The sequence below is a fragment of the Mesorhizobium sp. LEGMi-168a genome, assembly GCF_058312955.1.
Genome location: NZ_JBZEGV010000002.1, coordinates 165,241 through 393,638 on the forward strand (window position 1 = coordinate 165,241; position 228,398 = coordinate 393,638).

The window sequence follows — 228,398 nt, forward strand, 5'->3', positions numbered from 1 at the left end:
GCCCAGGGACCGGTGTCGCTGTCGCGCGCCTATTACTGGCTCGGCCGCGCCGCGGAGGTCGGCGGTCCGGGCAGCGCGAAGGACTATTTCACGCGAGCCGCCAGCTATGGCACGACTTTCTATGGTCAGCTCGCCGGCGAGCGCGTGGGCCTCAGGACGCTCAACATCGTCTATCCGAAACCGAGCGCTGCCGACCGCCAAAGCTTTGACGGCCGCGAGGCGGTGAGCGCGATCAAGCGGCTGCAGGAAGCGGGCTATGACCGCTATGCCGAAACGCTCTACCGCGATCTCGCGGGACAACTGACCAGCCCAGGCGAGCTCGCCCTGCTGGCGGTGCTGGCCGAAAAGCAGGGCAATCATTTCATGGCGCTGAAGGTTGGCAAGATCGCCGCCCAGCGCGGCATCGATGTCGGCGCGCTGTCGCATCCGCTGGGGGTCATTCCCGATTCGGCCAACATTTCCGGCTCCGGCAAGGCGCTGGCCTACGCCATTGCTCGCCAGGAGAGCGAGTTCAACATCGGCGCGATTTCCAGCGCCGGCGCGCGCGGCCTTTTGCAACTGATGCCGGGCACCGCCAAGCAATTGGCGAAAAAGGCCGGCATGAGCTTTTCGCAAACGCGGCTGACAACCGATGCCGGCTACAATGCGACGCTGGGTTCCGCCTTCCTCGGCGAGCAGCTCGACCGCTTCAACGGTTCCTATGTGCTGACCTTCGCCGGCTACAATGCCGGCCCCAACCGCGCCGCCCAGTGGGTTGCGAAATACGGCGACCCGCGCGGCAAGGACGTCGACGCCGTCGTCGACTGGATCGAGCGGATTCCCTACACGGAAACAAGAAGTTACGTGCAGCGCGTGATGGAGAATTACGAAGTCTACAAGATGCGTATTTCAGGCAAGTACGACATCGTCGGGGACCTCGTGAACGGGCGGAGTTGAGGACTGCCGCCTTGTGCACGAATCAATGCCGCGGCGATTCGGCCAAACGTCGGCCACCGAGTTCCTTCGCGCCCCCCTCTGTCCTCCCGGACATCTCCCCCACTTGGGGGGAGATTGGCAGCTTTCTCGTCGCGCCCCTCTTGCGACGCTGGTGATTGGCGAATGCGGCGGCGACATCCGATCTCCCTCCTGTGGGGGTGATGTCCGGCAGGACAGAGGGGGGCGCTGTCCCGCCAACATGTCGATGATTTCCACAACCTCTGCCGATTTGACGATCTCCGCCCTCCCCTGTAGCAGTCCATGCAATCCAGCGAGGGCAGTATCGATGGCGAGCGAAGGTTTCTCCGACTTCTTCTATGTCGTGTCCGAAGGGCTGAAGCTCCACGCCCGAATCTATGGCCCAGCGAACATCGGCGGCTGGCCAGTCGTCTGCCTCTCCGGCCTCACCCGCAACGCGCGCGACTTCCATGAGCTCGCGCTTTATCTCTCCGGCAGGGCGGAAAGGCCGCGCAAGGTCATCGCTTTCGACTATCGCGGGCGCGGCCAATCGGACTACGACCCCGATATTGGCCACTATAATGTCGGTGTGGAAGCCGGCGACGTGCTCGCCGGCTTGTCGGAACTCGGCATCGAAGAGGCGGCCTTCATCGGCACCTCGCGCGGCGGCCTGATCATCCATGTGCTCGGCGCGCTGAAGCCGGCCGTGCTGAGGGCGATTGTCCTCAACGACATCGGCCCGGTGATCGAGGCGCAAGGCCTCGCCCATATCCGCTCCTACCTCGACCGCGCGCCGAAACCGAAGACATTCGCCGAGGCGGTCGAAGCGCAGCGGCGGGTGCATGGCGCCGACTTCCCTGCGCTTGACGACATAGACTGGGCGCGGATGGTGACCGCCATCTGCCGCGACACGGACGGCGGGCTGATGCCCGATTTCGATCCGGCTCTGGTCGATACGCTCGCCGGCGTCGACTTCAGCAAGCCGCTGCCGGATCTGTGGCCACAATTCGAGGCGCTTGCCGTCGTGCCGATGCTTGCCATTCGCGGCGTCAAATCGAAGCTGCTGTCCGCCGCGACGCTTCAAGAGATGGAAAAGCGCCATCCCGGCATGGAGGCGATCACGGTGGTCGGCCAAGGCCATGCGCCCTTCCTGGAAACCGGCACCATGCCGGAAGAGATTGCTGGGTTTCTCGACCGGGCTGAGGGGGCAGATCAGACCGAAGTAAAACCCAGGACAAGAATTGGTTCAAAAGCTGCCAAGACAGTATAGAAAAGCTCTGCGGAGCAAAGATAACACTTCCAGCAACGACCCAATCGCTGGCTCCACCTTCTCCGTCCTTGTGGGAGGAGGTGGAGCCGAAGGCGACGGATGAGGGGTGTTCCAGCTTGGCACCGACGGCGCTCCGTCCAACACCCCTCATCCGTCTCGGCGCTGCGCGCCGATCCACCTTCTCCCACAAGGGGAGAAGGAATGGCCCGGCGAAGCTATTTGCCCTTCGAGCTCTTGCGGCGCGCCTTCGCCGGCTCCGATCCGCCCTGCTTCCGGGCAGTCTTGACGGGTGACGGCGCGGTCAACGGGGACGCAAACACCGAGCTCTCCGCCGGGCGCGAGACCTCATCAGCGCGCGGCTTCTCCAGCACGACGACGCAGCCGTCGAGGTCGTTGGTGGCGAGGTGCGCGTAACGCATGGTCATCGACAGCGTCTGGTGGCCGAGCCACATCTGTACGCGCCTGATGTCGATACCGCCCTGGACAAGGCGCGAAGCGCAAGTGTGACGCAGAATATGCGGTACCACCTGCTCGTCGGCGCCGAGACCGACCTCGGCCTTGGCCTCGTTCCAGATGGCGCGGTACTGCGCTTGGGTGAGCTTGGTGAACGGACCCTTCGGCCGTCGGCCCTCGGTGGTCGGCGGCAGCTTGATCACTTCCTTGACCCGTTCGGTCATCGGAATGGTGCGGCTGCGGCCGGATTTGGTGATCCAGAACGAGACGCGGTGCTCCTGGATGTCGTTCCAGATCAGGCCGAGCGCCTCGCCGAGACGGCAGCCGGAATCGACAAGGAAGACGGAGAGCCTGTAAGCATCCTCGCAGCGGCTCCTGATGGCAGCGAACAGCCTCGCCTCTTCGTCCCGTTCGAGGAAACGAATCCGTCCCGCCCGCTCCTTCTGGCGGCGGAACTCGGGCAGGCTGTGGATATCTCCCATCTTGTGAGCCTTGCGCAGCAGCTTGCTGAGGGCAGCCATCTTACGATTGATGGTTGCATTGCTGTTCCCGCGCTGGCGCAAGGTACCGATAAGACTGTCCAGGGTGTTCTGGTCAAAGGTGCTGAAACGTTCTCCCAGAAGGATCTCGTCTATTTCACCGATGAAAGAGCTGACATTGTATTTATGCCGGCCATCGTCCCAGAGTATGTCCCGGTATGCTGCAAAGAGCTCGCCGATCCTGAACGATCTTACTTCTCTGATCTTGTTATAGGTGTACCTAAACTTCGAATTCTGAGAAGAAAATACCGCAAAATGATCAGAGGCTCCCCCCTCCTGAATCGCTTCGTTTGTCATTATTGACCACGTCCCCCGAGTGGATAGGGCACACCTACCTGCTCGGAAGCGTCCTTTCAAGAGTTTATGTCAGACAAATCGATTTCATCCGCCAAACGTCGGATCCCACGAAATCGCCTTGAAAGACCTGCTCAGCTACCGCCCCCCCTTTTCCTTCTTCGCTCGCCCCGTCCCAGTCACGAAAACAAAAACAGCCCGAGCGTTGATACGCCCGGGCTGGATTTCAGTGCAGTTCCAACCCTTAGAAGGAGCGCTGGAAGCGGAGGATACCGCCGACGCTGTTTTCCTTGTCGGCGCTGGTCCAGTTGGAGACGGTGTCGTCGCCAACGTGCATGTAGTCAACTTCGGCGGTGACCGTCAGGCCGGGAACGATGTCGTAAGCGATGTTCGCCGCCACACCAACGTTCTTGCCCTCGTCAGTGGAGGCCTGGATGTTGAACGAGGTCTTCTCGTTGAACTTGTAGGTGCCGCCGCCCCAAACTGCCCAGTTGCCGCTCCACTGCTTGAAGAAGCCGCGACCGCCAGCCGGAATTGCCCAGGTCGGATCCGACAGGTTGTCGTCGGTGCCGTAACCGGCCATGATGAACAACGACAGCGCGTCGTTGACGTTCACGTCCAAGCGAGCCTTGGCGGCGACTTCCTCGTAGTTGCTGTCATAGGCGACGACGCCGCTGATGGCGCCCCAGCCCTGCGTCCACTTCAGACCGCCGACGACATGCGGAACGTAGCTGTCGATCGTGCCAACGGTGCCCGCACCTTCTTCGAGCGAGACCACCGCCGAAAAGCCGTTGCCGGCGTCGAAGTAGTACTGGACGACATTGGTGTCGAAGTCGCCGTAAGGAACCAGCGTGTCGTTGATGACGTTGCCGGCGTAGCCGATGAACGTGTTGAATGCCGATTCGTCCTTACCGACGCGCAGGCCACCGAGCTGGATCCAGGCGAAGTTCAGCGAAACGCCCTTATTGCCAGCGGGGTTAGAGTTGAATTCATTGGCTTGCGTGGCCGGATTATCCAGCGACGGGTAGCCGTTACGGTTACCGAAGTTGAAACGGGTCTCGGTGTAGGTCTTCAACGTGCCGAGCTCGGTTTCCTGGTTGGTCCACGTCTTCAGCGTGAAACGGGCGTTCTTCGCATAGGTGTCCTGCACGTCGCCGTCTTCATGGTCGAACGTCTTCGCACCATCGAACGAGCCGACGTCGCCGACGCCGATGTCGTAACGGACATAGCCGCCGATGCGCAGGCAGGTCTCGGTGCCGGGGATGTAGAAGTAGCCCGAGCCGTACACGTCGCAGATCTTGACGTATTCAGCCGGTTCCGGCTCGGCGACGGTCACCGCGTCGGCGGCGCGGGCGCCGGAAACTGCGATCAGGGCCGCAGCTGAGCCGAGAAGAAGGCTCTTGATGTTCATTTTCTGACCTCCAGTCAGAATCGAACAGAAGAGCGGACATGGTGAGCGTCAATCTGAATTAATACATTGTTATTACTGAGTTTTCTGGAAAAACACCCAACTTCCGTTCGTTGGAGCGAATGCTCACCAGAGACGCCTGTTGGCGAACGCGTGGCCGGATCCGGATTTGATATAACGCTCGAATGAAGCCGCCTTAGCCTGGCTGGAGAAGGCCACGTAGGTCACGATGCGCCACGGCATGAACTTGGAAGTGTGACTGGACTTACCGGAATTATGCTCGGCAATCCGCCGCTTCAAATCGGACGTTATGCCGATATAGCGCTCGCCTTCCAAAGCCTCGCTTTCAAGCAGATACACGTACCACACGAACCGGCCCTCCTTCGCCAAGGCTTCGGAGGGCATCCTCTCCGCCATCCTGCTTCGCACGAACTGTTGGGGCTTGTCCTGCGAAGCGCGCAGCGCGAAGCAGGATGGCGGAGAGGATGGGATTCGAACCCACGAGAAGCTTTTGACCTCTACTCCCTTAGCAGGGGAGCGCCTTCGACCACTCGGCCACCTCTCCGTCGCGCGCTGGATAAAGAAAAGCGCCGGCACAATCAACAAGCCGGCGCCATAATCGCTGAAAAAACAGCAGATCAACCCGACCTGCCCTCGCATGCGGCGATTCTGCGGCGGCAACCGGGTCGACGACTCGCCTCGGCGCCGCATTTCTGTCCAGCCATCGCCGGATTCGACCGGATTCCCAGGCCGCGCGACCCGCAATGGTTAACGAGAGCTTTCGGAGTGAGGCCAAATCGTGTCATTTGTGCAACAACGTCCGGGTATAGCGTCCGGACAGGGCTTCCACCGATACGATCGTGGTTGAACGCCGTCGCCGCCTGGGTAAAGGTCTGGTTCGAAGGAGCGGCGCGGTGCGCATCTTTTTCGGTAAGTGGGGATGGGGCAGGGAACGCTGTCCTTCAGCAAAAAATACCCAGACCCGTTTTTTAACTTTTGACTGGAGGTCAGAAAATGAACATCAAGAGCCTTCTTCTCGGCTCAGCTGCGGCCCTGATCGCAGTTTCCGGCGCCCGCGCCGCCGACGCGGTGACCGTCGCCGAGCCGGAACCGGCTGAATACGTCAAGATCTGCGACGTGTACGGCTCGGGCTACTTCTACATCCCCGGCACCGAGACCTGCCTGCGCATCGGCGGCTATGTCCGTTACGACATCGGCGTCGGCGACGTCGGCTCGTTCGACGGCGCGAAGTCCTTCGACCATGAGGACGGCGATAGCCAGGATACCTTCTATAAGAACGCCCGCTTCACGCTGAAGACCTGGACCGGCCAGGAAACCGAGCTCGGCACCTTGAAGACCTACACCGAGACCCGCTTCAACTTCGGCAACCGGAACAACTACGGCCAGTTCACCACCGACACCGCCGGCGTTACGCATCTTCAGGGCAATCCTGCCTTCAACAAGGGTGTCTCGCTGAACTTCGCCTGGATCCAGCTCGGTGGCCTGCGCGTCGGTAAGGACGAATCGGCCTTCGATACGTTCATCGGCTACGCCGGCAACGTCATCCAGGATACGCTGGTTCCCTACGGCGACTTCGACACCAACGTCGTCCAGTACTACTTCGACGCCGGCAACGGCTTCTCCGCGGTCCTCTCGCTCGAAGAAGGCTCGGGTGTCGTCGGCACGATCGACAGCTATGTTCCGCATGTCGTCGGCGGTCTGAAGTGGACGCAGGGTTGGGGCGCCGTCACCGGCGTCATCGCCTATGACAGCAACTACGAGGAAGTCGCCGGCAAAGTCCGCTTGGACGTGAACGCCACCGACGCGATCTCGCTGTTCATCATGGCCGGCTACGGCACCGACGACAACCTCAGCGATCCGACCTGGGCGATCCCGGCTGGCGGCCGCGGCTTCTACAAGCAGTGGAGCGGCAACTGGGCAGTTTGGGGTGGCGGCACCTACAAGTTCAACGAGAAGACCTCGTTCAACATCCAGGCCTCCACTGACGAGGGCAAGAACGTTGGCGTGGCGGCGAACATCGCTTACGACATCGTCCCCGGCCTGACGGTCACCGCCGAAGTTGATTACCTCCATCTCGGCGACGACACCGTCTCCAACTGGACCAACGCCGACAAGAAGAACAGCGTCGGCGGTCTCCTCCGCTTCCAGCGCTCGTTCTAATCAGCAGCGTCTGATGAAGTCGAACCCGGCGGGCAACCGCCGGGTTTTTCTTTGTGCTGGCGGTACCCCGAGCCGCCATTTGCATAGGGTTGCATTCGGCATGATCGCAGGATCGCGTGCAGTCGGAGTCAATTCCGAGAGGTCGCGGACATGTCGTCAGTCAAGATTCACGGTTCATTTCGGTGAACCATCACAACGTCGGAATTGGCTGGAGCCTCACATTCATTCGTCCTTGGGCGTAGCGACGCGAAGCTCCGTCTCGAAGACCCAAGGATGACGAACTGACAGGCGCTTCGGATCTTCACGCGACTTTGCGAGCGGAAGTAGGCGGAGTCTCAGCGAAAGGAGCGAACGTGGGAATTGGCTACGTGATTCCGGGGAAAGTCGGCAATAATCTGGAGACTACCGATCAAACCTCAGCAAGATCACCCAACGACTCTATCAACGGTTGGATCTCGCTTTCGTAATTCTTCCACCGCTTGACGGATGACTTGTAAATCGGCTGGCGAACCTGCCACCTGCTGAAAGTATTTACCGAGCCATCCCTTTCAAAATAGCGCAAGCAGGCATCGTCCCATGGCAGCCCGAGATAGTCTATGAGACGGCGCGACTGCTCCTCCTGGTCTTCGATCAGTGTCTCATACTGGTTTTCGAAGATGCGCCCCGGAAGGACCTTGCTCCAATGCCGCATCAGGCGATCATATTCCCTGTAGTAGAGCCCCAGTGTCTCGAGATCCGCGCTATAGCTGTGCGCTTCACTGAACTGCAGGACGAAACAGGAAATACAATTGTCTATGGCGTCGCGGCGACAATGAATGATGTGCGCGTTGGGAAACAGAACGCCGACAAGGCCAATCAGCTCGAAATTATGGGGCATCTTGTCGACGATTCGGAGCGCGTGCGGAGCACGCTCGCGCAGATAGGCAAGATGCTCCGCTGCCAGCGTCTTGGTCAGTTCGGGAGTAATCGTCGCGACCGATTTGCCGAGGTTTGCGTCGGGGCTGTCTTTGAGGCCTATCCCATTGGCAATTCGTCTAAGCTTGCTGAGTTCGCCGGCGCCATGAACATCAGGATGGCTGGCGCAGATCTGCTCAGTCAGCGTCGTGCCCGAGCGAGGCATGCCGACGATGAATACAGGCACCTCCGAGGGATTGCCATAAGCGGCCATTGAGGCCACCAGTTCGGGCGTGAAGGTTTCGATCATGGCATCGACCAAGCGACGGTAGCTTCCCATGTCGAATTTTTGGCCCCCTGCCTGATTCCCTTGCTTGAAGTGGTCCATCGCCTCCTTGTAGCGACGGAGGTCGTTGAGAACCTTTCCGGCAGCGTGATGGAGCGCTGCCGCTCCCTCCGGCATTTGGCCCAGGTCTCGAAGCTCCGCGAGGATTGCCGCGAGTTCCGGCGGCTCTTCCGTGAATTTGCGCGTATGCACAAGCGCGTTATAGGCAGCCGGTACCGCGATGCGCCGTTCTATCGCCTCTTTCAGATGAAGCGCGGCTTCCTCCATGCGGCCGAGGCTTGCGAGTGCACCGGGTAGCCCGATCTGGGCCACAGGATGATCTCGGTCGATCTTCAGCGCCTCCTCAAAGAGCGGCAGCGCCATTTCTCCCTTGTCAAACGCCTTGTAAGCATCGCCCAAGGCGCAAAGCGCTTCCACCAGATCCGGCTTCAAATCGAGGGCGCGCTGAATGTGCTTGATTGCCGGCGTAAACTCGCTGAGCTTCAGGTAGGCCTCACCGAGGCTAAGGTGGTAGTAAGGATTTCGCGGCTCCTCTCCGACTGCACGGGCAAAGTACCGCAAGGCCTTCTCGTTGTCGTATCCGATGCCGAGGGTTCCCAGGATGTAAAAAGCCAGCGGATGGTTTGGCGTTCTTGCCAAAACCTTGAGACAGAGTTCCTCGGCCTCCGGCAATTGCTCGGCTTGTTGCAGCTCGAGCGCCTGCCTCAACAGCATATCGTCGACCTGACTGCGAGGCGGACCGACCTTCGGCTGGGCTTTGGCTGGTGCAGCTTTCGGCGACACCGCCCTCGCCGAGGGCTGTGTCTTGAGGTGCTTTGCCCAGGCGGGCGGCAATCGGTTGCTCATGCCGTCTCGCTAGCAAAAGCGGCAGGCAGAATCCAGCGATACGTCGTCCGCATCGAACTCGGAGGCCGACCGCAAGCGTCCGCCGCTACGCTCACCAGGCCCATGTAAGTCGCAAACCTTCCAAAAGCCGGCGGCCGGATGCCGGTCAAGCTAGGCCATTTCACCCTGTCAACCAACTTGCACCCATCCTTCGCCCGCGCTAGCAAGAAGCCCTCTCAACCGAGCCTTTGCCATGCGTCAGCGCCCTCCTCTTACGCCGATCATCGGCGCGCTTCCCACCACGGTGCCGTTCGTCGGGCCGGAGGCGCAGGAGCGCGAGCGGGGCCGGCCTTTCCGTGCCCGCATCGGCGCCAATGAAAGCAGTTTCGGGCCCTCGCCGCGCGTCATTGCCCGCATGGAGAGCGTCGCGCGCGACCAGTGGATGTATTGCGATCCGGACAATTTCGACCTCAAGGTCGCGGCGGCGGCGCATCACGATGTCGACGTGGAAAACGTGGTCGTGGGCGAAGGCATTGACGGCCTGCTCGGCCTTGTCGCGCGCATGTATGTCGCGCCGGGCGACGCGGTGGTGACCTCGCTCGGCGCCTACCCCACCTTCAACTTCCATATCGCCGGCGTCGGCGGCCGGCTGGTGACCGTCCCCTATGCCAATGACAAGGAGGATCTCGAAGGGCTTCTCGCTGCCGTGGCCAGGGAAAAGGCGCCGCTCGTTTATCTCTCCAATCCCGACAATCCGATGGGAAGCTGGTGGGAAGCACCGGACGTCATCCGCTTCATCGAAGCGCTGCCGGAAACCACCATGCTGGTGCTGGACGAGGCCTATGGCGAGCTGGGCCCGGCCTCGGCGCTGCCGCCGATCGATGTTTCGCGGCCGAACGTCGTGCGCATGCGCACCTTCTCCAAGGCCTACGGGCTTGCCGGCATTCGCTGCGGCTACGCGGTGGCGGAACGGGAAGTGATCCGCGATTTCGAGAAAATCCGCAACCATTACGGCGTCAGCCGCATGGCGCAGATCGCCGGCGTCGAGGCGCTGGCCGACCAGGACTATCTGAATTCGGTGGTGGCGCGCGTGGCGGCCGGGCGCCGCCGCATTGCGGCCATCGCCGAGGAAAACGGCCTGAAGCCGCTGCCGTCCGCGACCAATTTCGTCACCATAGACTGCGGTCGCGATGGGGCTTTCGCGCTGAAGGTGATGCAGGCGCTGCTCTCGCGCGACGTTTTCATCCGCAAGCCGATGGCACCTGGACTCGACCGCTGCATCCGGGTCAGCGTCGGCCTCGACCACGAGCTCGACATTTTTGCCGAGGAACTGCCCGGCGCGCTGGCGGCGGCGCGGGGGAACTGACCGGGGCCGACGTCTGCTTCTCGGGAAGCATTATCGGCAATTTCACTTTCTTGCGGTCTCCAGCAGGCGCGTCACGCGGTTCAGCGCGTCAGAAAGTTCCATGGCTTGCCTGTCCTCGAGTTTGACGATCAGGCGGGCAAGGTCGCGGTTCGTCGCCGCCTCGAGATCGGCGAGCGCCGCCTTGCCCCGCATGGTCAGCGAAAGAACGTTCAGCCCGTTCTCCGGGCCAGTGCGCATTTCAGCCAGCCCCATGGCGGTGAATTTCCGAAGCACCCTGATGAGATAGGCGGGGGCGAGGCGCAGTTCGCCGGCCAATTCGGACGCGATCGGCGCAAGATCGAGATCAAACATGCGCGCCAGGAAGCCGGCCTCACCGCTGGCAGGTCGGGGCCTGCGGCCAAGTTCGAACAGCACGCGGGCCTCGGTCAGTGTGTAAGGGCTCTGTATCAAGGTCTCATCGAGCAGTCCGACAAGGCCGGTATAGAATCGGTTGAAGCGGCGGATCTCATCGACCAGGGTTTGGTGCGGCATGCAGACCTCCTTCCAGAGACATTGCACCCCGATGATTTCCTCATCAGTTGACTGAGTCAATTATTTATTTGACCGCGTCGTCTAACTCTCAGCGCCCGTTGCATTTGATCTATGCTGCTCCAGATTGATGAAGGGGGAGATTCTGGAGCGGACGATGCAGGGTGTGCAAAGAGCCGTTCGGGTGCGCGTTTCCGGCACGGTGCAAGGTGTAAGCTACCGCTTCTGGACACGCGGCGAGGCCATTCGCCTTGGCGTCACGGGCTGGGTGCGCAATGAGCGCGACGGTTCGGTCACGGCGTTCATCGCCGGCGCCGATGCCGCGGTTGCCACCATGATCGATCGCCTTTGGCAAGGCCCGCGGGGCGCGCTCGTCTCGAAGGTTGAGATCGAGGAAGCCTCCGGCGACGCGCCTGCCGACTTCAGGATCATCGCCTAGGCCAGGTATCTCCCCCCCTCGCGGCAGGGCAATCGCATTTGGCGCTCCCCCTCTCCGTCTCGGCTTCGCCGAGCCACCTCTCCCCCGCCTTTGGCGGGGGCGAGGAACCCAAGCCCTCCAAGGCGCGACCTCGGTGATTAGCGTTTCCTCGCCCCCATGAAATGGGGGAGAGGTGTCCGCGTAGCGGTCGGAAAGGGGGCCAGCGCTGCCATATGCGATTGCCCTGCCCTCGCGGGAGATGGCCGACAGGCCAGAGGGGGTCGTCTCACGTAGATCTCCTGCATTGTCTCTTGTCGCGAAGGGCGCCGGTGCTTCAAGCAAGGCGCCCTCCCTCTGTCGCCTCCGGCGACACCTCCCTCGAGAGGAGAGATAGACGGCACTTGAATTAATTGAACGTTCGTTTTATTAATACCTCCGTCGATCGAGGCACGTATGGCACGCACCACAGGCTCCGACGGAGAAAAGACCGAGGCGGCTGTCCGCGAGGCGGCGGTCAGCCTGATCGCGCGTCTCGGTTACGAGGCGATGTCGATGCGCCAGCTGGGGGCGGAAGTCGGCGTGCAGGCCGCAGCGCTCTACCGCTATTTCCCGACCAAGGAGGATTTGCTGTTCACGCTGATGCGCGAGCATATGGAAGGCCTGCTGGAAGCCTGGGATACGGCACGCCCGGGAACGGTCGATCCGGCCGCGCGGCTCGCCTCCTATGTCGAGAACCACATCGCCTTCCATATCGAGCGGCGCCATGCCACCCATGTCTCGAACATGGAATTGCGCAGCCTCTCGCATGAGCGGCTGACGCAGATCCTCAAGCTGCGCACGGCCTATGAGAAGGAATTGCGCGCGATCCTGCGCGACGGCGCGGAGACCGGCGTCTTCGAGATCGACGATGTCGGGCTCACCGCCATGGCGCTGATCCAGATGATGACCGGTGTCATCGTCTGGTTCCGGCCGGGAGAGCGGCTGTCGATCGCCGAGGTCACCACGACATATCTTTCAATGACAATGCGGCTCGTCGGCGCGAAAATCGACGCCTACAGCGCCGTGCGTCCATTCGAACGCGCAAAGGACGCTGCGGCACTTTGAATTTTGCGCATGATCCTTTCCGAAAATCGAAGTTGATTTTCCGGGTCATGCGCAGGGAGGAACGTCATGTACACGAATACGCTGAACTTCGGGCTTGACGCCGACGTCGAGGCGCTGCGCGATACCGTGCGGCGCTTCGCCCAGGACAGGATCGCGCCGATCGCGGCCGAGATCGACCGTTCCAACGAATTCCCGGCGCATCTGTGGGCCGAGCTCGGCGCGCTCGGCCTGCTCGGCATCACCGCCGATCCGGATTTCGGCGGCAGCGGCATGGGCTATCTCGCGCATGTCGTGGCGATGGAGGAGATTTCGCGCGCGTCGGCCTCGGTCGGCCTGTCCTACGGCGCGCATTCCAATCTCTGCGTCAACCAGATCAACCGCTGGGCAACATCGGCGCAGAAGGAAAAATACCTGCCGCCGCTCTGCAGCGGCGAGAAGGTCGGGGCGCTGGCGATGTCGGAGCCTGGCGCCGGCTCGGACGTCGTGTCGCTTCGGTTGCGCGCCGAAAAGCGCTACGACCGCTATGTGCTCAACGGCTCGAAAATGTGGATCACCAACGGCCCTGACGCGGAGACATTGGTGGTCTACGCCAAGACCGACCCGGAGCGCCATTCGCGCGGCATCACCGCCTTCATCATCGAGAAGGTCTTTGCCGGCTTTTCAGTGGCGCAGAAACTCGACAAGCTCGGCATGCGCGGCTCCAACACCGGCGAGCTCGTCTTCGAGAATGTGGAAGTGCCGTTCGAAAATGTGCTGCACGAGGAAGGACGCGGCGTCGAGGTGCTGATGTCGGGCCTCGACTATGAGCGCGCCGTGCTCTCCGGCGGGCCGATCGGGCTGATGGCGGCCTGCCTGGACGTCGCCGTCCCTTACGTGCATGAGCGCAAGCAATTCGGCCAGCCGATCGGCAGCTTCCAGCTGGTGCAGGGCAAACTCGCCGACATGTATACGACGATGAATGCCGCCCGAGCCTATGTCTATGCGGTGGCCGCCGCCTGCGACCGCGGCGAGACCACACGCAAGGATGCAGCCGGCTGCGTGCTGTTTGCCGCTGAAAAGGCGACGCAGATAGCGCTCGACGCCATCCAGCTGCTCGGCGGCAACGGCTACATCAACGACTACCCGACGGGACGGCTGCTGCGCGACGCCAAGCTCTATGAGATCGGCGCCGGCACCAGCGAAATCCGCCGCTGGCTGATCGGGCGGGAAATCATGGCGGAGGGGGTCTAGTGCGCTCGGCTCGTCACTTTCGTCGAGCCTTCGTCGACCCGCTTACGGGCCGCCTCGGCGAGCGTGTCCGACACCCATTGATTAATGGATTTGCCGTCGCTGGAGGCCGCCCGGCTGACAAGACGATGGACTTCCGGCGTGGTGCGCAGAGCGAGTTTGCCAGAAAAAGGCTTTTCTGGCTCCTTGTTCTGTTCGGCGCAAAATTCGAGGTAGTCGTCAACGCATTCATGAAAAGCCTTCAGCAATTCTTCCGCCGAGCCGGCTTCATATGTGAAGATGTCGCGAATACCCACGATACGACCGTGAAACACCACATCGTTTTCATCGAACTCGATCGTTCCCAGATATCCCTTGTAGGGCTTCATAGCTCAACACCTGAATCTATTAGGAAGGTCCTGATCTCTCGGATCACATATGCTTTCGTATCCGGCGATGGATGCGGTCGATGCACCCGAAGCGTTATCCCGTTCAATGTGAAGCGGACACGCGATCCGCGTCCTTCCGACACTCGCGCGCCGAGCGCAACCAGCAAAGCCTCAACATCTCGCCATTTGATCGAAGCGCTGACCGGATTCACAAATATCTTGTCCAGCGTCTGCCGGTGCGCTGTCTTCATGACTTTTCGCCCTCCCCAAATCGAATACCTTGGTAGTCGGCTCCTCTCGGGATAGGGCGAGAGCCCAAAGTGATAGTAAAATATGATATCATCTGAGGTTCGTCAATGCCCCCCCTCACCTCTCAAATCTCCCCCTCCTCCGACGCCTTCCGCGCCAACGCCGAGCGCATGCGGGCGCTGGTCGCCGACATCGCGGAGAAGGCGGCAAGCGCTGAGCGCGGCGGCTCGGACGAGGCGCGCGAGCGCCACCAGGGCCGCGGCAAGCTTTTGCCGCGCGAGCGGCTGGCGCAACTGCTCGACACCGGCTCGCCCTTCCTCGAGGTCGGCCAGTTCGCGGCGTGGTCGATGTATGGCGAGGACATTCCAGCCGCAGGCATCATCACTGGCATCGGACGTGTCGAAGGCACCGAAGTGATGGTCGTCGTCAACGACGCCACGGTGAAGGGCGGCACCTATTATCCGCTGACGGTGAAGAAGCACCTTCGCGCGCAGGAGATCGCGCTGCAGAACAACCTGCCTTGCGTCTATCTCGTCGACAGCGGCGGCGCCAACCTGCCCAACCAGGACGAGGTCTTTCCCGACCGCGAGCATTTCGGCCGCATCTTCTATAATCAGGCCAACATGTCGGCGGCGGGTATTCCCCAGATCGCCTGCGTCATGGGCTCCTGCACGGCGGGCGGCGCCTATGTGCCGGCAATGTCGGACGAGACGATCATGGTGCGCAACCAGGCGACCATTTTTCTCGGCGGCCCGCCGCTGGTGAAGGCCGCCACCGGCGAGGATGTCAGCGCCGAGGAGCTTGGCGGCGCCGACGTCCACACCAGGCTTTCCGGTGTGGCCGATCACTACGCCATGGATGACGAGCATGCCTTGGCGATTTGCCGGCGTATCGTCAGGAATCTCAATCGGACCAAGACCGTGGGCCTCAATCTGCAGAAACCTGTACCACCGCTACACGATCCGAATGAACTCTACGGCATCGTGCCGACGGATTTGCGCCAGCCCTATGACGTGCGCGAAGTGATCGCGCGTCTCGTCGACGGTTCCGAGTTCGACGAATTCAAGCAGAATTACGGCACCACTTTGGTCACCGGCTTTGCCCATCTGCACGGCATGCCGGTCGGCATCATCGGCAACAATGGCGTGCTGTTTTCGGAAAGCGCGCTGAAGGGCGCGCATTTCATCGAGCTCTGCTGCCAGCGCGGCATTCCGCTGATCTTTTTGCAGAACATCACCGGCTTCATGGTCGGGCGAAAATACGAGGCCGGCGGCATTGCCAAGGACGGCGCCAAGCTGGTCACGGCGGTCGCCACGGCACGCGTGCCCAAGCTTACGGTGATCATCGGCGGCTCGTTCGGCGCCGGCAATTACGGCATGTGCGGCCGCGCCTATTCACCCCGTTTCCTGTGGATGTGGCCGAACGCGCGCATCTCGGTGATGGGCGGCGAGCAAGCGGCGACCGTGCTCGCCATGGTCAAGCGCGAAGGCATCGAGCGCAAGGGTGGCGAATGGAGCGCCGAAGAGGAGACAAAATTCAGGAAGCCGATCCTGATGAAATACGAGCATGAGGGCCACCCGCTCTATTCCTCGGCAAGGCTCTGGGACGACGGCATCATCGATCCGGCAAAGACGCGCGAGGTGCTGGCGCTCAGCCTATCGGCCGCGCTCAATGCCGGGGTCGAGGAGACGAAATTCGGCGTGTTCAGGATGTGACGATGAGCACTCTTGGCGACAGGATCCGCGTTCATACCGGCGATATCACCAAGCTCGTCGTCGATGCGATCGTCAATGCCGCCAATTCGTCGCTGCTCGGCGGCGGCGGCGTCGACGGCGCCATCCACCGCGCCGCCGGTCCGGAGCTGGTCGCCGAATGCCGGACGCTGAACGGCTGCAAGACCGGCGACGCCAAGCTGACCAAGGGCTACCGGCTGCCGGCGCGCTACGTCATCCACACGGTCGGGCCAGTCTGGCAAGGCGGCGGCAAGGGCGAGGCTGAGCTGCTTGCCTCCTGCTATCGTCGCTCGCTCGAAATCGCCCGCGACCATGACTGTCGGACGATCGCCTTTCCGGCGATCTCGACCGGCATCTACGGCTATCCGAAGGACGAAGCGACCGGCATTGCCGTCGGCACCGTGAATGCTTTCCTGGTAAAGAATGCCGTGCCGGAAACCATCATCTTTTGCTGCTTCGACGAGCCGATGGCGGAACTATATCGGCGGGCAATTGCCGCCCATGAGGGAGACTAGACTGCATGGACGAGGCGATCCATTTGCGCAGCGAGGTGAGATTTTCGCTCGCTTGGACAGGTTGGCAGGACAGAGGGGGGCGCGAAGGAACGCCAACCTCGCTCGAAGCAAGTTCTGGCTGCGGAGGCTCCATGTTCGGCAAGATCCTGATCGCCAATCGCGGCGAGATTGCCTGCCGCGTCATCCGCACCGCCCGCAAGCTTGGCGTGCGCACCATTGCCGTCTATTCGGATGCCGATGCCCGCGCCCTGCATGTCGAGATGGCCGACGAGGCGGTGCATATCGGCCCCTCGCCCGTTGGCGAAAGCTATCTGCGCGGCGACAAGATCATTGCCGCGGCGCTTGCCACCGGCGCGCAAGCGATCCATCCCGGCTACGGCTTCCTGTCGGAAAATCCTGACTTCGTCGACCAGGTGACGGGTGCCGGTCTCGTCTTCATCGGGCCGTCCGCCGCTTCGATCCGCGCCATGGGGTTGAAGGACGCCGCCAAGCGGCTGATGGAAAAGGCCGGCGTGCCGGTGGTGCCCGGCTATCACGGCGAGGCGCAGGAAATCGTGCTGCTCGCCTCCAAGGCGCGCGAGATCGGCTACCCCGTTCTGATCAAGGCGCGCGCCGGCGGCGGCGGCAAGGGCATGCGGCGCGTCGACCATCCAGACGATTTTTCCGAGGCGCTATCGAGCGCGCGGCGCGAGGCCAAGGCCGCCTTTGGCGACGACCGCGTGCTGGTGGAAAAATATGTCGACAAGCCGCGGCATATCGAAGTGCAGGTGTTCGGCGACAATTTCGGCAATGCCGTGCATCTTTACGAACGCGACTGCTCGGCGCAGCGCCGCCATCAGAAAGTGATCGAGGAGGCGCCCGCTCCCGGTATGACGCCGGCGCTGCGCAAAGCGATGGCGGAAGCCGCGGTGAAGGCAGCCAAGGCGATCAATTATTCGGGCGCCGGCACGATCGAATTCATCGTCGATGCGTCCGAGGGCCTGAAGGCCGACCGCTTCTGGTTCATGGAGATGAACACGCGGCTGCAGGTCGAGCATCCCGTCACCGAGATGGTCACCGGCGTCGATCTGGTCGAGTGGCAGTTGCGTGTCGCGTCCGGCGAGAAACTGCCGAAGGCGCAGGCCGAGATCGCGCTTGCCGGCCACGCCTTCGAGGCGCGCATCTATGCCGAGGACGCATCGAAAGGATTTTTGCCGGCGACCGGCACGCTGCATCATCTCCAATTCCCCGACGCACCGCCCGAGGGCGCCGCCATGCGCATCGAAACCGGCGTGCGGGCAGGCGATGCGATCTCGCCCTTCTACGATCCGATGATCGCCAAGCTGGTGGTGCACGCCAAGGACAGGACCATGGCGCTTGGCGCACTGCGCAAGGCGCTGGCCCGGACGGAAGTTGCCGGATCGACGGTCAACACAGCCTTCCTTGCGGCACTCGCCGCCGACGCCGATTTCGCGGCGGGCGATGTCGACACCGCCCTGATCGGCAGGCATCAGGAGGCTCTGGTTGCGATACCGGCGCCAAGCGATGAGGCAATCGCCGCGGCGGCGCTGGCGGCGACCGACGCGGGCGCGCCGGGTCCTGCCGCCGATCCGTGGTCCTCGCTCGCGGGTTATGCGCATTTCCACACGCTGGCGCGCCGCGTCCGCCTGCGTTTCGGCGAGGAGAACATACTGGCACGGGTCTCGGCGCGGCCTGACGGTCGCTTCCAGGTGGCGCTGGAAGCGCCGCATGACGCGATCAACGCGCACGATCTCAGGACCTTGCCGCGCACCGCCCGCTGGCCCGGCCACGTCACCGTGTTCGAAGGCGCTGTCGGCTATACTTTCGCGACGCCGGATCCGCTCGCCAAGGCGGATGAGGCCGCGGCTGCCTCGGGGAGCCTGCGCGCCCCGATGCCGGGACTGGTCAAGCTGGTGCGCGCGGCAGTAGGCGACCCAGTCATCAAGGGCCAACCGCTTTTGATCCTCGAGGCGATGAAGATGGAGCACACCATCGCCGCGCCGCATGACGGGGTGGTCGCCGAGATCGCCGCCGAAGGCTCGCAGGTGAGCGACGGCACGGTGCTGGTGCGCTTTGTCGAGGACGGCCAGGGTTAAACGAAATGGCCGGGCAAGCCCGGCCATTTCTACCTGTCTGACAGAACCGATTACGGCTTGATCGGCGCGTATTTGCCGTCGTGCCACTGGTTGATGTCGTAGCTGGCGTTCTTCAGGTCGCCCTTCTCGTCGAAGATGACGTCGCCGACGACGGTGCTGATCGGCTTGCCGTCCTTCAGCGCCTCGGCAACCTTGCCCGGATCGTCGGTGCCGGCGCGCTTGATGCCTTCGGCCACCGCCTGGATCACGGCATAGGAGAACAGCGTGAAGCCTTCCGGGGTGAAGCCGCCGGCCTTGATCTTGGCCACGGCGTCCTTCGCCTCCGGCTTCGCCTGCGGGTCCGACGGGAAGACGAACATGGTGCCTTCACCGGCCGGACCGGAGACCTGCCAGAATTCCGGCGTGGCGATCGAGTCCGGCATGATCAGCTGGAACTTGACGTTCTGCTCGGCAGCCTGGCGCAGGATGAGGCCGGCCTCGGGGTGATAGCCGCCGAAATAGACGACATCGGCCTTGAGCGCCTTGAGCTTGGTTACCAACGCCGAATAGTCCTTCTCGCCGGCGTTGATGCCTTCATAGTCGACTTCTTTCAGACCACCAGCGTTCATCGTCGCCTTGACCACATCGGCAACGCCCTGACCGTAGGCGCTCTTGTCGTGCAGGACGACGACGTTCTTGCCGGCATATTTCTTGGCGATCCACGGACCGATGAAGGCGCCCTGCGCGTCGTCACGCGTGTAGAGGCGCATGATTGTCGGCCAGCCGGACTTCGCCGCGGCGTCGGTCAGCACCGGGTTGGACGAGGCCGGGCTCATCATCAGCGTGCCGGATTCGGCGTAGACGGCGGAAGCCGGAATGCTCGAACCCGAGCAGGCATGGCCGTCGACGAACTTGACGCCGTTGGCGACGATGCGGTTGGCGACCGACACCGCCTGCTTCGGGTCGCACTGGTCGTCTTCGATGTCGAGCTTGATCTTGGAGCCGTTGACGCCGCCCGCCGCGTTGATGGCGTCGGCGGCGGCCTGCGCGCCCTGCTTGAACTGGTCGCCGATGGTGGCGAGCTGACCGGTCATCGGGCCGACCACCGAAATGGTGATGTCGTCGGCGAAGGCAACCGATGCGCTCATCATCAGGCCCAATGCGGCCGCGCTCAAAATACCCAATCTTTTCATGACAATAAGACTCCTCCACTTGCGCGCGGCCGCCCGGCCGCGCTTGTTCCTGAGAGCCGGGACAATTCCACCCTTCGCCGGAACTGTCGAGAGGACAATACATACCGCTTTGGTTCATTTCGGCGAGCATTTCTTGGGCCAAGCACGCTGGGAAATATGCAAATGCAAAAGCCGCGCCGGCCTTGTCCCGGCCGGTCGCGGCTTTTGCAGTCGAGCTTCCCCGGCGCCCCGCGCGCCTGAACCCGCTCGCTTCCCTGTTCTTTGTTGGACCACGATCTTTTCTGAAAACCGGATTCCACTTTTCAGGATCGTGGTCTGGCGCGCAGCTGGGCATGTCCGCCTGCCGCGTTCTTGGTCTTGTTAGCTGGCCGTCTTATCGCGGCCTTGTCCCCCGAAGACTTTCGAGCGCCTGGCACGCAAGATCAGTGCATCGTCATCCATTCGCGCGCTTCGCGCAGCGCCTTGGCGATGTCAGCCTTCGACATCGTGGCGGAGAGTTCCGAGCGCAGCTCCGCGGCGCGGGCCGAACCCTTGATCGCGGCGATGTTGAACCATTTGTGGGCGGCAACGACGTCGGTCTCGCAATCGCGGCCGGTCGCATACATCATGCCCAGCTCGAAAAGAATGTCGGCCTGGGCAGTTGCCCCCATGGCGCCGAAGCCGGCTTCAAGCATTTCAAAACGTGCCATTTCAATCCCCTGTCTGCTCCCGAGAGCTGCCTCCTTCTGTCCCTTGATTTCCCTCGGGGCGGGCCGCTCTTTCGATGCTTTCGAGGATGACGGCTCGCCTTGAATCCGTCGTTAAATGGCTTGCTTAATTTGAAGAAAACAAAGCTAAAACAAGAGGTAAACGCGAAAAACTGTTAAGCATAGCAACCCAGCAATTCAGCCGATTTGCGCAAAATTCGACGAAAATTTCGAGACGCGAAATCAAGACTTCGCTAACCACGGAAACCGAAGCTCTTTTCTCCATCCGTTCATTTTCAGTGAGCCGCGCCGCCAAAATCCTTGCAACCTTCCGCGAAGGCACCGCTTTCGTTTTGGCGGCGGCTGGATTAGCTTACGTTTGCGTAAGGGACGGAGAGGCGGAGCGAGCCCCGCCGGAACCTGTAGGGAGGAGGACAGACATGTTTCGAAAAGTGAGCCTGGCCCTGGCGGCCACCATGATGATGGCGGGCGCCGCATGGGCCGACCCGATCGAAGGCAATTGGAAGACACAGGCCGGCTCGACTGCGGCGATCGCCGGCAGCGACTCGTTCTCGATCACGCTGAAGTCCGGCAAATTTGCCGGCAAGACCATCGGCTCATTCAAGGCAGCCGGCGACAACAAGTACACCGGCACTATAACCGACCCGGAAACCGACAAGACCTATTCCGGCAAGGCGACGCTGTCCGGCGCCTCGCTCAAGATGAGCGGCTGCGTGCTGGGCGGGCTGATCTGCAAGAGCCAAACCTGGCACAAGCTCTGATCACTGTTCAAATGACGACGCGAAACGGGGCCCGCGCGGCCCCGTTTTCTTTTTCGGGCCTGTTCCGAAGGCGCGTCGTCGGGCACGGCAATTCCCGGCTCCTGGCCGGCCAGCACGTATCAATCAATTTGAACGACAGATGAACACCGGTCTCAGAACCGGTTCAGAGGCATTCGGGCATTCTCCTCACCATTGAAGGAGAGAGAAATGCTTGTCCGCCGCTTCACCATCGTCTGCCTGCTGATGAGCCTGTTCGGCATAGTCTTCGCCATCCTGGTGGCTGAAGCCGGCCGTCCGGCCCGCTCATCGGGGATGGCCGACACCTGCCGGCTGGACTGCATGAACCATTTCGACCGCTGAAACGACCAATACTCGAAACGGGAACGACCACCATGAACCGCATCGCCGCCACCACCCTCAAGACGCTTCGGCTCCTGCCGCGGGCGGTGCTTATCCTGATGCTGCTTGCCGCCCCGGTGCTGGCCGTGCCGATGATGCGCGCCGACACAGGCTCCATCATCGAGGCGCCGACGCCGAAGAAGGCAGGCATCGGCTTTGTGTTGCTGGTCAGCCTGCAGCGCGGTTGAGGTGTGTTGAGATTCAGGTGAGGCCGGTCTGCAAATGGCGGCTCCCTGCGCTTCCGGCCTTCGCCGGCCGAAGCACTCATGAGTGGCGTGGCAGTTAAAATAAAGGCTACGGCCGGCACAGGCCGGTGCTCACGTACAGAAAGTACGCTCCGCTCCGGTTCTCGGAAGCCACCATTTTCGACGCGACCTGACCTGAATCTCAACACACCTTGAAAACACGATCGAAGAAATTTCGCCGCAGGGCAAGCTTCGCGCCCGCCTCCCCCTCCCAAGCGCTCCTCCAAATCCCTATATTGGGCCATGGAAAAGCGAATCTATCCCCAAGCCATTGAATCGGTCGTCATGCCGGAGCCTTTCGGCAGGCAGAGCTTCAACGACGCCAAGAAGGCGGTCGCGGCGCTGCAGATGCTCTACGACCGCAACACCAAATTCCTGCGCGATTCCTTCGCCAAGCTCGCCGCCGGCGGCGACGAGAGCAAGCGCTACCGGGCCTTCTATCCGCAGATCGGCGTCACCACGACCTCATTCACCCAGATCGACTCGCGCCAGGCCTACGGCCATATGCCGACGCCCGGGCATTTCGCCACCACGATCACCCAGCCACAGCTGTTCGAGAACTATCTCGTCGAGCAGCTCCGGCTCATCATGCGCAATCACGGCGTGCAGGTGACGGTGTCGGAATCGACGACGCCGATCCCGCTGCATTTCGCCTTCCTGGAAGGCACCTATGTCGACGGCACGGCTGCCGAGCGCATCAAGCGGCCGATCCGCGACCTGTTCGACGTGCCGGACCTCGACGGCACCGATGACCAGATCGCCAACGGCACCTTCGAGGTGGCGTTCGGCGAGCCGAGGCCTCTGGCGCCGTTCACCGCGCAGCGCATCGACTATTCGCTGCACCGCATGACGCATTACACGGCGACCAGCCCGCAGCATTTCCAGAATTTCGTGCTGTTCACCAACTATCAGTTCTACATCGACGAGTTCGTGGCGCGGGCCCGCGACCTGATGGAGAAAGGCGGTGGCGGCTATACCGAATTCGTCGAGCCGGGCAATCTGGTGACAAAGGCCGGGGCCGGCGCAGCGACCGAAGGCACACCGCCGCAACGCCTGCCGCAGATGCCGGCCTACCACCTGAAGAAGCCGGGCCATGGCGGCATCACCATGGTCAATATCGGCATCGGCCCGTCCAACGCCAAGACCATCACCGACCATATCGCAGTGCTTCGGCCGCATGCCTGGGTGATGCTCGGCCACTGCGCCGGGCTGCGCAACACGCAGGCGCTGGGCGACTATGTGCTGGCGCATGCCTATGTGCGCGAGGACCATGTGCTGGACGACGACCTGCCGGTCTGGGTGCCGATCCCACCGCTGGCCGAGATCCAGGTGGCGCTGCAGGAAGCGGTGGCCGAGGTAACCGGGCTTTCGGGTTACGACCTCAAGCGCATCATGCGCACCGGCACCGTCGCCACCATCGACAACCGCAACTGGGAACTGCGCGACCAGCGCGGCCCGGTGCAGCGCCTGTCGCAGTCCCGGGCGATTGCGCTCGACATGGAATCGGCGACGATCGCCGCCAACGGCTTCCGCTTCCGCGTGCCCTACGGCACGCTGCTGTGCGTTTCCGACAAACCGCTGCATGGCGAGCTGAAGCTGCCCGGCATGGCGACCGAGTTCTATAAACGCCAGGTGGCGCAGCACCTCACCATCGGCATCAGGGCGATGGAGAAGCTGGCCGAAATGCCGATGGAGCGGCTGCATTCGCGCAAGCTGAGAAGTTTCTCCGAAACGGCCTTCCAGTAGCCGGCCGGCGCGGCCTCTAATCTCTTTGTCTTGCGCAATTCCGGACGGAAAACCGCTACGCACTTTTCCTGGAATTGCGCTTATGTCGTTGTTGAGCGCAATTCCGGTCGGAAAACCGCTGCACACTTTTCCTGGAATTGCCCTTTTGTTTGTCGCAATTCCGGACGGAAAACCGCTACGCACTTTTCCTGGAATTGCTTTAACGAGGCAATTCGTCGTCTTGCTCGGGCCGCAATTTGGCCGATAAGCAGGCAGAGCAAGATGAAGTCTTATCTTGCTCCAAACAGATTGCCGGCGGCATTCGGCAGACCACGACCGGGATGACAACAGGCGGCGCGCGCTCGAACATGATGGCTGGGGTGGCATTCCTGGCGATGATGGCACTCTCGGCCGCGCTGCTGGCCGGGTTCTTCGGCGCGCTGCATCCGGCGCTCGATTCCTTCTCGCATTTCCGCATTCATCTCAGCGTGCTTACGGCGCTGCTGGCGCTGTCGCTGCTTGGAAGCTCCTACCGGCTGCAGGCGGCAGCGGTGCTGCTCTTTGCCATCGCCAGCTTCGCCACGACGGTAAGCGCGCTGCCCAGGCTGTGGCCGCAACAGGCGGTCGCCAGGCCCGCCGACCGGATCGTCTACAGCCTGCTGCAGATGAATTTGCGCTTCGACAATCCGACGCCGAAAAAGGTGCTGTCGCTGATCGGCCGGACCAATCCTGACGTAATCACCCTCGACGAGGTGTCGGGGATGTGGACGACCGAGCTTGGCTACATTACCGGCGCCTATCCGTACCGCATCCTTTGCCCCTATCCCAACGGCGTATTCGGCGTCGCGCTGCTCTCGCGCCGGCCCTTTGCCGCCGGCACAGCGCCGCATTGCGAGCCGCGCGGCGCGATGGCGACCGCGACCATCGATTTCGGCGGCACCAGCGTCGATGTCGCCGCGATCCATCTGAGCTGGCCCTGGCCACGCGAGCAGTACTGGCAGATCGGCGAGCTGGCGGAACCGCTTGCCGCGCTCGGCGAGACCGCGATCATGGCCGGCGACTGCAACGCCGTGCCGTGGAGCGCGGCGGTGCGTCGGGTGGCGCAGCTCAGCAGTACGACGCTGATGCCGTCGGTCGGGCCGACCTGGATGCATCGGAAGCTGCCCGACGTCCTGCGGCGCTACGCCGGGCTGCCGATCGACCAGGTGTTCAGCAAGGGCGGGTTGACGGTCCATTCGGCAACGCGGCTGGAGGACACCGGCTCGGACCATCTGCCGGTGCTGGTCGAGTTCTCGCTACGGCCCGACGACAGAGGACCCGAGGACGAGCACGAGACGGCGCTGGCTTCCCTCATGCGGCGCGGTAAGACGCCGGGTTGACGTAGCGATCCTTCGCGCCCCCCTCTGCCCTGCCGGACATCTCCCCCACTTGGGGGGAGATTGGCAGTTCCGCGGGCGGCGTTCTTTCCGGCAACGTAGACGATTGGCGAAAATGGTGGCGACAGTCGATCTCCCCCTTTTGGGGGAGATGTCCGGCAGGACAGAGGGGGCGCTGTCCCGCCAGCATCAACAGTTCTGCATCGTGCCGCTAAGGCTTCATCAGAGCCGCGATCAGATGCTCGACATGGCCGCCGTCGCGGTGCTCGCTGGCATCGAAAGCGTTCTGCCTGGCTTCGTATTCGGCATAGGTGGCCTGGATGCGTTGGCGCGCCTCGCGGCGCGTCTTGTAGCAATAGGGGTCGTCGGCAACCCTGAGGCCGACAATCGATCGCTCGGTGGCGCGCATCATTTGCCTGGCGATGCGGCCATGGGTTTCCTCATGGGCGCGCACGCCGGTGAAGAAGCGGTTCCAGCGCTTCTTCAGCGCAGGCGTCGCCGGCGAAGCGACGCGCGGAAAGGTGTAGAAGAGATTGAGCGTGCCATTTGCCTGCTTGAGCCGGCATGAGCCTTTGTCCTGGATGACGCCGAGCTCCCAGTCGACCGTGTAGGCGGTCTGGGCGATCGCATGCGTCATGAAGCCGTGCTTGGGGCCTCTGCCGTCCATGGCCGCGATCAGCGCGGCGCCGGAATTGCCCGCAATGTCATAGCTGCGCGTCTGGACCAGCACCCTGGTGCCGGCCGAAGCCTGCGGCGCACTCAGGGCACCGATGGCGACAAGGCATGCCAAAACCGCCAAGCGCATGACCGTCTCTCCCCTATCCTCGCGGAAAGAAAACACAAGCAAGCGGTGGTTTCAACGGCCTTGGGGTTGCGCTGGCGCAACCTATTTCGCACCGGGCGCAGCCCTCATCTACATGCCCTGATAGACCGGCCCTTCGCCGCCTTGTGGCGGCACCCAGTTGATGTTGCGGTTCGGGTCCTTGATGTCGCAGGTCTTGCAGTGGACGCAGTTCTGCGCGTTGATGACGAAGCGCACATCCTTGGCCGAGGGGTCGGCGGCGGCGTTGCCGTCCTTGTCGACCCATTCATAGACGCCGGCCGGGCAGTAGCGGGTCGACGGTCCGGCGAAAACGTCGTGCTCGGAACGCTGCTGCAGCGCCATGTCGCCGACGATGAGATGCACCGGTTCGTTTTCCTCGTGGTTGGTGTTGGACAAAAACACCGAGGAGAGCCGGTCGAAGGTCAGCACCCCATCCGGCTTCGGATAGGCGATCTTCTGATGCTTGGACGCCGGCTCGAGCGTGGCGTAATCGGCCTTGCCGTGCTTCAGCGTGCCGAAGGGCGAGAAGCCGAACAGCGTGTTCAGCCACATGTCGAGACCGCCGATGCCGACGCCGACGATGGTGCCGAAGCGCGACCACAACGGCTTGACGTTGCGCACCTTCTTCAGGTCCTTGCCGATGTCGCTGCCGCGCCAAGCCTCCTCATAGGAGGTCAACTCGTCATTGGCGCGGCCAGCGCCGATGGCGCCCGCAACGTGCTCAGCCGCCAGCATGCCGGACAGCACCGCGTTGTGCGAGCCCTTGATGCGCGGCACATTGACGAAGCCGGCCGCGCAGCCCATCAGCACGCCGCCCGGGAACGAAAGCTTCGGCACCGACTGCCAGCCGCCCTCGGTGATGGCGCGCGCGCCATAGCCGATCCGCTTGGCGCCCTCGAAAGTGCCTTTGATCGCCGGATGCGTCTTGAAGCGCTGGAACTCCTCGAACGGCGACAAATAAGGGTTCTTGTAGTTGAGGTGGACGACGAAGCCGACCGCCACCTGGTTGTCCTCAAGATGGTAGAGGAAGGAGCCGCCGCCGGTCTTCATGTCGAGCGGCCAGCCGAAGGAGTGCTGCACCAGCCCCGGCTTGTGGTTCTCGGGCTTGACCTGCCAGAGTTCCTTGAGGCCGATGCCGTATTTGCCGGGTTCGCGGCCTTCGGAAAGTTTGTATTTGGCGATCAGCTGCTTGGCTAAAGAGCCGCGCGCGCCTTCGCCGATCAGCACATACTTGCCCATCAGCGCCATTCCCGGCGCATAGGCTGGGCCGTGCGCGCCGTCCTTCTCGACGCCCATGTCGCCGGTGATGACGCCGGTTACGGCGCCCGCCTCGTTGTAGACGAGGCTCGCCGCGGCAAAGCCCGGATAGATCTCGACGCCCAGCGCCTCGGCCTTGGTCGCCAGCCAGCGGCAGACGTTGCCGAGCGAGACGATGTAGTTGCCGTGATTGTTCATCAGCGGCGGCATCAGGAAGTTGGGTAGCCGGAACGAGCCGGCGGGACCAAGCACCAGAAAATGATCGTCGGTGACCGGCGTCTTGAACGGATGGTCCCCCTCCTCGCGCCAGCCCGGCAGAAGACGGTCGACGCCGATCGGATCGACGACGGCACCGGACAGGATATGGGCGCCGACCTCGCCGCCCTTTTCCAGCACGACGACGGAAAGCTCGGGGTTGAGCTGCTTCAGACGGATCGCCGCGGCAAGGCCGGCCGGACCGGCGCCGACGATCACCACGTCGAATTCCATGCTCTCGCGTTCGATCTCGCTCATCTGCCCCTCACTGGCTTGCCATATTCTTGCATTTTGCTGGCTCATGCGCTGCATAGCGCATCAATTCACGACGCGAAACCGGCGCTGACGTGACAACGCCGATTTCGACAAAAAGTCGCGGTTTTCCGGCGATGCGAGCCCGTTCGATCGGGCCAGGCAAAGCATCCAACAGGGCCAGCCGATTGGAAACGGGAGCCGGCGGGCGCATGTTTTTAATTGTTCGACGGCTTGCTTATCGGCAATACTTGGCCCCATGCGCACTCCCAAGCCATCCGGCTTTTCATTGAAGCGCTTACTCTTCACGCCCGGCGTGCTTGGCCGCGCGGTTCTTCCGCTCCTCTTCCTGATCGTTCCGGCGCAAGCCGATCCGCAGAAGGTCTGGGTGACCGGCGCCTACTCCTTTTCCGACGAGCTTGGCGGCTTCCGCATCACCGGTGCTTCCGGAATCGGCACCAAGGACGACCCGCTGGTCATCACCGAGGAGCTGAATTCGGCGACGCCGGTGACGCTGACCATTCGAGCCACCAGGCCGATCGAGGCCTTCGGCAAGGCGGGCGATGTCGCCAATGGCATCATGTACATGCGCATCGACGTGCTGAACAACAGCGCCCTGCCCTGGGTGGAATTCCAGTTCGAGCTGCAGGAAATCCTCGACCAGCCGAGCGTGTTCGGCGACGGCCTGTCCTTCGACCAGCGCAACAAGACGCCGGACAATATCTGGTCGAGCAACTTCGCCGATTTCGACCGCCAGTTCGAACCCTACGACCGGCTGCTGTTCAAGAACGGCAAGGTCGACCCGCTGAAGACGGCGACCTTCGATTTCCTCATCACCGACTACACGCCGCGCTGGACGTTCTATCTGGTGCAGGATCCAAGGATTCCGACGGGGTGAAACAAACGGAAGGCGATTGGCGAAAGCCGCGAAGCGGGTGATCTCCCCCTCGAGGGGGAGATGGCCGGCAGGCCAGATGGGGTCCTCGCGCGTAAAGCGCCAACCCTAACCTGCCGCCCTTGGCGTCGCGTCCAGTCGAGCCGACCCCCTCTGTCGCCTTCGGCGACATCTCCCCCTCAAGGGGGGAGAATGGCGTCGCCGAGGTTGCAAATTGACGCCGCGCGGACAATGGTGGCGCCATGACTACCGCCTCCCCCAACAACCCCATCGATGTCGCCGAGCTGCTGGCCTTCTATGCCAGCGCCGGCGTCGACGAGCCGCTCGAGGACGCGCCCGTCAACCGGTTCGCGGAGGCCCGGCCAAAGCAGACCGAGCGCGCACCGGTACAGGCCGCACCGGTCCGTGAAAGCAGGCCTCCGGAAAGACAGGCATCTCAGCCAAGTCTCGACGCGGGCCGGATACCGGAGCGGCCGGCGCCTCCGCCCGGATTGGATGCAAGCCATGTGCCCGATGCGCCGGCGCGCACGATGCCGGCAACAGCCGCGGTGCCCGACGAGGGACAGGTGCTGCTCGCGCGGCAACTCGCGGCGAGCGCTGCGACGCTCGATGAGTTGCGCCAGCACATGGCGGCCTTCGACGGCTGCAACCTCAAATTCACCGCCAAGAACCTGGTCTTCGCCGACGGCAATCCGAACGCCGACCTGATGCTGGTCGGCGAGGCGCCGGGCCGCGACGAGGACCTCGAAGGCTTGCCCTTCGTCGGCCGTTCCGGCCGTCTGCTCGACCGCATGCTGGCGGCGATCGGCCTCGACCGGAGCTCGGCCTATATCGCCAATGTCATCCCGTGGCGGCCGCCGGGCAACCGCACGCCGACGCCGCACGAGACCGAGATCTGCCGGCCGTTCATCGAGAGGCAGATCGAGCTGGTCAATCCGAAGGTGCTGGTCAATCTCGGCGGGCCGTCGGCCAAGACCCTGCTCAACACCACCGAGGGGATCCTCAGGCTGCGCGGCAACTGGCGTGTGCATACGACCGCGTCGAGCGTCGTCATTCCGGCCATGCCGACGCTGCACCCGGCCTACCTGCTCAGGACGCCGGCGCACAAGAAGCTGGCGTGGCGGGATTTCCTCGAGGTGAAGGCGAAGCTGAGGGGGTTGGCGACTGGCTGATCTCCTCTCTTGTGGGGGAGATGTCGCCGAAGGCGACAGAGGGGGTCGCCTCGCGTCGAGCGCCAGCGCCATTTGGCGTTGAGGCGGTTGAGGCGACCCCCTCTGGCCTGCCGGCCATCTCCCCCTCAAGGGGGGAGATTGCAGCGCCGTCGCTTTCGCCAATTTCCGACGAAGAAGCTTTGCCCATTACCTCCAAGGTAATTGAACTCCATCCCTCGCCGCCCTACTCATCCCGCATGACCACATCCGACGTCTCCGCCGGCAGCCTCATCCGCGAATGGCGCACGCGCCGGCGCATGAGCCAGCTCGATCTCGCCATGGAGGCCGATATCTCGCAGCGGCATCTCTCTTTCGTCGAAAGCGGCCGCGCCCAGCCGTCGCGCGAGATGGTGCTGCATCTGGCCGAGCAGCTTTCGATACCGCTGCGCCAGCGCAATCAGCTTTTGCTCGCCGCCGGCTTCGCACCGAGCTTCAGCGAAAGGCCGCTCACCGATGCGACCCTTGCGCCTGCCATGGCGGCCGTCGAGACGGTGCTAAAAGGTCATGAGCCCTTCCCCGCGCTGGCGGTCGACCGGCACTGGAATCTGGTTTCCGCCAACGCCGCGATCGGCCCGTTCCTCGCCGATGTTTCCGAGCCGTCGCTGCTTAAGCCGCCGGTCAACGTGCTCAGGCTCAGCCTTCATCCCGGCGGCGTCGCGCCACGCATCGTCAACCTCGCGGAATGGCGGGCGCATCTGCTCGAACGGCTCAAGCACCAGAACGACGCCAGCGGCGACCCGGTGCTGATCGACCTTGAGCGCGAATTGCGCACCTATCCGTCCGGCCTGAAGAGCAGCCGGCCGGCGCCGGTCGAACCGAGCGGCATCGTGCATCCGCTCCGGCTCGCGCATGGCGACGCGGTGCTGTCCTTCATCAGCACGATCACCGTGTTCGGCACGCCGCTCGACGTCACGCTGTCGGAACTGGCGATCGAATCTTTCTTCCCGGCCGACGAGCAGACGCGAACGGTGCTGGTACGGTTGGCCAAGGAGCGGGCGGCCGCTTCGTAGCCTTTATCCCTGTGGCGGCGTGGCCCGTCTCGTCCGCGTGCGTTCCAGGCCGAGCCGCCGTTCGCGCCAGATGATGAAGATGCCGGCGGCCACGACGATCACGCCACCGACAAGCGTGTTCAGCGACGTCACGTCGCCGAAGACGAAATAGCCGACGACGACGCCGAGGATCATCGAAGTGTATTCGAAGGGCGCCACGACGGAAGCCTCCGCGTGGCGGTAGGCGGCCGTCATCAGGATCTGGCCGAGCCCGCCGCAGAAGCCGGCCATGACAAGCAGCGCGGCTTGCATCGGCGTCAGCGCCTGCCAGCCGAAAGGCAGCGTGAACAGCGCCAGCACGCTCGCCGTCGAGGAGAACCACAGCACGATGGTCGCCGTCCTCTCGGTCTGCACCAGATTGCGCACCAGAAGCATGGCGACGGCCGAGATCGCCGCTGCAATCAGCGCCGCCATGACGCCCAGCACCTCCTGATCGTCGAGCGCCTCGTCGGAATTCAAAAGCGTCAGTTCCGGCCAGGAGATGATGAGCACGCCGACCAGACCGACGGCGACCGCGCTCCAGCGATAGACGCGGATCGTCTCGCCGAGGAAAACCGAGGAGAACACCACGACCAGCAGCGGCTGGGCATAGTTCAGCGTGATCGCCTCCGGCAGCGGCAGCCTGGTCAGCGCGAAGAAGCCAAGCCCCATAGCGCCGACGCCGACGATGCCGCGCGCGATGTGGTTGAACGGCCGTTTCGTCGTGAAGGCCGTGGCGAGCTGCCCCTTGAACGCCAGGAAGGCAATGATCGGGAAGATGGCGAAGAAAGAGCGGAAGAAGACGATCTGCCCGGCGGGAACGTCGCCGGCCGCCTTGATGCTGGTCTGCATGCTGACGAAGACCGCCACGGAGACGATCTTCAGCGCAATGCCGCGCAGCGTGTTGTGGCCGACGGCATGATCGACGGTCATCTTGCCTCGTGACGATGGTCGGAAAACGAAGCCCAGAAATAGACCCCGGCGCAGTTTTGTCGAGTGACCGTTTCGTGTAAAGAGCGCGGACTTCAAAATTCTTGGACCAGCACGCCCGCTGTCCGCCCGAAAATCGACAGGAAAACCAACGGAATGCGCACCGATACCGGCCATGTCTTCAAACTCGAAGACTACCGTCCCAGCGACTATCTCATTCCGAAGACCAGCCTCGATTTCCGCCTGTCACCGGATGCCACGCGCGTCACTGCCTTGCTCACCGTCGAGCGGCGCGAAGGCGTCGCCGCATCCGCGCCGCTGGTGCTCGACGGCGACGGCTTGACTCTGCTCGGCGTTGCCATCGACGGGCATGCGCTCGCGCCGGCCGATTACCTGGCGACGCCGGACCAGCTGACCATCCCGAAGCCGCCGGCGGCGCGGCGCTTCGAGCTGCGTCTCGAGACCGAGATCGCGCCATCCAGCAACGAGGCGCTGATGGGCCTCTATCGCTCCAACAATGTCTATTGCACGCAATGCGAGGCCGAGGGCTTTCGCCGCATCACCTATTTCCTCGACCGGCCGGACATCCTCTCGGTCTATACCGTGCGCATCGAGGCGCCCCACAACGAGGCGCCGCTGCTGCTTTCCAACGGCAACCCGGTTGAAAGCGGCGTGCTCGCCGATGGCCGGCACTTCGCCGTCTGGCACGACCCCTTCCCAAAACCTTCCTATCTCTTCGCGCTGGTGGCTGGCGCGCTCGGCAAGGTCGCCGGCAGCTTCACCACCCTATCCGGCCGCGAGGTCGAACTCGGCATCTATGTCGAGCCCGGCAAGGAACGGCTCGCCGGCTACGCCATGGATGCGCTGAAGCGGTCGATGAAATGGGACGAGGAAGCCTTCGGGCGCGAGTACGACCTCGACGTCTTCAACATCGTCGCCGTCTCCGACTTCAACATGGGCGCGATGGAAAACAAGGGCCTCAACATCTTCAACGACAAATATGTGCTTGCCGACGAGGAGACCGCGACCGACGCCGACTTCGCCAATATCGAAGCGATCATCGCGCATGAATATTTCCACAATTGGACCGGCAACAGAATCACTTGCCGCGACTGGTTCCAGCTCTGCCTGAAGGAAGGGCTGACGGTTTACCGCGACCACGAATTCTCCGCCGACCAGCGTTCGCGGGCGGTCAAGCGCATCGCCGAGGTGCGCACGCTGCGCGCGCACCAATTCCCCGAGGACCAGGGGCCGCTGGCGCATCCGGTCAGGCCGCGCCGCTACCGCGAGATCAACAATTTCTATACCGCGACCGTCTACGAGAAAGGTTCGGAAGTGGTGCGCATGATCCGCACCATCCTGGGCCCGGAGGTTTTCCGCGCCGGCATGGACCTCTATTTCGAACGGCATGACGGCGAGGCGGCGACGATCGAAGATTTTCTGAAAGTGTTCGAGGACGTCTCGGGGCGCGACCTTGCGCAGTTCGCGCTCTGGTACCACCAGGCCGGCACGCCGAACCTGACGGTCAGTTCCTCCTACAATGCGGCGGCCAAGGCCTTCACGCTGGAGATCGAGCAGTCGGTGCCGCCGACGCCGTCGGAAAGCCGCAAGCGGCTGATGCATATTCCGCTGGCCTTCGGCCTGGTCGGCGCCGGCGGCAAGCCCATAGCTTGGGCAGCCGTCGACGGCGCCACCGTCGAGGACGGCGTCATCCATATCCGCAAGCGCCGGCACACGGTGCGTTTCTCGGGCGTCAGCGAGCGGCCTTCGGTGTCGCTCAATCGCGGCTTCTCGGCGCCGATCACGCTCTCGGTGCAGCAGAAGGCCGACGACCAGCTCTTCCTCGCCAGCCATGACGGCGACTCTTTCTCGCGCTGGCAGGCGTTCAACACGCTGCTCACCGATGCGCTGATCGCGGCCTTCCGCCAGGTGCTTGGCGGCAAGCAGCCTGCCTTTACGGTGAAGCTTGCCGAGCTGGCGGGCAGGATTGCCGGCGACGAGGCGCTCGAGCCGGCCTACCGCGCCTTGGCGCTGTCGCTGCCGAGCGAAGCCGACATTGCCCGCGAGATCGGCAGAGGGATCGACCCCGACGCCATCTTCGGCGCGCGCGAGGCGCTGGCGCGGGCGATAGCCGCGGCAAACCGCGAGTCGTTCGAAGCGGTTTATCTGGGCCTCGCCGATAACGGCCCGTTCACCCCGGACGCAGCGAGCGCCGGACGGAGGGCGCTGCGCAACATCCTGCTCGATTATCTGTCGCTGCTGCCGGAAGGCGCGGCGCTCGCCGCCGCGCATTTTCGTGCCGCAACCAACATGACCGACCGCGCGGCGGCGCTCACGGTTCTCGCGCATCGCCATGCCGGTTCGACGCAAGCGCAGGAAGCGCTCGTCTGCTTCGAAGCGCGCTATCGCGGCGATGCGCTGGTGCTCGACAAATGGTTCCTGATCCAGGCCGGCGTGCCCGGCGAGCGGACCGTCGACAATGTGCGCGCGCTGATGCAGCATCCCGCATTCTCGATCGCCAACCCGAACCGGGTGCGCTCGCTGATCGGTACCTTCTGCAGCGCCAACCAGACCGGCTTCCACCGCGCCGACGGCCAGGGTTACCGCTTCTTCGCCGAGACCGTGCTGGAGGTCGAGAAGCGCAACCCGCAAGTGGCGGCAAGGCTGGCGACGGCGCTGCGCTCCTGGCGCTCGCTGGAGCCCGTCCGGCAGGACAAGGCCAGGCAGGCGCTGCTGCAGATTGCGAATGCCGAGAACCTGTCGGCGGATCTGCGGGACATCGTGGAGCGGACGCTGGCGTGACTAGCGATCTCCCCCCTTGTGGGGGAGATCGGCAATTTCGACGAATTTCAATCAACTTTTAATCTTTTTTGGCCGCGCCTCTGGACAAGGCGAATCACCTTTGATTCCTTACTGACGATTCGGGCGTGCGGCGTAGCCGGATCGTCAAGTATGCGGCAAAATCGGGGAGTGCCATTTATGGCCAAGACGGACGCGTGGGGCGCGCCCGGAGGGAAGGCTTTTGCGCGTCGCGAGGCAAGGGGCGACGGGCTTTCCGGCAACGCGCGTCTGATCGCGGAGCCCGCCTACCAGCGGCTGCTGGCGGCGGAGCCCTTGCTGCGTCGCTCGATACCGGCGCTGATCATCGTCTTCCTGATCGTCATCGCAGCACTTCGTTTCCTGTCGCTGGTGAACGACCGCGATGGGGTCGAACGTGACGCCAAGGCGCTGCTGGCCCTAGCCGCCGGCCAGATGGCGCAGGCGATAGCCGCCGATCCGAACGTGGCGGGCGCCAACGCCGTGGACCTCCTGGAAACCACCAGCCGCCAGGGCGCCATGGGCCGCAGCCACGTGCTGGCCATCACCGACGGCACCTTCAAGATCATCGCCGTGTCGCCATTGTCGACGGGCTGGCAGGGGCGCTCGCTGGACAGCCTGGTGCTCGGCGGCCAGCCGCTGTTCATGTTCGGCGACCGCGCCGGCGTTATGGATGTCAGCATCGGCGGGAAGGATTGGTTTGCCGCCGTCAGTCTCACCGGCGACCGCAAGAATGCCGCGGCGGTGCTGGTGCCCAAGGAGGCGGTGTTCGAGAGCTGGCGCAAGACGGTGTCGCTCAACGTCACTCTGTTCGTGCTGACCGCCGGCGTGCTGATCGTCATCCTCTATGCCTATTTCGGCCAGGCGGCGCGCGCCCAGGCTGCCGACCGCATCTATCTCGAAGCGCATCAGCGCATCGACATGGCGCTAGTGCGCGGCCGCTGCGGGTTGTGGGACTGGGACATGGTGCGCGGCAAGATGTACTGGTCGCGCTCGATGTACGACATGCTGGGCTACGAGCCCTGCGATACGATGCTGTCGTTCGGCGAGGTCGACGAGATCATCCATCCCGACGACGGCGATCTCTTCGAGCTCGCCAACCGCATCGTCGAACGCGAGATCGACCATATCGACCAGGTGTTCCGCATGCGACATGCCGACGGGCAGTGGGTGTGGATGCGGGCCCGCGCGCAGGTGATCGATCCCGAAGCGCCTGAGATCCAGCTGATCGGCATCGCCGTCGACGTCACCGAGCAGCGCCACCTGGCGCTGCGCTCGGAAGCGGCGGACATGCGGCTCAGGACCGCGATCGAGAACATCAACGAATCCTTCGTGCTGTGGGATGCTGCCGAGCGGCTGATCATGTGCAACTCCAAATTCCAGAAGGACAACGGCCTCTCGGACCGCGACGTGGTGCCGGGCGCGACCCGCGATATGCTGGAGGAGCGCATGCTCGCCTTCGCCTCGGAGCGCAGGCTTGCCAATGCCAACGGTCCGCACGGCGGCGTCACCTTGGAGCGCCAGCTTGCCGACGGCCGCTGGCTCCAGGTCAACGAGCTCAGGACCCGCGACGGCGGCATCGTCTCGGTCGGCTCCGACATCACCCAGATCAAGCTGCACCAGGAAAAGCTGGTCGACAGCGAGCGGCGCCTGATGGCGACGATCCACGATCTCAGCCTTGCGCGGCGCGCCGAGGAGGAACGCGCCAAGGAGCTGGTCGAACTCAACCGCAAATACATGAAGGAAACGGAGCGCGCCGAGGCCGCCAACCGGGCGAAGTCCGAATTCCTCGCCAACATGTCGCATGAATTACGCACGCCGCTCAACGCCATCATCGGCTTTTCCGAGCTGATGGAACAGGGCCTGTTCGGGCCGCTCGGCTCGCCGCGTTACGAGGAATATGCCGCCGATATCAACGGCAGCGGCAAATATCTGCTCGGTGTCATCAACGACATACTCGACATGTCGAAGATCGAGGCCGGCCAGTTCTCGATGGAAAGCGAGGAGATCGACCTCTGCCCGCTGATCAAGGAGACGGTTCGCGTCATCTCGCTGCAGGCGGCGGAGAAATCGATCACGGTGGAGACGCGCATCGCCGACTCGATGCGGCTCTTTGCCGATCGCCGCGCGATCAAGCAGATCGCCATCAACCTTCTCTCCAACGCGGTGAAGTTTACCGGCCAAGGTGGCAGGATCACGGTCCGGGCGCGCAGCGCCTCGGGCGCGCTGGTGCTCACCATCGAAGACAATGGCTGCGGTATCCCGAAGCAGGCGCTGAGCAAGCTCGGGCGGCCGTTCGAACAGGTGCAGAACCAGTTCTCCAAGAACCACACGGGCTCGGGCCTTGGGCTGGCCATCTCGAGGTCGCTCGCCGAACTGCAGGGCGGCGCGCTGAAGATCCGCTCGACCGAAGGCGTCGGCACCATCGTGTCGGTGCGCATCCCGCTGAAGAAGTCGCCGCCCACGGTGAAGGTGGCGGCTTAATTTCGTTGAAACCTCTGTAACGCTGGCGGACAGCGCCCCCCTCTGTCCTGCCGGACATCTCCCCCACTTGGGGGGAGATCGGATGTCGCGCCGGCCTTCGCCAATCTCCAACGTTGCAAGAATGAGCGCGGCGCCGAAGCTGCCAATCTCCCCCTTGTGGGGGAGATGGCCGGCAGGTCAGAGGGGGGCGCGAAGGAATGAGACGTTGAGGGCTAAGCTCGCGAGATCGGCGCTCCCGCGCGAAGCAAAAGATCGAAATCCGTCCTGACCTTCCGCGAAGTCTCCTTGAGATGTGCTTCCAGCACACCGAAATCCGGCAGGTCGGTGACCGCCAGAAGCAGATCCGAAAGCCCGGGCGGAACATCGTCGCGCTGAAACTCACCAGTGAGGCAGAGCCTGATCATCTGGGTCAGCGCCAGATAAAGCTGCCAGGCCTCGCAAAGCTCCTGCCGGACACCGGCGGCCGCGAAGCCGGGCGCGAGCCGCGCCAGCACATCCGCCGTCGCGGTCACCCGGCGGCCGGGTTCGGTAGCGCTGGTGATGACGGCGACTTGGGCGATGAATTCGAGGTCGATGAGGCCGCCGGGGATCAGCTTGATGTCCCAGAGGTCACGAGGCGGCTTTTCCTTCTCGATCAGCGCTCGCATCTCCGAGGCTTCCGCCTTGACCTTGGCGCCGTCGCACGAAAGGGCAAGCACCGCCGCGACATCCTCCTCGACCTCGGCGCAGAGTTCGGCATCGCCGCCGATGGCGCGGGCTCTTGCCAGCGCCATGTGCTCCCAGGTCCAGGCATCCTGGCGCTGATATTTCTTGAAGGCGTCGACATGGGTGGCGACCGGCCCCTTGTTGCCGGAGGGGCGCAGGCGAAGGTCGAGCTCGTAAAGCACGCCTTCGGCTGTCGGCGCCGAGACGGCGGCGATCAGCCGCTGCGTCATGCGGGTATAGTAATGCGACGGCGCGAGCGGCTTCTCGCCGTCGGATTCCTCCGCATCCGCATCGTGATCATAGAGCAGAATGAGGTCGACGTCGGAGCCTGCGGTCAGCTCGCGGCTGCCGAGCTTGCCCATGCCGAGCAGCGCCACCCTCCCCCCGGCAATCCTGCCGTGGCGCTGCGCGAATTCGGCGATCACTGCATGAAGCGCCGCCTCGATGGTGAGATCCGCGAGGTCGGAAAAAGCGCGCCCCGCTCGCACGGGATCGATCGAGCCGGCCAGCAGGCGCACGCCGATCAGGAATTTCTGCTCGGAGGCGAAGATGCGCAGGCGGTCGAGCACATCCTCATAGGCGCGGTCGCCCTCGATGAAGGCCGCAAGCCGCGCCGAAAGATAGGCGCGGTCCGGCAATTCGGTGAGCAGCGCAGGATCGAGCAGGCCGTCGAAGACATGCGGCCGGCGCGTGATGATGGCGGCGAGCCGCGGGGCCGCGCCCATGATCGTCGCCATCAGCTTGAGCAGCGCCGGGTTCGACTGCAGCAGCGAGAACAGCTGGATGCCGGCCGGCAGGCCGGCAAGGAACTCGTCGAAGCGCATCAGCGCCTCGTCGGCGCGACGCGTCTGGCCGAAGGCCTTCAAGAGCGCTGGCGTCAGTTCCGTCAGCCGCTCGCGCGCCTCCGCCGACTGGGTGACCCGGTAGCGGCCGAAATGCCAGCCGCGGATGACGCGGCAGATGTCGCTCGGCCGCTGGAAGCCGAGGCCATGCAAGGTCCGCAGCGTGTCGGGATCGTCGACATCGCCGGTGAAGACCAGGTTGCCGATGCCGGCCGACAGTTCGGGCGCGGTCTCGAAAAGGGCCGCATAGTGACGCTCGACCTGTTGCAGCGAGTCGCGGAAGGCTTCGGCAAACTCCGCCTCGCCGGCAAAGCCCAGCATTAAGGCAATACGTTCCAGCTCCTCGTCATCCTCCGGTAGGATATGCGTCTGCTCGTCGGCCACCATCTGGATGGCGTGCTCGACGCGGCGCAGGAACCAGTATTGCCGGGTAAGCGCGTCGCGCGCGTCCGCCGTGATCCAGCCGCGCGCGGCGAGCGCGCCAAGCATCGGCACCGTCTCGCGGCCGCGCAGCTCCGGGAAGCGGCCGCCGGCGATGAGCTGCTGCGTCTGGACGAAGAACTCGATCTCGCGGATGCCGCCACGGCCAAGCTTGACGTTGTGACCCTTCACTGCGATCTCGCCATGACCCTTGTGGGCATGGATCTGGCGCTTGATCGAGTGAACGTCGGCGATCGCGGCATAGTCCATGTATTTGCGCCATACATAGGGCTGCAATTCCTTGAGGAAGGCCGCACCAGCGGCAAGGTCGCCCGCAACCGGCCGCGCCTTGATCATGGCGGCGCGCTCCCAGTTCTGGCCGCGCGCTTCGTAGTAGCGAAGCGCTGCCTCGACCGGGATCGCCAGCGGCGTCGAGCCGGGATCGGGACGGAGCCTCAGATCGGTGCGAAAGACATAGCCGTGCTCGGTGCGATCCTGCAGGATGCGCACGAGGCGGCGGGTGAGGCGCGAGAACAACTCGGTCGCGTCGAGCGGATCGGTGACGGCCGGCGCCTCCGGATCGAAGAAGACGACGAGGTCGATGTCGGAGGAGAAATTCAGCTCATGCGCGCCGAGCTTGCCCATGCCGAGCAGGATCCAGCCCGAGCCGCGTGCAGGGTCCCTTGGATCGGGCAGCTTGAGCTTGCCCTGCCCGTGCGCGTCGAGCAGCAGGAAATCGACGGCGGCACGCGTTGAGGCATCCGCCAGGTCGCTGAGGCGGCGCACCGTCAGCGCGGTCTCGGCCTCGCCGGAAAGGTCGGCGAGCCCGATCAGGAAATGCGCCTCGGCCTTGAATTGCCTGAGCGCCATCATCAGGCTCGATTCCGAAACAGTCTCGGCCCGCGCCGCGCGGCCGATCGCCTCGCCGATGTCGCTGAGCCGCGCTTCGATCGTCTGGTCGAACAGCACGTCGAGAATGGCCGGCCGGCGGCGGGCCGTATCACGCAGGAACGGTGACAGGTCGAAGATGGCGGCGAGCAGATCCTGCAGCGGCCCCTTGCCGGCGAGGAACGCGGCGAGACGCGTAAGGCCGTCTTCCTCGGCTGCGTCCGCGATCTCGGACAATTCCCGCCGAGCGCGGTCGCCATCCAGTGGGCGAAGCACCAGCGTCGGGCGGAGCTGCCATTCGGTTTCGATCTTTTTCTTTGCCATCCTCGCCGCCGTCAATGCGTCTCCCGTGCCGGGAAACTCATGACCACGGACAATCCAGGATTGGCGGGCAGAAGATCAAGCCTGCCGTTGTGGAAAGTCATGATTGCCTTGGCGAGGCTGAGGCCAAGGCCCGAGCCCGGCTGCGAACGGCTCTTTTCCAGCCGCACGAAGCGTTCGGTGGCCCTGGCGCGGTCGGCATCGTCGGGAATGCCGTGGCCATTGTCGGAAACGGAAAGCTTGACCTCGCCGCCGGCGCGCTCCAGGGTGACGCGCACTTTCGGGCGCTCGGCGGCGCCGGTCGAATATTTGATCGCGTTGTCGACGATGTTCGACAGCGCCTGGCCGATCAGCTCGCGGTTGCCGTTGATGGTGACGGCTTCCGGCACCGTGGCTTCCAGCACAACGCCCGCCTCCTCCGCCACCGGTTCGTAGAGCTCGACGACATCGCTCACCGTGGCGGCGAGGTCGACCGGGCCGGCCGTCTCGGAGGAATAACCGGCCTCCAGCCGCGAGATCATCAGGATGGCGTTGAACGTCTTGATGAGCTGGTCGGACTCGGTGATCGTGCCCTCCAGCGCCTGACGGTAGTCGGCCGTCTTGTGCTTGCCGGCAAGTGTGGCCTCGGCGCGGTTGCGCAGCCTGGTCAGCGGCGTCTTCAGGTCATGGGCGATGTTGTCGGAGACCTGCTTCAGCCCCTCGTTGAGCGTGGCGATGCGGGCGAGCATCGTGTTGAGGTTTGCCGACAGGCGGTCGAATTCGTCGCCGGCGCCGGTCACCGGCAGGCGTCCGCCGAGGTCGCCGCCCATGATGCGGCGGCTCGCCTCCGAGACGCTGTCGATACGCTTCAGCGCCGCGCGCCCGACGAAGAACCAGATCAAGAGCCCGCCGAGCCCCATCATGCCCAGCGCCAGCATCAGCGAGCGGCGGATGACGGCGCGGAAGCGCTCGGGCTCGCCGAGGTCGCGGCCGACCAGCATGATCATCTGGTTGGGCAGTCTCAGCACCAGCGCGATTGCGTTGTGGCCCTTCTCGCCCTCGGACTGCGCGCCGCTTGTACCGGTCGAAGGCGCGGTCTGGTCGCCGCTGCGCAACCGGTCGAGCTCGCCCTCGCCGAAGCGCTGGTAGGAAAACGGCTCGGTCGTCCAGCCCTCGGTCTCGATGACGCCCGGTTCCAGGCTCTGCACATTGCCGGTCAGGATCTGGCCGTTGGCGTCGGCGATCAGATAGAGATTGGCGCCGGGCTGTCGGGAACGGGCCTCGACGACGCGCACCAGCACCGGCAGACCACCACGCTGGTAGGCGTTGGCAAGGCCTAGCACCTCGTCGTTGATGGTCTCCTGGGTCTGCGCCGTCAGCATGCGCGCCGACAGCGATGTCATGTAGAAGACCAGCAGCACGGCGCAGAGCGCGAAAAGCAGAAGATAAAGCGCCGAAAGCCGGGCTGCCGTCGTCCTCATGATGGCCGGCAGGGAAAGAGCCATTTGCTCCCTAGATCAGGATGACGATTAGTTGAATCGTCATCCTGATCTAACTCCTTGTTGTAGCATGATCTTTTCCGAAAACCGCTTCCCACTTTTTCGGGATCATGCCCTAGCCGCCCTTCAGCATGTAGCCGGCGCCGCGGATCGTATGCAGGATCGGCCTGTCGAAGCCTTTTTCGATCTTGCCGCGCAGCCGCGAGACGTGGACGTCGATGACGTTGGTCTGCGGATCGAAATGATAGTCCCAGACATTCTCGAGCAGCATGGTGCGCGTCACCACCTGGCCGGCATGGCGCATCAGATATTCGAGCAGGCGGAACTCGCGCGGCTGCAGCGTGATCTCGCGCCCTGCGCGCTTGACCGAATGCGACAGACGGTCGAGCTCGAGGTCGCCGACGCGGTAAACCGTCTCGGACTCCCGTGCGCTGGCGCGGCGGTTGAGCACCTCGACGCGGGCGAGCAATTCGGAAAACGCGTAAGGCTTGGTCAGATAATCGTCACCGCCGGCGCGCAACCCGGTGACGCGGTCATCGACCTCGCCCAGCGCCGACAGGATCAGCACCGGCGTGGTGTTGCCGCGCGAGCGGAGCGCGGCGATCACCGAAAGCCCGTCGCGGCGCGGCATCATGCGGTCGACCACCATCACGTCATAGTCGCCTGCATCGGCAAGCGCGAAGCCGGTCTCGCCGTCGCCGGCGACATGGGCGGTATGGCCCGCCTCGGCGAAGGCCTTCTTGAGGTAGTCCGCTGCCTCGCGATCGTCTTCCATGACGAGAATCTTCATGGAGCCGTTATACGCGATTTCACCGGAAGATTGAGGGGCAGCCATTGCTTTGGTCTTTCAGTTAAAGCGGCAGCGGGTGATGGGAAACCCGCTGCCGCCAGGAGCGAAACACGGTGACTGACTGACGTGCTCGGCCCCATGTTTTCCCGACGGCGGCTCGGGGGTGTTGAAACCGCCGCTAGGGAAAGTCGCTGAGCAATTCCAGGAAAAGTGTGAACGGTTTTCCGTCCGGAATTGCGTCAAAACAAAGAGATAGAGCGGTTCTGCGTTTTTCCGTGAAACGATGAACCGCTCTGTCAGATCAGCCCTTGCCGACCGGCAGCGCGACGAAACGGTTCGCGTCGTCGCGGGTGATCTGCATCAGCACGGCCTTGCGGCCCGCCCTGGAGGCGTCGGTCATCGCCTTGGAGACGTCGTCGGTGGTGTTCACCTCGTTCGAGTTGATCGAGGTGATGACGTCGCCGGGCTGGATGCCGCGGTCGGCCGCATCGCTGTCCGGGTCGACGTCGGTGACCACCAGGCCCTTGCCGTTTTCCGACTTGGTGACGGTGAGGCCGAGATCGGCAAGCGTATCGGCCTTGGCGGGCGCCGCCTGCTTGTTGCTGTCTTCGTTCGAGGCCTGCTTGTCGCTCGAAGGCAGCGTGCCGAGATCGACCTTGACCGTCTCGTTCTTGCCGTTGCGCCAAACGGTGACGTCGACCGACTTGCCGGGCTGATAGGCGCCGATCACGCGGGCGAGCTCCTTCGGCGAGGCGACATCCTTGCCGTCCACCTGAGTGATGACGTCACCAGCGGTGATGCCGGCTTTCTTGCCCGGACCGGCGTCCTGCGCGCTCGAGACCAGCGCGCCCTTGTCCGACTTCAGGCCGAGCGACTCGGCGATGTCGGAGGTGACGGGCTGGATCTCGACGCCGAGCCAGCCGCGCTGGACGGAGCCGTTCTTCATCAGGTCTTCCACGACCTGCTTGGCGGTCGAGGCCGGGATGTCGAATGCGATACCGACGCTGCCGCCCGACGGCGAGAAGATGGCGGTGTTGATGCCGATCACCTGGCCGTTGAGGTTGAAGGTCGGACCGCCCGAATTGCCGCGGTTGACCGAAGCGTCGATCTGGATGAAGTCGTCATAGGGGCCGGCGCCGATGTCGCGGCCGCGGGCCGAGACGATGCCCGCGGTGACGGTGCCTCCGAGGCCGAACGGATTGCCGACGGCCACCACCCAGTCGCCGATGCGGATCTTGGAATCGTCGGCGAAGTCGACATAGGTGAACTTGCCGCCGCCATCGACCTTCAGCACGGCGAGGTCGGTGCGCGGATCGGTGCCGATCAGCTTGGCGTCAAGCTCCTTGCCGTCATTGGTGACGACGGTGAAGTCCGAGCCTTCAGAAACGACGTGGTTGTTGGTGACGAGATAGCCGTCCTCGGAGATGAAGAAGCCCGACCCTTGCGCGACCGGGCGCGGCTCGCCATTGCCATGGTTGCGATGGCCGAAGGGGCGCATGCCGAACTGCTGGCCACCCTGGTCGCCGAAGCCGCGGAACTCCTTAAAGAAGCGGCGCAGTTGCGGATTGTCGGGCAGGTTGTCGAAGCCGTCCTGGTCGTCGGAGCCGTTATCGGCGGTCGGCTGGATCTTGGCCTTGACCTTGACGCTGACGACCGCCGGCGAGACATGCTCGACGACGTCGGCGAAGCTCGGCACCTGCGGGGCCTCGACGCGCACCGCGTCGGCCAGCACAGGGGCGGTGCCGGTTGCGAGCATGGCCGCGCCAGCCGTGCCGACGACAGCCAGGGAAGCGACGGCCGCCATCAGGCGCTTGCGGGTGCTGGAATATGAATTGGGGGCAATATTCATGGGTTTCCTATCCTCTTTCGAAGGGATGCGCTCAGGCGAAGCATCCTCGGAAAAGAGGATTAGAGGGCCGCACATTACGGCGCCATTTCCGGTACATGAAAATTTTGTAATGTTGGGGATCGGCGACGATGCGTGAGATCACGAGGTTCAAAATGACCACAGGCCATACCAACCGAATTCGAGTCTCAGTCGATTGGGAGACTAAGATGATCGAAGGCATCAAGCGCGGGATAGCCGACGCAAAGGCGGGTCGTGTGGTGCCTTACGAAGCCGCAATGGCGGAAATCGACGCAGTGGTCAAAGCCGTAGAGGCCGAGCGCGTAGGCAAGGTGTGAGGGCACGCAGCACCGAAGGCTTGGCGGAAGCACCCGCGGCGTTGTCATCCCAGGGCGGAGCAGCCGCGAAGCGGCGTCGCGGAGACCCTGGGATCCATTCCGTTACCTTGGCCGACGGGCGCCGCAGAGCAGAAATTCTGGACGGCCGCGACGCCTCGAGGTCACGGAATGGATCCTCGGGTCTGCGCCGCGTCGCTTCGCTCCTTGCTTCGCCCGTGGATGACGACACAAGGGTCTCGGCCAATCTCCGAGGTCCGCAATTCGTGCGCTAATCGCTAAGCATCTTGTCCAGCGCCGCCTGTTCCTCGGCACTCAAGGCACTGTCCGGTGCGGGGCGGCGCGAACGGGCGCTCAGCACGATGAAGATGCCGCCGGCCAAAAGCAGAAGCACCGGCGTTCCCCACAAAAGCGCGTTGCGCAGGCTGAAGCGCGGCTTCAAGAGCACGAACTCGCCATAACGCGAGACGATGTAGTCCATCACCTGCTGGTCGGTATCGCCGGCTACCAGGCGCTGGCGCACCAGGATGCGCAGGTCGCGCGCCAGGTCGGCGTCGGATTCGTCGATCGACTGGTTCTGGCAGACCATGCAGCGCAAACCTTCTGAAAGCGCGCGCGCCCTCGCCTCCAGCGCAGGATCGGGCAGCACCTCGTCGGGCTTCACCGCCTGCGCCGTGCCGGCGAAGACCAGGGCCAGCAGCAGGATCAGCGAGGCGAGCGAAAACTTCGCTTTCATGTCGGGCTCGCAGATACGGCAGCGGCAGCCGGCTTGCGACGCCTCGCGGGTGCGCCGACGCGCAGGCGGCGGTCGAGCAGCGACATGGCCGCACCCGCCATCATCACGAGCCCGCCGCCCCAGATCAGCGTCACCAGCGGCTTCCACCACAAGCGCACGACGACGGAGCCGTCACTGCCTTCGTCGCCGAGCGACAGATAAAGCTGGCTGAGACCCAGCGTCCTGATGCCGGACTCGGTCGTCACCGTCTGCCGCACCGGATAGAACCGCTTGGCGGACGTGATCTCGCCATCGGCATTGCCGTCAGTGCCGATCAACTGGAACCGGCCGCGTTCCTCGGTGAAGTTCGGGCCCTTCCGCGGGACGAGCCCCTCGAAGCGCAGCGTGTGGCCCGACATCTCCACCGTCTCGCCCGGGCGCATGGTGAGGATCTTCTCGGTGCCGAAGGACAGCGTGCCGACGATGCCGAGCAGGGTGAGCCCCAGGCCGAGATGGGCAAGCGCGGTGCCGAAAACCGAGCGCGGCAGGCCGGCGAAGCGCCTCAGCATGACGGCCGGCTCGACCGAGCCGATACCGGACTTGACGGCAAGGTCGGTGAGCGCGCCGGCGACCAGCCAGACCGCGAGGCCGACGCCGAGCGCGGCGAAGACCGAAGCGCCGTCGACGAACAGCCCGGTGACTAGTACCGCGGCCAGCGCCAGCGCGAAGGCCGCCATCAAGCGCTGAGAGGCGGCAAACACGTCGCCACGCTTCCAGGCGAGCAGCGGGCCGAAAGGCACGATGGCGAGCAGCGGCAGCATCAACGGGCCGAAGGTCAGGTCGAAGAAGGGCGCGCCGACCGAGATCTTGCCGCCGGTGATGGCTTCGAGCGCCAGCGGGTAAAGCGTGCCGACGAACACCGTCGCGGTAGCCGTGGTGAGGAAGAGGTTGTTGAGGACCAGCGCGCCCTCGCGCGAGATCGGGTGGAACAGGCCGCCGGTAGTCAGCCGCGACGCACGCAGCGCGAACAGCGCCAGCGAGCCGCCGATGAACAGCGTCAGGATGCAGAGAATGAAGACGCCGCGGGCCGGATCGGTGGCGAAGGCATGGACCGAAGTGAGCACGCCTGAGCGGACCAGGAAGGTGCCGAGCAGCGACAGCGAGAAGGTGAGGATCGCAAGCAGCAGCGTCCAGATCTTCAGCGCCGAGCGCTTCTCCATGACGATCGCAGAGTGGAGCAGCGCGGTGCCGGCGAGCCAGGGCATGAAGGAGGCGTTCTCGACCGGATCCCAGAACCAGAAGCCGCCCCAGCCGAGCTCGTAATAGGCCCAGTAGGAGCCCATGGCGATGCCGCCGGTGAGGAACATCCAGGCGACCAGCGTCCAGGGCCGCACCCAGCGCGCCCAGGACGCGTCGATGCGGCCCTCGATGAGGGCCGCGACCGAGAAGGAGAAGCAGATCGAGAAGCCGACATAGCCGAGATAGAGCAGCGGCGGATGGATGGCGAGGCCGAGATCCTGCAGGATCGGGTTGAGGTCGCGGCCCTCTATCGGCGCGGGATTCAGCCGGATAAAGGGATTCGAGGTCGCCAGGATGAACAGGAAGAAGGCGGCGCCGATCATGCCTTGCACGGCGATCACGTTGGCCTTGAGTGTCGCCGGCAGATTGTTGCCGAAGACGGCGACAAGCGCGCCGAAAAAGGTCAGGATCAGCACCCAGAGCAGCATCGAGCCTTCGTGGTTCCCCCAGGTGCCGGTGATCTTGTAGATCATCGGCTGCAGCGAATGAGAGTTCTCCCAGACGCTCGCCACGGAGAAGTCGGAGCCGGCATAGGCGGTGGCCAATGCCGCGAAAGAAAGCGCGGTGAGCGCAAAGCCGGTGACCGCCACCGGACCGCCGACCGCCATCAGTCGCTGATTGCCGGTGCGGGCGCCGACCAGCGGCACCAGCATCTGCACCAGCGACAGCGCGAATGCGAGGACGAGCGCGAAATGTCCGGTCTCAACCATGATGATTACTCGCTCTTGCTCTCCTGCCAGACGCCCTTGGCCTTCAGGCCATCGGCGACTTCCTTCGGCATATAGCGCTCGTCATGCTTGGCTAGAACGCTGTCGGCGACGAAGACGCCGTCCGGGCCGAATGCCCCTTCGGTGATGACGCCCTGATCCTCGCGGAAGAGGTCGGGCAGGATGCCGGTATAGGTGACCTTGACCGACTTCTGCTTGTCGGTGACCGAGAAGGCGACGGTGGCCCCCTGCCCGCGCACGATGGTGCCTTTCTCGACGAGGCCGCCGAGACGGATACGCTGTCCGGGCTGGACAGTCGCGGTGGCGAGATCGGCCGGCATGTAGAAATAGGAGGCCTTCTGGCCGAGCGCGTAGAAGGTGAGCCCGGCCGCAGCGCCCAGGAAGGCGAGCCCCGCTACGATCACCGACAATCGCTTCTGCTTGCGCGTCATATCTTACTCCGTCGCCGTCACGCCGAGTGAGGCGGCAAAGGCGGTGAATTTTTTGGCCTGCTCGCTGTCGGCGCCAAAAGCGGCCACCGCGCGACCGAGCGCAGCGCGCGCCTGATCGGCCTTGCCGAGCACGACATAGGAACGAATGAGCCGCATCCATCCTTCCTCGTCGCGCGGATTTTGCTTCAGCCTGTCGTCGAGGCCGGCGACCATGGTCTCGATCATCGCCTGCCGGTCCTGTGGCGACATCTGCTGCGCCGCCTCGACAGCTTGAGCATCCGGGCCGTTGGTTGGTGCCGCTGCCGCGACCGAAGGCTCAGTTTCGGCGAGCGCCTGTTGGACAGCGCTGCGCCAGGGCGAATCCGGCGCAAGCTGGCCGAGCATCTTCTGCCAGGCGGCGGCGGCCTCGGCCTTCTTGCCTTCCTGGGCGAGCCCCATCGCCAGATAGAAGCTCGCCTTTGGGTTGGCCGGGTCGAGCTTCAAGGCGGCCTCGAAGGCACTTTGAGCCTCGGCAGAGACGATACCGCCGGCGGCGTTGGCGATCGCCTCGCCGAGACCCGCTTGCCGGACGGCGCTGTCGCCGTCGAGCCGGATGGCGTTGCGATAGGCGGTTATCGCATCAGGGAAGCGCTGCAGGCGCAGATAGACCGGCGCCAGCACGTCCCAGCCCTTGCCGTCCGACGGATTGGCGGCAAGGTGCGCCTCGGCGCGGGCGACCAGCTCGTCGACCGAGGAATCGGCCGGGTTCTTGGCAAGCCGCTCGGCCAGCGGCTGCGACGGCAGGTCCGGCGAGCCGAGCGCGCCATAAAGCCCCCAGCTCACCAGCGGCACCGCCAGCACGGCGGCGGTGGCAACCAGCCTTGCCGCGCGCGTGGGCCGCGGCGCTTCGCCGTCCGGCTGTCTGGCAGCGCCGAGACGCAGGATGCGGCGGCCGATCTCGGCGCGGGCTTCTTCCGCTTCGCCCGGCTGGATCAGGCCGCGCGCCATGTCGCGGTCGAGCTCGGAAAGCTGGTCGCGATAGACTTCGAGGTCGTGATCGCCGGCCGCAGACGCGCCTTTCCTTCCACCGGCCAGCGGCAAAAGCACCGCCAGGCTGGCGCCCAGCGTAAGGATTGCGGCTATGACCCAGAACAGCATGGCTATTCCAATAACGGCAGAGCCCTGCCCTGCCAACACGACCTTCGTGCGACGCTTTGACGGCAGATGCGCCGTCCGACCTTGATCAATATCAAAATCGTGCCGGCTGTCGCCTAGGTCAGCGGCGTCCAGCTGCCGTCGGCATTGCGGCAGGCGGTGCCGCGCGCAGTGACTCCCGCGCCACTGGTATAAACGGTGTGCGTGTATTGGCGACAGTCCTGCGAGCCGACCCGGTAGGGCTGGGCCGCGACGACCTCGCCATAATGGGTCGAGCTGTCGCCCTTCCACGTCACCTTCTGGCCGCTGGCGTTGTATTCCAGCGCCTTGTATTCCGCCTCGAGACCCTTGCGCTTCTCGGCATCGCTCAGACCCGAACCAATCGATCCGCCAATGAGCCCGCCATTCATCGCCGCGACGATGCTGGTTCCCACCTTGCCGCCGGCCGGCGGCGTGGCGATGGGCGTGACCGGAGAGGTCGGACCGCTCCTGCCCAGCGTGGTGCAGCCCGAAACGGCCATCAGGGCGGAAACGAGCGCGACGCGAATCTTCATGCCAGCAACAACCGGATCTCTTGAGCGGGATGGAATAGGAGCCGCGCCATCGGGGAGGATAGCGAGCCCATAGTGTTGATATTTGTCGGAAATTTGGCCGCGACCGGCCGCACGCAAATCGATAAAAAACATCACTGAAGGCTCCGCAATCTCACCACCGCCCTCAAGCCGCCCATGCCGGACCGTTCCAGCGCCAGAGCGCCTCCATACTCGTTGACGAGGTCGGCGACAATGGCAAGCCCGAGCCCCGTTCCCGGCTTCGTCTCGTCGAGTCTTTTGCCACGCTTCAACACTTCCCGCGCGCTGGCCTCGGGGATGCCGGGCCCGTCATCCTCTATAACGATTTCAAAGAGGCCGGCGCTTCCCGGAACGAGCGCAACCGAAACCGCGACCGCGCTCTTCGCCCATTTCATGGCGTTGTCGAGCAGATTGCCGAGCAATTCCTCAAGATCCTCGCGCTCGCCGGCAAAGACGATCTCGGCCGGCGGCGACAGCGTCAGCTTCGTCTGCGGGTTGAGCTTTTGCAGCACGCGCACCATGCGCTCGACCAATGGCTTCACCGGCGTGCGGAAGACGACGCTGTCGCGCTGGGCGGCGACGCGGGCGCGCTGCAGATAATGATCGACCTGCTTCTGCATCGAGGCAGCCTGCTCGGCGATGAGCTGGCCCTTGACGCCGCCGAGCGCGCGGCCCTCGTTGATCAAGACGGCAAGCGGCGTCTTCAGCGAATGGGCGAGATTGCCGACCTGGGTTCGGGATCGCTCGACGATGCGCTTGTTGTTCTCGATCAGCGCGTTGGTCTCGCTGGCCAAGGGTTCGATCTCGGCGGGAAAACGTCCGTCGAGCCGCTGCGCCGTGCCCTCGCGCACCATCGCCAGCGCATTGCGCACCCGGCGCAAGGGCTGCAAACCAAGCAGGATGGCGATGGCGTTGATGGCAATCATGCCGACGCCGAACAGCGAGAGATAGGTGAGCAGGCGGCGCTGGAAGCTCGCGATCTCCTGCTCCAGCTCGCTGTGGTTGCCCATGACGCGGAAGCGCGCGGCGCGATTCTTGGCATCAAGCACGAACTCGCTCTCGAAGACGTCAAGCTCCTCGCCCTTGATGCCTTCGGTCGCGTAGCTGCGCTGGAAGTTCGCGTTGAAGGGCACCTCGGCGACGCTCGGCGACAGGATCGATGTGGTCATCGAGGAGGAATGGATTTCGCCGTGAACGCCTTCGGAAGCCGGCTCCACGGACCAGTACCAGCCCGAATTCGGCTCTGAGAAGCGGAGATCGCCAAGGTCGGGCGAGCCGGTGAGCGCGCCGTTGTCGGAGATGCCGACAGAGCCGATCAGGTTGAACAGATGCGCCGAAAGCAGGCTGTCGAAACCGCGCTCGCTGGCCTGGCGGTAAAGCGTGGTGATGAGGGTGAAGATGACGACCAGCGTCAGAATCGCCCAGATCGTCGAGAAGGCGATGACGCGGAAGGTCAGCGAGCGCGGCCAGAGCCGCAGCCTTGAAAGCCACGTTGTCATCGTTGGCTTGAGCGGTTCCGCGTTACGCCTCCGGCTCTCGCATGCGATAGCCCATGCCACGCACGGTTTCGATCATGTCGATGCCCATCTTCTTGCGAAGCCGCCCGACAAACACCTCGATGGTGTTGGAATCGCGGTCGAAATCCTGATCGTAGAGGTGCTCGACCAGCTCGGTGCGCGACACCACCTCGCCCATATGATGCATCAGATAGGCAAGCAGGCGGAACTCATGCGAAGTGAGCTTCAGCGGCACGCCGTTGACATCGGCCTTGGAGGCCTTGGTGTCGAGCCTGAGCGGCCCGCAGGTGAGCTCGGACGAGGCATGGCCGGCGGCGCGGCGGATCAGCGCCCTAACCCGCGCCAGCACCTCCTCGATGTGGAAAGGCTTGGTGACATAGTCGTCGGCGCCGGCATCGATGCCGGCCACCTTGTCGCTCCAGCGGTCGCGCGCGGTCAGGATGAGCACCGGCATCTTGCGGCCGCCGCGGCGCCAGCGCTCGACGACGCTGATGCCGTCCATCTGCGGCAGGCCGATATCGAGGACGACGGCGTCGTAGGGCTCGGTGTCGCCGAGAAAATGCCCCTCCTCGCCGTCATAGGCGCGGTCGACGACATAGCCGGCATCGACCAGCGCATCCGCCAACTGCCGGTTGAGATCCTTGTCATCCTCGACGACGAGCACGCGCATGGTTTTGAGCCTGTTGAGGGGTGGAGGTATAGGCCGATTCCGCCGGCCTGGGAAACGGAGCCCTTGGAAAGGAAGATGGGGTCAGTTGAGCGGCACCACGATCTCGGAACGGCGCGGGCGCTGGCCCTCCTTGCCGGGCACCAGCACGACGATCACGCAGACCGGCTGGCCGCCGCGCGTCGACTGCGAGGCCTTGGCGAGCGTGCCGCCATTCTGCGCGGCAACCTGCTGCCCGATCGCATAGCAGTCGCTGGCGGCAAGCACGATCGGCTCGTCGGCCGAAGGCGGGGTGACCGGCATTGCCGTCGCCTGCGACGCAAAAAGGCCGGCTGCGGCAAGCGCCAGCGTCGCGGTGCGGATATGGGAGCGGAACGTTTTCATGATCACGGTTCTAACGCATCTGTGCTGAACGTGAAATGAACGGTGAACGGCCAAAAATCCATGCCCGCAAAGCCCCCATAATGCGAGACCTATGATTGCGATCCCGCTACCGCGGCTCCCTCAGGCCGGGCCGAGAATTCATAGCCGGAAAATCACCGGCGCGGCTACGGTTTTCGCGTTCGCGGTTGTGCTCTGGTTAGTGGCCAAAGTGAACGACCACGGGAGAACGCCATGACGCGTGAGGACCTTGCCGATCGCTACAAGGGCTACATCGCCTGTCTCAACGAACAGGACTGGGACAATCTCGGCCGCTTCGTCGGCGGGGAGGTGCAATATAACGGCGAGACGGTCGGGCTGTCGGGCTATCGCCGAATGCTGGAAGGCGATTTCCAGGCCATTCCCGATCTGCGTTTCAACATCGAGCTCCTGGTTGCAGAACCGCCGCGGGTGGCGGCCCGCCTGCATTTCGACTGCAGGCCCAAGGGCGTGCTGTTCGGCCTGCCGGTGAACGGCAAGCGCGTCTCCTTCGCCGAGAATGTCTTTTATGAGTTCCAGGACGGCCGGATACGCGAGGTCTGGTCGGTCATCGACAAGGCCGCCATCCAGGCTCAGCTTTAGGGCCGATCCTCAAGCACTTTCCTGCGTGATCGCACGAAAGCGCAGCAGCCCGTGATGGACCGCAAGGTCCTCGTCATAGCGGGCCTCGGCGAATTCCAGCGACAGGCGCGTCTGGCCGCGCGGGCCGATGGAGAGCGCCGCGCCGTCGAGGCGCGCCCTGATGCTGTCCATGATGAGCCGCGTCTCGGCCTCGCCCTGGGCCTTCGACCAGACATGCAGTGTGATGAGTTGGTCGTCGTTATTGTCGGCGCCGGTGTCCAGGTCGAAGGCGCTGGTGCGGCCGTAGGTCACGTTGGGAAAGGCAGCCTTGTCGCTTGCCTGCTCGAGCAGCCCGGCGCCGCCGAGCAGCGCCGACAGCGACGCGTCGGTCTTCAGCCTCAGGAACAAGGCCTGCATCAAATCGCCAGGCGCCGTCATATGTCATTCCTCTTGCCTGCCGCGGCTGGACACATCGCCGATCGCAACCTAGTCGCCCTGGACGGGTTTCGCCAGACTGGAGCAACGGCAAATTCCGGACCAGCTAATCGCCTCGGCAACGCCTCCCGCGCGACATCAGTTCAGGCGAAGCTGTGAACGCTTTTCTCGATTAACGAGATGCGACATGGACTCGCTCCGATCTGCTATCGCAGGCCAGATCACCCGCCTTGGAGACGACCCATGAATGTCGTGCCCGCTTTCGCCGGCAACGGTGCCCTTCTCGATACATCGCGCCTGTGTGTCTGCACGGACCGCATTCAGGAGACGAGCGACGTCGTCACGCTGGTTTTCGAGCGCATCGACGGGCGGGGTTTCAAGTTCCTCGCCGGCCAGTTCACCACCATCCGCTTCAGCTGGAACGGTGAACAGTTTTCCCGCGTCTTCACCATAGCCTCGCCGCCAACCCGTCCGCAGCGCATCGCGCTGACGATCAAGGCCGCCAGGGACGGCAAGGCAACCCGCATCCTCCACGATCATTTCGTCGAGGGCGCGACGGTCGAGATCGGTGAAGCCGGCGGCGAGTTCACGCTCGAGGATCGTGACTTCCAGAAGGCCCTTTTTCTCTGCGCCGGCAGCGGCATCACACCGTTCATGTCGATGCTGAGGTCGCTGAACGATGCCGGCAGCGATCTCGACATCAGCTTCATCCAATGCGCGCGAACGCCAGACGATGTGCTCTTCCAGAACGAGTTGCGAAGCCTTGCCCGTCTGCCTGGACTGCGGGTGGAGACCGTTTGCAGCCTGACATCTGGCGCCTTTGGCTCGGGCGGCCGGCTTGGCATGGCGAAGCTGGCCGAACTCGTGCCGGACGCGGCGGAACGCTCCGCCTTTTTGTGCGGGCCCGCGGCTTTCATGGAAGCGATGCGCCGCCATCTTCTGGAGCTTCGGGTTCCGGCAAGCGAAATCTTCGAAGAGGCCTTCGGCACGGCGCCCTCGGGCTCCTTCAGGTCCGCAGCGGTCGAGGGACAAGGAGGTGAGGCAAGGAGCATTGTCTTCCAGCGTTGCGGCATCAATCGTGTGGCCAGCGCGGGTGAGACCATCCTGGAGCTTGCCGAGGCCGCGGGCATCCATGTCGAGACTTCCTGCCGTATGGGCCTGTGCGGAACATGCAAGGTTGTGCTTGCAAGCGGCGAGGTGGACATGAACGATATGGGTGGCCTGTCGGATGCCGAGCGTGAGGCAGGATTTGTCCTCGCCTGCTGCAGCACGCCGACAAGCGACATCGCTATCGATCTATAGCGCCTGCGCCTGCGGCGGCTATACCGTCATCAGCTTGAGCGCCTTGAGCAGGCGGGCATGGGTGTGGGAGTGGTGATGCCGCACGTGCACGGCGGAGTAGATTGGATGGGAAATCCTTGGCGCGTCGGCGACGAGTTCTGCCACCTCCTCCTGCCGCAATTTCGTCGCGACCGCCTCGGTGACGAAGGCCGTGCCGCCCTGGCTTCTCAGGAGATGGGCGACAGCGCCACCATTTCCGGTTGAAACCGGGCTGTTCTCCAGTTCGGGCAGCATCTGTCTGTGCGCGCGATTGAAGGATGCGGAATAATTGGCGCGAATGTAGTCCGCCGGCGTGATGTCCATGAAGGCCACGCGGCGCGTAGAGACCATCACGAAGCTTTCCTCGGCGATCTGCTCATAGTGAATGTCGGGAAGGTGCTGCGGCGAATAGAGGACGGCGAGATCGAGGCTGCCCGTGGTGAGGTCCAGGATCATCTGGTTGGAGTAGTCGATCTCGACATAGATCGCCAGCTTGGGCATCGTCGTCCTTACCCAGCCCAGCCATTCCTGCAGAACGCGCTCGTAGAGCTCGAACTGGATGCCGATGCGGATGAGACGGTCGAACTTGCCGACCGACTGGATTTCGCGGCGCGCATCCAACCATCTGAGCTTCACGGCGCGCGCATGCTGCTCGAACCGCACACCGGCAGCGGTGGGCTCCGTCCCGCTCTTGTTGCGAATGAAGAGTTGTTTTTCCAGCAGGGTCTCTAGCGTGCGAATGCGGCTCGAGACGGTGGACTGGGTGATGCCAAGCCGTTCCGCGGTCCGGTTGAAGTTCCGGGTCTCGATCAGGTCGAGGAAGGTATCGAGCAATTCTATCTGCATTCCAGCCACCAAAGAACGAGCCGCTCCCCGATCGGCTAACGCTTTTTTGCCCTGCCAGACAATGGGTAATCGGCTTCTTCGATTAAACTGCGGCTGGCGATTGCGTTGCCGACGACAGCGCTAAAGTCCACCGTTCGTGCATCCAACCCTCCTCGGCAGGTGATGCATCAATGTTTATCGTCGACACGGACGTGCACAATTACTGGTCCAGTGCTGAAGTCCTCCTCCCCTACCTCGATCCCTACTGGCGCGATTTCCTGATCCGCGGCGAAAAGCCGGGCCCGGCGGGCAGCTTCCCGCATGGGCATCGCCCGTGGCTGCATCCCGAGGGGTTTTCACGGCATGACATCAAGCCGCAGACCGAGGAAGACAACTACCTGATCATGAAGGAGAAGCACCTCGATCTCTACGACATCGACGTTGCGATCCTCACGGCTGACGAGCCGCTTGAAGCCTCGACGCTGGCCAACTATCACTACGCCAACGCGCTGGTCAGAGCCTACAACGACTACATGATCGACTGGTGGCTGCCAAAGGACAGACGCTTCAAGGGATCGATCATTATCTCTCCCACCGATCCGCACGGGGCAGCCGCTGAGATCAGGCGTCTCGGCGGACATAAGGACATCGTCCAAGTTCTCGCAAGCCACGGCTCGCAACGCCCCTATGGCGATCCATTCTACCATCCGATTTTCGAGGCCTGCGCGGAGGTCGGCCTGCCCTTCGCGATCCATTTTGGCGGCCAGGGCGGGGTCAATCACAATGCCGTCGCCAGCGGCCCGACCGCCTATTACTGGGAAACTCATGCGCTGCTCAGCCAGCCGGCGATGACCCATGTGGTCAGCATGATCTCCAACGGCGTGTTCGAGAAATATCCCGAGCTGTACTTCGTCGTCATCGAATGCGGCGTTTCGTGGGTGCCTTCTTTGATGTGGCGACTCGATGCCAACTTCAAGGCGCTGCGCAAGGAGACGCCATGGCTGAAGATGCTGCCGTCGGAATATTGCCGCCGCAACATCCGCTTCAGCACCCAGCCGCTCGAGCAGCCGCGGAACGTAAAGCACCTCTGGGAGACGCTCGAGCACATGGACGGCCAGAACACGCTGCTCTTTGCTTCCGACTACCCGCATTGGGACTTCGACGCGCCGACCAATCTCCATATACCACCGGCCTGGCGCGAGAAGGTGATGGGGCTGAACGCGCTCGAAGTCTACAAGCGCATCGAGGCACCGGTCGCAACCGCGAGAGTTGCGTGATGAAGGCAGCGATAGCCCCCTCCTGGACCTATGCCTGCAAGGTCGCCGAGGTAACCGCTGAGCGGCCGAGGATCGTCACTTTCGGCCGCATAGGCGTCGGTATATTCCAGCTTGATGACGGCTACGCCGCCATGCTGAACATATGCCCGCATCGGGCCGGCCAGCTTTGCGAGGGACCGGTCTGCGGAACCACCAAACAAACCGATAGGGCCGAATTCGTTTACGAACGGGCCGGCGAACTCGTTCGCTGTGCGTGGCATGGATGGGAGTTCGAGATCCGGTCCGGAAAGTGCCTCGTCGACGAAAAGCTGAAGGCGCGAACCTTTCCAGTCCATGTGGATGGCGAGGACATCTATGTCGAACTGGGTCGGTAATCGGGCGGCATGTCCGGCCGGGCCGCATGATTCAACACATTGGAGGCAGCGACCATGGAAACCGTGAAATTCACGCAGATGAAGGATGGTGACCGAGAGGACTACGCGTTTCTCACCGAACACGAGACGGAATATGCCGGCAGCACCGCCGACCGGCTGCTTGCGGCCATGGTCGAGCTCGACAAATCGCTGTCAGGCTACAAGGTGACGAGGCTCGGCCACTCCCTGCAGGCAGCAACGAGAGCGTGGAATGCCGGAGCGGACACCGACTGGGTTGTGTCGGCGCTGCTGCACGACATCGGCGACATCTATGCCCCTTACAACCACGACGAATATGCCGCAGCCATCATCCGGCCATTCGTGCGCGAACAGTGCGCCTGGGTCGTTGAGAAGCATGGCGATTTCCAGCTGCTCTACTACGGCGAACATGTCGGGGCCAATCCGAACAAGCGGGAGGCCTTCCGGGGCAGCCCCTACTTCGACGACTGCGCCGAATTCTGCGAGAAATGGGACCAGTCCAGCTTTGACCCGGACTATCCGACCCTGCCGCTGGAGTTCTTCGCCCCGTTGGTGAAAGAAGTGTTCGGCCGCAAGAGCTACGACCCGGCGGTGACGAGGGCCGAGGTCCGCGCGCCTATGTCGGATGAACGAACCTCTGCCGCCCGGTCTGGAATGTAGGTTCCGCTACGACACCGGAGCGGCGCCACCTTCCTCGGTACGCCGCGCGATGAACTCGTCGAGCACACCGGCGGTAGCGGCGGCGGATTGCGGCGGCTGGAAATCGGAAAGGATCCGCTTCCAGATGCCGGTGGCGCGCTCGGTGGCGGTCTTGCCGCCGGACTGGGTCCAGTTGCCGAAATTCGACCAATCGGCGACCAGCGGCTCGTAGAAAGCGGTGCGGTAGCGCGTCATGGTGTGGGCGGCCGAGAAGAAATGGCCGCCGGGCTGCACCTCGGCAATGGCCTCGAAGCCGATCGCATCCTCATCGCCCGGGGTCTTCGCGCAAAGCTCGGCGACCGTCTGCAAGGCCTCGATGTCGGTGATCAGCTTTTCGAAGGAAACGCTCAAGCCCCCTTCCAGCCAGCCGGCGGCGTGGATGCAGACGGTGGCGCCTGCCAGCACCGAGCCCCACAGCGCGAATTGTGTCTCATGCGCGGCCTGAGCATCCGAAATATTGGCGGCGCTGCCGCCGCCGGAGCGCCATGGCAGGCCGGTGAAGCGCGCGAGTTGGCCGGCGCCAAGTGTGGCCTTGACGTGCTCCGGCGTGCCGAAGGCCGGGGCGCCGGACTTCATATCGACATTGGAGGAGAAGGAACCATAGACCACCGGCGCGCCGGGGCGCGCGAGCTGGGCGAGCGTCAAGCCGGCCAGCGCCTCCGCGTGCTGTAGCGTCAGCGCGCCGGCGACCGTGATCGGCGCCATCGCGCCCGCCAGGCAGAAGGGCGTGATGATCGACACCTGGCCGGCACGGGCAAAGTCGATGATCCCTTGCGCCATCGGGATGTCGAGCTGGCGAGGCGAATTGGTGTTGATGACGGTGTAGCAATAGGCGCCGGCGCGGAACTCGTCTTCCGAGATGCCGCGCGCCAGCCGGATCATTTCGAAGCTGTCCTCGACCTGCGGCGTGCCGCGCGCGAAGACGAAAGGCACCTTGTCGGACAGCGTCAGTTGCGCCCGGCCGGTGGCATAGTGGCGAAAGCGGGTATCGACGTCCTGCGGCTCGACGCAGGGGCCCAGCATATGCAGCACATCGAAATGCTGCACCAGCCGGATGAAATCCTCGAAGGCTTGAAGTGTGCCCGGCCGCCGGCCGCGCTCGAGGTCGGTGACGTTGGGGGCACCGCAGCCGGCGAGAAAGGTCATCGTGCCGAGTTCGAGATCGAGATCGCGGGAGTGGTCGCCGGCCCGCGCCGGGATCGAGCGCGGCGCCGAGGCAAGTGCGGCCGTCACGATGTCGCGGCCGATCTTCACCATCTGGCTGTCCTCATCGACCAGCGCGCCGGCGCGGGCAAAGATAGCGCGCGCTTGCGGCAGCAGCACCTTGACGCCGAGTTGCTCCAGCACGCGCAGCGCCGTGTCGTGGATCGCCGCGACCTGGTCGTCGGAAAGGACCGGCTGCGGCAGGAACGGGTTCTTCAAAGAGCGATAGTTCGGGCGGCGGCTCGACTCGCTGCCAGCCTCGCCGGTGCGTCCGCGCCGGCGTTCGCGCCTCAGATCGCGTGCGGCCTCGTCAATCATGCCCAATCCTCCCTATTGCCGCATCGCAATGCCTTCGGGGTCGTATGGCGAGGCGGCGATGACGCGTGCCGGCCGTTCGACGCCGACAATGTGTACGGAAAGTTCTGTTCCCTGCCCGGCGAAATCGTCATCCAGCAACGCCAGGGCGACGCTCTTGCCGACGGTGTAGCCATAGCCACCGGAGGTGACGAAGCCGACGCGCCGGCCCTTGTGCCAGACCGGCTCGAAGCCGCTGGCGTCGGCGTCGACCGCGTCGACTTCCAGCGTCACGATGCGGCGCGCGACACCCGCCTTGTGCTCCTTGAGCGCCGCTTCGCGGCCGATGAAATCGCCCTTGTCGAAGGCGATGAAGCGGTCGAGCCCCGTCTGTCCAGGCGTGTAGCCTTGCGTGAACTCGCGCGACCAGATGCCAAAGCTCTTTTCCAGCCGCAGCGCGCCCAGCGCGTAGTAGCCGATCTCGGCAAGGCCGAGATCCTCGCCGGCGGCAAGCAGCGTCTCGCGCAGAGTCGAATGCAGGGTGGCCAGGCAGTTGATCTCGAAGCCGAGCTCGCCGGCGATCGACAGCCGGGCTACCCGAGCGCGCACCATACCGATGTCGAACGCACCGCAGGCCATGAACGGCAGAGTTTTGACGGAGATGTCCTGATGGGTCGTGCGCTCGACGATCTTGCGTGCGTTGGGTCCGGTGACGAGAAAGCCGGACATAGCGTCCGAGATGTCGGTGACGAAGACGCCTTCGGCCATATGCGCCTCGAACCAGCGCATGTGGAATTCGCGCAGATAATAGGAGCCCATGATCCAGTATTCGCCGCCGCCCCAGTTGAGCACGGTGAGATCGCCCTTCAGCCGCCCGTCAGACCCAAGCATCGGCGCCAGCTTCGCGCGGCCCGGCTTCGGCAGCCTGCAGGCGAGCAGCCGGTCGAGCCAGGCCTCGGCGCTCGGGCCAGATACGGCATAGCGCGAGAAGGCGGTCGTATCGACGAGGCCTGCGGCGCGGCGGACCTGCAGCACCTCGTCGCCAACGATGTCGAAGGCGTTTGAGCGCTTCAATGTCGTCTCCTCGCGAAAACCCATCGGCGCGAAATAGGCCGGGATTTCCAGACCCCAGGACGCCGTCCACTCGGCGCCGGCGGCGCTCATGCCGTCATAAGCGCCGGGGCGCTTCAGCGGCCGGCCGGCAGGCAGCCGCTCGTTGGGGAAGGTCATGACGAAGCGGCGGGCGTAGAACTGGCCCGTCGTCTGCCTGAGATACTCGCGGTTGGCGGCGAAGGCGCCGTAGCGGGCGATGTCCATGCCGAAGATGTCGGTCTGCGGCTCGCCGTAGATCATCCATTCGGCCAGCGACTTGCCGACGCCGCCGCCCTGGCTGAAGCCGGCCATGACGCCGCAGGCGACCCAGTAGTTGCTGAGGCCCCTGACCGGGCCGACCAGCGGATTGCCGTCCGGCGTGAAGGTGAAGGCGCCGTTCACCCATTTGCGGATGCCGGCCTTCGCCAGGCAGGGGAAGCGCTGATAGGCCTTCGAAAGCTCAGGGCTGATGCGGTCGATGTCCTCCGGGATAAGCTCGATGCCGTAATCCCAGGGCGCGCCGTCCATGTTCCAGTGTTTCGGGTTCTGCTCGTAGACGCCGAGCAGCACGCCTTTGCGCTCCTGCCGCAGATAGGAGAAGCCGTCGAGGTCGACCGCAAGGCCGAGTTCCTTGTCGAGGGCGGCAACTTCCGGAATGTCCTCGGTGACGAAATAGTGATGCTCCATCGGCGTCACCGGCAGGTCGACGCCGGCCATCAGCCCGACCTGCTTGGCCCACAAGCCGCCGGCGTTGACGACATGCTCGGCGACGATCGTGCCCTTTTCGGTGACGACATCCCAGCCGCCGTCGGCGCGCTGCTTCAGCTCGATGACGCGGTTGCGCAGGATCACATCGGCGCCGCGCTTCTTCGCGGCCCCCACATAGGCATGCGTCGTGCCGTAGGGGTCGAGATGGCCTTCGTTGGAATCGTAGAGGCCGCCCAGCACGTCGCTGACATCGACGATCGGGCAGATCTCCTTGATCTCTTCGGGCGTCACCAGGCGGGCGGTCTCGATGCCGACCGACTGGAACACCGCCCAGGCCGATTTCAACCATTCCCAGCGCTGCGGGTCGCTCGCCATGTTGACCCCGCCGGTCATGTGCAGCCCGGCGTTCTGGCCGGATTCGGCCTCGATCTCGCGATAGAGCTTGATCGTGTAGTCCTGCAGCGCCGCGACATTGGGGTCGGCGTTGAGCGCATGGAAGCCGGCCGCCGCGTGCCAGGTCGAGCCTGCCGTCAGCTCGGCGCGCTCGATGAGCGCCACATCGCTCCAGCCGAACCGCGTCAGGTGATAGAGCACCGAGGCGCCGACCACGCCTCCCCCGATGACGACTGCCCGATAATGCGATTTCACGAGCCTCTCCCTCTCGTTGGAGGCTCTTACGATACATCTCCTGGACATATGTGTCTAGACACTTCTGTCCAGAGCTTGCGAAGAGTTTCATGCCATGCCTATTGTGCGGCCATGATCATGACCGCTCCCCAGGCCGAACCGACGCCCGGCAACATCAAGGTCACCCGCTCGGACTGGATCAATCTGGCGCTCGAGACGCTGATCTCGGACGGCATCGAGAGCGTGCGCGTGCTTTCGCTCGGCCAGAGGCTCGGCGTGTCGCGCTCGAGCTTCTACTGGTATTTCGAAAGCCGGCAGGATCTGCTCGACCAGTTACTCAAGCATTGGCACGACACCAACACCACGGCGATCGTCGAGCGTGCCCGGCGCCCGTCCGGGACCATCATCATGGGCGTGATGAACGTCTTCGAATGCTGGGCCGACGAACGTCTGTTCGATCCGAGGCTCGATTTCGCCGTGCGCGAATGGGCAAGGCGCTCGGACGGTGTGCGGCGCATGATCGACCAGGCCGACGACGAGCGCCTGACCGCCATCCGCGACATGTACCGCCGGCACGGCTATGACGACGAGGACGCCTTCATCCGCGCCCGCGTCCTCTACTACATGCAGATCGGCTACTACGTGCTCGACCTCAAGGAACCGGTCGAGGCCAGGGTCAGCCACCTCGCCGCCTATCTGCGCTCCTTCACCGGCCAGGAGCCGACCGAGGCGGATGTGGCGCATTTCATGCGCTTCATTGCGGCGCGGTGATGTCGGCCATCCTGTGTTCGCCAAAAAAATTCAGAAGCACTGGCAGGTGAGCCGCGGGTTTCACCATATGGTTCTGCCCCGCTAACGTCAGGTAACGGGCGTTCGGCAAGGCCTCGGCGAGTGCCTTGTTGCCGTGGCGCATCCAGGCCGGGCTTCGGCCGCCATCAGTGACCAGCGCCGGAACCGTGACTGCGGCCCATTGGCCCGGGGCCAGTGGCTTGCCGAGCTGATCGTTGGCGACGATCGCACCGTCATATGGCAAGGTATGCGCGACCGCCTTGAGCTTCGACCAGATCGGCGTCAGCCGCATGAGGAAGATCAGCGGGCGAGGCATGCCGACCGATTTGAGGAAGATGCGTACTGCATCGTCGCGACGCCCGGCAGCCATGGCTGTGCGAATGCCAGCCCAGTCGGCCTGGGTGGTCGCACGGCTTTCATCGACGATCAGCGGCGCCTCATAAAGCGCAATCTTCCTGATACCGGGCAGCCGTGACGCCGCCATCAGCGCCAGCATGGTGCCGGACGAGGTGCCCCAGACGAAGGCCTCTCCGCCGGCTGCATCGAGCACGGCTTCGATGTCGTCCACTTCGCGATCGGTCGTGTAAGGCGCAGTATCTCCGCTTTCGCCGCGACCGCGGCGGTCGTAACTGAAAACAGTGAAATGCGCGGCCAGCGCTTTAGCGAGCGGACGGCTCGGACCCATGCTGCGGGAACAAAGTGCGCCATCGACGAGAATGAGCGGATGGCCTTTTCCCTGGCGTTCATAGGCGATTGGCGTGTCGTCGGCCGAAATGATCTTTTGCGTTCCTGGCGCATCGGCAGACAATGCGCGGCCTTTCGTGGGCGCGTTACGGTTTTGCATCGTTTGTGCAGCCTGTTGCATCGAGCACTCCACAAATTGTTCGGTGGATTTTTTTGCCAGCAGCGCCGGTCGGGGCAGCCTGTCATTCAGGCGGTGGTCTGGCCATGTCTTGCGCCGTGCCGGGCCGGCTGATCTCCTGTTCCAGCCTGTCGAAGCTTTCCATCCAGCCCCGGTGCATACCCAACGCCAGCAACCGCTCTCGGTCGGCAACGCTAGCCAGCGTCACTTCGAAACAGACGTGAGTTCTAGCGCCGTCGGCCGCAAACGTGACTGTGTGGAGGCTCTGTCCCGGCGGGTTGCCAGCCCATTCCCGCAACTCAGGGTCCGGTTCGTCCGTGTAACTGAGCCGCAGGTTCGCGACCACGTCGACATAACGGCCCTGGTTGCGATAGAGCGCGCCGCCAGCGGTGCGCATATCGATGCGCCATCTGCCGCCCACCCGTACGTCGAGCGCGCAGCAAGGGATGGTGCAATCCTTGATACCCCACCATTGCGCGACCAGCAGCGGATCGGTCCATAGCCTGAACACCCGCTCGACCGGCGCGGCGAATGTCCGCTCGATCGTGAAACTGCGTTCGGCTTGCGACGCAACAGGCTGCTGTGCGCTCATTCACCCGTGCCCTCCGCCTGTTCGCGCCGCAGCAAGGCCTCGATGCGATCGAACCGCTCCTCCCAGAGCTTTCGGTAATCAGCGAGCCAGCGGTCTATGTCGCGCAGCGGCTTGATCTCGATCCGGCTCAAGCGTTTCTGCGCCTCCCGGCTGCGGGTGACCAAGCCGGCCTGCTCCAGTACGCCGATGTGCTTGGAAACGGCTCGCACAGTGAGAGCAAAAGGTTGCGCCAACTCGGCGACAGAAGCTTCACCGTCGAGTAGGCGAGCCAGGATCGCCCGCCGTGTCGGATCGGCAAGAGCAGCGAAAGTGTGATCAAGAGAGGGAGAAGCCAATTTTGGAACCACTCAGTTCTGGAACTAATCGGTTCTATAATGGATCGTTTTGGTAGCGTCAACAGCCAATTGGCCCCAAGTCGAGGCTGCCCGGTTGCGCTCCAGTGTATTGATGCCGTCGCAGCCGACCCGAAGTACCTGCGGAGGGCTCCGCCGCCCGTTGCGTCCAACAAAGCTTGTGCTGTGGCTTCGCTGCCCTTGTGAGCGGTGCTAAAATGGTCGATTAGTCTTGCAGGGGTGGCGCCCGAAACTGTCCATGCGGTTTCGGTCGAAAGCGCATTGGGGCGGAAGTCTGGAATGGCAAGTCCTTCGAAACCGCGCAAGAGAAGAGGCCGGATCGCCTCGGCGGCTCTTGCCGTCGACGCGTGGTTCGATTCCTCGCTCTATGAGATTGGCTTCAAGGCGCGCGAATTCTGGGAAGCGGCAACCATCTTTTCCCGCCGCTTCCGCCTGCATGGCTGGCGGCGCGCCATCATCGAGGTGCTCAGCGAAGGCTTCACCATGGGCGCCGGCGGCTTCGTGGTGCTCTTGGCGCTGGCAATGCCCGCCTTCGAGATCACCGCCGGCGACTGGCGCAACCAGGGCGACTTCGCCGTCACCTTCCTCGACCGCTACGGCAACGAGATCGGCCAGCGCGGCATCATCCAGCGCGATTCCGTGCCGGTGGACGAGATGCCGGACATCGTCATCAAGGCGGTGCTGGCGACCGAGGACCGCCGTTTCTTCGACCATTACGGCATCGACGTTCTCGGCCTGTCGCGCGCGATCTTCGAGAATGTGCGCGCCAATTCGGTGGTCCAGGGCGGCTCCAGCATTACGCAGCAGCTCGCCAAGAACCTGTTCCTTTCCAACGAGCGAACCCTCGAGCGCAAGATCAAGGAAGCGTTTCTCTCGCTATGGCTGGAGGCGAACCTCTCCAAGAAGGATATCCTGCAGCTCTACCTCGACCGCGCCTATATGGGCGGCGGCACGTTCGGCATCGAGGCGGCGGCGGATTTCTATTTCGGCAAGAGCGTCAAGGACCTGAACCTCGCCGAGGCGGCGATGCTTGCCGGTCTGTTCAAGGCGCCGACCAAATACGCCCCGCACATCAACCTGCCGGCCGCCCGCGCCCGCGCCAATGTGGTGCTCTCCAACCTCGTCGACGCCGGCTTCATGACCGAGGGTCAGGTGCTGCAGGCCAGGCTGCATCCGGCCGACGTCGTCGACCGCGGCGAGCAGAAGAGCCCCGACTATTTCCTCGACTGGGCCTTCGACGAGGTCAAGAAGATCGCCAAGCCCGGCCAGCATTCGCTGGTCGCCCACACCACTTTCGACGCCAACATCCAGAAGGCGGCGGAGGAGTCGGTCGAGTTCCACCTTCGCCAGTTCGGCAAGGAATACAACGTCACCGAGGGCGCGGTGGTGGTGATCGAGACCAACGGCGCGGTGCGCGCCATCGTCGGCGGCCGCGACTATGGCGCCAGCCAGTTCAACCGCGCCACCAAGGCGCTGCGCCAGACCGGGTCGTCTTTCAAGCCTTACGTCTACGCCACCGCGATGGAGCATGGCTTCACGCCGGACTCAGTGGTTTCCGGCGGCGCGATCAGCTGGGGCAGCTGGTCGCCGCATAACTACAGCGGCGGGTCAGCAGGCAATGTCACGCTGCTCACGGCGATCGCCAAGTCGATCAACACGGTGCCGGTGCGGCTCGCCAAGGACCATCTCGGCATCGGTCCGATCAAGGCGATGGCCGAATCGATGGGCGTCGAGTCGCCGCTGGAATCGCACAAGACCATGGTGCTCGGCACGTCCCTCATGACGGTGATGGACCAGGCCACCGGCTACAGCGTCTTTGCGCAGAACGGCTTCGTCGGCTCCAGGCATGGGATCACCCAGCTCGTCACCCGGACCGGCGACGTGGTCTATGACTGGACCAAGGACGCGCCGGCTCCGCACCGTGTGCTGTCGGAACAGGCGCTGAAATACATGAATACCATGCTGGCGGCGGTGCCGGTGATCGGCACGGCCAGGCGCGCCCAGCTCCCCAACATCGTCGTCGCCGGCAAGACCGGCACCACCCAATCCTACCGCGACGCCTGGTTCGTCGGCTTCACCGGCAACTACACGGCCGCCGTCTGGCTCGGCAATGACGACTTCACGCCGACCAACAAGATGACCGGCGGTTCGCTGCCGGCGATGGTGTGGCAACGGCTGATGGCCTATGCGCACCAGAACATCGACCTGAAACCGATCCCTGGCCTCGATCATCCGTGGGTCGACCCGGAGGTGGCGGCCAAGGCCGAGGAAGCGGCGAAGAAGGAGGCGGCGGATGCCGCGGCGGAGGCGGAGGCCGAACGTCCGCCGGTGCTCTCCAGCCGCACCACACAGACGCTGAGGGACATGACCAAGGCGTTCCAGACCGCGCCGGTTCTCAACGCCCCTACCGCGCCGGAGACGCTATCGGCGCTTTAGGTCTTGTTTTGATGCTCAGTGGAGACTGGGCAATCTGAGACGAGTCCATTCGCCTTGCGGGATCTCAGCGCCGACGCGGAAGTTGAACGACAGGACCCTCGTCGCATCGGCATCGACTTCGCACCGGAAGTTTAGGCGGTACCATGTGGTTGCCGTGCTGAAGGCAGCCTCCGGAGGGCTAAGAACATTGCCCACCTTCAGCGGAATGGATGGCAGCCATTTGGGAGAATAAGAGGCGTCCCGCAATTCCTGGGCCAAGACGCTGCCGCAAAGGTTGGCAACCCGCTGATCGCGAGGCACGCCGCTCATAGAGCTTGCGGCCAGCGCATCGCCGGTGGCGCCCGGCGAGTAGAGTTTTCGAACCCCTGGAAGGCCCGAATAGATCGGCGATCCGGCACCGGCGGCGTTAGCGGATCTTGGCGCCCCGACGCTCTTGCTTCCGGATTTCGAGACCCTCGCAGGCCTGAACTTCAGCGTATCTGCGGGTTTGGGCTTCGGCTTTTCGGCCGCCTCCGGAAGCTCGACCTTACCGTCGCTCTCAGCGCCCAACGGCGTTGGCGCCACGGTTGTTTGCTTTTCGGCGGTTTGCGCTCCTGCCTCTTGTTTGTCCGCCTGCTGTTTATCCGCGTCCTGGCTTGCCTGCTTGTCCTCACTCTGCGCAGGCTTGGCGTCCGTCGCGGCGGTTGCCGGTTTCGCGTCCGGCTTGTTTGGATCTGCCTGCTGATCGGGCGCGGGCGGCTTCGAATCATTGTCCTTGGCCGGCGACGGCGTGTTGTCCCGATCGCCGCCTCCATCCAGGGATTTCCTCGGGCCGGTATCCTTGTCGCCGTACCGGAAAACGGGTTTTAGCACCGCGATTGGCGGTGGCTTCGGCGGCTGCTTTTCCGGCAGGGGCGGCTTTTCAACTTTCTGCTCGGGCGGTTTTTCAATCTTAGGTTCCGGCGGCCTTTCGGCCTTGGGTTCCTTTGGCTGCGGTGCGGGCGGAGGCTTCGGTTTCGGCTGCTCGGGCGGAGGCACAAGCGCCACATTGATCGGCTGTTCCTGATCCGGCTGTTGGGCAGGCCTCGGCTGGCTGTAGATCAGAAACGCCGCGATGAGCGCATGCAGGATCAGCGACGCGGGCAAGGCCCACGCCAAATTCCAGCGTCGTTCTTCCGTCTCGCCCTTCATCCCGATCGATGTGGAACGAAATGGAGGCGGCTTCAAGCACAGGCATCGGATCTGCGCGAACCAGCCCGACAAGTCAGCGGTTTGATGGGCCTACGCGCGGCGCTGCAGAAGGCATCGAAGATCAGTGGGAGTGCGGGACCTCGTCCGCAGGACGCTGCCATTCGCAGGCCGGCATCATCTGAATATCGCCGCGCCTTGGAGCAAGCCGGCTTGCCACGAGGCCCCGCGCCGCGATATCCCGGACAACCTCCTCAGTTCCGGCTCTTCATGCTCAGAAACGCATTCCTCACGCTGCTGTCGCTTGCCATGGCCATCGGGCTGGGCGGCGGCAGCGTCTGGTATGCGCTCAACGCGCAGGACGGCGTCGGCGCGATCCGCATCGGCCGATGGACGGCCTTTCCAGAAATCGGCACCCAGGCAGCCGATCCCTATTCGAAGGCGCGCGTGGCGCGCGAGGGCGTGCTCGCGCTCGGCCGGGCGGAAGGGCTCTCCTTCGTCGCAGAGCGCGACGAAAGCGGCGAGCCGTTGAAACGGGAATGCGCCTACACGATCGAGGGCGGCTATCCGACGGCCCGGTTCTGGACGCTCTATGCCGCCGACCATTCGCTCGGCGTTATCGACACCGGCAAGGCGAGACGGGCGGCGCTGCAATCCTACGAGGTGCTGCGCCAGCCCGACAATTCGGTCGTCATCTCCGTCGGCGACCGCCCTGCCCCCGGCAACTGGCTGCTCACCAATGGCTTCGGCAAGATGTATTTCGTGCTGACCTTCTACGACACGCCGATCGCCTCGAGCACCGGACTTTCCGACGTGACGCTGCCGCGCATCCTGAAGGCCGGCTGCCATGCGTAGGCTGCTGCACGCGCTCATCCTCGGCCTGCTCGGCGCCGGCATCGTGCATATCGTGGTGCTGTTCCTGGTGCCTGACTTTTCCGAGCGCGACGCCTGGTCGCGGCTGGCGATGGCCTCCGACCTCTACAAGATGACGCGGCTGGACGCCGAGGCCGGCGGCGCGCCGGTGGTGAAGTCGGTCGACCCGATGTTCTACGCCGCCGCCTGCCGCTTCGACCTCGCCGACGGGCTGGTGCGGATCCGGGCGCCGGGCGACGTGCCGTTCTGGTCGGCGTCGGTCTATGACCGCAGCGGCCACAACATCTATTCCTTCAACGACCACAACGCGAACAGCGAGAAGCTCGATGCCGTGGTGCTGACACCGGCGCAGATGATCGACGTAAGGCGCGATCTTCCGGAGGAGCTTCAGGGAGCGATCTTCGTCGAGGCGCCGATCGAGGAAGGCATCCTCGTCGTCCGCGCCTTCGTGCCGGACGACAGCTGGAAGCCGATCGTGTCACGCTTTCTCGAGCAAAGCACCTGCGAGCTGCAGGATTATTAGCGCTTTGCCGCAATTCCGGGCGGAAAACCGCTTCACACTTTTCCTGGAATTGCTCTGGTTAGACCGTCAATGATGCGGAACGGGAGGCCGCGGCGAACCCGGCTTGTCCGGGCTGTCGGAGCGCGCTCCGCCGACCCGCGGCGGCTGCTCGTAGCGGACGCCGGGGAAGATGATGACCGCCGCCGTATCGGTAGCGTGATTTACTCGATTGACCGGTGCCGTTCTCGGCACAAAAGACAGGACCATGCCCATGGTTCGCGCATTCCTCTCGGTTTGACCGGAGCACAACGCAACGCCTCCAAAGTTGATTAAGGCGGGCAGAGGGTTAACGGAGCGCTAACGGATCGCGGCTAATTTGACCTTTGTTGCCTGGAGATGCGAAACCGGCCCGGCCGGATTGCGCAGGGCCGGGTCTGTGTCGAGTATCGGGCGTATCCTCCGTGTCATCTTCGGATTTCAGGCAAATCGCTATCCGGACCGAAGCTGGAAAAGCCGAAAGGCTGTTCCGCGCCGCCGTATCGGCCTTCTGCTCGCTGACGCGTCCCTCACGCCGCGAGATCGCCCAGCTCGAGGATCTGACGCTGCCGCTGTTTGACGAGGTGTCGGTCGAGTCGCGCCGCTATGTCGCCGCCGCCCTTTCCGAATGCGAATATGCGCCGGCCGCGCTGGTACGGCGGCTGGCCGAGGAGCCGGTGGAGATCGCGGCGCCGCTGCTCACCCGCTCGAACGCGCTGAGCGACATCGACCTCATCGCGCTGATCGGCCGCCACGGCCTGCCGCACGCGCGCGCGATCGCCCGCCGCAAGGCGCTCAATGCGACCATCGCCCAGCTGATCCGCGCGCTGGAGAGGCCGACGCTGGTCAAGACGCGGCCGCCGGAGACGGTCACCAAGCTCGCGCCGGTGAAACCGGCGCCCGCCGACACCGCGGAAGACAAACAACCGGTTCCCGGCGAGGCCGAGGAAGATGCGCGGCGCCGCTTGCGCTCGATGATGCGGCCCACCGGCGAAGGCGTCGCCGTCAACCTGTTCCTCGGCCAGCCAACCTATGTGAAGCTGCGCGAGACGGCGCTGACCGGCAATGCCGCTTTCTTCCAGACAGCGCTCGCCGATGCGCTCGACGTCGATTTCACCACGGCCCGCACGGTGACCGAGCAGTCGAGCTACGCCGCGCTGCTGGCGGCGCTCAAGGCGCTCGACCTCAGCGAGGACAGGGCCTTCCTGATCGCGGTCGCCGTCTATCCTGGAGAGTTCCCGCATCCACAGGCGATCCGCCTGTTCCTCGACCGCTACCGGCTGCTGCATCGCGAAGCAGCGCTCGACAAGGTGCGGGCCTGGAAAGCCGAGACGCTGTCGCGGGCGATCCGCGGCAACACGGCCGAGACAACAGGCGCCGAGCGCCAGGCTTCGAACAGCGACGGCGCGGCTGCCAGCCTCAAAGCGTCCTGAAGCAAATTTCAGGAAAAGCGTGCACCGGTTTGTCGTCCGGACCTGCGTGGAATGGTGCCGGGCGGCCAGCGTTATTCCGTCTTCATGGAGACAAGTTCCTCGACCGGGACGGCGCCTGCCTCGATCTCGACCACCCAGATATCCGGATCGAATCTTTTTTCCTTTTCCAGCCGCGCGTCGAATGCCGAGGTATCGTCGCTGGAATCGAGCAAGGTGAAGAAGCGCTCGTCGGGCTTGGCCGAATCGTAGCTGGTCTGCGGCGCCGGTCCGTAGAGAGCCACCTCTCCCAGCCGGTCGCGTGACAGCACGAACACGGCACCTGCGTCGGTCGCGCCGCGCTTGACCACGGCCGCAAAGCCGCCGGCGGTGAAGACGCGGCGGAGCAAGGCCGACACCCAAAGATCGGTGGTCACGCGCATGGAAAGGTTCCTGACGGCATGAAGAGTGTTTAGCGAGATTCCGGCGCGGCCGCGAGCGCCGACGAGCTTTGTTAAGCACACCGGAAATGCTATCTGATTAGGCATGAAAGCCATGAGCCGCACCCTAACCAAACCTGAGCTGGAGCGGCTTAAACGCGCCTATGATGAAGGTATGGCAAGCGGGGACGGCCAAGACGTGGACCGGACTGCCTTTCTTCGTGCTCTCCGGTCTGAGCGTGAAGCTGAGACCAGATAGGCTTTCGGACCGCCCCTCAGTTCGTCAGGCCGATCTCGCGCATCTTGACGTAGACCGCTTCGTCCGGCTCGCCGGTCTCGGGCAGCCCGAACAGCGCCTGGAACTCCTTGATCGCGGCCTTGGTGCGGGCGCCGACCTTGCCATCAAGTTGCATGTCGTCATTGCCGAAGGCCTTGAGGCCAGCCTGGATCTTGACGATGCGGGCGTCGGGCGTCTGCGTTGCGCCATTGGCTGGCGCGGAGACTGGAATTGGAGTCGGCACCGGCGCGGCCGCCGGGGACGCAGTTGCCGGCCGCGGCGCCGGATGCGGAATGGCCGCGGTCGTCTGCCTGGCGCCGAGCTGGTCGAGCAGCGCGCTGTCGATCTCGCCCGATCCCGGCAGCCCGACCTTGAGCTGATAGGCCTGGATGGCCTTGCGCGTGGCGGGTCCCGTGAGGCCGTCGACCGTGCCGTCGTAGAAATTGAGGTCCTTCAAGATGCCCTGCACCTGCTGGACGACCGGATCGGGCTTGACGGCCGGCTGCGCTGGCGCCTGGCGCACGATGTTGATGGTGGTCTCCGGCTCGTCGGAGACGGCGTGCGGGAAATTCTCGATGCTCCTGGTGGCGAAGAAGGCGCCGGTGTGCGGGAAAGGCTGGTACCAGAGCGCGTTGGCCGAAACGTAGAAGAGCGTCACCAGGAAGGCGGTCGAACCCCCGACCAGAACCGGATTGCGCGAGATCATCTGGCCAACCGCCACGGCGCCCTCGGCAAGGACGCCGCGCTCGGGTTCGACCACCTTAGGCCGTCTTGCGGAGCGAGCCATTGCTGTCCCCATCTGCATCCCCCTTCGGCTTTGCAACCGGCATCGGCAGCACGCCGATCGGCGCGCCCGAGCGCCGCTTCGGCCCGCTCACCGGCAGGCTGACCGTCACCGTCGTGCCTTCGCCCGGGGCGCTCTCGATCGACATCGTGCCCTCGTGCAGCGCCACAAGGCCCTTGACCAGCGATAGGCCGAGCCCGGTTCCCTCGAAACGGCGCGTATAGTCGTTCTGGATTTGCATGAACGGCTTGCCGAGATTGGCCATATCCTCCTCGGCGATGCCGATGCCGGTATCGCTCACCCAGAAATGCAGCCGCGAGCCGACGCGCTTGGCGCCGATCACCACATTGCCGCCGTCGGGCGTGAACTTCACGGCGTTCGAAACGAGATTGATCAGGATTTGCTGCACGGCGCGGCGGTCGGCATTGATCTCGCCGGCGTCCGGCGCGACCTGCGCGGTGAGCGCAATGCTCTTGGCGTCGGCCAGCGGCCGCAGCATCGACCGGCACATATCAACCGCCTCGACGAAGCGGAACGGTTCCAGCTCGGTCGCATAGGCGCCGGCCTCGATGCGCGAGACATCGAGGATCGAGGTGACGACGGACAGGAGATGCTGGCCGGACTCCCTGACCAGGCCGACATATTCCTTCTGGCGCGGATCGCGGAAAGCGCCGAACATCTCGTGCAGCAGCATGTCGGAGAAGCCGATGATGGCGTTGAGCGGCGTGCGCAACTCGTGGCTGACCACCGCCAGGAAACGGCCCTTGGCCACTTCGGCGGCCGCGGCGGCTTCCTTCGCCGAGGCAAGCTCTTCACGCAGAGCAGCGACGTCGCCGTTCTCGCGCAGCATGAGGGTGAATATCTCCGGCTCAAGTTCGCTACGCATCAATTCCAGGCGGAACGGGCGGAAATTGTCGGCCGAGCCGCCACCGTCGCGCGGCAGCCGGATGCGCAGGTCGAGCCGGCGCTTCGGCGCGCCCTCGCGCATATCCGCGAGCGCGGTGAGATAGGCGACGCGGTCGGAAAGATGGACACGCTCGAACAGACCCGTGCCGAGCAAGAGCTCCGGCGCCAGCTTCAGAATGGAACGCGCCTTAGCCGAAGCGTCGAGCACCTCGCCCTGGCGGCCGATGCGCAGCACGACGGCGTCGATGATCTCCTCGAGACGGTCGGCCGCAGGCTCAGCCTGGCGCGCGCCGGCCGGATTGGCGAAGGCCGCCGCGCGGGGCAGCAGCGTCAGCGCCCAGCCAAGCGGCAGCAGCCAATGCCAGGTGGCGATCCCAGTCGCGCCGAGCAGAGGGAACTGGTTCGCGAAAGGCTGCAGCAAAATGGCGGCGAGCGCCGCCAGCGCGCCCGACAACGCCGCGCGCCGCGATCCGGCGATCCACCAGGCCTCGACCGGCAAAGCAACGGCAAGCAGCGCGACCGGCGAGGCCAAGCCGCCCGCCGTGGCGATTGCCGCAGCAAGAGCGAGGCCACCCATGACAACCGCCGCACGGCCGGCGAGCGCCATGCGGCCGATGGCGGCAACCAGAAGCGCTGCGAACCAGCATAGGCCGAAAGCGGCAAAGATCGCGCCGACGGTAACGGCCGCACCGAGACTTGAGGTGACCAGCGTCACCGCCGCGCCCGCGGCGAGAAAGGGGGCGGCGAGCATGACGCCGATGAAGCGGCGCTGACGCAGGCGCTCGGCCTCACCCGTGACGGTCGGATGAACCATGCGTTCGCAGCCGGCGGCCACCGCACCGGGCAACTGAACGTATCTGGCCGTAATCGAACTCACCGCACGCGTACCCGGTCGTGAAACTGCCCTGCTTTGCAGGTGACTCTTAATTGGCTTGAAACTGGCATCCAGCGTTTAAGGAATGGATAAGGCAGACGAGGCGAGCGCCCTGCCCACGGCAAATATTGGGACGCCGGGATCGGAAAGCCCGTCGATCTGCCGCCATGGTAAATGGAGCGTTAGCTACAGCCGGCGCGCCGGGCCGCCTGAAAACCTCGTGCCGATGTCGCCTCTTTCTAGAATTTCCCTTTTAAAACAGCCGTATAGATGGTTATCGTAAAGTTAATGCAATCGATGAGATTTGAATGAAATCAATCTCGAAAACCAATCCTTTCGAATTTGCCTAAAATTTGAAGAAAATTCGCGGCTTCGGCGCAAGCCGTCCTTTGCGCGCCTGTGCCATTATCGTGGCATAAAAGAGGTCATGCCGACGGATGCATGATCCGGTCACGGACGAGAGGCATTGAGATGGGTTTTCTGATCAGGATGGCTTTCTGGTTTTCGCTGGTGCTTCTGGCGCTGCCGCTCAGCGTCGGCTCCGACGAGGATGGCCGCGAGGCAGTCGGGCCGATCCAGGCGCTGTTTGCGGCGCGCGAGGCGGTCGGCGACATTGCCGGCATCTGCGAGCGCAAGCCGGACGTCTGCGAGACCGGCAAATCGGCCATGCACACCATCACCGTCCGCGCCCAGGAAACCGTCAAGATCGCCGCCGCCATGCTTGACGACCAACAGTCGGAAAAGCCAGCCGTGCCCGAGGCGAAGGTTGCGGAGACTTCCGTCGAGACCACCGGCAGCGTCGCCGAAGACGTCGTGCTGCCCGCCAAGGTCAACATCCCGGTGATGCTGACGGCGAAGAACTGAGATTTTTTCAGCCGTTCGCTCGGCTCTTTAGTTTTGGCGCAATTCCGGACGGAAAACCGTTTTCACACTTTTCCTGGAATTGCTCCCTCTTTAGTTTTGGCGCAATTCCGGACGGAAAACCGCTACGCACTTTTCCTGGAATTGCTCTAACGCCGCGGGCCCGTCCGACCTCTCGACGCCCGCGGCGTCTTTCTTTTTCCGTGACGTGGGGGCGCCGGGTCACTATATGCGGGCAATGACGACCTCGATCGAAACGATCCGCGACGATTTCTCCCTGCTCGACGAGTGGGAAGACCGCTATCGCTATGTGATCGAGCTCGGCGAGGCGCTGCCGCCTTTTCCCGAGGCCGAACGCACCCCGGCCAACAAGGTGCCGGGCTGCGTCAGCCAGGTATGGCTGACGACCGAGCAAGGACCGGGCGTCGACCCGATGATCAGCTTCCAGGGGGATTCGGACGCCCACATCGTACGCGGCCTCGTCGCCATCATGCTGGCGCTGTTCTCGGGCCGGCCGGCCAGCCAGATTCAGCGTACCGACGCGGAAGTGACGCTGAAAGAGCTCGGCCTCGACGAGCATTTGTCGCCGCAGCGCGCCAACGGCCTGCGCTCGATGGTCAAGCGCATTAAGCGCGACGCGGATGCGGCGCTGAAGCAGACCGCCTAGAGCGCGACGCGCCGAAACGGATTCAGACGACGTGCTTTAAGTTTCTTGTTCTGATGCTGTCGTTGTCCCAGAACCGCCGCACACTTCTGGGCGACATGCATTGACCTTTCCAACAGCCACGCCGGAAAGCAAAACGGCGCCCCGAAGGGCGCCGTCAAATTGCTTGGTCCGATATCCGTTATCTGCGGCTCTTGGGCTTGCGGCCAAGGCCCATCTTCTTGGCAAGCTGCGAACGGGCGGCGGCGTAGTTGGGAGCGACCATCGGATAGTTGGCATCCAGACCCCACTTCTCGCGGTATTCTTCCGGGGTGAGGTTGTAGTGGGTCATCAGGTGGCGCTTCAGCGACTTGAACTTCTTGCCGTCTTCGAGACAGACGATGTAGTCGTCATGCACGGAGCGCTTCGGGTTGACGGCCGGTTTCTGCTTCTCGGCCGACGGCTGCTCGCTCGTGCCGCCGACGCGGCCGAGCGCGGCATGGACATCGGCGATCAGGTTCGGCAGTTCGCCGACCGGCACCGGGTTGTTGCTGACATAGGCCGCGACGACATCGGCGGTCAGCTCGATCAGCGCGTCACTATTCCTTGAAGGTGTTTCGACGATATCCATTGTGTTCAGGCCCCAACGAGAGTTTGTTTCTAGACTGTGCCCTTTTTCTGGGATTGGGCATCGCGCGAATTTCATATAGGCAAGCCTCTACGATTCGCGTCGCGTTATCTTAATGACGCTATGCTGCAAGTAAGTCAATTCGCCTATTGAATTATATTCGGCGATATTCATCAAATATTGCCGATTCAGCTTCAAAAATTCGTGCGCCGTGTAACTTAGCGAGATTTTTCTGGCCGGACCAGATCGGCCTGACGCAACGTCAAATACGCTTTACACCTCGGGCAGCGCCAAAGAAGGTCGCTAATGCTTGACAAATGCTTGGCCGCCAGCACGAAGAATCCTGCAGGCCACAGGCTGCAAGAACACTGATCCTCGCGGGGAGCGGGCAACGCTGATGGCCGCGACGGACCTCTCAATAGGGCGCGATGTATTTGCCGTAGACCCAGCCGGTGACGAAATGACCGTTCTGCGCCGGATCGTGCCAGACCTCGCACCAGCGGTAGCGGATCGCCTGCCGCTGCTTCCAGCGCGGCTGGCCGGCAATGTCGAGCAGATCTATCCCGCCCGTGCAGCGGCCGGTCATCTGCAAGACGGCGCCATTCGGATAGGCCGCCTGCTTTTGCGATGTGTTTGACGGATATTTGCGCGCGTTGAGCGTGTCGCCGAACGGCACGCCCGCCACTTGCCAGGCGGCGAATACGGTTGCATGAGACTGACCGGAAAAGGCCAGCACTGTCGAAGCGACGGCAAAAGCCGCGGCCGTGCGAACATAGGATTTCATCTTTCCCCCCTTCAACTTAGTTTCTGTAGATACCTTGAACCCCGCCCCTTGAACCGCTGCTGAGCGGCGTGTTCATTTGCCATTCAAGCAAATTCCACAGCGAGACGTAATGACCAGACCTTCCACCTTCCTGGCCGCCTTCCCGACCGCCAACCCGCCGCGGCCCGAGAAACGCCCTGTCTTCGATGTGCATCACGGCATCAGCCGCACCGACGACTATGCCTGGATGCGCGCCGACAACTGGCAGGCGATGTTCAGGAACCCATCGCTCCTCGCCGGCGCGATCCGCGCCCATCTCGAAGCCGAGAATGCCTACCAGGCGGCGCTGATGGCCGACACGGCCGAACTGCGGGCCAAGCTGTTCGCCGAGATGAAGGGGCGCATCAAGGAAGACGACTCCACCGTGCCGATGAAGGACGGTCCCTATGCCTATGGCTCGTCCTTCCGGCAGGGCGGCGAGCAGCCGCGCTACTTCCGCACGCCGCGCGACGGCGGCACTGAGGAGATCCTGCTCGACGGCGACGCGGAAGCCGAAGGCAAGTCCTATTTCCGTCTCGGCGGCGTCGACCATTCGGCCGACCACAGGAAGCTGCTCTGGGCCTTCGACGACAAGGGCTCGGAATTCTTCACGCTGCGCGTGCGCGATGTCGCCAGCGGCAAGGAACTGGCCGACCAGATCCCCGATACGGGTGGCGGCGGTGTGTGGAACGCCGGCGACGACGGCTTCTTCTACACCCGCCTAGACGACAACCACCGCCCGTCAAAAGTGTTCTTCCATGCACTTGGCGACAGGCTTGAAAACGACCGGCTGATCTATGAGGAGACCGACCCGGGTTTCTTCATGGACGTCAGCGGCACGCGCTCCAACGACTGGATCATGATCGGCATCAACGACCATGAGACATCGGAATACCGGCTACTGCGCGCCGACGAACCGTTCGCCGAGCCAACGCTGGTGGCGGTCCGCGAGGCCGGCCTGCAATATGATCTGGAGGAAGGCGGCGACGTCTTCTTCGTCCTCACCAATGCCGACGGCGCCAAGGACTTCAAGATCATGACCGCGCCGGTCGAAGATCCGGTGCGCGCCAACTGGAAGGAACTGGTGCCGCACGAACCCGGCCGGCTGATCCTGTCGGTGCTCGGCTTCAAGCACCACATGGTCAGGCTGGAGCGCAAGGAAGGCCTGCCGCGCATCGTCGTGCGCGATCGCTCGAACGGCGAGGAGCATTTCATTTCCTTCGACGAGGAGGCCTTTTCGCTCGGTCTCTCCGGCTCCTACGAATACGACACCGAGGTGATGCGCTTCACCTATTCGTCGATGACGACGCCGGCGCAGGTGTTCGACTACAACATGCGCACCCGCGAGCGCGTGCTTTTGAAGACGCAGGAAGTGCCTTCGGGCCACGATCCGGAGCACTATGTCACACGCCGGCTGATGGCGCCCGCCGCCGACGGCGAACTGGTGCCGATCTCGCTTCTGCACCACCGCGACACGCCCCTCGACGGCTCGGCCCCCTGCCTGCTCTACGGCTACGGCTCTTACGGCATCGCGGTGCCGGCGGCGTTCAACACCAACTGGTTCTCGCTCGTCGATCGCGGCTTCGTCTTCGCCATCGCACATATACGCGGCGGCAAGGACAAGGGCTATGGCTGGTACGACGACGGCAAGCGGGCGCACAAGATGAACACCTTCACAGATTTCATCGCCTGCGCGCGCCATCTGGTGGCCGAGCGTTACACGCAACACGACCGCATCGTCGCCCAAGGCGGCTCGGCCGGCGGCATGCTGATGGGCGCGGTCGCCAACATGGCGCCCGAGAGTTTCGGAGGCATCGTCGCCGAAGTGCCGTTCGTCGACGTGCTCACCACCATGCTCGACGCCAGCCTGCCGCTGACGCCGCCGGAATGGCCGGAATGGGGCAACCCAATCGCTTCCGCCGACGACTACAACACGATCGCGGCCTATTCGCCCTACGACAATGTCGCGGCGCTCGACTACCCGCCGATCCTGGCGCTGGCCGGGCTCACCGATCCGCGCGTCACCTATTGGGAGCCTGCCAAATGGGTGGCGCGGCTGCGCGAGCGCAAGGCGGGCAACAATCCGGTGCTGTTCAAGATCAACATGGAGTCCGGCCACGCCGGCGCGTCGGGCCGGTTCTCGCGGCTGGAGGAGATTGCATACATCTACGCCTATGCCTTGAAAGTGACCGGCAAGGTTTGATTTTTACTCGCAATTGCGACGGCCTCGCGTTACGCAATGCGCCGTCGTTTTTGGTCGCGGTCTTTCGGGCCGCGCGCACAATACATTCGCAAGGTTCGTCATGCTGCTCGTCGACGTCTATCTCGACAAATCGTCCATCCAGGGCATTGGTGTCTTCGCCAAACACCGCATTCCGCGCGGCACGTTGATCTGGAAGCTCGATCCGAGGTTCGACCGGCGCATTCCCATGGAAACCTATGAAGGCGAATCCGGCCCGGTTAAGTCCTATCTCGACCGGTATTCCTATCCGGACCGGCGCGATCCCAACTTCATCGTCTTCGAGGCGGATGACGCCCGCTACATGAACCACGCCGACGAGCCGAATTGCGACGTCTCCTCGCCCGAGGAAACCTACGCGCTGCGCGACATCGCGCCCGGCGAAGAACTGACCTGCGACTACAATCACTTTTTCGAAAACGGCTTCGATTTCCTGGGCGACCGCCACCCGTAGGAAGCCGTTTTGACGCAATTCCGAACGGAAAAACCGCTACACACTTTTCCTGGAATTGCTCTGGTCAGCTCGCCGGCTTGCGCGCCGGATAGCCGTTGGGGTGCGGCGGGACGGCCTTGAGATAGGCGGCGATCGCGGCGCGGTCGTCGGCCGTCAACTGGGCGATGTTGCGTTGCACCTCGACCATGGCGCCGCCGACGGAATCGAAATCGGGCGTGAAGCCGGTTTCGAGGTAGTTGGCGATGTCGCTCTCCGACCAGCTTTTGATGCTGTTCCCTTCGGGGGTGAGGTTGGGCACGACGCCCTTGCCTTCCGCCGCCACGGCGCCGGCCAGCCATTCGGCTTTCTTGACGCCGCCGGCGAAGTCTCGCGGGGTGTGGCATTCGCCGCAATGGCCGGGTCCCTCGACCAGATAGCGGCCGGCCAGCACCTTGTCCGGCGCGCCGTCGGGCAAGGCGATCACCGGGTCGGGGCTGAGATAGAGTCGCTTCCACAGGCCAATGCCGCGACGGATGTTGAAGGGGAAAGAGAGCTTGTGGCCGGGCGCCTTGCCTGCGACCGTCGGCAGCGTCTTCATGAAGGCATAGAGGTCGGCGACATCGGCCGGCTTCATGCGCGCGTAGGAGGCATAGGGAAAGGCCGGATAGAAATGCTCGCCGGAGGGCGAAACGCCTTTGAGCATCGCATTGGCGAAGTCCTCCTCGCTCCAGGCGCCGATCCCGTCCTTTTGATCCTGCGAGATGTTGGGCGGCACGAAGGTGCCGAACGGCGTCTTCAGCTCCAGCCCGCCGGCAAGCTCCAGCCGGGCGTCACCCTTCGACCCCGGCTTGGCATGGCAGGACGTGCAGCCGCCGGCATTGAAGATGCGCTTGCCTCTGGCGGCGTCGCCGGGCCCGAACTGCGCGACGGTCGCGGCATCAAGCCGGACCGGAGCCGACAGCGCCCAGCCGGCAACGGCGCCGGCGCCGCCCAGCACGATGACGGCGCCGACGAGCTTCTTCAGCCAGGCCATGGCAGGCGATCAGCCCTTCTTGATCCTGTAGCTCTGATGGCAGGTGCCGCAGTCGCCGCCGATCGTGTTGAGCTGCGCCTTCAGCGCATCGACATCGGCCGGCGGCGAGGCGACCGCGGCCTTAACGTCGACCACGAGCTTGTCTCCGGCCGCCTTGAAGCCCGCCACATCCTCCCAGATCTTCGGCGCAGCCGTGGTGTCGCCCTTGTCGCTGCCGGCCGGGAACAGCGTGTCGGCATCGAATTTCTCGGCATTGGCCTGCAAGGCCTTGAGTGTGGTCAGCACCGCGGCGGCATCGAAATCGTCTTCGCCCTTGACGACTTTCGACAATTGGCCGGCGAGCTTGCCGCGCTCCTTCATCAGGGCCCGGCGATCCTTGATCGGATCGGCGTATGCAACCGAACCGGCAAGAGCGAGCATAGAGATGGCGAGGACAAGCTTTCTCATTCAATTGGCTCCGTGTGAAGAAAGTTCGCGACTGGACGTTAACGGACCTGACGGCGGGAATATTCCCCCCGTGCCGTCACGATTTTCCCGATGGTGATCAATCTCCTATGTTGGCCGAAAAAGAAAAGCCCCGGCATGCCGGGGCTTTTCTTTAAAACAGTCAGCCTTTCGCCTTTTCGTAGAGCTCCAGGACATAGTCCCAGTTGATGAGGCTATCGACGAAGGCTTCGAGATATTTCGGCCGCGCGTTGCGGTAGTCGATGTAATAGGAGTGCTCCCACACGTCGACGCCGAGGATCGGCGACGCGCCGTGGACCAGCGGGTTCTCGCCATTGGGAGTCTTCGAGATCGCGAGCTTGCCGTCCTTGACCGAGAGCCAGGCCCAGCCGGAGCCGAACTGGGTGGTGCCGGCGGCGATGAAGTCCGCCTTGAATTTGTCGTAGCCGCCGAGATCGGCATCGACAGCCTTCTGCAAAGCGCCCGGCAGCTTGTTGCCGCCGCCGCCCTTCTTCATCCATTTCCAGAAATGGATGTGGTTGTAGTGCTGGGCGGCATTGTTGAAGAGCCCGGCATTCTTGCCGAAGGACTGCTTCACGACCTCTTCGACCGAAAGATCGCCCATTCCAGCCTCGGCGGCCAGCTTGTTGCCGTTGTCGACATAGGCCTTGTGGTGCTTGTCGTGGTGATACTCCAGCGTCTCCTTCGACATGTAAGGCTGCAGGGCCTCGTAGTCGTAAGGCAAAGCGGGCAACTCAAAAGCCATGGATGGTACTCCCTCGTGGAAAAAATCCGGTGAAACTACCGAACTAAGATAGGTCTGGAATGGGTTGGGGCAACTCCAGAACGAAGCGCCGATCGCCTTTTTATCCGCTCAGGCGGCGGAAGTCGAATGCGCCCAATCCCAGTAGAGCTCGCGCGCCTTCTTGGCCACCGGTCCGGGCTGAAGACTGCGGTCCTCGATGCGGGTGACCGGCACCACTTTCGAATGGTTGCCGGTCGAGAAGATCTCATCCGCTTCGAGGAAGTCGCGGATCGAGAGCGCCTTTTCAGTGGTCCTGAAGCCGTAATCGCCGAGCAGGTTGATCGTGCGCGAGCGGGTGATGCCGGAGAGGAAGGTGCCGTTGGCCGCCGGCGTCATCACATGGCCGTCCTTGACCAGGAAGATGTTGGAGGTGCCGGTTTCGGCGACATTGCCCAGCATGTCCAGCACCAGGGCGTTGTCGAAGCCGCGCATCTTGGCCTCGAGGATGGCGCGGCCGTTGTTGGGATAGAGGCAGCCGGCCTTGGCATTGGTCGGCATCGTCTCGATGGTCGGCCGCCGGAACGGCGAGACGCCGATCGAAAAGCCGGAAGGCGGAATCATCGGCGATTCGTAGAGGCAAAGACAGAAGCGTGTCGAGGACGGGTCGGCCGGCACGCCCATATAGCCGCCATGCTCGGCCCAGTACATCGGCCTGATATAGACGGCGGTCTTGCCGTCGAACTTCTTCAGACCGTCCCAGGTCAGCCCGACGATCTTTTCCGTCGTCATGGAAGGCTTCAGGCCGAGCGCGATCGCCGAGGCGTTGACGCGCGCGGCATGGCGGTCGAGGTCGGGCGCCACGCCCTCGAACCAGCGGGCGCCGTCGAAGACGCTGGTGCCCAGCCACATGGCATGACTGCGCGGTCCGAGAATGGCGACGTTGCCCTCGTACCAGTCGCCGTCCACATAGGTCCATGTCGCGGACTGCGCCGCCGCCGCCAGTGTCATGTTCGCCGTCCAAATGAGTGATTTCAGGGCGCCATAGGACGATGCTTTGACAGCCTGCGTCAACCGACATTGGCAAAAATCGTTGAGGCCAGAGGCACTTGACCGCAATCAGCGCTTGCGCCCCGCCCCGGCGCGCCGCAAAACTTCTCTCCATGCACCATGCGGCCTATGTCTTCGACGCCTACGGCACGTTGTTCGACGTGCACGCGGCCGTGCGCCGCCATGCCGGCGAGATCGGACCGGACGGCCAGCTTCTCTCCGAAATCTGGCGCGCCAAGCAGCTCGAATATTCATGGGTCCGGACGTTGATGGGCGCCTATGCCGATTTCTGGCAGCTCACCGAGCAGGCGCTGGACTTTGCGCTGCGCAAGGTGCCTTCGGCCGACCCGGCCTTGAGAGCCAGGCTGCTGGAAGCCTATTGGCGGCTCGACTGCTATCCGGAAGTGCCGGCGGTGCTGAAGGCGCTCAAGGCATCCGGCGCGAAGCTCGCGATCCTATCCAACGGCTCGCCGGAAATGCTGCGGGCTGCGGTGAAATCCGCGGCCCTCGACCAGATCCTCGACCACGTGTTTTCGGTCGACGAGATCAAGCGCTTCAAGACCGACCCGTCGGTCTACGACATGGTGGTCACCGGCTGGCGGCTCTATCCGGAGGCGGTGTCGTTCCAGTCCTCCAACCGCTGGGACGTCGCCGGCGCCGCCAAATTCGGCTTCCGCACCGTCTGGATCAACCGCACCAACCAGCCGGACGAATACCGGGACTTTCCGCCAGGGCTGATCCTGCCCTCGCTCGAAGGTCTTTTGGCAGGCGCCTGATCTTGCTGTTGCTGCAGCGCAACAGATGTGTCGCGGTCACAGCTTCGCCTTTGTTTGTCCACCCTGAGGCCAGAATTGGAACCGCCTATCGCCGCCGACTGTTATCGGAGCTGCCGGCGGCCAGCCTGCGGGATTCATGCTTTCTTGCGAATTGAGACCTAGAAAAGGCAACCATGTCAGACGCTTCCTTCCGTATCAGCCGCCGAGGCTTCCTCAATCTCACGGCCCTTGGCGCTGCTTCGGCCGCGGTTTCTGCCTGCTCGACCACCGGCCCGGGCCCCGAACCGGTCCAGCCGCCACCGCCGGCCTATGTCGAACCGCCGCTCGGCGACTATGAGACGATGTATGGGGCCACGTCGGACAACGGCTTCGACCTGCCGGCCATCCCAGTGAACAAGATCGATCACAAATTCTTGCGCCAGATCGTCCCCGATCCGACTGGACAGCGGCCGGGCACCATCGTGGTCGATACCACCAACCACTTCCTCTATCTGGTGCGCGAGGGCGGCCAGGCGATCCGCTACGGCGTCGGTCTCGGCCGCGCGGGCTTCGAGTGGTCGGGCGATGCCGTTGTGCAGTGGAAGCAAAAGTGGCCGAAATGGACGCCGCCGGACGAGATGGTCGCCCGCCAGCCGGAACTGACGCAATTCAGCGCCAAGAACGGCGGCATGCAAGGCGGACTGAAGAACCCGCTCGGCGCCCGCGCGCTTTATCTGTTCCAGGGCAACCAAGACACGCTCTACCGCCTGCACGGCTCGCCCGAATGGTGGTCGATCGGCAAGTCTGTCTCTTCGGGTTGCGTTCGCCTGATCAACCAGGACATCATCGACCTCTACGACCGCGTGCCGAACAAGAGCCCGGTCGTCGTGACGGCCGATATCGGCGAGCCGGTGGCCGACATGCCGGAGCGCAGAGCCATCCCGATCGACAATGGCGTGCCGACAGGGTCAATCCTGCTCGGACCGGTAAAGCGGCTCGGCGACGAGATATTCTGATCTGCTGTTCGCTTTACGCAATTCCGGACGGAAAACCGCTACACGCTTTTCCTGGAATTGCTCGTCAGCGGTGCTCGGCCAGTACAGTCGCCAGCACCGCAACACCACGTCGCAACGCCACTGTGTCGAGCCCGGCATAACCCAGAATGAAGCCAACCGTTGCAGGTCGCGGCGCGGTCGGGTCATAGAGCGGCGATACCGGATAGAGGCCGATCCCGACAGCCCGCGCGGCCGCGATGATCTCCGGCTCGCGTTCGGCGGCGATGCCGTTCACCCAGGCAACGACATGCAATCCGGTGTCGGCCCCTGCGACCGCGACCTTCGGACCCAGATGATCGGCCAACGCCTGCAGCAGGACTTCCCTGCGCTCGGCGTTCTTCCTGCGGATGCTGCGGACATGACGCTCGTAAGCGCCGCTCGCCAAAAGGTCGGCCAACACGTCCTGTTCCAGCGTCGGAGCATGCCGGTCGGTCAGGCGCTTCGCCTCGCTGAACGCTCGGCGCAGGCTGGCGGGGACGACGAGGTAGCCCAGCCGCAAGGTGGGCGAGAGCGTCTTGGACAGCGTGCCGACATAGATGACGGAGTTTGCGTCGAGGGTCTGCAGAGGCGGTATGGGGCTAATGTCGTGACGGTATTCACCGTCATAGTCGTCCTCCACAATATAGGCCCCCGTGCCGGTGGCCCAGGCCAGAAGCGAACGCCGCCGCGTCGCCGACAGGACGCCGCCGAGCGGGAACTGGTGCGACGGCGTGACATATGCCAGACGGGCCGGCGGCAGCGCATCCGTCCTCAGCCCGTCCGCGTCGACTGCCACCGGCACAGCGATGCCTCCGGCCGCCACGAAGGCATTGCGAGCCAGCAGATACCCCGGATTCTCGATCACGAACGGATCGCCGGGATCGAGCAGCAGCCGCGCGCAGAGGTCGAGCCCTTGCTGCGAGCCGTTGACGATGACGATCTGGTCAGGCGTGCAGCTGATGCCGCGGGCGCGCCAGAGATAGGTTTGAAGGGCGCTCCGGAGAGCAAAGGATCCCTGCGGGTCGCCATAACGCAGCCGGGCGCCGCGCCGGAGAACGGCCTTGTTCGACGCCCGCCGCCAGGCCAGCACCGGGAAGTCCGCCCCAGACAGGTCGCCATAGCGGAAATCCGCGACCCTGGCCGGCTGCTGTTGCGCCGGCGGGGGCAGGGTGAGCAGACGTTGGGCGAACGCGGAAAGGTTCCGGGCCGAAGCAGTCGTCACGGGCGTCTCCACCGACGCTGTCTCCAGTCCCGGAGCCACGATCGCACGTGCCCCCTGCCGGATGATCAGATAGCCTTCGGCGTCGAGCTGGTTGTAGGCCGCCGTTACCGTGGTTCGTGACGCCCCCCATTCGGCTGCGAAGGCCCGCGACGACGGCAAACGGTCGCCGGGCCGGTAGGCGCCGCTGTGGATCTGTGCCTTGATCGCCGCGATGATCCGGCGCGCCACACCATCTTGTTCCAACTGGACCACTGAAACCCTTCAAAACTGGACGTTCCAAGCAAGCCAGCTTTCGGGCATCTTTTCCTGCAACGCAAGGAGTTTCGCCATGTACATCCCGCCCGCCTTCCGCGATGACGATCAGGAGAGCCTGAGCGCAACGATCCGCGCGGCGCGGCTGGCGACGCTGGTCACCGCCACGGCGGAAGGACCGCTGGCGACGCCATTGCCGCTTTTCCTCGACGAGACAGAGGGCGAGCATGGCGTGATCTATGGCCATGTCGCGAAGGCAAATCCGCAGTGGCGAGTACCGCCGCTGGGCGACGGCCTGGCGATCTTCATGGGGCCGGACGCCTATGTGACGCCGGCCTGGTACCAGACCAAGCAGGAAACCGGAAAGGTGGTGCCGACCTGGAACTATGTCGCCGTCCACGCCTATGGACCGGTCGAGTTCTTCGAGGACGCCGACAGGCTGCTCGATGTGGTCACGCGTCTGACCAATCTGCATGAAGGCGGGCGCGCCTCGTCCTGGGCGGTATCGGATGCGCCAATGGATTTCATCCAGGCGCAACTAAAGGGGATAGTCGGCCTGCGCATGCCGATCACGAGGCTCGAAGGCAAGCGCAAGATGAGCCAGAACCGCAACGCGGCCGACCGCGCCGGTGTCGCATCTGGTCTCGCGGCGAGCGATCGGCCTTCCGACCGTGAGGTCGCCCCTCTCATCCCGTCGTGAACCCGTCCGCTCCAACTCTGTAGCCCTGAGTCCATCATGCCGGATTTGACCCAGTTCGCCTTGTACTTCGCCGCGGCGTTGCTGCTCGCCATCACGCCTGGTCCAGGCATCTTCTACGTCGCCGCGCGCACGCTCGCCGGCGGGCGCGCGGAAGGCATCGCCTCCAGTTTCGGGACGGGCCTGGGCGGCATGGTCCACGTGCTTGCCGGCAGCCTGGGTGTCTCGGCAATCGTGCTCGCAAGCGCCGAGCTTTTCACGGCGTTGAAGCTTATCGGCGCCGTCTACCTCGTCTGGCTCGGCTTTCGTACCTTCCAGTCAGCCCGCCGCGAGGCAAAGGCAATGCTGGACGGCGGCACTCCGGCGCCCGCGGTCGGCGCCCGGCGAGCGTTTCGCGAAGGGGTGCTGGTCGAGGCGTTGAACCCGAAGACGGCGGCCTTCTTCCTGGCCTTCATTCCGCAGTTCGTGAACCTCGGCGCCGGCCACGTCGCCCTGCAGTTCATGGTCCTTGGCTTCGTATCGGTGACGCTCAACACGCTCGCCGACGTCGTCGTCGCTTTCGCGGCGAGCCGCATCAGGGAAGGCGCGGCCGGGCGCAGCAGTGTGATACGCCGCCTGCGAGAGGCCTCAGGCGGGGCGATGATCGCGCTCGGCATCGGCCTCGCCATAGCCAAGCGCCCTGCCCCCTGATTTTGCCCGAGCTGGACTAGCGATCATTCCACGCGCGAATACGCGGCCGGGCGGACAAGCCGATCGAGCCTCACCCGCGTCAGGTGCAGACCCATTCGCGGATCTTGCACTCCTTCCCCTCGCCTCCGCATTGCGCCGTGGCCTTGTCCTCCGCTTCCCGGCGGGTCGTGGCCGACGCGGCGCCCCAGAACGGGGTTGCCGCGCCACGGCTCTTGCCGACCGACAGGGCCGCGCAATGCTCGTAGGGAAAGCCGGTGCCGTCATCATCGTCCCAATGGCGATGGTTTCGGAACACCTCGACCACTCTGCAGCCGGCGCCATCGGCATTCTCGCAATGCTTGAGCGCGATGTCCTCGGCTTCCTGTCGCTTGTCCGCGCCCCAGAAGAAGCCGTGCCGACCGTCGCCTGGCGAATAAGCGATCGCGCCCCAGATGCCCTTTTCCTCGCCTGTCGGCGCCGGCGGCGGCGCCACCAGGTCCGCCGCATGGCCCGCAATCGTAAGCCCAACCAAGGCCGCAAGCAGCGGAAACGAAAGGCGGCGATTGATCAGCATTTTCGTGCTCCAGGTTGTAGCTATTCGACAATCCACCGCGGCTCTCTAGCCGCCCATGCGGGCGACCGAAACGACGATGCAGGTGTTGCCGGTGGGGACCAAAAGGGCCTGGCCACCATTGTTGGCCAGGTTGAAAAGCATCGTGTTCGAAAGATTGTCCGTCGCAACGCTGCCCTTCGGCAGGGTCTGCGCGACTTCCTGGCAGGACTTCTGGAAAGGCGCCACCCGCACGAAGCCGCCTTCGCAGGTCTGGCCGACAGGCGAGGCAAAGACGACGCCGGCGGCTTGCGTCTTGTAGTCCGGCAGGTCGTAGCTCATCCCGGCGACCGCCTGCACGGCGTGGGTATCGGGCGAGGTGTTGTCCCATTGCGTCTGCACCGCATAGGTCGACCCCGCGGTCAGAGCCTGTCCGAGCGTGGCAAAGAGATTGGCGCAGGTACGGACGCCTGCCTGGCTCACATGCGCCTGGAACGGGTTCTTGCTCGCCGCGGCATCCGCGGGCGCGGATCCGGCTTCCGCCGGCTTGGCTCCTGCGGGCTTGCCCTGGGCGGCGGGCGCCTGCGCTTGCGCCGAGGCCGTGCCCGCGACAAGCGTCCCGAGCGCGGGTGAGAAGCGGAACGACAGGACGACCGCCGCCGCGACCAGCACGGCGAACGCGCCGAGCAACGCCGTGTTTCGCATGAGCCGCCAGACGGACGAACGCTTCGGCGGCGGGTTTGCCGGCGGCTCCGGCAGTGCAATGGGCTGGGAGCGCGTCAGGATTCTGTCCTCGATGGATTGGCGTGTCATCTCTCAAGTCTTTCTAGTTGATGGCCGACAGCGCGGTCTTGAGCCCCTTGAACGGAGCATCGAGACTGACGGTCGCCCCCGACGGCAGGGAATAGGAAACCTGGACGGTGGTCTCTTTGCCGATCTGCTCGCGAAGCACGGGACCCACGGGCACATAACCGACGCAGACCGACGCGTCGCAGCCCTGCAGCTGAACGTCCACCGGCTGTTTGCGGCCGGCAAATTTCAGCGAAAGCTTGCTGCCCGCGCCAGTCTGGCTCGGGGTTCGCAATATCATGAAGGGCTTGCCCTTCTCGTCGGCCGCAAGCGACCAGCTGAAGACCAGGGCCTGGCTCTGGTCGATGAAGGATTGGCTGATGTTGCACACTTTCTTCCTGGCCTGCAGGTTCTCGTCGCAGATCAGCGTCCAGTTCTCGAACGGACGCGTGGTTCGTTGATATTGGCCAAGCTTTACATTCGGGGGCACCGCGACTTCCGAAGGCTTTATCCGATAGGCGGTCTGGACCGCCTCCTGTCCGACCGCGACCGGGCCGGACAGGAGCAGGCAAGTCATGCACATCGCGACGGCAGAGACTGCTTGCCTGGTCATGGAGTGACTCAGTTGAGAGTAAAGCTGACGCCTGCGCCAACGCCCCAGTGTCCGCCCGCCGTCGTGCCGGATACGTTTGCCCGGGCTCTACCGTCCTCGCTGGTGTAACCGGCGCCAAACGCGACGGCCCCCTCGCCGCGCCAATAGCCGCCGCCGGCCGCGACGCTGAGCTTGCCCGGACGGTCGTCGTAGCGCAGCGAAGCGGCGGCAAGGCCGATCGCGGCCGCCTGGCGCGCCTCGCCCCGAGCCTCGCCCAGGTCCATATTGAGCTGGCTCAGCTTGGAGTCGGTATAGGCATTGGCCTGCTGCAGCGTCGTGGCCGCCACCTGGTTGGTGTAGGTCTTGGAGTCCGTCAGGTTGAGCGCCAGCCCGTCGGTGAGCTGCTTGACGTTGACCGCGTCGGTGTCGGCGGTGCCGGCGCCGACATTATGGATGACGACAGGCGCATTCACGTCGCCGCCGACGAGCGTCAGCGAGTTGGACTTGGTGCCGTCCGGGTTCTTGTCATACTGGACGGCGAACTCGTTCAGATTGCCGACGCTCCCCTGCACAGCTTCGACAGCCTGGTTGGTCGCATAGAGCTGGCTGCCGTTAATGGCGTCCGTGGAGGAGGCGCTGATCCGGCCCGCCGCCACATTGGTGACGGTGCGCTCGTTGCCGACGGTGCCCACGCTCACCGTGCTCGTCGGTGCGGTTCCGGCGAAGGTGTAGGCGACGCCGTTGATCGTGGTGCCGGTGGTGGCGACCGCCGCGGCCGTCGTCGAACCCGCGCCGAGCGCGACGCTGCCCGGCTCGTTGGCGGTAGCGCCGGCGCCGAGCGCCATCGACTGGGCGCCATTGGCCGTCGAGTTCGTGCCGAAAGCGATGCTATCGGCCTGGTTGACGGTGGCGTTCTGGCCGATGGCGATGCCGCCTGGCGCCGTCTGCTGGACGATGGCGCCGTTGCCCATGCCGATGCCGTTGTCGCCGTTGACGGTGGTGCGCGGGCCGATCGCAACCGAATCGGTGCCGACCGCGACCGAATCCGAGGCCGTCGAATTGGCGTGGAAGTACATGGTCGGCGTTACCGCGAAGGAGCTCAGCGCGCCCTTCAACTGGCGAAGCGTGACGGCGTCCTGGTCCTGCGTGCCGTCGGCCACGTTGATGATCTGGCGATAGGAGGTGGAGGTGCCCACCGAGACGGCGCCGAGCAGGGTCATGTCCGTGGTGTTGTAGGGAATGAGGCCGGTGCCGGAGAGGATCGATCCCGATGCCGGCGCTACCACGCGATCCGAGACGGAGCCGGCGCCAAGCGCCACACCGCCGATGATGCTGGCCTGGCTGCCGCGGCCGAGCGCCAGCGAATCGCCGGCGGAGGCGGTCGCCTGGTAGCCGACGGCGGAGGAGCCGACCCCTTGCGCGAAGGAATCGGTCTGCGCCAATCCGGCCTCGTTGGTACGGGCGTAGCGGATGCCCACGCCATTGGCGTCCGTATAGGCGGTCGAGGTGTCGCCGGCGATGTTGGTCAAGGAACCGCCGATGTTGTTGAGCGTGGTGCCGATGGCGTCGACCGCCTGGTTAGTGGCGAAGAGCTGCGAGCCGTTGACCGCATCCGTCGAGGACCCGCTGATCCGACCCGCCGCGAGGTTGGTAAGGGTCCGCTCCGCGCCCGGCGCGCCGATGCTGACCGTCGAGGTCGGGGTGGTGCCCTGGAAGGTGTAGGTCGTGCCATTGATCACCGCATTGGGCGTGCCGACCGCCACCGCGGTCACCGAGCCCGAACCCAGCGCGACGGCGCCTGCGTTGCCCGCGGTGGCGTTGGCGCCCAGCGCGAGCGCATCCGCGGCGCTGGCATTCGCTTGTTTGCCGAGAGCGGTCGCTTGAACGTCGGTTGCAAACGCGTTCTGGCCGATCGCCGTGCTGGACAGGGCTGTGGCATTGGCATTGGCGCCGACGGCGGTGCTGTATTGCCCAGAGGCTTTGGATATGTATCCCATCGCCGTTGCGTCGAGGGCCGATGCTACCGCGCCGCTGCCGATGGCCGAGGCGTTGACGTCGGAGGCGGTAGCATTGGCACCGGCCGCGATGGCGCTCGCTCCCGTCGCAGTCGAAACGGGTCCGATCGCGACGGAGTCCGTACCCGTCGCCGACGAGTCCGCCAGCGTCGAGTTGGCATGGAAATACTTGATGCCGCCGCCGACATTGATGTTGTTGACGACGGCGCCGATGGCGTCGACCGCCTGGTTGGTGGCGAAGAGCTGCGAGCCGTTGACCGCATCCGTCGAGGACCCGCTGATCCGACCCGCCGCGAGGTTGGTAAGGGTCCGCTCCGCGCCCGGCGCGCCGATGCTGACCGTCGAGGTCGGGGTGGTGCCCTGGAAGGTGTAGGTCGTGCCATTGATCACCGCATTGGGCGTGCCGACCGCCACCGCGGTCACCGAGCCCGAACCCAGCGCGACGGCGCCTGCGTTGCCCGCGGTGGCGTTGGCGCCCAGCGCGAGCGCATCCGCGGCGCTGGCATTCGCTTGTTTGCCGAGAGCGGTCGCTTGAACGTCGGTTGCAAACGCGTTCTGGCCGATCGCCGTGCTGGACAGGGCTGTGGCATTGGCATTGGCGCCGACGGCGGTGCTGTATTGCCCAGAGGCTTTGGATATGTATCCCATCGCCGTTGCGTCGAGGGCCGATGCTACCGCGCCGCTGCCGATGGCCGAGGCGTTGACGTCGGAGGCGGTAGCATTGGCACCGGCCGCGATGGCGCTCGCTCCCGTCGCAGTCGAAACGGGTCCGATCGCGACGGAGTCCGTACCCGTCGCCGACGAGTCCGCCAGCGTCGAGTTGGCATGGAAATACTTGATGCCGCCGCCGACATTGATGTTGTTGACGACGGCGCCGATGGCGTCGACCGCCTGATTGGTGGCGAAGAGCTGCGAGCCGTTGACCGCATCCGTCGAGGACCCGCTGATGCGACCCGCCGCCAGATTGGTGAGCGTGCGTTCCGCGCCGGGCGCGCCGATGCTGACCGTCGAGGTGGGCGTGGTGCCCTGGAAGGCATAGGTCGTGCCATTGATGACGGCGCTGGGCGTGCCGACCGCTGTCGCGGTCACCGAGCCGGAGCCAAGCGCCACGTCGCCAGAGCTTGCCGCTGCGGTAGCGCCATTGCCCAGCGCGACATTGCCGGCGAGGCCGGCCGCGCCCGCCGTCGAGCCGTTGCCCAGCGCCACGGAGCCTTGCCCGATCGCCTTGTTGTTGTTGCCGATGGCGACGGCGCCGGCGGCCTGATTGGCGGCGGTGGCGCTCGCCGTGCCGTCGCTGTTGGCGATGTTGTTGGCGCCACCGGTGAAGGCGCCGGTACCGCTGGCATAGCTCGGATCGCCGATGGCCACCGCGCCGTCGCCATACGCTTCGTTGCCGGCGCCGATGGCCACGGCCTTGCCGCCATCGGCAGTCGCGCCCGTGCCGATGGCGACGGAGTCGGCGGAGAGCGCGGCGGACTGTAGACCGACCGCGACGGCGTTGGTTGCAGTCGCCTGGCTGTCGCGTCCCATCGCAAGGGCGTCGTCCGCAGATGCCGTCACGTCCGTGCCGATGCCGATAGCGTTGTCTCCACTGGCGCTCGTTGCAAAAGTGCTCGACCCGACATAGACGGAGTTTATCCCGGACGCCCTCGTCCCAGCGCCGAGAGAGATGGAGTTCAGGGCGCTGCTTTGGGCGCCGCGGCCGAGCGCGGTACTGTTGAGTCCGGTGGCGCGGGATTCACGTCCGACGGCAGTGGAATTGTCGGCGCTGGCTACGGTGCCGATGCCGAGAGCGGTGCCGTCTACACCGCTAGCCGTGGCGCCCAATCCGAGCGCGCTTGCATTGGCGGCGGTTGCCGTGGCGTTATTGCCGAGCGCCGTGGCGGACACACCCGTGGCCTGGGCTCCCGAGCCCGCCGAGACCGAGCCTACCCCGCTCGACACGGCCTGATTGCCGAGGGCCAGGGCGAAGTTACCCGAAGCATTGGCGACGTTGCCGAGCGCTTGAGAGTTCAACCCGGCCGCGCTGGACTGAGTGCCGATCGAAACGGCATTGGTCCCTGAGGCCTTGGCGAGGTAACCCATGGCTGTGGTCCCGACACCGGAAGCAGTTGCCCCGTTGCCGACCGCCGTGGACTGGTTCGCCGACGCTGTGGCGGAGGTTCCGAACGCGCTGGCCCCGGTCCCGGTCGCAGAAGAGCTCGAACCTACGGCGGCCGACCATGCCCCGGTTGCGGTTGAGGCTGTGCCCATCGCAACAGCCTCGAACGTGAAGCCGGCAGGAGCGGTGCCGCTTGCATTGGCATTCGTGCCAATGGCAACGGGAGAACCGCCGCCCGTTCCGGCGTTGGCCTTGGCGCCGACCCCCATCGCTATGGCGGCACCATTTGAAGATGAGGCGTTGGAGGACAATCCAATCGCCACCGAGGCACCACCCGAAGCGCTGGCCGTCGAGCCGAGGGCGACGGCGTTCGCCCCGTTTGCTGTGGTGTTGACACCAAAGGCCGATGCTCCGTCCGCGAGTGCGCGGGCATTCCCGCCGACGGCAAGAGCGTTGACGCCGGTGGCGTTCGCGAAGACACCCATGCCTATGGCGTTTAGGCCATTGACACCCATCGAATAGCCGATCGCGATCGAAGCATCGCCCGTTGCGGTGATAGCGGTGCCCAACGCCACGCCGTTGTTGCCATTCACGTGGGCGTTATTGCCAACGGCGGTTGAGGCGGCGCCGGGGGCGGTGTTACCACAACCGATAGCTATACTTTGCCCTCCTGCAGAGGGGCTGGTGCAGTTTGCGGCGTTGGTCAAAACCCCATTACCAATGACAACCTGCGCGAAAGCCGCCTGCGGGATCATAATCCCGATCACGGCGAGCAGCGCGCCGGCCGCCCCACCGATGCCGAGCGCCCCATGCCCCAGCCGCTTGCGCTTCAGGCCGAGCACCCGATATGCGTTGCGCAGCGCCGCCATCAGCCGGCGACGGAGCGAGCGGCTGTCGGCCGCGCCGGAAACCCAGTTTCCAGCGAAGCGGGCCGATCCACGCTGAATGATACGTCCTTGCCTGAAGTTCATTGCGAGAATGCCTCCTTTGGTGGGTCGCGCTCGATGACAGGTTCCGCCGACCCTGCCACTGATGCGTTTCTGCTCGAAAATGGAATGACGTCGGCGCCGCGCGCGAGCAGCGCATGGCCCTGTTTTTCACCGATCGCCTCGACGCGCTGAAGCGTGTTCTCAAGCCAGGCGTCGCCCTCCTCGGGCACAGCCTGGAGTGCCGCCGCGACCCGTTCCACGGGGATCAGTCGTTCGAGATAGGATCGCACAGCCGCCAGATGGGCGGCAGGCGCATCGCCTGCGTGAACCACGGCGGTGAGGCCATAGAGATAGTGAGCGAGCAGAACATCCTGCTTGGCAAGCGGCACGCCATTTCCGTAGCGCTTCTCGAGCGTCCTCGATGCCGACTCCAGCCAATAGCCGATCTCCTCGGAAAGGCTCCGACCGATGGCCGTATCGTCGCTCATGTGCCCCCCGCAGCCGGCTCAGAATCCGGATTAGCCGGATTTACCGCAGAAAGACATGTTTTCGGAGTCGCGTATTTCAACAAATTGCTGTTTATCTGAAAATATACAGCAGTCTATCCATGGGTTAACGCGAAATTACTTTAGATACGACTTTTATAAGCCGGCCCATAAATAACCCCGCCGATAAATTAGCGTAACCTTACTTACTCACCTGCGATCGAACCTGCCTCGCCCGTACCTGCTGCGGGGTCACGTTGCGATATTTCTTCATCGTGGTGGTGAAGTGGCTCTGGCTCGAGAATCCGCTCAGATCGGCAATGTCCGTGATCGACATGCGCCTGTCGGCAAGCAGCTTTTCGGCAAAGTCCAGCCGAAGCATGAGGACGTATTGATGCGGCGATACCCCGAACGTCTTGGAGAAGGCGCGGGCGAAATGGTAAGGCGACAGCTCGCATGCAGCCGCCATCTCCGCGAGCGAAAGCTTCCGCGAAAAATTCGTGCTCAAGAATTGCTGCACCAGCCGGGTGCTACTGGTCGACAGCCCGCCTTTGGCGTTCAGCAGCGGCCGTCTCTCAGCAGGGATTTCCGATAACCAGGCCGACAGATCATCATCGCGCCGCAATTCGGACTCCTGATGCCCCCGCGGCCTTGGCTCAACCTGAGAGGGTGCTTTCGGTTCCCTAGCCATCATAATTCGTGATCGCATGCGGTGTCGGCGTTATCGAAATTGCCCCCCGGCAACAGTACGTCAAAGGCCATGATTTGAGGCGGCCGGTATTTCACGAAATTGCGGTTCCGCAGGGAAAAAGTTCCCTCGCGAAAAGTTCGGCTGCCAAGGAAAGCTTCCACAGCGCACCGAAGGATTTTCGCGCCCGAGCGTGGGCAAATTTGCGATGGGCGTATCTTGGGAAACACCGGATTCTTTGTAGGAAACTCCGGTCTCCGATCCCCCTGAGGGCAAGAGTAGCCGCTTTGCCACACCTAAAGCGCGTCGCGATCTTTCAGATTCGCTCCATGCGCTTTAGGTCTTTGATTTTACGCATGTCTTTGTCCCGAAAACCGGTTCCCACTTTCGGGAGACATGCTTTTAGAGCTTTCAGCTTTTGAAGGAAGCGTATCCGGCCTTGGTTGGCGTTCTGCCCCGGTACTTCTTCATGGTGGCGGCCAGGTGGCTTTGGTCCGAAAATCCGGCCACGAAGGCGACTTCGGCAATCGTCATCTTGCCATCGCCGAGCAGCTTTTCGGCTAAGTCCAGGCGCAGATTGATCAAGTACCGGTGCGGAGGCATTCCAAATGTCTTGGCGAACCTCAATATGAAATGATTCGGTGAAACCCCCGCCACCGAGGCGAGTTCGGCGATGAGTACTTTTCGCGTGAAACGTTCATCGAGATACTCTCGTACGCGTCGGGCACTGTTCGAAGAGAGACCACCTTTGGGCGACACAGGCTGTTTCCCGCGGCTTGTGTAGGTGCGAAGCAGATGAACGCCGAACACCGTCATCAATGAATCCAGATAAAGCTCGTTCGGAGTTGTTTGCGCAGTCAGCTCGGCTGCGATCCTTTGCGCTATACTGAGGGCCCAGAGGTCGACCGTGCCGAACGCAGGCGGCTGGAGCTCGGCACTGCCAAGATCGAACTCATGAGCAGCCAAGTCCGAAAGCGCATCGGGGGATATGGAGACAATGGCGTTTTCCCTGGTCGCCGACCAAGCGAGGGTGCTGTCCACGCCTGCCGGATTGACGGCAATGCACCCCACCGGCGCATCGTATTCTATGATCCTGTCGCTGCCGAGCGAAGCTCTCAATTTGCGTGAGGGCGCCAGCACGATCCCTACGGAGTGCTCCTTGGCCAGGAACCTCTGCGACCCGGGACCGCCACGGACGGAGTGTATGACGCTGCCCCGCGGGGTGGCTCTTCTCGGACCCGCATTTTCAGGAATTATGTCCAGGACATGCCGAGCCGTCCGATCCCGATGGGCGCCCCGGTAGTCGCCGCCGTCCCGAGCCCCGCCCGCATCTGCCATCGCGCCTTGCCCCAGTCGCCTGCCTGCCGATTCAGTCCCGCGTCCTGCGAGCAGGCAAACTGGGATCCAGATCGCAATCTTCCTTAGCCCGAAGCTTCCCTAAAGTCAGCGGGCCGCGCACGCTGCGCACAGAGAAACAACTGCATGTGAAGGAAAAATTATACGTGAGTTAAGGACAGAGAAATACCGCGATGAAGGAGGTCGGCACAATTCTTCGGTTCGGCCAGCGTGGCCTTCTCCATAGGGCGGTCGAGCCGAATCCTCGGCCACCTGGCGTCATGCTCTAAAGCGCGTCGCGATCTTTCAGATTCGCTCCATGCGCTTTAGGTTTTTGATTTTATGCATGTCTTTGTCCCGAAACCGGTTCCCACTTTCGGGAGACATGCTCCATGGCAATCGGACTTCCGGCAGGTCTTGGCCGCCGCGGGGCTATCTGGTTCGCGGCTGGCTGCTACTGATCAGCGCGACGTCTCTCGTGGAGATCCCATGCAAGTTCCACCAGAGCCAGAAGAACATCGTCCCGGTTCCATCCGGCCGCGACCGCTGCCTCGACGATTTCATTGACTAGAGGCAGCAGTCTGTACTGGCACTCAGCCGAGATGTCGGCGGCGCTACCCACGGGCGGCCCATCGAAGCCGAATTTCTCCATTTGGCTTCCCCTCCCGCTGTCAGCCAATAGATTGTATCGTTAAGTTTACTCCCGCTGAAATACAATAAAGCCAGAAATGCGGCGGAAGAACAGGTGGCTCGAATCGAACCACCGAGCGCTTCCGATCGACTCCGGCGTGGCGGACGTCTCGATCCCGCTCGCCCCGGTGAGACAGATCGCCAACGCGATCTTCTGAACGGGGTGGCGCGGGTGGCTTCCGCCCCTATCGCCCTCTGGCCAAGCTGCCCAAAATACCGCGCACGATGGCGCGGCCGACGGACGAGCCGACCGAGCGCACCACCGACTTGATCGCGGCTTCGGCCACCGTCTGGCGGTTGGAAGACCGCCGACCCGACGTTCCCAAGACATCGTCGAAGCCTGGAATGGTCCAGCGCGAGCCGCCGCTGCCCGCCTGTTGCGCCTGCGCTTCGGCGTCCTGCGCTTCCTTGGCCTTCTTCTGCAGCATCTCGAATGCCGACTCGCGATCGACCGCCTGGTCGTACTGGCCGGCGACGGGGCTCTCGGCGATGATCTTGCGGCGCTCGTCCGGGGTGATCGGGCCGAGCCGCGAGGATGGCGGCCGGATCAAGGTGCGCTGGACCATGGCCGGCACGCCCTTGTCCTCCAGCATCGAGACCAGAGCCTCGCCGGTGGCGAGCTGGGTGATGGCGGTTGCGCAATCGAAATCGGGATTGGGCCGGAAAGTTTCGGCCGCGGTCCGCACCGCCTGCTGCTCGCGCGGCGTATAGGCGCGCAGCGCGTGCTGGACGCGGTTGCCAAGCTGGGCCAGCACCTTCTCCGGAATGTCGAGCGGGTTCTGGGTGACGAAATAGACGCCGACGCCCTTGGAGCGGATCAACCGCACCACCTGCTCGACGCGGTCGACCAGCACCTTCGGTGCGTCCTCGAACAGAAGATGCGCCTCGTCGAAGAAGAAGACCAGCTTCGGCCGCTCGAGATCGCCGACTTCCGGCAGTTCCTCGAACAGCTCCGACATCAGCCAGAGCAGGAAAGTGGCGTAAAGCCTGGGATTCATCATCAGCTTGTCGGCGGCCAAAACGCTGACCGCGCCGCGGCCGTCGCGGGTGGTGCGCATCAGATCGGCGATGCGCAGCGCCGGCTCGCCGAAGAAATTCGCGGCGCCCTGCTGCTCCAGCACCAAGAGCGTGCGCTGGATGGCGCCGACGGACGGTTTGGTGACATTGCCGTAGCGGGCGCTTAGCTCGTCGGCGCGCTCGGCGATGTTGGCAAGCAGCGCCTGCAGGTCCTTGAGATCAAGCAGCAGCAGGCCCTCCTCGTCGGCGATGCGGAAGGCGATGTTCATCACGCCTTCCTGCGCTTCCGTGAGGTTCATCAGTCGCGACATGAGCAGCGGCCCCATTTCCGAGATGGTGGCGCGGATCGGGTGGCCCTGCTCGCCGAACAGGTCCCAGAAGATGACCGGGAATTCCTGGAACTGGTAGGGATCGAGCTTCACCTCCCCGGCGCGCTTGACCAGGAAATCCTTGGCCTCGCCCATCATGGCGATGCCGGAAAGGTCGCCCTTGATGTCGGCGCAGAAAACCGGCACGCCGGCGTTGGAAAAGCCCTCGGCCAGGACCTGGAGGCTGACTGTCTTGCCGGTGCCGGTGGCGCCGGTGATCAGGCCGTGGCGATTGCCGTAGCGCAGCAGCAGTTCCTCCGCGCGCTGATAGGAATCGTCGGGCTTGCGGCTGGCGCCGATGAAGATGCTGGTGTCGTCAGCCATATGTCCGGTCTCCGCGATCTGTTGCGTCAAAAACGCGCCCGAGCCTCATGTCGAGGTATAGTAACGCTATCGACGAGCGACAATGCCCACTATCGAATTTGGGCCCACTATCGAATTTGGGCCCATTATCGAACTTGGGGCTGCCATCGAAATCGAGCTTTCGAAGCTTGCGGATTTTAAGCATGTTTGGCAATCGGTTGGCGGTCGCCAAGGCGACCGCGACGGATGCTGCATTGTGATATCCGGCCGGGGACCTTAGACTGGCGACCGATGCGGCTAAGAGACGAGGAGTGCGATGGGCGCCGGCGCCTTGACCAGGGATGTCGACCTTCCGAACCCGGATGCCAAGCGCTGGCTGGCGCTGGTGGAAAAGGCGCTTGCCGGCGGCTCCTTCGAGGAGAAGCTCGTTTCGCACACCGATGACGGCATCCGCATCGAGCCGCTCAGCGAACGCTCGGCTGGCGCCGAGCCGCTGGTGCGCACCAACCCGAAGTCGCCGTGGATCGTCAGCCAGCGCGTCGACGATCCCGACATCGGTCGCGCCAGCGCCCAGGCGCTGGAGGACATCGCGCAGGGCGCGACCGGCCTGTCGCTGGTCTTCGAGGGCGCGCCGAACGCCTTCGGCTACGGCCTGCCCAGAACGGCCGAGGCGCTGGAAACGGTGCTCGACGGCGTGCCGCTCAACCGCGTGCAGGTGCGCATCGACGCCCATCCCTGGAGCCGCGCGGTGGCCGACTGGCTGCTCGCCTTCCTGACCCGGCGCCGCTCCGATCCGACGAAGCTCAATCTCTCCTTCGGCATCGATCCGGCGGCGATCTTCGCCGGCACCGGCCGGCTGCGCACCTCGATCGAGGCGCTGCAGGAATCGATGCCACAGTCACTGGCGCATTTCTTCTCGATGGGCGTGCCGGGCGCGCTGCTCGAAGCCGACGGCCGCGTGTTCCACAATGCCGGCGCCACCGAAGCGCAGGAGCTCGGCACGATGATGGCGTCCGCCGTCTCCTATCTCAGGATGTTCGAGAAGGCGCGTCAGCCGCTGATCTATGCCGCGCCCTATATCGGCTTCGCGCTCAGCGTCGACCAGGACCAGTTCCTGTCGATCGCCAAGGTGCGGGCATTGCGCAAACTCTGGGCGCGGATCCAGGAAGCCTGCTCGATCCCGGCCTCGACGGCAAACGTCCACGCCGAGACTTCCTATCGCATGATGACGATCGCGGACCCGGAAACCAACATCCTGCGCACCGCGATCGCCGCCTTCGCCGCGGCCGCCGGCGGCGCCGATTCGGTCTCGATCCTGCCGCACACCATCGCGCATGGATTGCCCGCCGGTTTCGCGCGCCGCGTTGCCCGCAATGCGCAGCTGATCATGGCGCATGAAAGCCATCTCCACCATGTCGCCGATCCGGCCAGCGGCTCCGGCGCGGTCGAGGCGCTGACCGACGATCTTTGCGCCGCGGCCTGGGAAGAGTTCCAGCGCATCGAGGCCGAGGGCGGCGTCCTCAACAGCCTGCAGCAGGGCTACATCCAGAACCGGGTGCAGACCGCCGCCGCGAAACGCAATGCGGCCTACAGGGCAGGCGGACGCGGCATCATCGGCACGACCCTTTACCGCACCACCAGCGAACGCCCGGTCGAGACATTGAAGGCCGAGCGCCGGCCGGCGCTGACGGAAGGCGTTGCCGTGTGCGAACCGCTTTTTCCGGTGCGCATCGACCAGCCGATCGGAGCCGGATCATGATCCCGGATTTCAGTCAGATCGGCTGGTCGGCGCCGCGCCGCGCGCCGGTCGAGCTCAAGGGCCAGCGGATGACGCCGGAAGGCATCGCGGTCAGGCATCTCTATACGCAGGGCGACCTCAAGGGCCTTGCCGATCTCGACACCTATCCCGGCCTGCCGCCCTTCGTGCGCGGCCCTTACCCGACCATGTATGTCCAGCAGCCCTGGACGATCCGGCAATATGCCGGCTTCTCGACGGCCGAGGAATCCAACGCTTTCTACCGGCGCAACCTCGCCGCCGGCCAGAAGGGCCTTTCGGTCGCCTTCGACCTCGCCACCCATCGCGGCTATGACAGCGACCATCCGCGCGTCGCCGGCGATGTCGGCATGGCGGGGGTGGCGATCGATTCCATCCTCGACATGCGCCAGCTCTTCGACGGCATCCCGCTCAACGAAATGACGGTGTCGATGACCATGAACGGCGCCGTGCTGCCGATCATGGCTTTATACATCGTGGCTGCCGAGGAACAGGGCGTTGCCGAGAAGGATCTTGCCGGAACCATTCAGAACGACATTCTGAAGGAGTTCATGGTCCGCAACACCTACATCTATCCGCCGAAGCCATCGATGCGGATCGTGTCGGACATTTTTGCCTACACCTCGCGGCACATGCCGAAGTTCAACTCGATCTCGATCTCCGGCTATCATATGCAGGAAGCCGGGGCGACGGCCGACCTCGAGCTCGCCTACACGATCGCCGACGGCATCGAATATGCGCGCGCCGGCGTTGCCGCCGGCCTCGACATCGATCGCTTTGCGCCGCGCCTCTCCTTCTTCTGGGCGATCGGCATGAACTTCTTCATGGAGGTCGCCAAGCTCAGAGCCGCGCGGCTTTTGTGGTCGAGCCTGATGAAGAAGAATTTTGCGCCGAAGGACGAGCGCTCGCTGTCGCTGCGCACCCATTGCCAGACGTCCGGCTGGTCGCTGACGGCGCAGGACCCCTACAACAACATCACCCGCACGATGATCGAGGCGATGGCGGCGACGCAGGGGCATACACAGTCGCTGCACACCAATTCCTTCGACGAGGCGATGGCGCTGCCGACCGACCATTCGGCGCGCATTGCCCGCAACACGCAGCTCATCCTGCAGAAGGAATCCGGCACCACCCGCATGATCGATCCGTGGGGCGGCTCGGCCTATGTCGAGCGCCTGACGCACGATCTGGCGGCCCGCGCGCTCGCCCATATCGAGGAGGTCGAGAACCTCGGCGGCATGGCGGCCGCAATCGAGAAAGGCATTCCGAAGCTGCGCATCGAGGAAGCGGCCGCGCGTACCCAGGCGCGCATCGATTCCGGCGAGCAGGTGCTGGTCGGCGTCAATGCGCATCGCCCGGAAGCCGATATCGAGGTCGATGTGCTGAAGATCGACAATGCCGAGGTCAAGGCCAGGCAGTTGGCGAAGCTGCAGCGGCTGAAGGGCACGCGCGACGTTGCGGCACTCGAGGATGCGCTCGCCGCCCTCTCGGGCGCTGCCGAGAGCGGCGAGAACCTGCTCGAATTCGCGATCCGCGCCGCGCGTGCCAATGCGACCGTCGGCGAGATCTCGCTGGCGCTGGAGAAGGTTTTCGGGCGGCATGCGGCCACGGTGCAGACGATCTCCGGTGTCTATCGCGATGCGCTCGGCGACAACCCGGCGGTCGACCGGCTCAAGGAAAAGATCGAAGCGTTCGAGAAGAAGTCCGGCGCCAAGCCGCGCATCCTGGTCGCCAAGATGGGACAGGACGGCCACGATCGCGGCCAGAAGGTGATCGCCAGCGCCTTTGCCGACCTCGGCTTCGATGTCACCGTCGGTCCGATGTTCCAGACGCCGGACGAGATCGCCAAGCTGGCGGTCCAGCACGACGTCGACATCATTGGCGCCTCCTCGCTCGCCGCCGGGCATCTGACGCTGATCCCCGAACTCAAGGAAGCGCTGAGGAAGCTCGGCCATGGCGACATGCTGATCGTCGCCGGCGGCGTCATCCCGCCGCAGGACTATGATGCGGTGCTGAAAGCGGGAGCGGCGGAGATATTCCCGCCGGGCACGGTCATCCCGCAGGCGGCGGACCGGCTGATGGATCGGCTGCTAGCCGAAGCGTGAAGGCTTGCTGAATCGATCGAAAGGTTGTTCTATAACGATAGACACAACCACGGCGCGATGATGGTGAAGACGGTCATCCACAGGCTTGAGGACGGATCAGGAACCGTATTCTTGCCACGCGAAATGCTTGAGAGCCTTGACCTTCAAGTCGGCGACCAGCTTCAGGTGATCTAAACCGACGACGGCATCATTCTAAGGCCAGTCTGCGACGACAACCACGAACGGCAAATGAACGCCGCACACGATGTCATGGACAAATACGAAGCTGCACTGCGCAAGCTGGCAAAGTAGGCCGGCAGTGGTCGACGGGCACGATTTTCACGGCGCGTTTCGGTGAAAATCAGTGCAACCGCTGGGGATTGGCTAAAGCCTCCCAACCTCGTCATCCCTGGGCGGAGCAGCCGCGAAGCGGCGTCGCGGAGACCCTGGGATCCATTCCGTGACCCTGATTGAAGAGTGCAGCGGAGCAGAATTCTGCACCGCAGCAGCGCTCATACGTCACGGAATGGATCCTTGGGTCTACGCGGTACGCTTCGCTTCCCGCTCCGCCCAAGAATGACGATCGCGATGGGCGTTTCGGCCAATCGCCAAGGCATGCGACCCTGCCAACGCAAGCGTAGCTGACCGGGTCAAAATCTCTGCGCTCGAGAACTAATTCTCGGCCTTGTCCGAGAGCTTGGTGATTTCCCATTCCTTGCCGTTGACCTTGACGACCTCGCCGACCTTCTTGCCGAAGAGAGCTACGGCCATCGGCGAGACATGGGAAATGCTGCCCTTCGACGGGTTGGCCTCGTCCTCGCCGACGATGCGCCAATGCACCTTCTTGCCGTCATCGCCTTCCAGCGTGACCCCCATGCCGAAGCGGACAACGTCGCTGCCCGGCTCCGGCGAGGAAAGCTCGGCACTCTCGCGCCGCGCGGTCCAGTAGCGAAGGTCGCGCGACACGACCGCGAGGCGTTCGCGATCGCCCTTCCTCTCGGCCTTGGCCATCAGGTCGCGCAGCTCGGCGAGATTTTCCTCGATCATCGCCAGGCCCCGCTCCGTCACCAGATTGCGGTGCGAACTGATCGGCCGTTCGCCGACGCCGGCGATGGCGTTTTCGCTGTCTTCTTCGCGCGTGAAAGCTCTGCTCATTCAATGACCTTAGGCCCGGCGCGACAACTGCACAAGCGATTTGCCTGCGAGCCTCCCTGGCACGAATCCTGCGACGGGCCGGGCAAAGCGCCAGGACCTGTGCCGATGTTGAACAGACGAACGCTGCTTACGCAGACCGCCGGCTTTGCCGTCGCCGGGCTCCTTGCCGGCAAGGCATCGGCGAAAATGCTGCCCGGCATCGAGAAGGCCGCGATGCGCGGCTCGATCAACGCCATCGAGATCGGCGTGCAGCCCGGCGCATTGGACGACCAGAGCAAGACCTTCGCCAAGATGCTCAGCGAGGCCAGCGACCGCGACGCGCCGGTGTTCCTGCCGCCCGGCACCTACCTCGTTTCCAACCTGAAGCTGCCCCCACGCGTGCGCCTGTCGGGCGTGCCCGGAGCAACCCGCATCGTCTATGGCGGCAACGGCCATCTGATGATGGCGGAGCAGGCCGAACATATCGAGCTCAACGGACTGGTACTCGATGGCAGCAACCGCTGGCTGGCCGACTATACGCAGGGGCTGCTCGATCTTCGCCGCGTCGCTCATCTCACCATCGACAATTGCCAGGTGACGGGCAGCGGCAAGAACGGGCTGGCGCTGGAACATGTCGCCGGCCGCGTCGGCCGCTCCGACATTTCCGGTGCCGCGGACGCCGGCGTCTATTCGGTCGAGGCCGGCGGGCTGGAAATCTCGGGCAACACGGTGTCCGACTGCGCCAATGGCGGCATTCTCGTGCATCGCTGGCAGGCAGCGGAGGACGGCACCATCGTCAGCGGCAACCGCGTGCAACGCATCGGCGCGAGGAGCGGCGGCACCGGCCAGAACGGCAACGGCATCAACGCCTTCCGCGCCGGCAATGTCATCATCTCCGGCAACGTCGTCTCGGACTGCGCCTTCTCGGCGATCCGCGCCAACAGCTCCAGCAACCTGCAGATCACCGGCAACACCTGCTCACGCTCGGGCGAGACGGGGATCTATTCGGAGTTCTTCTTCGAAGGCGCGATCCTCAGCAACAATCTGGTCGACGGCGCCGCCAACGGCATTTCGATCGTCAACTTCAACGAAGGCGGCCGCATGGCCGTGTGCTCGAACAACATCGTGCGCAACCTTTCGACGGTCGGCCCCTACACCGCCGATCCGCCCGGCTTCGGCGTCGGCATCAGCGCGGAGGCCGACACCACGGTTTCGGGCAATGTGGTCGAGAATGCGCCGCTCTACGGCATACAGCTCGGCTGGGGACCCTATCTGCGCAACGTCGTGGCGACGGGAAACATCATCCGCAAGGCAGGCACCGGCATCGTCGTCTCGGTCGTCGAGGGTTCCGGCACCGCCGTCATCTCGGACAATGTCATCGACGGCGCGCAGAACGGCGCCATCATCGGCCAGCGCTGGGCCGATCCGGCGACCGGCGACCTGGCCAAATCAAGTGACAGCGGCTACGCGCATCTGACCGTCGAGCGGAACAGAGTCAGCTAGCTCAGCGCCACCGTCGGCCGCAGCGAGCCGACCTTGGCGCCGATGCGGCTTTCGATTGACGGATGGGCCAGTTCCGTTAGCTTCGCCGCGAGCGCTTCGTCGCCGAGCAGCAGTTTCGCCAGCACAGCGGCGATCATCACCTCGGAGGCGCGGCCGGCGCCGTCATCGCATTTCAATGCAATGCCGAGGCCGAGCTCGGGCAACGCCGCGCAATAGACGCCCTCGGCGCCGGTCTTGACGAAGATGCGGCCGGGCGCGGCCTGCATCAGCGCGAGGTCGGCCTTGCCGGTGCCGGCCACCAGGAACGGCTCGGCCATGCAGGCCGACAGCAGCCGCTTCGCCGCCTTGGCGCGTTCCGGCGAAAAGCCCCTGCCCGTCGCCATGCGGGCAAAGCCTTGAGCAAAACTCTTCAGCGGCACGGCGTAAGTCGGGATCGAGCAGCCGTCGATGGCACTATTGTCGGCGTCGTGTCGGGCACCCGTCACGGATTGCATGGCGTCGCGGACCATTTCCTGTTGCGCGTGACCCGCCTTGACGTAGCCAGCATGCGCGATGCCGGCATGCACACAGGTGCAGAGGAAGCCGGCATGCTTGCCGGAGCAGTTGTTGTGCAGCGCATTCGGCGCGCCGCCCGTGCGTGCCAGCGCGATCGTCGCTCCGTGGTTCGAGGGCCAATGCGCGCCGCATTCCAGCGCAGTCCTGTCCAGGCCGGCCTTGGCGAGCATGGCTTGCGCCAGTTCGACATGCTCCGGCTCGCCGGAATGCGAGGCGCAGGCCAGCGCCAATTCGCGGTCACCGAAGCCATAGGCATCGGCCGCACCGCTCTCGACCAGCGGCAGCGCCTGGATCGCCTTCACGGCCGAGCGCGGGAATACAGGGCGTTCCGTTTCACCGATCTCTAAAACGGCTTTGCCGCCGGCATCGAAGACAGCGACCGCGCCGCGATGGGCGCTTTCGACCACCGCGCCACGCAGAACCTCGACCAGAACCGGATTTGCCATGTTGTCTCCCGCACGCGCGCCCAAGAGGGCGTGCTTTAATGCGGGCCGCTTCTACCTGATCCGGTCGAGGATGGAAACGTAGTTGGCGACGGCCGCACCGCCCATGTTGAAGATGCCGCCGAGTTTTGCGCCTGGCACCTGGATGCCGCCGGCCTCGCCGGTCAACTGCATGGCGGTGAGCACATGCATCGACACGCCGGTGGCGCCGATCGGATGACCCTTGGCCTTCAGGCCGCCGGATGGATTGACCGGTAGGCGGCCGTCCTTGGCCGTCGTGCCGTCGAGCGCAAGCTTGGCGCCCTCGCCGGGCTTGGCGAGGCCCATCGCCTCATATTCGATCAGCTCGGCGATGGTGAAGCAGTCATGCGTCTCGACGAAGGAGAGATCATCGAGGGTGACGCCGGCCTTCTTCAACGCCTGCTCCCAGGCACGCTCGCAGCCTTCGAAGGCAAGGATGTCGCGCTTCGACATCGGCAGGAAATCCTGGACATGCTCGTTGGCGCGGAAGGTGACCGCGCGGCGCATCTTCAGCGCCGTCGCGGTGTCGGTGAGCACAAGCGCCGCCGCGCCGTCCGAGACCAGCGAGCAGTCGGTGCGCTTCAGCGGACCGGCGACGAACGGGTTCTTCTCGCTCTCCTGGCGGCAGAATTCGAAGCCGAAATCCTTGCGCATTTGCGCGTAAGGATTGTCGACGCCGTTTTTGTGGTTCTTGGCCGCGATCATGGCGAGCGCATCGGACTGGTCGCCATAGCGCTGGAAATAAGCCTGCGCGATCTTGCCGAAGACGCCGGCGAAGCCTGCCGGCGTATCGCCGTCCTCCGGCAGATAAGAAGCCTTGAGCAGGTTCTTGCCGATCTCCGGGCCGGGCGTGGTGGTCATCTGCTCGGCGCCGACCACCAGCACGATGCGGGCGGCGTTGGCGTCGATGGCGCGGATGCCTTGTCTGACGGCGGCGGAACCGGTCGCGCAGGCATTCTCGACGCGCGTCGCCGGTTTGAAGCGCAGCCGGTCGTCGGCCTGCAGGACAAGGCTCGCGGTGAAATCCTGCGGCGAGAAGCCGGCGTTGAAATGGCCGAGCACGATTTCATCGACGTCGTCCGGACCGATGCCGGCATGGTCGAGCGCCTCGGCGGCGACCTTGGTGATCAGGCCCTCCAGCGTCTCGCCTTCGAGCTTGCCGAAACGCGAATGCGCCCAGCCGACTATGCATGCGGTCATGACAGCCTCCATTTGCCGCGCAGCCTAGCACGTCCTGCCGCGGCATGAGATTCAATATTGTTCAATAGTGAACCGTTTTCCAGTCCGAGGGATGGGCCAGAATCACACGATCGGTTGATCTGCGGGGTAGGATTTTTGTTGATTGATCCGTCAATAAAAAATAATCTCACCTCAAACCGGATCCCCAAATGCCGAAAATCGGAATGGAACCGCTGCGCCGCAGGGCGCTCATCGACGCGACGATCTCGGCGATCGGCGAGCGCGGCTCTCTCGACGTGACCATGTCAGAGATCGCCGGGCGCGCCGGCGTGTCGTCGGCGCTGGCGCACCACTATTTCGGCGCCAAGGACGAATTGCTGTTCGCGACGATGCGGCACATCCTTGCCGAGCTCAACGCCGACACGCGGCGCGCGCTGCGCCTCGCCGCCACGCCGCGCCAGCGCGTTTCGGCCGTTGTCGCGGTCAGTTTCTCCGACGACCAGTTCCAGCCCGAAATCATCGCCGCCTGGCTCGCCTTCTATGTCGAGGCGCAGAAATCGACCGAGCTGCGGCGGCTGCTGCGCGTCTATGCGCGGCGGCTCAATTCCAACCTGATGAGCGGGCTGACCGGCATCCTGCCCAGGGCCGAGGCTGACCGTGTGGCGGAGGCGACAGCGGCGCTGATCGACGGGCTCTACATCCGGCGGGCGCTGAAGGACGGCGTGCCGCATGCGCAGACGGCAATCGTGCTCATCGAGGATTATCTCGAAACCAAGCTCAACGGACGGAGCCTGCCTTGACGACCCGACGACCCAATTTCCTGATCGTCATGGTCGATCAGCTCAACGGCACGTTCTTCCCGGACGGCCCGGCGGATTTCCTGCACGTGCCGCATCTCAAGGCGCTTGCGGCTCGCTCGGCGCGCTTTGCCAACAACTACACCGCCTCGCCGCTCTGCGCGCCCGGCCGCGCCTCGTTCATGAGCGGCCAATTGCCGTCGCGCACCGGGGTCTATGACAACGCGGCCGAATTCGCCTCCTCGATCCCGACCTTCGCGCATCATTTGCGCGCCGCCGGCTATTACACCTGCCTGTCCGGCAAGATGCATTTCGTCGGGCCGGACCAGTTGCATGGTTTCGAGGAGCGGCTGACCACCGACATCTATCCCGCCGATTTCGGCTGGACGCCGGACTACCGCAAGCCCGGCGAGCGCATCGACTGGTGGTACCACAATCTGGGATCGGTCACCGGCGCAGGCGTCGCCGAGACCACCAACCAGATGGAGTATGACGACGAGGTCGTGTTCCTGGCTTCGCAAAAGCTCTACCAGCTGTCGCGCGAACAGGACGATCCCAGCCGCCGGCCATGGTGCCTTACCGTATCGCTATCCCACCCGCACGACCCCTATGTCGCGCGCAAGCAGTATTGGGATCTCTACGAGAACTGCCAGGCGCTCGATCCCGAGACAGGGTTCATCCCGCATGACGAGCAGGACACCCATTCGCAGCGCCTTTATCGCGCCAGCGACTATCAGTCCTTCGAGATCACGCCCGAGCAGGTGCGGCACTCGCGACGCGGCTATTTCGCCAATATTTCCTATGTCGACGACAAGCTCGGCGAGCTTCTGGACGTTCTCAAGCGCACCCGCATGCTCGACGACACCACCATCCTGTTCTGCTCGGATCACGGCGACATGCTGGGCGAGCGCGGCCTGTGGTTCAAGATGAGCTTCTTCGAGGGCTCCGCGCGCGTGCCCCTGATGATCGCGGGCGAAGGCGTGCCGGCCGGCCTGATCGCGGCGCCGGTCTCCAATCTCGACGTGACGCCGACGCTCTGCGACCTCGCCGGCATCGACATCGCGGCGATCGCGCCATGGACCGACGGCCAGTCGCTGCTGCCGCTGCTCACCGGCGAGGCGCGCACCGCGCCTGTCTTGATCGAGTATGCGGCCGAAGGTTCCTACGCGCCGCTGGTCGCCATCCGCGACGGCAAATACAAGTTCGTCCATTGCGAGCTCGACGCGCCGCAACTGTTCGATCTCGAAGCCGATCCGCTCGAGCGCGACAACCTCGCCGACGATCCGGCGAATGCTGCCCTGGTCGCCGCGTTCATGGACAAGGTCCGGGCGCGCTGGGACATGGCCGGCTTCGACGCCGCGGTCCGCGAAAGCCAGGCGCGCCGCTGGGTCGTCTATCCCGCGCTGCGTAACGGCTCCTACTACCCTTGGGACTTCCAGCCGCTGCAGAAGGCCTCGGAGCGCTACATGCGCAATCACATGAACCTCGACAACCTCGAAGAAAGCAAAAGGTATCCGCGAGGCGAATGATGGCAGACGTTCTCGTTCCCACACTCGACCATCTGAAGCAGGCCTATGCCGTGACCTCGACGGCGACGCAGGCGACACCGCTGCTGGAGTTGACGGCACTTGCCAGGGAAACCGGCGCCGCGCGCGTTTTCGTCAAGCCGGAATCGCTGCAATGGGCTGGCTCCTTCAAGGTGCGCGGCGCCTATTGGCGGCTGAAGCGGCTGTCGCCCGATGAGGCGAAGACAGGCGTCGTCGCCTATTCGTCCGGCAATTTCGCGCAGGGGCTCGCGGCCGCGGGCCAGGCGCTCGGCATTCCCGTCACCATCGTCATGCCGATCGACGCACCGGCCGCCAAGCGCGATGCCACCGCCGGCTATGGCGCGCGCGTCGTGCTGACCGACCATGGCGATCGCGCCCGCGAGGAAGTGGCTGCCGCCAAGGCGCGCGAGATCGCCGAGACCGAGCACCTCAGCCTGCTCCATCCCTTCGACGATCCCGAGATCGTCGCAGGCCAGGCCGGCGCTGGGTTGGAGGCGCTCGACCAACTGGCGGCGAAGAAGGCTCACGCCGATCTCGTCTTCTGCTCGGTGGGCGGCGGCGGGCTGATCGGCGGCGTCTCGCTCGCCTTCCACTACCTGTCGCCCAAGACCGAGATCATCGCCGTCGAGCCTGAAGGTTTTAACGGCATGGGCTCGTCACTGGCGCATGGCGCGATCGAAACCATGCCGATCGGGCCGAAGTCGATCTGCGACGGGTTGATGGCGCGCAAGCCCGGCGATGCGCCCTTCGCGGCTGTCAGCACGGCAGGCGTTCGCGGCATCACCGTCGACGACGCCGCGGTGCGGCGGGCGATGAAGATCGCCTTCGAGCGGATGAAGCTGGTGCTGGAGCCTTCGGGCGCGGCGTCGCTGGCGGCACTGCTGGGGGGCAAAATCGATGTGGCGGGCAAGACCGTCCTTGTTGTGGCTACCGGCGGCAATGTCTCGCTCGCCGATTTTATGGCGCATATGAACAATGCTTGAAGCGGATTTCGTCATCATCGGCTCCGGCTCCGCCGGCTCGGCCATGGCCTACCGGCTTTCGGAAGACGGCAAGCACTCGGTGATCGTCATCGAGTTCGGCGGCACCGACATCGGACCGCTGATCCAGATGCCGTCGGCGCTATCGATCCCGCTCAACATGAGCCTCTATGACTGGGGTTTTGCCAGCGAGCCGGAACCGCATCTCGGCGGCCGGGTGCTCGCCACGCCGCGCGGCAAGGTGATCGGCGGCTCGTCCTCGATCAACGGCATGGTCTATGTGCGCGGCCATGCGCGCGACTTCGACCATTGGGCCGAACAGGGCGCTGCCGGCTGGGGTTTTGCAGACGTGCTTCCCTATTTCAAGCGCATGGAGGATTCCCACGGCGGCGAGGACGGCTGGCGGGGCAAAAGCGGCCCGCTGCATGTGCAGCGCGGCACGCGCAAGAACCCGCTCTACGGCGCCTTCATGGAGGCCGGCCGCCAAGCCGGCTTCGAGCTCACCGACGACTATAACGGATCGAAGCAGGAAGGCTTCGGCCCCATGGAGCAGACCATTTTGGGCGGCCGCCGCTGGTCGGCTGCGAACGCCTATCTGAAGCCGGCGCTCAGGCGAAAGAATGTGAGTCTGGTCAAGGGCTTCGCCCGACGTGTGGTGATCGAGAATCAACGCGCGATCGGTGTCGAGATCGAAGCTGACAAACAGATTCAGGTCGTTAAGGCGCGACGTGAGGTGATCGTTGCGGCATCGTCGATCAATTCGCCGAAGATCCTGATGTTGTCCGGCATCGGCCCGGGCGCGCACCTGCAGGAAAACGGCATCAAGGTCGCCGCTGACCGGCCGGGCGTCGGTGGCAATTTGCAGGACCATCTGGAGCTCTACATCCAGCAGGAAGCGACCAAGCCGATCACGCTGAATTCGGTGCTCAACCCCTTCTCCAAGGCGATGATCGGCGCGCAGTGGCTGTTCTTCAAGACCGGCCTTGGCGCGACCAACCATTTCGAGGCGGCCGCCTTCGTGCGCTCGCAGGCCGGCGTCGACTATCCCGATATCCAGTATCACTTCATCCCGGCTGCGGTGCGTTACGACGGCAAGAAGGCGGCGAAGTCGCATGGCTTCCAGGCGCATGTCGGGCCGATGCGCTCCAAGTCGCGAGGCTCGGTGAGCCTGCGCTCGCCCGACCCGAAGGCCAAGCCGGTGATCCGCTTCAACTACATGTCGCATCCGGATGACTGGAGCGAGTTCCGCCACTGCATCCGGCTGACGCGCGAGATCTTTGGCCAGCAGGCGTTCGACGGTTTCCGCGGCAAGGAGATTTCGCCGGGCAGCCATGTGCAATCCGACGACGAGCTCGACGCCTTCATCCGCGAGCATGCCGAGAGCGCCTACCACCCTTGCGGCACCTGCAGGATGGGCCGCGCCGACGACCTCACCAGCGTCGTCGATCCGGAATGCCGGGTCATCGGCATCGAGGGCCTGCGCGTCGCCGACTCCTCTATCTTCCCGCGCGTGACCAACGGCAATCTCAACGCGCCGTCGATCATGACCGGCGAGAAGGCGTCCGACCACATTCTTGGCCGCACGCCGCTTGCGCCGTCCAACCAGGAACCCTGGATCAATCCGCGCTGGCAGGTGGCCGACAGATAGGCCATCATCCGGTGGACGCCCTCCCCGCCCAGCGGCCAGGGCGGCTCAGCTTTCGGCAGACCAGCCGATCCGCCCTAAGTACTTTTTTGCGCAATTCCGGACGGAAAACCGCTACGCACTTTTCCCGGAATTGCTTCAGAACGGAGAAGACCATGCGCGCCCAGCCCACGGCATCGCATTATGTCAACGGCCGCTACATCGAGGACGAAGGCGGCGCGTCCCTGCCGGTGATCTATCCGGCGACCGGCGAGACCATCGCGACACTGCATTCGGCCACGCCGAATGTGCTGGAACTGGCGATCGAGGCGGCGCGCGCGGCGCAGCCGGCCTGGGCGCGGCTGAAGCCTGTTGAGCGCGGCCGCATCCTGCGCCGTGCCGCCGACATTCTGCGCGCCCGCAATGCCGACCTCGCCCGTATCGAGACGCTCGACACCGGCAAGGCGATCCAGGAGACGCTCGTGGCGGACGCGCCATCGGCCGCGGATTGCCTCGAATATTTCGCCGGCGCGGTCGGCGCCTTCAACGGCGAGATGATCGATCTCGGCGGCCCCTTTGCCTATACGCGGCGCGAACCGCTTGGTGTTTGCGTCGGCATCGGCGCCTGGAACTATCCAATCCAGATCGCCGGCTGGAAGTCGGCGCCGGCTTTAGCCATGGGCAACGCCATGGTGTTCAAGCCGTCGGAGAACACGCCGCTTTCGGCGCTGGCGCTGGCCGAGATCTACAGCGAGGCGGGCCTGCCCGATGGGCTGTTCAATGTCGTGCAAGGTTATGGCGATGTCGGCGCCGGCCTCGTCGGCCACGATGTCGTGGCAAAGGTTTCAGTCACCGGCTCGGTGCCGACCGGCCGCAAGGTGCTGTCGCTCGCAGGCTCGAAGATGAAGCACGCGACAATGGAGCTCGGCGGCAAGTCGCCGCTGATCGTCTTCGACGACGCCAATCTCGAAAACGCCATCGGCGGCGCCATGCTCGGCAATTTCTACTCGACCGGCCAGATCTGCTCCAACGGCACGCGCGTCTTCGTGCAGAAGGGCCTGCATGACCGCTTCGTCGAGCGGCTGGTCGAGCGGACGAAGAAAATCCGCATCGGCGATCCGCTCGATCCGGAAACGCAGATGGGCCCGCTGGTCAACAAGGCGCAGCAGGACAAGGTCATCTCCTACATCGCGGCCGGCAAACAGGAAGGTGCTGTGCTCGCCTGCGGAGGCAATTTGCCGTCGCTGCAAGGTTTCGAGGGCGGCTTCTTCATCGAGCCGACGGTGTTCACCGGTGTCACCGACGGTATGCGCATCGCGCGCGAGGAAATCTTCGGGCCGGTGATGAGCGTCTTGAAATTCGACAGCGAGGACGAGGTGATCGAGCGCGCCAACGACACCGAATTCGGCCTGGCGGCGGGCGTGTTCACGCGCGACCTGCCGCGTGCCCACCGGGTGATCGCCGAATTGCAGGCCGGCACCTGCTGGATCAACGCCTACAATCTGACGCCGGTGGAAATGCCCTTCGGTGGCGTCAAGCAGTCCGGCATCGGCCGCGAGAATTCGCTTGCCGCGCTGGCGCACTATTCGCAGCTGAAGGCGGTTTATGTCGAGACGGGGGACGTGACGGCGCCTTATTGATTTCTGAGGACCACGACGAAGCGTCGGCGGGACAGCGCCCCCCTCTGTCCTGCCGGACATCTCCCCCACTTGGGGGGAGATCAGATGCCGCGATCGCTTTCGCCAATCGCCGACGTTGCAGAACTGACGTGTTCGGCGAAGCTGCCAATCTCCCCCACGTGGGGGAGATGTCCGGCAGGAATGAGACGTGTGCGGTCTCTCCTGCTTCTCCTTCACCCCTCCCCCGCCGTCCCGTCCAGATACTGCGTCAGCGCATAGACCAGATGGTAGAAGATGCTGGCGGGCACGTCGGTCGCCAGTGAGCGGCCGCGCTCGTCGATGCGGTCGATCCAGAGGCCGAGTGGCGCCGGGTCGATATGCCAGCGGAACAGCCGGCCGACGCGCGCTTCGATCTCGGGCTTGAGATCCGGCCCGCCCGAACCGTCGAGCGCGATCGCCGCCTTGACCGCTTCCGCCTGCGGCCAGCTGCGCGAGACCGTGTCGAGCGGCAGGCCCTGGCGCGAGACGGCGCCGTAGGAAAGGCCGGTGGCGCGATTGAGACCGTTGGCGACGGCCGAGGCATAGAGCTTGCGGGCGAAGGCGGGGAGGTCGGTCTGGCCGCTTCGATCGGCGAAATCGATAAGCAGCGAGGCCCACTCGAAATGGTGGCCGGGTTCGGTCCAGGCGCCATTGTCGCCCGCCACAGGCTTCCAGCCGTCGTCGAAATATTCGCCCAGCGTCCAGCTGTCGGCATCGAAGAAATGGCTGCGGAACAGATCGATGATGCGCGCGGCGCGGCGCAGATAGGCGCGCTCGCCGGTGGCCTGATGCCAGGCGAGGAAAGCCTCGAGCAGATGCATGTGGGGATTGGAGCGGCGCTCGCCCGCGCCGTCCGACGTCTCGAGGAAGCCGGTCATGCGGCTGTCCTCGAGATGGGCGTCGAGGAACGCAAAGGTCTCCTCCCCTAGCCGCAAAGCATCGGGATGGCCGGACATATGGGCGTGCGCCAGCGCCAGCAGCACGCAGGAATGATCGTAGGCGTCCTCCACAGGATCGGCGACGGAGCCATCGACATTGAGCGCGCGCACCCAGCCGCCTCTGGCGGTGCGGCCCCGGCCCGCCATGAAGTCGATGCCATGCGCGATCAGCCGGTCGGCCGGGCCGGTCCAGCCACGTTCCTTGGCGACCGCGAAGGCATAGACCTGGCGGGCCTGCGTGCGCATGCGCTTGGGCTTCATCAGCGGTGAGGCGTCGAAGCCCAGCGCCTCGTGAAAGCCGCCATGGCGCTCGTCGACGCCTGATGTCGACCATAGCGGCAGCGTCTCGTCGAAAAGCCAATGATGCACCCGCCGCCGCCAGGCGCCGCTCTCGATAACCCGGTCGTGCGCCGGCGTGAACCTGGTCTCCAGGCGGCCGGATTTCTCCAGCTGCTCGACGATCTTCTTGACGTGCTGGCTGTGGCTGACCGGGGCGACGAAAGTGGCGTCGGCGGTGGAGACGATCGCCACATCCTTCATGCCGATCGCCGAAAGCAGACGGCCGTCGCCGCGAATGTAGGAGTTCTCGCAATCGATGGCGACGACATCGCCGAGGATGACGTTGCCTTGCCTGTCGGACGGGCCGACATCGAGCAGCGACTGCCAGGAGCCGAGATCGTTCCAGCGGAAGCTTGCCGGTACCATGGCAATGTCGTTCGCGCGCTCCATGATGGCGTAGTCGATCGAGATGGACGGGATCGCCGAATAAAGCTCCAGCGGCATATAGAGGCCGGAAAGGTCGCTGATCGCCGCGTGATAGGCGGCCTCCGTCGCTTGCCAGATCTTCGGCTCGAAGGCGGCGAAGGCATCTCGCATGGCGCCGGCGCGAAATAGGAAGATGCCGGTGTTCCAGTAGAAACTGCCGGCGTCGAGATAGGTCTGCGCGGTGGCGGGATCGGGCTTCTCGACAAAGCGCGAGACGTCGAACACATCGTCCCGCTCGGCCGCGACCTCGATATAGCCATAGCCGGTCTCGGGCTGCGTCGGCTTGATGCCGAACACCACCAGCCGGCCAGCGAGAGCCGCATCGGCACCTGCTTCGATGCTCTGCCAAAACTGGCGCGCGGTGGAGATCTCATGGTCGGACGGCACCACGAGCACCAGCTCGTCGCCAAATTCGGAGAGCGTGCGCAGGCTGGCCAGCGCCACGGCCGCGGCCGTATTGCGGCCGATCGGCTCGAACAGCGGTCCGCCACCGCCGAGGTCAAGGCCCGCCAAGTCGGCATGGACACGCTCGGCATGGCGTTCCGACGCGATGAGAAAGATCGGCGTCTCGCCTTCCGGCCTGGATGCCAGCCGGCGCAAGGTCTTGGCCAGCATCGAGCCGTCGCCGGAAAAATCGTGGAACTGCTTGGGATTGTCCTCGCGCGACAGCGGCCAGAGCCGCGAGCCGACGCCGCCGCTCATGACGAAACTGACGATGCGCTGGCTCATTGCGGTCTCGCTGGGGAGTTGATCGATATACCTAGCATACCTGCTTTTCGGTGGTGTTTATCCGATTCGAAAAGCGCGAAGACAAGGACACGGAGTGCAGCCGTTGGGCCAAATGCCGAGCACGGGTTGGACCGAGCCGACCGTGCAAAGCTTTGGACCTCTGGTGTCGGGCTGCGAAATTCGAAACTTTCTAACAGCGTTTTGCGAAAGCCGACGAAATGCGACACAAGTGCAGCCATTGCCGCTTGCAGGATCGGAAAGTGGCGGCTATAAGCCCGCGGTCTGGTCACGGAGTGTAGCGCAGTCTGGTAGCGCACATCGTTCGGGACGATGGGGTCGCAGGTTCAAATCCTGCCACTCCGACCAGAAAAACAATGGGTTAGCTTCCCGAAGCTCACATCCCCTTCAAATGCCGCTTATGTTGGAACGTGAGAGCAAGAGTGCCGTCAATCGTCGCCATAGTTGGTCGGAAGATGGCGTTCAAGTTCCATCGCGTCGTGAAGAACACGGCCAACGCCGATGAGGTTTGGGCCTATCCGGTAGAGAAGCAGGTGGCGCGGACGCTGAACAATGCCGCGCTCGGTTCGTGCACGCTCGCGACTGTACCGCAGATGGTAGCTTCGAACCTGGCTGCCAATTTCGGCGCGGGCAATGCTGCCCAGTCGCTCCGGATCAACCGCGATATCGCGCAAGGCAGTGGCCAACAGCCGTTCGTATCGCAGACGTGCGATCTCTCCGAAATTCGCTTCCGTGTAAGCGAGCAGTTGAACGATGTCTGTTTCAGCGGCCCCGGACAGCCGATAGAGGGCCATGCGCTTATTGACCGGCTTTCTTGACTAGCTTGCTGGCTTGCCGACCCAGACCGCTAATGAATTCATCCAGACTGTCGTCGTCGACATCCCTAAATCGGCCTTCCTCGATATCCCGGAACCCGATGCTTGCCGCTTCCTTGAGTGCAGCGAGCTTTGCCTCTTCTCGTGCCTCGCGCTGCTCAACCAGACGCAAGCCATCACGCAGCACCTCGCTGGCGTTCTGATAGCGCCCGGTCTTCACCAGGTGATCGATCACCTCTTCGTGGTGTTGCGTCAGAACGACATTGCGAGTTGGCATTGTGATGTCCGCGTTGCTTTTTGCGCCATCATATAGGGAAAATGGCATATTATGCCAATGATGATTTGCAGTGTGGCGTAGCGCACATCGTTCGGGACGATGGGTTCGCAGGTTCCATCCTCTATAAGGTCGACAACACGCCCTCAATTTGGCCTAATGGTCGCCCCTGCTCCAGTTCGAGGGGATTGCAGAGGCATTGAAGCGGCGACACCGAGTAAGAGTATGAAATTCACCCCGACGGTCCTCTTGCCGTTCACCTTGACCGCTATGCTCCTCGCCGCCGCCAGTTGCTCGTCGACCGTCTCATCGATCAGCCCGGCGAACTACGACAGGATGACTTGCGCCGAGCTCAACAGCGCGCTCGGCGACACCGCGACCGATATTTCACGGACCGCCATCAGCCGCGGCAAGGTCGCCAACACCAGCGTGCCGAGTTGGCTGCTGGGCGGCGAGCGCGTGAAGACGGTGGTGGCCAATCGCGACACGGCGAAGATCGAAAGGCTGCAGCAACAGCAGCAGGCGATTGTCGCGACGAGGAACAGCCGCTGCCCGCCCTCGCAGTGAGCAGCGCGTCGCCGGCGGCGGGTAAGTCTTAGACTATTTGTTTTGCGCAATTCCGGACGGAAAACCGTTACACACTTTTCCTGGAATTGCTTCAAGCGCTCACCCGGAACCTGGTCGAATCGATCGCCGCGTTCATCAGCGTCTGCGTGTAGGCTTCGCGCGGATTGCCGAAGATCTCCTCGGTCGGGCCTTCCTCGACGATCTTTCCCTGCTTCATGACAATGATGTAGTCGGCCATCGCGCGCACCACCGCGAGGTCGTGGCTGATGAAAAGGTAGGATAGCTGGTAGTCGGCCTGCAGCTTGCGCAAAAGCTCGACGATCTGCTTCTGCACGGAGCGGTCGAGGGCAGAGGTCGGCTCGTCGAGCACCACCACTTTCGGCTTCAGGATCATGGCGCGGGCAATGGCGATGCGCTGGCGCTGCCCGCCGGAAAATTCATGGGGATAGCGGTTACGCGCATTGGGGTCGAGGCCGACCTCGCGCAGCGCCTCGACGGCGCGCTGGTCGCGCTGCTTGCCGGTCAGCGACGGCTCGTGCACCAAAAGTCCTTCGGTGATGACCTGGCCGACCGTCATGCGCGGCGACAGCGAGCCGAACGGATCCTGGAAGACGAGCTGCAATTCGCGCCTGAGCGGTCGCATCGCATGGCGATCCGCTTCCGAGATGTCGCGGTCGCCGAAGCGGATCACACCGTCGCTGGGCAAGAGCCTCAGCAGCGCGCGGCCGAGCGTCGACTTGCCGGAGCCCGACTCGCCGACGATGCCGATGGTCTGGTTGCGCTTCAGCCGGATCGAGATCTTGTCGACGGCGCGCAGCATCAGCGGCTCGCCGCCAAGGAAGCCGCCGCCGATCCTGAAGACCACTTCGACATTCCTGCCTTCGAGCAGCACCGGCGAACTGGCGGGCGGCGCCCCCTTGGTGCCGGTCGGCTCGGCTGCAAGCAGCATCTTGGTATAGGCGTGCTGTGGATTGGCGAAGAGCGCCTCCGCATCGCCCTCCTCCACCACCTCGCCCTGGCGCATGACATAGACGCGGTCGGCGAAGCGCCTGACGATGCCGAGATCATGGGTGATGAAGACGATGGCCATGCCAAGCTTGCGCTGCAGTTCGGCGAGTAGCATCAGGATCTGCGCCTGGATGGTGACGTCGAGCGCCGTCGTCGGCTCGTCGGCGATCAGGATATCGGGATCGTTGGCCAAAGCCATGGCGATCATGACGCGCTGGCGCTGGCCGCCCGACATTTCGTGCGGATAGGATTTCATCCGCCGCTCGGGATCTGGGATGTGCACCAGCTTCAGCAGCTTCAGCGCCTCCTCGCGCGCCGCCTGGGCGTTCAGGCCGCGATGCCGGCGGATCGGCTCGATCAGCTGGTTGCCGATGGTGTAGAGCGGATCGAGCGAGGTCATCGGCTCCTGAAAGATCATGCTGATCTTGCGGCCGCGAACCTTGTTGAGCTCGCTCTTGGTCATCTCCAAAAGATTGCGGCCGCGATAGTCGACCTGGCCGGTGGCCTCGCCATTGGAGGAGAGCAGGCTCATCGCCGCCATCATCGTCTGGCTCTTGCCGGAACCGGATTCGCCGACGACGGCGACCGTTTCGCCGGCATTGACCTTGATGTTGATGCCTTTGACCGCCTCGACCGTGCCGTCGAGGGTCTGGAAGCGGACGCGCAGGTCCTTGACGCTGAGGATCGTTTCGGAAGCGGTCATTTCAGCGATCCTTCGGGTCGAGCGCGTCGCGCAGGCCGTCGCCGACGAAGTTCAACGCGAACAGCGTCGAGACGAGGAAGAAGGCCGGGAACAGAAGCAGCCAGTTGGCATAACCGATGTTCTTGGCGCCGACCGAGATCAGCACGCCCCAGCTGGTCATCGGCTCCTGCACACCAAGGCCGAGGAAGGACAGGAAACTCTCCAGGATGATCACCTGCGGCACCAGCAGCGTCATGTAGATGACGACCGGGCCGAGCAAATTGGGAATGACGTGGCGCACGAGGATGCCGCGCTGGCCGACGCCCATCGCTTCGGCAGCCTGGACATATTCCTGGCGCCGGATCGACAGCGCCTGGCCTCGCACGATGCGCGCCATGTCGAGCCACAGCACCGCGCCGACCGCCAAAAACATCAGCACGAAATTGCGACCGAAAAACACCACCAGCATGATGACGAAGAAGATGAAGGGCAGCGAATAGAGCACGTCGACGATGCGCATCATCACCTCGTCGACCTTGCCGCCGGCAAAGCCGGACGTCGCGCCGTAGATCACCCCGATGACGCCGGCGACGACACCGGCAAGCAGGCCGATGGCGAGCGAGATGCGCCCGGCCATCAGCGTACGGGACAAGAGATCGCGTCCTGTATTATCGGTGCCGAAGAAGAAATATTGCTGCTTGATGGCGGAGCTCATCGTCAATTCGAGCCCGTCGGTCGACTTGCTTTCGATCCTGGTGTCGTCGAAGGCGTCGGAGCGGTCGAGATAGCGGATGTTGCGGTCGTCGACCGGCTTCTTGGACGTGACGGTCACGATCACGCGGCTGCCGTCCTGATGCCATTCCTTGATGTCGACGCGCATGCGCTTAATGGCGTCGGTCAGCGCGGTTTGGATCATGTCGGGCTTCGGGTAGGCCGAGAAGCTCGGCGGCGTGCGCACATAGTCGCCGTAGATGGTGGTGTATTCATGCGGCACGACCATCGGGCCGAACACGCTGATGACGGCAATGAACGCCAGGTAATAGAGGCTGAACATGGCGGCGCGGTTACGCTTCAGCCGCGCCCATGCATTGCCCCAGAGCGAGCGGCCGACGATCGGTTCGGGAGCGGCTACGGCGAGCTCAGTCATAGCGCACCCTCGGGTCGACGACCGCGTAAAGGAGATCGACGATCAGGTTGAAGACGATGGTGAAGAGCGCGATCACCACCACGGTTCCCATGACCAGCGTGTAGTCGCGGTTGAGGGCGGCATCGACGAAATAGCGGCCGACGCCCGGAACGGAGAAAATGGTCTCGACGATGACGGAGCCGGTCAGCAGCGCCGCCGCCGCCGGACCGGTGAAGGAGACGATCGGCAGAACGGCGCCGCGCAAAGCGTGCTTGACCACCACCGACCAGTCGGAGAGGCCGAGCGCGCGGGCGGTGCGGATATGGTGCGAGCGCAGGCTTTCGATCATCGAACCGCGCATCAGGCGGGCGACGATGGCAATCTGCGGCAAGGCGAGCGTCAGCACCGGCCCGACTTTGTTGATTAAGGCGCCGTCACCCCAGCCGCCGATCGGCAACAGCTTCCAGGACAGCCCGAAGAGGAGCTGGATCACCGGCGCGATGACGAAGGTCGGGATGGTGCTGCCGGCGGTGGCCAAAGCAATCACCGAATAGTCGGCTATTTTGTTCTGGTTGAGCGCCGCGATCGTGCCGAGGATCGAGCCGAGCAGCAGCGCCAGCACCAGTGCCGAGGTACCGATCTGCACCGAGATCGGCAGGCCCTTGGCGAAGAGTTCGGTGACGGTGAAATCCGGCAGGTTGTAGCTCGGACCGAAACTGCCGCGCAAAAGATTGCCGAGATAGTGGACATATTGCAGCCAGAGCGGATCGTCGAGGCCGAACTGGGCTTCGAGATTGGCCCTGATCTCGGGGCTCAAGCCCCGCTCCTGGTTGAACGGGCCGCCCGGCGCGACGCGGATCAGGAAGAACGCCACCGTCACGATGACGAATAGCGTCGGGATGGCGGTCAACAGCCGCCGGAAGACATAACGCAGCATCGGCGCCCCGCTTCAGCCAGGGCGACAGCTCTCCAGACGAGACCGTGGCGCGCTGGCATCTCTGATCTTCGCACCGGCATTGCCGAAAATCCAACCCGACTTTCGGCCCGGCACGACGACAGACCGCGGCCGCCGCTCCCAAAAAGAGAGCGGCGGCACGGCCAAGGTTACTTGTCAGTCCTTGGAGATGAAGCGGGACGGGTGGATGTCCATGACGTTGTCGTCGAAGCCATGCAGCTTCGAGGAAACGATGTCGTGGTAGCTGTAATAGAGCAGCGGGATCTCGCCGACGTCGTCGACGAGGATGCGCTCGGCCTCGGCGAGGTCCTTCATGCGCTCCTCAGGCTTGCCGCCGGCGGCTGCCGCCTTGTCCATCGCGGCCTCGTAGGCCTTGCTGTCGTAGTTCGAGTAGTTGTTGCCGCTCGCCTTGCGCGAGATGCCGAGGAAGGTCTCCGGATCCTTGTAGTCGGCGATCCAGGCGGCGCGGGCAACGTCGTAATTACCCTTCTGCTCGAGGAAGCCGTAGTGGGTCTTGGTGTCGGTGTTGAGCAGCGTCACCTCGATGCCGAGCGGCTTCAGCTGTTCCTGGATGGCGACCGCCGTGTTCTTATGGTTCTCCGAGGTGTTGTAGCGGATCTCCATCTTCAACGGATGCTCAGGTGTATAGCCGAGTTTCTCGAGGATCTTCTTGGCAGCATCCTCGCGGTCGATCTGCGACATGTCGGCGTATTTGGCCAGTGCCGGCGTGTAGCCCTCGATGCCCGGAGGCACCATCGAATAGCCGGGCAGCATAGAATTCTGCCAGACCTTCTCGGCGAGGAAGTCGCGATCGATCGCCATCGAGATGGCGTTGCGCAGCTCGACATTGTCCCAAGGCGCCTTGTCGGTCTTGATCGCATAATAATAGGTGCCGAGATATGGCCCGACACGGACCTGGTCACCGAATTTGGTTTTGAGATCGGCGAGCTGTTCGGTCGGCAGGTCACCATAGCTGTCGAGTTCGCCGGCCTCGAAGCGCTTCATTGCCGACGAGCGATCCTCGGTAGGGATGTAATTGACCACGTCGAGCTTGACGCTCGCGACGTCCCAGAACTTCGGGTTCTTGGCCAATTTCATATGGTCGTTGGGAACCCACTCCGCCAGCGTATAGGCGCCGTTGGAGACCAGCTTGCCTGGTTTGATCCAGTCGGCGCCGAGCTTGTCGATGGAAGCCTTGTTGACCGGATAGGTCGCCTGGTGGGTCAGCATCTCCAGGAAGTAGGGCGTCGGAGCCTTGAGCGTGACTTGCAGCGTGTTGGCGTCGACCGCCTTGACGCCCATGTCCTCGGCCTTGCCTTTCTTGGTGTTGAAGTCCTCGGCGCCCTTCACCGGATAGAGCATGGATGCATATTCGGCAGCAGTGGCCGGATCTTCCAGCCGATGGAACGAATAGACGAAGTCGTCCGCCGTCACCGGGCTGCCATCCGACCAGAGGCCGTCCTTGCGCAGCTTGAAGGTGTAGACGGTGCCGTCGTCGGACACCGTCCAGCTTTCGGCGGCGCCCGGAATGAGGTTCGTCTTCTGGTCATGCATGACGAGGCCCTGGAACAGGTCGCGTATAATATCGGCCTCGTAGACCGTCGACGTCTTGTGCGGATCGACCGTCTCCGCCTCGGCGGCGGCTCCGCGGTTGTAGACGGTCTCGGCGAAGGCCGGCGTGTAGAAGGCGCCGGTGGCCAAGGCCATGGTGGTGGCGAACACAGTCGCCTTCAGCAGGTTTTTCAGCATGAAGTCTCTCCCTTTGGACGCGGCCCCTCAACCACGTCTTTTGAGTGTTGACGCCCCGAAGCCGTTCAACGGCTCCTTTTGAGCGTGCCGCCGGTCCCTTCCGGCAGCTTGGTGGCGGGAGACTAGACAGAGCGAAATCTTATTTCAACTACCCACTGCTTGACGTTGAGTGAGCAGCGTCTCGCTAAAACAGCTAAATCTAAAGCTTATTCGCGTCGTTCAACTTGGTGCACCTTTCGGTTGTTCCAGTCGTTTTCAGTTTTTGCAGGCAGGTCTTGGCATTCTCCGGACCATGCTGAAGAACCGCAAATTCCTCGCTCCTTGGTCTCGTTTCCGGGCTGATGCCGCAGGCACGTCGGCGGTCGAATTCGCCATGCTGGCGCCGATTTTCATCCTGCTTTTGCTCGGCATGGTTGCATACGGAATCTATTTCGGCGCCAGCCATTCGGTCCAGCAGATCGCAGCCGACGCGGCGCGAACGGCGATTGCCGGCCTCAACCAGACTGAACGTCAGGCGCTGGTCACCGATTTCATCAACCACGACGTCTCGGGCTATGCCTTTGTCGACCCGAAGAAGCTGACGGTCGACGCCAAGGACAGTGCCGTCGACGGCAGCCAGTTCGTCGTCTCGGTCAGCTATGACGCGCGCAACCTGCCGATCTGGAGCCTGTTCCGGACGCTGCCGTTGCCGGGCACCACGATCCAGCGTCAGTCGACGATACGGGTCGGAGGCATATGATGCGCAATTCCGCGGGGGGACTGATGGGCGCGACCCGACGGCTGATTGCCGACCGGCGCGCCAATTTCGCGGTCATGACCGCGCTCTGCACGCCGGTGGCGCTGGCGTTGACCGCGTTCGCGGTCGACGAGGGCTCCCTCTACAACGAACGCCGCGCGGCGCAGTCGATCGTCGACCTCGCCGCGATCACCGCCGCCGCCCACATCAACAATGCCGAACAAGCGGTGCTGACGACGCTGAAGGACAACGGAATCACGTCCGTGGCCGTGCAGCAGGAAGGCACGACCGTTGCGCCAACCGCCAGCAAAGCCGTCGTGCAGGTGGTGCCCGGGCGCTATTCCGGGGTCAGTTCGATTTCGGCAGGCAGCCGTTTCGAAGCAGGCAAGCTGCCCTACAATGCCGTCCAGGTGTCGCTGAAGAAGCAGGGAACGCTCTATTTCGCCGCCTCGATGATGGCGCCGCCGGTGATCGGCACGACAGCCACCGCCAGCGCCCAGCCCGAAGCCGCATTCTCGGTCGGGTCGCGGCTTGCCAGCGTCAATGGCGGCATTCTCAACGCGCTGCTCGGCGGCCTTCTCGGCGGCAATATCTCGCTCAGCGTGATGGATTACAATTCGCTGATCTCGGCCGATGTCGACGTGCTCTCCTTCACCGATGCGCTGGCGACGCAGCTGCACCTGACCGGCGTGACCTATTCGGACGTGCTGGCCTCGAAGGCGACCGTCGGCCAGATCGCCACCGCCATGGCCAATGTGCCCGGGCTCGACCACACCGCCAAGCTCGCGCTGCAGACCATGGCCTCGAGCGCCACCAACTCGGTCAAGATCCCGCTCAGCCATCTGATCGACCTCGGCACGGTGGGCAGCCTCGGCCTCGGACAGAAGCCCGCCGGGCTTTCGGTCAACGCCAGCGCCATGAGCATGCTGTCGGCGGCCGCAGCTTTAGCCAACGGCACGAACCAGGTCTCGGTCAATCTCGGCGCCACCATCCCGGGGCTGACATCGACGACCCTTCAGGTCGCCATCGGCGAGCCCATGCAATCCTCGCCCTGGCTGGCGGTCGGCGAGATGGGCACGGTGGTGCGTACCGCTCAGACGCGCATCAAGCTCAATGCCAGCGTCACCGTCGGCACTCCCAATCTTGCCGGCGGCATCAAGCTGCTTGCCGTCAACCTGCCACTGAATGTCGAAGTGGCCTATGCCGAAGCCAAGCTGACCGACATAAGCTGCCCGACCGGCCCATCCAGCATCAAGGTCACCATCGCCGCGCAACCCGGCGTCGTCGCCGCGCATCTCGCCGACAGCAACGCAAGCGGCTTCGCAGACTTCACCAAGCCGCAATCCTTCAGCGACGCCGAAATCGCCGATGTCAGCATCAAGCTGCTCCTGATCAACATCAACCTGTTGCAGATCAAAGGATCGTCGGCCTTTTCGGTCACCAATATGGCGCCGACCAACCTGACCTTCAGCGCCACCGATATCGCCAGCAAGGCAACCAAGACGGTGTCGACGAAGAACCTGACGCAGTCGCTCACCACCTCGCTGGTGAACAACCTGTCGCTGACGGCCAACGCGCTCGGCCTCGGGATCGACGTGACGTCCCTGCTCGGCACGGTGAAGCCGGCAGTGACGACGCTGCTCAACAGCGTGACCGCACCGGTCGACGACCTCGTCTACAACGTGCTTGCAGCCCTCGGCGTCCACGTCGGCGAAGCCGATGTGCGGGTCACTGGCGCGACCTGCGGACGCTCAGTTCTCGTCCAATAGCCGACCGTCAGCCAATTCTGGCGACGAAGCAACCCACAGGCGGCAGTGCCAGCGCAATCTCTTCGAGAACACCGCCAAGAACGCCGGCGACGTCAACGGCAAGAGCCGTTATCTCGACATCCCTGATCTCCGCCGGCAGCGTCCAGTTCGCCGGCTCACCGGCGAAGTTGAAGACGCATAATAATTTCTCGTCTTCGTGCTGGCGGACAAAGGCCAGCACGTCGCCCTCCGCGTCGAGAAAGCGGATCGAGCCGCCGATCAACGCCGGATGGCGCTTGCGCAGGGCCAGGATCGAGCGATAGGCGGCAAGCACCGAACCATCTTCGCTATTCTGCACATCCACCGCGCGAGCGCGCTGGCTTGGCGGCACCGGCAGCCAGGGTTTTCCGCTGGAGAACCCGCCATTCTCGGCGCCTGCCTCCCAGACCATCGGCGTGCGGCAGCCGTCCCTGCCCTTCACGCCCGGCCAGAAGCGGATGCCCAGTGGATCGCGCAGGTCCTCATAGGCAAGCTCCGCCTCCTCCAGCCCAAGCTCCTCACCCTGATAGAGGCAGATCGAGCCGCGCAGGCACGAAAGCAGCGCGATCGAAAATTTCGCCACCGTGTCCGGATTCTCGCCCGGCCGCGTCCAGCGGCTGACATGGCGCACGACGTCGTGGTTGGAGAAAGCCCAGCAGACCCAGCCATCGGCAACCGCATTCTCAAACGCCTCGACGCAGCCGCGCACATGGGCTGCCGAGAATTGTGGTCCGAGCAGGTCGAAGGTGTAGCACATCTGCAGCGTGTCGCCGCCGGATGTATAGGCCGCGAGCGTCTGCAAAGAGCGTTCCTCGTCGCCCACCTCGCCGACCGCGGCACGGTCAGGGTACTCATCGAGCAGCGCGCGGAAACGTTTTAGGAAATCGAGGTTTTCCGGCCGCGTCTTGTCGAAGAGATGTTCCTGAAAGGCGTAGGTGGTGGTCGCGCCATTGGTGCCGGCGACGCTTGAGGCCAGCGGCGGGTTGTCGCGCAGCCAGCGGTCGTGGACATAGTAGTTGACGGTATCCAGCCGAAAACCGTCGACGCCGCGCTCCAGCCAGAAGCGCACGGTGTCGAGGACCGCGTCCTGAACATCCGGATTGTGGAAATTCAAGTCCGGCTGCGCGGCCAGGAAATTGTGCATGTAGTACTGCCGGCGGGTGGCGTCCCACTCCCAGGCGGGGCCCCCGAACAGCGATTGCCAATTGTTGGGCGCGCTGCCGTCCGGCTTGGCGTCTGCCCAGACATACCAGTCGGCCTTGGCATTGTCGCGGCTGGCACGGCTTTCGACGAACCATTCATGCCTGTCCGAAGAATGCGAAATCACCTGGTCGATGATGAGCTTCAGGCCGAGCCCGTGCGCCTCGGCGACCAGCGCGTCGAAATCCTCCAACGTGCCGAACATCGGATCGATGTCGCGATAGTCCGACACGTCATAACCCATGTCGGCCATCGGCGACTTGAAGAAGGGCGAAAGCCAGACGGCATCGACGCCGAGCGAAGCGACGTGGGCGAGGCGCGACGTGATGCCCTTGAGATCGCCGCTGCCGTCGCCGGTCGTGTCCTGGAAGGAGCGCGGATAGATCTGGTAGATCACGCAGCCGCGCCACCATTCCGAATTGCGATCAGCCATCACGAACCCTTTCCGGCGCGCATCCGTGCGGAACGCTGCTCGATCATAACTGTCACGCTGCGGCCGGGCAGTGGCCGTGCAAGGTCGACCGCCATCGCCTCGATAGCGGGATGCCACCCAAAGCCGTCCCGCGCGGGCAAGGTGAAGACGCATTGGCGGCGGTCGCCATTGATCATGACGGCAAGGCGACCACGCCCGCTATCGCCGAGCATCATGATAAGGCGATGTCGCGCGGGATCGTTCCAGTCGGACTCGCCGAGCGGCGCGCCGGTTTCGGTCAGCCAAGCGACATCGGGGATTTCCGACCCGTCGGCAGGCTCGCCGGTCAGGAAATGGATGTCTGACAATGCGGGGAAGGCGCGGCGCAGCGCGGCGAAAGCCGAGACGTATCGCTCCAGCGCCTCATCGCGGCCGGTCCAGTCGAGCCAGGTGATGGCGTTGTCCTGCGCGTAGGCGTTGTTGTTGCCTTGCTGCGTGCGGCCGAATTCGTCGCCCGCGGTCAGCATGATTGTGCCGCGCGAGGCAAAGAGCGTCGCAAGCAGCGCGCGTTGGTCATTGAAGCGGGCTTCGGTTATTGCTGCATCATCCGTCTCGCCCTCGACGCCGTTGTTCCACGACAGATTGTCGTTGTGGCCGTCGCGGTTCTGCTCGCCATTTGCCGTGTTGTGCTTGCGCTCGTACGTGACGAGATCGGCCAGCGTCATGCCATCATGCGCGGCGATGAAATTGACGCTGCGGCTCGCCGGATGGCCTTCCCTGCCGAACACATCGGAGGACCCGGCAAGCCGGGTGGCCAAAGCGCCAATCGCGCCGGCGTCGCCGCGCCAGAAGCGCCTGACATCGTCGCGGTAGCGGTCGTTCCATTCCAGGTATCGCGGCCGGAAATTGCCGAGCTGGTATCCGCTCGGACCGATGTCCCACGGCTCGGCGATCAACACCCGGTCGGCAAGCACGGGATCGCCGGCGATGGCCTGGAGCAGCGGCGCATTCGGATCGAACGCGCCGTCGACGCGACCGAGCACCGGAGCCAGATCGAAGCGGAAACCGTCGACGCCGGCGTAGCGGACGAAATGGCGAAGCGTGTCGAGCACCATCTGCCGCACGACCGGATGATCGCAGGCGACCGTATTGCCGGTGCCGGTGTCGTTGGCCTGCCGGCCGTCCGGCAGGTGCCGATAATAGGCCTGCGCGTCGAGGCCGCGCAGCGACAGTGTCGGCCCGAGCCGGTCGCTTTCGCCGGTATGGTTGAAGACGAGATCGAGGATGGTGCCGATGCCGGCCTTGCGCAGCGCTGTGACTGCGTCGCGCAATTCGGTCAGGCCGCCGGGCGCGAGGCGCGGATCGAGCGCCATGAAGGTCACCGGGTTGTAGCCCCAGGCGTTGCTCAGCCCCAGCGGCGGCAGATGCCGCTCGTCGATCGAGGCGGTCACCGGCATCAGCTCGACGGCGGAGACGCCGAGGCGCTTCAGATGCTCGATGACGGCCGGATGGGCGAGCGCCGCGATGGTGCCGCGCTGCGCTTCGGGTACGTCCGGATGCAGCTTGGTGAAGGAGCGGACATTGAGCTCGTAGATGAGGCCGCCGGGCTGGAACAATGGCGGTTTGACTGCCGGGGGTTTAGGCAGCGGACGCGCTATCGCCTTCGGCATCAACGGGGCGGTGTCAGCGCCTTCGTTGCGTTTGGCGGCAAGCCGCCAGTGGTATTGATACGGCCGGTCGATCTCGATGGCGTAGGGATCGGTCAGCAGCTTGTCCGGGTCGAACCAGAAGCCACGTTCCGGGGCATAGTCGCCGTCGGCGCGAAATCCGTAGCGCGTGCCGTCGGTAAGGCCGGGAACGAAGAGGGCATGGACGCCCTCGCCTTCCGACTTCAGCTCCAGCCGGTCGAGTTCGCGCGTGCCATCGCCGTCGAAGATCGAGACCCACAGGCGTCTTGCCGATGAGGACCATGCGGCGAAGCGGATGCCATCATCGGTGATGGTTGCACCGAGCTGTGTCATGGGAGCGCCTCCCCTTCTCCCCTTGTGGGAGAAGGTGGATCGGCGCGCAGCGCCGAGACGGATGAGGGGTGTTGGAAGGAATGAGGCGTGAGCGATTTGGGCAAAGGTCTGCGCCAAGCTGGAGCACCCCTCATCCGACCGAGCTTCGCTCGGCCACCTTCTCCCACAAGGGGAGAAGGGGGAGCCCGTCCCACCCCCCTCAAGTAATCACGCTCGGCTTGTTGCGGCCGGTGTGGCGCTTGATGCCGGCGATGTCGTCGGCGGCGGCGATGAGGTCGGCGAGCGCCCCCTGCGTGTCGAGATCGTGCCTCGCCTTGTCCGGCTCATAGCGCTCGATATAGACGCGCAGCGTCGCGCCGGACGTGCCGGTGCCGGAGAGGCGGAAGACGACGCGCGAGCCGCCCTCGAACAGGATCCGGATGCCCTGGTTCTTGCTCACCGAGCCGTCGACCGGGTCGTGATAAGCAAAATCGTCGGCCTTGGCGATCTTCAAACCGCGCACGCTCGTGCCAGGCAGCGAGGCGAGCTTGGCGCGCAATTCATCGACCAGCGCGTTCGCGCGGTCGGTCTCGACCTCCTCGTAGTCGTGGCGCGAGTAGTAATTGCGGCCGTAGGTTTCCCAATGCTTGGTGACGATGTCCTTGCAGCTTTCGCCGCGCACGGCGAGGATGTTGAGCCACAGAAGCACCGCCCACAGGCCGTCCTTCTCGCGCACATGGTTGGAGCCGGTGCCGGCGCTTTCCTCGCCGCAGATCGTCGCCATGCCGGCGTCGAGCAGATTGCCGAAGAACTTCCAGCCGGTCGGCGTCTCGTAGATGCCGATGCCGAGCTTCTCGGCGACGCGATCGGCCGCGCCGCTGGTCGGCATCGACCGCGCGATGCCCTTCAGGCCTTCCTTGTAGCCGGGCGCCAGATGCGCGTTGGCGGCAAGCATCGCCACCGAATCCGACGGGGTGACAAAAATGCCCTTGCCGATGATCAAATTGCGGTCGCCGTCGCCGTCGGAGGCAGCGCCGAAATCCGGCGCGTCCGGTCCCATCATCTCGTCATAGAGATGTTTTGCATGCACCAGGTTCGGATCGGGGTGATGGCCGCCGAAATCCGGCAGCGGCTTGAAGTTGCGGCAGGTGCCGTTCGGTGCGCCGAGCCGGCGCTCGAGGATTTCCTTGGCGTAGGGACCGGTCACCGCATGCATGGCGTCGAAGCGCATGCGGAAGCCATATTTGAAATTGGCGCGGATGGCGTCGAAGTCGAACAGGCTCTCCATCAGCTCGGCATAGTCCTTGACCGGATCGATGATCTCCACCGTCATGCCGCCGGCCTCGACGGTGCCTATCGTGTCGATGTCGATCGCACCGATATCGGCGATCTTGAAGCTCGAAATCGTCTTGGTCTTCTCGAAGATCGCGTCGGTGATCTTCTCCGGCGCCGGGCCGCCATTGCCGGCATTGTATTTGATGCCGAAATCCTCGTGCGGGCCGCCCGGATTGTGGCTGGCCGACAGGATGATGCCGCCGAAAGTCTTGTATTTGCGGATGATGTTGGAGGCGGCCGGCGTCGACAGAATGCCGCCCTGCCCGACCATCACCTTGCCGAAGCCGTTGGCGGCGGCCATCGCGATGGCCTTCTGGATGACCTCACGATTGTAGAAGCGGCCGTCGCCGCCGATCACCAGCGTCTTGCCCTCGAAACCTTCCAGCGCATCGAAGATCGACTGGATGAAATTTTCCGCATAGTGCTCCTGCTGGAAGACGGGCACTTTCTTGCGTAGGCCGGACGTGCCGGGCTTCTGGTCGGTATAGGGTTTGGTGGGGACGGTTTTGATCATGCCTCAGGCAGCCCTTTTCGAAAGCAGCAAGCGATAGAGTTCGACGTATTTCTCGGCGCTCTTGTCCCAGGAGACATCGGCCTTCATGCCCTGGCGCTGGATCGAGGCCCAGGCCGCGGGCCTGGCATGCGCCTCGACCAACCGGCGAATGGCGTGCAGCAGCGCGCCGCCATTGTTGGGCGCGAACTGGAAGCCGGTGGCCACGCCCGCCGAAAGCGCCGCCTCGTTGGCGTCGATGATGGTGTCGGCGAGGCCACCGGTGCGAGCGACGACCGGCACGCAGCCATAGCGCAGGCCGTAGAGCTGCGTCAGCCCGCAAGGCTCGAAGCGCGACGGGATGACGATGGCGTCGCAGCCGCCCTGCATGATGTGGGAAAGGGCTTCGTCATAACCGATGACGACGCCGACGCGGCCGCGGTGCCGCGCGGCGGCGGCAAGCAGCGAGCCTTCGAGGCCGGCATCGCCCGAACCCAGGATCGCCAGCCGTGCCCCGCGCTGAACGATGCCGTCGACGACCGCGGCCAGAATGTCCATGCCCTTCTGCCAGGTCAGCCGGCTGACGACGCAGACGATCGGGCTGTCGTCATTCTCGAGATTGAAGCGATCCTCGACGGCGTTGCGGTTGAGGCCGCGGGCTTCCAATGTCTCGGCAGAATAGTTGGCCACCAGATGCTTGTCGGTCGCCGGGTTCCAGATATCGACGTCGATGCCGTTGACGATGCCGTAGAGGTCGGTGGCGCGCATGTTGATCAGGCCGTCGAGGCCCATCCCGAATTCCGGCGAACGGATCTCCTGCGCATAGGTCGGGCTCACCGTGGTGATCGCCCAGGCGGCCTGCAGGCCGGCCTTGAGAAAGCCGACGCCGCCATAATATTCGACACCGTCGAGCTGCATCGCCACGCCCGGCAGGCCGAGTTCGCCGAAGATGCCGGCGCCGAACTGGCCCTGGAAGGCAAGGTTGTGCACGGTGATCAGCGACGGCACGCCGACCGCCTTGCCGTAGCGCATATAGGCGAGCGTCATCGCCGACTGCCAGTCATGGGCATGCACGATGTCGGGCTGGTAGCCGGAGATCGCGCCGCCCGCGATGTCGCCGCCGACCTGGCTGAGCGCCGCGAAGCGCCGCCAGTTGTCCGGCCAGTCGGAGCCGGAGATGGTGCCATAAGGCCCGCCCTGGCGGTCGAAGAGATGCGGCGCGTCGAGCACGAAGAGGTCGAGCTCGCCGATCTTGACGGCATGGACCGAAGCCTTGCCGCCCTGCAGCAGCGTATACTGGTAGACGGCCTTCTTTTTCTTGAAGGCCTCCATCACCACCGGGTAGCCCGGAACCAGCGTGCGCATCGCCACGCCCTTGCAGGCGAGCGCGATCGGCAGCGCGCCGGTCACGTCGGCAAGCCCGCCGGTCTTGATCAGCGGGAAGATTTCGGGCGTGACCGACAGAACCTGCATGCGCTCCACATTCCGAACTTAAAGTGACAGCTTGTTGATCAGAGCGACAATTCGTTGATCAAAGCGACGACTTGTCGATCAAATTGATCAGACTGACAGCTTGTTGATCGACCTTGTCAGGTCGACAACTTGTTGATCATGTCCTGGGTGATCAGGCAGATGCCCTTTTCCGAAACGCGGAAGCGCTTGGCGTCGAGCGCCGGATCCTCGCCGACCACCAGTCCTTCGGGAATATGGACGCCATGGTCGATGACGACGCGCTTGAGGCGCGCGTTGCGGCCGACCTGGACGTCGGGCAGCATCACCACCTCCTCGAGCTTCGAATAGGAATTGATGCGCGCGCCGGTGAAGATCAGGCTGCGGCGCAGCGATGCGCCGGAAACGATGCAGTCGCCCGACACCAGCGAGGAGATCGCTTCGCCGCGGCGGCCATCCTCGTCATGCACGAACTTGGCCGGCGGCTTCAATTCGGCATAGGTCCAGATCGGCCAGTCGCGGTCATAGAGATCGAGCTCAGGCGTGACGTCGGTGAGATCGATGTTGGCTTCCCAATAGGCGTCCACCGTACCGACGTCGCGCCAGTAGGGCTCGGCCTCATGCGAGGAGCGCACGCAAGACTTGGCGAAACGGTGCGCGATCGCCTTACCGTGCTCAACGATGTAGGGGATGATGTCCTTGCCGAAGTCGCGGCTGGAGCCAGGCTCGGCCGCGTCTCGACGCAGCTGCTCCATCAGGAACTTCGTCTTGAAGACGTAGATGCCCATCGAGGCCAGCGCAAACTCCGGCTTGTCCGGAATGCCGGGCGGATCGGCGGGCTTTTCGACGAAGGCGATGATGTTGTCCTTGCCATCGACATGCATGACGCCGAAGCCAGTCGCCTCCATGCGCGGCACTTCGAGACAGCCGACGGTGACGTCGGCATTGGCGTCGACGTGCTGGCGCAGCATCAGCTCGTAGTCCATCTTGTAGATGTGGTCGCCAGCGAGGATGACCATGTATTCAGGCCCGTAGGCCTCGATGATGTCGATGTTCTGGTAGACCGCGTCCGCCGTGCCCTCATACCACTGCGTTTCCGAGACACGCTGCGAGGCAGGCAATATGTCGAAGCTCTCGTTTCGCTCGGGCCGAAGGAAGTTCCAGCCGCGCTGCAGGTGGCGGATCAGCGAATGCGCCTTGTATTGGGTGGCGACGCCAAGACGGCGGATGCCGGAGTTCAACGCGTTGGACAGCGCAAAATCGATGATGCGCGTCTTGCCGCCGAAATAGACCGCGGGCTTGGCGCGCCGGTCGGTCAGCTCCTTGAGGCGGCTGCCGCGGCCGCCGGCCAGCACATAGGCCATGGCATCGCGCGCCAGCGGCTGGGTTCTCTTGATCTCTGCCATTGTTTGCCTCCCTCCTAAGCTGTCCGGAACTTTGCTTCGGCAAGATGAGATATCATCTGCTTCAGTCCGCGACGAATTCCAGCATGATCGTCGAGAGCGGCGGCAACAGCATCGTCGCCGACGTGCTGCCCCCTTCCCCATTCGCCACGACCATGCCGCCATTGCCCATGCCGGAGCCGCCATAAGCGGCGGCGTCAGTGTTGATGATCTCGCGCCATTCGCCCGCCTTCGGCAGCGGCACGCGATAGTTCTCGCGCGGCACCGGCGTGAAATTGGAGATGACGGCGATCGAATTGCCGTCCGGCGCGCTGCGCAGCCAGGCAAAGACCGAGTTGTCGCGGTCGTCGACGATCAGCCAGGAGAAGCCGTCCGGCTCGCAGTCGCGCGCATGCAGCGCCGGTCGCGAGCGGTAGAGGTAGTTCAAGTCCCGCACCACCTGCCAGACGCCGCGATGCGGTGCGAATTCGAGCAGGTTCCAATCGAGCGCGCGTTCCTCGCTCCACTCGCGGCGCTGGGCGAATTCCTGCCCCATGAACAGAAGCTTCTTGCCGGGATAGCCCCACATGAAGGCGTAATAGGCGCGCAGCGTGGCGAATTTCTGCCAGTCGTCGCCGGCCATCTTGTGAAGCAGCGTGCCCTTGCCGTGCACGACCTCGTCGTGTGAGAGCGGCAACACGAAATTCTCGGAGAAGGCGTAGACAAGGCCGAAGGTGATGTCGTTGTGGTGGTGCTTGCGGTAGATCGGCTCCTTGGAGAGATACTCCAGCGTGTCGTGCATGAAGCCCATGTTCCACTTGAAGCCGAAGCCGAGCCCGCCTTCATGCACCGGCCGCGAGACCTTCGGCCATGAGGTGGATTCTTCCGCGATCGTCATGACGCCGGGGTGGTGGCCGTAAAGCTCCTTGTTCATCTTCTGCAGGAAGCTGACGGCCTGCAGGTTCTCGCGTCCGCCCTTCTCGTTGGGGATCCATTCGCCCGCCTTGCGCGAATAGTCGAGGTAGAGCATCGAGGCGACCGCGTCGACGCGCAGACCGTCGACATGGTATTTTTCGGCCCAGAACAGCGCGTTGTTGACGAGGAACGATACCACCTCGCGGCGGCCGAAATTGTAGATCGCGGTGTTCCAGTCGGGATGAAAACCCTGGCGCGGATCGGCATGCTCGTAGAGCGCGGTGCCGTCGAATTGCACCAGCCCGTGCTCGTCGACCGGGAAATGCGCCGGCACCCAGTCGAGGATGACGCCGACGCCGGCGCGATGGGCGCCGTCGACGAAGCGGGCGAAGCCGTCGGGATCGCCGAAACGGGCGGTCGGCGCGTAGAGGCCGGTCGTCTGGTAGCCCCAGGACGGGTCGTATGGATGCTCGGAGATCGGCAGGAACTCGATATGGGTGAAGCCGGTGTCGACCACGTAAGGGATCAGCCGCGCGGCGAGCTCGTCCCAGGTAAGGAACGTGCCGTCGTCGCGGCGCTGCCACGAGCCGGCATGGACCTCGTAGATCGAGATCGCCTCGCGCCGCGGATCTGCTTTTTGCCAGAAAGTGCGGTGCGCCTCGTCGCCCCATTGATGCGCCATCGGCGGCGCCGTCACCGAAGCAGTCGCAGGTCGCAGCTCGGATTCGAAGGCGAACGGGTCGGCCTTGAGCGGCAGCCTGACGCCGTCGGGGCCGATGATCTCGAACTTGTAAGGCTGGCCGGCGCGGAGGTCCGGAATGAACAGCTCCCAGATGCCGGTGTCCTTGCGGTCGCGCATGGTATGCCGGCGGCCGTCCCATTCGTTGAAGGCACCAACCACCGAGACGCGCCTCGCATTGGGCGCCCAGACGGCGAAATGCACGCCGGTGGCGCCCTCATGCTCGATGATATGGGCGCCGAGCTTGTCGAAGAGCCTTAAGTGAGAACCCTCGGCCATGTAGTAGTCGTCCATCGGCCCCAGCACCGGGCCGAAGGAATAGGGATCGGTCAGCCACCAGTCGCCGCCGGCATTTCTGGCGTGATAGCGCAGCGGCTGGCGCTTGCGGATCGAAAGCCTGCCCTCGAAGAAGCCGGCATCGTTGCTGCGGATGAGGTCCCCGACCTCCTTGCCGGTCAGCGTGTAGGCGGTGACGAATTCGGCATTGGGCACGAAGCAGCGGGCGACGAAGCCTTTGCCGGCTTCATGCAGGCCAAGAACGGCAAAGGGATCGCCATGCGTTCCGGCGACAATCGCCGCGACATCGCCGGCTGGCGCCAGTCCGTCCGGCCCGCTTGTCGCAGCGGTCGCGCGCGGCTTCCTCATCAGGCGGTCGCCCTCCCTGGGCACCAGTCTTTGTTTTGGTGCATGCCGTTGTCCAAAACCGCTACGCACTTTTGGGCGGCATGCACCGGTCTTTGTTTGGTGCATGCCGTGATCCCAAAACCGCTACCCGCTTTTGGGCGGCATGCACCGGGGTCGCATCGTTCGTGACCTCATGCAATCACATCAGACCGGCACGTTCCAGATTTCTTTCGCATATTGGCGGATGGTGCGATCGGACGAGAACCAGCCGACGCGGGCGACGTTGCGGATGGCACGCGCGTACCAGTCGGGACTGTTGCGCCACACGGCGTCGACCTCGCGCTGACAGGCGGCGTAGGAATCGAAATCGGCCGCCACCATGAACCAGTCGCTCTGATAGAGGCCGTTCATGAGATCGCGATAACGGTCGGGGTCGTCGGGCGAGAAGACGCCGGACGAGATCGCGGCCACCGCTTGCGCCAGCTCCGGCGAGGCCTCGATCACGCCGCGCGGATTGTAGCCATTGTTGCGCCGGTCGGCGACCTCGGCGGTCGTGAGGCCGAAGATGAAGATGTTGTCGTCGCCGACATGCTCCTTGATCTCGACATTGGCGCCGTCGAGCGTGCCGATGGTCAAGGCGCCGTTCAGCGCGAACTTCATGTTGCCGGTGCCGGACGCTTCCATGCCGGCGGTCGAGATCTGCTCGGAAAGATCGGCGGCCGGCATCATCAGCTCGGCCAGGCTGACATTGTAGTTCGGCACGAACACGACCTTGAGCAGGCCGCGCACCGCCGGATCGCGGTTGATAACCCTGGCGACGTCATTGGCCAGTTTGATGATCAGCTTGGCGTTGTGGTAGCTGGGCGCCGCCTTGCCGCCGAAGAATTTTACCCGCGGCATCCAGTCCCGCTCGGGATGCGAGCGGATCTGGTCGTAAAGCGCGATCGCCTCCAGGATGTTGAGCAGCTGGCGCTTGTATTCGTGGATGCGCTTGACCTGGATGTCGAACAGCGCCGACGGGTCGAGCTTGATGCCGAGCCGGTCGGCGACGAGGTTCGCAAGCCTCACCTTGTTCTGCCGCTTCACGGCGGCGAACTTCTCGCGGAAGGCGGCATCGCCGGCGAGAGGGTCGAGATCCTTGATCGCCTCGATGTCGTCCATGAAACGGCCGCCGATCGCCTCGCGGGCAAGCGCGGTCAGGCCGGGATTGCACTGGATCAGCCAGCGCCGCGGCGTGATGCCGTTGGTCTTGTTGTTGATGCGGTCCGGATAGAGCTTGTGGAGGTCGGCGAACACCGTCTCCTTCATCAGCTCTGTGTGGAGCGCCGAGACGCCGTTGATCGAATGCGAGCCGACAAAGGCGAGATTGCCCATGCGCACGCGGCGGTCGCCGTTTTCCTGGATCAGCGAGATGCGGGCGATCTGCTCGCCGGAGAATCTTCCGGTGGCCCGGGCCTCGAGCAGCACCTCAGCGTTGATGGCATAGACGATCTGCATATGACGCGGCAGCAGCCGCTCGAACAGCGGCACCGGCCAGCTTTCCAGCGCCTCGGGAAGAAGCGTGTGGTTGGTGTAGCCGAAGGTGCGTTTGGTGATGTCCCAGGCGAGATCGAAATCCATGCCGTGGACGTCCATCAAGAGCCGCATCAGCTCCGGCACGGCGACCGCTGGATGCGTGTCGTTCAAATGGATCGCGGCCTTGTCGGGCAACGACTTCAGGTCGCCATATTGGCTGAGATGGCGCTGAACGATGTCCTGCAGCGAGGCGGTCGAGAAGAAATACTCCTGCCTCAGCCTCAGCTCCTGCCCGGCCATGTGCGAATCGGCTGGATAGAGCACGCGCGACAGCGCGTCGGCCTTATTGCTTTCGGCGAGCGCGCCGATGTGGTCGCCGGCGTTGAACTTGTCGAGCAGGATCGGGTCGATCGGCATGCCGGACCAGAGCCGCAGCGTGTTGACGCGCTTGGCGCGCCAGCCGGCGACCGGCGTGTCGTAGGCGACGGCAAGCACATGCTCGGTCGGCTTCCAGACATGGCGTTCGAGCCGGCCGTCCTTGGAGGTGATCGATTCCACCGAGCCGCCGAAGCCGACTTCGAAGGAACGCTCGCGGCGCTCGAACTCCCACGGATTGCCGTGGTCGAGCCAGGTCTCCGGCAGCTCCACCTGCCAGCCGTCGTGGATCTCCTGGCGGAACATGCCGTTGGCGTAGCGGATGCCGTAGCCATGCGCCGGGATGTCGACTGTCGCCATGCTTTCCATGAAGCAGGCGGCGAGGCGGCCGAGGCCGCCATTGCCGAGGGCTGCGTCCGGCTCGAGGCCGGCGATCAGGTCGAGGTCGACGCCAAGCGAAGCCAGCGCCTCGCGCATGTTCTCCATCAGCCCGAGATTGGAGAAGGCGTCGCGCATAAGGCGGCCGATCAGGAATTCGAGCGACAGGTAATAGACGCGCTTTTCCTGCTGGTCGTAAGCTTCCCTGGTCGCCTGCATCCAGTGATCGACGACGCGGTCGCGCACCACCTTGATCGAGGCGGTCAGCCAGTCATAGGGCGTGGCGACCGTGGTGTCCTTACCGACCCTGTATTTGAGGGACAGCAAGACTTCCTCGGCGAGCGTCTTGGGGTCGGGATTGTCGAGAGCGGGGGCTTCGGTTGTCATCGTGCGCGTCATGCTGCCTCTCGTGATAGTGCCACGATAATACCGGCTTTCACCGTTGCTCCTACCCCACCTTACTGCATTGCAGCATATATTCAATCGATTTAGGTCGCTGTCCCACCCGCTTCCCCCGCGGCAATTTACTCGTGGACGGAGATCAGGCCGCCAGCGCGTCCTCCGGCGGCTTCTTGGCGCCGGTCATGAGGGCGACGGCATCCGACATCGAAATCTGCTTGGGATCGACGACACACAGGCGCCTGCCAAGCCGGTGGATATGGATGCGATCGGCCACCTCGAAGACATGCGGCATGTTGTGCGAGATGAGCACGATCGGCAGGCCGCGCTTCTTGACGTCGAGGATCAGCTCCAGCACGCGGCGGCTTTCCTTGACGCCGAGCGCTGCCGTCGGCTCGTCCATGATCACCACCTTGGAGCCGAAAGCGGCGGCGCGCGCCACCGCGACGCCCTGGCGCTGGCCGCCCGAGAGCGTCTCCACCGCCTGGCTGATGTTCTGGATGGTCATCAGGCCGAGCTCGGTCAGCTTGTCGCGGGCGCGCTTTTCCATCGCCGGACGGTCGAGCATGCGGAACCAGCTGCCCAGCGGGCCGGACTTGCGGATCTCGCGGCCGAGGAACATGTTGTCGGCGATCGACAGCGCCGGCGACAAAGCGAGGTTCTGGTAGACGGTCTCGATGCCGGCCTCGCGGGCCTCGATCGGCGACTTGAAGTGCACCTGCTTGCCGTCCAGCTCAATGGTTCCCTCATCGGGGTGCACGGCGCCGGAGATCGCCTTGATCAGTGTCGACTTGCCAGCGCCGTTGTCGCCGATCACCGCCAGGATTTCTCCTGGGTAGAGATCGAAGTCGCATGCGTTGAGCGCGGTGACACGGCCATAGCGCTTGGTAAGACCACGCGCGGTGAGGACGGGCTCTTGGGTCATGGTTACACCGAAACCTTTCTGATCCACTGGTCGATCGCCACGGCGCCGATGATCAGCACGCCGGTGAGCAGCACTTTCCATTGCGGATCGGCGCCCAGCATGTTGAGGCCCATCGAGACGACGCCGACGATCATCGCGCCGAACAGCGTGCCGAGGATCGATCCGCGGCCGCCAAAGAGCGATATGCCGCCGATCACCGTCGCGGTGATCGCCTGCAGGTTGTAGTCGGTGACGGCGGCGGACGGCGAAATCGAACCGTTGCGGCCGATCGAGACCCAGGCCGCGAAGGCGGCGATCAGGCCGGCAAGCGTGTAGACCGCCATCAGCACCTTCTTGGTTTGGATGCCGGAGAGCTTCGCCGCTTCCGGATCGTCGCCGACGGCATAGACATGGCGGCCCCATGCCGTGTGGTTGAGCACGTACCACAGCAGAAGCACGAGCAGGACCATGGCGATGACGCCGGCGGTCAGCACCGCGGAACCGACCCTGAAGCTCAGCGCGAAGAGGTGCAGCAGCGGCGCCTGGGCGTCGACGTCGGCGTCGCGGATCGTCTCATTGGCCGAATAGATGAAGTTGGTGGCCATGACGATGTTCCAGGTGCCGAGCGTGACGATGAACGGCGGCAGCTTCATGTAGGCGACCAGCAGACCGTTGAGCAGGCCGCAGGCGCCGCCGGCGGCAAGGCCCACGATCACCGCGAGAAGGGTCGGCATGCCGTATGTGATGGCGCAGTTGCCCATGATCACGGCCGAAATCACCATGATCACGCCGATCGACAGATCGATGCCGGCGGTCAGGATGACCAGTGTCTGGGCGGCGCCGAGAATGCCGACGATCGCGATCTGCTGCAGGATCAACGTCAGCGTGTAGGACGAAAAGAAACGCCCGCCGATGGCGATACCGAAAATGATGATCGACAGCACCAGCACGATCAGCGGCACCGCCGCGGGCGTGGAATGCAGAAAATGCTGGGCGCGCTTGACGAATGACTTGCCGTGCTCCTCGAAGGCGGCGACGCTGGTGTCGCTGCCCGTGAGCACCTTCTCGAATTCCTGCATCTGAGACATGTATCCTCCCGTCTGTGCGGAGCTTGCTCACTGCCCCACACGCCGTCCACGCTATCCGGTCTGTCGCCAGGATTGTCAGCGCTTACGAAAGCGCATCGTCCACCCGATGCGGCCGGGGATCAAGCCCCCGGCCGCAAGGTTTGTTGCCGGTCAGGCCAGCATCAGCCCCAGCACTTGGCGAGGCCTTCCTTGGTGTCGATCGACTTCACACCGTTGGCCGGCTTGTCGGTGACGAGGTTGACGCCGGTGTCGAAGAAGTTCTTGCCTTCGGTGGGCTTCGGCTTCGTGCCGTCCTTGGCGTAGGCCGCGATCGCCTCGATGCCGAGCGCGGCCATCTGCAGCGGATATTGCTGCGAGGTGGCGCCGATCACCCCTTCGGTCACCGACTTGACGCCCGGGCAGCCGCCGTCGACGGAGACGATCAGCACCTGCTTCTCGAGGCCGACGGCCTTGAGCGCCTGGTAGGCGCCGACGGCCGCGGGCTCGTTGATGGTGTGGATGACATTGATGGTGTTGTCCTTCTGCAGGAGGTTCTCCATCGCCTTGCGGCCACCCTCTTCGTTGCCGTTCGTCACGTCATGGCCAACGATGCGCGGGTCATCCTCGTCGCCGATCTTGTTGGGATCCTTCACATCGATGCCATAGCCTTCCATGAAGCCCTGATCGCGCAGCACGTCGACCGTCGGCTGCGAGGGAGTGAGATCGAGGAAGCCGATCTTGGCGTCCTTGGCCTTGTCGCCGAGCGTGGCGGCGGCCCAGGCGCCGATCAGCTTGCCGGCCTCCAGATTGTCGGTGGCGAAGGTGGCGTCGGCAGCATCGATGGGATCGAGCGGCGTGTCGAGCGCGATTACCAGCAGGCCGGCATCACGCGCCTTCTTCACCGTCGGCACGATGCCCTTGGTGTCGGAGGCGGTGATCAGGATGCCCTTGGCGCCGTCGGCGATGCAGCTTTCGATCGCCGCGACCTGGCTCTCGCTGTCGCCGTCGATCTTGCCGGCATAGGTCTTGAGGTCGACGCCGAGTTCCTTGGCCTTGGCGGTCGCGCCCTCCTTCATCTTGACGAAGAAGGGGTTCGTGTCGGTCTTGGTGATCAGGCAGGCGCCGACGCCCGCGGCCGATGCGGACGAGGCGAACGCCATCAAGCCCAGCCCGGCAGCCGCGAACACAGTGGATTTCAGCAGCGATTTCTTGGTCACGATTTTCCTCCCAATGGAACCATTTCCGGACGCCGGCCAACCCGGCGCCTCACGCATCCAACCATTCTCCCAGCGTGGACGCCACCTCAAAAGACACCAGTCCGAGCCGCCTGTCAATAATTAAATCACTCTTATTTATTATTGACAGGCTTGCGCTGTTCACTCATTCTGAACGAAAAGCAGTGTGGGGAAACCGACGGGAGGAACAGGGTGGAGACCGGCATTGCGAGGCACGGTTCGCCCGAGGCTCTGGAGAGCCGCCTGCATCGCGGCACCAACCAGAGCGGCATGCGCGACCACAATGAACGGCTGGTGCTGTCGCTGGTGCGCCAGCATGGCAGCCTAGCCAAATCCGATATTGCGCGCATGACCGGGCTGTCAGCGCAGACGGTGTCCGTCATCATGCGCGAGCTCGAGGATGACAAGCTGCTCGTTCGCCAGGCGCCGCTGCGCGGCAAGATCGGCCAGCCGTCGATCCCCATGGCGCTCAACCCGGAAGGCGCCTTCTTCATCGGCCTCAAGATCGGCCGCCGCAGCGCCGAGCTGGTGCTGATCGACTTCCTCGGCAATGTGCGCGCGATGCTGCAGAATTCCTATCGCTATCCGGCGCCGCGCGAGACGGTCGAGTTCGTCACCGCGGGGATCAGCAAGATGCGCGGCGAGCTGACGCCGGCGCAGGACAAGCGCATCGCCGGGCTCGGCATCGCCATGCCGTTCGAGCTGTGGAGCTGGGCCGACACTGCCGGCGCGCCGCGCGAGATCATGGACGAATGGCGCCACCGCGATATCCGCGCCGACATCCAGGCGCAGTGCGACTTTCCGGTCTATCTGCAGAACGACGCCACTTCCGCTTGCGGGGCGGAGCTCGTCTTCGGCCAGGCGGGCGCCGCGCGCGACTTCGTCTATTTCTACATCGGCGCCTTTGCCGGCGGCGGCATTGTGCTCAACGGCCGCCTGTTTGGCGGGCCGACCGGGAACGCCGGCGCGCTGGGCTCGATGCCGGTGCCGGGGCCGGACGGCAAGCCGACGCAGCTGATCGACGTCGCCTCGATCGCGATACTGGAAAAGGCGCTCAGCGCGAAGGGCATCGACGGCTCGTATCTTTGGACCTCGCCGCAGGAATGGGGCGATATCGGCGCCGAGCTCGACGACTGGATCGCCAGCGCTTCGCAGGCGCTGGCCTATGCGATCGTCGCCGCCTCCTCGGTCATCGATTTCGAAGCGGCGGTGATCGACGGCTGGATGCCGCTCGAGGTGCGGCGGCGGCTTGTCGATGCGGTCACGGATGCTATCGCCGGCATCGACGCCGAGGGATTGAAGCTGCCCATCGTGCGTGAAGGAACGGTCGGCATCCATGCGCGGGCGCTGGGCGGCGCCAGCCTGCCGCTGTCCGAGCGATTCCTGATCGGACCGACCACGATTTCCAGGAGCGCCTGACCATGCTGATCGGCATCCCGTCGCTGCTCGGCCCGCAGCTTCTGGCGACGCTGCGCGCCATGGGTCATGGCGACGAGATCGCCATCGTCGACGGCAATTATCCCGCCGAGGAACAGGCGCGCAGGCTGATCCGCGCCGACGGCCATCCCATCATTCCGGTGCTCGACGCCGTTTTGAGCGTGCTGCCGGTGGACGAGGCGGCGCCCGAGGCTTTGTTCCGTGCCTCGGTCAAGGGCGATCCGACGCTCGCCGATCCCGTGCATCATGAGATGGAAGCGGTCTGCGCGAAACGTGCGCCGGGTCACAAGGTGATTGCGCTGGCCGGCGCCGACTTCTATGCACGCGTCAAGGCCGCGCACGCGATCGTGGCGACCAGCGAACCCAGGCTCTATGCCAACATCATCATCCGCAAGGGCGTGATCCATCCGCCGGAGACCGACAAGAAATGATCCTCTGCTGTGGCGAAGCCCTGATCGACATGCTGCCGCGCACGACGACGGAAGGCGAAGCGGCCTTCGCGCCCTATGTCGGCGGGGCGGTGTTCAACAGCGCGATCGCGCTTGGGCGGCTGGGCGCCCCGGCGGGCTTCTTCTGCGGCCTCTCCTCCGACCTGTTCGGCGGCCAGCTCCGCGAGGCGCTGGGTGCCAGCAAGGTGAGCTCCACCTATGCGCACACCTCGCCAAAGCCCACGACGCTCGCTTTCGTGCGGCTCACCAACGGCCAGGCGACCTACACCTTCTATGACGAGAACACCGCCGGGCGCATGCTGACCATCGAGGACCTGCCGAAGCTCGGGGCCGAGATCGAGGCGATGCTCTTCGGCGCCATCAGCCTGATCTCGGAGCCGGCGGGATCGGCCTATGAGGAGTTCATGCGGCGCGAGCACAAGAGCCGGGTGATGATGCTCGACCCCAACATCCGGCCGAACTTCATTCCGGACAAGGCCAAGCATCTCAGACGCATCCGCGAGATGATGGCGATGGCCGATATCGTCAAGCTGTCTGACGAGGACCTCAACTGGTTCGACGAGGCGGGCTCGCATGAGGACGTCGTGCGCAACTGGCTGGACCGCGGCCCCAAGCTGATCGTCGTCACTCATGGCAGCGAAGGCGCGGTCGGCTACAGCCGGGAACACAAGGTCACGGTGGTGCCGCAGAAGGTGAAGGTCGTCGACACGGTCGGCGCCGGCGACACTTTCAATGCCGGCATCCTGGCCTCGCTGCACGAGCAGGGCCTGCTCACCAAGGCGGCGATCGGCGGCCTGCCGGAGGACGCGATCCGCAAGGCGCTGGACCTTGGCGCCAAGGCCGCCGCGGTGACGGTATCGCGGGCCGGCGCCAACCCGCCCTGGCGGCACGAAATCGCCTGATTGGCTGTCCGCGAGGCCCTGCCCGACCGATCACTTTATGTTTCGAAAGGCCGGAACAGCGCGACAAAAGGCGCCGGAAGTGCACCCGGAAGCCCGGATTTCCGGCTTCCTCGGGCACTACGCCGGCAAAAGACGGTAACAGGCTGCGACACTTGCGCAATTCGCCTCGGCCGTGGCCGGCTTTTTCAGCCGTGCCAAGTCTGGTACCAGCGGGCCGGTTTACTGGCAGCATTTGAGGCCGACATGCAGTTCATCGATCTTGGCGCGCAGCGCGAACGAATCCGCGACCGGTTGAAGGCCGCGATCGATAAGGTGGTCGAAGACGGCCGTTACATCCTCGGGCCCCAGGTCACCGAATTCGAGAACAAGCTCGCGGCTTACGTCGGCGTCAAGCATGTGGTGGCCTGCGCCAACGGCACCGACGCGCTGCTTCTGCCGCTGTTTGCCGCCGGCATCGGTCCGGGCGACGCCGTGTTCGTGCCGAGCTTCACGTTCGCCGCGACGGCCGAAGTGGTGGCGCTCGCCAAGGCCGAGCCGGTCTTCGTCGACGTCGATCCCGACACCTACAACATCGACATCGCCAGCCTCGAGGCGGCGATCGAGATGATCAAGAAGGAAGGCCGCTTGACGCCGAAGGCGATCATCCCGGTCGACCTGTTCGGGCTTGCCGCCGACTACGAGGCGATCATGGCGATCGCCAAGCGCGAGAACCTGCTGGTGATCGAGGACGCTGCCCAGTCGATGGGCGGCTCGGCCGACCGCACGATGTGCGGCGCCTTCGGTCATGTCGGCTCGACCAGCTTCTATCCTGCGAAGCCCCTCGGCTGCTATGGCGACGGCGGCGCGATGTTCACCAATGACGGTGCGCTGGCCGACAAGCTCAGATCCTTTGCCTTCCACGGCAAGGGCGAGACGCAGTACGACAACGTCCGCGTCGGCATCAATTCGCGCCTCGATACGCTGCAGGCGGCGATCCTGATCGAAAAGCTCGCCATCCTCGAAGAGGAGATGGTGGCCCGCCAGGCGGTCGCAGATCGCTACGCAAAGGGCCTCGGCGACATCGTCAAGGCATCACGCAACCTGGGCCACGGCCGCTCGGCCTGGGCGCAGTACGCGATCGAGACGCCGAAGCGCGACGGGCTGAAAGCCCATCTCGGCGAAAAGGGCATCCCGTCGGTCATCTATTATGTGAAGCCGCTGCACGAGCAGGTCGCCTATCGCGACTTTCCGCGCACGCCGACCGGTCTCGCCGTTTCGGAAAAGCTGCCGAAACAGATCCTGTGCCTGCCGATGCACGCTTATCTCAGCGAAGCCGACCAGGACAAGATCATCGAGACGATCCGCAACTATATCGGCTCGAACTCGGCCCACGTCGCGGCGGCCTGAACCTGTCAGGCAGCGGTTGCGCTCTTGCCTGTCGCGATGAAATGCGGGTTGGCGAAATCCGTGTCGGTGGCCTGGTTGCGCTTGCCGTAGACGAGCGGCTGGCCGTCCAGCGTGCGCGTCATGCCGCCGGCGGCGCGCAGCACCGCATCGCCTGCCGCCGTATCCCATTCCATGGTGCGGCCGAAGCGCGGGTAGACGTCGGCCTCGGCGGCGGCGAGCAGGCAGAATTTCAGCGACGAGCCGATGGAGACGATCTCGGCGGCACCGAGATCGCGGATAAAGGCGTCGGTCTCCGGCGTGTTGTGCGAGCGGCTGGCAACGACGGCGAGCGGCGTGCCCCCTGCCCGCACGGCAATCGGCCGTCGGCCGACAATGCGATAGTCGTTATCCACTTCGATCGCTTCCGCCTTGCCCGGCCGTCCACTGAAAAAACGCCCGGTGCAAGGCGCGAAGACGACGCCGACTTCCGGCGCGCCATGGCGCACGAGCGCGATGTTGACGGTGAAATCGGTGCGGCGGTTGACGAATTCCTTGGTGCCGTCGAGCGGATCGATCAGGAAGAAAGCGCCCTCGAGATCGGGCGTGGCGATGCCCGCCGCAACCTCCTCCTCGGCCACGCAAGGGATGTCCGGATAGACAGCGCGCAGGCCGGCGAGGATGATCTTCTCGCTTTCGCGGTCGGCTTCGGTCACCGGCGAAGAGTCGGACTTCTTGTCGACCGCGCAACCCTCGTGGAAGACGCGCATGACCTCGCGCCCGGCATCGAGCGCCAGGCGCTCGAAGACGCCGAGCATCGCCTCGTCGTCAGATACCGCCGCCATTGTCATACTGCTCTTCGGCAATGTCTCGCTCAGTCAGCCAGTGTTCCAGGGCTTCCGCCATCTCCTGCGGGCTCCTGCCGAGAGTCTCAAGATGGATTTCGGGATTCTCCGGCGCCTCATATGGGGAATCGACGCCGGTGAAATTCTTGATCTCGCCGCTCAGCGCACGCGCGTAAAGGCCCTTCGGGTCGCGGCGGGCGCATTCCTCGAACGGCGTGTCGACGAACACTTCGACGAATTCGCCCTCGGCCATCAGCTCGCGCGCCATGCGCCGCTCGGCGCTGAAGGGCGAGATGAAGGAGACGATGACGATCAGGCCGGCATCGGCCATCAGCTTGGCCACTTCGGCAACGCGGCGGATGTTTTCGACGCGGTCGGCATCGGTGAAGCCGAGATCGCGGTTGAGGCCGTGGCGGACATTGTCGCCGTCGAGAATGTAGGTGTGGCGGCCGGACGCAAACAGCTTCTTCTCGAAGAGATTTGCGATGGTCGACTTGCCCGAGCCGGACAGACCGGTGAACCAGAACACGGCGGAGCGCTGGTTCTTCAGGTCGCTGCGACCGCGCTTGCCGACATCGAGCGACTGCCAGTGGATGTTCTCGGCGCGGCGCAGCGAATGCAGGATCATGCCGGCGCCGACGGTGGCGTTGCTGATGCGATCGATCAGGATGAAGGCGCCGGTGGTGCGGTTCTCGGCGAAGGGATCGAAGGCGATCGGCGCCCGTGTCGAGAGATTGCAGACGCCGACTTCGTTGAGGTCGAGCGACTTCGCCGCCTCATGCGCGAAATCGTTGACGTTGACCCGGTACTTCAGGTCGGTGACGGTCGCGCTGACCTGGTCAGTTTCGGTGCGCAGAATGTAGGAGCGGCCGGGCAGCAGCGCCTGCTCGTCGAACCAGACGATGTTGGCGGCGAACTGATCGGCGACCAGCGGACGCGCGGCCGGCGACACCAGCATGTTGCCGCGCGACACCTCGACCTCGTCCTCGAGGACGAGCGTGATGGCCTGGCCGGCAACCGCCTGCTCAAGATCGCCGCCATGCGCGACGATGCGCTTGACGCGGGAAGCCCTGCCCGACTTGGCAACCACGACCTCGTCGCCCTGCGAAACCGTGCCCGAGGCGATAGTGCCGGCAAAGCCGCGGAAGTCGAGGTTCGGACGGTTCACATACTGGACCGGAAAGCGGAACGGCAGTTCGACGGCCGCCTCGTCGACCGACACGGTTTCCAGATGCTCGATCAGCGACGGCCCGGAATACCAGGGCGTGCGCTCCGACCGGCTGGTGACGTTGTCGCCAAAACGCGCCGACATCGGTATCGGCATGATGCTTGCGAAGCCCAGCTCTTTCGAGAAGTCGGTGTAATCCGCCACGATGCCGTCGAACACGGTCCTATCGAAGCCAACGAGGTCGATCTTGTTGACGGCAAGCACAATGTGGCGGATGCCGAGCAGCGAGGCGATGATCGAATGGCGCCTGGTCTGGCGCAGCACGCCCTGGCGCGCATCGATCAGCACGATGGCGAGATCGGCGGTCGAGGCGCCGGTCGCCATGTTGCGCGTGTACTGTTCGTGGCCGGGCGTATCGGCGACGATAAACTTGCGCTTCGGCGTGGCGAAGAAGCGGTAAGCGACGTCGATGGTGATGCCCTGCTCGCGCTCGGCCTCCAGCCCGTCGACCAGGAGCGCGAAGTCGACGTCGTCGCCGGTGGTGCCGTGCTTGCGCGAATCGCGCTCGAGCGCGGCAAGCTGATCCTCGAAAATCTGCTTGGTATCGGAAAGCAGCCGGCCGATCAGCGTCGACTTGCCGTCGTCGACCGAGCCACAGGTGAGGAAGCGCAGCAGCGACTTCTTCTCCTGCGCGGCCATGTAGTCGCGGATCGAGTCGGTCGGGGCGAGGCTCTTGGCCAGGATGTGGCGCATGCTTAGAAATACCCCTCGCGCTTCTTCTTTTCCATGGAGCCGGCCTCGTCGCGGTCGATGAGGCGGCCCTGGCGCTCGGAGGTGCGGGCGGTCAGCATCTCACCGACGATGGCTTCCAGCGTGTCGGCATCGGATTCTATGGCGCCCGTCAGCGGATAGCAGCCTAGCGTGCGGAAGCGCACGAGACGGTTCTCGACCGTCTCGCCGGGGCGCAGTTGCATGCGGTCATCGTCCTTCATGATGAGCATGCCGTCGCGTTCGACAACCGGCCGTTCCTTGGCGAAATAGAGCGGCACAATCGGGATATTCTCCTGCAAGATATACTGCCAGATGTCGAGTTCGGTCCAGTTCGACAGCGGAAAGACGCGGATCGACTCGCCCGGCGCGATGCGGGTGTTGAAGATCTTCCACATTTCCGGCCGCTGGTTCTTCGGGTCCCAGGCATGCTGCGCATTGCGGAAGGAAAAGATACGCTCCTTGGCGCGCGACTTCTCCTCGTCACGGCGGGCGCCGCCGAAGGCCGCGTCGAAGCCGTACTTGTCGAGCGCCTGGCGCAGCGCCACCGTCTTCATCACATGGGTATGGGTGTTGGAGCCGTGATCGAACGGATTGATGTTATCGCGCACGCCATCCTCGTTGACATGAACGAGCAGGTCGAAGCCGAGCTTCTGCGCCATCTGGTCGCGAAAGGCGATCATCTCGCGGAACTTCCAGGTCGTGTCGACATGCAGGAAGGGAAATGGCGGCTTGGCGGGATAGAAGGCCTTCATGGCCAGGTGCATCAGCACCGAGGAATCCTTGCCGACCGAATAGAGCATCACCGGCTTGGAGAAAGAGGCCGCGACCTCACGGAAGATGTGGATGGATTCGGCCTCGAGCCGCTGCAGATGGGTGAGCGCGATATTCATGGACTATTGAGCGTTCTTTCGTGCCAGCCAGAACCTTGCAGCAGGCGATTGGCGCGGTTCCTAAAAACAGCCCGTCAAGCCCTGGACACTTCTCGCGGGCGTTCTAGCAGATCGCGATTGCCCATAACAATGCAAGACACGCGCCGGGCACAGTGCTTCGGGAATGAATTTTCCAAGTGAACGCGATAAAGCGGAAAATCCTCCCAGGCAAGCTGGGCAATTGAAAGGCGCCGAACAAACCTATTGCATCGATTGGCTAGATTGACTTCGAACGGCTTTTGACCATGCGCCGATTTTTGACTGGACATCCATTGGCCGCCCTATCGGAGATCGGAGCCAGCCGCTATACCGGCGCGGGGAACGGGGCGAGGCGCGATGGAACGCGGTGGAGGGCAGCCGTTTGCTGCCTTCGCGGGTCCGCGCACAACCTGGAAGATAGCGAAGCAAGGCATTGAACCCGTTTACATCGCTCCGGCGCCACCTCACGCCGACACAGATCAACATCTACTTCTCGATCATCTGCTTCTTCTCGCCGCCCGTGCTGGGATCGGCGGTGAGCTTCGTCTTCAACGGCGGCGGGCTGTGGTCGGTGTTTCTGCTCGCCTTCGGGCGACGGCGATTCAACATCGACGGGCCGATGCTCGCCATGACGGTGGCGATCTGTGCCTATTGCGTGGCCATGGTCCTTGCTTCGATCGTCAACGGTGCGCTCGGGGCGGATTTTAAATATTTCCTGCCGCTGATCACCTTGCTGCTGTTCCCGATTTCCTATTCGACCTGGAGCATCACTGAGAAGATCACCCTTGCGCGCATAGCCGTGCTTGCAAGTGCCGCGGCATGTTGCGGCGCGCTGGCGATCGCCGTCGTTCAATATCGCTGGGTCGGCATGCGGGCCGAGGGCGGTGCCGGGAACGCGATCGTGTTCGCCACAGTCACCTGCCTTGCCGCCCTGACATGCCTTGCCGGCGCGCTCTCCGGGATCGTGAAGGGCTGGAAGCCGCTCGCCGGCGCGGCACTTGCTGGGGTGGTGGCGATCCTTCTTTCCGGATCGCGCATCATCTGGCTTGCACTGCCGATCGCCGCCATCGCCGTCCTACTGATCAACCGCCGCCGGTTCGCCGGCGCCAATCTGATGCGTCTGGTGCTGATCGCCGGCGCGGCCTGCCTGGTGATCGCCGCAATCGGCTTCCCCGTCATCATGGACCGCGCCGACTTCCTGTTCAGCGACTTAGACGCGCTGACGACCAAGGGCGATCACTCGACGGCGATCGGCCTGCGCGTGGCGATGTGGGAGATCGGGGTCGGCGCATTTCGCGAGATGCCGATTTTCGGCCATGGCATCACGGCCAGCCGGGCGCTGATGAAACAGGGCTTTCACGGCCAGTTCGGCATGGACGCAGGGTATAACCATTATCACAACGGCTTTCTGACCGCGGCGGTGCAGGCTGGTTTGTTGGGGGCGTTGGCCCTGGCGGCGATCTTCGTCGTCGCGGCCCGGAATGCGGCCAGGGCGCTGCGCCTCAGCGCCGACCCGGTGGAACGGTTCGGCGCAACGATGATCATCGTCACGGTCATCACCTATCTCATCGGCGGGCTGACCGGCATCCTGGTCGGCCAGGACCTTCTCGATTCGACGCTGATGGTGTTCCTGGTTTCGGGAACCTATCTGGCTTGCGGGCGAACGGTGTCGCCGATCGTCAAGGGCGCCGCCGCAATGGCGCCGAACACCAGCCACCATTCATGAAGGTTCTGGTCACCGGCGCGACAGGCTTCGTCGGGCGCAAGGTCGTCGTCCAGTTGCAAGGGGCCGGATTCGACATACGGGTCGCCTCGCGCCGGCCGGAAATGCTGGCGGCCGCAGACGATGCCGTTCTGCTGCCGGACGTCAACGCGCCGGACGAGGCCTTCCTGGCACTGACGCGCGATGTGACCCATGTCGTTCACTGCGCGGCGCTCAACAATGACCGGGACGCCAGCGAGGCCGACTACCAGGCTGCCAACGCAACGCTGACCGGCCGGCTGGCCAAGGCTGCGGCCACGAGCATCAGCGGTCGATTTGTCTATCTGTCCTCGATCCGCGCAGTGGCCGGTCCCGGCTTCAGCGGCACGATCAATGAGGCGACGCCCCCTGCCCCGCAATGCGCCTACGGCCGCTCCAAGCGGGAAGGCGAGATCGGGATGCTCGAGGCCTATGCGTCCACGGGGCGCGCGGATGCCACGGCGCTGCACCTGCCGCCCGTCTATGGCGAGGGCATGAGGGGCAATCTGGCGTCGCTGATGCGGCTTGCCGACACGGCCTTGCCGTTGCCGGCCGGCGCTCTGGCTGGTGTACGTTCGCTGGTCGCGTCCGAGACGGCCGCGGGCGCGGTGCTGCACCTTCTTTGCCGTCCCGGGCCGCTTCGCCCGGCCTATGTCGCGGGCAACGCCACTCCTCTTGCCATGTCCGAAATCATCGCTGCGTTCCGGCAGGGCTTCGGTCGTCCGCGGCGCCTTTTGCCCGTGCCGGCGATACCGCTCCGCCTGGCGGCGGCGTTGCTTGGCAAGCAGGCGGCCTGGCAGGCCTTGAGCGCGACCCAGATCTGCGATCCGTCGCTGCTGGCATCGGAAGGCTGGACGCCGGAGGCCGACACGTTCAACCGGCTTCGCGACCTGGCGCGACAGGCCGGTCAGGCCCGGTAAAATGTGCCAATAAGGATTTTGACGTCGAGGCCGATGGAAGCAGCCTTGATGTAGGCAGCATCGGTCTCGGCGCAGAGCTTTGGATCGGACATGTCGATGCCCTTGATCTGCGCGAGCCCGGTGATGCCGGGAGGCGCTGCCAGCACGCCCAGCCGCTGCCGGTGTCCGATCAATTCCGCCTGCGTCGGCAGGCATGGACGCGGGCCGACAAGGCTCATCTCGCCTTTCAGCACATTCCAGAGCTGCGGCAGCTCGTCGATCTTGGTCCCGCGCAGCACCTTGCCGACCGCGGTGACCGAACTGGCCGGCGCCTCATGCGTGGGCAGAGACGGCGTGTCTCGATGCATGGTGCGTAGCTTGTGGCAGGCAAAGAGAGCGCCTTCCCGCCCGACGCGAGGCTGCGAAAAGATGGCGGGCCCGGGCGACGTCGCCCGGATAGCCAGCATGGCGGTGAGCACGATCGGCGACGTCACCGCCAGCATCACGGCTGCGATGATGAGATCGAAAGCCCGCTTTGCCGTCACGGCTCAGATCCGGCGCCAAAGGAAGGCGAGGTAGAGCCCGAGCGTGCCCATGAGGGTCTGCCGGTAGACGCCGCTTTTGCCGAGCAGGCTGAAACGCCTGAGAGCGCTGCCCTTGCGCGCCCGGATGAACAGGCGAAGGCAAAGTGCTGCATCGCGTGCGACGAGGTCGCGGTTGACGGCAAGGCCCCTGAGATTGCTGTCCGTCCAGGTGGCGAACTGGCCCTGGAACAGACGCCCGAGCCTCGAAAACCTCGCCTTCCACGAGACATTGGCGCCGACGAGATTTGCCGCGTGCTGCCGGTACCTGACCAGCGGCCGCGGCTCGTAGCGGACCTTGCCGCCGGCGGCGGTGACGATGAGATATGCCCACCAGTCGTGGCTGACGAACTCGCTCCTTGCCGAGGCTTTCGCCAGAAGGTCGCGCGCCGCGCGGTTGAAAAGCATGGTGTTGCCGCCGGCGATGCTCTGCACCAGCGCATTGCGGAAGGACGGGGGACGGCGAAACAGCGGCGAATAGCCGGCCGGGACACCAGCCTCCGAGATGGTCGCCGTGCGTGAGCAGAACAGCAGCGGCGTTTCCATATCCTCCCCCTCCATCCAGCGGATGGCGCTCTCCAGCCGGTCCGGCTCCCAGACATCGTCCTGGTCGCAAAAGGCATAGTAATCGGCATCGATGCGCGGATCGATGATCATCGAGCGGAAATTGGCGGCGAAGCCCTCTCGCGGGCCTTCGCCCAACGTAAGGGAACCTTTGTTCCAGCGGGATCGCCACGCCTCGATGATTGCAGTCGTGGCGTCGGTCGAGCCGTCGTCGGACACCCAGAGATCGACGTTAGGCCATGATTGCGCGAGCAAGGATTCCAATTGCTCGCCGATGAATGCCGCGCCGTCCTTCGTGCCCATGAGAACGGCCACGCGCTGATCTTTTCCGGTCACGGCCTCAGAACCTGCAGGGCATTCGAATAGGCTTCAATAGCCGATGACGGAGGAATAACCATTTGCAGGGGCGGCACAGGTCTACCCGATCTGTCCGACCGTTTTCGGCGCCGTCTGCTCGGGCGCGCCGCCGGCGCTTTCCTCTGCTCGGTAGAGCCCCGCCAGGATGGCAAGCGCGGCTGCCTTGTCCTGGTCGTTCATCGCGGCCACCAACGCCGGCAGCGCGGCCTCGATCCTTCCCCATTCCACGACATCGCTCCTGAGGCCGAAGATCTTGGCGGTATCGAGCTTGACGACCTCTTCGTTCTCGCCATGCAGCGTCTCGTGCAGCTTCTCGCCGGGCCTGATGCCGGTGAAGCGGATCGCAATGTCGGTGTAGGGGCTCTTGCCGGCCATGCGGATCATGGTTTCGGCGACTTCGAGGATCGGCACGGGCTTGCCCATGTCGAGCATGTAGATGGCGTGGTCGTCGCTGCCCTGGCGCTGCTCGGCATCGGCGGCCGACATGATGACGAGGTCGACCGCTTCGGCCACCGTCATGAAATAGCGGGTCATGCGCCGGTCGGTGATGGTGACCGGCCCGCCAGCCTCGATCTGCGCCTGGAAGACGGTCGCCACCGAGCCATTGGAGCCGAAGACATTGCCGAAGCGCACGGCGATGAATTTGGTGCCGGAATGACGTAAGACCGGGGCGCCGGCCTGGTGGCCGTTCAGCCCGCCGGCATGCAACGGCGGCGGCGCAGCCTGAGTTTCATGCAGCGAGGAGACGATCTGCTCGGCCGCCCGCTTGGTGACGCCGAGCACCGAAGTCGGGTCGACGGCCTTGTCGCTGGAAATCAGCAGGAACTGCGGCACCCCGCATTCGGCGGCGACTTCGGCGCAGGCGAGCGTGCCGAAGACATTTGTCTCGATCGCCGCTTCCCAGTTCTCTTCCAGCAGCGGCACGTGCTTCAGCGCCGCGGCATGAAAGATGATCGCGGGTTTGAACTCGCCGACGAGGCGCATCATGTGCGGCCGGTCGGTGACGTCGACGATGCGGCTGGTCAGCCGGTCGCGGTCTTTTTCGTCGATCAGCTGATCGAGCTGGAAAATGCCGAACTCGGAATTGTCGGCCACCAGCACCGCCTCGGCGCCGAGCTCCAGCGCGCGCTTGACTAGGATACGGCCAATGGAGCCAGCGCCGCCGGTGACCAGCACGCGCTTGCCGCCGACGAAGGCGCCGATGCGCGCGACGTCGGTGGCGACGGCCGAGCGGCGCATGATGGTTTCCATCTCGACGGCGTCGAGAACCAGCTTGCCGCCCTGCCCCAGTTCCGAAAGACCGGAGAACTGGACGACGGCGATGCCGCTGTGGCGGGCGACGCGCACCAGCTCGGCATAATCCTCGATGTCGCGCTCGATCCCTTTGCCGAAGATCAGGAGGTCGAGGTTTTCCGTGCCTTTGACATATTCTTCCAGCACCTCGACCAGGCGCGGCCTGAGCGCCACGACCGGAACGCCCTGGATCTGGGTGCCGAGGGGCGCGTCGGCCTCGGTCGCCATGATGCCGGCGATGGCGTATTCGGCCGGCACGGCCGTGCGGGTGAAGCGGACGATCACGTCGGCCTCGCTCAGCCGGCCGATGAACAGCGCCTGCTTGATCGGCGCGTCGCCGGCGGCGCGGCGCAGGATGCGCCAGGACGCGCCGTCGCGAAGGAAGCGATAGTAGAGCCTGGGCGCCGAAATGATGGTGAAGGAGACCAGGAAGAAAACGATGAACTGGCGCTCGTTGAGGCCGGAGACCGGCTGATAGAACGAGCGGAAGGCAACCGCGGCCAAATAGAGGGCCACCGTCAGACTGCCGCAGCCCTTCAGGATGTTGAAGAAGTCGGGTGTCGAGGCAAAGCGCCAGACGGTGCTGTAAAGGCCGCTATAGCGAAACAGCACATGGGCGGCGAGCACGATGACCACCCAGCAGGCAAGCCCGCCAGAGGAGAACGCGTCGAAGGAAAGCCGCGACTGCGACAAAGTGAGGCTAAGCGCTACCGAGACCAGGACCATGACAAGGTCCTGGACCATGATGATGGCGCGCCGCATCTTCGGTCGGATCCCCGATACGGCTTCTGCGTAGGCGGTCATTGGGTAGTACTGAACTCCAGGCGTAGAGATACAATTACCAGAACGGCTCCGGACCGGCCAGCGTCCGCCGCCACTCTGGATTGCAAATCCCCAACCGTCACCCGGTTATCGCATTAGCGCGGAGTTGGGGGGAGAGCTAGGGGTTTTTTGGCGCGGGACGTCGCTGGAGTGGGGCGCCGCCGCGTCACCTGGCGGCTCTGCGACCGTGGGAAATGATGGCCGAGAGCTTGTCCACCTTCCCCCAGAAGGCCAGCGGCTCATAGTCCGGATACGGATAATGGCCAAGATTGAGTTCTATCTTCCAGCTATTTTCACGAATCCAAGCCTCGACCAGTCTACGAACCGAAATAGGCTTTCCCGAGCAGATGTTGATTGCCCCAATATCCTGTCCCAGAGTAGCAAGCGTGATAAGAAACTCTGCAACGGTCGTTACCGGCAGATAGTCACGCAATTGCTCTCCGCCCGACATGTCAAAGACTTCCCTTCCTTCCACGACCGCTTGATGCAATTGAGAAAGAAGCGAATTAGAAGACTGGCCGTCGCCATACAAGTAAAACAGCCTCGCCCAGACGAGATTAAAACTGTGTGTCCTGGAGAGGAATTGGAGCTGCTTGTGCAAAGCGTTTTTGGCAAATCCGTAGCAATTGCTCGGCAAGCATACGAGATCCTCGCCGAGAGCTCCGGATTGCATGCCATACTCAAAGCAAGTTCCTGCTACGGCCAGTGTAGGCAATCCAGTTTCTATAAGTCGAGCAAGGAATGAGTATTGCGCAGGGAGTTCTTTCTCAAAATGGTGCAGCGAATGATAGTTCGGCAATCCGCCCCATGCGAGGTGGATAAGCACGTCCGGCGAGCCCAGGTCCGCCCAGTCCGGCTCATCGCCGGCACCTATGGCGATCTCCCGGAGGTCCGTCCCCATCGGCAGGAATTGATCCGGCAGACGTGACGCGTTGCGCACGCAAACGGTTGTTTCATGACCCCGCCGGCGCAGTTCGGCCAGGACATGGCGCCCAATGAAGCCCGTCGCGCCGGTCACCGCGACGCGCATCAGAATACCTTGAGCTCAGGTATGGACGTCACAAAGCTGGCACCCCATTCGCGAGCGTATGCGAGTTGGGTGGCAATCTCTTCAGACAGGTTCCATGGAAGGATAATGATATAGTCCGGCTTCTCGTCGCGGATCTTTTCCTCGCCGGCTATCGGAATTCGGCTTCCGGGCATGAACTTCCCCTGTTTGGCGGGATTGAGGTCCACCACAACGCTAATCAGATCCGGGCGGACACCGGCATAGTTGAGGAACGTGTTGCCCTTCGCGGCAGCACCGTAAGCAACAACCTTTTTACCCTCGTTACGCGCCGACAGCAAAAACGAAACGAGCGCATTCTTCGCCTCATCGGTCCTTCGCTGGAAGCCCGCATAGCCTTCTGGGGAAGAGAGGCCTGCCGATGCCTCACGTTCCAGCATCGCTGCAACGGAGGCATTCTTCTCGCGCGATCCGGTGTCTTTCCTCTGCGCGAATACACGCAAGCTACCGCCGTGGGTCGGCAATTCTTCGACATCGAAGACCGACAGACCGTTCACATCGAATATCTGGTTCACAGCGGTCAACGACAGATAAGAAAAATGCTCATGGTAGATCGTGTCGAACTGGACCAGATCGCGCAGATTGAGCAGGGAAGGAAATTCGAAGGTGGAAACGCCGTCCGGCTTCAGAATGCTTGCAAACCCCTTCACGAAATCATTGATGTCCGGCACATGGGCGAGCACATTGTTCGCAGCGGTAAGATCGGCGCCCCGGCCCTCGGCCATCAGCTTCTGGCCCAGCGCCTCACCGAAAAACGACTGGACGATTTCGATCCCCTTTTCGCGGGCTGCCCCGGCGGTGCTTTCGGTCGGCTCGATGCCGAGGCACGGAATTCCGGCTGCCTTGAAATATTGCAGCAGATAGCCGTCGTTGGCCGCCACTTCTACCACATGGCTCGTGGCATCGAGACCGAACCGCTCGGTCATCGCCTCGCAATAGCGTTTGGAATGCCTGAGCCATGAGGCCGAAAAGCTGGAAAAATACGCATACTCATGGTCGAACAATTCGTCGAACCTGGCGAAATCCTCTGTCTGCACCAGCCAACACTGGGTGCAGACGAGAACGCGAAGCGGAAACCATTTTTCAGGACCGCGCATCGCCTCTGCCGTCAGATATGCATTCGAAGGGGGAGCGCTGCCCAGGTCAACGAAGCTCTGTGTTATCGGCGCGCGGCAGTGTCTACAAATCATATTTCCAGGCCTTCGAATACGCTTGTGATGAAAGGATGGGATTCGTCCCGAGTAGAACGCTCGGTGATGGCTATCGGCCATTCGATCCCGAACGCGGGGTCGAGCATGTTGACGGCGCTCTCCGCCTCGGCGGAATAAGGAGCCGTGTGAAAATAGATCAACTCGCAATCACTGCAGAGCGTCTGGAAGCCATGAGCGAAGCCTTCGGGGATGTAAAGGCTACTGTGATTGTCGGCGCTCAAAACAATGCCGTACCATTTGCCGAACGTGGCGGAGCCCTTACGAAGATCGACGGCAACGTCGAAGACCTCTCCGCGCAAGCATGACACAATCTTGGTCTCTTGAAAGGGCTGGCGCTGAAAGTGCATGCCGCGGGCCGCGCCGGTGTTCCTCGTCAGCGTGTGATTGATCTGGGCAATCTTGCGCCCATCGAGGATTGGGGCGAGTTCCGTGGCGCAAAACAAGCGTTCCAGATAGCCTCGATGGTCGCTTAGCACATTCCGCTTAATCACCATGAGCCCGGCAAGGGGCGTTTGCTCAACCGACAGGCGCGCGCTCATGAGACAGGGGTATCCAGATAACCGCGGATCTGCTCTTGGCACAATTCAGCCATGTCCTCGCCGCGCGCCCAGGACTCATGCCATCGAACTGTCTCTTCCAGCGCGCGGCGAAGCCTCCAGCGCGGCCGCCAGTTCAATCTGGCGCGCGCCTTCGAATTCGATAATGCCAGCATATTCGCCTCATGTGGACGCTCGCCGTCGAAAATCTCCCACCGTATCCGAGGGCGCAAAGCCTGCAGCGTCTCGACGATCCAACGCACCGGCTTGGCATCATCCTCGTCAGGCCCGAAATTCCAGCCCTCCGCGAAGCCGACGCCGTCGCTCCACAACGCTTCGGCGATCAACAGATAGCCCGACAACGGTTCGAGCACATGTTGCCATGGCCGCGTCGCTTCCGGCGAACGGATGACGAGCTTTTCATTTCGGTCGATGGCCCGCAGGAAGTCCGGCACCAATCTGTCGGCCGACCAATCGCCGCCGCCTATGACGTTGCCTGCGCGCGCAGACGCCACGCCCACGCCCGCGGCCGCGAGGAACGAGCGGCGATATGCTGCTGTCACGAGTTCGGAACAGCCCTTGCTGCTCGAATACGGGTCGTGGCCTCCCATCGCTTCGTCCTCGCGATAAGCCCAAACCCATTCGCGGTTCTCGTAGCATTTGTCCGTCGTGACATTGACGACCGCCCTGACCGACGATGTGTGTCGCACGGCTTCCAGGAGATGCACCGTGCCCATCACATTCGTTGCGTAGGTTGCAAGCGGATCGGCATAGGAGAAGCGCACAAGCGGTTGAGCCGCCAGATGCAGCACAATCTCGGGCGCCGCGGACAAAACAGCCTCACGCAGCTTGGCAGCGTCGCGGATGTCGCAGCGCAGGTCTGCTTCTAGAAACCTGCTCACTCTAGCGACGCCGTAGAGCGACGGATCGCCGGATGGGTCCAACGAAAGGCCCGTGACCTTCGCGCCCATTGCCGAAAGCCACATGCAAATCCAACTGCCCTTGAAACCGGTGTGACCCGTTACAAGGACACGCTTACCGAACCAGAAGTCGGCGCTGGGTTTTGCGCCGGGGGTCATTGCCATACCCGCCACGGCGCTTTGCCGCTCTCCCACAACGCCTCGAGGTGATGGCGATCACGCAACGTATCCATGGGTTGCCAGAAGCCTTCGTGTCGCCAGGCAGCCAGTTGGCCGTCCGAAGCAAGGGTCTCGAGCGGCTCCCGTTCCCAAACCGTGGCATCGCCAGAGATACGGTCGATGACTTGCGGCTCCAACACAAAGAAACCTGCGTTGATCACCCCTCCATCCGCCTTCGGCTTTTCCTGAAACGACCGGACGTCGTGACCATCCAGATTCAACGCCCCGAACCGGCCGGGCGGCGTCGCCGCCGTAAGCGTCGCCAGTTTGCCGTGACGGCGATGAAACTCGATAGTTGCACCGATATCGATATCGCCAACGCCGTCGCCGTAGGTGAAACAGAATGTCTCTTCACCTATGAATTGCCGCACGCGACGAAGCCGCCCTCCGGTCATGGTGTCATCGCCAGTATCGATCAGCGTGACCTTCCAGTCTTCCGCCCGGCTTTGATGCGTAGTCATTTGATTGTTTGGAATATCAAACGTCACATCGCACATATGAAGGAAATAATTGGCGAAATATTCCTTGATCATATACCCCTTATATCCGCAGCAGACTATGAACTCATTTATCCCATGTGCCGAATAACACTTCATGATGTGCCAAAGTATCGGCCTACTACCAATTTCGACAAGCGGTTTCGGACGAATGGACGTCTCCTCCGCTAATCGCGTACCGAGTCCGCCGGCGAGTATCACCGCTTTCATTACAAGCTCCATACTATCGGTAAAAGGTCGTTCGAAGGCGCCTAGTTTGCTGGTCCCAGTTCCCAGGCTGCTGTTGGCGACATCCTCGACGGATAATATGCGTTGCCATCGGGGAATGGGTGTTGCACCACGGGACGATAGGGTGGCTCCCGGGCAGAGCCTTGGACAGTCGCCTTCATGAACGGCGAAACGACGGTTCGATATCCTTTCTTTGCGGCTTCCACCGCAAGGGCCCCGGCCAACTCGGCAAATGATAGTTCATCTGGCAGTTCTTTGCAGAGATTTTCAAGGCGCTCGGCACGGGCTAGCCAGAACATTGGCGTGAACGTATCGACGCTACGTTGCAAAAAGGCCTCTCCATGATAGCCCGAATGGTACGAAGGGCGGCCATTGTACGGACATGTCTCGCCATTGCGGTAAGTACGATAGCCTCCGGTCCAAAGCATAGTCGCATTGTCCGAGTGCAGCGTGCCACCGACAAACGCGATATCGTCGTGGACTTCACACAGCCCGATTGCCTCGGAAATCCAATCGGCGTCTTCGATCGTGAGCGCAGAATCCACGATCGCGATGTATTCATGATCGCCCGACTTTGCACGAACAATGTCCATCAGTTCCGACACGGTGGCCACAGAACTCCTGACCTTGCCATCGGGTCCGCTCTGCTGCGTTGTGACCACGAACGTTGCAGGTAATTCGCCGATCTTGCGCCGGAGCCGCCACATGCCGGCGTGACCGAACAGATCATTTTCGACGATTTCGATCCGGTTCGCGAGTTGCCTCAGCTCAAGATGCTGGGTCAGGACGTGGCTTTGTGAAACCAACGTGAACGGCTTTACCGACGGATCTGCCGATGCCGTCGATTGGGAATGCATTCGCCACGAATAAACAACTTCGTTCATATGAATCGGGGTAGCTCCATTGCGAATGAACCTCAAGAAGGTATCCCAGTCGTGACAGCCATCGGCCTTGTCATCCGTGTATGCACCAAGTTTCAGCGCCGTATCTCGTCGGATCGCGCATAAGTGCGCCACGTAGCAGCAGCCGTAGAACATGACGGGATCCCAATCCCGCTTCATGAAGGGACTGGAGCGCGAGGAGCTCACGTTGCATTTGTCTTCGTCCGAATAAATCAATTCCGGCAGACCATGGTCGATCAGAAAAGCGGAGATCAGTGCGGCAGCATCGGAGGTAATGAGGTCATCGGAATCCATCGGAAGGATATAGTCGCCTATCGCGTTTTCGAGACCGACCCGCATACCACCCAAGATGCCCTTGTTCTGTTCCACCCGGACAAGGGTCACACGATTGCTTGTCGAGGCGATTTCTCGAAGCGTGGCAACCGTGTCGGGATCGGTCGATCCGTTGTCGACCAAAATCCATTCCACCTTCTGGTGGGTCTGATTGTTGATGCATTGAGCGAGTTCCAGCAGGAACCGACGTTCGGTATTATAAGCCGAAGTAACCACCGATAGTGTGAGTTCCTCTGTTCGTTCCGGACGGAACGGGTCCTGCATGCGCGCAGCCACTCTCCGGTCGAGCCAACTTTGATAGTCTTCCGACGGAAGATCGCGCCAGTTCCAACCCGGCTTCGCTCTGAACCATGGGTTCGAGCGATCGAAATTGACATTGTAGTAGGGGTCGTCGACTTCACCCCAGCGCGCGATAAAGCGGTCCAGTTCTGGGGAGAAGGTCCCTTCCTTTGACAGTGACTCGAAATGATAGAGTTCAGCCGACGGCTCCTGCACGACGCTGTGCCCCAGATCGCGCAAGCGCAAACAGAAATCGACGTCATTGTAGTTGAGCGGAAAGCTTTCATCAAAGCCGCCCAATTCCCAGAACAGCCGGGACCGAACCATCAAACACGCTCCGGTTACGGCAACCACTTCGCGAGTCAGATAGGCTTCCATATTGGGGCCAGACTCATGAGCAGGGCGGCCGAGCATCACATGCGTTGGGCCGGAGTCCTGGAACACGACACCCGCGTGCTGAATCGTACCGTTCTCGAACAGAAGCTTCGAACCTACGCATCCGACGCCATCGAGCGCGCAGATGCGCATCATATTTTCTATCCAGTCCGGCGTTTTAACCTCGATGTCGTCGTTCAATAGAACAAGGTATTCTCCTTGGGCTGCTCGCGCCGCCTTGTTGATCTTGTCGGCGAGATTGAAAACCGGACTTTCATATCGAACGAGCTTGTGTCGCGGAAAACGTCGCAAGGCCTCGTCGGCCGAGCCCGAAAGCGGTTCATTGCATGAGACCACGATTTCGAAGTTCGGATAGGTGGAACTCGCGATGCTGTGCAGGCAGTTTTGGAGGATGTCAGCACTTCGGCCCCGAATGATGCCATCTCGGCCTGCCGTTGGGATCACGATCGAGACCAACGGAGCGGGGTTGGATATGTCGGGAACGAGTCGCCAGTTACCAGGGTAATTTGTGGGCTGAATGCTCCCCTCGATACCCCTTCGCCGAAGGCAATCCTCAAGCGCCTCTTTCTGCTTCTCCAATATTCCCGCCTTGGCACCTATATCACCGGCAGTGCTCGCTGCCCCGACGCGCCAATGGTACAAGACCTTCGGTATATGAACGATCTTCGTGGTTTTTTCGGCAATCCGCAGCACAAGATCATAGTCTTGCGTGCCATCGAACTCCGGTCGAAAGCCTCCCACCTCCTTCACCAAATTCTTGCGGTAGACGGAGAGATGTCCTGTAAACATCCTGGTCAGCAGGTGCACGGGAGACCAGTCCGGCTTGAAGTATGGCGAATAGAACTCTCCGCGTGAGTTGGTCTTGTCCTCATCACTGTAGATCAGATCGACCTCAGAGTACGCACCGATGACACGCGCGTTCTCGAGCAAAGCATCGGGGTGAAGCGTATCGTCGTGATCCAACAGGACGACATATTTGCCACGCGCGCGCCGTAAAGCCTCGTTCGTTGCTTGCGAAATTCCCCGATTTCTGTCGCATTCCACCACGACGAACCGCGAGTCCGTGGCGGCATATTCCCTCAGTGTTCGCACCACGCCGGGGTCCGTCGATGCGTCATCAACCAGTATCTGCTCCCAGCTCCCAAAGGATTGGTCCACAACGGAATCAAGCATCGCCCGCAATGCGACATCGTCGGCGTTGAAGACTGGCGTCAGAATCGAAAAGAGGAGTTCTTCAGGATGGTGGCGGCCATCGGCGAGATCGCATACCTCACAGAAATCAGGGGCAACATGTTTGCCGAGAAAGGACGACGCATTGCCGTTCATTTGGCGCCAAATGCTGCGCCGAAAAGTATCCCTAGCGTTACCACCAGCGGGAGCTTTAGCGCTGGCCAATTGCGCGGCGGCATAGCTCAACCGAGACGATAGGCCTGCCACGCCTTCGCGCCGCAGCACTACCCAGCTCATCCGTAGCAGAGGGCGCAATCCCCCCGTGCGCCGCCTCATGGCCGCGACAATGCGGACAGCCGCACGAGGTGCAAGCAAGAACGAAAGCGCCTGCGACTGCCCAAGTATACGTCCGACGCTCTTCGCGGACGTCCCGACAGCTCGCATCGGTCCAGTTATTCGCCAACTGGTCGAGCCTCTTAACGACGCAACCTCTCCGCGACTCGAATGGAGTTCGCCTTCCAGCGCCACAACCTCTTCCCGACGTGAATCAAGTTGGCTCTCCAGTGCCCCAATCCTTTCCTCCGCGCCCGCGAGCCTTTCCTCAGCGCCTGCGAGCGCCTGCTGCGTTTGCGCCCTTACGTCGAGCGACTTTGACAACTCGCCCTCCAACGACGAGAGCCGCTCCGCCGTTCTGCGCGCATCCTCGCTGAACCGCTCTGCTTGCTCGCTCAAGCGAGCGAGCTCTGCCTCCAGATTCACGATTGAATCTTCGGGATGGATCGCTCTTGCCGTAAGTGGGGGATGGGTGGTGAAGCGTGTCCGCTCGTACATCTGACCTTCATATCGCAGCCGGCCCTGCACGACCGCTTCAATCTGGCCGCGAACGCGCTGCCTACCAAGACGATTATCCTCTGGCAGCCCTTTGCGCAGAATGACGCAAGAGTTTGTGAACTCAATCGAATCGATCGTCGCGAACCAGTTGAGATCATTCGAACGGATATCATGCTGATCGAGAATGGGAATGACGAGTTCCCATGATTGGTGCTTCACATCCCAATGTTCATGATTGATGCCATCGGCCAGGCGCTTGAAGAAGGCCATTGCCGATCCGAGCGTGAAGAGTCCCCCCTGGTACTCGGGATAGTAGCTGCATTGCATGTCTTCCACGACATAAATCCCGCCCCGCGCCAGCTTTGGAAACAGCAGCAGGAAGGACCTAATTATGTCGCTGGACCGGTGAGAGCCGTCGTCGATTACAATGTCGAGCGCCTGCGCAAGCGTATCGCACCATGCGGCATCCGTGGCATCGGCAACTATCGCCTTGACTCGCCTGTCCTCAAACGTCAGTTGGCCGACTGCTCCATCGATATCGACGCCCGTTATCGCCTGGGCATGCTCAAAATATTTGGCCCAAACTTCAAGCGAGCCGCCATTCTGGACACCGATTTCGAGGATATGGAGTTGCTTGTTGCGTAAGGGTCCGAAGAGCCTCTCATACATATTGAGGCAGTGTTCCCACTTGTCCGAGACTTTGCCACTGTGCGCATCAAATAGCTCGTTGAGTGATCTTTGCTTCATTCAGCGTCTTCGCGGTTCACCGCCCTGTTGGGATTTTCAGCTAGTGTCGGCAGAGCCTTCCCCGACAAGCCCCCTCAACAGCCCATGCTCTCCTGCGTGGGTTTATGATCCTTGCATTTGAATTCGACGCCGTGATAGAGGACCAACCAGCCAGAAGCAATAGCTGGCTCAAGGGTAGCTACAGCACCCAAAGTCGTCGAACGTGGCTGGGGTTGACCGGTAATTGAGGTAGGTCTGCCGCCGAACCATCTTATGGATCGTCTCAATCAGATTGATGGTTCCGATACCAGTGAGAGGCACGCTGTGGCGGACATCCCTTGCAACGAAAATGTGAACTCCGTCACAGGGTCGTGGCGTCGGTTGGGAACGATTTTCGAGCTTCACCGAGTTTCTCTGAATTGACCAATGAAATGACACTTATGACCTTCCCCGAAGCGGTCACTGACATCAGTGAGGCTGTCAGGAAACACCATTTGGCGACGACGTTTGGATGGCAAGATGTAGCTCAGCGCTATCGCCGCTCACGGATCGGGGCATTCTGGCTCACCATCAATATGGGGGTGATGATCGGTGCGCTCGGACTTATCTTCGGCAACCTTTTTCGGACGCCGATGCAAGAGTTCCTTCCGTTTGTTGGGTGCGGCCTGATCGTCTGGAGTTTCATCTCCAGTTGTTTAAGTGACGGGTGCACCAGTTTCATAAGCTCACAAGGCATCATTCTTCAGGTCCGAATGCCTCTGTTCACTCACGTAATGAGAACACTTTGGCGAAATATAATAGTGTTTGGACATAATTTGGTAATCGTACCCATCGTTCTGATTATTGTAGGAGCTCACGTGTCGTGGATTGCAATAATAGCGCTTCCTGGATTTGTGATCGTCTCGCTAAACCTTCTATGGATGATGCTTGTACTTGCAACGATCTGCGCGCGATTCAGGGACATGACCCAGGTGATGCAAAACTTTCTCCAAGTTATTTTCTACATGACTCCGATCGTCTGGCAAATAAAGACACTACCAAAAGGTGTTCCGCAAAATCTGTTCAATCTGAATCCATTTTATCATCTGATTACGCTGATCCGCGCTCCGTTTTTGGGCGAGATTCCGTCATCTACCTCATGGCTTTACGCGATAACGATGTTAGGCGTTGGTTGGCTATTCGCGTTGTGGCTGTTCGATCGCTATCGTAAGCGCGTCCCGTACTGGTTGTGATTGTATGGCTAAGATTTACCTAGAGAAGGCCTCTGTCTCCTTCCCCGTTTACAATGCTGCGAACCGATCTTTGAAGAATCGGGTCCTGAACGTCGCAACCGGAGGTGCGATCGAAAGACGATTCGACGGACTAGTCGTTGTCAAAGGGCTCGATGAGATCGACCTCGCGATTCATGAGGGCGAACGGGTGGGACTCGTCGGCCATAATGGTTCCGGCAAAACTACTCTTCTGAGGCTCCTTTCGGGTATCTACGCGCCGACGTCGGGGAGCGCGGCAATCGACGGCGAATGCGTCTCGCTGATAAACATCAGCCTCGGTATCGATCCCGAGGCTACAGGGAGCGAAAACATCAAATTGCGAGCTGCAATGATGGGCATGACGTCGAAGGAGCTTAGTTCAAGGTATGACGAAATTGCCGAATTCTCGGGTCTAGGCGACTTCCTGGATATGCCTTTCCGAACCTACTCGTCGGGGATGCAGCTTCGATTGGCCTTCGCAACCTCGACGTCAATCCGGCCCGAAATTCTAATCATGGACGAGTGGCTTTCGACGGGGGACGAAGATTTTAAGGACCGAGCGAGCCGACGGCTTAACGAGATCGTGAGTTCGACGAAAATCCTAGTTCTGGCCAGTCATTCGAGGGAGTTGTTGGTGGGGAGCTGCGATCGATTGATTTGGCTAGAGCACGGCCGGGTAAAAATGGATGGGCCGGCCAACGCAATCGCGAATGAGTATTTTGGTCGATATTAATATTATCGATCCATTAGACTAGCCGACACGGCTAGGTGGTCACAAAAGTGTCGCTTGGACATTGCTGCAATTCTCGATAGGCCGCGCGCCGGGCTGTCGTGAAATCTGTCGGCCCGAACACTCGTTCGGCTCGCAACAAAGATGCCGGTGGATCGCCTAGCAACTCAGCCTCATCGCTGACGAACCCATGAAAAGAGGCTCGAACGCGATTTGCCCGCCCGGTCAAAATCGCCGTCCGGCCAAGCCACCACGGAAGGGCACGCAAAGGAAAATTGGATGGCGCTGTCGAAAGTGCGTCGACCAAAAAATCCCTGCGGACAATCATGAGATCCTGACAGGGAAGATCAATGCGGTGTCGCTTCCAAACGTTGAACATGTGGGCATTGATAGCAGTTCCGGGCCTGCCGGCAGTGAGATCAATGAACTCTCCCTCTGCTCTCACGACGGAGCCCTGAAGGACAACTCCCAGCTTGTTGACGATCATCCCACTTACGACCTGAACGGAGGTTATCAGTTCCAGATGCTTGAACGCCTGCAGGACTCCAAGCTCCTCGATATCGCTTACGGTGTTATTGAAGAGCGCGATGAACGGCTCGTGGCTGCTCTCGGCGATTTCCTGAAGAGCTCGGACGCTGGCCGCGCCTCTGTCCATCCGCACGTGGACTTTCCGAGAAAAATGTTTTGCTTGCCTCTGAAGGGCATTCTTTCTCGGAGCCGGATATCTGAACCAAAAGGCACTGCGGTAGATCGGTTGCAGCGCGGCGGAGATAATAGTCCGAGCCTGCAGGCCCGATCGGATATTCTTCCACCACCCAGGAAGCAATCTCATCCGTATAAACGACGAATTCACCGTTTCGATCGCAGTTGCTCGCTGTCGGGTATCGCGATACGCCTATCCCCGCTGGTCTTCGAGGGCCAAGCGAGGCAGCACGGCGGATATCTTCGTGCTGATCCGTATGAACCCCGGTGATCTGACTATTCGCGACTACCTGATCACTCCCTCGCACGAGATCGCCGGCATCACTGGGGAGCTTCACGTAATCAACGGCATGAAGTTGGACGCCTTCCTATTTCGGTCGTTGGATCCGCTCGTCGCTCTAGCGAAGCAAGTGACAGTGGAGAGCGCCGCATGCGTTTGAGCATCGAAAACGCTTACCGCGTTCTGCAAAACAGGCGCCGTAGACACGCCGCGCTGTTGGAAAAGATGCACGAGCCGAGCAGAATCTTCACGGGAACCATGCTTCGCAGGGCGTACAAGTCTGAAACCGAAAGAACGCGTCACCTGATGGAAATGGCGGCCGTCCCCCGAGATCGGCTGGAAAGGATCGCGATGGCGCTGCGAGAACCGTTGAAAGACGATTAAAATTTCCTGAGCAGTGCGCGGAGTTCCAAAACGTTTTGGAAGCAGATCCGCGAAACTAACGACGGCATTTGCCGGCGAACGATCTTTGCAAGGGTTCTCTGCTTTAGAAAAGCCTTAAATACCTTGTCGTAATGTCAGGAGATGGCAGGTGGGAACCCGTCAAAATCAGGCATGGGGTTGCGGTATCGCCAAGCGGCACCGAAGGATTTTGGGGCAAATGGATTTGTCGTCTCTAGCGACTGGCGAATGCCGAGAGTGCGGCGGCACCGGCACGATGTTCGAATGTCCAAGATGGCAAAGCTCAAACGGTCATTGCTGCCCGGCTGGGACGCACCAGCACCGATGTCCTGGCGTGACTGTGAGATGCGTGGAGTGTGAAAGAACCGGCGGAGAGGCAGGAGCTGGCGCTAGCGGCTGAGGAGCCGGAACCGGCTGAACGGGTGATGGTGTCGTCATCAGCATGGCTTGCGTTCGCACCGAAGCGACGCGCGCGCTCCAGCCCTTGCCGAAGGTCGACTAGGTCGGCAGCTGCTGGTATCAATGATCACGCTGGCGGGCTTGGCGCGCACGGCCGCGAGCGTCGCCGGGCCGATCTTACCGTCTTGGATCAAGTTGACGCCGCACGCGGCTTGAAGGTACTTCGCCGCCCTACCTGGTCCGCTGTTCACCGCAAAGTCGAAGACAGGATAGTCGACGCCGTCGGGCAGCTCGGCGCCGGCAATAGCGTCCCAATTAGAAGCGCCGATAGACCGCTGTCACCTGGTCATCGTCGATCTTCTTCAGATCGGCCTCGGGGTGGCGCCGCCGGGATCGGCGAGATTGTCCGACTAGTCACCTTCGGATTCGAGCACGAGCGCAAGCGCCCGCGCGAAATTGCGGACCATGGAGGCTGAGAAAAGGGCCGCCGCGATGGCGGCAGGATCAGATCACCAGTTGAGCTTTCATTTTCGGTTGCGGCCGGTGACCATAAGTGTGTATGGGGTCGCCCTTATAAAGATAGAGGACAATATGGGACTGCCGACGCTCCGAGAAATTTTCGACACTCACGATAGATTGGGCTCAGACAAGTGGACGACATACTTTGCCACTTACGACGATCACTTTGGTCGATACCGGGCGCAGCCGATAGCTCTCTTGGAGATTGGCATTCAAAACGGCGGCTCTCTGGAGATCTGGCGGAAATACTTTAAGAGTGCCACTCGTATTGTCGGTTGCGATATTGATGAGAGGTGCCGCGAACTCGCGTTTCAGGATGAGCGGATAGCTGTTTTTATCGGTGACGCAAACTCCGCGGAAACCCGAGATGCGATCCTTGCCGATACACCGGCCTTCGACATCATAGTGGACGACGGCTCGCACATCGTGAGCGATGTCATCCAATCATTTGCGTTATACTTCCCCAAGATCAAGCCCGGCGGCGTCTACGTGGTGGAAGACCTTCACACGTCCTATTGGGAGGACTATGGCGGCGGCTCCGACCTCGGGCTTAGTTCCATGGGATTTTTCAAACTGCTCACCGACGTCGTGAACAAGGAATTCTGGCGAGACGGAGGCACCGATTTCAATCTGCTGAAGAACTATGCGGAGCGCTACGATGTTGCCTTGAACGAGCTCGACCTCGATATCGACGAAATTTCCTTCACCAATTCGATCTGCATGATCCGCAAGAGCGTCAGACGCGAAGAGAACAGGCGCCACATCACCGGCCAGATCTTCAACGTGCTCGACAACACTGCCGCCAAACCGCTTTCGGGAAGCCGCGAACTGCTGGCACCCCTTCATATCGGCGACAGACTGCCCGCTGCCACTGAAAAACAAGCGCAGTTCGTGAACGTCATGTCCTCGGCATTGGACAACATCAGCCGGATCGAACGGCTGCAATCCGAGGTCTCTGGCATGCGCCTCGACACGGAAAAGCTTCACGCATCATTGAAGTCCGCCAATGCTGAACTGAAGTCCTCCGATGAGGCACTGAAGTCAGCCAACGAGGCATTGAGGTCCGCCAATGCCGAACTGAAGTCCGCCGATGAGGCACTGGAAAAAGTGCAGGGCGAGATTGCCGCGTTACGAAACAGCACGTCCTGGAGGATCACTGCGCCGGTACGCCACGCACTGACGGCAATTCGCCGCCGGTGAAACATCACATCAAGTGTGAGAAATGCGGGCTAGCGCGACCAGGTCAACAGCTCCTCCACATATCCACGTCTCATCCAATACGGATACCTCAATGCTTTAATATCGGGGTCATCCGCGTAGAGTGATCGCACCGTATGCTCGTTGATTTCGTGATTGATCGAGAGGAACATATCCGTATTGTTCCTCGCAAACCTCCAATATGCCTTGATCGTTTCTGGTGACAGCTCGGTCAGGGAGTCGACATTGACAATCAAGTCATAGTTATCAGCGATTTGATCAATCGCGGTGGCCGGCACAATACGAAGCGGCGCCGTTGAATCCTCCCCGTGCAGCCGAATATGGGACGGTCCCAGCATGCGCCCGAGAAACGACGCCTGGGCTGCGTTGGTCAGGGGAATGTCGATGATCGTATAGTCCGTGATGGAAAACAGGGCCGCAAAATATGCGGTCCTGCCCAGCCCTGCTCCAATTTCGAGAACCTTGAAATTTGGTCGGCCACGTGAAATCTGGCCAATTCGCCACGCCTGGTACACCGCTTGCAGCGCGCGGAAACCTACGACACCCCTCGTCGTTCCAAGACCAAATTCGTTTGGAAATGGATTGGGAAATTGAAGCTTGATGCCTAGCGTTGCGTCAATGTCATCGAGAATCTGGTCGGCGCTACGCGCATTGGCGTAATACGCCCCGATATCGGCAGGCCGCATTTCAGGATAAGTGACGCGACGCGCGCCAACAGCCTCTGCAAGGCTGTTCAGCATATCCATCAGCCACATCGCATGGAGTTTTTGCCACGGAATCGTTTTGTTGAGACGGGCCACGACAAATTCGTGCGGCTCGACCTCGCCGGGCGGGGCTTTTGCGATATCGTCAAAGCCCCAGAAAAATGCCGTCTCACTGGGGCGACCCAGAACGCGCGCGGCTTCCTCGGCGTCGACCGCGAGCAGCGCGTCGTGAACCTCGGCCTTGATGTTGAACAAAGAGTGATCCCAAGGGGAACCGGTCGGCAAAAACTCGGCATGTGCGCGGCGGTATGACACTGCGATTCGATCGACGAGTCCGCTGTCAACTTCTACGTGTGGCGAATGCACCAGATCAGGAACGACGCCCAATGGGTTGCGGCTCAACAGCCACGCGAAATATTCCAGGGAAGGTTCCACTGCCTGCGCTGCCGCGTTCTCGGACCTGGAGAACAAGCGCTTTAAAAAGTCCATCTATGAGAGCCCAGCCCCACGGTTTCGTTTTCGCGGATGTAGGCCGAAGAGGATCACATGGCAATGATGCCTTCACGCAATCGACTCCAGCAGGCATTGCCGATTGTCCCGTGCGTTGACAATATAAGCTGGCCGAACAGCCGCACGTTTCGGCTCGAATCACAAAACGGACTTTTGATCACCCACAATCAGTCGGACTTCTGGGCCTCCATGTCACCGGAAGAGCAGGCGGTCGCTACATCGACCGCCCGGGGAGTTGGCAATCCGCGCACGCTTCCAACGTTCCCATAAAGCGCAACAGCGTCGAGATAAGTTGACGACCACCATCCCGGTGACCGGGGTTTCCATTCTGGTAAGAGTTAGGATAGGAAGAGGTGCTGGTCCCCTCCAGCAATGACCCAATCGACGTGTTTTACAAGGCTCGCCCAAAGACCCATCCTGACGGATGTCGAGTATCACACGCTAGCGACATGAGCGTTATGATCGTATCTTTCCTCGCCAGTTCACGAACCAACTATCGGAGCCTGGCAACCCCGATCATAAGGCGGCTCAGGCAGACACAATACTTTCCATTGCTCTCGCTCTTCGATCGCCATTGGTACGCTTCCCGCTATCCGGACGTGATCGATTTCAGGGGTGGCGCTTTCGCGCATTACATCCGCTTTGGATCGGCGGAGGGTAGAGATCCGAGCCCTTATTTTTCGACCCGCTACTATGTCCGCCAAGTGGGCGAGGTCTCACCAAAAAATGCCGTCCAGCACTATCTTAAACAGGGCTGGCGAAAGGGTCTAAACCCTCATCCTCTCTTCGATACCAAATGGTACCTCACCGCAAATCCCGATGTTAAAAAAGCCGGGATCAATCCGCTTCTTCACTGGATTCTTTACGGCATTCGCGAAGGACGAATGCCGTCCCCGGCAATCGATGCGGCCTGGTATCTAAGGCTCTATCCGGATGTGGCCGCGGCTGGAATCAACCCGGGCGATCACTTCCTCCGCAACGGCGGGACCGAATTCCGGAATCCAAACGCATATTTCGATGCCGGGTGGTATACGAATACCTATCCCGACGCCGAGGATCTCGCACAGGACCCGCTTTCACACTTTATCGAATTTGGCGCAGCGGAGGAACGTGACCCGGGACCGAAGTTCTCGACTCGAAAATATCTGGATCAATATCCCGCCCTACGCGCCGAAAAGACGAATGCGCTTGTCCATTTTCTGACGCAGGGCCGCCAGAGCGGGTCGCAGCCGTTTCCGAGTGATCGCGGCCTCACGGTGCCACGTCGCTATTTTTCATTTGGTGAGTACTCAGCTGGTGCCGTTTCTGGCCTTCAAGAACCAGAGCTGCTGTCCGTCCGAGAAAACTTCCTGTTCCGGCCCTTGAACGTCGAAGTGGATCCTGAACTTTCTGCGGATCCACACGTCCTGATTTTTCTGCCTGGACTCAATCGGCGGCACGCTACCGGCGGTCCGAATACTGCCTATATCCTCGGCGCGCTTCTCGCCGAAGCCGGAGTTCCGCTCAGCTTCGTCTCAGTTGATGCCCCTCCTGATCCCGACATCCGGCCGCTGAAGAGCCATATCCACCAGTTGACCGGCGTCGATTGCGACAAACACGGAGTCCAGTTTCTCGACGCCAGCAATCGGCAACAGCCTTTCAAACTGGGATACAACGACATCCTGTTCGCAACGGCGTGGTGGACGGCTCAGCCCGCCAAGGCCGCCGCCGCGATGCTAAGAAACCGTCGAATTTACTACCTAGTTCAGGACTTCGAATCCAAATTCTACGGCGGCAACGTTACCCATTCTGCCGCGCAAGAAACCTACACATTCGACCACCTTCCGGTCATCAACACAACATTTCTACGCGACCAGTTGGCTGCAGAGCGTATCGGTCGATATGCGGATAAGAACTTTGTCAACTCGGCAATAGTGTTCGAGCCCGCCGTCGACAGGAGCTATTTCTATCCGCAGCGGCGTGCTGCAGATGCGCCTCATCGCTTGTTGTTTTATGCTCGTCCCACCATGGCGGAACGAAATCTTTTCGGCTTGGGCCTGGCGGCCGTGAGAGCGGCTGCATCCAATGGCATTTTCGACGAGGGTTCTTGGGAATTCATCGCGATGGGCGAGGATATCGAGCCAGTGCCGTTGGGCGGCAAGCATATATTGAAACCTGCTCCGTGGCTTGATTTCCCCAAGTATGCAGAACTGATGAGAACGTCGGACATGCTCCTGTCGCTTATGTTCTCTCCCCACCCCAGTTATCCACCTCTAGAGATGGCGGCGTGCGCCAAACCGGTGATTACAACTTGCTATGGCGTAAAAACACGCGAGCGCCTGGCGCAGGTTTCGCCATATATTATTGGTGTCGAGCCGACCATCAGTGAGATCGCTTACGGAATTTCGCGCGCGCTTCTTAGGCGGGAACGACCGACATCGGAGCAGGATCACCTCCGGGCCTTCCCAACAAATTGGAAATCGAGCCTATCGCTCATATTGCCCCGGTTGCTGGGCGAATTGAAAAAGGATGGGATCACGCCACGGACTGAGCCACCCCTGCCCCGGTCGGTGAAACAGCTGCATCGCCGAAGCCTCGCTGGGGAAATCGAGTTGGCTATTGAGCGGCGCAAGTCTCTTTACCGAGACGCCGCGGACGGCAATCTGATTGCTTATCTTGGCGTCGACAAGAACCGTTTCGAGTCGGAAGCTTTCGAACGCTCTCTTTCGGCGCAAGATTCCAGACATGCGCCGGAATGGATTGTGAAGGCCGCTGATAGTCATGCGCTCGGCAATATTTCAGGTGACACATTTCGCGTGCAGCCTATCGACAAAACCCTTCGAAACACCTTGGAGCGGAGCCGAAAGCGATACGTCGTCTGGGTCCAAAACGCCTGCCAACTCCTTCCCGATGCAACGAGGATCATCGAGGCAGCTCTGGAACAATCGGGGCTACCCAAGGTTCTCATGGTCACTGGTGAGCCCTACGACAACAGAGGGAACTTGCACGGTATGCGGAATCCCATCGTCGTTGTTGACCGGCAGGCTCTTCTTTTATCGGGCATCGACCTCGATTCATTTGACCCAGAACTCGCGGTGAAGCGCATCCACGGCGATCCTGCCCAGGCGCCTCGACTGGATGAACATCTGGTGGTTTGCAGAAGCGAAAATAACTAATGGCGAATTCCCCTCAGAGCGCGCTTCCATACGCGTCTTATTTCAAGCAGCATCTGGAAAGTCGGTTGGCAAACGCGCCTACTGAGGACAAGACGCCGATTTCAGTGATCACGACAGTTTATGTTAATACGAACGTGGCTCTATTCCTGGAAACGGCGAAGTCGATTACCGCGCAGACCGTTACGCCACACGAATGGCTCGTCCTGTCCCACGGCCCGATTTCGGATGACCTTTCAAACGCGTTGGAGCGACTGAGGAATGAGGGCGTCCTTAAGTGGCTTACGTTGGACAAAAATCTCGGCATCCAGGGTGGCCTGAGGTATTGCTTAGAGCGGGCAACGGGTGAATTCGTCCTAAGTCTCGACGCCGACGATCTGCTGACGCCAGATGCCATTGCGCTTCTTTCCAACACGGTTGCAGAGTCGCCGGAAACTCGCGTTTTCTATAGCGACGAAGATATTTTCGTCGATGATATGCCGGTTCATCCTTTCTATCGGCCAGCCTTCGATCCGGTCCATTTTTTCTCACATTCCTACATCTGGCACTGCATCCTTTTTCATCGCGAGACGGGACTCGAACTGGACGCCTACACAAACTCACAGACCGAATATGCCCAAGACTGGGACCTTCTGATTCGATTTGTTCGGGCTGGACATGAACCGGAGCATATCCCCGAAGTCTTATATCACTGGCGTCACCACCGGTCTTCGCTGTCAAATAGCGGCAATCTTTTCGATGGTTCCGTCCGCTCAGTCAAAGGCTGCCTCGACGCGATCAAGCTCGGTGATTATGCGGATTTGCTTTCTATCGAGGAATATCCGATCGGGCCACCGGCGTCGGATTTCTACCTGCGACGCAGCTCTTCGGATGTACCACCGTGCCTGTTGATCGTCATGTCAGAGTCCGACGATGTGCATAGCGCAGACATCCAGGGAAACATTTTCTCCCGGTCGGTCCGCGTGCAAGCTGACCGCGGAGCAGATGGTCTGCAAGCGATCAAGGAAGCAATCCAAGAGAGTGGTGAAGCCTTTATTTGCCTGCGCAACGGCACAGTGACCGATTTCGAGGAACTTGGCGTTCTTCAGGCTTTCAAGCATCTTGAATTGGTGCCATCGGTTCAGATCGCGAGCGGCATGCTATCCAGCAGGCTGGGGATCGTTCTGCACGGCCCAGTGGTCAGGCTTGACGGTGAATTCAGCGACCTGAGCGCAGGCAGGCCGGCTACCGGTAACAACGCCAATATGTTCAATATCTGGAAGCCACACTGCGTTGATCTTCCGTGTCTCGATCTGATGATTGCTCGACGAGATTTTTTGCTTGATGCATTAGGCGCGGCGCCGGCGAACCTCGCCCTGCGCTCGCTGTCCTGGTGGCTGGGCAGGACAGCCTATCAAACAAAGCAACGAGTAGCTTTCGAGCCGCTTTTCATGGGATTCATGAAGGACGAGACGAAGCTCATAGGTGATCCGCCAGAATCGCTATTAAGAGCCGAAGCTGCTTTCGGCCCATCAGACTTCGACGGCAGTCCGCCGCGAGGGCTTTCGAGGATCGCAGCCATGTCTAGACATCACATGCGTTGACAAACGGCGACTGTGACCGCGCAACCATGCAGTTTTTGGCAGCATGTGCCCGCGGCCCTTTTTTGCCTTACCTAGCTTGACAACCTCTGATCTCCATCAACCGTAAGGCCAATGAACTACCGTCAGCGAATTGATGCTTGCTGCTGATCTTTGCTGCCCCCAGGGACGGTACTGGCTTGGGTACCTGATTGCCCGGGCCAAAATCTAGGCGTTTGCTGACCGGCGTCATGACAAGCATATCAGATGCCGACGTGGTGAAGTTTCCGGCCATCTTGAGGTTGCTGCCGGCAGTGACGGTAAGAATGGCCGTCAAAGATCATGCGAATGGTCGTGCCGAGATCGGCCGCGGCGTCGATCTCGTCCCACAGCGGAAACTCCGCCATAAGCCGATCCATGATGCCGGGCGCCTGCGCCAGGAAATTCGCCTGCGCCTTGTTGTTCTTCGCCATGCCGCCATCCTCGGTTGAACGGCGGCAGTCTAGGCGCGGATCAGCGGTGTAGACTTATCGGCCGGCTCTAGTCTTGCGGTGGACTTTCGGCTAAGGGGTCGAGTTTTGAAGTAGGGGGGAAATATTGAACGAGCAACACCGCGCCTTCTGGAGGCGCTTTAAGCGTCCAGGCGTATTAGAAGATCATAATAAAACTCGGGCGGAATTTGCGGCGCAGCAATAGCTGAGCCCTCCCGCCGCTGCAACTGCGCCATTTCGTCCGGTTTTCAGCGGCGATACTTCGCCTGCAGACACCGATCTGGTTGCCAGAATTGCGCGTTTCTTCCGCAAGGTGAGTGGGGAACACACCAATTCGGAAGACTCTTTTTGGAGGTGGATCGTCGACAAACACAAGGGTGAGGTTTCGGCTGCTCTGATGAACGACAACCTGGCGGAAGCCGGCAGGCTGTTGCGCGATCCAACGAGCACGCTTTTCCACTACGGCTTCGAGCATCTCGTCAGCGAGTTTCGCAATGCGTTGATCAACGGTGGCGAGGCCGCGCGGAACGACCAAGGCGCGAATTTCCACAAAAGGCTGGTCTACCTCGCCGAAGCTATCGGCGCGATCCGTCTGTCGAACCCCGAAAGCGTGGCGACGCTAGCCATCCATGACACCGATATGCTTGTCGACAGGATCGAGGCTGTCATCGGCCAGGAGATAGCGTTCCCCAATCCATTCCCGAATGAGTTCGGCATCGCGACGAAGCGCGGCATTGCGTCCTACCGTGCGATCAACTCGCTCTATCAGGCATGGCTGCTGAAGACCTACGCCTCCGGGATGGCGTCGCCTTCGGTCCTCGACATCGGCAGCGGCCTCGGCCGCACGGCCTATTACGCGCACAGGTTCGGCTTCAGGAACTACACGCTGGTCGCCCTGCCGACCTCGTGCGTCGCGCAGGCCAACTTCCTCGGCCGCACGCTCGGCGACGACCAGATTTCGCTACAGGGCGAGGACACACCGGCAGCCATCAACATCCGCATCCCTGAGTGGCTGCCGGAAGCACGACCGGTCGATATCGTCATAAACGTCGATTCGCTCACCGAAATGTCGCGGGAAAGCGCAGAAACTTATGTCCGGTGGGCGAAAGAGAACGCCAAGCTGCTGATCTCCATCAACCATGAGGCCAACGGGTTCACCGCCCGCGAGGTCATGCTTTCCGCTGGACTGAAACCATCCCGCGAGCGCTACTGGCTGCGGGACGGGTATGTGGTTGAGGTGGCGGAGCTTTAGCCAGCTCCGCCTATTTGAACACCCATGCCTTGAGAGTGCCGCCGGCAAGATCGAGCGAGCCGCCGCTTTCGTGAACTCACCGACACCGTATTGGCTGCGCTCACCCGGTCGGCTAAAACCTTAGCGCTCAAATAGAGGTGCCACTTGTCTACAGCAGTCGTCTATCTCGCCCGCCACGCCGAGGGTCCTGAGGCCGTTCGTGAGTTCCTGTCCAGCTACCGAGAGCATCCGGCCGGCGCAGCCCATGACCTGGTGATCATCGAAAAGGGCTTCCCGGAATTCTTTTCGTTGTGTGAAGCCGGGATGATCGATGAGACAGTCCAGACGATTTCAATTTCCGACGACGGCTTTGACCTGACCGCGTATCGCATCGCTGCCGAAACTCTCACGCATGAGAAGGTGTTTTTTCTCAACACCTTTTCGAAGATCCTCGCGCCGGATTGGCTGGCGAAGTTCGAGGCTGCCTATGCCGAACCTGACGTCGCGATAGTCGGGGCCACCGGCTCTTACCAGAGCCTGAACAGCAGTTACAGAGAAATCAGCAAGACCATCTGGCTCTGCCAGAAAGGCATCCCATACGATCCGGTCATCGAGGACGAGTGGCGCGACGAGCTGGTAAAGCACGCTCCTGCGTGGCTGAACAAGTCCCGCTTGCAAAAGGCGACCGGGCGTCTCCGGCGACGGCTAGGGCTCAGTGGCTACAACCCGGCTCTCGACAAGGAGTTTGATGAGTTCTGGGCCATGGTTTCCGGTCCTGGTGGGATTATGGAATACTATGTCCGCTTTCCGGAGTTTCCGAATCCGCATGTGCGATCGAATGCATTTATGGTTAGCCGCGAAGACTTGCTGACTTGGTTGCCGGCCGACATCAAAACGAAGGAAAAGGCATATCTGGTTGAGAGCGGCCCCGACAGCCTAACGATATTGGCGACAAGGGCTGGAAGGAGAGCCGTTCTGGTAGGAGCCGACGGGCGGGTATTCGACCCGCCCGATTGGCCAAAGAGCAGGACTTTTCGCCTCGGGCAGCAATCCAATATCCTTGTCGCTGACAACCAGACCAGCAGTTACGACGCCATGACGAAGCGGCAAAAACTCCTATTCACGAAATGGACGTGGGGGACGCTCGATCAGTTCACTGAAGAGGAACTGGACAGAGATGCCAGCCCCCATCCTCGCTCGCCGCCTAGACGGTCTTCATGGCCTCAATTCAGCAAGGGCGACACGTGGTTCGGCGAAAACAGTTTCGGCATACACCCGCTCGACGCTACAGGGGCATATGCTCCAAAACAGCTTCGTGGCATCACCGTGCCGCTATAGTAGCATCAGTCGCAGCAACACTTGTGTCCGATCCGGTCGAGGTGCCGCCGAGCGAAAAAGTCAACGTGCCCGACGCAGTGACTGTGAAAATTCCGCTCAGGCTATGCGCGATGGTGGCCGAGATCGCTTGCGGTCCCCTGCACAGAAGAGACGAACATCGGCACCAAATACGCCGGTCGCCGTGCCGCCATTGGTAAGTTGCGTGAGCAGTTCGCCGGCAGTCGCGCCTGCCGGCTGGCGTAGAGCGCGCCGGTAGGAGCTAGGATCGCCGTGGAAGATGACACGAGCGAGAACCAAGCCGATCGCTGGCAAAGGCGTCAGCACGCCTTGGCTGCCCCGCGCGTAGCAATTCCGGTCTACACGCCAGACGATTATCCACTCATCCGTCAGCTTCCCGGTACCGATGACATGCCGCCGACTTGGGAGGAATGGCGAAAGCTGCTCGAAGTAGCACAAAAGCAGCGCGCAAGGGCGGGCGATTATCGCGTCAGGCCCGTCCTCTTCCAAGCATGGCTCGACGCCAATTCGCAGGTACCCTCAGATCGTTCCAGACAGCGCTACGCTCAGGAATTGCTTGATACCCGTGCCGCTCGCCGAGTCGCTTACGACAAAGAGCACCGCCAAGAGATAGAGGCAACCGGCGAAAGGCCGGCCGCGCCAGTTTACACTCCCCATGACTATCCGCTCATCCTCGAGCTTTCGGTAGCAGGCGATCTGCCTGCAACCTGGGAGGAGTGGTGGGAGAATTTCAAAGCGTCTGAAGCTGAGCGCCGTCGCCAGGGCCTCTTCGCGACCCAGAGTCCGGGTTCATGCCGGAAAATTCAAAGCTTGGTTGCAGACCAACTCGCTCTCATCATCAGAACAGACGCGGCAGCAGTATGCTCAGCAGCGGCTGGACATGAAGCGCGCCAGGAGGGCAGCGCGTCGCGCCGAGGAACGATTGCCGTGGGCGACGCGCTTGCAGTTGTTGGTCGAAGCATGGCGGGCGCCCTCCCCTTCGCCCCACAAGGCGCTAGAAGTGTTGGCTTATGGCCTATTGGCGGTGGCGATTGCCGCTTTGCTGCTCTCCGCTAAACACGCCTGGCACAGTTGGATCTTACGCGAGTTGCGCGCTTGGCCGCTCCAAACGGCGAAATGCTTTCCAAGGCTGACGATAGTAAACCCACGATCGGGCGACGTCCCCGAGGTTTTTTTCTGGCGAACGACCCCCTCCGCAAACGAATTGGACGACTGTATTGACGATATCCCTCCTCCGACCGGACCCCGACAGGCTGGCGAAGGGCGCCGTGTCTTGATGCCGCTGTTGCGGTGAAACCCCCGAGGACATTTGGTCCGAAGTCGATTACGTCAGACTTGGCCGATAGCGGGCGCTTGTAGCTCGATGTCTTTCACAAGCGCCCGCAATTCGGCCGGAGGTGCGAGACAAAAAGTTCGAAAAGATTCCAGGAACCCCAGACAAACTGGACGCCGCATCGGACAATGAGGTTCACGGATATTCCGGCGAACGTCCGCATAACAGCGGTCAATCTCGTCGGCAAAAAAGCGTCGGGAAAGGTCTGTCGGCAGCTCCCTCGTGGGAACAAAAAGAAGAGAAGCAGAACTTTCGTGTGCGATTTTTGCACACGACATCCCATAACTAACTGATTTTCCTTAAGTATCTGCCCCATCCATCACAAGGGAAATGCCGGAATAAAAAAGCGCGCCCGTTTACCTCTGAAAATTAGCCAAGGATTGCTCAATCAATCACGCCTGTTCATGCAGTCCCAAGCCTACTCTCATGAAACGACCGACTACAAGCTCCGTCGACCGCCGCCACTCCGGCACCATCCATCCGAATGTGCTCTCGAATTTCGCACTCGAAAGCCGCGAATTGGCCGGGCGCTTCGCCTTGGTCGGATAGTCCTTGGCTGCGATGTCGCGCACGCTCGCATGCGGGCCACCAAACGCCCTGCTTGTGTCGAGGATGTGGCGGGCAAGGCCGCTCCAGTTGGTCTCGCCGCCGCCAGCCAGGTGATAGACGCCAAAGGCGGCAAAATTCCTGTCCTCTTGCAGCCTCGCCGCCGCATGCAGGATCGCGTCAGCGATGTCGAGCGCCGAGGTCGGATTTCCCCATTGGTCGGCCACGACCGAAATCTCGTCGCGGTCGCCAGCCAGCCTCAGCATCGTCCTGACGAAGTTCTTGCCGAAGGGGCTGTAGACCCAGGCAGTGCGCAGGATGAGGTTGCGCGGATTGGCGGCCGCCACCGCCTCTTCGCCGGCGAGCTTGGAGGCGCCGTAGACGCCGAGCGGCGCGGTGCCGTCGGTCTCGACATAGGCGCCGTCCTTGGTGCCGTCGAAGACATAGTCGGTCGACAGGTGGATCACGGGAATGCCGAGCTGCGCGGCCGCCTCGGCCACCTTGCCGGCGCCGGTTGCGTTCACCGCGAAGGCCAGGTCCTTCTCGTCCTCGGCCTGGTCGACGGCGGTGTAGGCGGCGGCCGAAACGACGATTTCGGGCCTTGCCGCTTCCAGCGCGGCAAACACCGTGTCGGGCCGCGCCAGGTCGAGCGCCGGCCGGCCGACGGCGACGACTTCCACGTCGTCTCGGCCCCGCGCCGCCTCGATCAGGCTCGCGGCAACCTGGCCTTCGCGTCCGGTGACGGCAAGCCTCACGCCGTTTCCTTCCTTCCCTCGGCCTTGCTGTTCTCGACCGGTTTGCTTTCGATTGACCCTTGGCCCAGCCGCTCGCCGTTGTAGCGCTGCTCGCGGATCGGCCCCCACCACCATTTGTTGTCGAGATACCAATCGACGGTCCTTGCCAGGCCGCTGTCGAAATTCTCCCGCGGCGCCCAGCCGAGGTCGCGCGCGATCTTGGAGGCGTCGATCGCGTAGCGGCGGTCATGGCCGGGGCGATCGGTGACGAAGGTGATCAGGTCGCGATAGCTCGCGCCGCCCGCGCGCGGCCGCTTGCGATCGAGAAGATCGCAGATGGTCTCGACAACGCCGAGATTGGTGCGCTCGGAATTGCCGCCGACATTGTAGCTCTCGCCCGGCCGCCCCTTGGTTGCAACGAGTTCAAGGGCACGCGCGTGATCCTCGACAAACAGCCAGTCGCGCACATTGGCGCCTGCGCCGTAGACCGGCAGCGGCTTCTCGTCGAGCGCGTTGAGGATGACCAGCGGGATCAGCTTTTCGGGGAAATGATAAGGGCCGTAATTGTTCGAGCAATTGGAAAGCACGACCGGCAGGCCGTAGGTCTCATGCCAGGCCCGCACCAGATGGTCCGACGCTGCCTTCGAAGCCGAATAGGGCGAGGACGGCGCATAGGGCGTTTCCTCGACGAACATGCCGCTGTCGAAGGGTAGGTCGCCGAACACCTCGTCGGTCGAGACATGATGGAAGCGGAAGCCGCCTTGGCGAGCCTCGGACAGCCCGCGCCAGTATACGAGCGACACGTTCAGGATGCGGTAGGTGCCGACGATGTTGGTCTCGATGAAGGCGCCGGGGCCGTCGATGGAACGGTCGACATGGCTCTCGGCGGCGAGGTTCATGACGATGTCGATGTCGTCGCGGCGCAATATCTCCAGCACCGCGCGCTCATCGCATATGTCGGCCTGCTCGAAACGGTAGTTGTGCGCGTTCTCGATCGGCCTGAGCGAAGCAAGGTTGCCGGCATAGGTGAGCTTGTCGAGATTGGTGACGCGGTAGGCCGGGTTGGCGCATAGATGCCGGCAGACGGCCGAGCCGATGAAGCCGGCGCCACCGGTGACCAAGAAATTCATGCCGCCGTCTCTCCTCACGCAAACACCTCCGCCATGTCGAGCGTCGGTGCGTTGCGATCCTTGTCCGAAAGCTGGAACCCGCCCGCAATTGCCGGCCATTCGATGCCGATCTCGGGATCGTCGAAACGGATCGACCGGTCATGCTCGGGCGAATAGGTATCGGTCACCTTGTACAGCACCTCGGTGTCCGGCACGAGCGTGACGAAACCGTGCGCGAACCCTTTCGGCACCAGGATCTGGTTGCCCTTCTCAGTCGATATCTCCAGCGCCACCCACTTTCCGAAAGTCGGCGAGGCGCGGCGGATGTCGACCGCGACATCGAGCACGCTACCCCTGATGACGCGCAGCAGCTTGTCCTGGGCGCGCGGCGGCAACTGATAGTGCAGACCGCGCAGCACGCCGGCTGCAGCGGAATAGGAATGGTTGTCCTGCACGAAGGCGAGATCGATGCCGGCCTCGGCAAAGCGCCTGGCATTCCAGGTCTCGCTGAAAAAACCGCGCGCATCGCCGTGCCGCTTCGGCACGATCTCCACCACGCCGTCGAGGCAAAGCGGCCTGACCTCAAGCACCTTGTTCCTCCGTCAGATCGGCAACGCGCTTGCGCAGATAGGCAGCATACTCATTCTTGCCCAGGCGCGCCGCGCGTTCCAGCACCTTTTCGGCGCCTAGCCAGCCCTGCTCGAAGGCGATTTCCTCCGGGCACGCGACTTTTATGCCCTGGCGATGCTCGATCGTGCGCACGAAGGAAGCCGCTTCATGCAGGCTGTCATGCGTGCCGGTGTCGAGCCAGGCATAGCCGCGGCCAAGCTGATGCACCTGCAGCTCGCCACGCTCGAGATAGACATTGTTGACCGCCGTAATCTCAAGCTCGCCGCGCGCCGAGGGGCGGATTGTCGAGGCGATGTCGACGACTTCATTGTCATAGAAATAGAGACCGGTGACGGCCCAGTTGGATTTCGGCTTCTGAGGTTTCTCTTCGATCGTCAAAGCCTTGCCATTGGCCTTGTCGAACGAAACCACGCCGTAACGCTCGGGATCGTCGACATGGTAGGCAAATACCGAGGCGCCGCTTTCACATGCCGCCGCGGTGCGGCAGAGCTGCGACAGGCCTTCGCCGAAATAGATGTTGTCGCCGAGAATCATCGACACGTTGTCCCTGCCGATGAAGTCGCGGCCGATGATGAAAGCTTCGGCGAGGCCGTTGGGTTGCGGCTGCTCGGCATAGGAGAGCTCCAGCCCGAACTCGGAGCCGTCGCCCAGCAATTCCCGGAAGACCGGCAAGTCGCGCGGAGTTGAAATGACCAGGATTTGGCGGATTCCCGCGAGCATCAGCACGCTCAGCGGATAATAGATCATCGGCTTGTCGTAGATTGGCAGTATTTGCTTAGATACCGCTAATGTAAGCGGATAAAGACGTGTTCCGCTGCCGCCCGCAAGGATAATTCCTTTCAACAAGCTCTCCTTGAACTACCGCGACCCCCGCCTCGACGCCAAGTTGCCCGTGCTTAGGTTTCGGGCACTGGCTTGTCAATTGTCGGACGCAGTTTCTTCTGGCGCTCTCCTCGCCTGCTTCAACCGCAGCACCACTTCATGGAGAGCCAGCGGCTGAGCCTCCGCCGGCCTTTTTCGCCAGCCCGACATTGAGCGCGCTTTGGGCAGCGCCCGAGGGAGCGCTTGGGCTCAAACTTCAACTTTCCAAGATTTGAGCTCGGCCGAGAGCGAGGCCCCAACCGAGCAATTCGTCTGCGCGGGATTGCGCTTTTGCTTCGACGTAGCAACGCAATTCGGGTGCATTGCCCGACGCGCGGAAGTGCACAACTTCTGCGTTGCGGGCGGTGATACGCACACCATCATGGTTGTCAATATTCGCGACGCCGCCGAGAACCGCGAAGATCTTGTCGGCATGAGCCGCATCAGTCGCCAACTTATGGAGAAAGGATGCGCTGGCTTCGGAAGGCACGCCCTCGAGCCGGTCACTTGCGCCGGCGAGAAAGCGAAAGTCGGCCGCGATCTCCGCGAGCGGACGGCCGGTCCTGGCAATCGCTGAAAGCGCGCAAAGAATTGGCAATAACGCATCCCTGGTCACCAAGGCCGGAAGGCTGCGCCCATCCTGCTCGATCGACGAGCCCAGGAGAACGCCGCCATTCGCCTCGAACCCCACGACACATCTTGCGCCCTCGGCGAGAGCTTTGCCGATACCTTCAATGACGTAGGGCGAGCCTACGCGTGTGCGAACCACGCTTGGGAAATAGCCGCAATGTTCCAAGGCTGAATTGGACGTGACCGGTGTGACAACGCAGTCGGCGCCCAGGACATTTGCAGTGATTGCGCCGACCAGATCGCCGCGCACGAAAATGCCGCTGCTATCCGCCACGAGCGGTCTGTCGCCATCGCCATCCGTTGACACGATCGCGTCGAACCGCTCTGCCGCCGCCCAGTCCTTGAGAAGCGCCACATCCTCCGACCTCAGCGCTTCGGTGTCGACCGGAATGAAATGGTCGGCCCTGCCCAGTAGTATCGTTTCGGCCTCAAGCCCGCGAAGAATGTCGACAATAATGTCTCTCGCCACGGACGAATGCTGGTAGACGCCGACGCGCAGACCAGAAAGGCTGCCCTTCCCAAAGAAGCCAAGAAACCTTTCGGCATAGCGGCGCGACGGTTCGGCGCCCAACCGCGCGGGTTCAACCGGCGATAGCGGGGAGACCGTATCCTTCATGCCCGCGTGGATCTCGACAATGTCGCCTTCGTCGCGCTTGTCGATCTCGCCGTCCGCCCGGTAGAATTTGAGCCCGTTTCTGTCGTCGGGGATGTGACTGCCGGTGACCATGATCGCCGGAGCGTTCTCGCTGCCGGCGTAAAGCGCGAGCGCAGGCGTAGGCAGTGCCCCGCAGTCGACCGGCACCAGCCCGGCCCCGGCTATCGCCGCATGAACAAGCTGCGCGATCTCGGGACTGGAGGCGCGAAGATCACGCCCGACATAGACCTTCGAGCCTTCCTTCAACGAGCCCCGATCCTGGAGCATGCGCACGAAAGCGGCTGTATAGATAAATGCCGGCGGCCCTTGAAGCTCGCTGACGAGACCGCGCAGTCCACTGGTGCCGAACTTCAAAGTCACGCTTGGCCATCCTTTCCGGAGAAAGTCGGCCCGGCGCAAGTCAGGCAAACCGACATCACTGTACACAGCCCGCGGCAGCGTGGTGGCGTTTGTGGAGCATCGAACAACGCGCCCCTACAGAGCAGGCCACTTAAGCGGCTGGCTGAATATTTCGTTAGATTTCTCTAATGGACAAAGGAGCGTTCCTCTGTCTCCAGCAAGGATAGTTCCTTTCAAGAAGGTCTCCTTGAGTTGCCGACCCCCCCCCCCCGGCCCCGCAAGCTGCCCGTGCTTAGGTTTCGCGAACTGGCTTGTCAATCTCCAGCTGAAGCAGCGCACAGCCGTCCCGCCGATTTCGGCCAGATGACGGGCACCGAAGCGTCAACACCGTCCAAATAAAAAGCCGGCGTGTGAGCGCCGGCTCAGACTGCTGACAAACCCCTGGCGTTAGCCGGGGGTTTTTGATTCACTGGGTCATGTTGAAGCGACCCGCCCCCGAACAGACCGCGCTTGAGATGGTGACGTTGGACCAGTTGGTCCCGGCGGACCATTTGTTACGCAAGATCGATCGAGCGATTGACTTCTCCTTCATCCACGATCTGACGGCGCCGCTCTATTGCGCAGACAACGGCCGCCCGCCGCTGGACCCGACCTTGATGTTCAAGGCCTTGTTCATCGGCTACCTGTTCGGGGTGCGCTCGGAACGTCAGTTGGTGCGCGAGATCGAGGTCAACGTCGCCTATCGCTGGTTCCTGCGGCTGAAGCTGACGGACAAGGTGTTCGACGCCTCGACACTGTCGCAGAACCGTCGGCGGCGCTACCAGGACGAGACGATCGCGCAAGCGATCTTCGACCGCATCGTCGAGCAGGCGATCCGGGTAGGTCTGGTTGACGGCACGGTGCTCTATACCGACAGCACCCATCTGAAGGCCAACGCCAACAAGGGCAAATACGACCTTGCCATGGTCGCCAGGTCGCGTGCCGACTACTGGGCCGATCTCGACCGCGCGATCGAGGCCGAGCGGGCGCTGCATGGCCAGAAGCCGCTGAAGGACAAGCAGCGCAAGCCGCCTGAGAAGCAGACCAAGGTCTCGCGCGCCGATCCGGAGGCCGGCTACATGGTGCGCGAGGGTAAGCCGAAGGGCTTCTTCTATCTCGATCACCGCACGGTGGATGGGCGCTGCGGCATCATCACCGACACCTACACCACGCCGGCCAACGTGCACGACTCGATCGTCTATCTCGGCCGGCTCGACCGCCAGGTGGAGCGCTTCGGCTTCACGGTGGCGGCGGCGGGGCTGGATGCCGGCTATGCCACGCCGGGCATCGCCAAGGGACTGGAAGACAGGAACGTCCGGGGCGTCATCGGCTATCGCAACCCGACCCAGCCAAAGCCCGGTAAGATGAGGAAGAGCGACTTCATCCATGAAGCGAAGCTGGACGGCTATCGTTGCCCGCAGGGTCAGTTGCTCACCTATGCCACGACCGATCGCGCCGGCTACCGCCAATACCGGAGCGACCCAGCCATCTGCCGCGACTGTCCGCTGCTGGCCTCCTGCACATCAAATGCCAAGGCCGAGCGCACCATCACACGTCATGTCTGGCAGGACGCCCGCGAGCGGGTCGACGCTAACCGGCTCACGGCATGGGGCAAGGCCATCTATCGCCGCCGCAAGGAAACCGTCGAGCGATCCTTCGCCGATGCCAAGCAGCTCTTCGGCCATCGCTACGCCCACTTCCGAGGGCGAACACGCGTCGCCTGCCAGTGCCTGATCGCCGCCGCCGCCCAGAACATGAAAAAGATCGCAATCAGCCTCTGGCCAAAGCCTAAACCGAGCCTCGCATGAGGCCCAACCTGCGTCGGCAGCCTCCTGACACCAATTTGCCAAGTGCAATCAATCCACAAAACAAAACCCCGAAAATCGACGGGGTTTGTCAGCGGTCTGAGCCGGCGTGTGAGCGCCGGCTTTTTGTCGGTACCGTTCGAACGGATTTTTCAGGGCCGCCTTGGCAGCAGCGCCCAGACGGCCGGCACCAGGCTGGCGGCCAAAGCCACCTTGATCAGGTCGCCGGCGACGAAAGGCGCGACGCCGAACTGCCACGACTTTTCCGGCCCGATCAGGACTGCCAGCCAGGCGAAGCCCATCGCCATCATAACGACCTCGGCGGCAAGCATGGCGCCGAACAGCTTGAACGGATGGCGGTCCCAGCCGCGGTCGGCGGCCCAGCCGGCGATCGCCGCCATCACCACGAAGCCTGCGAGGTAGCCGCCGGTGGAGCCCAGCATATAGGCGATGCCGATGCCCTTTTCCGGCGTGCCCTGGAAGACCGGCAGGCCCATGGCACCCTCGGCGAGGTAGAGAAGAAGCGTCGCGACGGCGAGGCGCATGCCGAAGGCCGAGGCAATCAGCAGGACGGCGAGCGTCTGCAGCGAGATGTCGACCGGGCCAAGCACCACTTTGGTCTTCGCCGACAGGGTAAGCAGGAGGGTTCCGGCGAGCGCCAGAAAGAGCTGTGTGGCGAGCCGGGCCGCGCCCTGGTCGGGCAGAGCGAGAGAAACGAGCGGACGCATCGTGGTTGCAGTTGCCATGGTCTTCCCCGTTGTGGCTGATTTGCTGGCTTTAATTTTCCTATATTGGCTTCCGGACAAGGCGGCAATCGTTTTGCCGCTCAAGCAAGCAGGGCACGGCATGGCGCTTGAATTCGACACACGTTTCGATCCCGCCTATGGCCAGGCGGTCGCCGTTGCGCCCGACGTTCTGCGCGTCACCGCCAGGAATCCGAGCCCCTTCACCTTCCACGGCACCAACAGCTATCTCGTCGGCCGCGACACGCTTGCCGTGATCGATCCGGGGCCGGATGATGATGCGCATCTCGAAACGCTGCTCACGGCGATCGGCGGCAGGCCGGTCAGCCACATCTTCGTCAGCCATACCCACCGCGACCATTCGCCACTCGCGGCGCGACTGAAAGAACGCACCGGCGCCACCGTGCTCGCCGAAGGCCCGCATCGACCGGCGCGGCGGCTCCGCATCGGCGAGGTCAACCCGCTCGACGCCAGCGCCGACCTGGGCTTCGTGCCCGATATCGCGCTGGCGGACGGCAGCCTTATCCAGGGCGACGGCTGGACGATGCAAGCGGTGCTGACGCCAGGTCACACCGCCAACCACGCTGCCTTCGCGCTCGAAGGCACCGGCATCCTGTTCTCTGCCGACCATGTCATGGCCTGGGCAACCTCCATCGTCGCGCCCCCGGACGGTGCGATGGCCGACTACATGCAGTCGCTCGACAAATTGATCGAACGCGAGGACCGTTTGCTGTTGCCCGGGCATGGCGGACCGGTGACAGCGCCGCGAAAGTTGATGCGCGGGCTGAAGACGCATCGCAAGATGCGCGAGCGGGCGATCCTGGAACGCATCCTTGGCGGCGACCGCACGATCAAGGACATGGTCGCGGCGATCTATCGCGACACCGATCCGCGGCTGCACGGCGCCGCCGGCCTCTCGGTGCTTGCCCATCTCGAAGACCTGGTGGCCCGCGGCCTCGTCGCCACCGAAGGCGACCCCGCGATCGACGGTATTTTCAGGCCTGCTGCCTGAGGCGCCCTCGCGCGTTCGCATTCCATTCCCGACACCTCAGAATCGGCTGGAACGCTCTGCCGGTTGAGGCGTCTTCAAACCATGGCAACTGCACTCCGGATCAGCCGGAAGCCGCGCGGCAGTTTCCAGCGCAACCCGCGAGGCCGTCATGGACAGGTTCGGCAACACGTCCGCCTGCAGAAGTTCCTGTCGATTGCGGTCCATGTAGTCGTTGAAACCCGCCGTCACGAAAGCACACGGCACGAAACAGGCGCCGATCTCGCGCGACAAAGTAGCCTCTGGTGCGATCGAATGGTTGAGCACATCCGCCCCCATGCTTCGAAACGCCAAAGCTTCGGCCGGGCTCGTCAGTCGCGGTCCGTAGCAATGGGCCGCCACCAGCTGCTGCTCGATGCCATGAACGCGGCTTTCGGCCGGCCAATGGCGACGCGCCGTCTCGGCCAGCACCGCCGCGCATCTTGGGCATACGATCTGCTTGCCCGAGCAGTCGAAGCTCTGGCGGCCGGGAAGCAGGGAGAACGGGGTCTGCGTCAGCTCGATTATGTCGGCGTTCACCACCATGTCGCCGGGCTTGATCGCCTTGTTGACCGCGCCGATCGTCGAACAGGCAACGACTTGCCGCACGCCCGCGCTCATCAGCACCCAAAACGCGCGGCGATGGCACGAATGGTCGATATGGTCGCGGGGATTGCCGTGCGAATACATGCACAGCGCGCGTTTTGACTTGCCCTCGGCGGTAATCGACCCATCGAACTCCAGCAGCTTCCAGTTGTCCGTGCGACCGAAGGGCGTTTCAAAACTCATATCGCGCCGCAAGATGCGCACACCATCGACTTCGATATCTTCCGGGAAGGCAAGCCCCCAGTTCGCCGATCCGGTGATGATGGCCAGCCCCACCTGGGGTATGTCCGTTGAGTGATCCGCCATATCCTCGGCCGCGTGATGATCGAAAGGCATATTTCCAGTCCCGGTCAGGATTTTTGGCGAAGGGCCACGATCAGGACGACAACCACGACGAGCGTGGTCCACAATGTCGAGATCGCCGCGATGGTCGGATCGATCTGATCGCGCAGCGAAAGGAACATCAGCTTCGGCAGCGTGCTGTTGCGACCGCTGGCGACGAAGATCGAAATGACGGACTCGTCGAGCGAGGTCAGGAAGCTCATCAATGCTGCCGACAACAGGCTGATGCGAAGTTGCGGCACAATTATTCCGCCAATGGCTCTGGCCCAGCTTGCACCGAGGCTGCGCGCCGCCTGAACCTGGTTCCAGTCGAAGCGGGCAAGCGCGGGCGACAACACAATGCACGCGACCGGAACGGCCAGCACGACATGACCGACCAGAACCCCGAACAATGTTCCGACCAGCCTCTGCGCGGCCAGCACGAAGAAGAGACCAATCGCAAGCAGGATACCTGGGACGATGGACGGCATGAGCAGCACGCCCTGAATGGCCGCGGCGGCCTTCCCGCCGAGCCGGTTCATCGAGATGCAGGCCAGTAGCGCCGAAGGCACGGCGAGCGCCGCCGTCAATGTTCCAAGGATCAGGCTGGTCCTGAGCGCAGCCATCCATGTCGCCGAGCCGAAAAAGTTCTCGTACCAGCGCAGCGAGTACGCGCGCGGCGGAAACTCGAGGAGATCGGAAGCCGAAAAGGAAAGCGGCACGACCACCAGTGTCGGCAGCATCAAAAACGCCAGCACGAGCGCTGAAAGGCTCCACAGCAGGATACGGGCCAGCCTGTTGTCTGGATACGCCTCAAGCATGGGCTGCACCGGCCTGGTTTCGCATGATCAGCCGTCGTGCCGCCAGGAACATCACGCCGATCAGCGCCATTGCAACAAGTAGCAGAAGGCCAAGAACGCTTGCCGAACCCCAATCCTGAAAGGCGGACAGCGTGCGCTCGATCCGGATGGACAGCGGATTCACCTTGCCGCCGCCAAGCACTGCCGGCGTGATGAAGAAGCCTATGGTGTAGATGAAGACGATCATCGAGCCCGAGACGACACCGCCGGCCGAAAGCGGCAGGACGACCGTGCGGATCACCTGCCCGAGAGTGGCTCCCATGCTCGCTGCCGCGCGAATGAGGTTTGCGTCGATATCGCGCATTGCGGCATAGACCGGCAGGAGAAAGAGCGGCAGCATGTAGTGAACCATGCCGATGAGCGTGCCCGTGAAGTTGTAGACGAGTGGAAGCGGCTCCGCCGTCAGCCCAGAACTGGTCAACGTCGCATTGATCAGGCCATCGCGCCGCAAGAGCACGAGCCAGCCATAGGTGCGCACCAGAATCGAGGTCCACAACGGCAGCATGACCAAGGCCATCAGCACGTTGGCCACCTTTGGTCTGGCGCCGGCAAGAGCCAGCGCCAGGGGCGTGCCGAGAAGCATGCAGGCCACAAGCGTGCCCAAGGACAGTTCAAAGGTCGTCAGCAATGCCGACCATGTCAGTCCGCTCGAAAGTACGTTCTCGTAGTTGCCGACGGTGTACCCGCCCGCGGTGGTCAGGAAGGATTGGCGGATAATCCAAAGGATCGGCAGGATCGCCGCCAGCCCAACGACGAAGAGCGCCGGCAGCGATAGCGAAAGGAAAAACCGTCGCTCACGACGCGCATCCGCCGCGAGCGCTGGATCCACGGGACGTCTCACGCCACCCCTCCCGGTATCGCGTGAACTCTCTGTGCCGGCGCATACGCGGCCACCCGCTGCCCGACGCAAAGCGCGGCGCAGCCGCTGTCCAGCGCTGCCGGAATGCAGACGAGAATCTCCTGCCCGGTGTCGAGCGCCAGCGTCAAAAGCCAGTTCTCTCCGCGAAACGCCTTGGCGCGCAACATTCCTTCGAGCACCACGCCGTCTCGTCCGACGAGTCCAGCATCGAGATGAAAGCTTTCGGCGCGGATCATCAGTGTATGGCGTGACACATCGGCGCCGTCGATCCTGCGCACCGAGCCTGGGGCCATGATATTGGCCTCGCCCATGAACTCCGCGACGAAGCGCGTCGACGGCCAGTCATAAATCCGCTGCGGCGTGTCGACCTGGAGGATGCGGCCGCAATTCATCACCGCGACACGGTCGGACATGGTCAGCGCCTCGCGCTGGTCGTGGGTCACGTAGATCGTGGTGATCCCCAGCTCATCGTGCAGACGCCGGATCTCGTACTGCATGGTTTCGCGCAGATTCTTGTCGAGTGCCGACAGCGGCTCGTCCATCAGCATAACGCGCGGTTCGAAGACGATGGCGCGGGCCAGCGCTACCCGCTGGCGCTGCCCGCCGGACAGTGCGGCAATGTTGCGGTCCGACTGATTTTCCAGTTTCACGCGTGCCAACGTATCGAGCGCCCTTCGACGAGCATCCGCCTTCGGCATCTTGCGCAGCACCAACGGGTACTCGACATTCGCCAGAACGTTCATATGGGGGAACAGGGCGTAGTTCTGGAAGACTATGCCGATGTCCCGCTTGTTGGGGGCAAGGCGGGTAATGTCGCGATCGCCCAGCACGAGCCTGCCGGACTCCGGCCGGACAAAGCCGGCCAGAGCCATGAGCAAGGTGGTTTTGCCCGATCCCGACGGTCCCAGCAGTGTCAGGAATTCGCCAGCCCGAATGTCGAGCGAGACATCGTCCAGCGCGACATAGGACCCATAGGCCTTGCGCACGCTGTCGATGGTGATCGGGAGCGACTTCATCATATGCCAGCGTCCGAGCTGATGAATCCGGGGCTCAGCGGTTCATCATCTCATCGAAGGCCTTTTGGGCGGCTTCACCGTTCTTGACCCACCAGTCGGCGTTCGAAAACACCGAAGTCCCGGCATTTTCGGGCGCAGTCGCCAGAGTCTGCAGACGATCTTTCGGGATGAGGCCGCTCTCATATGCGGCGGGATTGACTGGGCCATAAGCGATGAAATCGGTCAGCTTCGCCACGCGGGCGGGCTGCGTCATCGCTGCGATGAGCTTCATGGCCGCTTCCCTGTTCGGCGCTCCCTTCGGCACCCCAAGGCAATCCGTGCCGATAACAGAACCCTTGAACGTGTAGTCGACCGCGCCGTTATCTGCTTTCACGGTCTGAGCTCGTCCGTTCCAGGTAACGACCAGATCCGCCTCGCCGTCTTTCAGCAATTGCGCCGATTGGGCTCCCGAGGTCCACCACACGGAGACGTTTGGTTTGATTGCTTCAAGCCGCTTGATGGCGCGCTCCAGGCCTTCCGGCTTGCTGAGCACAGGATAGACGTCCGCCGGTGCCACGCCATCGGAAAGAAGCGCGATCTCGATCAAGTCCTGCGCGTTGGCGCGCAGGGCGCGACGGCCCGGGAATTTGGCGACGTCCCAGAATTCCGTCCAGGTCTTTGGAGGGTTGTCGCCATAGGTCTTGGTTCGCCACGACATGACGGTGCCATAAGAATCGAAGGGATAGCAGTAGTCGGACCGTGCGCCATCCGGAACGGATTTGGGGTCGATGATCTTGTAGTCGAGCGGTTCCAACAGCGATTGTGCCGCCGCCTGGGCGCCCTCCGGCGAGCCGAGATGGATGATGTCGGTCGTGACCGCACCCGAGGTGACCTGCATCTTCAAGGCAGCAAGGCCATCGCTTTGCGTTTCCTCGCGGACATCATAGCCGAGTTCTTTCGCGGCGGGGGCCCACATGGCCTCCTTCATGGCGTTGCCATAGTCGCCGCCCGCGGTCGTGATCGTGACCGTTTGGGCATAGACGGGCAACGCGGCCGATACTGCGATTGCGGCTAGGGAAATGCGTAGTGTCCAGGACATAGGTTCTCCTCCTCCGGATTCAGCAAAATGCCACTTTGTAGGCCGTTTTTTGAAATCGTAACGTTACGATTGCCATAAAACGACCGAAAGTCAAGCTTACTGTAGAGGGATAGGAGGCCTGGATTTGACCGTCGGGTCGAATCCGGTAACGTTACGACGCTCAGCAAAATCAGCCGCGAGTTTGCAAATTCCAGCCGGCGATTTCGCGAACGAAGTCGGGCAACATGGCCAATCTGAAAGAAATCGCGGCGGAACTTTCGCTCTCGGTAACCACGGTCTCGCGCGCCCTAAAGGATGGGCCGGAGGTGCATCCCTCGACCGTGGCGCGCGTCAAGGAGGTGGCGGAGCGGGTCGGCTATGTACCCAATCATCACGGCTTCGCGCTAAAGACCGGACGAACCCTGACGCTCACGGCAGTGCTGCCGATGGAAACGCCCGACTACCTGTCCGATCTGGCGAAGCTTCCGTTGATCGAAGGCATGACTCTGGCGGCGCGGCGATTGGGTTATAGCCTGTCCATCTATTCCACCACATCCGACGACGATCCGGTCGAAAGCGTGCGGCACTTGCTTCAGGCGCGCAGCGCTGACGGCCTGATCATCACGCGAATGGTCTCGAGCGATCCGCGGGTCCGGTTGCTGCTGGATCAGGCCATACCTTTCGTCGCGTTCGGAAGGACCGATCTGGATGTCGCCTATCCCTATGTCGATATCGACAACGAGCAGATCGCCCACGACGCGACGATGCGGCTTATGAGCAAAGGTTGTCGGCGCATCGCGCTGCAGCTTCTCGTGCCGAATGATCAGGCGAGCGCCATGCGTCTTGCCGGCTACGAAAAGGCGATGACCGAGGCCGGGATATCGATCGACCAATCGCTGATCGGTCAGGGCACGTTCACCGTGGAATCGAGCGCAGCCTGGTTCGAGCACCTGCTGGCGTCGTCAGATCCGCCGACGGGCCTGGCATGCGCCAACGAACTGGGCCTTCTGGGAGCGCTGCACGCGCTCGCCGGGCGAGGTCTGGTGCCGGGTCGCGACATCCACATCATGACCCGCGACAGCACGCGCCTGACGCGCTTCCTGCCGGCAAAGGTCGGAGTTCATTCCGTGGACATGGCGGACGTGGGGCGCAAACTCATCGAGGTTCTAGAGAACCGGATCGCCAATCCGCTCGGGCCGATCACTGGTGTCCTGCTGGAAGGCAGATTCGAACCGGCCGAATAATCTGCCTGAGACTCGAGCCGCGTTTCCGCGGCGCGCCGCAATATCGATCAACGCGCAGGATTTCACTCAGCCGGCGCCGCGCCGACCTGGCCGGCGACCTCCTGGTCGAGCTCGCCGAGAAAATCGGTGATGCGGGCGGCATTGTCGCCGAGGTCGTAGCGGCCGTAGCGCGAAGCCGAGCGCATGTCGACGATGACCTGCTCGCCGTCGTCGGTGACGCGGATGGCGACGTCGGCCGGCAGCCCGAGCACGAAACCCCGGGCGACCGCGTTGATCGTCGCCTCGCTCTGCCCGCTGATGTCGGGATAGGGTGCGGTCAGCTGCCAGTCGCGCCGGTCGAGCACGGTCTCGACCGCATCGACCACGGTTTCGAAAGGCAGATTGTAGCTGCGCCCGGTGACCAGCGGATAGGCTTCCGCCTGCAAGGCCTGCTCGCCGGGGGTCGGCGGCGACAGCGCGTTCATGTCGCCTGTGCGGTCGCCGGTGTCCAGCACCGGCAAGTCGTCGAGGTCGGTCGAGATATCGCGCAGCGGCGGATAGATTGTCGCCCAGTAGGCGGCGATGCCGAAAGGGGCAAGCACCAGCAGCGCCAGCAGCGCGCCGATGCTGAGATCGCGGCCGCCGCGATCGCCGAAACTCCACAACCTCGACAAGGCAAGCCCGGCGAGCAGCAGGGCAAGCGCCGCAAGCAGCGCGACGAGCGCCAGCACCCACAGGAAAGGCGGCGTATCGACAAGGTCGAGCCGGTAGCCGGCAAGAACGGTCAGCAAAAGCACGAGCGAGAATGCCCCGATCCGCCGCGACCAGCCTGCCGCCTTCGACGTCTGCCGTTCAGGAATTGTAGCCATCATCTGCCGCATACGCCAACCCGCGCCGAGCTTTAGCGCAGTTCAGCGTCTCGTGGAACCGCTGAACTTCGCTAACTGTTTGATTTTGCGCAATTCCGGACGGAAAGCCGCTCTGCACTTTTCCTGGGATTGCTCTAGAGGTTTCCGGCCCGGGCTTGAAGCCGATCGATCCTCAATCCGTCGGCAGCCGATACTCCCTGAATTGCTGGCGCAAGGTGGCCTTCTGGATCTTGCCGGTGGCGGTGTGGGGAATTTCGCCGACGAAGGCGACGTCGTCGGGCATCCACCATTTGGCCACCTTGCCGCTCATGAAGGTCAGGATGTCGCTCTTGCTCGGCTCCTTACCCGGCTTGCGCACGACGACCAGCAGCGGCCGCTCGCCCCATTTGGAATGCGGCACGCCGATGGCTGCCGCCTCCGCCACATCGGGATGGCCGACGGCGAGGTTCTCGAGATCGATGGTGGAGATCCATTCGCCGCCCGATTTGATGACATCCTTGGCGCGGTCGGTGATCTGCATGTAGCCGTTGGCGTCGATATGGGCGACGTCGCCGGTGTCGAACCAGCCGTCGGCATCGAACTGCTCGGCGCCAACGCCGCCATAGTAGGCGCGCGCGATCGCCGGCCCGCGCACCTTGAGGCGCCCGAAGGTCTTGCCGTCCCAGGGCAGCGCATTGTCATCGTCGTCGGTCACCTTCATTTCGACGCCGAAGGGAGGGTGGCCCTGCTTGCCCTGGATATCGAGCCGGGCATCGCCCGTCAGCCCTTCATATTCCGGCTTCATGGTGCACAGCGTGCCGAGCGGCGACATTTCGGTCATGCCCCAGGCATGCACGACCTGAACCTCGTATTTGTCCTGGAATTTTTCAGTGATGGCGCGCGGGCAGGACGAGCCGCCGATGACGACCTTGTTGAGACAAGGCAATTTCTTGCCTGTCTCCTCGAGATATTGCAGCAGCATCATCCAGACCGTCGGCACCGCCGCGCTGAAGGTGACCTTTTCGGTGTCGAGCAGTTCGTAGATCGAGGCGCCGTCCATCTTGCAGCCGGGCATGACGAGCTTGGCGCCGATCATCGGCGCGGTCTGGCCGAGGCCCCAGGCATTTGCATGAAACATCGGCACCACCGGCAGGACGACGTCACGCGTCGAAACACCCATGGCATCGGGCATGGCGGCGATCATGGCGTGCAGCACGTTCGAGCGGTGGCTGTAAAGAACGCCTTTCGGGTCGCCGGTCGTGCCCGAGGTGTAGCACATGCCGGCGGCGGTGTTCTCGTCGAAGCTCTTCCAGGCGAAGACGCCGTCGGCCTCGGCCAACCATTCCTCATAGGCGACAGCATTCGGCAAGGAGGTTTGCGGCATATGCGCCCGATCGGTCAGCACGATCACCTTTTTCAGGGATTTTACCTGGCCGGTGATCTTTTCCAGCAGCGGCACGAAGGTCAGGTCGACGAAGATCGCCCTGTCCTCGGCGTCGTTCATGATCCAGGCGATCTGCTCAGGAAAGAGCCGCGGGTTGAGCGTGTGGTAGATCGCGCCGATGCCCATGATGCCGTACCAGGCCTCGATATGGCGGGCGGTGTTCCAGGCAAGCGTGGCGATGCGGTCGCCGAGCCCGAAGCCGTCGTGCTCCAGCCGCTGCGCCACCTTGAGCGCCCGATGACGGATGTCGGCAAAGGTCGTGCGCACGATCGGGCCTTCGATCGAACGTGATACGATTTCGCGCCCGCCGTGCTGGCGTTCGGCGTGATCGATCAGCTTGTGGCAGAGCAGCGGCCATTCCTGCATCAGTCCGAGCATCTCTGTTCCTCCCCTTTTTGCGCTTTCGCGTCATTGTTTCACGCATTGTGGAATGATCCGGCGGATTGTCCAGCCGCTATAAGTCCAAGGCGGTGAATGGATCGAACGAACCGTGAAACCCGCCATAATCCGGCCATCGTCGGCGTTAAGCTTCATTAATGGGCTGGGTGAGATTGGCGAATGGAGAGGTTCGCATGGATGCGCAGCTCGACGACAAAGCCCTCGAAAGCACGCTTGCCGAAAGTCTGGACAATCTGACGCCGGACTCCAAAACCGTTTCCGACGATGAATTTGCCGAAGTCGTCGGCGGCGCGTTGGAGGCTGTCGGCGGAACGCTGCTGTTCAAGATGTGCGTCGACAATGACGGCGAGGGCCAGCACGTTGCTGCCGCCTGCGTCGGCGACGGCGGCAGCCGCCAGTTCCTGCTGCTGACGCTGCCGACCTCGGGCGGCACGCTGAAGGTCGAGACAGCAGCGAGAAGCACCAATCCGGTCGCCGGCATCGCCGCTGCCTATGCAGGGCTCATGGACGCGTTCAAGGCCGCCGCCTGACTGTCGGCATCGGTTAGAACATTATTTCGTCCGGGGCGCGATTTCGCGCCATGGCTCGGTCTTGCGCGAGGCGCTCATCCGCCACACCTTATGGTGGAGAAGGAGAACCGTCATGGACAAGCGTGCCAACCGCGCCCCCGGCTTTCAACGCAATCCCGACAAGGTGATAACGATCGAACCTTACCGCGGCGCCGTCACGGTGCGCGCCGGCGACACCGTCATCGCCAGGTCGACCAAGGCCAGGCTGTTGTCGGAACCGCCCTACCCGGCGGTTTTCTACATTCCCTTCGACGACATCGATTTCACCAAGCTCGCCAGGACCGAGCATTCGACCCATTGCCCCTACAAGGGCGATGCGAGCTACTGGAGCGTCCTGCCGGCCGGCGAAAGCGGCAAGGACGCGATGTGGGCCTATGAGCAGCCCTTCGACGAAATGACCGAAATCCGCGATCACGGCGCGTTCTACACGAGCAAGGTCACGATCGAAGCCACGCCAAGCTGATCGACAGCTAGGCGGGGAACCGTCCCGCCAAAGTCGTCATTCCAGGGCGAAGCAGGAGCGAAGCTCCTTGCTCCGCCATAGGATGACGAAGTGATGGGCGCGCCTCGGCCAATCTCCGAGTTTTGCTGAGTGCTGCGATTCCCGGCCCCGCGCCGACGAACTAGTCGGTGGTGCCGTCGTTGCCCACGTCCTCGGCATCGTCCAGGCGAACGAAGGTCATGCCCTTCTGCTTCAGGGCAAGCAGACCCTGGACAACGCCCTCGCCCGCGGCATGGGTCGGCTGGTTGATGTGGGCGATGATGACGTCGCCATCCTTGGCGGCGGCGATGCGCCGGGCGGTTTCCCTGGCGCCGAGCAGCGAGCCGCCGTCGCCGTTGACGGAGAAGCCGGCGATCTTGAAGCCCAGCTTGCGGATCATCGCGATCGCCGACGGGCTGTATTCGGCGGTGGCGCCGCGAAACCATTTCGACGCCGGGCCGCCGGCGCTGGCGAGCGCTGCGGCGCCGGACTCGACCTCGGCCTGGACGGCATCGGGGCTGCCGGCGCTGCTGATGCCGTAGATCTTGCGCGGCGTGTCGACCGCCGGGATATGGCGGCCGCCGTGGTTTTCCAGTTCGAACAGGTCCGGATGCGCCCGCATGATCTCGACGGCGGCGGCGTTGCGCCTCAGCCAGATGCCGGTGACGAAGATGGTCGCAGGAATCCTGTTCTCGACCAGCGCCGAAAGAATGCGTGTATCGGTCTTCCCGCCACAGGCGTCCAGCGTGAGGGCTACGCGCCCGCCGCCGCCCTGCGGCTTCAGATGCAGTGTCGGCTCGACCAACGTCGCGGCGTTGCCGGCCGAGGCCAGCGCGACCGACAAGACGAACGCGCAAACAGATTTTTGAAGCAGACCCGTCATTCTTTCCAAGCTCGACATGCCCTGCCGTTCGACGCAAGCTGGCGTCAACAAGACCCGCATCTAGGCGAAAATCGGGACGGCCCGCATCCGAAAAGCAACCAACGCGACAATTTGCGTGGACCGGTTGTTTTCATGCATGTCGCTGCGATGCATCAGACCGCCTGCTCGAGCGCCATCTCGGTCCGCGCCAGAAGTTCCCGCACCGCGTCGACGACGGTATCCACGTCCAGGCGCCAGACACAGCATGCCTTGCTCGGATCGGTCCGGCGGCACAGCTCGCCGCCGACGCAATCGCAAGGCATCGACGGCCGCAACGAGATGCTGGGAACGCCGACAGGTCCCCACTGAACCGGGTCGGTCAGGCCGAACAGGCCGACGACGGCAGTACCGGCCGCCGCCGCCATATGCATCGGACCGCTCTCATTGCCGACGAACAGCCTGGCCTCCTTGAACAGCGCCAGCAGCGTTTCGAGCGGAAGCGCGCCGACCAGATTGACGACCTGCGTTTTCGCGGCCGCCATGATCTTGTCCGTCGCCTCGTTTTCGTCGGGGCCGCCGACCAGAACGACATCCAGACCGGTTTCCGTCGATATCCGGTCGATCGCGGCGGCAAAGCGCTCGGGCTGCCAGCGGCGCCCGGGGAAGCTTGCTCCGGCATGCACCGCGGCGAAGCCATGGGGCCGCAGACGATATTTGCCCAGCAAAGCGAGGACCCGCGTCGTTTCGAGGGGCAGCGGGCGGATGGTTGGCGCCCTGACCCGCAGGTCCACGCCAAGCGCCTCGAGCGGCGACAGATAACGGTGGAGATAGTGCCGCTCGCCGAAAGCGAAGGGCCTCATCCTGACATTGGCAGGCTGGCGTTCATACCAGCGCATGCGCCGTTCCGTCGGGTGGTAACCCAGCCGAACCGGAGCATCGACCAGGCCGGAAAGGATCCGCGAGGTTTTCGAGTCCGTTATGTCGATGGCCATGTCGAAGCGCTGTTGCCGCAATTCGCGCGCCATCTGAAGCAACTCGCGCCCGCGCTGCAGCGGCGTGCCGCGCATCATGGCACGGCGGAAGGTGACGACTTCGGCCGCGATGCCGTGCGCGGTTAGGAAACCGGCGAAGCGGGCCTCGCTGAGGAAGACGATCCTGACGCCTGGGTATTCGAGCTGCAGGTTCTTGGCCAATGCCGAGGCAAGCACGATGTCGCCGACGAACTTGGTCTGCAGGATCAGGATCGACCGGAAAGAGGTGGGGGAAATCTGCAACATCTGTTTCTGGCACCGAGCAATTCGGAACCAGAAACTGCTTGGAAACGATGTCGGGATTCGGAACCTTCACGCGCACGTTCGCGTGAGTTTCCATACAAAATCGTAAGGTGGCGGCGCGCCTGTCAGGCGCGCTTTGCCTTTCCCTTCTCAGCCTGCACGGCCGCCTGTGCGGCGGCGAGCCGCGCGATCGGCACCCGGTAGGGCGAGCACGACACATAGTCGAGGCCGACCTCCTCGCAAAAGCGGATCGATGCCGGGTCGCCGCCATGTTCGCCGCAGATGCCGAGCTTGATCCCGGGCCGCGTCGCCTTGCCCTTTTCCGCCGCGATCCGCACCAGCTCGCCGACGCCGTCGACATCGAGCGACACGAACGGATCCTGTTCGATGATACCCTTCTGCCGGTAGGTTTCCAGGAAGGAGGCCGCGTCGTCGCGCGAGATGCCAAAGGTCGTCTGCGTCAGGTCATTGGTGCCGAAGGAGAAGAATTCCGCCGCCTCGGCAATGATATGAGCGCGGATCGCCGCGCGAGGGAGCTCAATCATCGTACCTGTGAGATAGTCGATCTTGGTGCCGGTCTCCTGCATGACACTTTGCGCGACCGCATCGATGCGCGCCTTGACGTATTGCAGTTCCTTCACCAGGCCGACCAGCGGCACCATGATTTCGGGCACGACAAGCGCGCCGGCCTTGCGGCCGGCCTCGACGGCCGCCTCGAAAATGGCGCGCGCCTGCATCTCGGCGATCTCCGGATAGGAGACCGCGAGCCGGCAGCCGCGATGCCCGAGCATCGGGTTGAACTCATGCAGCGCCTCGGTGCGCTGCCTGAGTTTGTCGGCCGAAACATTCATGGCGGCGGCGACCTCGGCCAACTCAGCCTCGGTCTTGGGCAGGAACTCATGCAGCGGCGGGTCGAGCAGGCGGATCGTCACCGGCAGGCCGGCCATGATCTCGAACAGTTCGAGGAAATCCGAGCGCTGCATCGGCAAGAGTTTGTCGAGCGCCGAGCGCCGGTCCTTCTCGGTGTCGGCCAGGATCATCTCGCGCATGGCGACGATGCGGTCGCCCTCGAAGAACATGTGCTCGGTGCGACAAAGGCCGATGCCTTCGGCGCCGAAGGAGCGCGCCATGCGCGCGTCGAGCGGCGTTTCGGCGTTGGTGCGCACCTTCATGCGCCGCGCCGCGTCGGCCCATTCCATGATGGCGGCGAAGTCGCCCGACAGTTCCGGCTGCAGCATGGCGACCGCGCCCTTCAGCACCTGGCCGTTGCCGCCGTCGATGGTGATGATGTCGCCCTTGCGGAAGGTCTGGCCCATCGAGATCAGCGTGCCGGCCTTGTAGTCGACGCGCAGCGAGCCAGCGCCCGACACGCAGGGCTTGCCCATGCCGCGCGCGACTACCGCCGCATGGCTGGTCATGCCGCCGCGCGTGGTGAGGATGCCTTCCGCCGCATGCATGCCGTGAATGTCCTCTGGACTGGTCTCGATGCGCACAAGGATGACTTTACGCCCTTGCGCCTTGGCGTCTTCGGCATCGCCGGAGGAGAAGACGATCTCGCCGGTTGCGGCCCCCGGCGATGCCGGCAAGCCCATGCCTATGACATCACGCGCGGCCTTCGGATCGATGGTCGGGTGCAGCAGCTGGTCGAGCGAGGCGGGATCGATGCGGGCGACCGCCTCCTCTTTGGTGATCAGTCCGTCCTTGGCCATCTCGACGGCAATCTTCAGCGCCGCCTTGGCGGTGCGCTTGCCGGACCGGGTCTGCAGCATCCACAATTTGCCGCGCTCGATGGTGAATTCGAGGTCCTGCATGTCGCGGTAGTGCTTTTCCAGCCGGTCGGAGATGTCGACGAAAGCCTGGAAGGCGTCCGGCATCAGCTTCTGCAGCGACGGCTTGTCGGAGCCGGCGTTGATGCGCGCCACCTCGGTGATGTTCTGCGGCGTGCGGATGCCCGCCACCACGTCCTCGCCCTGCGCGTTGACGAGGAATTCACCGTAGAGCTGCTTCTCGCCGGTCGAGGGATTGCGGGTGAAGGCGACACCGGTGGCGGAGGTATCGCCCATATTGCCGAACACCATGGCCTGGACATTGACCGCGGTGCCCCAGCTTTCCGGGATATCGTGCAGGCGACGGTAAGTGATGGCGCGATTGTTCATCCAGCTCGAGAACACCGCGCCGATCGCGCCCCAGAGCTGCTCGCGCGGGTCCTGCGGGAACGGCTTGCCTAGCTCTTCCTCGACCTTGGCCTTGTAGAGCGCGATCACGTCCTGCCATTCGATGGCCGAAAGTTCGGTGTCGAGCTCATGGCCGAGGCTCGCCTTCCGGTCCTCGAGGATTTCCTCGAAAACCTCATGGTCGAGGCCCATGACGACATCGGAATACATCTGGATGAAGCGGCGGTAACTGTCATAGGCAAAGCGGGCATCGCCAGAGTCGCTCGCCAGCGCCTCGACGGTGTCGTCGTTGAGGCCGAGATTGAGCACGGTGTCCATCATGCCGGGCATCGAGGCGCGGGCGCCGGAGCGCACCGAGACCAGGAGCAGCTTGGACGGGTCGCCGAAACGACGGTCGGTGAGGCTGCCGATATGGTCGAGCGCCGACAGGACATCCGCCTCGAGTGCCGCCGGATAGCTGCGGCCATTAGCGTAATAGGCGTTGCAGACTTCGGTGGTGATGGTGAAGCCCGGCGGCACCGGCAGGCCGAGGCTGCACATCTCGGCCAGGTTCGCGCCTTTGCCGCCGAGAAGGTTGCGGTCGCCGGCACGGCCTTCGGCGGCGCCGTCGCCGAAGGTATAAACCCACTTGGTCATGCTCGCCCTCCAGGTCCTTGGAAGATAGACAACACCCGGACCAAGGCCCGGTTCCCCGCCCTTCCGATCCGAGCGATAGGATGCTGCAGTGCGAAAGGCAAGGTGTCGGCAAAGCAAGCGCCGCCGCTACAATCGATTAAGCAAAAGCTGCGTCAAAAAGACTTGCCGGTATCGGCGTCGCGATATAGAACATAACAAGAACGAAGTGGAGTAGCGCGGATGAAACTCAATGGGAAACTCGACTATCTGGAGCTGCCGGCCACCGGCGGCACGCTGGATAGCGTCAAATCCTTCTACAGCGCGGCGTTTTCCTGGTCGTTCACCGACTACGGGCCAACCTATTCCGCTTTTGCCGAAGGGCTCGACGGCGGCTTCCAGGCCGATGCCGGCGAAGCGTCCGCCAGACCGCTGCCCGTGCTCTACTCCGAAAACCTGGAGGAGACGCTTGAAGCGATCGAGAATGCCGGCGGCGCGATCGTCAAGCCGATCTTTTCCTTCCCCGGCGGCAGGCGGTTCCATTTCACCGACCCGGCCGGCAACGAGCTCGCCGTCTGGGGCGAGTAGCCCGCGAACCGGCCGCTGCCGGGTTTATCTTGCCTTTGGATTCCGCGAAAACGCGGCAATTCGAGGAGCGTCAGACGTGCGGCAAGATTACCTTGGATGCTGGCGGTCCAACCATTGAGCTTTCCACCGGCTCGTCCTATAAGGCCGCGCGCAGCGGGCACGGCCCGCCTGCTGGGGCGTCGCCAAGTGGTAAGGCATCGGTTTTTGGTACCGACATTCCCAGGTTCGAATCCTGGCGCCCCAGCCAAATTTCCTTGAAGGCCGCGTTCAATCTTTCCGCAAGGTATCGGCTACCATCATATCGAGGCTGCTTGCCGAGACACCGAGCAGGTGCTCGGTGTCGGAAGCATCGATGATGCAAGGCTGTCGGTAAAGGTAGGTCATTTCCGGCAGCTCCCGCATGACCTTGTCTTCGCGTCCCAGCGCTTCCAGATCTTCTGCGCTGAGCGCTAGCAATTCGGGGTTGGGCGCGCCGGCAATTTCGGCAAAGCGGCCCGCCAGGTTGCGCACCGAGGCGTGTTGCGACGGCACAAGAAAAGCGCGCCCCCATTCGCCCCGATAGCGTGAGGCGGCGACCAGGGTTCGAGCCACATCCTTGGTGAAGGTCCATGCGTGCAGGGCATCGAGATCGCCCGATACCATGGCAGGCCCGCCGGCGAGCAGTGATGGAAGCGTCATCAGCGTGAACAGGGAACCGGCGCCCTCGCCGAGGTAATCGCTGGCGCGGACCTCAAGCGCCGGAACATTTGCGGAGAGCGCTCGCTCCCACATGGCAGTCCTGACGCGGCCCTTCACGCTTGTCGGAGCCAGCGGAGCGGTGGACGTCAAAGGAGACTTTGCCCCGCCGCCATAGCCATAGACGTTGCCGAGCACAATCAGGCGCGCCTGCAGCTTTTCCGCCGCCTCGGCCACGCCATCCATGATCGGCGGGAAATCCGTCGGCCATCTTGTGTAGAGCGGCATGGCGCACATGAAGATCGCTTCTGCGCCGACGCCCGCGCGAGCGAGACCGTCTGCGTCGCGCGCATCGAGCGCCACGCCGACAACGGCTCCGCCCGGCGCCGTCCCGCTTCGGCTGACCAGCCGGACCTCGTGACCGTCGGCAGCAAGAAGACGCGCCGTCTCACGGCCGACCGGGCCGGCGCCGACCACAACAAACACAGACATTCGAAGCCTCATTCGATGATGAACATGGAGAGGCAATCTCTGTTCGCATGCCGTTGAAAGTCGCGCAGGAAGCGCCGATCTTTGAGCACGTTCTGCCTCAAATTCGGAGTGCCCCATGCATGGCTTCACAGCGCCGATCTGGCCATCGGTAGGTGTCAGCATCTCGCCAAGGCAAGACGCGGCCGGGCCGATCCTGCTGTCGCCTGTCGAGGACCATCGCATTGTCGTACACGCCAGCCAGGCGACCTGGTCCATCTGCACGATGACGGGAACGCGTCATCTCCGGCAGGTGGGCGACATCGACCTTGTCCCTGCCGGCGAAGAGGGCGGCTATGAGGCAGAGACAGCCTGCGAGGCGCTGGAGATCCGGCTTTCGCCGCATGTCCTGGAACGCGCGGCGCTCGAAATGGGGCGCGGCCGGCGATCACGGCTCGAAATGCGCCACGTCCTCAAAAACGAGCGCATCGTCCACCTCGCGCGGGCGCTGGAGAGCGAGAGGCTGGCGGGCGCGCCCGGCGGCTCGCTCTATGCCGATACAGTCGGCGTCGCGCTGGCCACGCAATTGGTGGGATTGACGGAAATCGCGACGAGCTCCGGAAGAGGTCTTTCGGAAGCCCAGTTGCGGCGTCTGTACGATTTCGTCGAGGCCCATATCGACCAGCCTTTGACGATCGAGGTGCTGGCCCGTGTGGCTGGCGCGAGCAGCTCCCATCTGCGCTACCGGTTCAAGCAGTCCACGGGCATGACCGTCCACCGCTATGTGGTGCGCCGGCGCGTCGAGCGCGCACAGCTCCTTCTCTCACAGGGCAGGATGAGCGCTGCCGAAGTGGCGCTCGCCGCGGGCTTCTCGCACCAGTCGCACATGGCGCGCTGGATGCGCCGTGAGCTGGGCTGGACACCGCGGGCGTGGACAATGGAACCCGCTGGCATAGACCTATGAACGCGATGACATCGGCTCCCTGATCAAGAGACCCAGCCAAGGGCCGCCGCTCCCAACAGTGCCATGCCGAATATGATGCGGTAAATTGCGAACGCAGTGAACCGGTGGGATTGGATATAGCCGAGGAGCCATTTGACAGCGATGAAGGCTGTGACGGTGGAGACGACAAACGCGATGCCAAGAGCGGACCAATCCTCATGCCCGCCTCCCCGCTTGAATTCGCTGTAGAGCTGGTAGGCGCTGGCTGCATACATGGTCGGAATGCCAACGAGAAAGGCAAATTCTGTTGCGGCGGCGCGATTGCTGGTGCCAGCCAGCATCGCGGCAAAGATGCTCGCGGCCGAACGCGAGGTGCCGGGGAAGATGCCGGCAACGATCTGGGCCAATCCGACCACAATGGCGACGGTCCAGCTTACTTCGGTGCGGTCGCGCTGCCGCGCCGCAATCCACTCCGCAGCGATTATCCAGAGGCCGCCGATGATCAACGCCCAGGCAATCGGCGTCAAATTGTCCGACAGGGCAAAGCCGAGTTTCTTGGCGATGAACCCGAGAACGGCGGTAATCAGGAAAGCAGCAATAAGCTTACCGGCATATGCTCGGTTTTCTGGCTGTCGCCAGCCGACAACCAGCGACACGAGGCGCGGCCAGTAGATGATCGTGACGGCCAAAATCGCACCCGCCTGGATGACAATGTTGAAGGTATCCGAACGTTCTCCAAGCCAGTGCTCGGCGACGAGAAGGTGACCGGTGCTGGAGATCGGCAGAAACTCGGTGATCCCCTCGATGACGCCAAGGACGATTGCGTTGATGTAATCCAAAGCGGTCTCCGGTGCGGGTCGACATCGAGGAGACGTTTATGAGCGACCGGATCTGTTTTTGATAGGCAGAAAAGCGTCCCCAGTTCGGACTTTACAAAACTTTACCTAGATACCGAAAGCCGGAAACAGCCGCTGCGTAACCTTAGAGGCGCGAACGGCGGCGGCGCCAAGCAGGGGTTTGTGCGTATTGCGATGGACGGTGAAACCGTCGAAGCGATACCTCCCTTGCGTTATCGGATACGGGCGGTGTTTTGGCCGCTGTTCTCCTCGGTTCTCGTGTTGGCCGTCTGGTGGCGGCTAACTCTCCCGGCACTTCAGAAAGACGACAATCGCCTTGCCATCGGTAAAAAATGGATTGCCTATTTCATTTTTGCCCGTCATCGGCTCAGTAACGACCGCCTCATCGATCTTCCCGACGCATTTCGACCCAAGGAGGACGGCGCGCAATGCATCCCGTTCTTTGTCTATGTCCGGGTCCACCTGATGGATCAGCAGACCCCTTCCGCTTTTAGTCTTGGCTTCTCTGTCGAAATGAACGGTGCCGAGCCAAACTGAATCACCAGAAACCCGAAAGTCAGTGTCCCACAAATGAAGGTGGTGTCGCTCTCGTGGCGAGCCGCCTAGATCCACACGTTGGAATCCCCGTTGATTGGGTTGTCCCCGCCAGAACGTCGGAAGCCCAGGTGCGCGTGGAGATGGCTGGTTGCGTAACTCCGCGACAAGCAAGCGCCAGCCGCTTCCGATCGAAATCATGTCGGTCGGTTCCCATCCCACTTCGGCAAAGGCTCTCGCCAGGTCAGCCTCGCTTCCTACCAGAATGACGTTGATTGGCTCCATCGGCTTGCCGGTTAAGTCTTCGCTGAAGCGCGGAGCCAAGGCGAACATCGCCGCCGTGAAGTCTTTTTCGGGTAGGTCGATCGCCGCGTTCCTGGGCGGGCTTTGTTCAACAAACGGGTGCGTGTAGTTGAATGCGCTTACAATACCTGCCCAGGCTATAAAGAGAGCTGCCGCCGCTGGTCCGGACCATCCACCTATGGGTCGCGAAACGGTGCCGGCGGCAGATGCTCTCGCAACGCTGAAAAAGGTGATCGTCAGAGTGAGCCAGGCCGCGCCGAGGCCCAAACTCGCTATCACGTCAGATGTCCAATGGACCCCTAGATAAATCCGCGAAAGGCCGATGGCCAGCACGGTGGCTACCGTTACCACTGCAATTGCGGCCTTCGCTTTCCAGGTATCCACCCAATCGAGCGCGAACCACCCGACTAAGCCGTAAAAACATATCGCCACGAAGGCGTGACCGCTCGGAAAGCTCGAGCCATGAGCCGGGATCAATGCATTGATGAGATTAGGGCGGGGGCGGGCAAAGCCCGCCTTTCCCAATTGTACGAGTATCTCACCGCCGCCGATCGAGATGAGCAGCGCCAGGATCCAAAGCCATCGGCGCGAGAGCGCAAGATAGAGCACCAACAAGCTGGCGCCTGCGGTGACGACCTGCCAGTTCCCCAAATAGGTCAGGAAGAGCATGACCCTGGTCAAGCCGGGCGTGCGATACATTTGAACCAGGGATAGCAGACGCAAATCGGCGAGAACGACAGCTTCCTTGGCGATCAAATCCTGAACAACCGAGAGGAAAAACAACAGGAAGGCGGACGCCAGCGCTGCGCCAACGGTCAACCGCAGCCCAAACGGCTCGGAACGGTTAAATCGCTTGGCAAGCCAGCCCCAAAAGCTGGGGTGCGACGCGATATAGCGCTGAAGTTCCGGATTTCGCTGGATTGCCTTCAGGATGGACTCAACCGGCGATTTCGCTAAGCGCCACATCCAGCCGTCACTCCCTATCCGTTCATTGGAACAGCACAGTGTTGGCTGCGAACAGCTTTTGGTACAGACTTTACAAAACTTTACTTTGACACCGGAATCCAGAAACAGCCATGGCGTAGCCTGAGAACGTAGCGCGAACGCCGCGGGCGACGTCCGCGGACGCTGTCGGAGCCCGCGCCCAAGGTGGCGGTGGTCTCGGGCAATGGTCTTCAGCACAAGCGAAATCCTCGGCCTCCTGTCAGTCCATCCGTATGCGGTTCTTATGCCGCTCGCGATCGCTGAAGGGCCGCTTGTGACCATCGCCTGCGGGGTCTTGGTAGCTGCCGGTCAACTCGAATTCTGGTCTGTGCTGGCGATCGTCGTGGCGGGCGATTTGCTAGGGGATTCGGCTCTCTACGCGCTTGGGCGATGGGGTGGAACTCGAATGGTTACAAGGTGGGCGAGCCAGGGCTCGCTCACGCGAGCGGCCGCCCTTCAGGAGCAGTTTCTCCACAAGGCCGACCGGGTTCTCGTGGCTGGCAAGCTCACGCACGCGGTTGGCGCACCCGTCTTGATTGCTGCGGGCATCGCCCGGATGACGTTTGGGCGATTCTTAACAGTCAATTTTCTAGCCACTCTTCCCAAATCGCTTGCTCTCCTTTGTGTCGGTTACGCGTTCCACTCTGGATATACTGCCATCGGTCAGAGCATGACCTATTACTACATTGTTTTGCTGATCGCGGGTGTGATCGCGCTTTATTTTCTCCTGTCCAAATAGCAAGCGACAAGACAACGCCATGCGCATCGCCATCTTTTCTGACAATTTCTATCCCGAGATCGGCGGGATTCAGGACTCGATTGAGGCTTTGGCGAAAGCGCTCGGACAACGGGGGCATGTTGTCGACTTCTACGTGCCGCGCTACGGCCATCGGGAATTCGAACGCATCAACGCAGTTCCGGTTGAGTTGAATCTAGGCCCCAACATCAGCATCCATCGCTTGCACTCGCTGCCATTTCCAACCTCGACAAAGCAATCGCGGGCGGTCTTTCCAACGCCGGCTTCGTGGTTGCATCTGCCGATCGCGTCACGGCCCGACGTCATCCACTCCCAGAGTTTCTTTGGTGTAGGACTGAACGCTCTTCTGGCTGGCAGAAGGCTGGGAATTCCGATTGCCGGAACAAATCATACGGCCATCAGGGCGTTTGGTTCGTATCTGCCGTTCGGGATGGATGCCGCGGCTGCCTATGTTCTTTGGTATTACAATCGCTGCAGTTTTGTTACCGCGCCATCGCGATCCGTTTTCAACGAGCTGGGTCAGGACAGGCTCCGCCGCCCGCTTGAGGTCGTTTCCAACCCCATCGCAACGGAGGTTTTCCGACCTGTCTCCCCAGCACTGAAGTGCAGGCTCAAAACAGAGCTGCGCCTCCCGGGCCCTACGATCGTTTATGCTGGCAGGCTCGGTTCAGAGAAGAATATCGATCCTATTCTCCACGCGCTTGCTTTGCTGAAGCAGCGAATACCGTCTGCCGAACTCGTCGTTGCCGGCCATGGCAGTCAGGAGCGTCACCTTCGCGCCCTCGCACAACAGCTTAGCCTCGAACCAAGCGTGCGCTTCGTTGGGACGCTGCCGAAATCAAGCCTCGCGGAACTGTTCCAGGCGTCCGATGCCTTTGTGACCATGAGTACGTCCGAGACGCAAGGGATGGCCATGCTTCAGGCTATGGCGTGCGGCATCCCTGTGATCGGCGCGAATGCGAGGGCTCTTCCGGAATATATCGGAATTGACCGCGGCTTCCTGGTGGAAGCGTCCGATGCCGCAGCGTTGTCGGATCGTCTTGCGGATTTGCTCAGCAATCCGGAACTGCAGTCACAGCTCGGCTTCGGTGGCGCTTCCTACGTGAAGCAATTCGCAACTGAGCGGATCGCGGACCAATGGGAGCATCACTATCAACTCTTGATCGATCGGAAACCAAGCGATGAAAGACGGTATCAAGATCAGCTTTGTCGTACCGGCCTATAACGAAGAAGCATATCTCCCACGAACACTGGAAGCCATCATCGCTGAGATCAAGCGATCGCTGTGCACCGCCGAAGTCATTGTCGTGAACAACGCGAGCACGGACCAGACGCGGCGCACGGCCGAAACGTATCCTGGCGTCGTCGTCATCGATGAACCCGTCAAAGGTCTCGTTCGCGCTCGATCCGCGGGCTATCATGTCGCAACAGGCGATCTGATCGCCAATGTCGACGCCGATACGATCATTACGGAGGGATGGATAGACAAGGTCCTGCGAGCATTTGCGGCCAATCCACAACTCGTCGCCACGAGCGGACCTCTCATCTACTATGATCTGCCGAAGCCCACACGTGCGCTTGTACGCGCGTTCTATTGCGGAGGGTATATCTGTTATCTTCTCAACCGCTACGTTCTTCGCGTCGGGTCGATGATGCAAGGAGGTAACTTTGTCGCCAGGCGCGACGCCTTGGTGCGGATCGGTGGCTTCAATCCGCACTTTGCATTTTATGGCGAAGACACCGAGCTGGCGCGCCGTCTCTCCAAAGTTGGGGACGTCGATTTCACATTTTCGCTGCCGGCGCTATCCTCCGGACGGCGGCTGGTTGGCGAAGGCGTGGCACGCATCGGGCTGCGCTACGCGATGAACTTTTTCTGGGCGACCTTCCTGAAAAAGCCGTTCACCGAAACCTGGCTCGACTTTCGAGACCATCCACAAAAGCCCGCTCCATGACAAGCGTCCAACCTTATCCAGACGCCAAGCTTGCCCCCCCGCTCGGTAGGCGCCTTCTATACGATATCGGTGTCAGCACAGCCTTGCTGGTGCTGAGCATCGTTTCGAATTTCTACGCCGGAAACTTTGCGACCGAGAGTATCAGCAATCCTGTAACGGACATCATTCTGGACAACGTCCCGGTCGTTAACGTTGATTTCGTCTTCGTCGAGGGTCCGCTTCTCCTGTGGCTGTTCGTCAGCGTCCTTCTCATTGTGTGGCCTGAGCGCATTCCGTTTGTGTTCAAAGGCCTGGCTCTATTCATTCTCGTGAGATCGGGATTCATCATCCTGACCCATTTGGGCCCCTTTCCAACCAGGAGCAAGTTCGACCTGAACGGACTTATGCAGTCGTTCACATTTGGCGGCGATTTCTTTTTCTCAGGCCACACAGGTTCACCATTCCTTCTCGCCTTGATGTTCTGGAAGGAGCCGAGGCTGCGGTTGACCTTCTTGGCAGCGACAGCGCTCTTCGGCGCGGCCGTGCTTCTTGGCCATCTCCACTACTCAATCGACGTCTTCGCGGCGTTCTTCATCAGCTATGGAATCCATGACCTCGCTAGGTTCCTCTTTCGGCGTGAGCGAGACCTTTTCGACAGTGCCCTTGGCGCGACGCATTGGCTATCTTGGCGAAGCTTGGCGCCGCGCCCTCGCTCAATTTCGGAACCAGGTGTGGAATGCGCCGCCACGCGAACCGAGCGGCGACCGTATGAGCACAACCCGGCTATCCCAGGATACGAGTCGTCACAGCAGCCCAGGGATTTATTTGGAGCGCCAGGCGGCCATGTCTGATCTCGTACTGCTGATCGAAGATGACCGTAGGCTTGCTGGAATGGTCTCAGACTTTCTGCGCCAGACGGGTTTTGCTGTCGAACATTCGCCAACTGGAGAGGAGGGCCTCGTTCGCCTCGCGCGAGGAGGTGTGTCGGCGATCGTTCTCGATCTGATGCTTCCGGGCATCGACGGATTGGAAGTCTGCAGACGGGTCCGTATGAGCTCCGATGTTGCGATCCTCATGCTCACCGCGCGGGGTGACGAGACGGACCGCGTGGTGGGTCTGGAACTCGGAGCGGATGACTACCTTCCGAAACCCTTCAGTCCTCGTGAACTGGTTGCCCGCTTACGCGCCATTCTCCGGCGGCGCAACGCGGGCCCGAAACACCAGGACCTCTTGTGCTTCGGCCCGCTTGAAATCGACCCTGAGGCGCGACAACTCCGCTTGGACGGCGTTGAGCAAAGCCTCACCAGCTTTCAATTCGATCTGCTGGTTGCTCTCGCCCGGCACGCCGGCCGCGTCCTGTCGCGTGATCAAATCATGGATCTGGTCAAGGGCGAGCCGTTCGAGCCGTTCGACCGCAGCATTGATGTCCACATCTCCCGCATCCGCGCTGCGATCGAGAGAGACCCCCGCCGGCCAAGACAAATCCTTACCATTCGAGGGGTGGGGTATCTCTTCGCCCGCCACCATGACCGCCCGGAGAAGGTTGAATGAGGCGCCTTTATCAACACATCTACGCCGCCCTACTGCTGAGCCTTTGCGTATTCGCCGTGCTCGTCGGAGTGCTGTGGCGTTACGTTCTGGGCGAGATTCAGCCCGGAAGCCGGGTCGGGATCAGTACCGCATTGGCCGAAGTCGCATTGTCGGCCGACACCGCCACGCCCTCGGCTCTCACCGCCACGCTCCTTCAACTCCAGCTGCGGCTTGAAGGCTCCGATATAGCTGTTTTTTCGCCGGACGGCGTGTCCGTCGCTTCGGTGGGCGCACCGCTTCCACCGCCGGGGCGCCCAACGAGTGAGGGCTTTACGGAACGGCCCACACTCGACGGGTGGGTTTGGACACTCGCACTCCCGGACGGGCGCGTGCTCGTCATCCGCCGTCCCGTCGACTATGATGAGCCGATCCCTCATGTCTTCCTGCTACTCGGGGCCACACTCGTAGCTGTTGGGATAGGCGCTTACCCCGTGACTCGCCGCCTGACACGACGGCTGGAAGGACTTAAGAAGGCGGTCGACGGCGTCGGGGCGGGAGACCTGTCGCGGCGTGTGGAGGCTACCGGCAAGGACGAAGTCGCGGCGCTCGCTGGCAGTTTTAACCAGATGGCGGAGCGAATCGCGGAGTTGCTCTCCGCCCACAAAACACTTCTCGCCAACGCATCGCATGAGTTGCGCTCTCCACTTGCGCGCTTGCGAATGGGTGTTGAGATGCTGCAACCACATGCGGACAAAAGGCTGCAGCAGGAGTTCGAAAGCAACATTGCGGAACTGGATAGTCTTGTCGGTGAGATTCTACTGGCCAGCCGTCTTGAAACGCTCGAATTGGCAACTGACCTGCACCCGGTCGATCTGTTGGCAATCACCGCCGAGGAGTGCGCGGCGAACGGTGCTTCCCTCGAAGGGGAACCAGTCACGGTCCTCGGCGAGCCACGGCTTCTGCGTCGGCTTGTCCGCAATCTCCTCGACAATGCCCATCGTTATGGTGGCGGCAACGCGATAGAGGTGTGGTTGACGCGCAGCCAGAGCGATGCCGTCACGCTATCGGTGTGCGACCGAGGTCCGGGTGTCGCCCCGGAAGAGCGCGAGCGGATTTTCGAGCCATTTTATCGCCCGGTAGGGACACGCGAACGGGAAGGCGGCGTTGGCCTTGGACTGGCTCTTGTCAGGCAGATTGCGAAGCGCCACAACGGCGATGTCCGCTGCGTTTCCAGGCCTGGCGGCGGCACCTGCTTCGATGTCGAACTCAGCGAATGGAGCCGCCAAGGGAAGCTGATGGGCAGATCCACCCCGGCACGCGAGGAAGTCTCGCATGAACTTTAGTTGGCTTAGGATCGATCTGACCAAAGCTCAAGTCCGGGGCAGCGATGCCGCACAATTCGGCAACAACCTTCCGCTGTCCGGGACAATCGCCTCACCAGCGCCGAGCCGCCTCAGCTCGCCTCGCGCATCGCTTCGGCCGCCTGCAGGTCGACCGAGACCAGCTGGCTGACGCCCTGCTCGGCCATGGTGACGCCGAACAGCCGGTCCATGCGCGCCATGGTGATCGGGTTGTGGGTAATGATGACGAAGCGCGTCTCGGTGGTCTTCGACATCTCGTCCATCAGGTTGCAGAAGCGCTCGACATTGTGGTCGTCGAGCGGCGCGTCGACCTCGTCGAGCACGCAGATCGGCGCCGGATTGGTGAGGAACACGGCAAAGATCAGCGACATGGCGGTCAGCGCCTGCTCGCCGCCGGAAAGCAGCGTCATGGTCTGCGGCTTCTTGCCCGGCGGGCGGGCGAGGATTTCGAGCCCGGCCTCCAGCGGATCTTCCGACTCGATCAACTGCAGCTCGGCCGTGCCGCCGCCGAACAGATGCGAGAACAGCCGCTGGAAATGGCCGTTCACCACCTCGAAGGCCGAAAGCAGCCGCTCGCGGCCTTCGCGGTTGAGGCTCTGGATCGCCTGGCGCAGCTTGCGGATCGCCTCGATGATGTCCTCGCGTTCGGAAACAATGGTCTCCAGGCGCTCGGACAGCTCCCGCTGCTCTTCCTCGGCGCGCAGATTGACGGCGCCGAGCCGCTCGCGTTCGATCTTCAGCCGGTCGAGCTGGCGCTCGATCTCGGCCATGTCAGGCATCGGATCGTCGACTTCGAGCCCGGTATGCTTGATGACGAGATGCGGCGGTGTGTTCAGCGCTTCCTGGATGCGCGCCTCGACCTCGGCGCGCCGCTCGTCGGCCGCCGTCAGCCGCTCCTCGGCGCGGACGCGGGTTTCGCGCGCTTCGGCAAGCGACTGGATGGCGGCGGTCGCCGCCTTGTCGAGCTCAGCCTGCTTGGTCTCGGCCTCCTGCAGCCGGTCGCCCGCAGCCTGGCGCAGCGCCTCGGCCTCGGAGAGCTGCGTCAGCAGCGCGCGACGCTTGGCGTCGATCTCGTCAGGCGCGTCGGCCAGCCTCTCGCGCTCGGCTTCGGCTTCGGCCTTGCGCTCGCCGAGGGCGGCGATCTGCGTCGAGGCATTCTCGGCGCGCTCCAGCCAGTTCTTGCGCTCGGCGCCGATCGCGTCGAGCCGGCGTATGCGCGCCTCGGCCTCGCGCCGCAGGCCCTCATGCACGGCGCGCGCGTCGGCGAGCGTGGCGCGGTCGCGCGCGACATTGGCGGACGCCTGTTCGAGCTGGAGCTGCAGGTCGCCGAGATCGGGTGCGTCCTTGAGCATCGCCTCGGCCTCGAGGAAAGCGGCTTGCGTTTCCTCATGGCTGTCGACGATCCGGGCGCGGGCTTCGTCCAGGGCAGCGCGCCGGCTTGCCAGCTCGCCGCCGGCCTTCTCCGCCTCGGCCAGCGCGTTGCGCGCGGCGTCCAGCCCATGCTGGGCATCGCGGCCGGACTGACGCGCGTTGCGCTCGGCCTCGCTCGCCTGGCGCATCGCCTGCTCGGCCCGCGCCAATGCTTCTTCTGCTTCGCGCACGACGCGGGTTGCCTGCACCGCCTCGGCGTCGAGCTCGGCCAGGCGGTTCTTCTGCGCCAGCCGCTGCGCGGCGGCGGTCGGCGCGTCGGCGCTGGCCGTGAGGCCGTCCCAGCGCCAGAGCGCGCCGTCGCGGCTGACCAGCCGCTGGCCAGGTGCCAACAACGCTTGAAGCCGGCGGCCGTCGGCGGCATCGACGATGCCGATCTGCGCCAGGCGGCGCGCAAGCTGCGCCGGCGCGCGCACCACGCTCGCAAGGCTCTTCACGCCTTCTGGCAGCGCCGCATCGCCGGGGTGCACTGCGCTTTCGCCCCAATGCACCGGAGCGCTGCGGTCGAGCGGCACGTCGAGGTCCTCGCCCAGCGCCGCACCGAGCGCGGTCTCATAACCGCGCTCGACGCTGATTTGCTCCAGCACCGAAGGGAAGAGGTCGCCGCTCGCAGCGTTGAGGATCTTGGCCAGCGTGCGCGCTTCGGTTTCGATGCGCTGCAATTCCGCCTTGGCGTCCTGCAGTGGCGGGCGAGCGGCGCTTTCGGAGGCGCGCGCCTCGGCGACTGCTTGCTCGGCGGCAATGGCACCGGCTTCGCTCTCCTCCAGCCGGGCCAGCGCATCCTCGACCAGAAGCCGTTTCTCCGCCGGATCGGGCAGGCCGGAAATGCGCGCGACGATATCGGAGAGTTCGCGATCGACCTCGGCAAGCTGGCGGGCGAAGCGGTCGCGGCGCTCGGCGGTTTCGCGCAGCGTGCGCTCGATCTGGTGGCGCGAGGCGGCGGCTTCAGCGCGTTCGGCGGTCAGCGCGGCAAGTTTTGCCTCGCTTTGCGACAGCGTCGCGCCGGCCTGCTCGAAGGCGGCGCGGGTGGTGGCCTCGCGCTCGGCGGCGCCGGCGTTTTCCGAGTTGAGCTCGGCTTCTTCATTGCGGAGACGCTCGAGGATGTCGGCGTTGTCGCGCACCATCCGCTCCTCGCGGGCGATGTCGGCGTCGAGCTGCTGCAAGCGGCGTTCCAGCTCCGCCTGGCGCGAGCGGATGCGGCCGGCTTCCTCCTCGATCTGCGTCTTGGCGATCGACAGGCGCTGAAAAGCGGCGGCCGCGGCGGCTTCCGCGTCGCGCAGGTCGGGCAGACGGTGCGCGGCGATGCCTTGCTCCCTGGCGGCGGCCATCTGGGCAGCGGCGCGATCACCGACCAGCGTGGTCGCGACGGCCAGCGCCGAGCGCGCCTCGCCTTCCTGGGTCTTGGCCAGCGTCCAGCGCAGGTGCAGCAGCGTCGCCTCGGCCTTGCGGATGTCGGCCGACAGGTTCTTGAACCGTGAGGCCTGTCTCGCCTGGCGCTTCAGGCTGTCGATCTGGCTTTCCAGCTCGCCGACGACGTCGTCCAGCCGTTCGAGGTTCTGTTCGGCCGCCTTGAGCCGGAGTTCGGCTTCATGGCGGCGCGTGTGCAGGCCGGAAATGCCGGCGGCTTCTTCGAGAAGGGCGCGGCGGGCCTGCGGTTTCGCCTGGATCAGCTCGCCGATGCGGCCCTGGCCGACCATCGAGGGCGAGCGCGCGCCGGTCGACTGGTCGGCGAAGAGAAGCTGCACGTCCTTGGCGCGGGCTTCCTTGCCGTTGATGCGATAGAGGGAGCCCGCCTCGCGCTCGATGCGGCGCGACACCTGCAATTCATCGGCATCGTTGAAGGCGGCGGGCGCGGTGCGGTCGGTATTGTCGAGGAAGAGCGTGACTTCAGCGGTGTTGCGCGCCGGCCGAGCTCCGGAGCCGGAAAAGATCACGTCGTCCATGCCGGACGCGCGCATGTTCTTGTAGGAGCTTTCGCCCATCACCCAGCGCAGCGCCTCGACAAGGTTCGACTTGCCGCAGCCGTTCGGCCCGACAATGCCGGTCAACCCGCGTTCGATGACGAACTCACCGGGCTCGACGAAGGACTTGAAACCGAGGAGGCGAAGGCGCGAAAACTTCATTCGCGCCGCCCAATACAGGCGAGCGCGCCGAAACTAGGCCGCTTCGGCGCGGCCTGGACGTCAGAGCAGAGGGTCGATGATGGCCGACATTTCCTCAATCGACATCGCCCCTTTGTAGGTCTTTCCGTTGATGAAGAAGGTCGGCGTCGAGTCGACCTTGAACTCGTCCGCTCCGCGTTTCTGGACTGCTCTCACATCGTCCAGAAGTTTCTGGTCCGTCAAGCAGGCCTCAAAGGACTCCTGTGTAAAACCGGCAAGCTTGGAGATCTGCAGCAGCGCTTCCTTGGTGTTGCTGACGCCAACCCAGCTCGGCTGCTGCTTGAACAACACGTCGACCATGGCGAAGTAGTTGTCCTTGGCGCAGCGCGCCAGCATGAAGCCGGCCTCGGCGCTCGGGTCGAAGGGGAATTCGCGCAGGATGTAGCGCACCTTGCCGGTGTCGATGTATTTCGACTTCAACTCAGGGAAGGTTGCCTCGTTGAAATGCGCGCAATGCGGGCAGGTCATCGAGGCATATTCGACGATGGTGACCTTGGCGTCGTCCTTGCCGAGCTGCTTTTCCGGCAGCGCGCCAGGCTTCAGCAGCTCGGCCATATCGACCGTGCCCTGCGCTTCCGGCACCTGAGCGGCCGCCGGTGTCGCAGGCTTGGCCGGCGTCGACGGGTTGGCGGGCTTCACGTCGGCCGCCTTTGCGTCCTCGCCCGAGTCGCTGCATGCGGCAAGCAACGCCACAGCCGGAACGGCGGCCAGCGTGGTCAGAAGGTTTCTGCGGGACAAGCTTTTGCCAAACGGGGCACGGTTCATGCGAATCACCTGATATCGGTTGGATTTTGCAATGCAAGGGCTAGAAAAGGCGAGAGTTGGCGCGAATTAAGGCATCGCCGTCCCCAATCCAATCGCCAAATTTTTCGGGCGCGATCACGAATACGCGATATTGACGACAATTTTGCAGCACGGCGCATGACTTTTCCCGAAACCGCTGCCCACTTTCGCAAGACATGCTCACGGCCTTTTTTGTCCCAGGATGGTCGCTCCAAGCCGCTCCAGCGAAGCGCGCAGGCCATCGTCCTCGATCTTGCCGACCGTGCGCGCCAGTTTCGATTTCTCGGCCTCGCTGAGCGGCCTCGGCGCCGGTTTCGGCCGGGCTTTGGCCGAAAGGACCGGCTTCTGCAAGATCTTGATGCGGCCGATGGCGTTGAAGCCGAGAAAGGCGTTGACGCGGTTGATGACCTCGCCGGCCTCATGCTGCAAATGCAGCGCCGCCATGCCTTCGCAGGCGATGATCAGCGTCGCGGGCTCGAACGGATCGTCCTCATGCAGGCGGCGCGGCCACTGGATTTTCTCCGGGCGCGAGTGGCTGGCCAGGCGCGGTCCGGCGATCTCTTCCCAGGATTGCACCAGCCCGATCGAGATGCCGGCGCGCTTCTTCAACACCGGATCGAGGATCTCGGTTGCGAGATCGCTGACCGGAACGGGATTGCCGAAGGGCCTTTTCCCTGCCATGTGCGTTCTCCGATCCCCAGTTCACCCGATCAATGGCACCGCAAGACCAGACCCGCAAGGCCGAGAAGGCCGTATCCGGAGATAGCAGCGTCGCCGCCCGCCTGCTTGCCTGGTACGACGCGCATCACCGCGACCTGCCCTGGCGCGTCACGCCCGGCGCGTTCGCGCGCGGGACAAGGCCCGATCCCTATCGCATCTGGCTCTCCGAGGTGATGCTGCAGCAGACCACGGTCGAGGCGGTAAAAGCCTATTTCCGGGCCTTCGTCGAGAAATGGCCGACCGTCAAGGCGCTGGCTGCCGCGCCCGCCGAGGACGTCATGAAGGCCTGGGCCGGGCTCGGCTATTATTCGCGGGCACGCAACCTCAAGGCCTGCGCCGATCTCGTGGCGCGGCAAGGCGGGCGTTTTCCCGACACCGACGCCGGATTGAAGGAATTGCCGGGCATCGGCGCCTATACGGCGGCGGCGATCGCGGCGATCGCCTTCGACCGCCCGGCCGCCGTCGTCGACGGCAATGTCGAGCGCGTCGTATCGCGGCTCTATTCGATAGAGACGCCGCTCAGCGAGGCCAAGCCCGAAATCCGCGCGCTGGTCGAGAAGCTGGTGCCCCGGAAAAGGCCTGGGGACTTCGCCCAGGCGATGATGGATCTTGGCGCGACGATCTGCACGCCGAAGCGGCCGCGCTGCGTGCTGTGCCCGGTGCGCGAGGATTGCAGCGCGATACTCGCGGGTGATCCCGAACGCTTCCCGGTCCGGCTGCCCAAGGACGACAAGCCGCTCAGGCGGGGCGCGGCCTTTGTCGCCGAGCGCGGCGACGGCGCCATTCTGTTGCGCAAGCGGCCGGAAAAGGGCCTGCTCGGCGGCATGACGGAGGTGCCGACCACGGCCTGGACGGCGCGGGCCGACGGCGCCACGACGGCGGATGCCGCACCCTTGCCAGCCACCTGGCGGCGCACCGGGCGCATCGGCCATGTCTTCACGCATTTCGCGCTCGAACTCGACGTCTTTCATGCCCACATCGAAGGCGATGCGCCGGGTGGGCATTTCTGGTCGCTGGCCCATGAGATTTCCGGGGAAGCGCTGCCCACCGTCATGAAAAAGGTAATCGAAGCGGCGATACCGGGCGCGACGAAGAAGCGTCCACAATGAAAGGCCCGCAATGACCGAAATCCGCCATATCGTGTTCGACATCGGCAGGGTGCTGATCCACTACGATCCGAATATCCCGTTCAGCCGCCTCATTCCGGATGCCGAGGAGCGCAAGTGGTTCTTCGACAATGTCTGCACGCATGACTGGAACATCGAACAGGATCGCGGACGGACATGGGAAGAAGCGGAAGCGCTGCTGATCGCCGAGCATCCCGCTCATGCCGAAAACATCCGCAATTTCCGCCGCCACTGGCATGACATGGTGCCGCATGCCTATGAGGACAGTGTCGCCATCATGGTCGGCCTGATCGAGGGCGGCCGGGACGTGACCATGCTGACCAATTTCGCCGCCGACACTTTTGCCGAGGCCCGCCGGCGCTTCGATTTTCTCGACCGCCCGCGCGGCGTTACCGTGTCCGCCGAGATCGGCTTGATCAAGCCGGATCAGGCCATCTACGACCATCACGTCGCATCATTTGGCCTGGAGCCCGCCGCCACGCTGTTCATCGACGACAGCCAGAAGAATGTCGACGGCGCCAAGGCGGCCGGCTGGCAGGCGGTGCTGTTCACCGACGCTAAGGCGCTTAAAGCAGACCTTGAGCGGCTCGGGATTGCTGCCTGATCTGAATCGCTTGCGGCGATCCGCTAAAGTCTTGATTCAAGCGGGTCAGGCTCCCGCCCGCTCCATGCCGAGGCGTGCGATGCGGCGCAATTCGTCGATCGGGGTGAGGCCGCCGCTGCGCTCATAGTGCCAGAAGGTCCAGCCGTTGCAGGCATCCAGCCCCTGCACCTCGGCGCCGATCTTGTGGATCGAGCCGGCGCTGTCGCCGATCGCCAGCGTGCCGTCGGCGCGCACCTTGGCGGCCCAGCGCTTCTTGGCGTCGTAGAGCGTGGCGCCGGGCGCTACCAGGCCGGTATCGATCAGGCTGATGAAGGCGACGCGCGGCTCGGCGCGTTTGCCGGAGAGCACGGTAAGATCGGCGTCCTCCAGCGGACGAACGGCAGCGATGCGCTCGTTGGCGGCGTCGATATAGGCCTGCTCGCGCTCGATGCCGACGAAGTGGCGGCCAAGGCGTTTGGCGACGGCGCCCGTGGTGCCCGAGCCGAAGAAGGGGTCGAGCACGACGTCGCCCGGCTTGGTCGAGGCCATCATGATGCGGGCAAGCAGCGCTTCCGGCTTCTGCGTCGGGTGCAGCTTGTTGCCGTTCTCGTCCTTCAGCCGCTCGCCGCCGGTGCAGATCGGGAACAGCCAGTCGGAGCGCATCTGCAGATCGTCGTTCGACGCCTTCAGCGCCTCGTAGTTGAAGGTGTAGCCCTTGGCCTTCTGGTCGCGCGAGGCCCAGATCATCGTCTCATGCGCGTTCTGGAAGCGGCGGCCGCGGAAGTTCGGCATCGGATTGGTCTTGCGCCAGACGACGTCGTTGAGGATCCAGAAGCCGAGATCCTGCATCCGGGCGCCGACGCGGAAGATGTTGTGATAGGAGCCGATGACCCAGATCGTGCCGCTTGGCTTCAGCACGCGGCGCGCCGCCAGCAGCCAGGCGCGGGTGAAAGCATCATAGGCCTCGAAACTTTCGAACTGGTCCCAGTCGTCGTCGACGGCGTCGACCTTGGACTGGTCGGGCCGGTGCAGGTCGCCATCGAGCTGCAGATTGTAGGGCGGGTCGGCGAAGACGACATCGATCGACTTTTCCGGCAACCTGTCGAGGGCCGCGACGCAGTCGCCTTTCAGGATCGTGTCCAGCCATTCGGACTGCTGGGGAGCGTGGGAAAGTTCGTCGAGAAGACGCACGGCAGACATCAAAACACCCAAAGCACGCGTTACGGTTTACTGGCTGTTATGGTTACCGATCAGCGTAAACATTCGGTGAAGGCTGCGGAGCTTCGTGCGGTTTGCGGAAACCGGCCCATTGGTGTATGCCGCGCCGCTTGGGCCAGTCAGGCCATGTTTCCTCCTCCGCGTTCCGGATTGCCATGCCCCAGCCAGACCTTGTCATCTTCGATTGCGACGGCGTGCTCGTCGATTCCGAAATCATCGCCGCGCGCGTTGACGCCGAGCTCATCACCTTGGCCGGGTACGAAATCTCGGCCGAGGAAATTGCCGAGACCTATGCCGGGCTGACCTTCAAAGACATATTGATGCGGGTCGAGGAGAAGTCGCACACTCCGTTCCAAGCCTCGCTGATCGACCGCGAGGAGGAATTGGTCGACCGCAAGCTGCGCAGCGACGTACGCATTATCGACGGCGCCCGCGAGGCGGTCGCGGCCGTCACGGCGCCGCGCGCCGTCTGCTCCAACTCACGCGGTGAACGGGTCGAGTTCATGCTGGAGAAAGTGCGCCTGCTGCCGTTCTTCGCCGGCCGCATCTTCTCCGGGCTCGACATCCCCAGCAAGAAGACCAAGCCGGCGCCGGACGTCTTTCTCTATGCCGCCGAGAAGCTAGGCGCCGACCCGAAGAATACCTTCGTCATCGAGGATTCCGTGCACGGCATCACCGGCGCCAGGGCGGCCGGCATGCGCGTCATCGGCTTCACCGGCGCCGGGCATAGCTATCCCGGCCATGCCGACGCGCTGACCGAGGCCGGCGCCGAAACGGTCATCCGCCGCTGGGCGGAACTGAACAGCACGATCGCGGCTTTGTCGGAGTGGTCGGAAGACGCGTAGGATCACCGGAAAATCTGCTCGCGTCCAAAGGTTGGGGACGAAACCTAAGCGCGCGTTGTCAACGTCGAGAGCTGGTCGGTGTCGTAGCGGTTTCGCAGATCGGCGAGCGCTTTTGGATCCGGCACACCCTGCGCCGCGAGCTTGGCGAGTTCTTCGAAATAGTGCTCGTGGCCAGGCGGAGAAACGGTCATCAGCACGCGGGCCGGTTTGTCGCTGACGTTGGTGATGTTGTGCGGCAATCCCGGCGGGATGAACAGATAGGTTCCGGGCGTTGCGCGGATCGTCTTGTCGCCGACATGCCACTCACACTCGCCCTCGAGCAGGTAGAAGGTCTCCTCCTGCACCCGGTGAACATGCCGCCCGGTGGCGAACTCCGGCGGGATCGTCCAATCGAACATGCTCGTATGCCTGGTATTTTCGCCGGTGACGAGGAAAGCCATAGGATGACCACGCAGCATGACGCCCTTCCTCTCATCGGGCATGCGGATGACGGCATTGGCGCTCATATGATCCTCCTCTGAGTTGGCGCCTGCTTCAGGCAAGCATTTGCGCAACATCGGCCGCCCGTGCCGGAAAGTCGTGAATCCGTTGCCAAAAATTTGCTAAAAGACGCGAATGACAATCGGAGGCGACCTCTACCAGTTCGGCCCGTTCCGCCTCGATCCGGAGGTGGGCATTCTCTTTTACGGCGCCGAGCCGACCATACTTGGGCAGCGCGCCGTCGCGCTGCTGCGAGTGCTGATCGAGAACGCTGGCGTACCAGTGTCCAAGGACGCGCTGATCGAGGCCGGCTGGGGCGGATTGGCGGTTGCCGACAACAATCTGACGGTTCAGATCGCAGCCTTGCGGCGGGTGCTGGCTGACGCTGCGGATGCCGAGAGCTGGATCGAAACACTGCCGCGCCGCGGCTATCGCTATGTCGGACCGGCCGTCGCCACGAATGTTCCTGATGCCTCGGCCGCCGCCCGCGCCGCGTCGGCGCCGACCCCGCCCGAGAAACCCTCCGTCGCGGTCCTGCCGTTCTCGAACTTGAGCGGCGATCCTGAGCAAGAGTACTTTGCCGACGGAATGGTCGACGACATCATCACTGGCCTGGCACGCGTCAAGTGGCTGTTCGTCATCGCACGAAACTCGACCTTCACCTATAAGGGTCGCGCGGTGGACGTTAAGCAGGTCGGCCGCGAGCTTGGCGTTCGCTATGTCCTCGAAGGCAGTGTGCGCAAGGCCGGCGGTAGCGTGCGTGTTACCGGGCAGATGATCGATGCATCGACCGGCGCGCATATATGGGCCGAGCGCTACGATCGCAGCTGCGAAGACATTTTTGCGCTTCAAGACGAGATCGCCCTGTCAGCAGTGGGCGCGATTGCGCCGAGCCTGCGGAAAGCCGAAATCGAACGTGTCAGGCGCAAGCGCCCCGACAGTCTCGATGCCTACGATCTCGTGCTGCAAGCCCAGCCCGACGTCGATTCAGGCATGCCGGAGCAAGTGACCAGAGCGCTGGTGCTTCTTGACCGCGCGATCGCGCTCGAACCAGGCTATGCGTTGGCGCATGGCAATGCCGCGATGTGCCACCATTGCTTGTTCCTTCGCGCCGGTCTGCAGGAGATCAACCGTGCGTCTTCGATCCGCCACGCCCGGTCGGCCATCGTCCATGGACAGGATGATGCGCTCGCGCTGACATGGGCCGGCTTCTCCATCGGAATGGATGCGCACGATCGCGCCGCTGCATTCACGGCATTGGAAGCCGCCCTCGCCATCAGCCCCTCATCTGCGCTGACCTACATTCTGGGCAGTGTCATTCTCGGATGGAGCGGCGAAGCGGAGCGCGCGATAGAATGGAGCGAGCGGGGTCTGCGGCTAAGCCCGTTCGATTCCTGGGCCTGGGCCGCGTTTGATGCGCAGGCAGCGAGCCATTTGCTGCGCGGCCGCTACGAAGAAGCTTGCCGTGCGGCCTACAAGTCCGTTCAGGCCAATCCGGCACATAGTATCACCTATGTGCAATTGGCCGCCGCGCTGGCCAAGCTTGGCCGATTGGACGAAGCAAGGGCGGCCGCCGCCCGCGTGCTCGAGCTTCAGCCTGCCTTTCGCTACAGCCGCCAGTTTGCAGGCGTGAATTGCGCGCCCGCGCTCGCGGAGGTTCTTGGCAGCGCGTTAAGGAGCGCCGGGTTGCCAGAGTAGCCCGGCGCCTCAGTTCGTTGCTGCCGCCGCGACCCGCTTCTTCCTCTTGCCCTTGCCCGTCGTCGCTGCCGGCGTGTTCTCATCGTAGCCGGCATAGGCCTGGTAGTCGGTCGCGCTGGGCTCCGGCACCACGACATTGGCGTCGGTGAAGACGAACTGCGTGGCCGCAGACGGATCGGTGACCTGCACCTGGTACTGGTGGAGCTGCGAATAGAGCACGTCAGGCCCGTGCTGGACCGCGACGCGGATCGGCATGGTGACGGTGCCCGGCGCGAACAGCGGCCCCGGCACGA

Annotated in this window: 193 protein-coding genes, 3 tRNA genes and 1 pseudogene (2 of these 197 only partly in view); 86 read left to right on the forward strand and 111 right to left on the reverse strand. The window is 63.0% G+C overall.

Annotated elements, in window-relative coordinates; genetic code table 11:
- Positions 1-936 carry the 3' portion of a lytic transglycosylase domain-containing protein gene (locus AC4FWB_RS04160; protein ID WP_491024508.1) on the forward strand. It extends 1,107 nt beyond the left edge of the window, so the window shows 936 of its 2,043 coding nt (coding positions 1,108-2,043); its start codon lies beyond the left edge, outside the window; it ends in the stop codon at positions 934-936.
- 325 nt (positions 937-1,261) lie between these two features.
- The gene (locus tag AC4FWB_RS04165; RefSeq protein ID WP_491024509.1) at positions 1,262-2,203 is read left to right on the forward strand and encodes an alpha/beta fold hydrolase; all 942 of its coding nucleotides are present in this window, start codon (positions 1,262-1,264) and stop codon (positions 2,201-2,203) included.
- Between the two features lie 215 nt (positions 2,204-2,418).
- On the opposite strand, the gene AC4FWB_RS04170 is transcribed toward AC4FWB_RS04165, so the two are convergent.
- From AC4FWB_RS04170 to AC4FWB_RS04185, 4 genes are all read right to left on the reverse strand, one after another.
- Positions 2,419-3,492: a tyrosine-type recombinase/integrase gene (locus tag AC4FWB_RS04170; protein ID WP_491024843.1), complete on the reverse strand. Its 1,074-nt coding sequence runs from the start codon at positions 3,490-3,492 to the stop codon at positions 2,419-2,421.
- A gap of 241 nt (positions 3,493-3,733) precedes the next feature.
- A complete protein-coding gene (locus AC4FWB_RS04175; protein ID WP_491024510.1) occupies positions 3,734-4,900 on the reverse strand; it encodes a porin in 1,167 nt (388 codons plus the stop codon).
- Between the two features lie 123 nt (positions 4,901-5,023).
- Entirely contained in the window at positions 5,024-5,302 is a 279-nt protein-coding gene (locus AC4FWB_RS04180) for a GIY-YIG nuclease family protein (RefSeq protein ID WP_491024511.1), read from the reverse strand.
- A 69-nt stretch (positions 5,303-5,371) separates the two neighbouring features.
- Positions 5,372-5,462, reverse strand: a tRNA-Ser gene (locus tag AC4FWB_RS04185).
- A 449-nt stretch (positions 5,463-5,911) separates the two neighbouring features.
- Here AC4FWB_RS04185 and AC4FWB_RS04190 point away from each other — a divergent pair.
- Positions 5,912-7,078, forward strand: coding sequence for a porin (locus AC4FWB_RS04190; protein ID WP_491024512.1), 1,167 nt, complete (start codon positions 5,912-5,914; stop codon positions 7,076-7,078).
- A 409-nt stretch (positions 7,079-7,487) separates the two neighbouring features.
- Here AC4FWB_RS04190 and AC4FWB_RS04195 read toward each other — a convergent pair whose 3' ends face one another.
- The gene (locus AC4FWB_RS04195) at positions 7,488-9,164 is read right to left on the reverse strand and encodes a tetratricopeptide repeat-containing sulfotransferase family protein (RefSeq protein WP_491024513.1); all 1,677 of its coding nucleotides are present in this window, start codon (positions 9,162-9,164) and stop codon (positions 7,488-7,490) included.
- Between the two features lie 232 nt (positions 9,165-9,396).
- Between AC4FWB_RS04195 and AC4FWB_RS04200 the strand changes: the two genes are divergently transcribed.
- Complete coding sequence (locus AC4FWB_RS04200) at positions 9,397-10,509, forward strand: pyridoxal phosphate-dependent aminotransferase (protein WP_491024514.1); 1,113 nt, start codon at positions 9,397-9,399, stop codon at positions 10,507-10,509.
- A gap of 42 nt (positions 10,510-10,551) precedes the next feature.
- On the opposite strand, the gene AC4FWB_RS04205 is transcribed toward AC4FWB_RS04200, so the two are convergent.
- On the reverse strand, positions 10,552-11,040 hold the full coding sequence (locus AC4FWB_RS04205; RefSeq protein WP_491024516.1) for a MarR family winged helix-turn-helix transcriptional regulator: 489 nt from the start codon (positions 11,038-11,040) through the stop codon (positions 10,552-10,554).
- A gap of 154 nt (positions 11,041-11,194) precedes the next feature.
- On the opposite strand from AC4FWB_RS04205, the gene AC4FWB_RS04210 reads away from it, so the two are divergent.
- The 3 genes from AC4FWB_RS04210 (at position 11,195) to AC4FWB_RS04220 (ending at position 13,789) form a co-directional block, all read left to right on the forward strand.
- The gene (locus AC4FWB_RS04210) at positions 11,195-11,476 is read left to right on the forward strand and encodes an acylphosphatase (protein ID WP_491024518.1); all 282 of its coding nucleotides are present in this window, start codon (positions 11,195-11,197) and stop codon (positions 11,474-11,476) included.
- 432 nt (positions 11,477-11,908) lie between these two features.
- A complete protein-coding gene (locus AC4FWB_RS04215; protein WP_491024519.1) occupies positions 11,909-12,559 on the forward strand; it encodes a TetR/AcrR family transcriptional regulator in 651 nt (216 codons plus the stop codon).
- Between the two features lie 66 nt (positions 12,560-12,625).
- Positions 12,626-13,789, forward strand: a complete 1,164-nt coding sequence (locus AC4FWB_RS04220) for an isovaleryl-CoA dehydrogenase (protein WP_491024520.1) — start codon at positions 12,626-12,628, stop codon at positions 13,787-13,789.
- On the opposite strand, the gene AC4FWB_RS04225 is transcribed toward AC4FWB_RS04220, so the two are convergent.
- Together AC4FWB_RS04225 and AC4FWB_RS04230 are read right to left on the reverse strand one after the other, a co-directional pair.
- Positions 13,786-14,154, reverse strand: a complete 369-nt coding sequence (locus tag AC4FWB_RS04225) for a type II toxin-antitoxin system HicB family antitoxin (RefSeq protein WP_491024521.1) — start codon at positions 14,152-14,154, stop codon at positions 13,786-13,788. The two genes, AC4FWB_RS04220 and AC4FWB_RS04225, sit on opposite strands and share 4 nt — an antisense overlap.
- The gene (locus AC4FWB_RS04230; RefSeq protein ID WP_491024522.1) at positions 14,151-14,405 is read right to left on the reverse strand and encodes a type II toxin-antitoxin system HicA family toxin; all 255 of its coding nucleotides are present in this window, start codon (positions 14,403-14,405) and stop codon (positions 14,151-14,153) included. Before AC4FWB_RS04230 ends, AC4FWB_RS04225 begins: the two co-directional genes overlap by 4 nt.
- Positions 14,406-14,510: 105 nt before the next feature.
- Between AC4FWB_RS04230 and AC4FWB_RS04235 the strand changes: the two genes are divergently transcribed.
- The 3 genes from AC4FWB_RS04235 to AC4FWB_RS04245 all read left to right on the forward strand — a co-directional run bounded on the left by AC4FWB_RS04235 (position 14,511) and on the right by AC4FWB_RS04245 (position 18,747).
- A complete protein-coding gene (locus tag AC4FWB_RS04235) occupies positions 14,511-16,118 on the forward strand; it encodes a carboxyl transferase domain-containing protein (protein WP_491024523.1) in 1,608 nt (535 codons plus the stop codon).
- 2 nt (positions 16,119-16,120) lie between these two features.
- Positions 16,121-16,651, forward strand: a complete 531-nt coding sequence (locus tag AC4FWB_RS04240; RefSeq protein WP_491024524.1) for an O-acetyl-ADP-ribose deacetylase — start codon at positions 16,121-16,123, stop codon at positions 16,649-16,651.
- A 131-nt stretch (positions 16,652-16,782) separates the two neighbouring features.
- Entirely contained in the window at positions 16,783-18,747 is a 1,965-nt protein-coding gene (locus AC4FWB_RS04245; protein ID WP_491024525.1) for an acetyl/propionyl/methylcrotonyl-CoA carboxylase subunit alpha, read from the forward strand.
- 50 nt (positions 18,748-18,797) lie between these two features.
- On the opposite strand, the gene AC4FWB_RS04250 is transcribed toward AC4FWB_RS04245, so the two are convergent.
- A complete protein-coding gene (locus AC4FWB_RS04250; RefSeq protein WP_491024526.1) occupies positions 18,798-19,919 on the reverse strand; it encodes an ABC transporter substrate-binding protein in 1,122 nt (373 codons plus the stop codon).
- A gap of 422 nt (positions 19,920-20,341) precedes the next feature.
- A complete protein-coding gene (locus AC4FWB_RS04255; RefSeq protein ID WP_040972006.1) occupies positions 20,342-20,608 on the reverse strand; it encodes an SEL1-like repeat protein in 267 nt (88 codons plus the stop codon).
- A gap of 437 nt (positions 20,609-21,045) precedes the next feature.
- Between AC4FWB_RS04255 and AC4FWB_RS04260 the strand changes: the two genes are divergently transcribed.
- From AC4FWB_RS04260 to AC4FWB_RS04280, 5 genes are all read left to right on the forward strand, one after another.
- Positions 21,046-21,387 (forward strand): DUF2147 domain-containing protein, encoded by a 342-nt coding sequence (locus AC4FWB_RS04260; protein WP_491024528.1) that lies wholly within the window; start codon positions 21,046-21,048, stop codon positions 21,385-21,387.
- A gap of 207 nt (positions 21,388-21,594) precedes the next feature.
- Complete coding sequence (locus AC4FWB_RS04265; RefSeq protein WP_491024529.1) at positions 21,595-21,747, forward strand: hypothetical protein; 153 nt, start codon at positions 21,595-21,597, stop codon at positions 21,745-21,747.
- A gap of 32 nt (positions 21,748-21,779) precedes the next feature.
- Positions 21,780-21,974 carry a hypothetical protein gene (locus tag AC4FWB_RS04270; protein WP_491024530.1) on the forward strand — a complete coding sequence of 65 codons (195 nt, stop codon included), beginning with the start codon at positions 21,780-21,782 and terminating at the stop codon, positions 21,972-21,974.
- A 342-nt stretch (positions 21,975-22,316) separates the two neighbouring features.
- Positions 22,317-23,777, forward strand: coding sequence for an AMP nucleosidase (locus AC4FWB_RS04275; RefSeq protein WP_491024531.1), 1,461 nt, complete (start codon positions 22,317-22,319; stop codon positions 23,775-23,777).
- Positions 23,778-24,124: 347 nt separating this feature from the next.
- Entirely contained in the window at positions 24,125-25,135 is a 1,011-nt protein-coding gene (locus AC4FWB_RS04280; RefSeq protein ID WP_491024844.1) for an endonuclease/exonuclease/phosphatase family protein, read from the forward strand.
- 208 nt (positions 25,136-25,343) lie between these two features.
- Here AC4FWB_RS04280 and AC4FWB_RS04285 read toward each other — a convergent pair whose 3' ends face one another.
- Together AC4FWB_RS04285 and AC4FWB_RS04290 are read right to left on the reverse strand one after the other, a co-directional pair.
- Complete coding sequence (locus AC4FWB_RS04285) at positions 25,344-25,937, reverse strand: DUF922 domain-containing Zn-dependent protease (RefSeq protein ID WP_491024532.1); 594 nt, start codon at positions 25,935-25,937, stop codon at positions 25,344-25,346.
- Between the two features lie 108 nt (positions 25,938-26,045).
- Complete coding sequence (locus AC4FWB_RS04290) at positions 26,046-27,725, reverse strand: electron transfer flavoprotein-ubiquinone oxidoreductase (RefSeq protein WP_491024533.1); 1,680 nt, start codon at positions 27,723-27,725, stop codon at positions 26,046-26,048.
- Between the two features lie 253 nt (positions 27,726-27,978).
- Here AC4FWB_RS04290 and AC4FWB_RS04295 point away from each other — a divergent pair, with 253 nt between their 5' ends.
- From AC4FWB_RS04295 to AC4FWB_RS04305, 3 genes are all read left to right on the forward strand, one after another.
- Positions 27,979-28,617, forward strand: coding sequence for a hypothetical protein (locus AC4FWB_RS04295; protein ID WP_491024534.1), 639 nt, complete (start codon positions 27,979-27,981; stop codon positions 28,615-28,617).
- 239 nt (positions 28,618-28,856) lie between these two features.
- Entirely contained in the window at positions 28,857-29,786 is a 930-nt protein-coding gene (locus AC4FWB_RS04300) for a uracil-DNA glycosylase (protein WP_491024535.1), read from the forward strand.
- A gap of 236 nt (positions 29,787-30,022) precedes the next feature.
- A complete protein-coding gene (locus tag AC4FWB_RS04305; RefSeq protein WP_491024536.1) occupies positions 30,023-30,835 on the forward strand; it encodes a helix-turn-helix domain-containing protein in 813 nt (270 codons plus the stop codon).
- Positions 30,836-30,838: 3 nt separating this feature from the next.
- Here AC4FWB_RS04305 and AC4FWB_RS04310 read toward each other — a convergent pair whose 3' ends face one another.
- A complete protein-coding gene (locus tag AC4FWB_RS04310; protein ID WP_491024537.1) occupies positions 30,839-31,786 on the reverse strand; it encodes a DMT family transporter in 948 nt (315 codons plus the stop codon).
- Positions 31,787-31,939: 153 nt separating this feature from the next.
- Here AC4FWB_RS04310 and pepN point away from each other — a divergent pair, with 153 nt between their 5' ends.
- Together pepN and AC4FWB_RS04320 are read left to right on the forward strand one after the other, a co-directional pair.
- Entirely contained in the window at positions 31,940-34,585 is a 2,646-nt protein-coding gene (gene pepN, locus AC4FWB_RS04315; protein ID WP_491024538.1) for an aminopeptidase N, read from the forward strand.
- 177 nt (positions 34,586-34,762) lie between these two features.
- Entirely contained in the window at positions 34,763-37,084 is a 2,322-nt protein-coding gene (locus AC4FWB_RS04320) for a PAS domain-containing sensor histidine kinase (protein ID WP_491024540.1), read from the forward strand.
- A gap of 212 nt (positions 37,085-37,296) precedes the next feature.
- Here the strand turns inward: AC4FWB_RS04320 and AC4FWB_RS04325 are convergent, their stop codons facing one another.
- The 4 genes from AC4FWB_RS04325 to AC4FWB_RS04340 all read right to left on the reverse strand — a co-directional run bounded on the left by AC4FWB_RS04325 (position 37,297) and on the right by AC4FWB_RS04340 (position 44,377).
- Entirely contained in the window at positions 37,297-40,263 is a 2,967-nt protein-coding gene (locus AC4FWB_RS04325) for a bifunctional [glutamine synthetase] adenylyltransferase/[glutamine synthetase]-adenylyl-L-tyrosine phosphorylase (RefSeq protein WP_491024541.1), read from the reverse strand.
- Between the two features lie 11 nt (positions 40,264-40,274).
- The gene (locus AC4FWB_RS04330; protein ID WP_491024542.1) at positions 40,275-41,744 is read right to left on the reverse strand and encodes a sensor histidine kinase; all 1,470 of its coding nucleotides are present in this window, start codon (positions 41,742-41,744) and stop codon (positions 40,275-40,277) included.
- 109 nt (positions 41,745-41,853) lie between these two features.
- Positions 41,854-42,528, reverse strand: coding sequence for a response regulator transcription factor (locus AC4FWB_RS04335; RefSeq protein WP_491024543.1), 675 nt, complete (start codon positions 42,526-42,528; stop codon positions 41,854-41,856).
- 301 nt (positions 42,529-42,829) lie between these two features.
- On the reverse strand, positions 42,830-44,377 hold the full coding sequence (locus AC4FWB_RS04340; protein ID WP_491024544.1) for a Do family serine endopeptidase: 1,548 nt from the start codon (positions 44,375-44,377) through the stop codon (positions 42,830-42,832).
- Between the two features lie 206 nt (positions 44,378-44,583).
- Here AC4FWB_RS04340 and AC4FWB_RS04345 point away from each other — a divergent pair, with 206 nt between their 5' ends.
- A complete protein-coding gene (locus AC4FWB_RS04345; protein WP_491024545.1) occupies positions 44,584-44,712 on the forward strand; it encodes a hypothetical protein in 129 nt (42 codons plus the stop codon).
- Between the two features lie 268 nt (positions 44,713-44,980).
- On the opposite strand, the gene AC4FWB_RS04350 is transcribed toward AC4FWB_RS04345, so the two are convergent.
- From AC4FWB_RS04350 to AC4FWB_RS04385, 8 genes are all read right to left on the reverse strand, one after another.
- On the reverse strand, positions 44,981-45,445 hold the full coding sequence (locus AC4FWB_RS04350; protein ID WP_491024546.1) for a cytochrome c-type biogenesis protein: 465 nt from the start codon (positions 45,443-45,445) through the stop codon (positions 44,981-44,983).
- Positions 45,442-47,433: a heme lyase CcmF/NrfE family subunit gene (locus AC4FWB_RS04355; RefSeq protein ID WP_491024547.1), complete on the reverse strand. Its 1,992-nt coding sequence runs from the start codon at positions 47,431-47,433 to the stop codon at positions 45,442-45,444. The genes AC4FWB_RS04350 and AC4FWB_RS04355 overlap by 4 nt, the downstream gene beginning before the upstream one ends.
- Before the next feature lie 5 nt (positions 47,434-47,438).
- Positions 47,439-47,882 (reverse strand): cytochrome c maturation protein CcmE, encoded by a 444-nt coding sequence (ccmE, locus tag AC4FWB_RS04360; RefSeq protein ID WP_491024548.1) that lies wholly within the window; start codon positions 47,880-47,882, stop codon positions 47,439-47,441.
- A 3-nt stretch (positions 47,883-47,885) separates the two neighbouring features.
- Positions 47,886-49,019 carry a c-type cytochrome biogenesis protein CcmI gene (gene ccmI, locus AC4FWB_RS04365; protein WP_491024549.1) on the reverse strand — a complete coding sequence of 378 codons (1,134 nt, stop codon included), beginning with the start codon at positions 49,017-49,019 and terminating at the stop codon, positions 47,886-47,888.
- A gap of 113 nt (positions 49,020-49,132) precedes the next feature.
- On the reverse strand, positions 49,133-49,702 hold the full coding sequence (locus tag AC4FWB_RS04370; RefSeq protein ID WP_491024550.1) for an RT0821/Lpp0805 family surface protein: 570 nt from the start codon (positions 49,700-49,702) through the stop codon (positions 49,133-49,135).
- Positions 49,702-51,087 carry an ATP-binding protein gene (locus AC4FWB_RS04375; protein ID WP_491024551.1) on the reverse strand — a complete coding sequence of 462 codons (1,386 nt, stop codon included), beginning with the start codon at positions 51,085-51,087 and terminating at the stop codon, positions 49,702-49,704. The genes AC4FWB_RS04370 and AC4FWB_RS04375 overlap by 1 nt, the downstream gene beginning before the upstream one ends.
- Positions 51,088-51,109: 22 nt before the next feature.
- Complete coding sequence (locus tag AC4FWB_RS04380) at positions 51,110-51,775, reverse strand: response regulator transcription factor (protein WP_041002188.1); 666 nt, start codon at positions 51,773-51,775, stop codon at positions 51,110-51,112.
- An 81-nt stretch (positions 51,776-51,856) separates the two neighbouring features.
- Entirely contained in the window at positions 51,857-52,156 is a 300-nt protein-coding gene (locus tag AC4FWB_RS04385; RefSeq protein WP_491024552.1) for a hypothetical protein, read from the reverse strand.
- Positions 52,157-52,387: 231 nt separating this feature from the next.
- On the opposite strand from AC4FWB_RS04385, the gene AC4FWB_RS04390 reads away from it, so the two are divergent.
- Entirely contained in the window at positions 52,388-52,774 is a 387-nt protein-coding gene (locus AC4FWB_RS04390) for an ester cyclase (RefSeq protein WP_491024553.1), read from the forward strand.
- A gap of 9 nt (positions 52,775-52,783) precedes the next feature.
- On the opposite strand, the gene AC4FWB_RS04395 is transcribed toward AC4FWB_RS04390, so the two are convergent.
- Entirely contained in the window at positions 52,784-53,191 is a 408-nt protein-coding gene (locus tag AC4FWB_RS04395) for a tail completion protein gp17 (RefSeq protein WP_491024554.1), read from the reverse strand.
- Positions 53,192-53,431: 240 nt separating this feature from the next.
- Between AC4FWB_RS04395 and AC4FWB_RS04400 the strand changes: the two genes are divergently transcribed.
- Complete coding sequence (locus tag AC4FWB_RS04400; RefSeq protein ID WP_491024555.1) at positions 53,432-54,490, forward strand: flavin reductase family protein; 1,059 nt, start codon at positions 53,432-53,434, stop codon at positions 54,488-54,490.
- A gap of 18 nt (positions 54,491-54,508) precedes the next feature.
- Here the strand turns inward: AC4FWB_RS04400 and AC4FWB_RS04405 are convergent, their stop codons facing one another.
- On the reverse strand, positions 54,509-55,354 hold the full coding sequence (locus tag AC4FWB_RS04405; protein WP_491024556.1) for a LysR family transcriptional regulator: 846 nt from the start codon (positions 55,352-55,354) through the stop codon (positions 54,509-54,511).
- A 170-nt stretch (positions 55,355-55,524) separates the two neighbouring features.
- Here AC4FWB_RS04405 and AC4FWB_RS04410 point away from each other — a divergent pair, with 170 nt between their 5' ends.
- From AC4FWB_RS04410 to AC4FWB_RS04420, 3 genes are read left to right on the forward strand one after another with little or no spacing between them, the layout of a single operon-like run.
- Positions 55,525-56,610 (forward strand): amidohydrolase family protein, encoded by a 1,086-nt coding sequence (locus tag AC4FWB_RS04410; protein WP_491024557.1) that lies wholly within the window; start codon positions 55,525-55,527, stop codon positions 56,608-56,610.
- Complete coding sequence (locus AC4FWB_RS04415; RefSeq protein WP_491024558.1) at positions 56,610-56,984, forward strand: Rieske (2Fe-2S) protein; 375 nt, start codon at positions 56,610-56,612, stop codon at positions 56,982-56,984. The genes AC4FWB_RS04410 and AC4FWB_RS04415 overlap by 1 nt, the downstream gene beginning before the upstream one ends.
- A gap of 54 nt (positions 56,985-57,038) precedes the next feature.
- Positions 57,039-57,662 (forward strand): HD domain-containing protein, encoded by a 624-nt coding sequence (locus tag AC4FWB_RS04420; protein ID WP_491024560.1) that lies wholly within the window; start codon positions 57,039-57,041, stop codon positions 57,660-57,662.
- A 6-nt stretch (positions 57,663-57,668) separates the two neighbouring features.
- On the opposite strand, the gene AC4FWB_RS04425 is transcribed toward AC4FWB_RS04420, so the two are convergent.
- The gene (locus AC4FWB_RS04425; protein WP_491024562.1) at positions 57,669-59,222 is read right to left on the reverse strand and encodes a trimethylamine methyltransferase family protein; all 1,554 of its coding nucleotides are present in this window, start codon (positions 59,220-59,222) and stop codon (positions 57,669-57,671) included.
- A 12-nt stretch (positions 59,223-59,234) separates the two neighbouring features.
- Positions 59,235-61,646 carry a GcvT family protein gene (locus AC4FWB_RS04430; protein ID WP_491024563.1) on the reverse strand — a complete coding sequence of 804 codons (2,412 nt, stop codon included), beginning with the start codon at positions 61,644-61,646 and terminating at the stop codon, positions 59,235-59,237.
- A gap of 111 nt (positions 61,647-61,757) precedes the next feature.
- Here AC4FWB_RS04430 and AC4FWB_RS04435 point away from each other — a divergent pair, with 111 nt between their 5' ends.
- Positions 61,758-62,396: a TetR/AcrR family transcriptional regulator gene (locus AC4FWB_RS04435; RefSeq protein ID WP_491024564.1), complete on the forward strand. Its 639-nt coding sequence runs from the start codon at positions 61,758-61,760 to the stop codon at positions 62,394-62,396.
- Here AC4FWB_RS04435 and AC4FWB_RS04440 read toward each other — a convergent pair.
- The 3 genes from AC4FWB_RS04440 to AC4FWB_RS04450 form a co-directional block, all read right to left on the reverse strand.
- Positions 62,380-63,279 (reverse strand): alpha/beta fold hydrolase, encoded by a 900-nt coding sequence (locus AC4FWB_RS04440; protein WP_491024565.1) that lies wholly within the window; start codon positions 63,277-63,279, stop codon positions 62,380-62,382. The genes AC4FWB_RS04435 and AC4FWB_RS04440 overlap by 17 nt on opposite strands.
- Positions 63,280-63,340: 61 nt before the next feature.
- Positions 63,341-63,868: an SRPBCC family protein gene (locus AC4FWB_RS04445; RefSeq protein ID WP_491024566.1), complete on the reverse strand. Its 528-nt coding sequence runs from the start codon at positions 63,866-63,868 to the stop codon at positions 63,341-63,343.
- On the reverse strand, positions 63,865-64,203 hold the full coding sequence (locus AC4FWB_RS04450) for an ArsR/SmtB family transcription factor (protein WP_491024568.1): 339 nt from the start codon (positions 64,201-64,203) through the stop codon (positions 63,865-63,867). Before AC4FWB_RS04450 ends, AC4FWB_RS04445 begins: the two co-directional genes overlap by 4 nt.
- A 297-nt stretch (positions 64,204-64,500) precedes the next feature.
- Here AC4FWB_RS04450 and AC4FWB_RS04455 point away from each other — a divergent pair, with 297 nt between their 5' ends.
- Positions 64,501-66,657, forward strand: a complete 2,157-nt coding sequence (locus AC4FWB_RS04455; RefSeq protein WP_491024569.1) for a transglycosylase domain-containing protein — start codon at positions 64,501-64,503, stop codon at positions 66,655-66,657.
- A 15-nt stretch (positions 66,658-66,672) separates the two neighbouring features.
- Here AC4FWB_RS04455 and AC4FWB_RS04460 read toward each other — a convergent pair whose 3' ends face one another.
- Positions 66,673-67,827 (reverse strand): DUF930 domain-containing protein, encoded by a 1,155-nt coding sequence (locus AC4FWB_RS04460; RefSeq protein WP_491024570.1) that lies wholly within the window; start codon positions 67,825-67,827, stop codon positions 66,673-66,675.
- Positions 67,828-68,094: 267 nt separating this feature from the next.
- On the opposite strand from AC4FWB_RS04460, the gene AC4FWB_RS04465 reads away from it, so the two are divergent.
- The 3 genes from AC4FWB_RS04465 to AC4FWB_RS04475 all read left to right on the forward strand — a co-directional run bounded on the left by AC4FWB_RS04465 (position 68,095) and on the right by AC4FWB_RS04475 (position 70,668).
- Complete coding sequence (locus tag AC4FWB_RS04465) at positions 68,095-68,679, forward strand: DUF1214 domain-containing protein (protein WP_491024571.1); 585 nt, start codon at positions 68,095-68,097, stop codon at positions 68,677-68,679.
- Positions 68,672-69,220: a DUF1254 domain-containing protein gene (locus tag AC4FWB_RS04470; protein WP_491024572.1), complete on the forward strand. Its 549-nt coding sequence runs from the start codon at positions 68,672-68,674 to the stop codon at positions 69,218-69,220. The genes AC4FWB_RS04465 and AC4FWB_RS04470 overlap by 8 nt, the downstream gene beginning before the upstream one ends.
- Before the next feature lie 440 nt (positions 69,221-69,660).
- Positions 69,661-70,668 carry a hypothetical protein gene (locus AC4FWB_RS04475; RefSeq protein ID WP_491024574.1) on the forward strand — a complete coding sequence of 336 codons (1,008 nt, stop codon included), beginning with the start codon at positions 69,661-69,663 and terminating at the stop codon, positions 70,666-70,668.
- A gap of 71 nt (positions 70,669-70,739) precedes the next feature.
- Here the strand turns inward: AC4FWB_RS04475 and AC4FWB_RS04480 are convergent, their stop codons facing one another.
- From AC4FWB_RS04480 to AC4FWB_RS04490, 3 genes are all read right to left on the reverse strand, one after another.
- The gene (locus AC4FWB_RS04480) at positions 70,740-71,087 is read right to left on the reverse strand and encodes a DUF1491 family protein (RefSeq protein ID WP_491024576.1); all 348 of its coding nucleotides are present in this window, start codon (positions 71,085-71,087) and stop codon (positions 70,740-70,742) included.
- A 272-nt stretch (positions 71,088-71,359) separates the two neighbouring features.
- Positions 71,360-72,148 (reverse strand): peptidoglycan-binding domain-containing protein, encoded by a 789-nt coding sequence (locus AC4FWB_RS04485; protein ID WP_491024577.1) that lies wholly within the window; start codon positions 72,146-72,148, stop codon positions 71,360-71,362.
- A complete protein-coding gene (locus AC4FWB_RS04490) occupies positions 72,123-73,865 on the reverse strand; it encodes a sensor histidine kinase (RefSeq protein WP_491024845.1) in 1,743 nt (580 codons plus the stop codon). Before AC4FWB_RS04490 ends, AC4FWB_RS04485 begins: the two co-directional genes overlap by 26 nt.
- Before the next feature lie 531 nt (positions 73,866-74,396).
- On the opposite strand from AC4FWB_RS04490, the gene AC4FWB_RS04495 reads away from it, so the two are divergent.
- A complete protein-coding gene (locus AC4FWB_RS04495) occupies positions 74,397-74,789 on the forward strand; it encodes a DUF5330 domain-containing protein (protein ID WP_491024578.1) in 393 nt (130 codons plus the stop codon).
- Positions 74,790-75,024: 235 nt separating this feature from the next.
- The gene (locus tag AC4FWB_RS04500; RefSeq protein WP_491024846.1) at positions 75,025-75,453 is read left to right on the forward strand and encodes a SufE family protein; all 429 of its coding nucleotides are present in this window, start codon (positions 75,025-75,027) and stop codon (positions 75,451-75,453) included.
- Positions 75,454-75,631: 178 nt separating this feature from the next.
- On the opposite strand, the gene AC4FWB_RS04505 is transcribed toward AC4FWB_RS04500, so the two are convergent.
- Both AC4FWB_RS04505 and AC4FWB_RS04510 read right to left on the reverse strand, forming a co-directional pair.
- Complete coding sequence (locus AC4FWB_RS04505) at positions 75,632-76,060, reverse strand: Ros/MucR family transcriptional regulator (protein ID WP_126101286.1); 429 nt, start codon at positions 76,058-76,060, stop codon at positions 75,632-75,634.
- A gap of 412 nt (positions 76,061-76,472) precedes the next feature.
- Positions 76,473-76,841, reverse strand: coding sequence for an SH3 domain-containing protein (locus tag AC4FWB_RS04510; RefSeq protein WP_491024580.1), 369 nt, complete (start codon positions 76,839-76,841; stop codon positions 76,473-76,475).
- A gap of 109 nt (positions 76,842-76,950) precedes the next feature.
- On the opposite strand from AC4FWB_RS04510, the gene AC4FWB_RS04515 reads away from it, so the two are divergent.
- Together AC4FWB_RS04515 and AC4FWB_RS04520 are read left to right on the forward strand one after the other, a co-directional pair.
- Entirely contained in the window at positions 76,951-79,062 is a 2,112-nt protein-coding gene (locus AC4FWB_RS04515) for a S9 family peptidase (protein WP_491024581.1), read from the forward strand.
- Between the two features lie 100 nt (positions 79,063-79,162).
- Positions 79,163-79,552 (forward strand): SET domain-containing protein, encoded by a 390-nt coding sequence (locus AC4FWB_RS04520; protein WP_491024583.1) that lies wholly within the window; start codon positions 79,163-79,165, stop codon positions 79,550-79,552.
- 64 nt (positions 79,553-79,616) lie between these two features.
- Here the strand turns inward: AC4FWB_RS04520 and AC4FWB_RS04525 are convergent, their stop codons facing one another.
- The 4 genes from AC4FWB_RS04525 to AC4FWB_RS04540 form a co-directional block, all read right to left on the reverse strand.
- Positions 79,617-80,564 carry a cytochrome c gene (locus tag AC4FWB_RS04525; RefSeq protein WP_491024585.1) on the reverse strand — a complete coding sequence of 316 codons (948 nt, stop codon included), beginning with the start codon at positions 80,562-80,564 and terminating at the stop codon, positions 79,617-79,619.
- 9 nt (positions 80,565-80,573) lie between these two features.
- Positions 80,574-81,011: a c-type cytochrome gene (locus tag AC4FWB_RS04530; protein ID WP_491024587.1), complete on the reverse strand. Its 438-nt coding sequence runs from the start codon at positions 81,009-81,011 to the stop codon at positions 80,574-80,576.
- 160 nt (positions 81,012-81,171) lie between these two features.
- Complete coding sequence (locus tag AC4FWB_RS04535) at positions 81,172-81,774, reverse strand: superoxide dismutase (RefSeq protein WP_126085129.1); 603 nt, start codon at positions 81,772-81,774, stop codon at positions 81,172-81,174.
- 108 nt (positions 81,775-81,882) lie between these two features.
- On the reverse strand, positions 81,883-82,761 hold the full coding sequence (locus AC4FWB_RS04540) for a branched-chain amino acid aminotransferase (RefSeq protein ID WP_491024588.1): 879 nt from the start codon (positions 82,759-82,761) through the stop codon (positions 81,883-81,885).
- A gap of 152 nt (positions 82,762-82,913) precedes the next feature.
- Between AC4FWB_RS04540 and AC4FWB_RS04545 the strand changes: the two genes are divergently transcribed.
- Together AC4FWB_RS04545 and AC4FWB_RS04550 are read left to right on the forward strand one after the other, a co-directional pair.
- A complete protein-coding gene (locus tag AC4FWB_RS04545) occupies positions 82,914-83,576 on the forward strand; it encodes a haloacid dehalogenase type II (protein ID WP_491024847.1) in 663 nt (220 codons plus the stop codon).
- A 173-nt stretch (positions 83,577-83,749) separates the two neighbouring features.
- Complete coding sequence (locus AC4FWB_RS04550; RefSeq protein ID WP_491024590.1) at positions 83,750-84,571, forward strand: L,D-transpeptidase; 822 nt, start codon at positions 83,750-83,752, stop codon at positions 84,569-84,571.
- Positions 84,572-84,635: 64 nt separating this feature from the next.
- Here the strand turns inward: AC4FWB_RS04550 and pdxR are convergent, their stop codons facing one another.
- Complete coding sequence (gene pdxR, locus AC4FWB_RS04555; RefSeq protein WP_491024591.1) at positions 84,636-86,063, reverse strand: MocR-like pyridoxine biosynthesis transcription factor PdxR; 1,428 nt, start codon at positions 86,061-86,063, stop codon at positions 84,636-84,638.
- A 76-nt stretch (positions 86,064-86,139) separates the two neighbouring features.
- On the opposite strand from pdxR, the gene AC4FWB_RS04560 reads away from it, so the two are divergent.
- Entirely contained in the window at positions 86,140-86,763 is a 624-nt protein-coding gene (locus AC4FWB_RS04560; protein WP_491024592.1) for an FMN-binding negative transcriptional regulator, read from the forward strand.
- Between the two features lie 36 nt (positions 86,764-86,799).
- Complete coding sequence (locus AC4FWB_RS04565) at positions 86,800-87,450, forward strand: LysE family translocator (protein ID WP_491024594.1); 651 nt, start codon at positions 86,800-86,802, stop codon at positions 87,448-87,450.
- Positions 87,451-87,529: 79 nt separating this feature from the next.
- Here the strand turns inward: AC4FWB_RS04565 and AC4FWB_RS04570 are convergent, their stop codons facing one another.
- From AC4FWB_RS04570 to AC4FWB_RS04610, 9 genes are all read right to left on the reverse strand, one after another.
- Complete coding sequence (locus AC4FWB_RS04570) at positions 87,530-88,003, reverse strand: DUF4189 domain-containing protein (RefSeq protein WP_491024595.1); 474 nt, start codon at positions 88,001-88,003, stop codon at positions 87,530-87,532.
- 45 nt (positions 88,004-88,048) lie between these two features.
- Entirely contained in the window at positions 88,049-88,792 is a 744-nt protein-coding gene (locus AC4FWB_RS04575; protein WP_491024596.1) for a hypothetical protein, read from the reverse strand.
- Positions 88,793-88,805: 13 nt separating this feature from the next.
- Positions 88,806-89,381 (reverse strand): invasion associated locus B family protein, encoded by a 576-nt coding sequence (locus tag AC4FWB_RS04580; protein WP_491024597.1) that lies wholly within the window; start codon positions 89,379-89,381, stop codon positions 88,806-88,808.
- Positions 89,382-89,389: 8 nt separating this feature from the next.
- Entirely contained in the window at positions 89,390-94,447 is a 5,058-nt protein-coding gene (locus tag AC4FWB_RS04585; protein ID WP_491024598.1) for a YadA-like family protein, read from the reverse strand.
- Complete coding sequence (locus AC4FWB_RS04590) at positions 94,444-94,893, reverse strand: hypothetical protein (RefSeq protein ID WP_491024599.1); 450 nt, start codon at positions 94,891-94,893, stop codon at positions 94,444-94,446. Before AC4FWB_RS04590 ends, AC4FWB_RS04585 begins: the two co-directional genes overlap by 4 nt.
- 199 nt (positions 94,894-95,092) lie before the next feature.
- Positions 95,093-95,515, reverse strand: coding sequence for an AraC family transcriptional regulator (locus tag AC4FWB_RS04595; protein WP_491024600.1), 423 nt, complete (start codon positions 95,513-95,515; stop codon positions 95,093-95,095).
- A 474-nt stretch (positions 95,516-95,989) separates the two neighbouring features.
- Entirely contained in the window at positions 95,990-96,697 is a 708-nt protein-coding gene (locus AC4FWB_RS04600; RefSeq protein WP_491024601.1) for a helix-turn-helix domain-containing protein, read from the reverse strand.
- A 670-nt stretch (positions 96,698-97,367) separates the two neighbouring features.
- Positions 97,368-97,565, reverse strand: coding sequence for a hypothetical protein (locus tag AC4FWB_RS04605; RefSeq protein WP_491024602.1), 198 nt, complete (start codon positions 97,563-97,565; stop codon positions 97,368-97,370).
- 223 nt (positions 97,566-97,788) lie between these two features.
- Positions 97,789-99,312, reverse strand: a complete 1,524-nt coding sequence (locus AC4FWB_RS04610; RefSeq protein ID WP_491024604.1) for a helicase HerA-like C-terminal domain-containing protein — start codon at positions 99,310-99,312, stop codon at positions 97,789-97,791.
- A 295-nt stretch (positions 99,313-99,607) separates the two neighbouring features.
- On the opposite strand from AC4FWB_RS04610, the gene AC4FWB_RS04615 reads away from it, so the two are divergent.
- Both AC4FWB_RS04615 and scpA read left to right on the forward strand, forming a co-directional pair.
- Positions 99,608-101,050 carry a methylmalonyl-CoA mutase subunit beta gene (locus tag AC4FWB_RS04615; RefSeq protein WP_491024605.1) on the forward strand — a complete coding sequence of 481 codons (1,443 nt, stop codon included), beginning with the start codon at positions 99,608-99,610 and terminating at the stop codon, positions 101,048-101,050.
- Complete coding sequence (scpA, locus tag AC4FWB_RS04620) at positions 101,047-103,170, forward strand: methylmalonyl-CoA mutase (RefSeq protein ID WP_491024606.1); 2,124 nt, start codon at positions 101,047-101,049, stop codon at positions 103,168-103,170. Before AC4FWB_RS04615 ends, scpA begins: the two co-directional genes overlap by 4 nt.
- A gap of 651 nt (positions 103,171-103,821) precedes the next feature.
- Here scpA and greA read toward each other — a convergent pair.
- Entirely contained in the window at positions 103,822-104,304 is a 483-nt protein-coding gene (greA, locus tag AC4FWB_RS04625; RefSeq protein WP_491024608.1) for a transcription elongation factor GreA, read from the reverse strand.
- A gap of 105 nt (positions 104,305-104,409) precedes the next feature.
- Between greA and AC4FWB_RS04630 the strand changes: the two genes are divergently transcribed.
- Positions 104,410-105,786 (forward strand): TIGR03808 family TAT-translocated repetitive protein, encoded by a 1,377-nt coding sequence (locus AC4FWB_RS04630; RefSeq protein WP_491024609.1) that lies wholly within the window; start codon positions 104,410-104,412, stop codon positions 105,784-105,786.
- Here AC4FWB_RS04630 and AC4FWB_RS04635 read toward each other — a convergent pair.
- Both AC4FWB_RS04635 and AC4FWB_RS04640 read right to left on the reverse strand, forming a co-directional pair.
- On the reverse strand, positions 105,783-106,787 hold the full coding sequence (locus AC4FWB_RS04635) for an asparaginase (RefSeq protein ID WP_491024610.1): 1,005 nt from the start codon (positions 106,785-106,787) through the stop codon (positions 105,783-105,785). The two genes, AC4FWB_RS04630 and AC4FWB_RS04635, sit on opposite strands and share 4 nt — an antisense overlap.
- 51 nt (positions 106,788-106,838) lie before the next feature.
- Positions 106,839-108,005 carry an acetyl-CoA acetyltransferase gene (locus tag AC4FWB_RS04640; protein WP_491024611.1) on the reverse strand — a complete coding sequence of 389 codons (1,167 nt, stop codon included), beginning with the start codon at positions 108,003-108,005 and terminating at the stop codon, positions 106,839-106,841.
- Positions 108,006-108,193: 188 nt separating this feature from the next.
- On the opposite strand from AC4FWB_RS04640, the gene betI reads away from it, so the two are divergent.
- The 5 genes from betI to betB all read left to right on the forward strand — a co-directional run bounded on the left by betI (position 108,194) and on the right by betB (position 114,572).
- On the forward strand, positions 108,194-108,784 hold the full coding sequence (betI, locus tag AC4FWB_RS04645) for a transcriptional regulator BetI (protein ID WP_491024612.1): 591 nt from the start codon (positions 108,194-108,196) through the stop codon (positions 108,782-108,784).
- The gene (gene betC / locus AC4FWB_RS04650) at positions 108,781-110,310 is read left to right on the forward strand and encodes a choline-sulfatase (RefSeq protein WP_491024613.1); all 1,530 of its coding nucleotides are present in this window, start codon (positions 108,781-108,783) and stop codon (positions 110,308-110,310) included. Before betI ends, betC begins: the two co-directional genes overlap by 4 nt.
- A complete protein-coding gene (locus AC4FWB_RS04655; RefSeq protein WP_491024614.1) occupies positions 110,307-111,311 on the forward strand; it encodes a threonine/serine dehydratase family protein in 1,005 nt (334 codons plus the stop codon). The genes betC and AC4FWB_RS04655 overlap by 4 nt, the downstream gene beginning before the upstream one ends.
- Entirely contained in the window at positions 111,304-112,956 is a 1,653-nt protein-coding gene (betA, locus tag AC4FWB_RS04660; protein ID WP_491024615.1) for a choline dehydrogenase, read from the forward strand. Before AC4FWB_RS04655 ends, betA begins: the two co-directional genes overlap by 8 nt.
- Positions 112,957-113,108: 152 nt before the next feature.
- A complete protein-coding gene (betB, locus tag AC4FWB_RS04665) occupies positions 113,109-114,572 on the forward strand; it encodes a betaine-aldehyde dehydrogenase (protein WP_491024616.1) in 1,464 nt (487 codons plus the stop codon).
- 212 nt (positions 114,573-114,784) lie between these two features.
- Here betB and AC4FWB_RS04670 read toward each other — a convergent pair whose 3' ends face one another.
- Positions 114,785-117,022, reverse strand: coding sequence for an AGE family epimerase/isomerase (locus tag AC4FWB_RS04670; protein WP_491024617.1), 2,238 nt, complete (start codon positions 117,020-117,022; stop codon positions 114,785-114,787).
- A 289-nt stretch (positions 117,023-117,311) separates the two neighbouring features.
- Here AC4FWB_RS04670 and AC4FWB_RS04675 point away from each other — a divergent pair.
- Positions 117,312-117,388 (forward strand) — tRNA-Pro (locus AC4FWB_RS04675).
- A gap of 74 nt (positions 117,389-117,462) precedes the next feature.
- Positions 117,463-117,858, forward strand: a complete 396-nt coding sequence (locus AC4FWB_RS04680; RefSeq protein ID WP_491024618.1) for a hypothetical protein — start codon at positions 117,463-117,465, stop codon at positions 117,856-117,858.
- Here AC4FWB_RS04680 and AC4FWB_RS04685 read toward each other — a convergent pair.
- Positions 117,839-118,132, reverse strand: coding sequence for a type II toxin-antitoxin system ParD family antitoxin (locus tag AC4FWB_RS04685; RefSeq protein ID WP_491024619.1), 294 nt, complete (start codon positions 118,130-118,132; stop codon positions 117,839-117,841). The two genes, AC4FWB_RS04680 and AC4FWB_RS04685, sit on opposite strands and share 20 nt — an antisense overlap.
- Before the next feature lie 222 nt (positions 118,133-118,354).
- On the opposite strand from AC4FWB_RS04685, the gene AC4FWB_RS04690 reads away from it, so the two are divergent.
- Positions 118,355-118,696 carry a hypothetical protein gene (locus tag AC4FWB_RS04690; protein WP_491024620.1) on the forward strand — a complete coding sequence of 114 codons (342 nt, stop codon included), beginning with the start codon at positions 118,355-118,357 and terminating at the stop codon, positions 118,694-118,696.
- Positions 118,697-118,787: 91 nt separating this feature from the next.
- Here the strand turns inward: AC4FWB_RS04690 and AC4FWB_RS04695 are convergent, their stop codons facing one another.
- From AC4FWB_RS04695 to AC4FWB_RS04710, 4 genes and pseudogenes are all read right to left on the reverse strand, one after another.
- Complete coding sequence (locus AC4FWB_RS04695; protein WP_491024621.1) at positions 118,788-120,407, reverse strand: ABC transporter ATP-binding protein; 1,620 nt, start codon at positions 120,405-120,407, stop codon at positions 118,788-118,790.
- 1 nt (position 120,408) lies between these two features.
- Complete coding sequence (locus AC4FWB_RS04700; RefSeq protein WP_491024622.1) at positions 120,409-121,533, reverse strand: ABC transporter permease; 1,125 nt, start codon at positions 121,531-121,533, stop codon at positions 120,409-120,411.
- Positions 121,526-122,449, reverse strand: coding sequence for an ABC transporter permease subunit (locus tag AC4FWB_RS04705; RefSeq protein ID WP_491024623.1), 924 nt, complete (start codon positions 122,447-122,449; stop codon positions 121,526-121,528). The genes AC4FWB_RS04700 and AC4FWB_RS04705 overlap by 8 nt, the downstream gene beginning before the upstream one ends.
- A 426-nt stretch (positions 122,450-122,875) precedes the next feature.
- Positions 122,876-124,216 (reverse strand): annotated as a pseudogene (locus tag AC4FWB_RS04710) (peptide ABC transporter substrate-binding protein); the annotation flags it as partial.
- A gap of 373 nt (positions 124,217-124,589) precedes the next feature.
- Between AC4FWB_RS04710 and AC4FWB_RS04715 the strand changes: the two are divergent.
- Both AC4FWB_RS04715 and AC4FWB_RS04720 read left to right on the forward strand, forming a co-directional pair.
- Positions 124,590-124,955: a TadE family protein gene (locus tag AC4FWB_RS04715; RefSeq protein WP_491024624.1), complete on the forward strand. Its 366-nt coding sequence runs from the start codon at positions 124,590-124,592 to the stop codon at positions 124,953-124,955.
- A complete protein-coding gene (locus tag AC4FWB_RS04720) occupies positions 124,955-126,721 on the forward strand; it encodes a pilus assembly protein TadG-related protein (protein ID WP_491024625.1) in 1,767 nt (588 codons plus the stop codon). Before AC4FWB_RS04715 ends, AC4FWB_RS04720 begins: the two co-directional genes overlap by 1 nt.
- 7 nt (positions 126,722-126,728) lie before the next feature.
- Here AC4FWB_RS04720 and bglA read toward each other — a convergent pair whose 3' ends face one another.
- The 10 genes from bglA to AC4FWB_RS04770 form a co-directional block, all read right to left on the reverse strand.
- Positions 126,729-128,372: a beta-galactosidase BglA gene (bglA, locus tag AC4FWB_RS04725; protein WP_491024626.1), complete on the reverse strand. Its 1,644-nt coding sequence runs from the start codon at positions 128,370-128,372 to the stop codon at positions 126,729-126,731.
- Entirely contained in the window at positions 128,372-130,372 is a 2,001-nt protein-coding gene (gene glgX / locus AC4FWB_RS04730) for a glycogen debranching protein GlgX (protein WP_491024627.1), read from the reverse strand. The genes bglA and glgX overlap by 1 nt, the downstream gene beginning before the upstream one ends.
- Before the next feature lie 199 nt (positions 130,373-130,571).
- Entirely contained in the window at positions 130,572-132,200 is a 1,629-nt protein-coding gene (locus AC4FWB_RS04735; protein ID WP_491024628.1) for an alpha-D-glucose phosphate-specific phosphoglucomutase, read from the reverse strand.
- Positions 132,201-132,203: 3 nt separating this feature from the next.
- The gene (gene glgA / locus AC4FWB_RS04740; protein ID WP_491024629.1) at positions 132,204-133,649 is read right to left on the reverse strand and encodes a glycogen synthase GlgA; all 1,446 of its coding nucleotides are present in this window, start codon (positions 133,647-133,649) and stop codon (positions 132,204-132,206) included.
- Between the two features lie 116 nt (positions 133,650-133,765).
- Positions 133,766-135,031 carry a glucose-1-phosphate adenylyltransferase gene (gene glgC / locus AC4FWB_RS04745; protein WP_320220114.1) on the reverse strand — a complete coding sequence of 422 codons (1,266 nt, stop codon included), beginning with the start codon at positions 135,029-135,031 and terminating at the stop codon, positions 133,766-133,768.
- 61 nt (positions 135,032-135,092) lie between these two features.
- Positions 135,093-137,306, reverse strand: a complete 2,214-nt coding sequence (gene glgB / locus AC4FWB_RS04750; RefSeq protein WP_491024630.1) for a 1,4-alpha-glucan branching protein GlgB — start codon at positions 137,304-137,306, stop codon at positions 135,093-135,095.
- 183 nt (positions 137,307-137,489) lie between these two features.
- The gene (locus AC4FWB_RS04755; RefSeq protein ID WP_491024631.1) at positions 137,490-139,952 is read right to left on the reverse strand and encodes a glycogen/starch/alpha-glucan phosphorylase; all 2,463 of its coding nucleotides are present in this window, start codon (positions 139,950-139,952) and stop codon (positions 137,490-137,492) included.
- 142 nt (positions 139,953-140,094) lie between these two features.
- On the reverse strand, positions 140,095-140,877 hold the full coding sequence (locus AC4FWB_RS04760; RefSeq protein WP_491024632.1) for an ATP-binding cassette domain-containing protein: 783 nt from the start codon (positions 140,875-140,877) through the stop codon (positions 140,095-140,097).
- 2 nt (positions 140,878-140,879) lie between these two features.
- A complete protein-coding gene (locus tag AC4FWB_RS04765) occupies positions 140,880-141,944 on the reverse strand; it encodes an ABC transporter permease (protein WP_491024633.1) in 1,065 nt (354 codons plus the stop codon).
- A gap of 161 nt (positions 141,945-142,105) precedes the next feature.
- On the reverse strand, positions 142,106-143,083 hold the full coding sequence (locus tag AC4FWB_RS04770) for a sugar ABC transporter substrate-binding protein (RefSeq protein ID WP_491024848.1): 978 nt from the start codon (positions 143,081-143,083) through the stop codon (positions 142,106-142,108).
- Positions 143,084-143,350: 267 nt separating this feature from the next.
- Between AC4FWB_RS04770 and AC4FWB_RS04775 the strand changes: the two genes are divergently transcribed.
- From AC4FWB_RS04775 to AC4FWB_RS04790, 4 genes are all read left to right on the forward strand, one after another.
- The gene (locus AC4FWB_RS04775) at positions 143,351-144,577 is read left to right on the forward strand and encodes an ROK family transcriptional regulator (RefSeq protein ID WP_491024634.1); all 1,227 of its coding nucleotides are present in this window, start codon (positions 143,351-143,353) and stop codon (positions 144,575-144,577) included.
- 2 nt (positions 144,578-144,579) lie between these two features.
- Positions 144,580-145,026, forward strand: coding sequence for an RbsD/FucU family protein (locus AC4FWB_RS04780; RefSeq protein WP_491024635.1), 447 nt, complete (start codon positions 144,580-144,582; stop codon positions 145,024-145,026).
- Complete coding sequence (locus AC4FWB_RS04785) at positions 145,023-145,946, forward strand: carbohydrate kinase family protein (RefSeq protein WP_491024637.1); 924 nt, start codon at positions 145,023-145,025, stop codon at positions 145,944-145,946. The genes AC4FWB_RS04780 and AC4FWB_RS04785 overlap by 4 nt, the downstream gene beginning before the upstream one ends.
- Before the next feature lie 243 nt (positions 145,947-146,189).
- Positions 146,190-147,332, forward strand: coding sequence for a DegT/DnrJ/EryC1/StrS family aminotransferase (locus tag AC4FWB_RS04790; protein ID WP_491024638.1), 1,143 nt, complete (start codon positions 146,190-146,192; stop codon positions 147,330-147,332).
- 5 nt (positions 147,333-147,337) lie between these two features.
- On the opposite strand, the gene cysQ is transcribed toward AC4FWB_RS04790, so the two are convergent.
- From cysQ to cysD, 3 genes are read right to left on the reverse strand one after another with little or no spacing between them, the layout of a single operon-like run.
- Positions 147,338-148,126 (reverse strand): 3'(2'),5'-bisphosphate nucleotidase CysQ, encoded by a 789-nt coding sequence (gene cysQ, locus AC4FWB_RS04795; RefSeq protein WP_491024850.1) that lies wholly within the window; start codon positions 148,124-148,126, stop codon positions 147,338-147,340.
- A gap of 10 nt (positions 148,127-148,136) precedes the next feature.
- Positions 148,137-150,074 (reverse strand): sulfate adenylyltransferase subunit CysN, encoded by a 1,938-nt coding sequence (cysN, locus tag AC4FWB_RS04800; RefSeq protein ID WP_491024640.1) that lies wholly within the window; start codon positions 150,072-150,074, stop codon positions 148,137-148,139.
- Positions 150,075-150,076: 2 nt separating this feature from the next.
- A complete protein-coding gene (gene cysD, locus AC4FWB_RS04805) occupies positions 150,077-150,982 on the reverse strand; it encodes a sulfate adenylyltransferase subunit CysD (protein ID WP_126101397.1) in 906 nt (301 codons plus the stop codon).
- Positions 150,983-151,433: 451 nt separating this feature from the next.
- On the opposite strand from cysD, the gene AC4FWB_RS04810 reads away from it, so the two are divergent.
- Positions 151,434-152,726 (forward strand): O-antigen ligase family protein, encoded by a 1,293-nt coding sequence (locus tag AC4FWB_RS04810; RefSeq protein WP_491024642.1) that lies wholly within the window; start codon positions 151,434-151,436, stop codon positions 152,724-152,726.
- Positions 152,723-153,661 (forward strand): NAD-dependent epimerase/dehydratase family protein, encoded by a 939-nt coding sequence (locus tag AC4FWB_RS04815; protein WP_491024644.1) that lies wholly within the window; start codon positions 152,723-152,725, stop codon positions 153,659-153,661. Before AC4FWB_RS04810 ends, AC4FWB_RS04815 begins: the two co-directional genes overlap by 4 nt.
- Here the strand turns inward: AC4FWB_RS04815 and AC4FWB_RS04820 are convergent.
- The 9 genes from AC4FWB_RS04820 to AC4FWB_RS04860 all read right to left on the reverse strand — a co-directional run bounded on the left by AC4FWB_RS04820 (position 153,649) and on the right by AC4FWB_RS04860 (position 166,592).
- Positions 153,649-154,143, reverse strand: a complete 495-nt coding sequence (locus AC4FWB_RS04820) for a sugar transferase (RefSeq protein ID WP_491024851.1) — start codon at positions 154,141-154,143, stop codon at positions 153,649-153,651. The two genes, AC4FWB_RS04815 and AC4FWB_RS04820, sit on opposite strands and share 13 nt — an antisense overlap.
- Positions 154,144-154,188: 45 nt before the next feature.
- On the reverse strand, positions 154,189-155,100 hold the full coding sequence (locus tag AC4FWB_RS04825) for a glycosyltransferase family 2 protein (protein ID WP_491024646.1): 912 nt from the start codon (positions 155,098-155,100) through the stop codon (positions 154,189-154,191).
- Between the two features lie 102 nt (positions 155,101-155,202).
- Complete coding sequence (locus AC4FWB_RS04830) at positions 155,203-157,239, reverse strand: UDP-N-acetylglucosamine 4,6-dehydratase (protein ID WP_491024648.1); 2,037 nt, start codon at positions 157,237-157,239, stop codon at positions 155,203-155,205.
- Positions 157,240-157,423: 184 nt separating this feature from the next.
- Complete coding sequence (locus tag AC4FWB_RS04835) at positions 157,424-158,287, reverse strand: NAD-dependent epimerase/dehydratase family protein (RefSeq protein ID WP_491024649.1); 864 nt, start codon at positions 158,285-158,287, stop codon at positions 157,424-157,426.
- A complete protein-coding gene (locus AC4FWB_RS04840) occupies positions 158,287-159,513 on the reverse strand; it encodes a methyltransferase domain-containing protein (RefSeq protein ID WP_491024651.1) in 1,227 nt (408 codons plus the stop codon). The genes AC4FWB_RS04835 and AC4FWB_RS04840 overlap by 1 nt, the downstream gene beginning before the upstream one ends.
- Positions 159,510-160,073 carry a dTDP-4-dehydrorhamnose 3,5-epimerase family protein gene (locus AC4FWB_RS04845; RefSeq protein ID WP_491024652.1) on the reverse strand — a complete coding sequence of 188 codons (564 nt, stop codon included), beginning with the start codon at positions 160,071-160,073 and terminating at the stop codon, positions 159,510-159,512. Before AC4FWB_RS04845 ends, AC4FWB_RS04840 begins: the two co-directional genes overlap by 4 nt.
- A complete protein-coding gene (rfbG, locus tag AC4FWB_RS04850; RefSeq protein WP_491024653.1) occupies positions 160,070-161,149 on the reverse strand; it encodes a CDP-glucose 4,6-dehydratase in 1,080 nt (359 codons plus the stop codon). Before rfbG ends, AC4FWB_RS04845 begins: the two co-directional genes overlap by 4 nt.
- Positions 161,146-161,916, reverse strand: coding sequence for a glucose-1-phosphate cytidylyltransferase (gene rfbF, locus AC4FWB_RS04855; protein ID WP_491024654.1), 771 nt, complete (start codon positions 161,914-161,916; stop codon positions 161,146-161,148). Before rfbF ends, rfbG begins: the two co-directional genes overlap by 4 nt.
- 41 nt (positions 161,917-161,957) lie before the next feature.
- On the reverse strand, positions 161,958-166,592 hold the full coding sequence (locus AC4FWB_RS04860) for a glycosyltransferase (protein WP_491024655.1): 4,635 nt from the start codon (positions 166,590-166,592) through the stop codon (positions 161,958-161,960).
- Positions 166,593-167,011: 419 nt separating this feature from the next.
- On the opposite strand from AC4FWB_RS04860, the gene AC4FWB_RS04865 reads away from it, so the two are divergent.
- Together AC4FWB_RS04865 and AC4FWB_RS04870 are read left to right on the forward strand one after the other, a co-directional pair.
- Complete coding sequence (locus tag AC4FWB_RS04865; protein ID WP_491024656.1) at positions 167,012-167,803, forward strand: ABC transporter permease; 792 nt, start codon at positions 167,012-167,014, stop codon at positions 167,801-167,803.
- A 4-nt stretch (positions 167,804-167,807) separates the two neighbouring features.
- Positions 167,808-168,554 (forward strand): ABC transporter ATP-binding protein, encoded by a 747-nt coding sequence (locus AC4FWB_RS04870; protein WP_491024657.1) that lies wholly within the window; start codon positions 167,808-167,810, stop codon positions 168,552-168,554.
- Between the two features lie 31 nt (positions 168,555-168,585).
- Here AC4FWB_RS04870 and AC4FWB_RS04875 read toward each other — a convergent pair whose 3' ends face one another.
- Entirely contained in the window at positions 168,586-169,212 is a 627-nt protein-coding gene (locus tag AC4FWB_RS04875) for a hypothetical protein (RefSeq protein ID WP_491024658.1), read from the reverse strand.
- Between the two features lie 286 nt (positions 169,213-169,498).
- Between AC4FWB_RS04875 and AC4FWB_RS04880 the strand changes: the two genes are divergently transcribed.
- The 3 genes from AC4FWB_RS04880 to AC4FWB_RS04890 all read left to right on the forward strand — a co-directional run bounded on the left by AC4FWB_RS04880 (position 169,499) and on the right by AC4FWB_RS04890 (position 172,053).
- Positions 169,499-169,693, forward strand: coding sequence for a hypothetical protein (locus AC4FWB_RS04880; protein WP_491024659.1), 195 nt, complete (start codon positions 169,499-169,501; stop codon positions 169,691-169,693).
- Positions 169,684-169,917 (forward strand): hypothetical protein, encoded by a 234-nt coding sequence (locus AC4FWB_RS04885; RefSeq protein ID WP_491024660.1) that lies wholly within the window; start codon positions 169,684-169,686, stop codon positions 169,915-169,917. The genes AC4FWB_RS04880 and AC4FWB_RS04885 overlap by 10 nt, the downstream gene beginning before the upstream one ends.
- Before the next feature lie 882 nt (positions 169,918-170,799).
- Positions 170,800-172,053, forward strand: coding sequence for a class I SAM-dependent methyltransferase (locus AC4FWB_RS04890; RefSeq protein ID WP_491024662.1), 1,254 nt, complete (start codon positions 170,800-170,802; stop codon positions 172,051-172,053).
- A 29-nt stretch (positions 172,054-172,082) separates the two neighbouring features.
- Here the strand turns inward: AC4FWB_RS04890 and AC4FWB_RS04895 are convergent, their stop codons facing one another.
- The gene (locus tag AC4FWB_RS04895; RefSeq protein ID WP_491024664.1) at positions 172,083-173,264 is read right to left on the reverse strand and encodes a putative sugar O-methyltransferase; all 1,182 of its coding nucleotides are present in this window, start codon (positions 173,262-173,264) and stop codon (positions 172,083-172,085) included.
- 470 nt (positions 173,265-173,734) lie between these two features.
- On the opposite strand from AC4FWB_RS04895, the gene AC4FWB_RS04900 reads away from it, so the two are divergent.
- Positions 173,735-176,440 carry a rhamnosyltransferase WsaF family glycosyltransferase gene (locus AC4FWB_RS04900; protein WP_491024665.1) on the forward strand — a complete coding sequence of 902 codons (2,706 nt, stop codon included), beginning with the start codon at positions 173,735-173,737 and terminating at the stop codon, positions 176,438-176,440.
- Positions 176,441-176,505: 65 nt separating this feature from the next.
- Positions 176,506-178,020, forward strand: coding sequence for a glycosyltransferase (locus AC4FWB_RS04905; protein ID WP_491024666.1), 1,515 nt, complete (start codon positions 176,506-176,508; stop codon positions 178,018-178,020).
- Between the two features lie 239 nt (positions 178,021-178,259).
- Here the strand turns inward: AC4FWB_RS04905 and AC4FWB_RS04910 are convergent, their stop codons facing one another.
- Entirely contained in the window at positions 178,260-178,469 is a 210-nt protein-coding gene (locus AC4FWB_RS04910; protein WP_491024667.1) for a hypothetical protein, read from the reverse strand.
- A gap of 415 nt (positions 178,470-178,884) precedes the next feature.
- Between AC4FWB_RS04910 and AC4FWB_RS04915 the strand changes: the two genes are divergently transcribed.
- The 3 genes from AC4FWB_RS04915 to AC4FWB_RS04925 all read left to right on the forward strand — a co-directional run bounded on the left by AC4FWB_RS04915 (position 178,885) and on the right by AC4FWB_RS04925 (position 182,130).
- Positions 178,885-179,739, forward strand: a complete 855-nt coding sequence (locus AC4FWB_RS04915) for a class I SAM-dependent methyltransferase (protein WP_491024668.1) — start codon at positions 178,885-178,887, stop codon at positions 179,737-179,739.
- Positions 179,740-179,883: 144 nt separating this feature from the next.
- Positions 179,884-181,056 (forward strand): hypothetical protein, encoded by a 1,173-nt coding sequence (locus tag AC4FWB_RS04920; protein ID WP_491024669.1) that lies wholly within the window; start codon positions 179,884-179,886, stop codon positions 181,054-181,056.
- A 270-nt stretch (positions 181,057-181,326) separates the two neighbouring features.
- On the forward strand, positions 181,327-182,130 hold the full coding sequence (locus AC4FWB_RS04925; protein WP_491024670.1) for a hypothetical protein: 804 nt from the start codon (positions 181,327-181,329) through the stop codon (positions 182,128-182,130).
- 669 nt (positions 182,131-182,799) lie between these two features.
- On the opposite strand, the gene rfbD is transcribed toward AC4FWB_RS04925, so the two are convergent.
- From rfbD to AC4FWB_RS04950, 5 genes are all read right to left on the reverse strand, one after another.
- Positions 182,800-183,708, reverse strand: coding sequence for a dTDP-4-dehydrorhamnose reductase (gene rfbD, locus AC4FWB_RS04930; RefSeq protein ID WP_491024671.1), 909 nt, complete (start codon positions 183,706-183,708; stop codon positions 182,800-182,802).
- Positions 183,705-184,817, reverse strand: a complete 1,113-nt coding sequence (gene rfbB / locus AC4FWB_RS04935; protein ID WP_491024672.1) for a dTDP-glucose 4,6-dehydratase — start codon at positions 184,815-184,817, stop codon at positions 183,705-183,707. The genes rfbD and rfbB overlap by 4 nt, the downstream gene beginning before the upstream one ends.
- A 14-nt stretch (positions 184,818-184,831) precedes the next feature.
- Complete coding sequence (gene rfbC / locus AC4FWB_RS04940; protein ID WP_491024673.1) at positions 184,832-185,386, reverse strand: dTDP-4-dehydrorhamnose 3,5-epimerase; 555 nt, start codon at positions 185,384-185,386, stop codon at positions 184,832-184,834.
- Positions 185,379-186,269, reverse strand: a complete 891-nt coding sequence (gene rfbA / locus AC4FWB_RS04945) for a glucose-1-phosphate thymidylyltransferase RfbA (protein ID WP_491024674.1) — start codon at positions 186,267-186,269, stop codon at positions 185,379-185,381. Before rfbA ends, rfbC begins: the two co-directional genes overlap by 8 nt.
- Before the next feature lie 235 nt (positions 186,270-186,504).
- Positions 186,505-187,932, reverse strand: a complete 1,428-nt coding sequence (locus AC4FWB_RS04950) for a phosphomannomutase (RefSeq protein WP_491024675.1) — start codon at positions 187,930-187,932, stop codon at positions 186,505-186,507.
- 455 nt (positions 187,933-188,387) lie between these two features.
- Between AC4FWB_RS04950 and AC4FWB_RS04955 the strand changes: the two genes are divergently transcribed.
- A complete protein-coding gene (locus tag AC4FWB_RS04955) occupies positions 188,388-189,758 on the forward strand; it encodes an IS1182 family transposase (protein ID WP_491024676.1) in 1,371 nt (456 codons plus the stop codon).
- A 149-nt stretch (positions 189,759-189,907) separates the two neighbouring features.
- Here the strand turns inward: AC4FWB_RS04955 and AC4FWB_RS04960 are convergent, their stop codons facing one another.
- A complete protein-coding gene (locus tag AC4FWB_RS04960; RefSeq protein WP_491024677.1) occupies positions 189,908-190,501 on the reverse strand; it encodes a biotin transporter BioY in 594 nt (197 codons plus the stop codon).
- 100 nt (positions 190,502-190,601) lie between these two features.
- On the opposite strand from AC4FWB_RS04960, the gene AC4FWB_RS04965 reads away from it, so the two are divergent.
- Positions 190,602-191,510: an MBL fold metallo-hydrolase gene (locus tag AC4FWB_RS04965; protein WP_491024678.1), complete on the forward strand. Its 909-nt coding sequence runs from the start codon at positions 190,602-190,604 to the stop codon at positions 191,508-191,510.
- Positions 191,511-191,546: 36 nt separating this feature from the next.
- Here the strand turns inward: AC4FWB_RS04965 and AC4FWB_RS04970 are convergent, their stop codons facing one another.
- Genes AC4FWB_RS04970 through AC4FWB_RS04990 form a run of 5 tightly spaced genes read right to left on the reverse strand, consistent with a single transcriptional unit; the run spans position 191,547 to position 196,265 of the window.
- Positions 191,547-192,467 (reverse strand): phosphorylase family protein, encoded by a 921-nt coding sequence (locus AC4FWB_RS04970; RefSeq protein ID WP_491024679.1) that lies wholly within the window; start codon positions 192,465-192,467, stop codon positions 191,547-191,549.
- Positions 192,468-192,481: 14 nt separating this feature from the next.
- On the reverse strand, positions 192,482-193,273 hold the full coding sequence (locus AC4FWB_RS04975) for an ABC transporter permease (protein ID WP_491024680.1): 792 nt from the start codon (positions 193,271-193,273) through the stop codon (positions 192,482-192,484).
- Positions 193,266-194,153: an ABC transporter permease gene (locus AC4FWB_RS04980; protein ID WP_491024682.1), complete on the reverse strand. Its 888-nt coding sequence runs from the start codon at positions 194,151-194,153 to the stop codon at positions 193,266-193,268. The genes AC4FWB_RS04975 and AC4FWB_RS04980 overlap by 8 nt, the downstream gene beginning before the upstream one ends.
- Entirely contained in the window at positions 194,150-195,187 is a 1,038-nt protein-coding gene (locus tag AC4FWB_RS04985; RefSeq protein WP_491024852.1) for an ABC transporter ATP-binding protein, read from the reverse strand. The genes AC4FWB_RS04980 and AC4FWB_RS04985 overlap by 4 nt, the downstream gene beginning before the upstream one ends.
- A 34-nt stretch (positions 195,188-195,221) precedes the next feature.
- Positions 195,222-196,265, reverse strand: a complete 1,044-nt coding sequence (locus tag AC4FWB_RS04990; protein WP_491024683.1) for an ABC transporter substrate-binding protein — start codon at positions 196,263-196,265, stop codon at positions 195,222-195,224.
- Positions 196,266-196,489: 224 nt separating this feature from the next.
- Here AC4FWB_RS04990 and AC4FWB_RS04995 point away from each other — a divergent pair, with 224 nt between their 5' ends.
- Entirely contained in the window at positions 196,490-197,488 is a 999-nt protein-coding gene (locus tag AC4FWB_RS04995; RefSeq protein ID WP_491024684.1) for a LacI family DNA-binding transcriptional regulator, read from the forward strand.
- A gap of 62 nt (positions 197,489-197,550) precedes the next feature.
- Here the strand turns inward: AC4FWB_RS04995 and AC4FWB_RS05000 are convergent, their stop codons facing one another.
- On the reverse strand, positions 197,551-198,336 hold the full coding sequence (locus tag AC4FWB_RS05000) for a DUF1499 domain-containing protein (RefSeq protein WP_491024686.1): 786 nt from the start codon (positions 198,334-198,336) through the stop codon (positions 197,551-197,553).
- Between the two features lie 172 nt (positions 198,337-198,508).
- On the reverse strand, positions 198,509-200,137 hold the full coding sequence (locus AC4FWB_RS05005; RefSeq protein WP_491024688.1) for a fatty-acid--CoA ligase: 1,629 nt from the start codon (positions 200,135-200,137) through the stop codon (positions 198,509-198,511).
- A gap of 194 nt (positions 200,138-200,331) precedes the next feature.
- Between AC4FWB_RS05005 and AC4FWB_RS05010 the strand changes: the two genes are divergently transcribed.
- Both AC4FWB_RS05010 and AC4FWB_RS05015 read left to right on the forward strand, forming a co-directional pair.
- Positions 200,332-200,688, forward strand: coding sequence for a hypothetical protein (locus AC4FWB_RS05010; RefSeq protein WP_491024689.1), 357 nt, complete (start codon positions 200,332-200,334; stop codon positions 200,686-200,688).
- A gap of 112 nt (positions 200,689-200,800) precedes the next feature.
- Positions 200,801-201,190, forward strand: a complete 390-nt coding sequence (locus tag AC4FWB_RS05015) for a DUF427 domain-containing protein (RefSeq protein WP_491024690.1) — start codon at positions 200,801-200,803, stop codon at positions 201,188-201,190.
- Between the two features lie 160 nt (positions 201,191-201,350).
- Here the strand turns inward: AC4FWB_RS05015 and AC4FWB_RS05020 are convergent, their stop codons facing one another.
- The 3 genes from AC4FWB_RS05020 to ppdK all read right to left on the reverse strand — a co-directional run bounded on the left by AC4FWB_RS05020 (position 201,351) and on the right by ppdK (position 206,154).
- Positions 201,351-202,091: a polysaccharide deacetylase family protein gene (locus tag AC4FWB_RS05020; RefSeq protein ID WP_491024691.1), complete on the reverse strand. Its 741-nt coding sequence runs from the start codon at positions 202,089-202,091 to the stop codon at positions 201,351-201,353.
- A 152-nt stretch (positions 202,092-202,243) separates the two neighbouring features.
- On the reverse strand, positions 202,244-203,347 hold the full coding sequence (locus AC4FWB_RS05025) for a glycosyltransferase family 9 protein (protein WP_491024692.1): 1,104 nt from the start codon (positions 203,345-203,347) through the stop codon (positions 202,244-202,246).
- 122 nt (positions 203,348-203,469) lie between these two features.
- Positions 203,470-206,154 (reverse strand): pyruvate, phosphate dikinase, encoded by a 2,685-nt coding sequence (gene ppdK / locus AC4FWB_RS05030; protein WP_491024693.1) that lies wholly within the window; start codon positions 206,152-206,154, stop codon positions 203,470-203,472.
- Between the two features lie 219 nt (positions 206,155-206,373).
- On the opposite strand from ppdK, the gene AC4FWB_RS05035 reads away from it, so the two are divergent.
- Together AC4FWB_RS05035 and AC4FWB_RS05040 are read left to right on the forward strand one after the other, a co-directional pair.
- A complete protein-coding gene (locus tag AC4FWB_RS05035) occupies positions 206,374-206,718 on the forward strand; it encodes a VOC family protein (protein WP_491024694.1) in 345 nt (114 codons plus the stop codon).
- A 172-nt stretch (positions 206,719-206,890) separates the two neighbouring features.
- Positions 206,891-206,965: transfer RNA gene (locus AC4FWB_RS05040), tRNA-Gln, on the forward strand.
- Between the two features lie 20 nt (positions 206,966-206,985).
- Here the strand turns inward: AC4FWB_RS05040 and AC4FWB_RS05045 are convergent.
- On the reverse strand, positions 206,986-207,885 hold the full coding sequence (locus tag AC4FWB_RS05045) for an NAD-dependent epimerase/dehydratase family protein (RefSeq protein ID WP_491024695.1): 900 nt from the start codon (positions 207,883-207,885) through the stop codon (positions 206,986-206,988).
- Between the two features lie 115 nt (positions 207,886-208,000).
- Here AC4FWB_RS05045 and AC4FWB_RS05050 point away from each other — a divergent pair, with 115 nt between their 5' ends.
- Positions 208,001-208,825 (forward strand): helix-turn-helix domain-containing protein, encoded by an 825-nt coding sequence (locus AC4FWB_RS05050; protein ID WP_491024696.1) that lies wholly within the window; start codon positions 208,001-208,003, stop codon positions 208,823-208,825.
- Between the two features lie 23 nt (positions 208,826-208,848).
- Here AC4FWB_RS05050 and AC4FWB_RS05055 read toward each other — a convergent pair whose 3' ends face one another.
- On the reverse strand, positions 208,849-209,643 hold the full coding sequence (locus AC4FWB_RS05055; protein ID WP_491024697.1) for an undecaprenyl-diphosphate phosphatase: 795 nt from the start codon (positions 209,641-209,643) through the stop codon (positions 208,849-208,851).
- Between the two features lie 297 nt (positions 209,644-209,940).
- Entirely contained in the window at positions 209,941-211,464 is a 1,524-nt protein-coding gene (locus AC4FWB_RS05060) for an LssY C-terminal domain-containing protein (protein ID WP_491024698.1), read from the reverse strand.
- Positions 211,465-211,666: 202 nt separating this feature from the next.
- Here AC4FWB_RS05060 and AC4FWB_RS05065 point away from each other — a divergent pair, with 202 nt between their 5' ends.
- The 6 genes from AC4FWB_RS05065 to AC4FWB_RS05090 all read left to right on the forward strand — a co-directional run bounded on the left by AC4FWB_RS05065 (position 211,667) and on the right by AC4FWB_RS05090 (position 217,043).
- Positions 211,667-212,221 carry a DedA family protein gene (locus tag AC4FWB_RS05065; RefSeq protein ID WP_491024699.1) on the forward strand — a complete coding sequence of 185 codons (555 nt, stop codon included), beginning with the start codon at positions 211,667-211,669 and terminating at the stop codon, positions 212,219-212,221.
- 19 nt (positions 212,222-212,240) lie between these two features.
- Positions 212,241-213,464, forward strand: coding sequence for a glycosyltransferase (locus tag AC4FWB_RS05070; RefSeq protein WP_491024700.1), 1,224 nt, complete (start codon positions 212,241-212,243; stop codon positions 213,462-213,464).
- Positions 213,421-214,191 (forward strand): glycosyltransferase family 2 protein, encoded by a 771-nt coding sequence (locus AC4FWB_RS05075; protein ID WP_491024701.1) that lies wholly within the window; start codon positions 213,421-213,423, stop codon positions 214,189-214,191. Before AC4FWB_RS05070 ends, AC4FWB_RS05075 begins: the two co-directional genes overlap by 44 nt.
- Positions 214,192-214,280: 89 nt before the next feature.
- Positions 214,281-215,021, forward strand: a complete 741-nt coding sequence (locus AC4FWB_RS05080; protein WP_491024853.1) for a phosphatase PAP2-related protein — start codon at positions 214,281-214,283, stop codon at positions 215,019-215,021.
- The gene (locus tag AC4FWB_RS05085; protein ID WP_491024702.1) at positions 215,014-215,721 is read left to right on the forward strand and encodes a response regulator; all 708 of its coding nucleotides are present in this window, start codon (positions 215,014-215,016) and stop codon (positions 215,719-215,721) included. The genes AC4FWB_RS05080 and AC4FWB_RS05085 overlap by 8 nt, the downstream gene beginning before the upstream one ends.
- Positions 215,718-217,043 carry an ATP-binding protein gene (locus AC4FWB_RS05090; protein ID WP_491024703.1) on the forward strand — a complete coding sequence of 442 codons (1,326 nt, stop codon included), beginning with the start codon at positions 215,718-215,720 and terminating at the stop codon, positions 217,041-217,043. Before AC4FWB_RS05085 ends, AC4FWB_RS05090 begins: the two co-directional genes overlap by 4 nt.
- Positions 217,044-217,153: 110 nt before the next feature.
- On the opposite strand, the gene smc is transcribed toward AC4FWB_RS05090, so the two are convergent.
- The 3 genes from smc to AC4FWB_RS05105 all read right to left on the reverse strand — a co-directional run bounded on the left by smc (position 217,154) and on the right by AC4FWB_RS05105 (position 222,115).
- Positions 217,154-220,612 carry a chromosome segregation protein SMC gene (gene smc / locus AC4FWB_RS05095; protein WP_491024704.1) on the reverse strand — a complete coding sequence of 1,153 codons (3,459 nt, stop codon included), beginning with the start codon at positions 220,610-220,612 and terminating at the stop codon, positions 217,154-217,156.
- Between the two features lie 60 nt (positions 220,613-220,672).
- Positions 220,673-221,416, reverse strand: coding sequence for a DsbA family protein (locus AC4FWB_RS05100; protein WP_491024705.1), 744 nt, complete (start codon positions 221,414-221,416; stop codon positions 220,673-220,675).
- Positions 221,417-221,614: 198 nt separating this feature from the next.
- On the reverse strand, positions 221,615-222,115 hold the full coding sequence (locus AC4FWB_RS05105; protein ID WP_292366845.1) for a DUF721 domain-containing protein: 501 nt from the start codon (positions 222,113-222,115) through the stop codon (positions 221,615-221,617).
- 32 nt (positions 222,116-222,147) lie between these two features.
- Here AC4FWB_RS05105 and mutY point away from each other — a divergent pair, with 32 nt between their 5' ends.
- Positions 222,148-223,263 (forward strand): A/G-specific adenine glycosylase, encoded by a 1,116-nt coding sequence (gene mutY, locus AC4FWB_RS05110; protein WP_491024706.1) that lies wholly within the window; start codon positions 222,148-222,150, stop codon positions 223,261-223,263.
- Between the two features lie 10 nt (positions 223,264-223,273).
- Positions 223,274-223,885, forward strand: coding sequence for an HAD family hydrolase (locus AC4FWB_RS05115; RefSeq protein ID WP_491024707.1), 612 nt, complete (start codon positions 223,274-223,276; stop codon positions 223,883-223,885).
- Between the two features lie 45 nt (positions 223,886-223,930).
- Here the strand turns inward: AC4FWB_RS05115 and AC4FWB_RS05120 are convergent, their stop codons facing one another.
- Entirely contained in the window at positions 223,931-225,064 is a 1,134-nt protein-coding gene (locus AC4FWB_RS05120) for a site-specific DNA-methyltransferase (RefSeq protein ID WP_491024708.1), read from the reverse strand.
- 173 nt (positions 225,065-225,237) lie between these two features.
- Here AC4FWB_RS05120 and AC4FWB_RS05125 point away from each other — a divergent pair, with 173 nt between their 5' ends.
- A complete protein-coding gene (locus AC4FWB_RS05125) occupies positions 225,238-225,927 on the forward strand; it encodes an HAD family hydrolase (protein WP_491024709.1) in 690 nt (229 codons plus the stop codon).
- 44 nt (positions 225,928-225,971) lie between these two features.
- Here the strand turns inward: AC4FWB_RS05125 and AC4FWB_RS05130 are convergent, their stop codons facing one another.
- Positions 225,972-226,433 carry a cupin domain-containing protein gene (locus tag AC4FWB_RS05130; RefSeq protein ID WP_491024710.1) on the reverse strand — a complete coding sequence of 154 codons (462 nt, stop codon included), beginning with the start codon at positions 226,431-226,433 and terminating at the stop codon, positions 225,972-225,974.
- Positions 226,434-226,542: 109 nt separating this feature from the next.
- Here AC4FWB_RS05130 and AC4FWB_RS05135 point away from each other — a divergent pair, with 109 nt between their 5' ends.
- Positions 226,543-228,105, forward strand: coding sequence for a winged helix-turn-helix domain-containing tetratricopeptide repeat protein (locus tag AC4FWB_RS05135; RefSeq protein ID WP_491024712.1), 1,563 nt, complete (start codon positions 226,543-226,545; stop codon positions 228,103-228,105).
- Positions 228,106-228,114: 9 nt separating this feature from the next.
- Here the strand turns inward: AC4FWB_RS05135 and AC4FWB_RS05140 are convergent, their stop codons facing one another.
- Positions 228,115-228,398 carry the final stretch of a hypothetical protein gene (locus AC4FWB_RS05140; RefSeq protein WP_491024714.1) on the reverse strand. It continues 457 nt past the right edge of the window, so only the last 284 of its 741 coding nucleotides appear in the window; its start codon lies beyond the right edge, outside the window — the gene reads right to left on this strand; its stop codon occupies positions 228,115-228,117.

Excerpts from the sequence above, each read along its gene's own strand:
- AC4FWB_RS04520 (WP_491024583.1), top strand. The coding sequence starts at position 79,163 with ATGCTGCTCGTCGACGTCTATCTCGACAAATCGTCCATCCAGGGCATT.
- bglA (WP_491024626.1), bottom strand. The coding sequence starts at position 128,372 with ATGGCTGATCGCAATTCGGAATGGTGGCGCGGCTGCGTGATCTACCAG.
- AC4FWB_RS04615 (WP_491024605.1), top strand. The coding sequence starts at position 99,608 with ATGGGCGCCGGCGCCTTGACCAGGGATGTCGACCTTCCGAACCCGGAT.
- AC4FWB_RS04840 (WP_491024651.1), bottom strand. The coding sequence starts at position 159,513 with ATGATTTGTAGACACTGCCGCGCGCCGATAACACAGAGCTTCGTTGAC.
- AC4FWB_RS05100 (WP_491024705.1), bottom strand. The coding sequence starts at position 221,416 with ATGAACCGTGCCCCGTTTGGCAAAAGCTTGTCCCGCAGAAACCTTCTG.
- AC4FWB_RS04240 (WP_491024524.1), top strand. The coding sequence starts at position 16,121 with ATGAGCACTCTTGGCGACAGGATCCGCGTTCATACCGGCGATATCACC.
- AC4FWB_RS04780 (WP_491024635.1), top strand. The coding sequence starts at position 144,580 with ATGCTGATCGGCATCCCGTCGCTGCTCGGCCCGCAGCTTCTGGCGACG.
- AC4FWB_RS04325 (WP_491024541.1), bottom strand. The coding sequence starts at position 40,263 with ATGGCAAAGAAAAAGATCGAAACCGAATGGCAGCTCCGCCCGACGCTG.
- AC4FWB_RS04900 (WP_491024665.1), top strand. The coding sequence starts at position 173,735 with ATGAGCGTTATGATCGTATCTTTCCTCGCCAGTTCACGAACCAACTAT.
- AC4FWB_RS05035 (WP_491024694.1), top strand. The coding sequence starts at position 206,374 with ATGAAACTCAATGGGAAACTCGACTATCTGGAGCTGCCGGCCACCGGC.
- AC4FWB_RS04960 (WP_491024677.1), bottom strand. The coding sequence starts at position 190,501 with ATGGCAACTGCAACCACGATGCGTCCGCTCGTTTCTCTCGCTCTGCCC.
- AC4FWB_RS05060 (WP_491024698.1), bottom strand. The coding sequence starts at position 211,464 with ATGTGGCGCTTAGCGAAATCGCCGGTTGAGTCCATCCTGAAGGCAATC.
- scpA (WP_491024606.1), top strand. The coding sequence starts at position 101,047 with ATGATCCCGGATTTCAGTCAGATCGGCTGGTCGGCGCCGCGCCGCGCG.
- cysN (WP_491024640.1), bottom strand. The coding sequence starts at position 150,074 with ATGCGCCACATCCTGGCCAAGAGCCTCGCCCCGACCGACTCGATCCGC.
- AC4FWB_RS04870 (WP_491024657.1), top strand. The coding sequence starts at position 167,808 with ATGGCTAAGATTTACCTAGAGAAGGCCTCTGTCTCCTTCCCCGTTTAC.
- AC4FWB_RS04985 (WP_491024852.1), bottom strand. The coding sequence starts at position 195,187 with ATGAAGTCGCTCCCGATCACCATCGACAGCGTGCGCAAGGCCTATGGG.
- AC4FWB_RS04995 (WP_491024684.1), top strand. The coding sequence starts at position 196,490 with ATGGCCAATCTGAAAGAAATCGCGGCGGAACTTTCGCTCTCGGTAACC.
- AC4FWB_RS04200 (WP_491024514.1), top strand. The coding sequence starts at position 9,397 with ATGCGTCAGCGCCCTCCTCTTACGCCGATCATCGGCGCGCTTCCCACC.
- AC4FWB_RS04165 (WP_491024509.1), top strand. The coding sequence starts at position 1,262 with ATGGCGAGCGAAGGTTTCTCCGACTTCTTCTATGTCGTGTCCGAAGGG.
- AC4FWB_RS04260 (WP_491024528.1), top strand. The coding sequence starts at position 21,046 with ATGTTTCGAAAAGTGAGCCTGGCCCTGGCGGCCACCATGATGATGGCG.
- AC4FWB_RS04865 (WP_491024656.1), top strand. The coding sequence starts at position 167,012 with ATGACCTTCCCCGAAGCGGTCACTGACATCAGTGAGGCTGTCAGGAAA.
- AC4FWB_RS04530 (WP_491024587.1), bottom strand. The coding sequence starts at position 81,011 with ATGAGAAAGCTTGTCCTCGCCATCTCTATGCTCGCTCTTGCCGGTTCG.
- AC4FWB_RS04470 (WP_491024572.1), top strand. The coding sequence starts at position 68,672 with ATGCGTAGGCTGCTGCACGCGCTCATCCTCGGCCTGCTCGGCGCCGGC.
- AC4FWB_RS04215 (WP_491024519.1), top strand. The coding sequence starts at position 11,909 with ATGGCACGCACCACAGGCTCCGACGGAGAAAAGACCGAGGCGGCTGTC.
- rfbF (WP_491024654.1), bottom strand. The coding sequence starts at position 161,916 with ATGAAAGCGGTGATACTCGCCGGCGGACTCGGTACGCGATTAGCGGAG.
- AC4FWB_RS04295 (WP_491024534.1), top strand. The coding sequence starts at position 27,979 with ATGCGCACTCCCAAGCCATCCGGCTTTTCATTGAAGCGCTTACTCTTC.
- AC4FWB_RS05130 (WP_491024710.1), bottom strand. The coding sequence starts at position 226,433 with ATGAGCGCCAATGCCGTCATCCGCATGCCCGATGAGAGGAAGGGCGTC.
- AC4FWB_RS05105 (WP_292366845.1), bottom strand. The coding sequence starts at position 222,115 with ATGGCAGGGAAAAGGCCCTTCGGCAATCCCGTTCCGGTCAGCGATCTC.
- AC4FWB_RS04970 (WP_491024679.1), bottom strand. The coding sequence starts at position 192,467 with ATGCCTTTCGATCATCACGCGGCCGAGGATATGGCGGATCACTCAACG.
- AC4FWB_RS04515 (WP_491024581.1), top strand. The coding sequence starts at position 76,951 with ATGACCAGACCTTCCACCTTCCTGGCCGCCTTCCCGACCGCCAACCCG.
- AC4FWB_RS04820 (WP_491024851.1), bottom strand. The coding sequence starts at position 154,143 with ATGCTGGCGGTGACGTCGCCGATCGTGCTCACCGCCATGCTGGCTATC.
- AC4FWB_RS04505 (WP_126101286.1), bottom strand. The coding sequence starts at position 76,060 with ATGGATATCGTCGAAACACCTTCAAGGAATAGTGACGCGCTGATCGAG.
- AC4FWB_RS05020 (WP_491024691.1), bottom strand. The coding sequence starts at position 202,091 with ATGACGGGTCTGCTTCAAAAATCTGTTTGCGCGTTCGTCTTGTCGGTC.
- AC4FWB_RS04435 (WP_491024564.1), top strand. The coding sequence starts at position 61,758 with ATGATCATGACCGCTCCCCAGGCCGAACCGACGCCCGGCAACATCAAG.
- glgB (WP_491024630.1), bottom strand. The coding sequence starts at position 137,306 with ATGAGGAAGCCGCGCGCGACCGCTGCGACAAGCGGGCCGGACGGACTG.
- smc (WP_491024704.1), bottom strand. The coding sequence starts at position 220,612 with ATGAAGTTTTCGCGCCTTCGCCTCCTCGGTTTCAAGTCCTTCGTCGAG.
- AC4FWB_RS04770 (WP_491024848.1), bottom strand. The coding sequence starts at position 143,083 with ATGGCGTTCGCCTCGTCCGCATCGGCCGCGGGCGTCGGCGCCTGCCTG.
- AC4FWB_RS04525 (WP_491024585.1), bottom strand. The coding sequence starts at position 80,564 with ATGGCCTGGCTGAAGAAGCTCGTCGGCGCCGTCATCGTGCTGGGCGGC.
- AC4FWB_RS04590 (WP_491024599.1), bottom strand. The coding sequence starts at position 94,893 with ATGAGCGACGATACGGCCATCGGTCGGAGCCTTTCCGAGGAGATCGGC.
- rfbB (WP_491024672.1), bottom strand. The coding sequence starts at position 184,817 with ATGAATTTCTTGGTCACCGGTGGCGCCGGCTTCATCGGCTCGGCCGTC.
- AC4FWB_RS04345 (WP_491024545.1), top strand. The coding sequence starts at position 44,584 with ATGATCGAAGGCATCAAGCGCGGGATAGCCGACGCAAAGGCGGGTCGT.
- AC4FWB_RS04575 (WP_491024596.1), bottom strand. The coding sequence starts at position 88,792 with ATGACACGCCAATCCATCGAGGACAGAATCCTGACGCGCTCCCAGCCC.
- AC4FWB_RS04830 (WP_491024648.1), bottom strand. The coding sequence starts at position 157,239 with ATGACCGCCTACGCAGAAGCCGTATCGGGGATCCGACCGAAGATGCGG.
- AC4FWB_RS04535 (WP_126085129.1), bottom strand. The coding sequence starts at position 81,774 with ATGGCTTTTGAGTTGCCCGCTTTGCCTTACGACTACGAGGCCCTGCAG.
- AC4FWB_RS04790 (WP_491024638.1), top strand. The coding sequence starts at position 146,190 with ATGCAGTTCATCGATCTTGGCGCGCAGCGCGAACGAATCCGCGACCGG.
- AC4FWB_RS04460 (WP_491024570.1), bottom strand. The coding sequence starts at position 67,827 with ATGAAGGGCGAGACGGAAGAACGACGCTGGAATTTGGCGTGGGCCTTG.
- AC4FWB_RS04455 (WP_491024569.1), top strand. The coding sequence starts at position 64,501 with ATGGCAAGTCCTTCGAAACCGCGCAAGAGAAGAGGCCGGATCGCCTCG.
- AC4FWB_RS04245 (WP_491024525.1), top strand. The coding sequence starts at position 16,783 with ATGTTCGGCAAGATCCTGATCGCCAATCGCGGCGAGATTGCCTGCCGC.
- AC4FWB_RS04195 (WP_491024513.1), bottom strand. The coding sequence starts at position 9,164 with ATGAGCAACCGATTGCCGCCCGCCTGGGCAAAGCACCTCAAGACACAG.
- AC4FWB_RS04175 (WP_491024510.1), bottom strand. The coding sequence starts at position 4,900 with ATGAACATCAAGAGCCTTCTTCTCGGCTCAGCTGCGGCCCTGATCGCA.
- AC4FWB_RS04785 (WP_491024637.1), top strand. The coding sequence starts at position 145,023 with ATGATCCTCTGCTGTGGCGAAGCCCTGATCGACATGCTGCCGCGCACG.
- AC4FWB_RS04990 (WP_491024683.1), bottom strand. The coding sequence starts at position 196,265 with ATGTCCTGGACACTACGCATTTCCCTAGCCGCAATCGCAGTATCGGCC.
- rfbG (WP_491024653.1), bottom strand. The coding sequence starts at position 161,149 with ATGACCCCCGGCGCAAAACCCAGCGCCGACTTCTGGTTCGGTAAGCGT.
- AC4FWB_RS04580 (WP_491024597.1), bottom strand. The coding sequence starts at position 89,381 with ATGACCAGGCAAGCAGTCTCTGCCGTCGCGATGTGCATGACTTGCCTG.
- AC4FWB_RS04425 (WP_491024562.1), bottom strand. The coding sequence starts at position 59,222 with ATGATTGACGAGGCCGCACGCGATCTGAGGCGCGAACGCCGGCGCGGA.
- AC4FWB_RS04330 (WP_491024542.1), bottom strand. The coding sequence starts at position 41,744 with ATGGCTCTTTCCCTGCCGGCCATCATGAGGACGACGGCAGCCCGGCTT.
- AC4FWB_RS05115 (WP_491024707.1), top strand. The coding sequence starts at position 223,274 with ATGACCGAAATCCGCCATATCGTGTTCGACATCGGCAGGGTGCTGATC.
- AC4FWB_RS04190 (WP_491024512.1), top strand. The coding sequence starts at position 5,912 with ATGAACATCAAGAGCCTTCTTCTCGGCTCAGCTGCGGCCCTGATCGCA.
- AC4FWB_RS04390 (WP_491024553.1), top strand. The coding sequence starts at position 52,388 with ATGACGCGTGAGGACCTTGCCGATCGCTACAAGGGCTACATCGCCTGT.
- AC4FWB_RS05010 (WP_491024689.1), top strand. The coding sequence starts at position 200,332 with ATGGATGCGCAGCTCGACGACAAAGCCCTCGAAAGCACGCTTGCCGAA.
- AC4FWB_RS04765 (WP_491024633.1), bottom strand. The coding sequence starts at position 141,944 with ATGTCTCAGATGCAGGAATTCGAGAAGGTGCTCACGGGCAGCGACACC.
- AC4FWB_RS04490 (WP_491024845.1), bottom strand. The coding sequence starts at position 73,865 with ATGGTTCATCCGACCGTCACGGGTGAGGCCGAGCGCCTGCGTCAGCGC.
- AC4FWB_RS04350 (WP_491024546.1), bottom strand. The coding sequence starts at position 45,445 with ATGAAAGCGAAGTTTTCGCTCGCCTCGCTGATCCTGCTGCTGGCCCTG.
- pepN (WP_491024538.1), top strand. The coding sequence starts at position 31,940 with ATGCGCACCGATACCGGCCATGTCTTCAAACTCGAAGACTACCGTCCC.
- AC4FWB_RS04210 (WP_491024518.1), top strand. The coding sequence starts at position 11,195 with ATGCAGGGTGTGCAAAGAGCCGTTCGGGTGCGCGTTTCCGGCACGGTG.
- AC4FWB_RS04670 (WP_491024617.1), bottom strand. The coding sequence starts at position 117,022 with ATGAGCCAGCGCATCGTCAGTTTCGTCATGAGCGGCGGCGTCGGCTCG.
- AC4FWB_RS04585 (WP_491024598.1), bottom strand. The coding sequence starts at position 94,447 with ATGAACTTCAGGCAAGGACGTATCATTCAGCGTGGATCGGCCCGCTTC.
- ccmE (WP_491024548.1), bottom strand. The coding sequence starts at position 47,882 with ATGACGCGCAAGCAGAAGCGATTGTCGGTGATCGTAGCGGGGCTCGCC.
- AC4FWB_RS04640 (WP_491024611.1), bottom strand. The coding sequence starts at position 108,005 with ATGACCGCATGCATAGTCGGCTGGGCGCATTCGCGTTTCGGCAAGCTC.
- AC4FWB_RS04370 (WP_491024550.1), bottom strand. The coding sequence starts at position 49,702 with ATGTTTTTTATCGATTTGCGTGCGGCCGGTCGCGGCCAAATTTCCGAC.
- AC4FWB_RS05065 (WP_491024699.1), top strand. The coding sequence starts at position 211,667 with ATGGTCTTCAGCACAAGCGAAATCCTCGGCCTCCTGTCAGTCCATCCG.
- AC4FWB_RS04860 (WP_491024655.1), bottom strand. The coding sequence starts at position 166,592 with ATGAAGCAAAGATCACTCAACGAGCTATTTGATGCGCACAGTGGCAAA.
- AC4FWB_RS04480 (WP_491024576.1), bottom strand. The coding sequence starts at position 71,087 with ATGCGCGTGACCACCGATCTTTGGGTGTCGGCCTTGCTCCGCCGCGTC.
- AC4FWB_RS04495 (WP_491024578.1), top strand. The coding sequence starts at position 74,397 with ATGGGTTTTCTGATCAGGATGGCTTTCTGGTTTTCGCTGGTGCTTCTG.
- AC4FWB_RS04255 (WP_040972006.1), bottom strand. The coding sequence starts at position 20,608 with ATGGCACGTTTTGAAATGCTTGAAGCCGGCTTCGGCGCCATGGGGGCA.
- AC4FWB_RS05015 (WP_491024690.1), top strand. The coding sequence starts at position 200,801 with ATGGACAAGCGTGCCAACCGCGCCCCCGGCTTTCAACGCAATCCCGAC.
- AC4FWB_RS05085 (WP_491024702.1), top strand. The coding sequence starts at position 215,014 with ATGTCTGATCTCGTACTGCTGATCGAAGATGACCGTAGGCTTGCTGGA.
- cysD (WP_126101397.1), bottom strand. The coding sequence starts at position 150,982 with ATGAATATCGCGCTCACCCATCTGCAGCGGCTCGAGGCCGAATCCATC.
- AC4FWB_RS04300 (WP_491024535.1), top strand. The coding sequence starts at position 28,857 with ATGACTACCGCCTCCCCCAACAACCCCATCGATGTCGCCGAGCTGCTG.
- AC4FWB_RS04280 (WP_491024844.1), top strand. The coding sequence starts at position 24,125 with ATGATGGCTGGGGTGGCATTCCTGGCGATGATGGCACTCTCGGCCGCG.
- AC4FWB_RS04440 (WP_491024565.1), bottom strand. The coding sequence starts at position 63,279 with ATGCAACAGGCTGCACAAACGATGCAAAACCGTAACGCGCCCACGAAA.
- ppdK (WP_491024693.1), bottom strand. The coding sequence starts at position 206,154 with ATGACCAAGTGGGTTTATACCTTCGGCGACGGCGCCGCCGAAGGCCGT.
- AC4FWB_RS05125 (WP_491024709.1), top strand. The coding sequence starts at position 225,238 with ATGCCCCAGCCAGACCTTGTCATCTTCGATTGCGACGGCGTGCTCGTC.
- AC4FWB_RS04500 (WP_491024846.1), top strand. The coding sequence starts at position 75,025 with ATGACGACCTCGATCGAAACGATCCGCGACGATTTCTCCCTGCTCGAC.
- AC4FWB_RS04955 (WP_491024676.1), top strand. The coding sequence starts at position 188,388 with ATGTTGAAGCGACCCGCCCCCGAACAGACCGCGCTTGAGATGGTGACG.
- AC4FWB_RS04635 (WP_491024610.1), bottom strand. The coding sequence starts at position 106,787 with ATGGCAAATCCGGTTCTGGTCGAGGTTCTGCGTGGCGCGGTGGTCGAA.
- AC4FWB_RS05075 (WP_491024701.1), top strand. The coding sequence starts at position 213,421 with ATGAAAGACGGTATCAAGATCAGCTTTGTCGTACCGGCCTATAACGAA.
- AC4FWB_RS04420 (WP_491024560.1), top strand. The coding sequence starts at position 57,039 with ATGGAAACCGTGAAATTCACGCAGATGAAGGATGGTGACCGAGAGGAC.
- AC4FWB_RS04685 (WP_491024619.1), bottom strand. The coding sequence starts at position 118,132 with ATGCCAACTCGCAATGTCGTTCTGACGCAACACCACGAAGAGGTGATC.
- AC4FWB_RS04320 (WP_491024540.1), top strand. The coding sequence starts at position 34,763 with ATGGCCAAGACGGACGCGTGGGGCGCGCCCGGAGGGAAGGCTTTTGCG.
- AC4FWB_RS04700 (WP_491024622.1), bottom strand. The coding sequence starts at position 121,533 with ATGACTGAGCTCGCCGTAGCCGCTCCCGAACCGATCGTCGGCCGCTCG.
- AC4FWB_RS04965 (WP_491024678.1), top strand. The coding sequence starts at position 190,602 with ATGGCGCTTGAATTCGACACACGTTTCGATCCCGCCTATGGCCAGGCG.
- glgX (WP_491024627.1), bottom strand. The coding sequence starts at position 130,372 with ATGACACAGCTCGGTGCAACCATCACCGATGATGGCATCCGCTTCGCC.
- AC4FWB_RS04735 (WP_491024628.1), bottom strand. The coding sequence starts at position 132,200 with ATGATCAAAACCGTCCCCACCAAACCCTATACCGACCAGAAGCCCGGC.
- AC4FWB_RS04975 (WP_491024680.1), bottom strand. The coding sequence starts at position 193,273 with ATGCTTGAGGCGTATCCAGACAACAGGCTGGCCCGTATCCTGCTGTGG.
- AC4FWB_RS04385 (WP_491024552.1), bottom strand. The coding sequence starts at position 52,156 with ATGAAAACGTTCCGCTCCCATATCCGCACCGCGACGCTGGCGCTTGCC.
- AC4FWB_RS04895 (WP_491024664.1), bottom strand. The coding sequence starts at position 173,264 with ATGGACTTTTTAAAGCGCTTGTTCTCCAGGTCCGAGAACGCGGCAGCG.
- AC4FWB_RS04610 (WP_491024604.1), bottom strand. The coding sequence starts at position 99,312 with ATGGCTGACGACACCAGCATCTTCATCGGCGCCAGCCGCAAGCCCGAC.
- AC4FWB_RS04465 (WP_491024571.1), top strand. The coding sequence starts at position 68,095 with ATGCTCAGAAACGCATTCCTCACGCTGCTGTCGCTTGCCATGGCCATC.
- ccmI (WP_491024549.1), bottom strand. The coding sequence starts at position 49,019 with ATGCTGTTCTGGGTCATAGCCGCAATCCTTACGCTGGGCGCCAGCCTG.
- AC4FWB_RS04540 (WP_491024588.1), bottom strand. The coding sequence starts at position 82,761 with ATGACACTGGCGGCGGCGGCGCAGTCCGCGACATGGACCTATGTGGAC.
- AC4FWB_RS04545 (WP_491024847.1), top strand. The coding sequence starts at position 82,914 with ATGCACCATGCGGCCTATGTCTTCGACGCCTACGGCACGTTGTTCGAC.
- AC4FWB_RS04405 (WP_491024556.1), bottom strand. The coding sequence starts at position 55,354 with ATGCAGATAGAATTGCTCGATACCTTCCTCGACCTGATCGAGACCCGG.
- AC4FWB_RS04695 (WP_491024621.1), bottom strand. The coding sequence starts at position 120,407 with ATGACCGCTTCCGAAACGATCCTCAGCGTCAAGGACCTGCGCGTCCGC.
- AC4FWB_RS04270 (WP_491024530.1), top strand. The coding sequence starts at position 21,780 with ATGAACCGCATCGCCGCCACCACCCTCAAGACGCTTCGGCTCCTGCCG.
- AC4FWB_RS05120 (WP_491024708.1), bottom strand. The coding sequence starts at position 225,064 with ATGTCTGCCGTGCGTCTTCTCGACGAACTTTCCCACGCTCCCCAGCAG.
- AC4FWB_RS04335 (WP_491024543.1), bottom strand. The coding sequence starts at position 42,528 with ATGAAGATTCTCGTCATGGAAGACGATCGCGAGGCAGCGGACTACCTC.
- AC4FWB_RS04235 (WP_491024523.1), top strand. The coding sequence starts at position 14,511 with ATGCCCCCCCTCACCTCTCAAATCTCCCCCTCCTCCGACGCCTTCCGC.
- AC4FWB_RS04220 (WP_491024520.1), top strand. The coding sequence starts at position 12,626 with ATGTACACGAATACGCTGAACTTCGGGCTTGACGCCGACGTCGAGGCG.
- AC4FWB_RS04510 (WP_491024580.1), bottom strand. The coding sequence starts at position 76,841 with ATGAAATCCTATGTTCGCACGGCCGCGGCTTTTGCCGTCGCTTCGACA.
- AC4FWB_RS04705 (WP_491024623.1), bottom strand. The coding sequence starts at position 122,449 with ATGCTGCGTTATGTCTTCCGGCGGCTGTTGACCGCCATCCCGACGCTA.
- AC4FWB_RS04845 (WP_491024652.1), bottom strand. The coding sequence starts at position 160,073 with ATGAGCGCGCGCCTGTCGGTTGAGCAAACGCCCCTTGCCGGGCTCATG.
- AC4FWB_RS04290 (WP_491024533.1), bottom strand. The coding sequence starts at position 27,725 with ATGAGCGAGATCGAACGCGAGAGCATGGAATTCGACGTGGTGATCGTC.
- AC4FWB_RS04565 (WP_491024594.1), top strand. The coding sequence starts at position 86,800 with ATGCCGGATTTGACCCAGTTCGCCTTGTACTTCGCCGCGGCGTTGCTG.
- AC4FWB_RS04560 (WP_491024592.1), top strand. The coding sequence starts at position 86,140 with ATGTACATCCCGCCCGCCTTCCGCGATGACGATCAGGAGAGCCTGAGC.
- AC4FWB_RS04170 (WP_491024843.1), bottom strand. The coding sequence starts at position 3,492 with ATGACAAACGAAGCGATTCAGGAGGGGGGAGCCTCTGATCATTTTGCG.
- AC4FWB_RS04230 (WP_491024522.1), bottom strand. The coding sequence starts at position 14,405 with ATGAAGACAGCGCACCGGCAGACGCTGGACAAGATATTTGTGAATCCG.
- AC4FWB_RS04305 (WP_491024536.1), top strand. The coding sequence starts at position 30,023 with ATGACCACATCCGACGTCTCCGCCGGCAGCCTCATCCGCGAATGGCGC.
- AC4FWB_RS04570 (WP_491024595.1), bottom strand. The coding sequence starts at position 88,003 with ATGCTGATCAATCGCCGCCTTTCGTTTCCGCTGCTTGCGGCCTTGGTT.
- AC4FWB_RS04380 (WP_041002188.1), bottom strand. The coding sequence starts at position 51,775 with ATGCGCGTGCTCGTCGTCGAGGATGACAAGGATCTCAACCGGCAGTTG.
- AC4FWB_RS04720 (WP_491024625.1), top strand. The coding sequence starts at position 124,955 with ATGCGCAATTCCGCGGGGGGACTGATGGGCGCGACCCGACGGCTGATT.
- AC4FWB_RS05070 (WP_491024700.1), top strand. The coding sequence starts at position 212,241 with ATGCGCATCGCCATCTTTTCTGACAATTTCTATCCCGAGATCGGCGGG.
- betI (WP_491024612.1), top strand. The coding sequence starts at position 108,194 with ATGCCGAAAATCGGAATGGAACCGCTGCGCCGCAGGGCGCTCATCGAC.
- AC4FWB_RS05050 (WP_491024696.1), top strand. The coding sequence starts at position 208,001 with ATGCATGGCTTCACAGCGCCGATCTGGCCATCGGTAGGTGTCAGCATC.
- AC4FWB_RS04400 (WP_491024555.1), top strand. The coding sequence starts at position 53,432 with ATGAATGTCGTGCCCGCTTTCGCCGGCAACGGTGCCCTTCTCGATACA.
- AC4FWB_RS04395 (WP_491024554.1), bottom strand. The coding sequence starts at position 53,191 with ATGACGGCGCCTGGCGATTTGATGCAGGCCTTGTTCCTGAGGCTGAAG.
- AC4FWB_RS04265 (WP_491024529.1), top strand. The coding sequence starts at position 21,595 with ATGCTTGTCCGCCGCTTCACCATCGTCTGCCTGCTGATGAGCCTGTTC.
- glgC (WP_320220114.1), bottom strand. The coding sequence starts at position 135,031 with ATGGCAGAGATCAAGAGAACCCAGCCGCTGGCGCGCGATGCCATGGCC.
- AC4FWB_RS04445 (WP_491024566.1), bottom strand. The coding sequence starts at position 63,868 with ATGAGCGCACAGCAGCCTGTTGCGTCGCAAGCCGAACGCAGTTTCACG.
- AC4FWB_RS04355 (WP_491024547.1), bottom strand. The coding sequence starts at position 47,433 with ATGGTTGAGACCGGACATTTCGCGCTCGTCCTCGCATTCGCGCTGTCG.
- AC4FWB_RS04205 (WP_491024516.1), bottom strand. The coding sequence starts at position 11,040 with ATGCCGCACCAAACCCTGGTCGATGAGATCCGCCGCTTCAACCGATTC.
- AC4FWB_RS05045 (WP_491024695.1), bottom strand. The coding sequence starts at position 207,885 with ATGTCTGTGTTTGTTGTGGTCGGCGCCGGCCCGGTCGGCCGTGAGACG.
- AC4FWB_RS04310 (WP_491024537.1), bottom strand. The coding sequence starts at position 31,786 with ATGACCGTCGATCATGCCGTCGGCCACAACACGCTGCGCGGCATTGCG.
- AC4FWB_RS04225 (WP_491024521.1), bottom strand. The coding sequence starts at position 14,154 with ATGAAGCCCTACAAGGGATATCTGGGAACGATCGAGTTCGATGAAAAC.
- AC4FWB_RS04760 (WP_491024632.1), bottom strand. The coding sequence starts at position 140,877 with ATGACCCAAGAGCCCGTCCTCACCGCGCGTGGTCTTACCAAGCGCTAT.
- AC4FWB_RS04630 (WP_491024609.1), top strand. The coding sequence starts at position 104,410 with ATGTTGAACAGACGAACGCTGCTTACGCAGACCGCCGGCTTTGCCGTC.
- AC4FWB_RS04485 (WP_491024577.1), bottom strand. The coding sequence starts at position 72,148 with ATGGCTCGCTCCGCAAGACGGCCTAAGGTGGTCGAACCCGAGCGCGGC.
- AC4FWB_RS05025 (WP_491024692.1), bottom strand. The coding sequence starts at position 203,347 with ATGTTGCAGATTTCCCCCACCTCTTTCCGGTCGATCCTGATCCTGCAG.
- AC4FWB_RS04605 (WP_491024602.1), bottom strand. The coding sequence starts at position 97,565 with ATGGAGAAATTCGGCTTCGATGGGCCGCCCGTGGGTAGCGCCGCCGAC.
- AC4FWB_RS04815 (WP_491024644.1), top strand. The coding sequence starts at position 152,723 with ATGAAGGTTCTGGTCACCGGCGCGACAGGCTTCGTCGGGCGCAAGGTC.
- AC4FWB_RS04835 (WP_491024649.1), bottom strand. The coding sequence starts at position 158,287 with ATGCGCGTCGCGGTGACCGGCGCGACGGGCTTCATTGGGCGCCATGTC.
- AC4FWB_RS04180 (WP_491024511.1), bottom strand. The coding sequence starts at position 5,302 with ATGCCCTCCGAAGCCTTGGCGAAGGAGGGCCGGTTCGTGTGGTACGTG.
- AC4FWB_RS04655 (WP_491024614.1), top strand. The coding sequence starts at position 110,307 with ATGATGGCAGACGTTCTCGTTCCCACACTCGACCATCTGAAGCAGGCC.
- glgA (WP_491024629.1), bottom strand. The coding sequence starts at position 133,649 with ATGCAGGTTCTGTCGGTCACGCCCGAAATCTTCCCGCTGATCAAGACC.
- AC4FWB_RS04755 (WP_491024631.1), bottom strand. The coding sequence starts at position 139,952 with ATGACGCGCACGATGACAACCGAAGCCCCCGCTCTCGACAATCCCGAC.
- betB (WP_491024616.1), top strand. The coding sequence starts at position 113,109 with ATGCGCGCCCAGCCCACGGCATCGCATTATGTCAACGGCCGCTACATC.
- AC4FWB_RS04275 (WP_491024531.1), top strand. The coding sequence starts at position 22,317 with ATGCCGGAGCCTTTCGGCAGGCAGAGCTTCAACGACGCCAAGAAGGCG.
- cysQ (WP_491024850.1), bottom strand. The coding sequence starts at position 148,126 with ATGCTCGGCGTCTTCGAGCGCCTGGCGCTCGATGCCGGGCGCGAGGTC.
- AC4FWB_RS04410 (WP_491024557.1), top strand. The coding sequence starts at position 55,525 with ATGTTTATCGTCGACACGGACGTGCACAATTACTGGTCCAGTGCTGAA.
- AC4FWB_RS04690 (WP_491024620.1), top strand. The coding sequence starts at position 118,355 with ATGAAATTCACCCCGACGGTCCTCTTGCCGTTCACCTTGACCGCTATG.
- AC4FWB_RS05000 (WP_491024686.1), bottom strand. The coding sequence starts at position 198,336 with ATGGCTACAATTCCTGAACGGCAGACGTCGAAGGCGGCAGGCTGGTCG.
- AC4FWB_RS04285 (WP_491024532.1), bottom strand. The coding sequence starts at position 25,937 with ATGCGCTTGGCGGTTTTGGCATGCCTTGTCGCCATCGGTGCCCTGAGT.
- AC4FWB_RS04715 (WP_491024624.1), top strand. The coding sequence starts at position 124,590 with ATGCTGGCGCCGATTTTCATCCTGCTTTTGCTCGGCATGGTTGCATAC.
- mutY (WP_491024706.1), top strand. The coding sequence starts at position 222,148 with ATGGCACCGCAAGACCAGACCCGCAAGGCCGAGAAGGCCGTATCCGGA.
- greA (WP_491024608.1), bottom strand. The coding sequence starts at position 104,304 with ATGAGCAGAGCTTTCACGCGCGAAGAAGACAGCGAAAACGCCATCGCC.
- AC4FWB_RS04340 (WP_491024544.1), bottom strand. The coding sequence starts at position 44,377 with ATGAATATTGCCCCCAATTCATATTCCAGCACCCGCAAGCGCCTGATG.
- AC4FWB_RS04550 (WP_491024590.1), top strand. The coding sequence starts at position 83,750 with ATGTCAGACGCTTCCTTCCGTATCAGCCGCCGAGGCTTCCTCAATCTC.
- AC4FWB_RS04250 (WP_491024526.1), bottom strand. The coding sequence starts at position 19,919 with ATGAAAAGATTGGGTATTTTGAGCGCGGCCGCATTGGGCCTGATGATG.
- AC4FWB_RS05135 (WP_491024712.1), top strand. The coding sequence starts at position 226,543 with ATGACAATCGGAGGCGACCTCTACCAGTTCGGCCCGTTCCGCCTCGAT.
- AC4FWB_RS04885 (WP_491024660.1), top strand. The coding sequence starts at position 169,684 with ATGCGTTTGAGCATCGAAAACGCTTACCGCGTTCTGCAAAACAGGCGC.
- betA (WP_491024615.1), top strand. The coding sequence starts at position 111,304 with ATGCTTGAAGCGGATTTCGTCATCATCGGCTCCGGCTCCGCCGGCTCG.
- AC4FWB_RS04890 (WP_491024662.1), top strand. The coding sequence starts at position 170,800 with ATGGAGGCTGAGAAAAGGGCCGCCGCGATGGCGGCAGGATCAGATCAC.
- AC4FWB_RS04375 (WP_491024551.1), bottom strand. The coding sequence starts at position 51,087 with ATGACAACGTGGCTTTCAAGGCTGCGGCTCTGGCCGCGCTCGCTGACC.
- AC4FWB_RS05090 (WP_491024703.1), top strand. The coding sequence starts at position 215,718 with ATGAGGCGCCTTTATCAACACATCTACGCCGCCCTACTGCTGAGCCTT.
- AC4FWB_RS04415 (WP_491024558.1), top strand. The coding sequence starts at position 56,610 with ATGAAGGCAGCGATAGCCCCCTCCTGGACCTATGCCTGCAAGGTCGCC.
- AC4FWB_RS04915 (WP_491024668.1), top strand. The coding sequence starts at position 178,885 with ATGAACGACAACCTGGCGGAAGCCGGCAGGCTGTTGCGCGATCCAACG.
- AC4FWB_RS04910 (WP_491024667.1), bottom strand. The coding sequence starts at position 178,469 with ATGGCGAAGAACAACAAGGCGCAGGCGAATTTCCTGGCGCAGGCGCCC.
- AC4FWB_RS05005 (WP_491024688.1), bottom strand. The coding sequence starts at position 200,137 with ATGCTCGGACTGATGCAGGAATGGCCGCTGCTCTGCCACAAGCTGATC.